This window comes from Streptomyces sp. NPDC031479, from assembly GCF_055581065.1.
Map to the genome: position 1 here is coordinate 279,173 of NZ_JBVIKC010000001.1, position 225,071 is coordinate 504,243.

Here is a 225,071-nt window from a genome sequence, read left to right on the forward strand (position 1 = left end):
AGAGCTCGGTGATCCGGTCGCCGAGGGCGCCCACGTTGGCCTGGAGCTCCTTGAGGGCGTACGGCCGCCCGGTGGGGACGGAATACCCCCTGCTGCTGTGCTGCTCCTGCGGACTCATGTCTACGAGCGTCCCATGAACGACCGACAACGGGGAAAGCCGCCGGTGGGGGCGGTGGCGGCGGTGGGCGGATACGGGGGCGGGGCACCGGGCCGGTACCGAGCGCGGGGGCCGGGCACGCCAGCGGCCGGGCCCCCGTGCGGGAGGGCCCGGCCGCTGTGCGTCCACCGTGTGCGCCGACCGCCGGGGCGGCGCCGGTCGTGGTCTAGAAGGCGGCCTCGTCGAGCTCCATGAGGGAGTTGTCGACGGTCTCGGCCAGGGCGCGCTGGACGGAGACGCCCGGCAGGATCTGGGCGGCGAAGAACTTCGCTGCGGCGATCTTGCCGGTGTAGAACGCCACGTCCTTGGCGGAAGCGCCGGCCAGCTTCTCGGCGGCCACGGCCGCGCCCTTGAGGAGCAGGTAGCCGACGACCACGTCACCGGAGGCCATCAGCAGGCGGGTGGTGTTCTGGCCGACCTTGTAGATGTTCTTGACGTCCTCGCCGGTGGCGGTGAGGTCGACGATCATCTGGCCGACGATGGCCTCCAGGTCCACGGCGGCCTTGGCGAGGGCGTCGCGGGCGGGGGCCAGGTCGTCGCCGCCGGGGCCCTCGGCGAGGAACTTCTTGATCGTCTCGGAGAGGATGTTCAGCGAGGCGCCCTGGTCGCGGACGATCTTCCGGAAGAAGAAGTCCTGGCCCTGGATCGCCGTGGTGCCCTCGTACAGGGTGTCGATCTTGGCGTCGCGGATGTACTGCTCGATCGGGTATTCCTGGAGGTAACCGGAACCGCCGAAGGTCTGCAGCGACTGGGCGAGCTGCTCGTACGAGCGCTCCGAGCCGTAGCCCTTGACGATCGGCAGGAGCAGGTCGTTCAGGCCGATCTCGGCGGAGGCGTCCTCGCCCGCGGCCTGCTTGAGCTGGATCGCGTCCTGGACGGAGGCGGTGTACAGCACGAGGGCGCGCATGCCCTCGGCGTAGGCCTTCTGCGTCATGAGCGAGCGGCGCACGTCGGGGTGGTGCGTGATGGTGACCTTGGGCGCGGTCTTGTCCATGAAGTTGGCCAGGTCCGGGCCCTGCACGCGCTCCTTGGCGTACTCCAGCGCGTTGAGGTAGCCGGTGGAGAGGGTGGCGATGGCCTTCGTGCCGACCATCATCCGGGCGAACTCGATGATCATGAACATCTGGCGGATGCCGTCGTGCTTGTCGCCGATCAGCCAGCCCTTGGCGGGGTGCTGGTCGCCGAAGGTCATCTCGCACGTGTTGGAGGCCTTGAGGCCCATCTTGTGCTCGACGTTCGTGGCGTAGACGCCGTTGCGCTCGCCCAGCTCGCCGGTCTCCCAGTCGAAGTGGAACTTCGGGACGAGGAAGAGGGACAGGCCCTTGGTACCCGGGCCGTGGCCCTCGGGGCGCGCGAGGACGTAGTGGAGGATGTTCTCCTCCATGTCGTGCTCACCGGACGTGATGAAGCGCTTCACGCCCTCGATGTGCCACGAGCCGTCCGCCTGCTGGACGGCCTTGGTGCGGCCGGCGCCGACGTCCGAGCCGGCGTCCGGCTCGGTCAGCACCATGGTGGAGCCCCAGCGCTTCTCGACGGCGATCTCGGCGACCTTCTTCTGCGCCTCGTTGCCCTCTTCGAAGAGGATGCCGGCGAACGCCGGGCCGGAGGAGTACATCCACACGGCCGGGTTCGCGCCCAGGATCGTCTCGGCGAACGCCCAGATGAGGGAGCGGGGCGAGGTGGTGCCGCCGATCTCCTCGGGCAGGCCCAGGCGCCAGTACTCGGAGTCCATGAAGGCCTTGTAGCTCTTCTTGAACGACGCCGGGACGGGCGCGGTGTTGGTGGCCGGGTCGAAGACCGGCGGGGTGCGGTCGGCGTCCTCGAAGGAGGCGGCCAGCTCGTTCTCGGAGAGCTTGGTCATCTCGCTGAGGATGGTCCTGGCGGTCTCGGTGTCCATCTCACCGAACGGGCCGGTGCCGTACACGTTGTCGCGGCCGAGCACCTCGAAGAGGTTGAACTCGATGTCGCGGAGATTCGACTTGTAGTGCCCCATGGCGACGGCTCCGTTAAGGCTCGGGGAGACAGGTTCCTCGTACATACCAATCGGTAACGTCATGATGCTACCCGTCGGTAATAAGAAGCAACCCTTCACCGGAGACTGTGACCAGCGTCAAGCCAGGGACGCTGGAGCGGGGCCGGGGCGCCGCCCCGGCCCCGGAGCGTCAGGCCGCGGCCCCCGGGACCTCCGGGAAGGCCAGGCGCGGCGAGCCGCCCGCCCACCAGACCCCGATCACGAAGGCGGCCGTGGCCTCCACGTACGCCGCCCGGTCCAGCCCGCCCGCGGCCATCGGGCTCCACCCCATCCCCGTGATCAGCTCCTCGACCCGCCCCGCCGCCACCGGGTCGTCCGCGCAGAACGGCACCGCCGGCCGCTCCCCGCCGAAGGCGCCCGGAGGCTGCTCCCACGCACTGGAGTGGGCCAGGTTGAAGGCCTTCACCACGTGCGCGCCGGGTGCCGCGGCCCCGATCAGCGCGGCCACGCTCACGCCGGGGGCCGTCGCCAGCATCACCCCGCCCGGACCCGGCTCCAGCGGGTTCGTGCAGTCCACGACCGTCCGTCCCGCCAGTGCCGCGGCGTGCTCCCGGGCCAGCTCCGGGGCCCGCCCGGCCGGTACGGCGAGCAGCGCCACCTCCCCGTACGCCGCCGCCGCGGCCACCGGCCCGTGCCCGGCCGCCCCGATCCGGCCGGCGAGGGCCGCGGCGGCCGCCGTGTCCCGGCCGCCCACGAACACCTCGTGCCCGGCCCGCGCCCAGGCGCCGCCCAGGGCCTCCGCCATCGCTCCCGTACCCATGACGCCGATCCGCATGGTCCACCTCTTCCGTCCTCTGGCCTGCTCGGTCGGGCCGACGCTACGGAGGCCGACGCACACCGTCCGGTGTCCATCGGCGGGGGCAGGATGGCGGGCATGGAGACGCCGACCGAACCCACCGACCCGGCCGCGGGCCTGCCCGACCTCGCCTACACGGCGGACTGCCGGGCGCGGGTCGCGTTCGAGGTGCTGGCCAAGCGCTGGGACAGCGTCGTGGTCTTCACGCTCGGCGCGCACGGCCCGATGCGGCCGCGCGCGCTGGTGGCGCGGATCGGCGGGATCAGCCCGAAGGTGCTGAACGAGGCGCTGCGGAGGCTGGAGTACAACGGCCTGGTCGAGCGCCGCGCGTACGCCGAGGCCCCGCCGCGCGTGGACTACGCCCTGACCGAGGCCGGTACGGCCCTGCTGGTCCCGATGCGGGGGATGGGCGCCTGGGCCGCGGAGTACGCGGACGCCGTGCTCGACGCCCAGGACCGGTACGAGGCCCGCTAGGGGCGGGGGAGTTCGGCCCAGACGGTCTTCCCGGCCGCCTCCCGGCGCACCCCCCATCGCAGCGACACGGCGGCCAGCAGGGCCAGGCCCCGCCCGGACTCGTCGGTCTGCGCGGCGTGCCGTTGCGCGGGCTGCCCGTACGGATCGGGATCGGTGAGCTCGACCCGCGTACGGGCTGCCCTTCCGGTGACCCGCAGGGTGACGGGGGTGCCCGCGCCGAGATGGGTGATGACGTTGGCCAGCAGCTCGCTGACGCAGAGCTCGGCGTCGGCCGACTCCGCCCCGAGGTGCTCGCGCACGGCGTGACGCAGCAGCGGGGCCGCCTCGGGGACGGCGAGCAGCCGGATCGTGAGGCTCACCGGCCGGCCAGCGCGTCGGCGATCCGCTGCGCGGTGGCGGGGTTGCAGTTCCCGAGGCTGATCAGCGGCGGGGTCCGGTGGCTCGCGGCGTACGAGGGCAGGTGCAGGTCCAGCGAGGGCAGGGTGATCCCGTGTGCCGCGAGGGCGGCGCGGAGTTCGGTGAGGGCGGTGATCGCGACGCGGTCGCCGTCGGGGTCGCTCATGGGGGCTTTCCGTTCCTGTGCAGAGTGTGACGAAGTCCTCACAGGCTGATGTCTCGCCGCGTACCGTGGAAAGGGTTTCGAGTTCCGCTGGGCAAGTGGTAAATGGCGGTGGTGGGTTGTGCCTGCTCGTAAGGACACGGACGCGTCGGCGAGTGTTCCGTCCTTCTACGGCGCGGAGCTGCGCTTCAAACGGGAGGCCGCCGGGCTCACGCTCGATCAGCTCGCGGACGGCAGCTTCCGAGGAGTTCCGTTCCTCAGCCAAATCGAGCACGGCGAGCGGCGGATGCCGCTGGATCTGGCCCGGCACGTAGACCGGAAGCTGGGGACGGACGGCTTTTTCGAGCGCCGCTGTGAAGATGCCCGCAAGGCGAAGCAGTCGGGGCACGCGGAGTACTTCGCGGACGTTGCGGAGATGGAGCCGGATGCGCAGACCATCGAGGACTGGGCGCCGATGCTGGTGCCGGGGCTGTTGCAGACGGCCGCGTACGCGCGAGCCCTCACCCGGGCCGCGATGCCCCGGGCCATGGACAGCGAGGTCGAGCAGAAGGTGACCGCGCGCATGGCGCGGGCCCGGCTCTTCAGGCGGGAGAACCCCCCGGAGTACTGGGGAATCCTGGACGAGTCGCTGCTTCGGAGGCCGGTGCTGCCAGCAGAGGGGATGGCGGAGTTGCTGGAGCACATCGCGGGCGTGGTCAGAACAACCCGCTCCATTTTGCAGATCGTTCCGGAAACCGAGGCCGCTCACCCGTTCATGATGGGCATGGCTCGGTTGATGACCTTCGGGGACGCGCCCCCGGTTGTGTACACCGAGAACCTGCACAGCGGCCAACTCATCGAATATCCGTCCCTCGTGAGGGACTACCGCAGGTCGTACGATCTGCTGAGGGCTGCCGCGCTGTCACCTGAGGCGTCCCTTGCGAGGATCGACGCGGCTGCAGAGGACTTCCGACATGGCAAACACCGAGAATGACCTGGCGTCCGCCTCCTGGCGTAAGAGCAGCTACAGCAACGGCACCGGCGGCGAGTGCGTCGAGGTGGCCGACGGAGTCACCGGACTGGTCCCCGTGCGCGACTCCAAGGTGAGGGGTGGCCCCATCCTCATGTTGTCGGCGGCGGCCTGGGGGCCCTTCGTCTCCGCCCTGAAGGGCGGTCCCGCCCCGGAAGGCCCGCGGCCTCGATAGGCTTCGGCCCATGTACGGCTACGACCAGAACCCGGGTGCCCAGCAGGGCTACGCGCAGCAGCCCCCGCAGGGGTACGCGCAGCAGGCGCCGCCGCTGTACCCCGAGCCGTCCCCGCCCTCGCTCGCGGACGCCGTACGGGCCTTCACGACCGGTTCGCTGTCCGCCGAGGACTTCCAGCAGATCTTCGCCACCTCGAAGGTCTACTGCCCGCGCGGTGACACCCCGGGGTTCCTGGCGCTGCACAACACGCAGCAGCCCGTCATCCCGATGTTCACCACGCTCAAGGAGCTCCGCCGGTACGCCGGCAAGGAGTCCAAGTACTTCGTGATCACCGGCGCCGAGGTGATCGACCTGCTCCCCACCGGCTACGGCTTCGTCCTCGACATGGAGGGCGACCACCGGATGGTGTTCGACGCGAAGGCCGTCGAGCAGATGGTCGACTTCGCCATGCGCCGCATGTATGGCTAGACGCCATTGCTGCGCAGACGGCTAGACGCCATTGCTGCGCAGGCGGCTAGGCGCCGGTCCGCCGCAGCCTGCGCCGCCACAGGGCCGTGCCCGCCGTGCCCACCGCCAGGGCCGCCGCCCCGTACGCGTACAGCAGGGCCGGGTCCGGGTGGTGGGCCAGGGTGATGCGGATCCCGGCGTAGACCGGGAGGACGATGAGCTGCCAGCGGCCGTCGTACTCGACCCTCGCGGTGGCCCACTGGAGCAGCAGGCCGGCCAGGAACGTCAGGACCGCCCAGGCGGTGAGGTACGGCCACGGGGACCCGGGCAGCGGTGACAGCGGCATGCCGCTCGACGCCCAGTGGTGGGTGGCGTAGCCGATGGCCGTGACCAGGGCGGCGATGCCGGCGGCCCGGCCGAGGGCGGCCAGGGGGGCGGGCAGGCGTCGGCGGGGGTCGGCCGCCCCTTCGGGGGTGGGCTCGGGCTCGGTCGGACGGGTCTCCATGTCCGGGAAGACCCGATAGCGGGCCCCCGGGTTGTCATGTGTAGGACATTTGGCGAGATTTCCCCGGTCCGGGGTCCGTCGCCCCGTCGCGCGCCCGTCCGGGAATGACCCGGGCGGGCGCGCTGTTCTGTGCGGGTGTGGCAGAAAGTTCGACTTTCAACTAAAGTTGAAGCAGAAGGAGGTCCTGACCATGCCCGCAGTGACTGTTGAGAACCCGTTGACCCTCCCGCGCGTGGCCGCGCCGCAGACGGCCGCGCCGCGCAAGGTGCTGGCCGTGTCCACGGCCCCGGGCGGTTTCGAGGGCGAGGGATTCCCGGTGCGCCGCGCGTTCGCCGGGATCGACTACCGCCACCTCGACCCGTTCATCATGATGGACCAGATGGGCGAGGTGGAGTATCAGCCTGGAGAGCCGAAAGGGACCCCCTGGCACCCCCACCGCGGCTTCGAGACCGTCACCTACCTGATCGACGGAACCTTCGTCCACCAGGACAGCAACGGTGGCGGCGGCGTCATCAACGGCGGCGACACCCAGTGGATGACCGCCGGTTCGGGCCTCCTGCACATCGAGGCCCCGCCGGAGTCCCTGGTCGTCAGCGGCGGCCTCTTCCACGGCCTCCAGCTGTGGGTGAACCTCCCGGCCTCCGACAAGATGATGCCCCCGCGCTACCAGGACATCGGCGGCGGCCAGGTGCAGCTGCTGACCACCCCGGACGGCGGCGCGCTGCTCCGCGTGATCGCCGGTGAGCTGGACGGGCACGAGGGGCCGGGCATCACCCACACCCCGATCACGATGATCCACGCGACCGTCACCCCGGGCGCGGAGATCACCCTGCCGTGGCGCGAGGACTTCAACGCCCTCGCCTACGTCCTGGCCGGGCGCGGGTCCGTCGGCGAGGAGCGCAGGCCCCTCCACACCGGGCAGACGGCGGTCTTCGGCGAGGGCGGCTCGCTCACCCTGCGGGCGGACGAGTCCCAGGACTCCAACGCCCCGGCCCTGGAGGTCGTCCTGCTCGGCGGGAGGCCCATCCGGGAGCCGATGGCGCACTACGGGCCGTTCGTGATGAACAGCCGGCACGAGCTCCAGCAGGCCTTCGACGACTTCCAGGCGGGCCGGCTCGGCCGGATCCCGACCACGGAGCGCACGAAGTAGCCCACGGAGATCAGGGGAGCGGGACCTCGGGGTCCCGCTCCGCGAAGCGGCCGCGCAGTTCCGAGACCACGCCGAACGCGGCCGCCGTCAGCGGTACGGCGAGCAGCATGCCGAGGATGCCGGCGACGCTCGCCCCGGCCGTGATCGCGAGCATCACCAGCGCCGGGTGCATCTGCACGGTCCGGCTCTGGACCAGGGGCTGGAGCACGTACCCCTCGATCATCTGGACCGCCAGCACGACGCCCAGGACCCACAGGGCGATGACCCAGCCCCGGTCGGCGAGGGCCACGAGGACCGCCACGGCGCCGGAGAGGAAGGCGCCGAGGTAGGGGACGTAGGCGGTGACGAACACCAGCGCCGCCAGCCCCACCGCGCCCGGCACCCCGAACACCAGCAGTCCCGCGCCGATCAGCACGGCGTCGACGAGGGCCACCAGGGTGGTCCCCCGCATGAAGCCCTCGACGGCCTCGAAGGCGCGCCGTCCCATCGCCTCCACCAGGTCGCCCGACCGGCTCGGGACCAGGGAGCGCAGCGTGTGCGCGGCCCGGTCGGAGTCGCGCAGGAAGAAGAAGATCAGCACCAGCGCCAGGACCCCCATCGCGATCGTCGTGCCGACCGCGCTGAGCCCGGCGAGCAGCCCGGACGCGGCGGTCCCGCCGAACTTCGCGAGCAGGTCCTCGGAGTTCCTGGCGAGGTCCTCCACCGAGGTGCCGACCGCCCCGAAGTGCTCGGCGAGGGCCTGCCCGGCCCGCCGGAGCGCGTCGACGATCTGGTCGCCGGTCTCGACGAGCGCGAGGACGACGACGTACGCGGCCCCGCCGACGACCGCGACGACGGCGAGGCAGGTGAGGGCCGCGGCGAGCGAGCGGTGCACCCCCGTCCGGACCAGCCGCCGCTGCAGCGGCCCGAGCAGGGCGGTCCCGAGCACGGCCAGCAGTACGGGCGTGACGACGGTCTTGAGGACGACGCACAGCCAGATGGCGACGGCGAGGACGCCGACGGCGAGCAGGACCACGGCGCACCAGGCGGCGAACCGCCGCACCGGGCCGGGGAGCAGGGGGGTCGCCATTGCCGCGTCCGCCTTTCGGGTGGACCTCCGGGGGAGTTACCGGTCCGGTACGGGGTCCCGTTCCGGGCCTGGGACCTGCTCCTCGTCCGGCTTGGAGCGTTCGTGCAGCTCGAACCAGATCGACTTGCCCGCGCCGCGCGGGTCGACGCCCCAGGTGTCGGCGAGCATCTCCATCAGCAGCACGCCGCGCCCGCTGGACGCCATCTCCCCGGGGTGGCGCATGTGCGGCAGCTCGTCGCTCCCGTCCGCCACCTCCACGCGCAGCCGGCGCGCGCCCAGCTCGCCCACCGCCTCCGCGACCAGCAGCGCGTCGCCGTCGGTGTGCACGAGCACGTTGGTCACCATCTCGGAGACCATCAGCTCGGCCGCGTCGACCTGCTCGGGGTCCGTCCAGTCGTGCAGCAGCTCCCGGACCTGGCGCCGGGCCCCCGCGATCCGCTCCGGCTCCGCCTGCGCCACGGTCAGCACCGTGCGCCGGGCGGGCCGCGACGGGCGTGACGGCGGGGTCCCGCAGCCGCAGTCCGCGCTCTCGCGGCACAGCAGCACCACGGCTATGTCGTCCTCGCGGCGGTCGGCCAGCGGCCCGGTGGTGTGGTGCGAGGAAGGCCCGTGCACGGCCTGCACCAGCAGGTCGGCCAGTGTTTCGAGGTGCCGGGGCTCCAGGCCCTCCGTGTCGTGCGTCCCGGACTCCAGGATGGCCCGCAGCCGCGCCCAGCCGGTGTCCAGGTCGTGCCCGCCGGTCTCGATGAGCCCGTCGGTGCAGAGCATCATCGTCTCGCCGGGTTCCAGGGTGAACCGGGTGGTGGGGTAGTCGGTGTCCGGGATGATCCCGAGCGGCAGGCCGCCCGCGGTGGGCCGCATCAGGACGGTGCCGTCCGCCATCCGGATCGCCGGGTCGGGGTGTCCGGCGCGGGCCACCTCCAGCAGGCCCGTCTCCGGGTCGCACTCCACGTAGAGGCAGGTCGCGAAGCGCGGGCTCTGGTAGTCGGGCCCCTCGGCCGGGTCCGACTCCTGGGAGGAGCAGAGCCCGGACAGGAAGCGGGAGGCCCGCGAGAGCACGGCGTCGGGGCGGTGGCCCTCGGAGGCGTAGGCCCGTACGGCGATCCGCAGCTGGCCCATCAGGCCGGCCGCGCGTACGTCGTGCCCCTGGACGTCGCCGATGACCAGCGCGAACCGGCCCGAGGGCAGCGGGATCACGTCGTACCAGTCGCCGCCGACCTGGAGGCCGCCGCCGGTGGGGACGTAGCGGGCCGCGAGGGTCATGCCGGGGATCTCCGGCCCCAGCTGCGGCATCATCGACCGCTGGAGCCCGGTGGTGAGTTCCCGCTCGGACTCGGCCACTCCGGCCCGCTGGAGGGCCTGGGCCAGCATCCGGGCCACCGTCGTCAGCACGGACCGCTCGTCGGGCGAGAAGGACACCGGGTGCTTGAAGGCGGCCATCCAGGCCCCCATGGTCCGCCCGGCCACGATCAGCGGCAGGAAGGCCCAGGAGGCGCGCCCGAAGCGCTGGGCGAGCGGCCAGGTGACCGGGAAGCGCCGCAGGTAGTCCTCGGGGCTGGGCAGGTAGATCGCCCGGCCGCCCCGGACGACCTCCGCGGCCGGGTAGTCGGTGTCCAGCGGCATGTCGGTGAAGGGGCTCTCGTCCCCGGGGCCGTGCCCGTGGTGTCCGATGACCGACAGCCGGTCGCCCGCCACTCCGAAGACGGCCAGCCCGTCCGGGTTGAAGCCCGGCATGGACAGCGAGGCCGCCACGCGCAGCACCTCCGCGGTGGAGCGGGCCTCGGCCAGCGCCCGGCCCGCGTCCAGCAGGAAGGCCTCGCGGGAGCGCCGCCAGTCGCCGGTGATCGGGGTGTGCGCCGCGGTGGTGCCGGGCTGCGGTTCGGCGATCTCCTGGATGGTGCCGATCAGCTCGTAGTCGACGCGGCCCTCGGCCGTCAGGTTCTGCACGGGCTTGGAGCGGCTGCGCACGGTGCGCAGCACGCGCCCGTCCTCGTCCATGATCCGCAGCCGGGCCTCGGCGAGGGTGCCCTCGGCGACGGCGAGGTTCACGATGCCGTTGATCTCGTTCCAGTCCACCGGGTGGAAGCGGGAGCGGGCGGCGGCCTCCGGCAGGACGACGGGCTCCGCGGGCAGCCCGAGCAGCCGGGCGGCCTCGCCGTCGAGGGTGACCGTCCCGGAGGCGTTGTCCCATCGCCACAGACCGGTCGCGATGGCGGCCAGGACGTCCTCGGTGCGCACCCGGCCATCTTTACAGGTCATCCGGTCGGGCTGCCTGTTCATCCCCCTGTACGGGCGCGCCCGCGCGGCGGCCCGCCCGGACGGTAACCTTGGGACGGTTGAATCCACCCTGGTATCGCGTAGAACTGGATGACTGATGCATCGGTACAGGTCCCACACGTGCGGCGAGCTCCGTGCCTCCGACGTCGCCTCCGACGTCCGGCTGAGCGGCTGGCTGCACAATCGTCGAGACCTGGGCGGCATCCTCTTCATCGATCTGCGTGACCACTACGGCATCACGCAGCTCGTGGCCCGCCCCGGCACCGCGGCCGCCGCCGTCCTGGACAAGCTGTCCAAGGAGACGGTCGTGCGGGTCGACGGCAAGGTCGTCTCCCGTGGCGCCGACAACGTCAACCCCGAGCTGCCGACGGGCGAGATCGAGATCGAGGCCGTCGAGGTCGAGGTGCTCGGCGCCGCCGCCCCGCTGCCCTTCACGATCAACACCGACGACGGGGTGAACGAGGAGCGGCGCCTGGAGTACCGCTTCCTCGACCTGCGCCGCGAGCGCATGCACCGCAACATCATGCTGCGCTCGGCCGTCATCGCGTCGATCCGCTCGAAGATGGTGGCCCTCGGCTTCAACGAGATGGCGACCCCGATCCTCACCGCGACCTCTCCCGAGGGCGCCCGTGACTTCGTCGTCCCGTCCCGTCTGAACCCGGGCAAGTTCTACGCGCTGCCGCAGGCGCCGCAGCAGTTCAAGCAGCTGCTGATGATCTCCGGCTTCGACCGGTACTTCCAGATCGCCCCCTGCTTCCGCGACGAGGACGCCCGCGCCGACCGTTCGCCGGGCGAGTTCTACCAGCTCGACGTCGAGATGTCGTTCGTCGAGCAGGAGGACGTCTTCCAGCCGATCGAGCGCCTGATGACGGAGATCTTCACGGAGTTCGGCAAGGGCCGCGAGGTCACCTCGCCGTTCCCGCGGATCCCGTTCCGCGAGTCGATGCTGAAGTACGGCAACGACAAGCCCGACCTGCGCGCCAAGCTGGAGCTCGTCGACATCACCGACGTCTTCGAGGGCTCGGAGTTCAAGGCGTTCGCCGGCAAGCACGTGCGCGCGCTCGCCGTCCCGGACACCGCCGCGCAGCCGCGCAAGTTCTTCGACGGCCTCGGCGAGTACGCGATCTCGCTGGGCGCCAAGGGCCTGGCCTGGGTCCGCGTGGGCGAGGACGGCGCGCTGACCGGCCCGATCGCCAAGTTCCTCACCGAGGAGAACGTCAAGGTCCTCACCGAGCGTCTGGGCCTGGCGGCCGGGCACGCGGTGTTCTTCGGCGCGGGCGAGTTCGACGAGGTCTCCAAGATCATGTCCGGCGTCCGCGTCGAGGCGGCCAAGCGCGCGGGCCAGTTCGAGGAGAACGTCTTCCGCTTCTGCTGGATCGTCGACTTCCCGATGTACGAGAAGGACGAGGAGACCGGCAAGATCGACTTCTCCCACAACCCGTTCTCCATGCCGCAGGGCGGCATGAAGGACCTGGAGGAGAAGGACCCGCTCGACATCCTGGCCTGGCAGTACGACATCGTCTGCAACGGCATCGAGCTGTCCTCGGGCGCCATCCGCAACCACGAGCCCGAGGTCATGCTGAAGGCCTTCGAGATCGCCGGTTACGAGGCCGAGACCGTCGAGCGCGAGTTCGCCGGCATGCTGCGCGCGTTCCGCCTCGGCGCCCCGCCGCACGGTGGCATCGCCCCGGGCGTGGACCGCATCGTGATGCTGCTGGCCGACGAGCCGAACATCCGCGAGACCATCGCCTTCCCGCTGAACGGCAACGCCCAGGACCTGATGATGGGCGCGCCGACGGTGCTGGAGGAGGCCCGCCTGCGCGAGCTGAACATCGCGCTGCGCAAGCCGGTCGAGACCAAGGCCGCGGCCTCGGAGCGGCCCGTCTCCGACGCGGTCGCCCCGGACGCCGGTTCGCCGCGCGGCTGAGGCCCGTAGGCCCGTAAGGCCCTTGGGCCCTGGGGCCCGCTCGTACGAAGGCGGCGCCCCCTCCCGGACCGGGAGGGGGCGCCGCCTTTTCGTCGCCGGGGGTCGTTCAGAACCGGTCGAGCAGGCCCTTGAGGAGGGCGGCCGGGGCGAGCTCGGCGGGGGCCGGGCCGGCGTGGAAGAAGCCGGCGTTGTCGGCGTCCAGCTTGCGCAGGAAGTCGAAGGCCTTGTTGTCGTGGTCGCCGAACGCGACGAACTGCCAGTGGACCTCGGGGGCGGTGGCGGCGGCGTCGACGATCGCCTGCCGGGCGGGCTGACGGCTGTCGGGCGCGCCGTCCGTCTGGAAGACGACCAGGGCCGGGCCGGTGCCGCCGTCCTTCCGGTAGCGCTCCAGGACGGCCTCCACGGCCACGTGGTAGCTGGTGCGGCCCATCCGGCCGAGTTCGGCGTGGCGGGCCTCGACCCAGGCCGCGTCGTGGGCGTCGAGGGTCAGCTCGGCGGTGCCGTCCAGCTCGGTGGAGAAGAACACCGTGTGGACGGTGGCCTCCTCGTCGAGGTGCGCGGCCAGCGCCAGGGCGTGGTCGGCGAGGTGCTGGGCGCTGCCGTCCTTGTAGAAGCCGCGCATGGAACCGGAGCGGTCGAGGACCAGGTACACCTTGGCGCGGGCCCCGGCCCTGCCCTTGGTGCGCAGCACCTGGCCGGCGGCCTTGTACGCGGCCGCCACCTCGGGCGCCCGCCGCCGTACCGCTGCCGCGGCGATGGCGGGCCCCTGCGGTTCCGCCTCCGGCTCCGGTTCGGCGGCCTCGGGCTCGGGCTCGGCCTCCGCTTGCGCGGCGACGGGCTCCGGCTGGGCCTCGGGCTCCGCGACGGCGGGCTCCTCGGGCTCCGCCTCCGGCTCCGGCTCGGCAGCCACGGCCACGGCCTCCGCCTCGGGCTCCGGGGCGGAGGTCTCGGCGGCGACGGCCTCCGGCTCGGCCTGCGCGGCCACCGCTTCGGTCTCGGCCTCCGGCAGCGCCGGGGCGGTCTCGGGCTCCGGCAGCGCCGGGGCGGCCTCGGGCTCCGGGGCCTCGGCGGTGACCGCCTCCGGCTCGGGCGCTTCGGCTTCGGCCTCGGGCAGCGCCTCGGCGGCGGCGGCCTCGACCGTGGCGGCTTCCGCCTCGGTGGCTCCGGCCTCGCTGGTGACGGCCTCGGGCTCGGCCTGCGCCTCCACCGCTTCCGCCGCGGGCTCCGTGACCCCGGCGGCGGCGGGCTCGGGCTCGGCCGTGGCGGCTTCCGCCTCGGTGGCTTCGGTCTCCGGCTGCGCCGGGGTGGCGGTCGCCTCCGGCTCGGCCTCGGTGGTGACGGCTTCCGGCTCGGCCTGGACGGCCACCGCTTCGGCCTCGGGCTCCGTGGCCTCGGCAGTGGCGGGCTCGGCCTGCGGGGCCACCGCTTCGGTCTCGGGCTCCGGCTGCGCCGGGGCGGTCTCGGGCTCCGTGGCCTCGGCGGTGACCGCCTCCGGCTCGGCAGGGGCGGCCTCCGGTGCGGGGGTGTCCGTACCGGCGGTGGCCTCGGCCGGGTCCGGCTGCGCCGGAGTGGCGGGGGCCGGGGAGGGGGTTTCCGGCAGCGCCGGGGGCGAGGGGCGCCGGGCCTCCGGGACCGTGGGGTCCGTCGTCTGCGCCGGGGCGGTCAGCAACGTGCCCGGCTCGCGGTCGCGCGGTGCGGACTGCGGCGGGACGGTGGGGTTGTCGAAGGAGGCCGCCACCAGTTCGGCGGCCGCGTCCAGGGGGTTGCGTTCCGCCTGGCTGGGTACCGCTGCCGAAGCAGAGGGATCCGACGTCTCCGGAACCGGCTCGGCCGACCGTCCGAACACCTTGCGCAACAAGCTCCGAATACCCATGGGCCAGGCCTTTCGCATGAGTGCGTGCGTCATTTGTCCGTGCTGCGCGGTTGATCCCTGCCCAGAGTGGACACGTAAGGTTATCGGCCCCTTGGCTGGAACTTCGGCAGGGGCGCCTTTCGTGGCGCCCAGCCAACCAGGGAACAGCGGCCTCCACCCGAACTGCCCCTCCGCCGTGCCGGGTTCATCCAGCGTTCACCCCCGCGCCGCCGCATCGGCGCAACCCGCGCCTAGCGTCGCCGCTGATTCGTCCCGACGCGACGTCGGCGCCGTGCACCCACCGGAGGACACCTCGTGCGCAAGCTCCTGCCGCTCATCGGCAACCCGCATGGGAGCGGTCGTTCCGCTCTCACCTGCCGCTACCGCTGTGGCGACGCCTGCTTCCACGAGGTGCCCAACACCAGTGACAACGAGTACGTCGGCGACGTCATCGCCCGTGCCTACTCCCGCCGCTCGATGCTGCGCTCCGCGGCGGTCGTCACCGTCGCCACCGCCGCCGGCACCGCCGTCACCCTCGGGGCGGGCGGAGGCCAGTCCGCCGAGGCGGCTCCCTCCGCCGACCCCAAGGCCGGTTCGGGCGAGGCCGCACGCGGCCTGCGCTTCAAGGCCGTCGCGCCGAACACCGACGACCGGGTGACCGTCCCCGAGGGCCACGACCAGAACGTGGTCATCCGCTGGGGCGACCCGATCGTCAAGGGCGCCCCGGGGTTCAATCCGGACAAGCAGACCGCAGCCGCCCAGGCCGGTCAATTCGGTTACAACAACGACTTCCTGAGCCTGCTCCCGCTCGGCGGCGGCTACGAGCGCCAGCAGCTGCTCGTGGCCAACCACGAGTACACGGACGAGAACCTCATGTTCAAGGGCTACGACCCGGCCAACCCGACCCGCGAGCAGGTCGAGGTCGCGTGGGCCGCGCACGGCCTCGGCGTCGTCGTGGTCCAGGAGGACCACCGCTCCGGCAAGCTGACCGCCGTCAACCGCCACCAGCTCAACCGCCGCCTCACCGCCACCAGCGAGTTCCGCCTCACCGGCCCGGCCGCGGGCAGCGCGCTGCTGAAGACCTCCGTCGACCCGACCGGCACCAAGGTCCTCGGCACGCTCAACAACTGCTCCGGCGGCACCACCCCGTGGGGCACCACCCTCCACGGCGAGGAGAACTTCAACCAGTACTTCGCCAACGCCGGCCAGGTCACCGACCCGGCCGAGGCGGCCCGCCTCAAGCGGTACGGCGTGAGCACCGGCGCCACCGAGCGCAAGTGGGAGCGGTTCGACAAGCGCTTCGACTGCCTCCAGGAGCCCAACGAGTCCCACCGCTTCGGCTGGGTCGTCGAGCTCGACCCGTACGACCCGAACTCCGTCCCGCGCAAGCGCACCGCGCTGGGCCGCTTCAAGCACGAGGGCGCCCAGCCCCGGCTGACCGAGGACGGCCGTCCGGTCGTCTACATGGGCGACGACGAGCGCTTCGACTACTTCTACAAGTTCGTGTCGAGCAAGCAGATGAAGAAGGGCGACAGCCGCGCGGCGAAGGAGCACAACCTCACGCTGCTCGACGAGGGCACGCTCTACGTCGCCAAGCTGACCGGCGACTCCCCGGCCGCCGAGATCGACGGCTCCGGCAAGCTGCCCGCCGACGGCCGGTTCGACGGCTCCGGCGTCTGGATCAAGCTGGCCACCGCCTCCGCCTCCGGCAGCGTCTCGCACGTCGAGGGCATGACCGCCGAGGAGGTGTTCGTCTTCACCCGCCAGGCCGGTGACAAGGTCGGCGCCACCAAGATGGACCGCCCCGAGGACATCGAGCCGAGCCCGCGCACCGGCCGCGTCTACGTGGTGCTGACCAACAACACCGACCGCGGCAAGGCCGGCAAGGCCGGCGCGGACGAGGCCAACCCGCGCAACCTGAACAAGCACGGCCAGATCCTGGAGCTCGCCGAGAACTTCGACGACCCGGCTGGCGACGGCTTCGCCTGGCGCCTGTTCCTGGTCGCCGGCGACCCGAACGACGCGTCGACCTACTTCGCGGGCTTCCCGAAGGACAAGGTCAGCCCGATCTCCTGCCCGGACAACGTGACCTTCGACCCGCACGGCAACCTGTGGATCTCCACGGACGGCAACCAGCTCGGCTCGCACGACGGCCTGTTCGGCGTCGCCACCGCCGGTGAGCGCCGCGGCGAGCTCAAGCAGTTCCTGACCGTGCCGCGGGGCGCCGAGACCTGCGGTCCGCTGGTCCAGGACAGGCGCGTCCTGGTCGCGGTGCAGCACCCGGGCGAGATCGACGGCGCGGCCGTCGAGAAGCCGCAGTCGGTGTGGCCCGACGGGCCCGGCAAGATCGTCCGCCCGGCGGTCGTGTCGGTCTGGCGCAAGGACGGCAAGAACATCGGCGTCTGATCCGCCCGGTGGACGGGGCCGGTTGACCGCGGCGCGGTCAACCGGCGTCCGGCATCCGCCCCACCGGCAGGCGCAGGGTCGTCAGCGCACCCCCGTCCGGGGCGTTGGCGAACCCCAGGACGATCTCCAGGACCGCGGCCTGGCCCACCACGATGGTCAGGCCCAGCCCGTGGCCCCGGCCGCGCCCGGGATCCCCGGTGCGGAAGCGCTTCGGGCCCTGCTCGATCAGTTCGGCCGGGTAGCCCGGACCGTGGTCGCGGATCGCCACGACCGGTCCCTCCACCGTCACCTCGACCGGCGGCCGGCCGTGCCGGTGGGCGTTGACCAGCAGGTTGGCCAGGATCCGGTCCAGGCGCCGCCGGTCGGTGAGCACCACCGCGTCGCGGACCACCCGGACCTCGGCGGGCAGCCGGGTCCCGGCGACGGCCCGCTCCACGGCCCGGCCCAGCTCCACCAGGGACAGGTCGGCGCGCTCCACGCCCGAATCGAGCCGGGAGATCTCCAGCAGGTCCTCGGTGAGCAGGTGCAGGGCCTTGAGCCGGTCGTTGATCATCTCCTTCGGGCGGCCCTCGGGCAGCAGCGAGGCCGCCGCCAGTGATCCCGTCAGCGGGGTGCGCAGCTCGTGCGCCACGTCCGCCGTGAACCGCTTCTCCGCCTCCAGCCGTTCCTGCAGCGAGGCCGCCATGGTGTCCAGGGCGTGCGCGACGTCCCGTACCTCGTCGCGGTAGCGGCGCGGCCGGCGTCCGTCCGGGTCCGCGTCCGAGTCCGCCTCCTGGACCGCGTCCGGGGCGGCGTCCGCGCCGGTGTCCGGGCCCGCGTCGGCGGGGAAGTCCACCCGGGCGTCCAGGTCCCCGGAGCTGATCCGGCGGGCCACGGCGGCCGTGGTGGCGAGCCGTCTGCTGATCCGGTCGGCGAGGAAGAGACCGGCCAGTGCCACGACCCCGGCCGCGAGCACCGCGGAGGCCAGGATCGCGGTGTCGATGTCCCGCAGCCGCCCGCGCGTGTTCCCGTACGGGATCCAGACCGCGAGGGCCGCGCGGTCGGCGGGTCCGGCCGCCCACATGACGGGTTCGCCCCCGTGGGTGCCGACCATGCTGCCGGTCCGGCCGCGCGCGACGAGCGCCCGCAGCGGGGCGGGCAGGCCGGGCGGGTCCAGGGCGGCGTTCACGTCGCCGTGCGCCGTGCCGTACTCGTAGTGGCCGAGGGCGTGGTCGAGGTCCCGGGCCGCCTCCTTGCGGACCTCGCCGACGACCTGTCGGGCGACCACGTTGTGCACGAGGATCCCCAGCGCGGCGGCGACCAGGCAGCACACCGTCGTGGTGGTGAGGGCGATCTTCCAGCGCAGGCTGCTCAGCGCGCGCATCGCGACCGGGCCCCGGGCAGCGGGACGTCCGTGAGGGCCGCGCACTCGTCGAGGGTGAGCTGCGACAGGCTCATGCTGCGCGTCCTGTCGTCCCAGACGTAGTCGGAGACCGAGCTGTACTGCGGGTTCGAGGTCGGCTCGCGGACGGCCAGGTGCCCGGCGGCCACCTCGACGCCCTCCAGTACCCCGCGCCGGGCCAGGATCCGGGCGATCCGGCCGTCGTCCCGGACGGTGTAGACGCGCAGTTCGCTGAGCCGGCCGTCCACGTCCAGGGCCGTGATCAGCTCCTCGCGGCCGTCACCCGTCAGGTCGTGCAGGACGCCGGGGCGCACCGGGCAGTCGGGCCCGCCGTCCGCGGTCCGGGTGCAGAGCGCGAGCCGCCGTACCGCGCGCGGGTCGACGAGGCGGCCCGTCCCGCCGTCCTCGGCGGTGGCGGAGGTGATGTCGGCCCGTACGACGGCCGGCGCGTCGACCCCGCGCATCGTCAGCGCCGGCGCCCTGGGGAGTCCCGGCACCGTGGCGGCCGCGCCCGGCTGCTGTCCCTCGGGAGCCGGGTCGGGGTGGATGTCCTTCCACAGGGTCTGGGGGGCGTGCACGGTGCCGAGGTCGCCCTCGCTCTTGAGCCCCTCCACGTCGGCGCACCCCGCCCCGCCCGCCAGAACGGCGGCGAGGACCATCACGGCCGGAACCCGGTGCATGCTCCGATGCTGCCCCGCCGCGGTCGGCCCGGCCCGGCCCGTGCGCCGTTCGGGGGACCGCGGCACCCGGCGGGCGGCGTCCGGCCGCCGCGGGCGCCGGCGGCCGGGTCAACGGTCCGGCTGGGCGATCGCGCGGGCCGCCGCGACCTCCTGGTGGACCGGGGCGAGGACGGAGTCCAGGGCCTCCGGCGGGAGGGGCCGGACGCGGACCTCCTTCAGGGTCGCGCTGCTGCGCACCCCCCGCGCCAGGCCGTGCAGCTCGTCCGTGAGGGCAGCCACCTCCTCGGCGCCGGGGGGAGCGGCTCCGTGGTTGACCCGGACCCGGGCCGCCGTCGTCGCGTCCACGATCCGTTCCACCGCCACCACCAGCGGCCACCACGCGGCGGCACGCGGGCCGGTGGGCGGGGGTTCGGTCAGGGCCCGCTGGAACTCGTTGCGCACGTCGGAGAGGTCCCGGTAGATACGGCGGCGGGCCTTCTGCCGGGTCAGCCGGGCGGCCCGGAGCGCGGCGTCGTCCGCGAAGGGGGCGAAGGCCCGCTCCACGTAGCCGGCCGCGTCGTCCACGGCGGCGGCGAGCCGGTCCCCGATCCGGGTGTGCCAGCTCTCGGGCCACAGGAGGTAGCCGGCGATGAGGGCGATGGCGCAGCCGATGAGGCTGTCGATCAGGCGCGGCCGGATCAGGTCGAAGCCCTGGTGGTTGAGGAGGTCCGAGAGCAGCAGGATCACGGGGGTGATGGCCGCGGTCTGGAAGGCGTACCCCTTGGTGGAGAACACCGGGATCAGCATGGCCAGCAGCGCCATGACCGGTACGTCCCACCAGCCGCGCGGTACCTCGGCGAGGACGGCGGCCGACAGGACCAGCCCGCCGGCGGTGCCCAGGGCGCGCAGGACGGCGCGGGAGAAGACGGAGCCGAAGTCCGGTTTGAGGACGAAGGTGACGGTCAGGGCGACCCAGTAGGACCGTTCCACCTCGATCAGGGAGACGAGGGACTGCGCGAGCCCGATGCACAGGGCGAGGCGCAGCCCGTACCGCCAGGAGGCCCCGGACAGCATCGTGTCGCGCACCGCCCGCCGGGCCCTGATCCGCAGGGCCGCGGGCCGGCCGAGCCGGTCGTCGATGTCGTACGGGTCCGGTCCCGGGGAGCGCACGGTGGCCGCGGCGTACGTCAGCGCGGAGTCGAGGGCCCGCTCGGAGGGGCTCCGCGGTGCGGGCAGGTCCGGTACGGGGGCGCCGGGGCGGCCCTCCTCGACGGCCCGCGCCAGTTCCCGTACGGCCGCCGGGAGCGCGGGCGGCAGGGGCCGGCCGCGCAGGTGGGCGGCGGGCGCGGCCTCGACCAGCGGGATCAGCGCGTTCAGCTGGGCGAGCAGCCGCGCCAGCGAGGGGCTGCGGCCGTGCACCCGGGCCCGGCGGCCCAGGACGAGGTCGTAGGCGTGGTTCAGGGCCTGGGTGAGCTGGTGGCGGCGTTCCTCGTACGCGGGTCCGCCCGCGGCCTCCAGGCTGTCGGCGAGGGCCCGGTAGGCGGACGCGACGGCGGTCCGTTCGGGCAGCCGGCCGCGCAGTGGCCAGCCCAGCAGGCTCAGGGCGAGCACGAACAGGCCGCCGGCGCTGAGCAGCAGCGGGGCGGTCCACCAGGGTTCGGGCATCGGCAGGCCGGCCCCGACGACCGCGTTGAGCAGGAGCAGCAGTCCGGACACGGAGGCGACGGTGCCGATCGAGGAGATCATCCCGGAAACGAGGGCGATCAGGGTGAGGACGCCGACGGCGAGCCAGCCGTGCCCGTAGACGAGGGTGCCGGCGGCGACGCCGACGGCTCCGAAGAACTGCGGGACGGCGATGTTCAGGATCCGCATCCGGTACGCGTCGGCGGTGTCGCCGATGACCCCGGAGAGGGCGCCCATGGAGACGAGGGCGCCGTACTCGGGCTCGTCCAGGGCGAAGCCGACGGCGAGCGGGGTGGCCAGCGCGATCCCGGCGCGGACGGCCGCCGCCCAGGGGACGGGCGCGCGGCTCGGCCGCAGTCCGGCGAGCAGCCAGGCGGGGGGTGCCAGCGGATTCGGCCGCAGCCGCCCGGACGGTATGTGCTCGGTGCGTCGTTCGGTGGTCATTCCGCTTCCGTGTCGCCACTCGCGAATCGGTTCTTCTGGGGAGTTCTGCGGAGTATGGGTGTGTACGTACCGAGCTTATGGGGTGCGGCGCAGCCGTCCGGCCAGCCAGGCGGCCAGGGCGGCCGCCAGCCCGATGGTGAGGACCACCCAGGAGGTGGTCCGCAGGAACGCGGTGAGCGCGTCGTACACCGCTCCGGCGGCGGCCCGGTCGACGTCGGCGGGCAGGTCGTCGAGGGTGAGGCGGCGGCACAGGACCACCGCGGTCCACAGCAGCACGGCCCCCGCGGCCAGCCCGAGACCGGTGGCGAGGACGGCGCGCCGGCGGTGGACGGCGACCGCGACGGCCAGCACGGCCAGGCACAGGGTCAGCAGGGGGAGCCAGACACCCGCGATCTGGAGCATGCGGAACCCCTTCCGGAGCGCGCCGAGGTTGTCGTACTCCATGACCTTCACGGTCAGGTGGGTTTCCGGGATGCGGTCGGCGAAGGGCACGCCGTCGGCGATCAGTTCCCCTCTGACCTGGGCGATCACCGGCGCGAGGTCGATGGTGACCGCGTCCCCGTGGCCGGAGTCGAGGGCGGCGAGGAAGGCGGCGTGCGCGGCGCGGTTGGCGGCGTCCCAGGCCGTGCGGTACGCCGGGGTCCCGGCGAAGGAGCGCAGGGCCTCGCCGATCAGGGCGTCGACGCCGCCCTGGAACGGGCCCGCGTCGATCTGTCCGGAGAGGGCGCGGGTGGCCTGGGTGACGACCACGCCCCGGACTGCCGGGTCGTCGGCGAGCGGGGCCATGGCGGCGGTGTAGCGGTCGGCGTTCCCCAGCTCCCGGTCGGCCCAGTAGGCGACCGCGCTCGCGGGCACGAGGAGGGCCACGAGCACGACGAGGGCCGCCGACAGGTAGGTGCGCACGTCACCAGGGAATGCCCCGGGCGGCGGGCGGCGCCACCCCTGTTGCTGCGTCCGGGTGGGCCCGGCGGTGCCGGTGGCGGCCGGGGCCGCGGCGGTCCCCGTGCGGTGCGGGCGTCCGGGCGGTGCGACGGGCGTCCGGCGGGGCGGGACCGGGCCACCCGGACGAGTGATCCACTTGCCGCCCCGGGACGCCGGGTGTGCCCTGGATGATGGAAGAGAGGAGCCCCGCCATGGCACATGCGGCACCCACCGTGTCCCGGAGGCAGCGCCCCACGACATCGGTGAACGTGGACCACAGCAGCAGGAACGCCCTGATCCGTGCGCTGCTGCTCGGCCTCGTGTACGGGGTCTGGGCGGCCCAGATCGAGCGCGACACGGGCCCGGTGACCGTGGGCAACGTCTTCTACGGGATCCTGTGCGGCGTGCTGTTCGCCGGCGTCATGTTCGCCCTCCACGAGTTCGGTCCGCGCCTGATGCGGGAGCTGCACGCCACCGCCTACGGCGCCTTCGCGGGCGTGGCCGTCGGCTACCTGCACAGCCTCACCGGCGCCTCCGTGCTCCGCTCCACCACCGTCGGTCTCGCCGCCGGCGCGGGCGTCGGACTCGCCGCCTTCTACCGCTACTACACGCGGGAGGACTGAGCCCCGTCCGGCGCCCGGCGCCGCCCCGTGCCGGTGGCCGGCACGGGGCGGTGGCCGTGTCCGGTGGCCGGTTCGAGGCGGCCAACGGCACGGAGCGCCCGGCGGGTGGCTAGGCGGCGGGAGAGGCCGGGCCCGGCCGTGCTCCCGCCTCCGGCTCCTTCTCCCGGCCCGCGGGCGTGGCTGCGGTCGTGCCCGCGGTCGCGGTCACGGTTGCGGTCGCGACCACCGCCTCGGGGTCGGCCTGCCGCGGCGCGGGCGCGGGCCGGTCCGGGGCCGGGCGGACCGGCGGGGCGTGGCGGGCGACCTCGGCGCGGAGCATGGCGTTCAGGGCGGCGTACGGGTCGATGGGCATGGCGGAACCTCACGGTGGTTCGGGAGTGTGGGGGGACACGCTGCTGCTCGGCCCGCTCAGCAGCGCAGGACCACGCTCCGTACCGTCCGCAGGGATCCTGCCGGTGCGGCCTCCCCGCCCCGGGCGGCGTGCGGCGGCCGAGCCGCATCGCACACGTGTTTCACGTGAAACATCCCCGGCAGCCGCCGGACGGTGGGCGCCGTGCGCACCGCCGTCCGTACGGCCGCGCGGGCGTCGGAGTCCGCCGCCGCCCCGTCCGACTGCCCTTCGGTGGGCTCGGCGGGGGCGGAGGAGGCCGAACGGGAGTCCGCGGCCAGGGCGGAGGCCGTACTCGCCGCCGGACCGGCGCCGAACAGGCACAGCAGCGCGACGCAGGCCACCGTCAGGGCCCGCGCCAGCACCGTCCGCGCGTACCGCGCACCGCTCATGCCGCCCTCCATGCCCCGGTGCACCGGGCGGCTCCCCCGCCGGGCCCGAGAAGCCCCCGACCGGGGGACGAAGACACCCCCCTCGGCTGACAGCCGCCACCGCCCCACCGGGACCCCCGCGCTCAGTGGGTGCGCAGCGGCCCGGTCAGCCGCGCCAGGACCGTGGTCTCCCCGCTGATCAGCCGCAGCCGGGCCCGCCCGGGCCGGTCGGCGGAGCCGCCGACCCTGCCGGGCGAGATCCGTTCGACGGTGAACACGGCCGTACGGTGGTCCGCGCGCGGGATCTCGATGGTGCGCCCCCGCCGCAGTCCGGCGAGCGGCAGCCCGTCCCCGCTGACCACGGCGGTGCCCGCGCTGCCGGGTACCGGGCCTTCGGGGTCCCAGCCGGCCATGCCCTCGGCGTTCTGCGGACCCCGCGCCAGCGGGAGGTCCACCCCCAGGCTGGGGATGCGCAGCCGCAGCGGGCGCGAGGCGCGCAGCGGTGCGGCGGACACGCCCCGGGTCACGGTGCCCGGACCGTGCGTCCCGGAGTGTTCGAGCCCGCGCACGAGCCGCCGGTGTCCGGACAGGCCCAGCGCCCGGGAGGGCAGCGCGTCGGCGGTGCCGGTGGTGGCGGGCTCCGCGCCCTGGCTGCCGCGCAGCAGGCCCACTCCGGTGCAGATCAGAGTGACCGTCAGCGCGGCGACGATCCACTGGGCGCGGGCCATGGCGTTCCTCCCGGGCCGGCTCGGGCGGCCGGTTCCTGTGAGCAGTGGACCGCTCCCGGGCGCCCGGCACCGCACGGGCACGCCGGGAAGTGACGGTTCGTCATCGGTGTGTCGTGGCTGTGTTCCGGTGTCTTCGCAGCTCGGGGGCGGTGCGCCGGGCGCGCTCCCGGTGGGTCGACGCCGTGCGCCCGAACGGGTGAGGGCGGATCCGGCGTGCGACGGCCCCCGCCCCGCGCGCCCTGCCGGGCGGCACGTTCAGCCCCCTGACGCGGCGTCCGGGTCCGCGACGGCGGTCGACGGCAGGGGCTGCGCGGGCCAGTCCAGCAGCCGGGCCCCGATCGCCGCCGTCTGCAGGGTGTACCGCTGCACGGGATCTCCGGGGTCGTGGCCGGTCATCCGGTGGATCCGCTCCAGCCGGTAGGTCAGTGCCCGCACGCTCAGGCGCAGCCGCCGGGCCGACTCCGCGGCCACGCACCCGGAGTCGAAGTACGCCGTCAGGGTCTCCAGCAGCGGCCCGGCCCCGCCCCGGCCGGCCCGCAGCGGCCCGAGCACGCTCAGCACCAGGTCGGCCAGGGCGGCCCGGTCCCGGGTCAGCAGCGGGAACACCAGCAGGTCGGCGGCGCGCAGTACGGGTCCCTCGAAGCCGAGGCGGTCCGCGAGGCCGAGGGCGTCGCGGGCCTCCTCGTACGAGGCCGCGATCCCGCCCGTGCCCGGACGCGTGCGCCCGACCGCGACGAGCCCCGCGCCCGGGAACGCCGCGCACGCCTGCCGCGCGAAGTGGACCGGCACCTCGTCCCGGTCGCCCGGGGCCACGCAGACCAGCAGGCCGTCCTTGGTGGCGAGGAGGGCGGCGCCGTCCCCGAACCGCCCGGTCAGGGCCGCCTCCACGCGGCGGGCGGCCGGGCCCGCGTCCTCGCAGGGCTGCGGGCCGCGCGCCACGGCCACCGTGTACGCGGGCGCCTGGGCCGGTCCGAAGCGCGACGCCCGTTCGGCGAGGCGGCAGGGGTCTCCCCGGCCGAGCAGCAGGTCGTCGACGTACTCCCGGCGGGCGGCTTCCTCGCGGCGCACCACCAGGTGCCGGGCCCGCTCGTAGCCCTCGGCGAAGGCGTCCACGGCCTGCTCCGCCGCCGCCAGCACGGGGTCCGGGGCGCCGTGCCCTTCGAGTGCGGCCCGGGTGGCGGCGAGATGGGCGCCGACGAGGTTCCGCAGCCCGTACCCGGCGGCGGCGGCCCGCGCGCCGAGGGCCCGCCGGGTGGCGAGTGCCTCGGGGCCGGGGCGGCGTCCGGTGGTCCGGACGTCCGCGAGGATCCCCGCGTACCCGGTCAGATATTCCTCGGGTACGTCCCGCCCTGACGCCACACCAGCTCCCCGCTCCGTTCGAACTCCCATTGTCGCCAGGGGGTTCGCGGGGCCCAGGGCCGGGGCGGGCAAGACGCTCAGATCACCACGAACGCGACCGCCGCCGCCCCCATGAGGGCGGCGGCGAGGTGGATCGCGGGGTGGCCGTAGTCGCCGAACCAGAGTTGGCGGGCCAGTCCGCCCAGGGCGGCCAGGGCGGTGATGACCCCGATCTGCGCGAGCAGGGTCGCGGCCGTGAACGGGGCCAGGAGCAGGAGTAAGGAGTTCAGCCAGAAGGGTGCGGCGCCGGTCCAGCCCCGCCAATGCCAGATCGCGGACGGCATGTCCCGGCTCCCACCTTCCACACCCGCAACAGGCGTGTCGTGCTCAACTCATCGGCTGTACAGCCTCCTGGGGTGCGGCGGCCGGGGCAATAGCGCGTTCGGCTAGAAATCCGAAGGCCAGGCCGAAAGTCGTCCACAGGGCCGCCTGGATGCCCAGCGAGGCGAGGCGGAACTGCCAGATCAGCGCGGCCGGGAAGTCGGCCGGCACCTCGTTGATGCCGGGGAGCAGGGCGTAGGCGATGCCCACCGCCACGACGAAGGACAGCGAGGCGACGGTCGAGGCGTTCCAGTTGCCCAGGGAGGGGGCCAGGCGCCGCCCCAGGATCAGGGCACCCGCCGCGAGCAGCAGGCTCAGGGCGATCATCAGGACGAACAGGGTGGTCCGCCGGACGACGGTGTCGGGGTCGCCCACGGCCGGCGGGTTGGCCGGGTACTTGAGGAACGGGACCAGGTTCACGGTGAGGAACAGGCCCCCGGAGACCAGCGCGGCGGTGGCCCGCGGGCCGAAGCGGCCGAGCCGGCCCAGTGCGTAGCAGAAGACGAGCGCGGCGATGCCGCCGAGCGCGACGCCGTAGAGGAGGGTGCCGGTGCCGAGGCCGGCCGTGGCCTGCAGGGCCCGGCTGACCGGGGCGTCCTCGGCGTGGTCGTGCCCGGCGGAGGCGGCTTCCTCGATGGCGATGGCCGCGTCCACCTTGGACTCGCCGAGGACGTACGCGACGAGGAAGGCGGCCACACCGGCGAGCAGGCCGGCCAGCATGCCCCGGATCAGCAGGACACGTGGGGAGATGCGGTTCATGCGTCGGTTTCCCTTGCTGCAGCGGAGAGGGGGGGAGCGGGGATCTCCGGGGTCCACAGGGCAGGCGGAAGCGGCACGCGGGCCGTACGGCGCTCCGCGGGTGCGTGCCCCGCGGAGTCACGCAGGGGAGCCGCCCGGTTGACGGGCCCTGCGCAGAGCCGTACCGGCGCCGCGCGCGGGGGAGTTCCCGGCGGCGCGTGGACCGGGGATCAGCCGGTCAGTGGCAGGGGAAACCGAGCAGGTGACGGCCGTCGTGCATCCACTCGTGGACGGTGTCGCCCTGGAAGACCGCGGTGGCACCCTGTTCGGCGCCGACGAGGTACAGCAGGACCAGCATGAGGACGCCGACGAACAGCGCCCAGGGGGCCAGTTCCTTCAGGGACAGGGGGGTGACGGCTACGGGCGCCGACGTGGGCACGGCGGAGTGGGCCATGGCAGGACCTCCAGAGGGAACACGCGTCCCGGTCAGTGGTGCTCTTGACGAAGGTGGCGGGTCTGACTTCCCTGCCCACACTGCTGCGGGAGGATTCACAGTGGCGCGACCGTGCCGGAATCTCACCGGTACTTCCGTCATACCTTCGTCATGTCGTCCGAGACCGTACCGCGCCCGTGGCCTGAACACCACGGCGCATGTCCGCCGTCTCACGCCCTGGGCGCGCGCTCTACGCTCCCTCCCATGCCCGAGACGACAGCCCAGGCCCCGCCGAGTCCACCCGTACGGCTGCACCTGACCACGCCCCCGCTCGACTCCGCCGCCCGTCAGGGCCGGTTCGGGTACGGGGACCCGTGCCCCGGCCACGCCGGTCTGGCCGGCCCGGCGACCGGGGACTGGGCGGGCCGGACCCTGGAGGAGGTCGCGGCCGAGGACCCGGGCGGGATCCGCGCCTGGCTCACCGATCCGCAGTACGCGCCCCCGGGCGGCGGGGAGTCCGTGGCCGCGCTGATCGCCCGGACCGGCGCGCACCTGGCCGCGCTGCCGCCCGGTCCGCACCACGCGGTGGTCGCGCAGGCCGTCGTACGGGCCGCGGTGGTGTGGGCCCTGGAGCTGCCGGCGCCGGCCTTCTGGCGGCTCGACGTGCGGCCGGAGACCGTGACCACCCTCAGCGGCCGGGCAGGACGCTGGAACCTCCTGGTGGGCCGCCCGGCCGGGGAGTGAACGGCACGACGGCCCGGACCCCGCGACGCGGTCCGGGCCGAACGGCGCTGCGGGGCAGCGGTGTTACGCGACGATCCAGTCGGAGGTGGCGATCACCGGCTGCACGCCGTCGCGGTGGATGGTGCCCTCGATCAGGCCGTACGGCCGGTCCGCCGCGAAGTACACCTCGTTGTCGTTCTTCAGCCCGAAGGGCTCCAGGTCGACGAGGAAGTGGTGCTTGTTGGGAAGGTTGAGGCGCACCTCGTTGACCTTGGGGCAGTTGTCGAGGACGCGCTCGGCCATCTGGTTCAGGGTCTGCTGGAGCGAGTAGGAGTAGGTCTCCGCGAAGGCTTCGAGCATGTGCTTGCGGACCTTCTTGTACGACTGGTCCCAGTCGAAGTCCGCGTCGTCGGCGGCCAGCGCCGAGTGCGCCCAGCGGGAGGTGACCTTGGTCGCCAGGATGCGGTCGTACGCCTCCTGGAGGGTCGTGTACCTGTCCTTGATGTAGCCGTGGAACTCGGAGTTGGTCGAGTTCATCACCGTCAGGTCCTTCAGGCCGGAGATGACCTGGAGACCGGTGGTCTCGCTGTAGGTGATCTGCGCGGTGCGCACCTCCTGGCCCTTGCGGACGAAGGAGTGCTGCTCCTTGCGCGTCGGGACCGGGATCCGGTCCCAGGCGTACTCCTCGATGCGGATCTGCGCCTCGCGGATCGGCTGCTGGGAGGAGACGAAGTGCTTGGCGAGGAGGATGCCGAAGGCCTCGGGCGAGTCGATGCCGTGTTCCTTGCCGAAGGCGTACACCGTGTTCTTGGTGGTGTCCGTCGGCAGGCAGTTGGCGTTGTCGCCGGTCAGGTGGACGTCGCGGAACTCACCGCGGAGCGCGACCGAGACGTTGAGGTCGCGGATCTCGCTCCAGGAACCGTCGCTGCCCTTGCGGGTCACCTTCACGATGCGGTTCTCGGCCTTGCCGTACTGGTTCTGGCCCAGGACGTGCTTGCTCATGCTGTCTTCCTTCGGGTACTCGGGAACACGGAGTCCGATTGGTCTGGATCCCGTACGCCCGGCGTCCAGCGCGCGTCCCGACTGAAGACGTGCCGCTCCCCGCCGTTCGGCCGCTGGGGGCCGCCCCGGGACTGACGTGCATCCCGGTCCGTAGGTGCTGAGTAGTACTGCACGGATTGCAGCATGTGTACGGCGGGTTGACCACCGCACGGATCCTCCGAACACCAGCGCCCACGGATTGGGCGACCGTACAGACCCGCAGGTCAGGCCATGTGCGCGTCGGCGACCGAGAGGGCCTCGTCGAGGACGGCCAAGCCCTTGGCCACGTCCTCGGCGGAGACGTTGCAGGGCGGGGCGACGTGCATCCGGTTCCCGGCGAGGAGCGGCCACAGGCCGCCCTTCTTCAGGGCCGCCCCGAAGGCCGCCATGGGCGCGTTGTCGGCGCCGGAGGCGTTGTACGGGACGAGCGGCTCGCGGGTGTCCGGGTCCCGTACGAGTTCCAGCGCCCAGAAGGTGCCCAGTCCGCGGACCTCCCCGACCGAGGGGTGGCGCGCGGCGATCTCGCGCAGGCCCGGTCCCAGCAGTTCGGCGCCGGTGCGGGCGGACCGGCCGACGATGTCCTCCTCCTCCATCGTGTTGACCGTCGCGACGGCGGCGGCGCAGGCCAGCACGTGCCCGGAGTAGGTCAGCCCGCCCGGGTAGGGGCGGCGGGCGAAGGTCTCGGCGATCGCGGCGGAGATGGCGACCCCGCCGAGCGGTACGTAGCCGCTGGTGATGCCCTTGGCGAAGCAGATCAGGTCGGGGGTGACGTCCCAGTGGTCGGCGGCGAACCAGGTGCCGGTGCGCCCGAAGCCGACCATGACCTCGTCGAGGATGAAGACGATGCCGTAGCGGTCGCAGAGCGCGCGCACGCCCGCCAGGTAGCCGGCCGGGGGCACGAGCACGCCCGGGGCGCCGCCGACGGTCTCCAGGATGATCGCGGCGATGGACTGCGGGCCCTCGAAGACGATCGTGTCCTCCAGGTGGCGCAGGGCGCGCTCGCACTCCTCGGCCTCGGTCGTCGCGTGGAAGGGCGAGCGGTAGAGGAACGGGCCCCAGAAGTGCACGACGCCGGCGGTGGCGGTGTCGTTGCCGAAGCGGCGGGCGTCACCGGTGAGGTTGATCGCGGTGGAGGTCGCGCCGTGGTACGAGCGGTACGCGGACATCACCTTGGGCCGGCCGGTGTGCAGCCGGGCCATCCGGACGGCGTTCTCGACCGCCTCGGCGCCCGCGTTCGTGAAGAAGATCTTGTCCAGGTCGCCGGGGGTGCGCTCGGCGATCAGCCGGGCGGCCTCGGAGCGGACGTCGACGGCGAAACCGGGCGCGACCGTGCACAGCCGGGCGGCCTGCTCGGCGATCGCGGCCGCGACCTTGGGGTGCTGGTACCCGATGTTCGTGTAGACGAGCGCACTCGAAAAATCGAGGAAACGGTTGCCCTCGTAGTCCCAGAAGTACGAGCCCTCGGCGCCGGCGACGGCCAGCGGGTCGATGAGCTCCTGCGCCGACCAGGAATGGAAAACGTGCTTCCGGTCGGCGTCTTTCACGGCGGCGAGGGCGTCGGCGGCTTCTGAGTTCATATATCGAGGGTAGTTGTCCAGGATGTGGACCCGGGGGTGCCTCCGCGGCGGCGTGGCCGAGGGGTGACTTGACGTACGGGGGCTGCGCCGCTCGACGGGTTCCGGCCGTCGTCATAGCGTCGCCGTCACCGGCCGCTCCACGGGGGAGAACGGCGGAAAACTCATGGTGGGGCCCTGTTCGGTGGCCCCCGCGACAGCGGGGGCCACCGAACAGGGCCCCGTCGTGCATGGAGATCCGGCCACGGCATGGTGGGATTTGGCCGTCGCCCTCGGGGGTAGGTGCGGCGCCGGGGGACGGGCGGCGGAGACGGGAGAGCCTGTGGCCGAGCAGACGCGGAAGCTGGTCCTGGGCGGTGGCACGACGGGTGTCGTGACCCGCTGCCGGGACTTCACCCGGCGTGCCCTCGCCGACTGGCACTGGCCCGCCGGAGCCGAGGCCGAGGAGGACGTGCTCCTGCTGGTCTCCGAGGTGGTGACCAACGCCTGCCTGCACGCGGGCGGCCCGCGCGAGCTGGTCCTGCGGCACGCCCCCGGCCTGCTGCGCGTGGAGGTCACCGACGACAGCCCCGAACCGCCGGCCCCGCGGCCGCCGGACCGGGCCCGGCCGGGCGGGCACGGCCTGATCCTGCTGCAGCGGCTCGCCCGGGGGTGGGGCTGCGTACCGGCCCCGCCGGGCAAGACGGTGTGGCTGGAGGTTACGGGCCCCGCGGCCCCGGCCGCGCCCCCGGCCCCACCCCCGTCGGGGCCGGAGGCGTAGGCGCGGGGCGGCCCGGGTCAGGCGGCGCCGGGAGCCCGCGGGCGGCCCGGGTCAGGTGGCGCCGGGAGCCTCGGACGCGGCCCGGGGTGTCCCGGACGCGGCCTCGGGTGCCGCGTCGGCGAGGAGACCGCCGCGCAGCCGCGTCAGGGTGCGGTGCAGCAGCCGGGACACGTGCATCTGGGACAGCCCCAGCCGCTCCCCGATCTCGGACTGGGTCAGCTCCTGCCCGAACCGCAGCGCCAGCAGTGTCCGCTCCCGCTCCGGCAGCCCGGCCAGCATCGGCTTGAGGGACTCCAGGCACTCGATCAGTTCGTACGCCGACTCCTCCGCGCCCAGCGAGGACCGGTCGGTCTGCGGGTCGCGCTCCGGGTCGTCCTGGGCCGGGGCGTCCAGCGAGCGCGCGGAGTAGGCGCAGGCGGCCTTGCGGCCCTCGCCGAACTCCTCCGGCGTGACGTTCAGCTTCCGTGCCAGCTCGGCGTCGGTGGGCTCGCGGCCGAGGCCCTGTTCGAGGGCGTCGTGGGCCTTCGCCGTGTCGATCCGCAGCTCCTGGAGCCTGCGGGGGACCTTCACCGCCCAGCTGGTGTCGCGGAAGAACCGCTTGATCTCTCCGCTGATCGTGGGCATGGCGAAGGTGGTGAACTCCACCCCGCGCTCCGGGTCGAACCGGTTGATGGCCTTGATCAGTCCGATCGTGCCGACCTGGACGATGTCGTCCATCGGCTCGCTGCGCCCGCGGAACCGGCGGGCGGCGAACTTCACCAGGCTCAGGTTCAGCTCGACCAGGGTGTTGCGGACGTACGAGTACTCCGCCGTGCCCTCTTCGAGCTCGGCCAGCCTGTGGAAGAGGGAGACCGAGAGCGCCTTCGCCTCGCCGGTGGCGACATCGGTGTGGTCCCCGTGGCCGGTGAGGCGGAGGTCGGTGAGGTCGGTGTCGGTGGGGTTCATCGGTCTGCGCTCCTCTCACGAAGGGCTCCCCCCGGGGGAGGCCGTCGTCCTGCGCGGTCGCGACCGTCCTCATGGATATACCCTCTCCAAACGGGTGATACCCCTGCGGATCTTCCACGGTCCGGCCGGTGCCGCCCGCGCCCGCAGCCGTTCCCACGCGCCGGCCGGCCGAAGAGGGCGTACGGGAAGGGCGCGGGCCGCGTGCGGGGGGCTCCCCTGTTGCCCCCCGTACGCGGCTCGCGCCGGTCTCGTGCGTCCCCTCGGCGGCACCCTCCCCGCGGAAGGCGGAGGGCACGGGAGGAGCCTGCGTCCCCGCGTCCGCCCGGCCCACTGATTAAGCTCAGACCGAATCCAACGGAGCTGCGGGGGCGGGGACATGGCGACGGGACTGACCTTTTCGGCGGCGGACCTGGCCCGGACGCGCTTCGCGGTCTCCCCGATGTGGGAGGTCGTCACCAGCTTCCGGCTGCTGAAGCATCCGGCCGGGGGTTCCCTGCACCGGCGCTGGGCCGCGCAGGTGCGGCCCCGGATGCGGTGCGCGGGGCTGCGGGGCGGCTGGCTGGACGAGCTGATCCCGGCGCGCGGCTACCTGGCGGACTTCCTCAACCCGACCCCGCAAGGCCCCTTCCCCACCCTCGGCGCCGAGCTGGCTGCCATCCGCGCGAGCCGCCCCGAGCAGGTCCGGGCCGACGTCGACGACCTGCTGCGCACCCGCCCGGGCGGGTACGGTCCCGACCCCTCGCCCCGGCTGCGGCTGCTCCGGGAGGAGCCGCGGGCGGCGCTGGAGAAGGTCACGGCGGAGATCGAGACGTACTGGGAGCTCGCACTGGCGCCCTACTGGGCGCGGATCCGCCAGCTGCTGGAGGCGGACGTCTTCCACCGGGCCCGCCAGGTCGCCGAGCACGGATCCGCCGCCGTCCTCAACGAGCTGCACGACTCGGTCCACTGGGACGAGGGCACCCTGCACCTGCCGCGCTGCGAGTGCGGGCTGACCCGGGAGCAGGCGGGACCGGGGCTGCTGCTGGTGCCGGCGGCCTTCGCCTGGCCCCGCGTCCTGACCCGGTCGGTGGCCCCGGACCCGCCCCAGCTGGCCTATCCGGCCCGGGGCGTCGGCACCCTGTGGGAGCCCCGCGCCGCCGCCTCCGCCGATGCGGTGGCCGGCGTACTGGGCCGCTCCCGCGCGCTGCTGCTGGCGGAGCTGGACAGCCCGGCGTCGACCACCCAGCTGGCCCGCCACTGCGGCCTGTCCGCCGCGGGGGTCTCCCAGCACCTGACGGCACTGCGCAACGCGGGCCTGGTCACGGCGCACCGCGCGGGCCGCTCGGTGCTCTACGCCCGCACCGCCATCGCCGACGCCCTGCTCACGGCCTGAGGACACGGACCGAGGGCACGGGACCGAGGGCACCCGACCGAGGGCACGGGACCGAGGGCACGGGACTGACTTAGGCTGCCCGCATGGAGTCCTACACCATCGGCCAGGCAGCGCGGCTGCTCGGCGTCAGCAGTGACACCGCCCGCCGCTGGGCGGACGCCGACCGGTTCCCCACCCGGCGCGAGGGGAACCGCAGGATCGTCGACGGGCCCGACCTCGCGGCGTTCTGCGTCGAGGTCGCCCAGGAGGCCGGGGAGGACGAGGACACCCCGTACACCTCGGCGCGCAACGCCTTCCCCGGCATCGTGACCGCCATCAAGCTGGGCTCGGTCGGGGCGCAGGTGGAGGTCCAGGCGGGCCCGCACCGGGTGGTGTCCCTGCTGACCCGGGAGGCGGTGGAGGAGCTGGGCCTGGAGGTCGGCATGCGGGCCACCGCCCGGGTGAAGTCCACCAGCGTGTTCATCGACCGCACCTGAGGCACCTGAGGCACCTGAGGCCCCGGGGCTCCGGGCCGCCCCCGCCGGTCCGGGCGGGGCCCCGGGCACGGGTCAGCCGTGCTCCGGTTCCCGTACGAAGGCCCCCGCGCGGGCCGCGGCGACGGCGGCCCGCGCCGCGCGCGCGGCCGCGGCCCCGTCCAGCGGCTCCCCGGTGGTGAGGAAGCGGTAGTACAGCGGTGCGGACACGGCGCGGACCACCTCGGCGGAGTCGGTCCCCTCCGGGAGCTCCCCCCGCTCGACGGCCTGCCGCACGCAGGGCGCCCATTCCGCGACCCGGACCTCGTAGAAGCGGTACAGGGCCTCGGCGGTGCGTGCGTCGCCGGTGGCGGCGGCGATCACGGCCTTGAACAGGGCCCCCTGACGCGGGTCGGTCAGGGTGCGCCGGACGAGCTCCGCGTTGGCGAGCAGGTCCTCGGTCAGCGATCCCGTCTCGGTGCGCGGCGCCGACTGCTCGGCCATGTCCGTCAGCAGGTCCGCGACCAGCCCGGCCACCGTGCCCCAGCGCCGGTACACGGTGGTCTTCCCCACGTCGGCGCGACGGGCGATCTCGGCCAGGTCCAGCCGGTGGAAGCCCTGCTCGGCGAGGGTGTCGCCGGCCGCCCGGAGCACCGCCGCGCGCACCCGCGCCGTACGCCCGCCGGGACGGACGGTCCCCGGCTCCGCAGGGTCCCCCGCCGTGGGGGCGGCCTCATCAGAAAACTCCATAACGGGGCTCCCGTTCCATTAGTGGCGATCTCCTGTTACGTTGGGACCACCTTAAAGGGTCTGCGGTGCCATTACCGCTTTCGAGTCGGGGGATGCGTCATGGAATACAGGCAGCTGGGCACGTCCGGTCTCAAGGTCCCCGCCCTGAGCTTCGGAGCGGGAACCTTCGGGGGCCGGGGGCCGCTCTTCGGCGCGTGGGGCACGACGGACGCGCGGGAGGCCCGCCGCCTCGTGGACATCTGCCTGGAGGCGGGCATCACCCTGTTCGACACGGCCGACGTCTACTCCGCGGGCGCCTCCGAGGAGGTGCTCGGCCGGGCGGTCAAGGGCCGCCGGGACCGGGTGCTGCTGTCCACCAAGGCCGGACTGCCCATGGGCGACGGCCCCGGGGACGCCGGCACCTCCGGCCCCCGCCTGGTCCGCGCGACCGAGGACGCCCTGCGCCGCCTCGACACCGACCACATCGACCTCTTCCAGCTGCACGCCTTCGACGCCGCCACCCCCGTCGAGGAGGTGCTCTCCGCCCTGGACGGGCTCGTGCGGGCCGGGAAGATCCGCCACGTCGGCGTCTCCAACTTCGCGGGCTGGCAGCTGATGAAGTCCCTCGCGGCCGCCGAGCGGCACGGATTCCCCCGCTACGCCGCCCACCAGGTCTACTACTCCCTCGTCGGCCGCGACTACGAGTGGGAGCTGATGCCCCTCGGCCACGACCAGGGCGTCGGCGCGATGGTGTGGAGCCCCCTCGGCTGGGGCCGGCTCACCGGCAGGCTGCGCCGCGGCCTCCCGCTGCCGGAAGGCAGCCGCCTCCACCGGACCGCCGACTACGGCCCGCCGGTCGAGGACGAGCACCTCTACGACGTGGTCGACGCCCTCGACGGCATCGCGGAGGAGACCGGCCGGACGATCCCGCAGGTGGCCATCAACTGGCTGCTGCGCCGGCCCACCGTCTCCTCCGTCATCGTGGGCGCCCGCAACGAGGAGCAGCTCCGCCAGAACATCGGCGCCGTCGGCTGGGAGCTGACGCCGGACCAGGTGGCCCGGCTCGACGCCGCGAGCCACCGTCCGGCCCCGTACCCGTACTACCCCTACGAGCGCCAGGAGGGCTTCGCCCGCCTCAACCCGTCGCTGGTCAAGGGGAACTGACCCGCCCGGCTCCGACCCGGCCCGGTTTCGGCCCCGGGTGGCCGGCTCAGCCGCCCAGGACCGGCCCCAGGTCGATCCGCGCGAGGCGCTCGGGGTCGGTGAGGATGTCCAGCGCGGTGATCACGCCGCCCCGGACGGTGAACGACATGACCGAGAGCGGGGTGCCGTCCGCGGCCACCGCCACCACGCCCGGTGTTCCGTTGACCAGTGCGGGGTGCGCGGCTTCGGCGAACCGGGCGAACAGGATGGCCTGCGAGGCCACGTTCACCGCACCCCGGCGCAGCACTCCCGGCCGCAGCGTGCCGCCGTCGGACCGGGCCACGACGTCCGGGTCGAGCAGGGCCACCAGGGCGTCGAGGTCCCCGCCGCGCGCGGCGGCGAGGAAGGCGTCGACGACCTCCCGGCGGCGGGCGAGGTCCGTGTCGGGGGCCGGGGCCGCGCCCTGGACGCGGCGCCGGGCCCGGCTGGCGAGCTGGCGCGTGCCGGCCGCGGTCCGGCCGAGGACGGGCGCGATCTCCTCGAAGGGCACCCCGAACAGGTCGTGCAGGACGAAGGCCAGCCGTTCGGCGGGCGCGAGGGTCTCCAGTACGACCATCAGGGCGAGGCCGACCGAGTCCGCGAGGAGCACCTCCTGCTCGGGATCGACCCGGTCGGGACCGCTGACCACCGGGTCGGGCAGCCGGACGGGGCCGTTCCCGTCTTCCAGCGGCTGCTCGCGGCGGGTGGCGCGGGCCCGCAGCATGTCCAGGCAGACCCGCCCGGTCACCGTGGTGAGCCAGCCGCCCAGGTTGGCCACGGCGCCGACGTCGGAGCGGTTCAGCTTGAGCCAGGTCTCCTGCACGGCGTCCTCGGCGTCGCCCAGCGAGCCCAGCATCCGGTAGGCCACCGCCCGCAGGTGCGCCCGGTGCGCGTCGAACCGCTCGGCCAGAAGGTCGTTCCCGTTCATCTGCCCCATCCCCGTGCCGCGTTCCTCCACTGCCTGGAGGACCGTAACCGCCACGGCGGGCGGGCGGCGTAAAAGGGCTCCGCGGGTGGACGCGGACCGTGACGGTGCGGATGCAGAAGGTGGTGGATGCGTTTATTTTGACACCTGTGGTCATAGGTCGTGACTGCGTTGATCTGCCCCCTTTGAGGAAGGCCTCACCCATGAAGCGTTTCCCCGTGATCGGCGCGCTCTGCGTTACCGCGGCGTTCGGCCTCGCGGCCTGTTCCGACAACAGCAGCTCGCCGGCCGAGGAGGCCAGCCAGGCCTCCGCGGACCTCTGCACCGACCTGAACGCCCTCAAGGCCGACAACGCCAAGCTGAAGGCCCTGAACCCCGCCGTGTCGACCAAGGACCAGGTCCAGAGCGCCATCGACGCGGTGCAGAAGGACTGGGAAAACGTCAAGAGCAACACGCAGAAGATGAAGCAGTCGGAGCAGGAGGCCGTGAAGTCGGCCGCCGAGGGCCTCAAGAAGGGCTACCAGGACCTGCCCGGGGACACCACCGGCAAGGACGCGCTCACTCAGCTCCAGCCGCAGATCCAGAACCTCGACCAGGCGGTGGCCGCCGCCTCGACCCGGCTCAAGTGCTGACCCGGTGACACCCGCCCGCCCGGTGGGGCCCCCGTTTCCGGGGAGGCCCCACCGGGCGGTGGCGCGTCGGCGAAATGCGTGACATCTCCGATTTCGCCGCGGTTCTCGGGCATGGTGGTGCTCCCGTGCCCCATGAGGAGTCCTCCGTGCCCGAACCGGAAGCCGGGCCCCGGCTGTTCGCCATCCCCGGCTGGATGCGCAAGCACACCCCGGTGCTGACCCGGCTGATCGAGCAGCTCGCCGCCGTCAGGGTGCTGGACTGCGCCACCCGGCTGGCCGCACAGGCCTTCCTCGGCGGGCTGCCCGCCCTCTTCGTCATCGGCACCGTCGGTCCGGACTGGATGCAGGACCAGCTGACCCACTCCCTCCGCGCGGCCATGGGCCTCCAGGACGCCGCCCTGGACCAGGTCCTCTCGGTCTACTCCGCCAAGGACCCCACCACCGCCACGACCACCGGCGCCGTGGGCATCATCGTGACGCTGGCATCGGCCACCGCCTGCAGCCGCGCCCTCCAGCGGACCTGCGAGCGCTCCTGGCACCTGCCCAAGGCCAAGGCCGCCGTGGCGGCCTGGCGCTGGATCGCCTGGCTCACCGTCTGGCTCGCCGCGCTGCTGTTCCAGGGGCCGTTGCAGAACGCCTTCGGCACCGGCGCGGTCACCGGTTTCGCCTTGGCGGTGGTGAGCGGCACGCTGCTGTGGTGGTGGACCCAGCACCTGCTGCTCGGAGCCCGGATCGCGTGGCTGCCGCTGCTACCCGGGGCCCTGCTGGCGGGGGTGGGGGAACAGGTGCTGACCCTGGCGTCGCGGGTCTACATGCCCCGCACCCTGAACCGCAGCATGCAGGAGTTCGGCGCCCTGGGGTCGGTCTTCGTCGTGCTGTCCTGGCTGATCACGCTGTTCGTCGTGATCACCCTCGCCATCGCCGTCGGCTACGTGGCCGCGCACGAGCCCCCGCTCGCCCGCTGGCTGCGCACCCCGCCGCGGCCGGCCCCGACGAAGGCGTCGGGGCCGGCCGCGGCGTGACGGCGTACGGCTACCGGTCCCCGTGCCCGGGGCTCCCGGTACCGGGTTCCCGGCCGCCGGCCCCCGCCCCGTTCCCGGCGCGGCCGCCCGCCGCGAGCAGCGCGAGGACGGCGAGGGCGACCAGCAGGATGAGCACCAGCAGCAGGACCGTGAGCACCGTCGGGTGGTTCCACAGCGCGAACACCAGCGCCAGCACGATCAGCACGCCCACCGTGAGCGGGCGCCGCCGGGCCTCCACCCAGCCGCCCGCGCCGCCCGCCGTCACCCCGTGGGCGGCGCCCCAGCGCACGGTGGAGTCGGCCCGGCGCTCGGCGCCGCCGCGGACGGCCCGCGGCAGCCGGCCGGCGCCGGACAGGTAGGCGCCGAGCGCGATGACGATCCCGAGGACGAGCGCGGTCCGCAGGCTGACCCGCAGGAACCGCACCAGCGTGTCGAAGATCGCCGCGGCGGCGTCCCGGGACTGGACCTGCTCCGGGAGGTGGTCGAGGTAGTAGCGGCGGGCGATGACCAGCCCGATGGCGACGAGCAGGCAGGCGCCCGCCCCGCACAGCGCCATGACCACCAGGGCCCGGCGGCGGCGCCGGGCGAGCAGCACCCCGGCCGCCGCGAGGACCACGGTGATCACGGGAAGCCAGTTGCCGGCGATGTCGAGGAGCCGGACACCGCCCCGGATCTTCTGCAGCTCGTCCGAGTGGAAGAGCACCATCTGCTTTTTGACGTCGGGGATCTTCTCGGCCGGGGAGAGCCCCGCCTTGACGAGGTCCTGCTTGACCGTCTCGACGGCCTCGCCGACGTCGAGGGTGACGGTGCCGCCCTCGACGCCGATCGCGCCGCGGCCCTTGCCCGTCAGCGCGTGCACGACGGACTGGTGGGCGACCCGGTTGGCCTGGGTCCAGACCTTGTCGAACGCCCGGCTCGACACGAAGCGGCTCGCCACCTTGGAGACGGCCTGGTCGGCGGCCGAGTCCAGCTGGGGGCCCAGCGACTTGACCGCCGTACCGACGCGCGGCGGCAGGCCCTGGGACTCCAGCCACTTGGCCAGGTCCGCGGTGACCTGCGAGCCGTCGATCCGTACGTCGGCCGCCTCCGTGATGCGGTGGACGGCGGCGGCCTCGACCGCCGGGTTCGAGGCCAGCGGGGCGACCGTGGACACGTAGCGGTTGGTGTCCAGCACGATGTCGTGCACCCAGACGGTCAGGAGGGACACCGGTACGAGGAGGCAGGCGAGCGTGATCAGCACGGCCGACGCGGTGCTCGCGGCGATCCTGCGCCCCCGCGACGGCGGGGGAGGAGGGGGAGCCGCGGCCGGGGCCCGGGGTGAGGGCGGGGGCGGCTCGGACGGCTGACTCATGGCCCTCCCGGGGACGGGGGAGGCACGGCGCCTCTCGCGTCCATTGACGGCCCTGCGGACCGTGGTCGCACCCCGGGTTGCGCCCACCGGGTGGTGGCTCCGTCCGGATTCGGCAGCGTACGGCGCGGGGTCGGTGAATAGAATCGGCTTCCATGTCGAAGCCCGACCAGCTGCTCGTGGACATCGCCGCCCTGGTGGAGTCCGCGCAGAGCAATCAGATGTCCCTGACCGTGGTCACCGGGGGTGGCGTCATCACCGGCCGGCTGGCCCCCGAAGCCGTCTGGAGGCAGCGCGTGGCGGAGGTCCTGACGGACTCGGCCCGGCTGACCGAGTTCTCCGCCGCCTTCACGGGTCCCGCGGGTCCCACGGCCACGGACGGCCCACCCACCCATCTGCACTTCCACGTCGCCCGGATCCTCCAGGGCACCGTGGGCATCCCCGAGACGGGCGGCATGTACCGCGTCGCGATCGAGGACGTAGGCGCCTGGACCGTCGGCGACTTCAGCTACTCCGACAGCTGAGCCGCTCCCGCACAGCACACGGACGGGGCCCCGCCGGCACGCTGCGGTGGGGCCCCGTCCGTGCGTCAGGACGTGGCGGGAGGGGGCTGCGCGGGCGGGGCGGTGGGGAGGGAGAGGCCGGCGTAGACCTGGTCGAGGACGGTCGGCACCAGGGCGTTGGCGGTGGTGCGGCCGTCGGGCGACAGGGTCAGGTTCGTCCAGATCACGAGGGTGACGTCGTTGTCCGGATCGTGGCCCATGAAGGAGTTGAAGCCGGGGAGTTCACCGCCGTGGTAGTACATCCCCGCCTTCGGGCCGAACCTCTGGTGCGCGATGCCGTACCCGTACTCCTGCCCTCCGGGCGCGGCCGGGTCCTCCGCCCGCAGGCTGTCGCGCCACTGCCGCTGCGACGCGGCGTCCAGGACCCCGCCCCGCACGAGGGCCCGGATCCAGGTGGCCAGGTCGTCGGCGGTGGAGACGGCACCTCCGGCGGCGTTGGCGTACGAGGGGTTCTGGTGGGTGTAGTCCGTCGGCCGGAGCTTCCCGGACCGGGCCGCCGCCCGCAGGTCGGCGGGATACGGCTGGTCGACCAGGGCGTACTCCGTCCCGCCGTACATGTAGCCGTGCGCGGAGGGGGCGGGCAGGGACACGTCGCCGGCGGCGGGCAGTGAGGTGGCCCGGAGACCGAACGGGACGAACAGCCGGTCGTGGAACTGCCGTTGCAGGGGCCGGCCGCCCGCCTTCTCGGCGACCAGGCCCAGGAGCGCGTAGTTGGTGTTGCTGTACTCGTACGAGGTGCCGGGCGCGAAGTCCGGCGGGTGGCGGAAGGCGATGTCCAGCATCTGGCGCGGGGTCCGGGCCTTCGCGGGCTCGGCGTTCAGGGAGGCCGAAAGCTCCGGCGCGTCGGTGTAGTTGTAGAGCCCGCTGCGCATCGTCAGCAGTTGGGCGAGGGTGATGTGGTCACCGTTCGGGACGCCGTCGACCCAGGCGGACACCGGGTCGTCCAGCCGGAGCTTCCCGTCCTGGGCGAGGAGGGCGATCAGCGCCGCGGTCATGGTCTTGGTGTTGGAGGCGATCCGGAAGCGGTCGCCCGTGGTGGGCGGCCGGTCCTTGCCCAGTTCGGTCGTACCGACGAGCGCCCGGAAGGTGCCCTGCGGGGTCCGGAGCAGGACCACCGCGCCGGGGACCATGAGCTGCTTCGCCGCACGCTCCACGGCGGAGCGGAACGCGGCCGGATCGATGGTCTTGAGGGCCGGTGCCGGTGCCGGCGTCGGCGTCGGTGTCGGTGCCGGCGGCAGCGGGGCGGCGGTGCGGGCCGGGGCCGTGCGGGCCGGGGCGGCGGGGCCGTACGCCGCGGAGGCGGGAGCCGCGACGGCCTCCGGCGGCAGGGCGCACCCCAGGACCAGCAGCCCGGCGGCGCACGGCGCCAGCAGGGCCGCGCGGCGGGCCCGGGTGGTCCGCGAGGCGAGGGTCCTCATACCGAAATCCCATCCCAAAAGGGAGAAACCACCCTATTTTACCAACACCTATTGATCGCCATCGTCAGGGCGCCGTCGATACCGGTGGGCGACGATCTCCTCGACCCGGCCGTACACCGGGGAGCCATCGACGCGCAGGGCGCAGGAGCCATCAACTCCCCGCCACTCTCAACGTATAGCGCACCGGGGGGCTTGCGGCAAGGCCCCGGTCGTCGGTCAGAATCGCCGACCGAGGCCACGACCGGCCGGGAACAGCGGAAACAGGAGAGCATGCACCCCCTGACCCTCAGTGCGACCACCAGCGCGACCACCAGTGCGTTCGACCTTCCCGAGCACCTCGCCGCCAAGGCCGACCCGGCGTTGACCGCCGGCGACGAGCAGCACTTCGCGGCCGTCACGGAGACGCTCGACGAGGCGATCGCCGAACTCACCGACCGCCTCGCCGCCCTGCGCAAGGCACCCGGAGGCGCCGGCCGGGAGGCGATGGAGCGGGACACGGAGATCCACCGCCTCACGGGCCGCCTGCGCACCCTGCGTCGCTTCGGTCGGGACCTGTGCCTGGGACACGTCGTCGGCGCGGACGGCTCCGAACCCGTCTACATCGGGCGGCTCGGCCTCACCGACAGCACCGGCCGCCGGCTGCTCCTCGACTGGCGCTCGCCCGCCGCCGAGCCGTTCTTCGCCGCGACCCACGCCAACCCGATGGGCCTCGCCAGCCGGCGCAGGTACCGCTGGACCCGCGGCCGGATCAGCGACTACTGGGACGAGGTCTTCACCGCCGACGGGCTCGAAGGGCGCGCCGCGCTCGACGACCAGTCGGCCTTCATCGCCGGCCTCGGCGCCAACCGGTCCGCCCGGATGCGGGACGTCCTCACCACCATCCAGGCCGACCAGGACGCCATCATCCGGGCCGGCTCCCGCGGCGCCCTCGTCGTCGACGGCGGTCCGGGCACGGGCAAGACCGTCGTCGCCCTGCACCGGACCGCCCACCTCCTCTACTCCGACCCGCGGCTCGGCCACCGGCGCGGCGGCGTGCTGTTCGTCGGCCCGCACCGTCCCTACCTGGCCTACGTGGAAGACGTCCTGCCCAGCCTCGGCGAGGAGGGCGTGCGGACCTGCACCCTGCGCGACCTCGTCGAGGAGGGGGCCGGCGCCGGGGCCGAGACCGACCCGGACGCGGCCCGCCTGAAGGCGTCCGCGGACATGGTGAAGGCGATCGAGAGGGCCGTCGCGTTCTACGAGGAGCCGCCCACCGAGGGGATGACGGTCACCACCGACTGGGCCGACCTCCGGCTGAGCGCCGACGACTGGGCCGACGCGTTCGACGCCGGACGCGGCACCCCGCACAACGAGGCCCGCGAGCTGATCCTGGAGGAACTCGTCACGATCCTGGGCGAGCGGCTCGGCGGCGAGGTCCCGCACGAAACGCTGCGCGGGTCGCTCCTGCGGGACGAGGAACTGGTCGAGGCCCTCGACCGCGCGTGGCCGATGCTCGACGCGGCCGACCTCGTCGGGGACCTCTGGTCGGTCCCCGCCTACCTGCGCCTGTGCGCCCCCTGGCTCGGCCCGGACGACGTCCGCACGCTGCGTCGCGCCGACGCCCGTGCCTGGACGGTGTCCGACCTGCCGCTCCTGGACGCGGCGCGCCGACGCCTCGGCGACCCGGGGGCGTCCCTGCGCAAGCGCCGGCACGACGCCTCCGTCGCCGCCCAACGCGAACGCCTGGCCGGGGTCATCGACAACGTCCTCGCCGCCGACGACGACGGCGAGGGCGCGGTGACGATGCTGCGCGGCCGGGACCTCCAGGACAGCCTCATCGACGAGAGCGCCCTGCCCGCCGCCGACCCCGAACCCCTCGCCGGTCCGTTCGCGCACATCGTCGTGGACGAGGCCCAGGAGCTGACCGACGCCGAGTGGCAGATGCTGCTGCTCCGCTGCCCGTCCCGGAGCTTCACGATCGTCGGGGACCGGGCCCAGGACCGGCGCGGGTTCACGGAGTCGTGGCGGGAACGCCTGGAGCGGGTCGGCCTCGACCGGATCGAGCTGGCCTCCCTGAGCGTCAACTACCGCACCCCGGAGGAGATCATGGCCGAAGCCGAGCCGGTCATCCGCGCCGCGCTCCCGGACGCCAACGTGCCGTCCTCGATCCGCGGCAGCGGCATCCCCGTCGTCCACGGCCCGGTCACCGACCTGCGCGAGGTCCTCGACGCGTGGCTCGCCGAACACGCCGAAGGGGTCGCCTGCGTCATCACCGCCGAGGACCTCGCCGAGGGAGCCCTCCCGGCGAGCTCCCGCGTCCGCTCCCTGACCCCGGAACTCTCGAAGGGACTCGAATTCGACCTGGTCGTCCTCATCGACCCGGCCGCCTTCGGCGAGGGCGTCGAAGGCGCCGTGAACCGCTACGTGGCCATGACCCGCGCCACCCAGCGCCTGGTCGTCCTCACCTCTTCCTGATCGCGACCCCGCCGCCGGGGCCCGGGGCCGCCGACGGGTGCCGGCGGCCCTCCGGGAAGGCCGTCACGGGGAGTCCGCCTCAGCGGCGTCGGCCAGGATCGGCTTGCCCATCTCCTCCGCGACCCTGGCCAGCAGCGCCGCCTTGCGCGCGTCGAAGAAGGCGCCGAAGTCATCGGCCCGCATCAGGTCCGGCCGTACGAGGTGCGTCACGACGTGCGCCTCCACGTCCGGCCGGGTGCTCTCGGCGCTCTTGGCCAGCCGGTCCAGGTACGAGGAGGGGGCCTGGCTCCCGATGATTCGGTTGGTCCGGGCGGCCAACGGGGTCTTGTTGATCACCGAGTTGTAGACCTCCGGCCGGTGCCCCTCCTTCTCGCACCACGCCTTCGGGAAGATGTGGTGGATGTCGACGGCCTCGTCGAAGTAGTCGGTCACCTTCACCGGCTCGCCCGTCCGCCAGTCGGCGGCCCCGGCCTTGAGCAGCAGGGCGTAGATGCCCTTGTACGCCGCGCTCTGGCGGGTGCGCAGCGTCAGCAGCCGGCCCGGTGCGAACTGGGCGGCCGTGATGGTCCTCGGCTCCTGCTCCGCGCCGCGGATCCAGTCCACGACGTCCTGGAGGTCCTGGCTGAAGCGGGTCTCGGTGGCGCCCCCGTACAGCTCTCCGAACACCCCGCACCAGTACCAGCGGGCCAGCTTGCGCCGGGCCCCGGCGGGTTCGGCCGCCTCACCGGTCGCGGCCAGGATGGCGGCGAGCGGGATCAGCTGGGTGCCGTACGGCAGGAACCTGGTGTCGAAGAAGTACTGCTGGTGCAGGAACCTCGCCGCCTTCCTGAACCCCTCGACGACCGCCGGCGCGTACTCCTCGTAGTCCTTCAACGAGAGCGCGAGCATGTCCTTGCGCTTGCAGCCGACCCGGGGGAGACGGTCCTCCTCCGTGCCGCGGGCCGCCTCGGCGACGCGCCGCTGGTAGGTGGCCAGCAGGGTGACGGCCTGAAGGAAGTCGGTGTTGGAGACCTCGCGCAGGATGCGGTACTCGGGGGCCTGCCAGGAGGCGCGGCACACCCGCTCCCAGTGGTGGCGCAGGTCGAACTCGTCCGCCGCGTAGGTCGCGGTCAGCAGCTCGAACACGGTGAGGGTGACGCCGCCCGTGTTGACCTTCTCGAAGACCTGGCAGACCGCCTGGCGTTCGGTCGCCTTGCCGAGCTCGATGACGGGCACGTGGTAGAGGACGAAGGGCCTGATGAACGCCTTGTCGAAGTCCTTCCACAGCTGCCGCTTGGTCTTGTCGTACTCCCAGTGCTCCTCGAAGCCGTCCTCCCAGGCGTCGGGGTCGAGGACCGAGTTGAGGGGGAAGAGGTGGGCCTCGTACTCCTTGGCACGGGTCGAGAGGTCTTCGAGGACCTCGCCGCGGAAGTTGGTCACCTTGCGGGAGGCGGGCAGGAAGCGGATCGCGTCCTCGCGGTCGGTGTACGCGTCGAGGACCTTGCGCATGTCGACGTAGAACCAGCCGGACACCGGCTGCTTGCGGGTGTCCTGGGTGGCGACCGCGCGGTCGAGCTTGAGCGACTGGAAGAGCGACGTGAGCCGCTGCTGGCCGTCGAGGACCAGGGTCTCCGGCTCCTTCCCGGCCGGCGGCGCGGCACCTTCGATCGGGCGGTACTTGAAGCGGACGTCGCCGCCCGCGCGCAGGGTCATGAGGGTGCCGAGCGGGTAGCCGAGGGATATGGACGCCAGCAGACTCGCGATGTTGGGGTGCGGCCACACCCAGCCGCGCTGGAACTCGGGCAGCTGTGCCCGCCCGTCCTCGACCTGCTGCAACAGGTCGCGCAGCGGTCGCTTGTCGATGCTGAACGCTTCGTCGGCCACATCGGCTCCTCGGGACACGGATCTCACGGCATGACGCGCTGAGATTAAACCGCTCCGGGCGTCCGGTCCGCCGCCTCGGGCCGACCGTCGCCCGGACGCGTGACGTGTGGTCCGGGGCGGTCGTCGGGGTCCGTGCGCGGTGCGTCCGGGATGTCACGGGCCGAGGGAGTCGACGTCTTCCATGAAGCCCAGCATCCGGGCGTTGACGAGGTCGGGGTGGTCGATCTGCGGCCCGTGGCCGGTCGCGGCGACGATCTCGGCGCGGGCGCCGGGTATCAGGCGTGGTACGCGCTCCATCTGCCGCTTCGGGTGCACGAGCAGGCTTCGCTTGCCCATGATCAGGTAGAACGGCGTCCGGATGGAACCCAGTTCGGCATCGGACAGGGGCAGCGGCGCGGGGCGGCGGATCCGGAAGGCCCGCACGCTGGCCTGGATCATGGCGCGGAGTTCGGGAACGATGATCACCGGCTGTTCCAGCCAGGCGGCGAGGCGCGGGCGCAGTGCCTTGGGCGCGTAGGTGGCGAAGAGGCTGGCGAAGATCCAGACGAAGAAGCGCAGGCCGACCTTTTCCAGGCCGCCGGGGTCGAGGGCGGTGACGGAGGCGAGCCGGCCGGGCTTCAGGTGGGCCTGGTTGATGACGAGCCAGCCGCCGTAGGAGGAGCCGACGAGGTGGACGCGGTCGAGGCCGAGGGCGTCGAGGGCCTCGTCCATCCACTGGGCTGCGCGCTCGGGCTGCCACATGGGTTCGCGCTGGACGCTGCGGCCGGGGTCCCCGGGGGTGTCGAGTGCGTAGACGGGGCGTTCGGCGCTGAGCGCGTGGGTGTTGGGGTACCACTGGGCGGAGCAGCCGCCGGAGCCGTGGATCAGGACGACGGGCGTGCGTGACTCGGCTGCCGGGTCCGTGGGGCCGTACCGGTAGACGTGGGTGGTGCCGAAGCTGGTCTCGACGTCCGTCTCGGATCGAGGCGGCGCGCCCTTCGCGTAGAGCACGTCGCAGGCGGCGAAGTAGCGGTCGCGCAGATCGTCGTTGACGTAATGGCCGATGTCGCGTCGAACTCGGGTCGTGCTCTCGGGCACGGGGCACCTCCGGGAGATCCGTTCTTCGTGATACGACAGTATCATGATGTTGATACAGCGGTACCATAAAGGTCCGGGCAGTCCCGGACGGCGGGCCAATGCCGCCACCACACCAACTACGGCCGGAGACAGCACGGATGCCAAAGCTCGTGGACCACGAGGAACGCCGCACCCAGATCGCCGAAGCGCTCATCCAGGTCGCCGGACGGCGCGGCCTGCACGCCGTCGGCATGCGCGACGTGGCAGCCGAGGCGGGTGTGTCCCTGCGCCTCGTCCAGTACTACTTCCAGACCAAGGAGAAGCTGCTCTTCTACGGCCTCCAGCACCTGACCAACCGCTTCACCGCCCGGGTGGGCGCCCGCCTGGCCGCGGCCGGCCCGGACCCGGGCCCGCGCGCGACGATCGAGGCGCTGCTGCTGGGCTCCCTCCCCACCGACGAGGAGAGCCGCACCTTCCACCTCCTCTACACCTCCTACTCGATCCTGTCCGTGACCGACGAGGCGCTCGCCGCCCAGCCCTTCATCGACAACCCCGACGCGGCCGAGAACGCCCTGGCGGGTCTGCTGGAAGGGGCCCAGGGCTCGGGCCTGGCCGATCCCGGTGTCGCGGCGCGGACGGAGGCGGTCAGCCTGCTCGCGATGGCGGCGGCCATGGGCACCAGCATCCTCGTGGGCCAGCGGACCCCGGAGTCGGCCGTCGCGGTCCTCCGCCACCACCTGGACCGCGTCTTCCGGACCGCCGAAGCGCCGGGGCCGGCCGGGGTCGAGCGCGCCCTGGGGGAGACGGCGTAGCGGAACGTGCGCGACCGGCCTGCCTGAGCTGGGGTTCCCCAGAAACGCACGAACTCCCGATCTCGTGGTGATCAAGGTTTCATGTGTTCAACGCCTGCCTCGGGCAGGTCTGTTGGCGATCTACTCCTCGGGCAAGCCGCAACGACACACGGGGGAACGCCTTGTCCGAGAAGTTAACTGTCCGTCAGATCGAGATCTCCTGGGCCGACCTCGGCATCACGGTCACCGCCGATCTCGACGACCGCAACCCGGCACTCGCCGACGTCCTGTGGGAGTCCCTGCCCTACCGGAGCCTCCAGGGGCACGCCCTCATCGCGGGAGAGCACCTCTACCACGTGGCGCCCGTACCGGCCCTGCTGCACACGCCCCACGCCACCCGGATCCCCGACCGGCGCGAGGCCCCCGACGGCACCGTGTTCTGCTCCGGTCTGCAGCACCTGGGCATCAAGTACGGCACCCTGACCGAGCCGATGCCCGCCACTCCCGTCGGCCGGATCCGCGAGGCGGACATGCCCGCCCTGCTGGAAGCGGGGGCCGCGATCTGGGACGCCGTCTACTCCACGAAGAAGCAGATCCTCGCCGAGGTCCGCCGCGCGGGCGAGCCGGGCGGCCACAGCATCCCGGCGCTCCACGCCGCCGACGCGGACGCCGCCCGTCTGATCGCCGACATCCACGCCGAGACCGAGAGGATCTGGCTCGCGCCGCCGGTCGAGCTGGAGGACCTCCACCAGGGCGTCATCCCCTCCCGGGCGGGCAACTTCGGCACCGTCCTTCCCACCCTCCTGTTCGTCAACGGGGAGACCCGGCCCCTGGGTTACGCGGCCTACGGCGGACTCGTCCGCGCCGCCGTCCAGGACATGCGCATGGACTCCCTCGTCCACATGACCCGCCTCCTGGTCGGCGTCCCCGCCGAGTTCCTGGGCTACTGCGGCCTGGAGAAGCTGTGGGCGTTCACCCAGCGGTTCCTGGAGGTCCTCGACCGCCTCGACCGTGACGACTTCTACGCCGTCACCAGCCAGATGGCCCTCTACGTCAACTGCCTCGGCGGCTGGAACCTCCAGCTGTACCCGTGGGAGACCGGAGACCACCTGCGCCAGCAGGGCGCCCGATGAGGCACGAGGCCGTGTCCGGAGCGGAATCCGCCGGGGGGACGGCGCCCGTGCCGGCCGTCCCCCGCCAGGACCCCACACCACAGGAGGGGGAAGACCTTGAGCGCCTTACCCGAACGCGCTGACGCCGTCGTCATCGGCGGGGGAGTGATCGGCACCTCCGCCGCCTGCCACCTCGCCGAAGCCGGCGTGAACACCGTCCTGCTGGAACGCGGAAGCCTCGGCGGCGGGGCGTCCGCGCACACCGCGGGCATGGTCCGCACCTACTTCCCCGGCGCCCCCCGCACCGGCGAACGGGCCGTGCGCAGCCTGAGCGCCTATCACGACTTCGCCCGCCGCACCGAAGCCTCCCTCGGCCTGAAGCGGCTCGGGTTCATGGTGCTGTTCACCGAAGAACGGCAGATCGCCGACTTCGAGGCGGACCTCCAGGCCCAGCGGGCCGCCGGGGTCGACGTCGGACTGATCGGCGCGCGCGAGGCGTCCGCACTCAATCCGCTGATCGACGAGCGCGCCGTCCTGGCCGCCGCCTGGTCCCCCGAGGCCTACCACGTGGACGGCCTCGACATCGTCCGCGGCTACGCCGCCGCGGCCCGCAATCACGGCGCCCGCCTGTTCACCCACACGCCCGTCACGCGCATCGACGACGACAACACCGTCCACACCCCTCGGGGCAGCATCAAGGCGGACAGCATCGTGTGCACGGCCGGGCCCTGGTCCGGCGAGGTGGCGTCCATGGCATCGGTCGACCTGCCGATGACGCCCCACCCCATCGAGATGCTGTTCACCGACGCCCCGGACTCCCCGCACCATGAGATGCCCATGACGATGCACGCCACGTCCGGCCTGCGGATCCGATCGTGGAAGGACCGCGTCCTCCTGGCCATGGGCATGCCCGGGGCCGACGAGACCCGCGAGGCCTGGCTCGGCCGCATCGCCGGCCATCTCGGCACCCTGTTCCCCGCCCTGGGCGGCACCGGCCTGCACCGCGCCTGGTCCGGCGACTTCGACGCCGGCCCCGGCAACAACGCCCTCATCGGCGAACACCCCGCCCGCCGCTTCCTGTACGCGGCCGGATTCACCGGCGCGGGCCTCTGCCAGGCGCCCGCTGCCGGGGAGATGCTCCGCGACCTGTTGATCGTCAAGTAGCCCCCACACAGGAAGGAACGACGTGATCGTTCTGGGATGCAACGGTTTCAGCCGGGTGTCGGAGTTCTTCTCCGAACGCCTCGGCGCGACCGGCGTCAACAAGCACTACCTCTTGGGCCACGACGCCGCCGCAGCGGTCCTGGTGGACGGCCGGCTGGTCGCCGCGGTGGAGGAAGAGCGCCTCAACCGGGAGAAGAAGACCACCGACTTCCCCGTGAACGCGATCGACTGGTGCCTGGGGGAGGCCGGGATCACGTTCGACGACGTCGACCTGTTCGCCTTCCCCTGGAACTGGTCCGCACGGGTCCGGGACGAGATCCTGGACGGCATCTGCGGCTCGTCGGCACCCGAGGACGCGAAGGCGCGACTGCTCGCCGACATGTCGGACCTGTTCGACGAGGTCGTCGGTCACGACGCGATCCTCGCGGACTTCGAGGCCCGCACCGGACACCGCCCCGACCCCGCCAAGGTCCGCTTCGTCCCCCACCACCTGGCCCACGCCACGACCGGCTACTACCTCGCCGGCATGAAGGACTCCGCGTTCCTCGTCAGCGACGGCCGCGCCGAACGCTTCTCGACCCTGACGGGCGAGATCCGCGACGGCCGGATCACCGTCTTCGACGACACCGCCACCGGCGCGCGGTACTCCCTCGGCACCCTGTTCTCCTGCATCACCCGTTTCCTCGGCTTCGTCCCCAACAACGACGAGTACAAGGTGATGGGCCTGGCCGGATACGCCGAGCCCCCTTCTCCGAACCCGTTCGTCGACGACCTCCTGAGGCTGCACGACGACGGCCGCTACACCTTCACCGAGCCCCTGCGGACCGACGACCTCCACAGCCACGACGCGCTGTTCGAGAAGTACTTCGGACCCTTCGAGGACACCCTCGAATACACCTCCCGCGTCGCCGCAGCCGCGCAGCAGATGCTGAACGTCGCCACCGCCCACCAGGTCCGCCACCTGGAGCGGAGGACGGATCTCGACCGGCTGCTGTTCGAAGGCGGCGTCGCCCTGAACTGCCTGAACAACACCCCGATGTTCGAGGGCTCGCGCTTCGGGGACATGGAGGTCAGCTTCGGCGCCTCCGACACCGGCATCACCATCGGGGCCGCGGCCCACGCCTGGCTCGGCCATCCCGACACCGGCCCCGCGGACGTCCTCGCCGCCTCGGCACCCGTCAGCCCCTACCTGGGTCCCTCCTACGACGAGGGCGCGATCGAGGAGGCCCTCGCCGGCTTCGCCGGCCGCGTCGTCGCCACGCGCCTCGACGACGACGAGGTCGTCGAGCACGTGGCGAAGCTGCTGACGGAGAAGGTCGTCATCGGCTGGTTCGACGGGCGCGTCGAACACGGGCCGCGCGCGCTGGGGCACCGCAGCATCCTCGCCAACCCCGGCTTCGACGACATCAAGGACATCATCAACACCCGGGTCAAGCACCGCGAACCCTTCCGCCCGTTCGCTCCCCTCGTCCTGGAGGAGCGGGCGCCGGAGATCTTCGAGATGGGGCGCAAGACCCGGTCCCCGTACATGACGTTCGTCTTCCCCGTCCGCGACGCGTACAAGGACCGCATCCCCGGTGCCGTGCACGTGGACGGCACCTCCCGCATCCAGACCCTGACCGACGAGGGAACCCCGCGGCTCACGGCCCTGCTGCGGAGGTTCACCGAACTCACCGGCACCCCGTGCCTGATCAACACCTCGTTCAACGTCGCCGGCGAACCCATCGTCTGCACCCCCGCCGACGCCCTGAACTGCTTCATGGGCACCGAGATCGACTACCTGATCCTCGGCAACCACCTGGTCGCCAAGACCGACGACGCCAACTGACCAAGGAGCACTCCGTGCCGATCCAGATCCAGCGCAAGCACACCATGTACCACTCCACCGTCCTGGAGTCCGACCCGGACACCGTGTGGGCCACCGTCCGCGACGCCATGCAGATCCTGGCGATCGTGTCCCCGGGCGACCTGGACATCCACACCGACGTCACCTGGACGGAGGGCGGCTCGGTCGAGACGGTCCCGGCCCGTTACGACTTCAAGCTCACGCTCAACGGCGGCCTCGTCCAGCAGGAGATCGCCGCCCGCGACGAGATCAACAAGACCCAGTCCTACCGGGCCATCGCCCCCACCAGCGGGGTCCAGAGCTACGAGGCCACCATCCGGGTGCGCCCCATCACCAACGACCCGGCCCGCAGCTTCTTCGAGTGGTCGCGGATCCTGGAGATCGCCGAGGACGCCGACCTGAAGGTGGTCGAGGCCATCATCGACGTCATGGAGAAGCAGACCGACGCCGTCCGGGACCACTTCGCGGCGCAGACCGCGAAGTGAGCGACGTGACGACGCTCGTACTGCTGCGGCACGGCGAGACCCTGCTCACCCCGCAACGGCGGATCTCCGGCAGCGGAGGGTCGAATCCGGGACTCTCACCGGCCGGACGCCGCCAGGCCCGGGCGACAGCGGACGCCCTCGCCCGCCGCGGCGGCATCGAGGCGGTCGTCACGTCACCGATGCGGCGCTGCCAGGAGACGGCCCGGGCCGCGGCCGCGCGCCTCGGCCTGGGCGTCCAGGTCGACCGGGACCTGCGGGAAGCGGACTTCGGCGCCTGGGAGGGCCTGACCTTCGCCGAGGTGCGCGAACGCCACCCGGACGACCTGAGCGCGTGGTTCGCCTCGCCCGACAGCCCGCCCTCGGGCGCGGGCGAGACCGTGCAGCAGGTCAGCCGCCGGGTCGCCGCCGTACGGGACGGCCTCCTGGCCCGGTACTCCGGCGCGACGGTTCTGGTCGTCTCCCACGTCGTGCCGGTGAGGACCCTGCTCCGCCTCGCCCTCCAGGCACCGCCGCACAGCCTGTTCCGCATGGAGGTCGAGGCGGCCTCGCTGTCGACGGTGACGTACGAGGAGGACGGCACCGCCACGGTGCGGGCCCTCAACGACACCCACCACCTGGACTGAACGTCATGCGGCGTAATCGCGGAGCCTGATGGGTTCGGTGCGGGTCTTCTCGGGGGCGTCGGCGGCCAGCATGTCCAGGATCTCCTGGGTCGGGGCGGGCATGAAGAACCGCTCCGCACCCTCGCGGCCCAGTGCCTGGTGTTCGGCGACGTAGGGGCGCATCAGGTGTTCGTACGCGGCGAAGGCCGTGGCGTGGTCGCCCGCCGCCACCGCCAGTTCACCGGCGAGGACGTACGCGCCCATCAGGGCCTGCGAGGTGCCGCGGCCCGACGTCGGGCCCGCACAGTAGCCCGCGTCGCCGAGCAGCACGACCCGGCCGTTGGCCCAGGTCTCCATCTCGACCTGGGCGTTGGCGTCGAAGTAGAAGTCCGCCGACGCGGCCATCTCGGTCAGCAGGCGGGGCACCTCCCAGCCGTCGTCGGCGAAGCGCCCCGCGACGATCCGCTGCTGCTCCCGCGGGTCGCGGCGGTCGTAGGGCAGCCCCTCGGGCGCGGCGAAGTGGAACGCGGCGCGGGCCTCGGTGTTGCCGCGTGCCGTGAAGATGTTCGCCGCCTTGCCCGCGGCGGCGTAGAGCCGGCCGGTGTTCTTCATGCCGAGGTAGTTGTCGAGGCTGAAGACCGCCGTGTAGACGCCGAGGTGGCGCACGAACCGCTCCTCGGGTCCGAAGGCCAGTCCGCGGGTATTGGAGTGCAGCCCGTCCGCGCCGACGACCAGGTCGAAGCGCCGGGGCGCGCCGTGCTCGAAGGTGACGTCCACGCCGTCCGCGTCCTGATGGAGAGCCGTGACGGAGTCCCCGAAGACGTAGGCGACGTCATCGCGTGTGGCGTCGTACAGCAGCCGGGCCAGGTCGCCCTTGAGGACCTCCAGGTCACCCGCGAAGACCGCGGCGGGGAGGGTGGCGTACTGCCTGCCGTCGGCGTCCACCATGGCCGCGTCGCCCATCTCGGTGTCGAGGGCCCGGATGGTGTCGAGGAGGCCCATCCGGTCGAGGACGTCGAGCGCTTCACCGCGGAAGTCGACGGCGTAACCGCCCGTGCGCAGGGAGGGGGCCCGCTCGACGACGGTGGGGGTGAAGCCGTGGCGGCACAGCCAGTAGGCGAGGGCGGGGCCGGCCACGCCGGCGCCGGAGATCAGTACGGTTCCGGTCATTTCGTGTTCCTCTCTCGGGGTGATGTGTACAACGTACAGACACCACAAGCCCGTTTGAACAGTCAGAAGAGGCAAAGCTGCCTAGTGCAGTAACATGGGTGTGTACTAGTGCACCAGGGGGCGTGGAGATGACGGAACGGGCGCCGTACGCGCGGATCGCGGCGGAACTGCGGGGGCGGATCGAGAGCGGCGAGCTCCGCCCGGGGGACCGGGTGCCGTCGACCCGCGCGATCACCCGACGGTGGGGCGTGGCCATGGCCACGGCGAGCAAGGCACTGGCCGCCCTGGGACAGGAGGGCCTGGTCCGCGCCGTACCGGGAGTCGGGACGGTGGTCGCGGCGGCTCCCGCCCGGCCCGCCGCCCCGGCCGACGACTCGGCCGTCCGGGCCCGCATCGTGCGCACGGCGATCGGTCTCGCGGACGCGGAGGGCCTGGCCGCCCTCACCATGCGGCGACTCGGAGCGGAGCTCGGGGTCTCGGCGATGTCCCTGTACCGGCACGTACGGAACAAGGAGGAACTGGTCGTCCTGATGGCCGACGCGGCCTTCGCCGAGTTCCCGCTGCCGCGGGCGGAGCCGGGGGACGGCTGGCGGGCTCGGCTGGAGGCGTCGGCGCAGGCGCAGTGGCGGCTGTACGGGGCCCACCCCTGGCTGGCCGCGGCCATGAACCTGAACCGGCCGCTGCTCGTCCCGAATGGAATGCGCCACATCGAATGGGCACTGACCGCGCTGGAGGACCTGTATCCGGACGCGGACGCACGCATGCACGCGGCGATCTCGCTCTTCGCCTACGTAAGGGGCCAGGCCATCGACCGGGAACCGGAGGCGGTCGCGGAGCGATCCAGCGGAGTGTCGGGCGAACAGTGGATGGAAGCCCAGCAGGCACGCATGGCGGCCCTCTTGGGCAACGGCACCTTCCCGGCCTTCACCGCGGCCCGCGCGGACGCCGACCTCTCCCCTGAGTCCCTCTTCCGCTTCGGCCTCACGACCCTGCTCGACGGCCTGGCCACCCGGGCGACGTGAAGGCCGGCGCGGCGGGGGGAAAGCCCGCCTCCGCCACGCCCGGCCGGCACCGGGGAGGCGAAAGACCTGGTGCGCGGGGCCGACGGGACCGGGTAACGTCATTGTCATGTTCTTCCAGACCCCGATTTACGAGTGAGGGCGTGACGGGCCCCTGCTGACGCCCTCCGACGTCACCGCGCCCGTCCCCCCACCGATGCATCCGTAGATCAGCCACACCGTTACCGGGAGAACCCATGACCGTGAGCAAGAACATCAACAACCCCGTGGGCCAGGGCGGCGGCCAGCGCAAGAGGCTGTCCCGCGCGGAACGGCAGAACAACGGTCCGCACCGCAACCGCGACCGCCAGGGTGCCGCCGACCAGAAGGCGGAGCTGCTGCGCAAGATGCGCGAGAAGGCGGGCACGGCCGAGGGCGCCGGGCAGCCGGGCGACGACACCGCACAGAGCTGACGCGCCGCCGCCGCGGGGCGGCAGCGCACACGGGGCCCGGACCGCGACGCGCGGTCCGGGCCTTGCGCGTCCACCGACAAAGGACCAGGCGTTTGGCGTTTGTCCGTACGCGTCGTTACGCGGTGGGGTACGTGACGGTTGCCGAGCGGGAGCTCGATCCCGCCGAATATCCGGGCGCCGGTCCGGCAGGGCTCGTGCCCGGTGCGCTGGTGTTCCGGATGACGCGTGGTCCGGTGGACCGGGACGACTGGCGGCAGTGGTGGAGCTACGTGCCGGGTGCCTGCCGGCGTCGGCCGCAGGGGGCGGGCAGCACTCTGAACGGGCGGGAGCTGCATCCCGTGATCCAGGTGTCCTACGAGGACGCGGTGGCCTACGCGTCTGCCCGTCTCGAAGGCGCACCCCGATCCTGCCCCGAAGGCCTGCTGCGCCCCGCGCAACCCCCGCGTGGACCTCCCGGCCGGCACCCAGGGGGGCGGCGAGCGCTTCATGCACAGGGTCACGAAGGGCGGCTCCCACCTGTGCGCCTCGAACTACTGCCCGGCGGGTTCACCCTCGCCGGCGAGGGCCTCAACGTGGGCAAGGACGGCGGCGACGCCGGCACCGCCGACTACCCCGGTACCGCACCCTTCACGTTCACCGGCGGCACCCTCCACCGCGTCGCCGTCGACGTCAGCGGCGATCCGTACGTCGACCTCGAACGCGAGGCCGACGCCATGCTCGCCCGCGAACAGGGACGGACGCAGAAGTGCCGACCGACCCCGACCGGAGCGACGGTTCGCCCCCGGCGGAGCCGGGGAGCTGGACCGGCCCCTGCAGCGTGCAGGGCTGCCGGTCCGGACTGCGGCCGCTTTTCGGACCGGGTGCAACGGGTCCTTCACCCCGTGTCCGGCAGCCAGGCGTTGTTGTTCTCGTTGTACCAATAGCTGTGGCCGGCGTTCAGGGCGACCGTGCGGAACGGGCGGCCGTGGTCGTCGATGCGGGTGGTGCCCTTGCGCTCGCCACTGCTCCAGGCCAGCTCCAGGTACCAGCTGACGTCCTGACCGAGTGTGGCGGCGTCGATGTTCAGCACCTGGGGGTCGGTGGCGGAGACCTTGTACGGGAAGTCGGTCGAGGCCGTCTGCCGCTCGCCCTCCTTGCCGGGTACGGGCCTGGCCCTCGGGGAGGCGTCGTCCAGGTCCACGGCAAAGGACGCCGGCACCAGCGCGCCGCCGCAACCGGCGCCCATGGTGTACGCGTTCCAGCCGGGAGCCTTGCCACCGCTCACGACATGGACGTACAGCGCGTGCAGGACCGCGGTCCTGCCCTCGGCGCCCTGGACGGTCAGCTGCATGCGCAGGTGCCCCGCCGGGACGGCATGCAGGGCCCGGGCCCACCCTTCGGTCGCCTGCGCGGCGGGGGGCGGGGGGACCGTGCCGGGGGCCTTGTCCAGGGCGAACCACTGGCCGCAGGGGCTGTCCCAGTTGTCGGGCAGGACGTTGACCGTGAACGGGGCGGCGGGGGAGGCCCCCTCCTTGGCGGTGGCCGACGAGGTGGACGTGGACGTTGCCGGGGGGGACGACGGTCCGGGGCCGGACGGGGGTGCGGAATCGGCTGTGGGCGTGGGTGATGACGACCCGCCGGACGGCACGGCCGGGCCCGCCGCCGCCCGCTCGCGCGAGGACGGCTGGGCGGCGCCGTGGCGCGTGTCCCCGGGACCCGTATCTCCCATGGCGGAGACGGCGGCGGCGGTCCCCGCCACCGCGGCGGTGGCCACGGCGGCCGCAAGGGCGAGCAGCAGCCGAGGACGCCGGGCCCCCGGTACGGAGGTCCGGGCGGGGCCCGGCTGGATGAGGGCGGCGGGGCCGTGTGCGGGTGTCTCCGTCGCCGGTGCAGGAGCGGGTGCCTCCGCCGGTGCCGGCGCGGGAGCGGGGGTAGGCGCCGGGGCGGGTGCCTCGGCAGCGGCAGGGCCGGGCACCGGGGCGGACCCGGACGCGGACGCCGGGGCCGGTGCGGGGCCGGTCTCCGTCTGCGGCCGGACCTCCGGAGCCTCCCCAGCCACCACCACCGCCGATGCAGGCGGCACCTCCGGCGTGGCGTCACCGCCCCGCGGCGCCCCGGAGTTCGCCGGCCCCGACCCCGAGGCCTGCCCCTCCGTCACCCCCCGCCGCCGCTCCACCAGCGCCAGCAGCCACTGCTGGTGCAGCGCGACCAGTTCGTCGGCCGAGGCACCGCAGACTCGCGCGAACCGCTCCACCGGGGCGTAATCCGTGGGCACCGCCGCGCCGCTGCAATAGCGGTGCAGCGTCGAGTTGCTGGAGTGCAGGCGCTTCGCGAGCATGCCGTAGCTGCGCCCCGAGCGCTCTTTGAATTCGCGCATCAGCTCCGCGAACCGCTCCGTCTCCGTGGCCATTCCACCCTCCCCCTCATCCCGGAAGCACGTTCCAGGCTCGCCCGATCGCCCAGGTGAGAGGGGTCGGGAGCGTTCCAGGGTTCCTACTATCCCGGTCCAGACGCCACTGGGACGAAACCGGCCCCACAGTTGCGTCATCAGCCCGTCGGTCCGCCGGTCGGATCGGCGGTCGGATCGGCGGTCGGATTCGGCGGTCGCAACGGGAGGGCCCCCACCCGCCCCACCGGCCGCCCTCGGCCGCCTGCGGCAGCAGCCGACCGGAACAGCAGCCCCACCCAAAGTCTCGTCAGGCGGGAAGCGGAAGCCTCCGTCTGACCCCCGCACCGAAACGGAGAGTTCCCCATGCGCACCTACCGACTCCGCACCACCGCCCTGGCCGCCGCCACCGCCGGCCTCGCTCTGGCACTGACCGCCTGCGGCGGCTCGGACAGCGCCGGCGGGACGACCGCGAACCCCGCCGCGTCCAAGAGCGCGGACAAGCAGGTCTCGACCGGGACCGTGACGCCGTCCGGGGAGGACGCCTCCGCCGCCCCGTCCGCCGGCAAGGTCACCGGAACCGGTACGGCCACCGCCACCCCGGCGAAGGCCGGTTCGGGCGGTAAGGGCACGGGGGGCACCACCGGTGACTCCTACGCCTACGCCCACCCCTGCTCGGCCCGCGACCTGACCGTCAGGGTCACTTCCCCGACGGGCGCTCCGGCCACCGTCCGCGTCATCGCCGTGACCAACAACGGTTCCAGCTCCTGCGGTCTCGACTACTTCCCCACCGTCGGCTTCAGCGCCAAGGGCGGCGCGCTCGGTCTCCAGGCCGCTGCCCCCGGTGGTCTGGGCGGCGCCCCGGCGTACCCGGTGCACCCCGGCGCCACCGCGTACGCGGCCGTGGACCTCAACCCGTCGGGTGGCAACGGCCCCGTGGCCGACGAGGTCAACGTCCTGGCCGACAAGGAGCACATGCCGAACGCGGACGGCGTCAGCCTCCAGCTGGCCAAGCCGGGCAGCGTCGCCAACCCGAAGGTCGGCCTGTACCGCACCAACACCCGCGACGCGCTGAGCGCCTTCTGAACGGAGTTCCGGGGCCGCGGCCCCGGCCGTCCCACGGGGTGTGTCGCCTGGCGGGTCAACTGCCCCGGGCGAGGAAACGCTGGACAACCGCCTCGCCGAACGCAGGGCAGTCCGAGACGAGCTCAAGCCCCTGGAGCGTGAGTTGGCTCAGCTCCGGGGCTTGATCGACGTGGCGGTCGGCGCGGTCAAGGCCGTGGTCCTCTCTCCTCGGCGTACCCGGGGACACGCCAGGTCTGGGTCGCCGGTTGCATGCGGAACCGACGAGCGCCCCGTGGCCATCGTCGAGCAGGTCCCCGCCCCGGCCGAAGGACCTCAGGGTCCGCGCCGGCCAGTCGTCCGGCTCCAGCGGGTGCCAGGCGACAGCGGGCGGCCCAGCCCGGCTGGGACCGGGCGTATGTTCGTGCCCTCGCCCTCGCCCCTGGCATCCGGCCGGGCCGCCCGGGCGAGGTGATCTTCACAAGGGGCACGGCGCAACAACCTGACGCCCTGTCGGGGAATCGAACCCGCGCTATAAGCTTGGGAATCTGTGGCGCGCAGACGATCTGCAAGGTGTCTGACCTGCGGAAATAACCCAATGGGCGAGCTGTCGCGGGGCGAGCGTTCCATGGGCCGATCGTCGGGCCTCCCTCCCGTCCGAGCCGGGGGAGGGCGTTCTGGGTTGTGGTCTGCAGTTCCGAACGGCTGCCTCAGAGTGCTTGGCCGCCCTGGCTGTCTAGCGGGCGAGGAACCTCTCGACCGCCGTCGCCAGGGCCTGCGGACTTTCGTCGGGGGCGAAGTGACCGGCGTCGTCGAAGACCTCGAGCTCGGCGTTCGGATACCACTGCAGCCACGTGGATCGCATGGTGTCGGGGCTCATCGCCGGGTCGCTCGCACCGGCCACTACAAGCACTGGCGTCGCGTTTCCCTTGACCAGCTCGTGGATATCAGGGCCGCGTGTCCAGGATTCGAGGTACGAGCGCAGGGCCGTCTGCGAGGACCGTTCCGAGCCGTTCACCCTGGCGTCCAGCCACGCGTCGTCGTGCCGGCTGCCGGTGAGGGCGTCGAAGATCGTCCTGCGGTTGCCGGAATCCTCCACGGCCCCGACGAACAGCTCCCACATCTCCCCTTCGAGCGGGAACCCGGACGCGGGCACGGGCGAGATGCCGATGATCGAGCGGATCCGTGAGGGGGCGTCCAGCAACAGCTGCTGGGCCGCCTTGCCGCCCATGGAGTGACCGATAACAGAGAAGGTGTCCCAGCCGAGGCCGTCGGCCACGGCGAGGGCGTCCGCCGCGATTTCCTCCATCGTGTACGTGCCGGGGGTGTCCATCGCCTCGCCGTACCCACGGCAGTCCACGAACGCGTAGCTGAACGCGCCTCCGTCCAGGTGCTGCCGCAGATGGTCGAAACTCGACCTGTCGCTGAGCCAGTGGTGGAGTGCGATGACCTGCTCCGGACCGCTGCCCTGGACCTCGTACGGAATGACGTTTCCTGCTCCACGGTTTGCCACGATGGTGGATCTCCCCTGTCGGGCCGGGCCCGGAATCCCGCCGGCCGGAGGCTTCGCCCCAAAGGCGTACAGGGAAACCGGGCAGGATCAGCCCGCCAAGCTCCACGTCGTACGGATCCGAACTCCGATCCAGCCGCGCTTCTCCTCCTCGGCCTCCAGGAGCCGGATCTCGTCGGTGTGGGTGCCGATGCGACCGCGATGGTCTCCATGTCGCTCCCCTCCAGGTGTCACCAGGCACGGGGAAGGAGCGGACGGCGGGAGTCCAACCCGCGCTATTGACCTGGGAATCACCCGGCGACCGTTGTTCACCGTCCCTACTGGCACGCTGGGTCACGGCGTTCCGTCATCCGCGCCACTCGAACAGGACGAGCGTCGCGTCGTCCGAGGTGGTTTCGCCGCGTGCCCGCTTGAGGGTGTGGGAGAGCTCCCGGGCCACCCTGCGGATCCCGTGGTCGGCCTGCTCCAGCTGGTTCACCCAGTCGATCAGCTGCTCCTCGCCGAACTGTTCCTGTCCGCTCTCGTGCTCCTCGATCAGGCCGTCGGTGAAGCACAGGACGCGGTCGCCCGGCTCCAGGGCCACCGTGCTGACCTGCGGCTGGGCCCCTCCGAATCCGACGGGGAGGGTCGTGGGGCTGTCCAGACGGCCTACGACGCGGTGCGCGCGGATCAGCATCGGCGCGGGATGTCCCGCGTTGACCCATTGGAGCCGCCCCGTGTCCGTGTCCAGGCGCATCATCTGGGCGGTCACGAAGTGGTCGGGGTCGAACTGCTCGGCGACGGCCCGGTCCATGAAGAGGTAGATCTCGGACAGCTCGATGCTGATCCGGCGGGCGTGCCGGTACGCGCCGATGGCCACCGTGGCCATCGTGGCCGCGTCCAGGCCGTGCCCCATGGCGTCGACCATGGCCAGGTGCAGGACGTCGCCGTTCAGGGCGTAGTCGAAGCTGTCCCCCGCCACGGCGTAGGCGGGCTCCAGGACCCCGGCGACCGCGACGCGCGGCATCACCATCGACAGCGGGGGCAGCAGGGACCACTGGATCTCCGCAGGGACGCTCATCGGTTCGCTGCGGCGGGTCCGGAAGAAGAGGTCGGTGTAGCCGTTCTTGGTCTGCAGCAGGTCGGCCGCCAGGCCCGCGATCCTGCGCAGGAGGCGGCGGTCGTCGTCGTCGATCCCGTCCAGGGTGACCGAGAGGACCCCCACCTGGTCGCCGCCGTCCAGCAGGGGCAGGTGCACCCGTACGCCGTCGGCCGTCGGGACCTCGACCGGGCGTGACTCCAGGAAGCACCGCCCGGCGTCGGAGCGGTCGATGGGCTGCGCGCCCCCGGCGGCCACGCCGCCGGCGGCGTCCAGGGGGACCAGCTGCTGCAGTCCGTAGTCCTGGAGCAGGATCTGCGGTTCGCGGCCCCCCAACCGGGCCACCGTCGTGGCGACGAGCGGGCCGACCATGTGCGGCGGCAGCTCGTGCGCCCGGTCCAGGAGCAGCCCGAGCAGTTCCTCCCCGAAGCTCTCCGAGCGGTCCGGGTCCCCGCGCCCTCCGACGGTCATCCTGTTGCCTCCAACCGGCCGGCGGGCCGGCGTCCGGGCTGCACGGGCGGCATGGCCTCCAGGATGCTCCCCGGCGACCGGGCACGCCACACGGTCCGCCCGGCGTGCGCATCGCGCGCACATCGGCCGATGATGGGAGTACGGCCGAGCACACGGAGCTGACCATGACGGGTTGGCATGTCAGGGACTACACCCCGGACGATCTGGAAGCGGTGATCCGGGTCGACGCGGAGAGCAGTACGGCCGAAGAGCCACCCCTCTTCCCGCTGTCGGACGCGGTGGCGGCCCTCCAGGCCCTCCATCCGGCGGTCGTGGCCACCGCGGACGAGGTGGTGGTCGGCGCCGCGGTGAGCAGGGTGGAGGGCGACCGGTCGTGGATCCTGCGCATCTGCATGGCGCCCGACTGGCGGCACCGGGGGCTGGGCAGCGACCTGATCACGGCCCTGGAGCACCGGCTGTTCGCCGACGGCGTCCGAACGGTGCACGCGGCCCTGCCCGACGGCGAGACCGGTGCCACCGCCCTGCACAACTGCGGCTTCGACGCCCGTCCCGGTCTGGTCCTCTTCGAGAAGCGCGGGCGGGTGACCCCGCAGGCGGTCAGCATGCTCGCGTCGCTGGGAGCGGAGCTGCCGCCCGGGGGGCTCTGGCAGAAGGTCGCGGGCATGCAGAGGGAGAAGGAGCTCATCGAGCGGCGTCTGGTCCTGCCACTGGCCCATCCCGAAATGGCCGCCCGGCACGGAGTGGAGCCGCCGCGGGCGGTGATGCTGTTCGGGCCGCCCGGGACGGGGAAGAGCACGTTCGCGCACGCGATCGCCAGCCGTCTGGGATGGCCGTTCCTCGAACTGTTCCCCGCCCGGCTGGCCGCCGAGTACGGGCTGGCCAGCGGGCTGAACCGGCGCTTCGACGAGATCGCCCGGCTCGACCACGTCCTGGTCTTCATCGACGAGGTCGAGGAGATCGCGGGGACCCGGAGCGGTGCGGACGCGACCGCGGTCGGCGTCGTCAACGAACTGCTCAAGGCGATCGTCCGGTTCCGGGGCCAGGACGGGCGGCTGCTCGTCTGCGCCACGAACGACGTGACCACCCTCGACTCCGCGTTCCTGCGGCACGGCCGGTTCGACTACGTGCTGCCGATCGGCCCGCCCGACGACCGCGCGAGGACCGCCCTGTGGGAGAGCTATCTGGCCCGGGCGGGCGCGCAGGCCGACAGCACGGCGCTGGCGTCCGCCAGCGAGGGGTTCACCCCCGCCGACATCGCCCATGTGGCGCGCACGGTCTCACAGGTCCAGTTCGAGCGCACCTTCGACACCGGGGCCCGGGCCCGCCCCACCACCGAGGACTACCTGCGCACGATCCGCGGGACCAGGCCGACGGTCAGCGCCGCCATGGCCCAGGAGTTCGCCCACCAGACCGAGGAGTTCGCCCGCGTCTAGACCGCCCCTCCGCTAGACCGCCCCTTCCTCCTCGGCTTCCATGTGCCGGATTCCCACGTGGGTGAGGGTGACCATCGCGGGGGTGTTGCCCGGTTCCCAGTCGACGGTGATCAGACCTTCGCCCGCCAGGTAGGTGCAGGCCGCCGCCAGGTCCTGTTCCGGTATGCGGAGGTCGCTCCGCAGCTGCGCTCCGGTGATGCCGAGGAGGCGGTTGCCCTCGACGGCTTCGTACAGGACCCGGAGCACTTGTTCGCGGTAGGTCTTGCGTTCGCGCAGTGTGGCCATGACCGCGTCCTTTCGCGTGCGCCGGCGGTTGCCTGTGCCGTGGGGCCCCGCCCGTCAACCCCGCCCGGAGGAAGGTCCGGAGGAAGGTCGTGCGAGGAGGGCGATGGTCTCCACGGAGCTCACCTCCAGCCGTTCGCGGACAGCGGGAGGGAGCTTCGTCCCATCGCGTCCCCGAACGGGGACATGCAGGCCCCGCCCTCGCCCTCCCAGGTGGCCTCCCGGCGGCCCGCGTCGCGGATGCCGCGTCCGATGACGGTTTCGTTGGCCATCAGCATGCCCGGGGTGAGGACGCTGCCCGGTATCGCCGCGGCGGCCATGAGACGGGCCGCGGCCGCGGGTGCGGTTTCGGGCGGGATGACGAGGAGGTCCCAGCGCCCGACGGTGTAGGAGAGCAGGATCAGCTTGTCGGGGTCCTGTTCGGTGAACCAGCCCACGTGCAGCACTCGCCCGTCCATGGGCACCGTGTGCGGTACGACGGGCCAGCGGGTGGGATTCACGGTGACGCGGGTGACGCGACCCCAGGATTCCTCCAGGGCGGCGGCAAGCGGGGGGAGCTCGGCTTCGAGGTCGCGGGAGTAGGGCCACCAGGCCCCGTCCAGCTGGCCGGCGAGCGTGGTCTTCGGGGTGAGGGACAAGCGGGCCGGGACTGCGGCGAGGTCGCGGGGCGCGGTCCGGTCGAGGGTCGTGGTCATGATGCGGACCTGCCCCCGGACTGCCCGTCGGCAGCCCGGTCTTTAGGCGATCGCCGGAAACGACACCCGCATGAAAGCCGGTGTGCGAGGTACTCCCGGTGTTTTCACCATACGCCCGTTCGGCGGGTTTTGGCCGTTCTGAACAGGTATTTTCCGGTAGGCGGTGGAGTGGGCGGTGGGCGTAGTGTGAAAGGACCACAGGTCCCCGTAGACGGGTGAACCCACATGGCTGACTCAGACGGCCCCCCCACACCCCCGCTGCTCCTGCCGGATGCGATCCACCATGCGATCCGGCCCGGCGCGGCCGTGCTCCGGCTGGAGACCACGCGGTCCCGGGAGGGGCTCCTCGACGGCGCCTGGTGGCCGCGCACCCGCGACATCGGAACCGAGCTGCCGGCGCTGATCAGAGTGCTGACCGGGCATCTCGGCCCGATCACCCGCGTGGGCGTGGACGCCTCCGCCTGGAACGGAGTCCCCACCCGCCTGGTCGTCGACGACCAGGTCGTGCACCTCGACTCCGACCCGGTCGGCGACGACACCGTCCTCGTCACCCGCGGCCACAACGACCACTTCGCCCTGCTGGTGGTTCCCCCGGACACCACCGCCGACGCCGCCCGGGAAGCGATGGCCCGCGCCGTCCGCGCCGACAACATCACGCAGGCCGCCCAGCTCCTCGTCGCCACCACCGAGCCCGGGGACGGCGCCGCCGATACGGCAGGCTGACCCGGAGCCCACGGCGGCCGAGCCGAGGGCGCGGCGCCGCCGTGGGGTCGGGCGGGATGCGACGGGGCCCGGCCGGAGTGGTGCGTACCGGCCGGGCCCCGGGCCTGCGGTGCGCCGGTCAGAGCCCCTCGTCGTGCAGGTCCTCTTCGCGCAGCAGGTCGTCCTCGCGGCGGCGCGAGCCCTTCTTCTGACCGGGCGTCCCTTCCTGTTCACGGGACTGCCTGCCCGGCCGGGGCTGCGCGGGGTCTCCGGGGCGATGGTGCTCCTGAGCCTCGCGGCCCGTGCTCTTGCCCGGCTCCTGACGCTTGTCCTGCGTACCGTCCATGACGGCGCTCCTCTAGATGCGTGGGGGTACGGACTCCTCTCGGATCACGCTGCCACGCACGCCGAAGGTCCGCATGACGGCGACCGCGGAGCGAGGCACTTCACGGCTGCCTCCGGAGCCTGGCATATTGCGCAGAAATCCGTACCGGCTTGTGATTCGGGCGGGAATTCTCTGCGCAATCCGTAATTCACGCGGATGGGGCGCCGATGTGAGGATATTTCGATTCTTGTTATGTGAACCGGAAAATGTGGACGGTTCGGTTGTCGCCGTTCACGACACGGCACAAAAGCGGATCGAGCCGACCGTGCCGTGGCAATCTGCTCGCCTGTGCAAGGTTTTCCGAGCGGAGGTGCGCGTCCTGTGAGTGGCGCTGTCAATCCCACCGTCAGCAGGCGCCGACTGGGGTCGGAGCTACGTCGGCTCCGGGAGATCAGCGGTATGACGACACAGCAGGTGGCGGAACACCTGCTGATCTCCCAGCCCAAGATCAGCCTGCTGGAGAACGGCCGCCGCCTCGCCAAGCCGCGCGATGTGCGCGATCTCTGCGGGTTGTACGGAGTTCAGGATCAGCGGCGCGTCGACCACCTGATGCAGCTGTCCCGGGAGTCGGGTCAGCAGGGCTGGTGGAACTCCTACGGCGACATCCCGTACGGCCCCTACATCGGCCTGGAGGCCGAGGCGGCCTCGATCCGGCTCTACGAGCCGTTGGTGATCCCCGGCCTGCTGCAGACTCCCGCCTATGCCCGGGCGGTCATCGCAGGAACGATCCCTCATGTCACGGCCGAACAGGCCGGCGCACGCCTCCAGGTGCGGCTGCGGCGCCAGGACCGGCTGGGGGCCCCGCGCGACCCGCTGCGTCTATGGGTCGTGCTGGACGAATCGGCGCTGCGGCGCGTCGTGGGCAGCCGCGAGGTCATGCGCAAGCAGCTGGACCGTCTGACCCGTCTCGGTGCCCAGCCGCACATCACCGTGCAGGTTCTCCCCCATGGTGCGGGCGCGCACCCGGGTGTCTCGGGACAGTTCTCGCTGCTGGAGTTCGCCGACGCCGCCGATATGAGCGTGGTGTATCTGGAAAGGTTCACCAGCGACGTTTATCTGGAGAAACGTTCCGATGTTCGGCTCTACCGCGATATGTATGCGCACTTGCAGGCCCGGGCGCTGAGCCCGGACAGCACCCGGCATCTCATCGACGAAGCCATCAAGTCCTACACCGGCGCGGAATGACCCGCCCTTCGCCGACCGGGACCATGACATCGCCGGCCGGCGCGTCCGTGAATCCGAATCGATCACTCGCGAGCACCACTGAGCCCCTGGACGATGTGCCCAGGGGCTCAGCCGCCGAACGGCGGACGTGACGTCCTACGCGCTTGATCGAGCTCCAGCCCCTGCCGCCGATGCGTACGCAGCCATCGGCGACGGGAGGGCGAAGCGTTCGAGGATCGGGCCGAGTGCCCGACACCGATGGGTCAGGGGCGTGAGGCGGTCACGCCTGCGATGGGCTACTCCTGTCGCGTTGTCGTACCTCGCCGCATCCTCCTCCTGGTGAAGACGACCGAGCCTCCGACGAATGCCAGCGCTGCCGCGGAGGCGGCCGTGATGCCGGTCCCGCTGCTTGATCCGGCCCCCGCCGGCTGCTGGCTGGTGGCGGCGCTCACGTGGGCGAAGTTGACGCTCTTGGCCGCGTGGCCGGGACCAGCGTGGCCGGGAGCCTCGGCTTGGCCGTTCGGAAGGAAGTTGGCCCACGGCGGCTTGCCCTCGTCGTGGTCACCCTGACCGTTGTCGCCCTCGCCCTCGTCCTGGTCGTGGTCGTGGTCGCCGTGCTCGTCCTTGCCGTGCTCGTCCTTGCCGTGCTCGTCCTTGTCGTGGTCGTGGTTGCCGTGTTCGTCCTTGTCGTGGCCATGGTGCCCCTTCTCGCCCTTGTCTCCGCGAGGCCCCTTGGGTCCTGCGGGTCCGGTGGGTCCGACAGGTCCTGTGGGTCCTGCGGGTCCGGTCGGGCCGGGGGCACCGGGGGCGCCGGGGCTGCCGGTCGGGCCGGGGGCGCCGGGGCTGCCGGGGGCACCAGGTGCGCCGGGGGCACCGGGGGCGCCGGGGCTGCCGGTCGGGCCGGGGGCGCCGGGGCTGCCGGGGGCACCAGGTGCGCCAGGGGCACCAGGGGCGCCGGGGCTGCCGGTCGGGCCAGGAGCGCCGGTCGGGCCGGGAGCGCCGGGAGCGCCAGGGGCTCCGGGGGCACCAGGGGCGCCGTCGGGACCAGGGGCACCAGGGGCGCCGGGTGCCCCGGGGTTACCAGGTGCGCCGGGTGCGCCAGGGGCGCCGGGGTTACCGGGAGCGCCGGGTGCGCCAGGTGCGCCGGGTGCGCCGGGTGCGCCGGGGGCGCCGGGGCTGCCGGTCGGGCCCGGGGCACCGGTCGGGCCGGGGGCACCGGTCGGGCCGGGGCTGCCGGTCGGGCCGGGGGCACCGGTCGGGCCGGGGCTGCCGGTCGGGCCGGGGCTGCCGGTCGGTCCGGGAGGTCCACTGGGTCCGGGAGGTCCGCTCGGTCCGGGCGGACCAACGGCGCAGTCCGGCCTCGTAATGGTGTTGTTGTCCATCGTGACCGCGCCATTGCGCGCCAGGGCACGGCCCTGGATCACGGCGCTGTTGTTCAGCGTGATGGACTGCAGGGCCAGGATGTTGCCCTTGAACTGGGTGGTCGTGTCGATGGTGGCGGAGCTGCCCACCTGCCAGAACACGTTGCAGGCACTTGCTCCGTTGATGAAGGCCACGACGCTCGCCGGAGCCGTGGTCAGGGTCGAGGGGATCCGGAAGATGAAGACGGAGTTGGGATCGTTCTGGCCGTCGAGTGTGACCGTCCCGGTGAGTTGCACGAACGACGGGGCGGTGTAGACGCCGGGCGCCAGCGTCAGTCCGCCGATCTCGGCCGCAGCGAGCACGGTCCCGGGTCCCCGTCCTGCCGCGTCGTCGTAGGCGACGACGAGGTCGGACTTCGCCTGACCGGCAGCGGCGTTGGGGAACACGCGCTGCACCCCGTTGACGATGCCGGGCGGGAAGCCGGTCACCGATGTGCCCGGATAGAGCCCCAGGTCGCCGTTGATGATGGTGGGGTTCGTGTTGGTGATCGTCGAACCGGCCAGAACCGCGTAACTGGTGGCGGTCCCCAGCCCCACGGTGGATTCCGCGGCGTGAGCGAGGTTCGGGACCAGGGCGGCCGACGCCAGGAGCGCTGCGGGGAGCAGGGCGAAGGCTCCCCGTTTGAGCAGACTGCGTTGAGGGCTTGCGTCGGGTGGAGCCGACCGGATGACATCCAATGCCATAGCAGGACCTTTCTTGTTGCTTCGATCCTCAGTACTCCCCGAGGAGGATTCCGAGCGCCCGCGACGGTGACTGCTCAGGGCCGCAAGCTCCCTGCCTGCGTCGGCGCGCAGGCTCACCCCGAGCGGGGGACGGCAGAGCGACTCCCTGTCAGAGGCAGTGATGCGCCGTCACCCGGCAGTATTGACGCATATTTCACAGCAATAGACGCCAAATCGTAAAAAAGGGTCTGCAAGAGTGACGGAACGTCAGGAAGGCGAAGGTGTCGCACGTCCGTGCGGATCTGTTGCGTGGTCTTGGCCCGTGCTGGCGCCAGATGTGGCCGCAGGCCGACTCGTGAGGGGTGGAGAGGTCCAGGCAACACAAAAGCCCCGGGTCGTTGACCTGGGGCTTTGCAGTGGAGCGGATGACGGGAATCGAACCCGCGCCATAAGCTTGGGAATCTATGGCGCGGAACCTGTTCGTATGGCTCCTGACCTGCGGGAATCGACCCTTCGAAGCGCATTCTGGGGCCTCTTTGCGCTCCGGTTCTGACCGCTGTTGACCGTCCCTCAGGGCACGGTTGGGGCACGTCCCTCATGGCGGTGCCTCACGGAGGCGCAAGGGCGCGGATCGACTGCGGGTTTCCGCCGCCGGCAGGGCCGCTGGCGCCTGGAATTGCTCCCGCAATCGGTTTCAGAGAGAGGGTGATGAGCAGAGCGAACGCAATGAGGGCGGTGAGCGTGCGCAGGTCGTTGAAGAGTTCCCAGCGCCGCAGGATCTCCGCGTGATCGACCGGTGCCGAGGTGAGCGCCCATTCCTTGATCCGGCCGTTGATCGGCACATTGCCGAGCCGGGTTATCAGGAACGAAGCGAGGGTCAGCAGACCTGCCGTACCCGAGATCAGCCGGGCGCGGCCGCGTGTCAGGGTCGCGAGAGCGAGGGAGCTCAGTGTCGACGCGGCCATCGCGGCCTGCATGGTGATGCCGTTCATCTTCATCAGCTCGGCGTGGAACGACAGCCGCATGTCGAGCGGTACTGCGTTGAAGGTGGGGACGAGGTTGGCCGCGCCGTAGCCGAATGCGCCGGCGAGCAGCCCGGTGGCGAGCACGGCGAGCCCCTGGAGGAGTCGGATGCGCATGTCCGTCACGCCACCCGCGCGGCGACGAAGCGGTCACGCGGTTCGCCGCGGAGGTGCCCCGGCGGGAGCCGTCGGCCGTAGGCGAGCAGGAGGAGATCCTGTGCGGCACCGGAAAGTGGCGTTCCAGTACCGAAGGACCAGTCGAGGTCGTCGGCGCGGAGTTCGATGCCGCCCAGGTCGGCTCCGAAGAACGTGAGGGTCCTGGCGTCGACGCACTCCAGGAGGATGCGTACGCGGTCCTCGGGAACCCGGCGGTCGAGGCCCAGCGCGACCGTAATGTCCAGGCCGTGGACCACGTCATGGCCCAAGGCCGCCTCGATCCCGCCGACCGGCGGCTTCCAGGGGTGATCCGCGTTGTCGCCGAGGAATGCGGCGAGCTCGCGTGTCGAATGGGCGGCCGCGTCCTTGTGGGCACAGAGGTCGGTCATCCGGTGGAGGCTGCCTCGCGCCCTGATCAGTTCCCGCGCCATCTTGGGGAGCGAGTACCGGAACCCCATCGTCATGTGGGCCGCGACCTCCCGTACCCGCCAACCCCCGCACAGGCTCGGAGCGTCCCACTCCTCGGCCGACAAGCCGTCGAGCACGGCCGCCAGCTCTCGGCGTTCGGCTGCGATCGCGGCTTTGATGTCTGCCGCTGGTCTCCGGTGCGTCTTGTTCCCCATGACCTCAAGGCTCTCGGCAGCCCCGCCATAAGTCCAAGAGTTTGCATGTCTCACAACTAGAATGATGAGTTATGGACATCCGGCAGCTGCGGTACTTCGTCACGGTCGCGGAGGAAGCCAACTTCACCCGCGCCGCCGCCCGTCTGCACCTGGCGCAGCCGGGTGTGAGCGCCCAAGTCCGCCAGCTCGAAAAGGAACTCGGGCACCCGCTGCTCGACCGCTCCGGCCGGTCGGTGACCCTGACGGAGGTGGGCGAGGCTGTACTGCCGTACGCGCGGGCCGCGCTCTCCGCCGTCGAAGCGGTACGGCAGACCGCTGACGAGTTCACCGGATTGCTACGCGGTCACGTCACCCTCGGCCTCGTCTCGGGCGCAGCCGCGGCAGCCCATGAGTTCGACCTGGCCGCCGTACTGGCAGGCTTCCACGAGGACCACCCCCAGGTCGAGATCGCCCTGACGGAGGACGCCTCGGAGCGGATGCTCACTGCACTGAATCGTGGGGAGCTCGACATCGCCGTGATCGGACTCGCGCACGAGGAACCGCCACCGGGCATCTCCGTCCAGGTCCTGGTCGACGAACCTCTGGTCGCAGCCGTCGCCCCGGACGACCCCGCCCTCACGCCCCCGGACCGCACGAGCATTCCGTTGGCCGAACTCCGCGATCGCCCGCTGATCAGCCTGCCGCGTGGCACGGGTATCCGTGGAGTACTCGACCGTGCGTCGGCGCAGGCCGGGTTCCGGCCCCGTATCGCCTTCGAGGCAGCCGCTCTGCCGTTCCTCGCACAGCTCGCCGCCCGCGGCCTCGGCGTGGCGGTGGTTCCCGCTCTCCCTGTCGGCGCGGCGGCAGCCCTCGGGCTGCGGACGCTGCAGATCACCGAGCCGCCGCTACGCGCCCGGGTCGCTCTGGCCTGGCGGACGGACGGCCCCTCCAGCCCCGCGGCCACCGTCTTCCTGGACCTGCTGCGCACAACCCTCACAGCGCCGGGTGCGGCGTCTCGGAGCCCAACCTGACGCCCCGGTAAGGCACTTATGGCACGTGCGGCACGCGGGCCCAGATAGGTCTAGACAGCAAACAAGCCCCAGGCCGGTGACCTGGGGCTTTGTCATGGAGCGGATGACGGGAATCGAACCCGCGCTATAGGCTTGGGAATCACCCGGTACTTGGGTGTGCATATGCCCGCTGACCTGCGGGGATATTCGCCGGCGGATCCGTCCGGGCTGCTTCCGGCGACCCCGTGTTGACCGCTGTTTACCGCCCCTACTGGCACGTTGTGGCACGGAGTGGGCGCCGCCTACGGCCGCTTCTCCCTGCCGTAGCCCTATGCCTCGACCGCAGCAGGGTCGAGGGAATCGGCGTCCTCCATGAAGGACAGCATCCGGGCGTTGACCACGTCCGGGTGGTCGATCTGCGGTCCGTGGCCGGTCGCGGTGATGATCTCGGCGCGGGCTCCGGGGACGAGGCGCGGTACGCGCTCCAGCTGCCGCTTGGGGTGTACGAGCAGGCTGTGCTTGCCCATGATGACGTAGAGCGGGGTCCGGATGGACCGCAGCGCGTCCTCGGCCAGCGGCAGGGGTGCGGGGCGGCGGATCCGGTACGCGCGGGCGCCGAGGTGGATCCACTTGCGCATCTCGGGGACGGCTATGACCGGCTGGTCCAGCCACTTGGCGAGCCGGGGGCGCAGCGCCTTGGGGGCGAAGGTGGCGAACAGGCTCACGAAGACCCAGGCGAAGAAGCGCAGGCCGACCTTCTCCAGCCCGCCGGGGTCGAGGGCGGTGACGGAGGCGAGCCGTCCGGGTCGGCGGTGGGCCTGGTTGAGCACCAGCCAGCCGCCGTAAGAGGAGCCGACCAGGTGGACCCGGTCGAGGCCGAGGGCGTCGAGGGCCTCGTCCATCCACTGGGCGGCGCGCTCGGGCTGCCACATGGGCTCGCGGTGGACGCTGCGGTTCGCGTCGCCCGGCGTGTCGAGCGCGTAGACGGGGCGGTCGAGGCTGAGACCGGGGGTGTTGGGGTACCACATGGCCGAGCTGTAGCCCGCGCCATGGATCAGGACGATCGGGGTCCGGGACTCGGCGGCGGGGTCCGAAGGCCCGTACCGGTAGACGTGGGTGGTGCCGAAGCTGGTCTCCACATCCGTCTCGGAGCGGACGGGTGCCCCCATCGCGTAGAGCACGTCCGCGGCGGCGAAGTAGCGGTCGCGCAGAGTGTCGTTGATGTAGCGGCCGACATCGCGGCGTACGCGGGCGGTGTTCTCGGGCACGGCGGCACCTCCTGGGAAGATCCGTTCGTCGTGGTACGACTGTACCACCAATGTGGTACGGCGGTATCATGAAGGGGTTCGGGTAGCGGACCGCGAACCCACTATCGACAGGCGGAGACACAGGAACATGCCGAAGCGTGTGGATCACGAGGAGCGGCGCGCCCAGATCGCCGAGGCGCTCATCCAGGTCGCGGGGCGGCGCGGGCTGCATGCGGTCGGCATGCGGGACGTGGCCGCGGAGGCCGGTGTGTCGCTCCGGCTCGTGCAGTACTACTTCGAGACCAAGGAAAAGCTGCTCTTCTACGGCCTCCGACACCTGACCGACCGCTTCACCGCGAGGGTGGGCGCCCGACTGGCCGCTGTCGGCCCGGACCCGGGCCCGCGCGCCACGGTGGAGGCGCTGCTGCTGGCCTCGCTGCCGACCGATGAGGAGAGCCGCACGTTCCACCTGCTGTACAGCTCGTACGCCATTCTGTCTGTGACCGACGAGGCGCTGGCCGCCCAGCCCTTCATCGACAACCCCGACGCCGCGGAGAACGCTCTGACCGGACTTCTCGAACAGGCCCAGGAGGCCGGCCTGGCCGACCCGGACGCCGACGCGCGCACGGAGGCGATCAGTCTGCTCGCGATGGCGGCGACCATGGGTACCAGCATCCTCGTGGGTCAGCGGAGCCCGGAGTCGGCGATCGCGGTGCTCCATCACCACCTGGATCGGATTTTCTCGACCGCCGGGACGTTGGCGAACGGGGGCCCAATCTGACGCGCTGCTGCGGCACTTGTGGCATACGAACGGCGCGTGGGCTCTGAAAGGTCTAGACAACGAAGAAGGCCCAGGTCGCTGACCTGGGCCTTCTTGCAAGAGCGGATGACGGGAATCGAACCCGCGCTATAAGCTTGGGAAGCTCATGTTCTACCATTAAACTACATCCGCACGGCGGTCCAGTTGCCTGGAGCCTTACCGTTGCACACTGTACCCCATGATCGACCTGCGGTGAATTCCCCCGTGGTGCGGCGGTCCCGGAAGTGGTGCAGCAGGGTTCGTGCGTGCGGGAGTTGGGGCGTAGCGTGAGGGGGCGGAGCGGCGGCTGGAGTGGGTCCCGATCATCCCCTAATGTGGCGATTCATCGCAGTACGGCTCGTTGGGGAAAGGGACTCGATGGAGCACACAGTCGTCCGTTGTGCCGAAGGGCATGTTTTCAGTACCGCCTCGTTCCCGTTGCAGCACCTCGGTGCCGGCCGGATCGGTCCCGGGCGGCTGCTGCGCTGTCCGCGGTGCGCGCGGCTGAGGCACGCGGTGCCCGTGGGCGGCGTCAAGCGCTAGGCGGGCGGTCCGGCAGGCCGGGGAAGGCGGGCGCGCGGGCGTCGCTCCGATTGGGGGTGGCCCGCGCGCTCTGCGTATCCTCGGGACGTGCTTCTCTCCGACAAAGACATCCGGGCCGAGATCGACAGCGGACGGGTTCGCATTGACCCGTTCGACGAGTCGATGGTGCAGCCCTCCAGCATCGACGTGCGTCTCGACCGGTTCTTCCGGGTGTTCGAGAACCACCGCTACGCGCACATCGACCCCGCGATCGAGCAGACGGATCTGACCCGGCTGGTCGAGCCCGAAGGGGACGAGGCCTTCATCCTGCATCCGGGCGAGTTCGTGCTCGCCTCGACGTACGAGGTCATCTCGCTGCCCGACGACATCGCCTCCAGACTGGAGGGGAAGTCCAGCCTCGGCCGGCTGGGACTGGTGACGCATTCGACCGCGGGCTTCATCGACCCGGGCTTCTCCGGGCACGTGACGCTGGAGCTGTCGAACCTCGCCACGCTCCCGATCAAGCTCTGGCCGGGCATGAAGATCGGGCAGCTGTGCATGTTCCGTCTCAGCTCGCCCGCGGAGTTCCCGTACGGCAGTGACCGCTACGGGTCCAGGTACCAGGGCCAGCGCGGGCCGACCGCCTCGCGGTCCTTCCAGAACTTCCACCGCACCCAGGTGAGGCACGAGGCATGAGCGCAGTACGGGAGAACCTGACCTACGAGGGGTTCGGCAACGCCGTCCGCGAGCTGGCGCAGACCATCGCCGACGATGGCTACGAGCCGGACATCATCCTCAGCATCGCCCGCGGCGGGGTGTTCGTGGCCGGCGGTCTGGCGTACGCGCTCGACTGCAAGAACATCCACCTCGTGAACGTGGAGTTCTACACGGGCGTGGGTACGACCCTCGAAATGCCGGTCATGCTGGCGCCGGTGCCCGAGGCGATCGACTTCACCGACAAGAAGGTGCTGATCGCCGACGACGTCGCCGACACCGGCAAGACGCTCAAGCTGGTCCACGACTTCTGCCTCGGCCACGTCGCCGAGGTGCGGTCCGCGGTCGTCTACGAGAAGTCGCACTCCCTCGTGAAGTGCGAGTACGTGTGGAAGAAGACCGACGAGTGGATCAACTTCCCGTGGTCGGTCGAGCCGCCCGTGGTCAAGCGCGAGGGCCAGGTCCTCGACGCGTGAACGACGAGAGGGGCCCGGCGCGCAGTGCGCGCCGGGCCCCTCTCGCGTACCCGGGGCTAGAGGGTCCCGAGCTTGATGATCGACAGCAGGGCGACCAGCTGGATGGCGGAGGCGCCGAGCGCCTTCTGCCACGGCAGGTCGTGCGACTTGCTGATCAGTGAGGTGAAGAGGGCGCCGGCGGCCACCCAGGTGGCCCAGCCGAGGATCTGGACGAGCATGTTGTCGCCGCCCAGGAAGATCGCGAACAGCAGGCGCGGCGCGTCCGTGAGGGACATGACCAGCATCGACAGGCCGACCGTCGGCTGCCACGCGCCGTCGCCGCCCAGCTGGCGGGCCAGGGTGTGGGTGACCCCGCCCAGGATCAGCCCGCAGATGACGAAGGCCACGCCGGTGCTGAGGGCGATCGGGACCGCCTGGGTGAGGGTCGCCTTGATCGCGTCCTCACGGGCCTTGTCGAAGCCGAAGACCGCGAGCAGGCCGTAGAGGAAGGTGACGGTCAGCGCCGGGCCCCAGACGGCGTAGTCACGCATCTGGAAGAAGGTCGGCCCCGGGCGCAGGACGATGCCGCGCAGCAGTTCCTTCCACGGCAGCCGCGGTCCGGCGGGCGCGGCCGGGGCGACGCCCGCCTGGTACGTCGCGCCGTTGCCGTACGGGTCCTCGCCGACGGAGAAGGCCTGGGTGTGACCCGGGTCGTTCGCGTACGAGGGCTCGTGCGGGGCCGCGTACTGGCCCTGCGGCGGCTGCTGCGCGTGCTGCGGGCGGCCGTACGGGTCGAAGTACTCGGGCTCGTCGTGGCCCCCTGAGCCGCCGTGCTGCGGCCAGTGCTGCTGCGGGGGCGGGCCGGCGTTCGGGTACGGCTGGTGGCCGTACGGCGGCTGCGGCGCCTGTGGCGCCTGCTGCTGACCGTACGGCTGCTGCCGAGGGGCGTGCGGGGGTTGTTGCGGGGGGCGGTTGTTGTCCCGGCCCCGTCCGATCCTGAATCCAGCCACGTGATCGAAAGTACCTGCTCCGCGCGGCGGCCGTGGCCCGGCCGTCGGAACACGTGGCCTTTGCGGCTGACCTGTGACATCCCCTAGGGGTACCCGGGGTCGGGTGGTTTACATGGCTGCGTCGAGGTCTGCGGGGGTTCGTTACATTGCCTATGGAATGCGTAGATATTGTGCCCGTAGGTTGTGACCGTCGCCGCCACGGAGTCGTGAACGAGCACAGAAAGAGCCCTTGTCATGAGCAGCACCCGCCGCACCGCCCTCCGTACCGCCGCCGCCCTCACCGGGGCCGCCGCCGTCCTGGCGCTGCCCGTGGGATCCGCCTTCGCGGACTCGCCGAGGGTTCCGCCGGTGACGCCACCGGTCGAGGGGGGCGGGCAGCCGGTCGAGATGCCGGTCGCCCCGAAGTCGCCGGTCGTCGCCACGGAGACACAGGTCCGGGTCGTCCCGGGCGGCGTGAAGGCCGGTGCGGCGGCGGTCGACGCGGCTCCGAAGTCCCACACCCCGGTGCTGCTGGCCGCGGGCGGAGGCATGGCCGCGGTGGGCGCGGCCGGGCTGGGCTTCGCGATGCGCGGGCGCGGGCGCGGCTAGTGCGTACACGGCGACGGCCGGTCCCCCTGGTGGGGGACCGGCCGTTCGCGTGCGGTGCCGGGGCCTACTTGGCGCCCGCGGCCCCGTCCTTGACCTCGTCGTCCTTGGCCTCGTCCTTGGCCTCGTCCTTGGCCTCGTCCTTGGCCTCGTCCTTGGCCTCGTCCTCGGGCTTGGACTCGGGCTGGGACTCGTCCTTGGCTGGAGCATCGGCTTCGGTTTCGGCCTGAGCCTCCGCCTTGTCGGCGTCCGCGTCCGCGTCGGCTTCGGCTTCGGCTTCGGCCTTCGTCTCGGGCTCCGCGTCGACGTCAGCTGCCGTCTTCGCCGCGGCGGCCTCGGCCTCCGCTTCGGCCTTCGCCTTGGCGGCGGCTTCCGCGTCGGCCTTGGCCTTCGCTTCCGCTTCGGCCTTCGCCTTGGCGGCGGCTTCCGCGTCGGCCTTGGCCTTCGCTTCCGCCTCGGCCTTCGCCTTGGCGGCGGCGGCCTCCTCCTCGGCCTGCGCGGCGGCGGCGGCCAGTTCGGCCTCCGTCGGCTCCGGGGCCTTGACCGACTCCAGCAGGAGCTGGGCGACGTCGACGACCTGGACGGATTCCTTGGCCTGGCCGTCGTTCTTCTTGCCGTTGACCGAGTCCGTCAGCATGACCAGGCAGAACGGGCACGCGGTGGAGACGATGTCCGGGTTCAGGGACAGGGCCTCGTCGACGCGCTCGTTGTTGATGCGCTTGCCGATGCGCTCTTCCATCCACATCCGCGCGCCGCCCGCGCCGCAGCAGAAGCCCCGCTCCTTGTGGCGGTGCATCTCCTGCTGGCGCAGGCCCGGCACGGCGGACATGATCTCGCGCGGCGGCGTGTAGACCTTGTTGTGCCGGCCCAGGTAGCAGGGGTCGTGGTAGGTGATCAGGCCGTCGACCGGGGTGACCGGCGTGAGGCGGCCCTCGTCGATCAGGTGCTGCAGCAGCTGCGTGTGGTGGATGACCTCGTACTCGCCGCCCAGCTGCGGGTACTCGTTCGCGATGGTGTTGAAGCAGTGCGGGCAGGTCGAGACGATCCGCTTCGCCGACTTCGGCTTACGGGTCGAAGGATCTTCATCGTCTTCACCGAACGCCATGTTCAGCATGGCCACGTTCTCCTGGCCCAGCTGCTGGAACAGCGGCTCGTTGCCCAGGCGGCGCGGCGAGTCACCGGTGCACTTCTCATCGCCGCCCATGATCGCGAACTTGACGCCCGCGATGTTCAGGAGCTCCGCGAAGGCCTTCGTGGTCTTCTTGGCCCGGTCCTCCAGCGCGCCCGCGCAGCCGACCCAGTAGAGGTAGTCGAACTCGGAGAGGTCCTCCGCGTCCTTCCCGATGATCGGGACCTCGAAGTCGACCTCCTTCGTCCACTCCACGCGCTGCTTCTTGGCCAGACCCCAGGGGTTGCCCTTCTTCTCCAGGTTCTTGAGCATCGTGCCCGCCTCCGACGGGAACGCGCTCTCGATCATCACCTGGTAGCGGCGCATGTCGACGATGTGGTCGATGTGCTCGATGTCGACGGGGCACTGTTCCACGCACGCACCGCAGGTGGTGCAGGACCACAGCACGTCCGGGTCGATGACGCCGTTCTCCTCGGCGGTGCCGATGAGGGGGCGCTCGGCCTCGGCCAGGGCGGCGGCGGGGACGTCCTTGAGCTGCTCGGGCGTGGCCTTCTCGTTGCCCTCCATGTCCTTGCCGCCGCCGGCCAGCAGGTACGGGGCCTTGGCGTGCGCGTGGTCGCGCAGGGACATGATCAGGAGCTTCGGGGACAGGGGCTTGCCCGTGTTCCAGGCCGGGCACTGCGACTGGCAGCGGCCGCACTCGGTGCAGGTGGAGAAGTCGAGGATGCCCTTCCAGGAGAACTGCTCGACCTGGGAGACGCCGAAGACGTCGTCCTCGCCCGGCTCCTCGAAGTCGATCTCCTTGCCGCCGCTCGTCATCGGCTGGAGCGCGCCGAGCGCGGTGGCGCCGTCGGCGTTGCGCTTGAACCAGATGTTCGGGAAGGCGAGGAAGCGGTGCCAGGCGACACCCATGTTGGTGTTGAGGCCGACCGTGATCGCCCAGCCCATGGTGGTGCCGAGCTTGATCATGGCGGTCAGGTAGATCAGGTTCTGCAGGGCGGCGTAGCTGAGCCCGTTGAACGCGGCGACCAGCGGGTACGAGGCCCAGTACGCGGCTTCGTAGTGGTCGACGCCGTGGATGGCGCCTTCCAGGCCGCGCAGGGTCATGATCGCCAGGCCGATGGTGAGGATGACGTACTCGACGAAGTACGCCTGCCCGGCCTTGGAGCCCGCGAAGCGCGACTTGCGGCCCGCCCGGGAGGGCAGGTTCGCGAGCCGGATCCCGATCAGGGTCACGATGCCGAGGGTCGTGAACAGCGCGATGAACTCGGTGTAGAGCTCGTACGGGAGCCAGCCACCGATGATCGGCAGCACCCAGTCGGCCTTGAAGAGCTGGCCGTACGCCGTCACGATCGTCAGGCCGAGGGTCAGGAAGCCCACGGCGACGAACCAGTGCGCGACGCCGATGACGCCCCAGCGGTTCATCCTGGTGTGGCCGACGAACTCCTTGGCGAGCGTGATGCTCCGGGCCGTCGGGTCGTCGGTGCGGCTGCCCGAGGGCACCGGCTGGCCGAGCTTGACGAAGCGGTAGATCTGCGCGACGGCTCGGGAGATGAGCGCAACGCCGACCACGGTCAGTACCAGCGACACGATGATCGCGGCGAGTTGCATGGGAGGGCTCCTCGGGCGGGACTTACTAAGCGGTAACTTATTGAGTCAAGGCTTGAGGTTACCCAGTTCCCGCGCCGCAATGTAGGTGGGCGAGCGGTGATCTGTGTCGCTCAGGCATGCCTCTGTCGGTAGGCCGCCCGAGGGGTCTGCGCGAGGATCGCGAGATCCATCCCCAGCCAATGGCTCTCCACATAGTGCCGGTCGAGCAGGGCCATCTCCTCCCAGGGGAGGTCGGAACGCGCGCTGACCTGCCACAATCCGGTCATTCCGGGCCGTACGAAGAGCCGGTCGGGCCGGTTCGCGCCCGCCTCGGGCCGCGGCCCCACCAGCGACATCTCCCCGCGCAGCACGTTGAGCAGCTGCGGCAGCGCGTCCAGGGCGCAGCGGTCCACCAGTTCTCCGGCCCGTCCCGAGTCCTCGGTACGCAGCCGCCAGGTGCGGAACGGCCGCCCGCCGAGGCCGAGGGCCGGGTCCCGTACGAGGACGCCCGCGCGCCGGGTCGCGTAGAGCAGCGCGGCGGCCAGCAGGACCGGGACGGCGCACACCGGCAGCAGGACCAGTGCGCCGACGAGGTCGAACACCCGCTTGGCCGGGGGCCTGGCCGGCCACGGCCGGCGCGGCCGGAGCGGCAGCCGGGGGCGGGGCCGGGGCCCCGGCCGGGCGGGGAGCGAGAGCAGCGAAGGCATGCCAGCACCGTGCCGGACGGCCGCCGCGGCCCCGGCGCGCCGCGCGGCCGCGCGGGGCGGCTCGAACCCGTTCGGGCGTGGCTCCGGCCTGGACCCCGCCTCAAGGCCGGGTGAGGCCGGAATCGCCCGGGGGTGGCCGGAGTTGTCCTGGATCGCGGCGGCTCCGGCGGGGGCTTTGCGCGATCCCCAGCGACTCATTGAGCGTAAGGGGCACCTAAAGGTTGAGTGTCCTCGACTCACCTCTGTTGACGCCCGCGCGGCGATACGGCATTCTTGAGTCCGTTGCACTCAAGTCAGCTGGAGGAATTGAAATGGCACGTGCGGTCGGCATCGACCTGGGCACCACTAACTCCGTCGTCAGCGTTCTCGAAGGCGGCGAGCCCACCGTCATCACCAACGCCGAGGGCGCCAGGACCACGCCGTCCGTCGTCGCCTTCGCCAAGAACGGCGAGGTCCTCGTCGGCGAGGTGGCCAAGCGCCAGGCGGTCACGAACGTGGACCGGACCATCCGCTCCGTCAAGCGCCACATGGGCACTGACTGGAAGATCAACCTGGATGGCAAGGACTTCAACCCGCAGCAGATGAGCGCCTTCATCCTGCAGAAGCTGAAGCGCGACGCCGAGGCGTACCTGGGTGAGAAGGTCACGGACGCGGTCATCACCGTTCCGGCGTACTTCAACGACTCCGAGCGTCAGGCGACGAAGGAGGCCGGCGAGATCGCGGGCCTGAACGTCCTGCGCATCGTCAACGAGCCGACGGCCGCCGCCCTGGCCTACGGCCTCGACAAGGACGACCAGACCATTCTCGTCTTCGACCTCGGTGGCGGCACCTTCGACGTGTCGCTCCTGGAGATCGGCGACGGCGTCGTCGAGGTCAAGGCCACCAACGGTGACAACCACCTCGGTGGTGACGACTGGGACCAGCGCGTCGTCGACTACCTGGTGAAGCAGTTCGCCAACGGCCACGGCGTCGACCTGTCCAAGGACAAGATGGCGCTCCAGCGTCTGCGCGAGGCCGCCGAGAAGGCGAAGATCGAGCTGTCCTCCTCCACGGAGACCACGATCAACCTGCCGTACATCACGGCCTCCGCCGAGGGCCCGCTGCACCTGGACGAGAAGCTCACGCGCTCGCAGTTCCAGCAGCTCACCGCGGACCTGCTCGACCGCTGCAAGACCCCGTTCCACAACGTCATCAAGGACGCGGGCATCAACCTGTCCGAGATCGACCACGTGGTCCTGGTCGGCGGCTCCACCCGCATGCCGGCCGTCGCCGAGCTCGTCAAGGAGCTCACCGGCGGTCAGGACGCCAACAAGGGCGTCAACCCGGACGAGGTCGTCGCCATCGGCGCCACCCTCCAGGCCGGTGTGCTCAAGGGTGAGGTCAAGGACGTCCTGCTCCTCGACGTGACCCCGCTGTCCCTCGGTATCGAGACCAAGGGCGGCATCATGACCAAGCTCATCGAGCGCAACACCACGATCCCGACCAAGCGGTCCGAGATCTTCACGACGGCCGAGGACAACCAGCCGTCGGTGCAGATCCAGGTCTACCAGGGCGAGCGCGAGATCGCGGCGTACAACAAGAAGCTCGGCATGTTCGAGCTGACCGGCCTGCCGCCGGCCCCGCGTGGCGTCCCGCAGATCGAGGTCTCCTTCGACATCGACGCGAACGGCATCATGCACGTCACGGCCAAGGACCTCGGCACGGGCAAGGAGCAGAAGATGACCGTCACCGGCGGCTCTTCGCTCGGCAAGGACGAGGTCGACCGCATGCGCCAGGAGGCGGAGCAGTACGCGGACGAGGACCTGCGCCGCAAGGAGGCCGCCGAGTCCCGCAACCAGGGTGAGCAGCTCGTCTACCAGACGGAGAAGTTCCTCTCGGAGAACGCGGACAAGGTCCCCGGTGACGTCAAGACCGAGGTCGAGACGGCCATCACCGAGCTGAAGGAGAAGCTGAAGGGCGACGACGCGGCCGAGATCCGCACGTCGACCGAGAAGCTCGCCGCGATCAGCCAGAAGCTGGGCCAGGCCATCTACGCCGACGCCCAGGCCGCCCAGGCCGGCGCCCCCGCCGGTGACGCGGGCCAGGCCAAGGCCGACGACGACGTCGTCGACGCCGAGATCGTCGACGACGAGAAGCCGAAGGGTGGCGCTGCCTGATGTCGGAGGAGACCCCGGGCTTCGACGAGAAGCCCGAAGTCCCCGCCGACGGCACGTCCGACGACGCCGCCGAGCCGAAGGCCGCCGCTTCCTCCGACAAGGAGGAGGCCGCGGCCCCGGCCGGGGACTCCGCAGCAGCAGACGTGGCTCTGCTGGCGCAGCTGGACCAGGCCCGTACCGCTCTGGGTGAGCGCACCGCGGACCTCCAGCGGCTCCAGGCGGAGTACCAGAACTACCGCCGCCGCGTGGAGCGGGACCGGATCGCCGTCAAGGAGATCGCGGTCGCGTCCCTGCTGACGGAGCTCCTGCCGACGCTCGACGACATCGGCCGGGCGCGCGAGCACGGCGAACTGGTCGGCGGCTTCAAGTCGGTGGCCGAGTCGCTGGAGACCGCGGCGGCCAAGATGGGCCTGCAGCAGTTCGGCAAGGAGGGCGAGCCCTTCGACCCGACGATCCACGAGGCCCTGATGCACTCGTACGCGCCGGACGTCACGGAGGACACCTGCGTGGCGATCCTCCAGCCCGGGTACCGGATCGGCGAGCGTACGATCCGTCCCGCGCGGGTCGCGGTGGCCGAGCCCCAGCCGGGGGCGGCACCCGCCGCCAAGTCCGAGTCCGCGGAGGGCGACGAGCCGTCCGACAAGGACACGGATGCCCCCGAAAAGGGCTGACGCACCACATGTAGGGATCCGAGAGGAGGGCCACCGGGGATGAGCACGAAGGACTTCGTCGAGAAGGACTACTACAAGGTCCTCGGTGTCCCGAAGGACGCCACCGAGGCCGAGATCAAGAAGGCGTACCGGAAGCTCGCGCGCGAGTTCCACCCGGACGCCAACAAGGGCGACGCCTCGGCCGAGGAGCGCTTCAAGGAGATCTCCGAGGCGAACGACATCCTCGGTGACGCCAAGAAGCGCAAGGAGTACGACGAGGCCCGCGCGCTGTTCGGCAACGGTGGCTTCCGCCCCGGTCCGGGCGGCGGCGGTGGCTCCTTCAACTTCGACCTGGGCGACCTCTTCGGGGGCGCCCAGGGCGGCGGAGCGGGAGGGGCAGGCGGCTTCGGCGGCGGCCTCGGCGACGTCTTCGGCGGCCTGTTCAACCGCGGCTCCGGCCCGGGTGCGGGGACCCGCACCCAGCCGCGCCGCGGCCAGGACATCGAGTCCGAGGTGACGCTCTCCTTCACGGAGGCGGTGGACGGCGCGACCGTCCCGCTGCGGATGTCCTCGCAGGCCCCCTGCAAGGCCTGCTCCGGCACCGGCGACAAGAACGGCACCCCCCGGGTGTGCCCGACCTGCGTCGGCACCGGTCAGGTGTCGCGGGGCAGCGGCGGCGGCTTCTCGCTGACCGATCCCTGCGCGGACTGCAAGGGCCGCGGCCTGATCGCGGAGACCCCCTGCGACGTCTGCAAGGGCAGCGGGCGTGCCCGCAGCTCGCGGACCATGCAGGTCCGGATCCCGGCGGGCGTCTCCGACGGCCAGCGGATCCGGCTGCGCGGCAAGGGCGCTCCGGGCGAGCGCGGCGGCCCCGCGGGCGACCTCTACGTGGTGGTGCACGTGGACGGCCATCCAGTGTTCGGCCGCAAGGGCGACAACCTCACGGTGACGGTCCCGGTGACCTTCACGGAGGCCGCCCTGGGCGCCGACATCAAGGTGCCCACGCTGAACGGGCCGGCGGTCACGCTGAAACTCCCCCCGGGCACCCCCGGCGGACGTACGATGCGGGCCCGCGGCAAGGGCGCGGTCCGCAAGGACGGCACCCGCGGCGACCTGCTCGTCACGGTGGAGGTGGCGGTTCCGACGGAGCTGTCCGACAAGGCCCGCGAGGCCCTGGAGATGTACCGCGACGCGACGGGTTCCGAGGACCCGCGCGCCCTGCTGTTCGAGTCCGCGAAGGGAGCATGACATGGACGGCCACCGACGACAGCCCCGTTTCGGCAACGGTGCGTACCAGCTCACCGATGAGACCCCGGTCTACGTGATCTCGGTGGCCGCCCAGCTCTCGGGCCTGCATCCGCAGACCCTGCGGCAGTACGACCGGCTCGGTCTGGTCTCCCCGGACCGGACGGCCGGCCGCGGCCGGCGCTACTCCGCCCGGGACATCGAACTGCTCCGCACGGTGCAGCAGCTGTCCCAGGACGAGGGCATCAACCTCGCGGGCATCAAGCGGATCATCGAACTGGAGAACCAGGTGGCCGCGCTCCAGCAGCGCGTCGCCGAGCTGTCCACCGCCGTGGACGGGGCGGCCGCCGCCCTCCAGGCCCGTGAGGCCCAGGTGCACGCCTCGTACCGGCGCGACCTGGTCCCGTACCAGCCGCCGCAGCCGGGCAGCGCCCTGGTCGTCTGGCGCCCCAAGCGCCCGATGGACTGACCTCCCGCCGTACGCGTACGCAGGCCCCGCCCGGGATTCCCGGGCGGGGCCCGCGCGTACCGGCGGCCGTGCGCGGGCCCCGCGGACCCTGTGCGCCCGCGTGCGCCTGCCGACGCCGTGCGCCCCTGCCGGCCCCGTGCGCCCCCGCTGGCCCCGTGCGGCCGTGCGCGCCCCTGTGCGGCCCTCTCAGGCCTCCGGAAGGTCCGGGGGGCCCTCGGTGTGCAGGATCCCCGACTGGGCGATCAGGAAGCCGAGCTGGGCCCTGCTGCCGCTGCCCAGGGCGGTGGCCAGCCGGGCGATGTGCGCCCGGCAGGTCCGGACGTTCATTCCGAGCCGGCGCGCGATGGCCTCGTCCACGTGTCCCTCGACCAGCAGCTGGGCGATGGACCGCTGGACGCCCGAGATCCCGTCGGGCGTGTGCGTGTAGGTGATCTCGTCGTTGAGCGGGACGGCGCGCCGCCACAGCTGCTCGAAGACCTTGATCAGGTACTCGACGAGCCCGGGGTGGCGCAGCTCCAGCGCCACCCGGCGGTCATCGCTGACCGGGATGAAGGCCACGGTCCGGTCGAAGATGATCAGCCGTTCGATCAGCTCCTCCAGCGTGCGGATCTCCACCTTGCCCGCGGAGATCCGGTCCACGTAGGCGAGCGTGCCCTGGCTGTGCCGCGCGGTGTGCTGGTACAGCGTCCTTATGCTGATGCCGCGGTCGATCAGCGGAGCGTCCCGTTCCAGGGCCTGGGTGAGGGCCAGGGAGGGCCGGGCGCCGCCCGGCTGGACGGTGAGCACCTCCGTATGACATTCGGCCGTCGCCAGGTCCAGCGCCGCGTTGATCCGTTCGAATCCTTCCAGCACGGTGATGGCGTGCGTGTCCGCGGGGCTCTGCGCGCTGATGGCGAGGAACGGCTCGAAAGCATCGGTGAGATCTACAGCGGTGCGACGGCGGTCCTGGATCTCGCGTTCAATCGGATGCAGCCGTTGCGCCAGTGCAACGGATGGGGGAACCGGACGGAGCTGGTTGGCGTCATCGGGGTCGGGCTGCAGGAGGGCGAATTCAAGCAGGCAGGGAGCCTGTTTGACCTCGCTCCGCGCGATCCGGCCGGTGCTGAGCGCCGCCGCGTACAGCCGCGTTCCCTCGGGGCACAGGGCCGTGACGGAGTGGGGATGTGTCGGGTTTGTCGCACTATTGGGCAAATCTCCACCCCCCAGGGTCCTGAACATGCAAGAACATGATGCATCGTCCCTGTGGCATTGACGTGCCTGAATGAGCCATCGTCTGTCAGGCGGGGGAGAGGATTCCATCAAGTGAGGACGAAGCCGACCATGTATAAGAGAATGCTTCGCTCGGCGCTTGCCGTTGGTTTCTCCGCTGTTGCGGTGTTTGGGACAGTCAGTGCTGTCGGGAGTGGCGTGGGGAGCGCTCTGGCCGGCGACACGGGCTGGACCACCAGCGGCGCGATAGCCAAGTCGGACACGGGGTGGACCGCCACCCCCGCCGGCTTCGACACGGGTTGGACCGCCGGGCCCGCCGACATCGACACGGGCTGGACCGCGACCCCCGCCAGCATCGACACCGGCTGGACCGCGACCCCCGCGGGCGCCGAGGACAACGGCAAGTTCGACACCGGCTGGACCGCTCTTCCTGCGATGGACGTCTGATGACCCCCGACGACCGCGACTTCCGACGTGAGATGGCTTCCGCCTACCGGTCCGGCTGGCAGTTCATAGACCTCGCGACCGCCATCCCCTACGCGGGCGACTCGCTGATGGTCACCCTCTTCGGCCAGCCCATCGTCGTCGTGCGCGAGGAGGACGAGGACGTCCGCGCCTACCGCTGTCTGCGCCGCCCCCGGGGCGCACCGCAGCCCGTCCGCTGCGAGGTCCGGTACGGCATGGTCTTCGTCAATCTCGATCAGCGGGACCACCAGCTCTTCGAACCCGATATCACCACCGCCACCCCCCGCAGTGCCTGAGGCGATTCCCCCGTCGTTGCAGATCGCCCCAGGTGCTACCCCCACACAACGGCGCCATCGTGGACCTGACCACGATGGCGCCGTTGTGATGTCCGCGTCCAGTGGTTGAACCGGACAATCACATGAGGATCCGCTGAGAACGCCCGCCGGACCGGTGGACCCGGCGACCCCGGTGTGCCCGGCGGCCCCGGCCTGCCGCGTCAGGCCCGGCCCATCGCCCGGTCCAGGGTGATCTCCAGGACGACCCGGTCGGGATTGGGCGAGGGCGTCCGCCCGTACCGCTCCGCGTAGCGCGCCACCGCGTCGGCGACCGACGCCTCGTCCGTACGGACCACCGCGCGCCCCTCCAGGGTGGCCCAGCGGCGGCCCTCCATCTGGCACACCGCCACCCGCGCCGCGCCGTCCGGCGCGGTCAGGACGTTGCGCACCTTCTTGCTGTGCTTGTTGCTGATCACCCGGGCCAGCCCCGCCTCGGGGTCGTACGTCACGCCCACCGGCACCACGTGCGGCGTGCCGTCGGGCCGCGGGGTGGTCAGGGTGCAGACGTGCCGCTCCCGCCAGAAGGCGAGGTATTCGGGCGTCGGATCGAATACGTCATGGGACATGCGCCGAAGCGTACGTAACTCGCCTTGAGTGGAATAGACTCAACTTTGCAGACGCTGAACGTGTCAGAGTTACGCAGTGCGGTGCACCGTGCACGGCACCCCCGCCGGAGAGGAGAGCCACCGAGTGGAAGCCGAGCTGACGAACAAGAGCCGCGACGCCCTGAACGCGGCCACCAGCAGGGCCGTCAAGGACGGCCACGCCGACCTGACCCCCGCACACCTGCTGCTGGCGCTCCTCGCGGGCGAGGACAACGAGAACGTCACCGACCTGCTCGCCGCGACCGAGGCCGACCAGGCCGCCGTCCGCTCCGGCGCGGAGCGGCTGCTCGCCGCCCTGCCCAGCGTCACGGGCTCCACCGTCGCGCCGCCGCAGCCCACCCGCGAGCTGCTCGCCGTACTCGCCGAGGCCGACGCCGAGGCGGGCAAGCTCGGCGACGACTACCTCTCCACCGAACACCTCCTCATCGCGATCGCCGCCAAGGGCGGGGCCGCCGGTGAGGTCCTTTCCGCACAGGGCGCGACGGCGAAGAAGCTGCTGGCCGCCTTCGAGAACGCACGAGGAGGGCGGCGGGTGACCACCCCCGATCCCGAAGGCCAGTACAAGGCCCTGGAGAAGTTCGGCACGGACTTCACGGCGGCCGCCCGCGAGGGCAAGCTCGACCCCGTCATCGGCCGCGATCACGAGATCCGCCGCGTTGTCCAGGTCCTTTCGCGCCGAACCAAGAACAACCCGGTGCTGATCGGTGAGCCCGGCGTCGGCAAGACCGCCGTCGTCGAGGGCCTCGCCCAGCGGATCGTGAAGGGCGACGTCCCCGAGTCGCTGAAGAACAAGCGGCTGGTCTCCCTCGACCTCGGGGCGATGGTCGCCGGCGCGAAGTACCGCGGCGAGTTCGAGGAGCGCCTCAAGACCGTCCTGGCGGAGATCAAGTCGAGCGACGGCCAGATCATCACCTTCATCGACGAGCTGCACACCGTCGTCGGCGCGGGCGCCGGCGGGGACTCCGCCATGGACGCGGGCAACATGCTCAAGCCCATGCTGGCCCGCGGCGAGCTGCGGATGGTCGGCGCGACCACCCTGGACGAGTACCGCGAGCGCATCGAGAAGGACCCGGCGCTGGAGCGCCGGTTCCAGCAGGTGCTGGTCGCCGAGCCGTCCGTCGAGGACACCATCGCGATCCTGCGCGGTCTCAAGGGCCGCTACGAGGCCCACCACAAGGTGGTCATCAACGACAGCGCCCTCGTGGCCGCCGCCACCCTCTCCGACCGCTACATCACCTCCCGTTTCCTGCCCGACAAGGCCATCGACCTCGTCGACGAGGCCGCGTCCCGGCTGCGCATGGAGATCGACTCCTCGCCGCTGGAGATCGACGAGCTGCAGCGCTCCGTCGACCGGCTGCGGATGGAGGAGCTGGCACTGCGGGGCGAGGCCGACCCGGCCTCCATCGAGCGCCTGGAGAAGATCCGCAAGGACCTGGCGGACAAGGAGGAGGAGCTGCGCGGCCTGACCGCCCGCTGGGAGAAGGAGAAGCAGTCCCTCAACCGGGTGGGCGAGCTCAAGGAGCGCCTGGACGACCTGCGCGGCCAGGCCGAGCGCGCCCAGCGCGACGGAGACTTCGACACCGCCTCCAAGCTGCTCTACGGAGAGATCCCGGCACTGGAGCACGAGCTGGCCGAGGCCACCGAGGCCGAGGCGGAGGCCTCCAAGGGCACCATGGTCAAGGACGAGGTCGGCCCCGACGACATCGCGGACGTGGTCGGCGCCTGGACCGGCATCCCGGCCGGCCGCCTGCTGGAGGGCGAGACCCAGAAGCTGCTCCGCATGGAGGAGGAGCTGGGCCGCCGCCTGATCGGCCAGGGCGAGGCCGTGCGCGCCGTCTCGGACGCGGTGCGCCGCACCCGCGCCGGCATCGCCGACCCGGACCGCCCCACCGGCTCGTTCCTCTTCCTGGGCCCCACGGGCGTGGGCAAGACCGAGCTGGCCAAGGCCCTCGCGGACTTCCTCTTCGACGACGAGCGGGCCATGGTCCGCATCGACATGTCCGAGTACTCCGAGAAGCACAGCGTGGCCCGCCTCGTCGGCGCCCCGCCCGGCTACGTCGGATACGAGGAGGGCGGCCAGCTCACCGAGGCCGTCCGCCGCCGCCCCTACAGCGTGGTCCTGCTCGACGAGGTGGAAAAGGCCCACCCGGAGGTCTTCGACATCCTGCTCCAGGTCCTCGACGACGGCCGCCTCACCGACGGCCAGGGCCGCACGGTGGACTTCCGCAACACCATCCTGATCCTGACCTCCAACCTCGGCAGCCAGTTCCTGGTGGACCCGGCGACCTCCGCCGAGGACAAGAAGGCCCGGGTCCTGGACGTGGTGCGGGCGAGCTTCAAGCCCGAGTTCCTCAACCGGCTCGACGACCTGGTGGTCTTCTCCGCCCTCACCCGCGACGAGCTGGCCCACATCGCCGAGCTCCAGATCGGACGTCTCGCGCAGCGGCTGGCGGCGCGCCGGCTCACCCTGGACGTCACGCCCGGGGCCCTGGCCTGGCTGGCGGACGAGGGCAACGACCCGGCGTACGGCGCCCGACCCCTGCGCCGCCTGATCCAGACGGCGGTCGGCGACCGCCTCGCCAAGGAGATCCTCTCCGGCGAGGTCAGGGACGGCGACACCGTCCGCGTGGACGTGGCCGGCGACGGCCTGCTGGTCGGCAAGGCCCTGTAGCCCGTCGGGCACGCCCGGTTTCCGCCCCCGTTTCCGCCCTGGTTTCCGCCCCGCTCTCCGCCCCGGTTCCGGCTCCGGTGTCCGCCCGGAGCGGATCGGGCGTGCGGGGGTGGACACGGGGTGGGACGGATGGGGGAGGATGGCTGTATCCGCACGAAGGGAAGTACACGGTGAGCATCGACCCGGCCTCGATTCCGAACTTCGGGGGTCAGCCCGAACCGCAGGCCACAGGACCGGCGGGCCCCGTCGTCCCCGACCAGGATCTGGTCAAGCAGCTCCTGGAGCAGATGGAGCTCAAGTACGTCGTCGACGACGAGGGTGACCTCGCGGCGCCGTGGGAGGACTTCCGGACGTACTTCATGTTCCGCGGCGAAGGCGAGCAGCAGGTCTTCTCCGTCCGGACCTTCTACGACCGCCCGCACGCGATCGACGACAAGCCGCAGCTGCTCGAATCGATCGACGACTGGAACCGTCGCACCCTGTGGCCCAAGGTCTACAGCCACACGCACGACGACGGCTCGGTCCGTCTGATCGGTGAGGCGCAGATGCTGATCGGCACCGGCGTCAGCCTGGAGCACTTCGTGTCCTCCACGGTCAGCTGGGTCCGCGCGTCGATCGAGTTCGACAAGTGGCTCATCGAGCAGCTCGGCCTCGAAAAGGAGGTCGACTCCGCGGAGGGCGACGACAAGACCGAGGGCGACGAGGACAACTAGTCGCCGGCGGCCCTCACGGAGGTATCCGCGCCACCAGGAGCAGGTACACCCCGTAGCCGTACGAGAGCCCGGCCAGGCAGGCGGTCACCCCGACCGCCGTGCGCGGCCGGGCTCTCGCCATGACGGCGGCCAGCGGCAGCAGCAGCGGGAACGCGGGCAGCAGGAACCGCGGCTTCGACTCGAAGAAGCCGGCCCCGCCGAAGGTGATCAGCAGCAGGGCCCCGGTGTACGCGAGCAGCGGCAGCGGAGCCCGTTCCAGGAGCAGGGCCGCCGCGAGCAGGCCCGCCGCGGCCAGGACGGCCACCGTCACCGTGGTGGCGAGCGGGGTGTGCCCGCCGGTCAGCACCTTCTCCACCGAGCCCATCGCCCCCGCGCCGAAGTCGAAGCGGGAGCCCCATTGCCGCTGGACGGCGAAGTAGCCGAACGGGTCGTGACGGCGCGCCCCGACCGCCAGGACGTACGCCGCCCAGCCCGCCGGCGCCAGCAGCCCGGCCGCCCACACCGCGGGCGCGCGCCGGTCCCGCAGCGCCAGCTCCCGTACGGCCGCCGCCGTCACGGCGGCGGCCACGGCGATCCCGGTGGGCCGGGTCAGTCCGGCCAGCACCGCCAGGGCCGCCGCCCACGCCCAGCGCCCGCGCAGCACGCAGTCCAGGGCCCAGGCGGCGAGGGCGGCCAGCAGTGCCTCGGTGTAGCCCAGGGTCAGCACCACGGAATGCGGCAGCACCGCCCACAGGCCGACGAGCAGCAGCCCGCCCCTGGGTGTTCCGAGGAGCCGCTCCCCGACCCGGAACACGCCCACGGCGGCCGCGGCGGCGGCCGTCCAGGACACGGCGAGCCCGGCGAGCGCGGTGCCGCCGGCGAGGCGCACCAGGGCGGGGTAGAGCGGGAAGAAGGCGTAGTCGCTCTGGATGGAGCCGGAGGCCCACATCTGGGTGCGGCCGTAGCCGTGGGCGGCGATCCCGAGGTACCAGACGGAGTCCCAGGAGGCGCCGAGCACCCGTACCGGGTCCCGGCCGGCCCACCAGGATCCGGCGGCCACCACCAGCAGCCCGGCTCCGCGTACGGCGGCGAACACGCCGAGCGCGACGAGGGCCGTCGGGGCCGTGCTCTCCCGTACCCGCGGCCGCAGGGCCACCAGCGTCATGTTCCGCCCGGCTTTCCCGTGCCCACGGCAGTACGCTCGTCCGATGATGCGAACTGCGGGCACTTTCAAGGTCGTCAGTTTCACTCCGGCGTCGCTCGTACCGGAACCGGCGGTGGAGACCGCGCTTCCGGTCGGCGTCGCCACGCTGGAGAAACACTACGAGGGCGAGGGCCTCGAAGGCCGTTCGGCCACGCTCTTCACCGCGGCCTTCGACCAGGCTTCGGGCATCGGCACGTACGTCGCGATGGAGTCCTTCGAGGGCTCCCTCGAAGGCCGGGAGGGTGCCTTCAACTTCGTCCACTCGGCGACCACGGACGGCGGCCCGCACCGGGGCACCGACCACTTCCTGATCGTCCCGGGCAGCGGCACGGCCGCCCTCGCCGGTATCACCGGTTCGGGCGGCCTGCTCGTCGAGGAGGACGGCACCCACCGCGTCTGGTTCGAGTACCGGCTCCCGGGACTGCCCGGCGAGGCCCAGGCGCGGGGGCGCGGCTAGGGGGTGTCTGACGGATCTCCGCGGCGTCGCGACGCCCGGCACGCACTCTCGCCGCACCGACCGAAAGCCCAAGTACGTCCAGTACGCGGGCTTCCGGTCGGCACGCCGAGAGCACGCACCGGACGCCGCTCCTTCCCCACGGACATCCGTCAGACACCCCTAGAGCTGTCGCAGGCGGTTGACGGCCTCCTGGAGGACATCGGTCCGCTTGCAGAAGGCCCAGCGGACCTGGGTGGCGCCGGCGGACTTGTCGTCGTAGAAGACCTGGTTCGGGATGGCGACCACGCCGCAGCGGGCGGGGAGGGCGCGGCAGAAGGCGAGCCCGTCCTTCTCTCCGAGCGGTGAGACGTCGGTGGTGATGAAGTACGTGCCCTGCGGGCGGAAGACCTCGAACCCGGCGTCGGCGAGGCCGTCGGCGAGGAGGTCGCGCTTGGCGGCGAGGTCGGCGCGGAAGTCGTCGTAGTAGGAGTCGGGGAGGGCGAGGGCCTCGGCGACGGCGTACTGGAAGGGCCCCGAGGAGACGTACGTCAGGAACTGCTTCGCGGAGCGGACGGCCGAGACGAGGGCGGGCGGGGCGGTGATCCAGCCGACCTTCCAGCCCGTGAAGGAGAAGGTCTTGCCGGCCGAGGAAATGGTGACGGTGCGCTCGCGCATGCCGGGGAGCGAGGCCAGCGGGGTGTGGCCGCCCTCGAAGACCAGGTGCTCGTAGACCTCGTCCGTGACGACGAGGAGGTCCCGCTCGACGGCGAGTTCGGCGATCGCGGCCAGTTCGGCGGGGGTGAGGACGGTGCCCGTCGGGTTGTGCGGGGTGTTCAGCAGGAGCAGCCGGGTGCGCGGGGTGACGGCGTCGCGCAGGGCGTCCAGGTCGGGGCGGAAGTCCGGGGCGCGCAGGGTGAGCGGGACGCGGACGGCCCCGGCCATGGCGATGCAGGCGGCGTAGGAGTCGTAGAACGGTTCGAGGGCGATGACCTCGTCGCCGGGTTCCAGGAGGGCGAGGAGGGCGGCGGCGATGGCCTCGGTGGCTCCGGCGGTGACGAGCACCTCGGTGTCCGGGTCGTAGGCGAGTCCGTAGAAGCGCTGCTGGTGGGCGGTGATCGCCGCGCGGAGTTCGGGGACGCCCGGACCCGGCGGGTACTGGTTGCCGCGGCCGTCGCGGATCGCGCGGACGGCGGCCTCGGCGATCTCGGCGGGGCCGTCGGTGTCGGGGAACCCCTGGCCCAGGTTGATCGATCCCGTGGCGGCGGCCAGAGCCGACATCTCCGCGAAGATCGTCGTGCCGAAGGCGGCCAGCCGGCGGTTGAGGAACGGGCGGTTGCTGCTGCTCGCGGGTGCGCTCATGGCCGCCATCCTGGGGGCAACCTCTGGAGTTGCTCAAGTGTGCTTTGGCCGGGTTGGCCTGCGGGCATCCCCCCTGCACACCGGGACGAGGGGATCCCGGGCCCCGGGGGACCGGGTGTCAGAGAGGGGGCGAGGACATGATCCTTTTCGCGCTGATCGTCGCGGCCGTGGTGGGCGGCGTCATCCTGATCAAGAAGTTCTTCGGGGGCGGCGGTTCCGGTGGTTCCGGCGGCTCCGGCAGCTGGTGGGCGGGCAGCGGCGGAGGCTCCTCCTGCGGTTCCTCCTCGTCGTGCGGCTCCTCGTCCTCCTGCGGTTCGTCGTCCTCGTGCGGATCGTCCTGCGGTGGCGGGGGGTGCGGGTCGAGCTGACACTGGGAGAGGCCTGCCGGGGCCGCGTGAACGGGCGCTCCTGCGGGGACAACTTCCCTGGTACGTCTTCTTGTTCGGGCCCGCGCTACGGCGTACGGGCGGCATGTTGTTGAACACGTGAACCGAGTAGCCCCCGGGGGGATGTAAACCCCGTCAAGTTGGGTAAAAACGCTGTGAGTGCCGTGCCTTTCATGATTCCCTCGGTTGAGTAGACCAGTCCTCGGACCTCCCTGGACTTCCTGTGGACCCGTGCCGGTGTTCCCCCACCCGTTGACTACCGCTGGCGGGCCCCGGCCCATCTCCCTCGCGCGTTTGCGGAGCCGACTCATGCTCACGACCCTCCAGACCACGTATACCGACACGCGTGCCGCCGATCTCGCCTGGGCCCTGGGACGGGAGCGGCTGCCCGCCCTGGCCGTACTGAACCTCCGGCTCGCGGACGCGAAAGTGGAGTTGCGCCTGCTCGGGGCCTCACACCAGGTGCTCCTGGAGGAGGGTGAGGTGCTCTGTTCGGAGACGGTCGCCTGCATGCCCGGCAGCAGTACGCCGCTGCCGCTCGGCGTGGCCAAGCGGGTGGGTGACTGGGAGTACGAGTTCGCCGCGCGCGTGGAGACCCTCTCGCGCGGCTCCTTCGCGGGGCGGGCCCAGGAGCTGCTCGCGCTGGTCGCGGACCACCCGAACGGCCTAGCGGGCACCTTCCCGGGCGATCCGCACGCGTTCACCGCCCTGCTGGCCCAGCGCCACGAGGGCCAGGTGCGCTGGCGGACCTGGCACGCGTACCCGCAGGAGGGCCAGCTGGTGGCCACCCGGACCCGGGTCGGCATGCGCACGGGAGTGACCGTCTAGGGCGCGGGGGTTGCGCGCCGATTGCCCGCCGATTGCCCGCCGATTACGCCAACTGGCCTTATCCGTACGACAGTTGCACCCATGTGGGTGACAGGGTGCGGCTGGGTGGTGACGTACGGTTCGCTGCATGATCGACCGTTCCGCCCCGCGCGGGGTGCTCCCGGCGCCGGAGCCGCGGGGCGTGCAGCCCGTCCCGGCCGCCCTGCCCGTACGCCCCCGGACCGGCCGACTCCTCGTCCTGGCCACCGTGTTCGTGTGCGCCGCCTGCGGGCTCGTGTACGAACTGGAGCTGCTCGCCCTCGGCTCGTACCTCATCGGGGATTCCGTCACCCAGGCGTCGGTGGTGCTGTCCGTCATGGTCTTCGCCATGGGTGTCGGCTCGCTGCTCGCCAAACGGCTCCGCGGCCGGCCCGCCTTCGGCTTCGGCGCCATCGAGGCCGCGCTCGCCCTGCTCGGCGGCTTCTCCGCGATGGCGCTGTACGCGAGCTTCGCCTGGCTGGGGGAGCCGCGGCCGGCCCTCGTCGCCTTCTCCTTCGCCATCGGGGTGCTCATCGGCGCGGAGATCCCGCTGCTGATGGTCCTCATCCAGCGCGTCCGCAGACAGGACGCCGGCGGGGCCGTCGCCGACCTCTTCGCCGCCGACTACGTGGGCGCCCTCGTCGGCGGGCTCGCCTTCCCCTTCCTGCTGCTCCCGATGGTCGGGCAGCTCACCGGTGCCCTGCTCACCGGCACCGTCAACGCGGTCGCCGGCGGCGGGCTCGTCCTGTGGCTGTTCCGCCGCGACCTCAGCCGCCGCTGCCGCTGGCTGCTGATCGCCGCCAACGCGACCGTCCTGGCCGTCCTCGCCTCCGCGACCCTGCTCGCCGACGACTTCGAACGGGTCGCCCGCACCGCCGTCTACGGCGGGGAGGTCCGCGTCGCCGTGCAGACCGGAGTGCAGGAACTGGTGCTGACCGGCCCGGCCACCGGCTCACCGCGCTCCCTCGACCTCTACCTCGACGGCCGGCTCCGGGTCTCCGGCTACGACGAGTACCGCTACCACGAGGCCCTCGTCCACCCCGCCATGACCGGTCCGCACGCCCGCGTGCTGGTCCTCGGCGGGGGCGACGGGCTCGCCGCCCGCGAGGTGCTGCGCTACCGCGACGTCGCCTCCGTCACCGTCGTCGAGCTCGACCCCGGCGTGGTCCGGCTCGCCCGCACCGACCCCATGCTCTCCGCGCTCAACGCCAAGGCCTACGAGGACCCCCGGCTCGGCGTCGTCACGCAGGACGCCTTCCGCTGGCTGCGGGGGCCGGCCGCCCGCGACCGCTTCGACGTCATCGTCTCCGACCTCCCCGACCCGGGCATCACCCCGAGCACGAAGCTGTACTCGCAGGAGTTCTACGGGCTGGCCGCGCGCGCCCTGAACCCCGGCGGGCGGCTCGCCGTCCACGCCGGGCCCCTGACCACCCGGCCGCGCACCTACTGGACCGTCGACTCCACCCTCCGGGCGGCCGGGCTGTTCACCACCCCCTACAGCGCGGGCGGCCGCCTCACCGGCTTCGCCGCCGGCCCCGACCGCACCGCCGGGGCCGCGGGCTCGCCCCCGCAGGACTGGGGCTTCGTACTCGCCGCCCGCGAGCGCGTCCCCGAGCTGCGGGTCGACCGCGACACGCCCGCCCTGCGCGCCGTGTCCACCCGGGCCCTGCGGGACTCCGCCCGGGACGCGGCCCGGACCCGGCTGACCGGGCTCCCGCCCTCGACGCTCCCGCACCCGCGCTACTCCTGATCCCGGCCCGCCGGGCCCGGGACTGTCGTGTCCGTGTGCACCGACGGGTCACGTCGGTAGGCTCGACCACATGGAGCATCAGGTGTTCGTTCCGGTACCGGCAGACGATCTCCGCGCCCTGCTGCGCGATCCCGCCCGGGTGGCCCGCTGCGTCCCCGGGCTCCAGCAGGACGCCGACACGGCGGCCGGGCCGCTCGCGGGGCGGCTCAGAGTACGGGTCGGCGGGAGCACGGTGACCTACCGGGGGGCGCTGTCCCTCACCGAGCCGGAGCCCGGCCGCTTCGCCGCCGGGGGCGAGGGCGCCGAGGTGCGCGGGAACGGCACCGTCAAGCTCGCCCTCGGGCTGCGGCTGATCCCGCACGAGGGCGGTACCCGGATGGAGTTCACCGCGGAGGCGACCGTCGACGGACGCGCCGCCGCCTTCGAACCCGAGGCCACCGTCACCGCCGCCCGCAGGCTGCTCGACCGGCTCGCCGGGAACCTCGCCGCGGCCGCCGGACCCGAACGCGACGCCCGGCCGCAGCCGCAGGACCCGGTGGCGGAGGCGGAAGAGGCGGCGGAGGCGAACGGAGTGGACGAGGGCGCGGGGGACGGTGAGGAAGGGGAGGCCGGGCCCGGGGTCAGCGCGTCCGTGTTCGAGACCGAGGTGCCGCCCCCTTCCCTGGACCCCTTCGCGGAAGCCGACTTCACCGAAGCGGCCGGAGCCGCCGGGGCGCCCGAGCCCGCCGGCGCCGCCTCGGGTGCTTCGGGCGGCGCCGCCCGCCCCCCGGCCGAGGCGGCCCACGCCCGCCGCACGATGATCGGCCGCAGCGCCGAGGAGGTCGATCACGCGCCCCCGCGCGGCCGTTACGCTCCCGTACCCGCCCCCTCCACCGTCGGCGCGGGAGCCGGCATGCGCTGGATCGCACCTGCGGCGGCCCTGGCCCTGGCCTCGGCCGTCGTCGTCGGAAGGGTATTGCGCCGCCGCCGCTGACGGGCCGTAAGGTCGCCGTATGAGTACGCGACTGAGCGCCGGCGGCGCCGACATCACCATCGACCGGGAGAACGGCTGCCGGATCAGCAGTCTGCGCATCGACGGCACCGAGCTGCTGCGCCAGGGCCCGCACTTCGGGTCCTTCCCCATGGTCCCCTGGTGCGGCCGGACGGCGGGCGGGCGGTTCCACGACGGGGCGACCGTCCACCGGCTGCCCCTGAACCACCCCCCGCACGCCATCCACGGCTTCGGCCGCGACGCCTCCTGGAAGCCCGCCGGGGTGAGCGCGACCCGGGCCGCCTTCGTCTACGACCTCACGGACCCGTGGCCGTACGCGGGCCGGGTGACCCAGATCTTCGAGCTCACCGAGGACGCGCTGACGCTCACCATGGGCGTGGAGACGTACGAGGACTCCTTCCCGGCGCAGGCGGGCTGGCACCCCTGGTTCCACCGCGTCCTGACGCCCGGCGGGCCCGAGGCGCAGATCGCCTTCGACCCGGCCTGGCAGGAGGAGCGCGGCGAGGACCACATCCCGACCGGCCGCCGCACCGCCCCGAAGCCGGGCCCCTGGGACGACTGCTTCGGCATGCCCGAGGGGGTCGACGTCACCCTCACCTGGCCCGGTCAGCTGGAGCTGAGGGTCACCAGCCGGGCCGAATGGGTGGTGGTCTACGACGAGCAGCCCGAGGCCATCTGCGTCGAGCCCCAGTCCGGACCGCCGAACGGCCTGAACACCCTCCCGCAGCTGGTCACCCCCGTCGACCCGCTGGAGATCTCCAGCACCTGGACCTGGCGGCGGCTCCCGTAGGGCGCAATTAAGCTCGGGGGCATGACTGACGTACGCGATGCGCTTCTGCAGCAGATCAAGGACAAGGCCGTCGTGCACGGCAAGGTGACCCTCTCCTCCGGCAAGGAGGCCGACTACTACATCGACCTCCGCCGGATCACCCTCGACGGCGAGGCGGCCCCGATGGTCGGGCAGGTCATGCTCGACCTCACCGCCGACCTCGACTTCGACTGCGTCGGCGGCCTGACCCTGGGCGCCGACCCGGTGGCCACCTCGATGCTCCACGCCTCCGCCGCCCGCGGCGCGCGCCTCGACGCCTTCGTCGTCCGCAAGGCGCAGAAGGCCCACGGCATGCAGCGCCGCATCGAGGGCACCGAGGTGAAGGGCAAGCGCTGCCTGGTCGTCGAGGACACCTCGACCACCGGCGGCTCCCCGCTGACCGCCGTCGAGGCGGTCCGCGAGGCCGGCGGCGAGGTCGTCGCCGTCGCGACGATCGTGGACCGGGGCGCGGCCGACGCCATCGCCGCGGCCGGGCTGCCGTACCTGACCGGCTACCGGCTGGGTGACCTGGGTCTTTCCTGACCCCGGTCCGGCTCGGGTCCCGATCGTGGGGACGGTGCGCGACGACTCGTGACGAAGGTCCCGAGGTTGCCGCCGAGCCGGTTCTGACCTGCCCTTTTCGGAGCGGGCGGAGTGTTTCACGTGAAACACTCCGCCCGCTTCGCACTCCGTCGGGTGGTGAGGGGGGTGGAGTGTCGCGCCGAGTCTGGAAAGATAGGCGCGACGATGACGTCGCCCCCAGGTCAGGGCCCGCAATCAGCACCCTTCCCCGCACAACCAAGGAGCGGACAGATGCCCATCGCAACCCCCGAGATCTACAACGAGATGCTCGACCGGGCGAAGGCAGGCAAGTTCGCCTACCCGGCCATCAACGTGACCTCGACCCAGACCCTGCACGCTGCTCTGCGCGGCTTCGCGGAGGCCGAGAGCGACGGCATCATCCAGATCTCCACCGGCGGTGCCGAGTTCCTGGGTGGCCAGTACAACAAGGACATGGTCACCGGCGCCGTCGCCCTGGCCGAGTTCGCGCACGTCGTCGCCGCCAAGTACGACGTCACGGTCGCGCTGCACACCGACCACTGCCCCAAGGACAAGCTGGACGGCTACGTACGTCCGCTCCTGGAGGTCTCCGCCGAGCGCGTGGCCCGTGGTCTGAACCCGCTCTTCCAGTCGCACATGTGGGACGGCTCCGCCGAGACCCTGTCCGACAACCTGGCCATCGCCCAGGAGCTGCTCGCCAAGGCCGCCGCCGCGAAGATCATCCTTGAGGTCGAGATCACCCCGACCGGTGGCGAGGAGGACGGCGTCAGCCACGAGATCAACGACGAGCTGTACACCACCGTCGAGGACGCGCTGCGCACCGCCGAGGCCCTGGGCCTGGGCGAGAAGGGCCGCTACCTGCTGGCCGCCTCCTTCGGCAACGTGCACGGCGTCTACAAGCCGGGCAACGTCGTCCTGCGCCCCGAGCTCCTCAAGGACCTCCAGGCCGGCGTCGGCGAGAAGTACGGCAAGGCCTCGCCGTTCGACTTCGTCTTCCACGGCGGCTCGGGCTCCACGGCCGAGGAGATCGCCACCGCGCTGGAGAACGGCGTCGTGAAGATGAACCTGGACACCGACACCCAGTACGCCTTCACCCGCCCCGTCGCGGACCACATGTTCCGCAACTACGACGGTGTCCTGAAGGTCGACGGCGAGGTCGGCACGAAGTCCACCTACGACCCGCGCACCTGGGGCAAGCTGGCCGAGGCCGGCATGGCCAAGCGCGTCGCCGAGGCCTGTGCCAACCTGCGCTCCGCCGGTACCAAGCTGAAGTAGGCAGTCAGCACCGAGGACCCGAAGGGGGTCCGCCGGTCCGCAACGGACCGGCGGACCCCCTTTGTCATGGGGCTTTGTCATGGGGCCGGAATCCCCACCTCCGCCTTGTTCCGCTGCCCTTTCGGGCAGGCTGTGGCGGCGGATTCCGGGCAATCTGACGGAGGGGGACCCCTCCGGTGGACGTGTGGCCACGCGATGGTGTGGAATCTAGACACAAAAACGTACCCGTGAGGATGTAAAGCCGGCGGGCCAGGAGAAGGCGACGCCAGACATGAGGACAGAGCGACCCCAGGTGAAGCAGGACCGGGCGGTGCGCACGCGTCGGGCGATCCTGGAAGCGGCGGCCGAGGTCTTCGAGGAGCGCGGCTACGACACGGCCAAGCTCTCGGACATCGTCAACATCGCGAAGGTCACCAAGGGCGCCCTCTACTTCCACTTCGACTCCAAGGAAGCCCTGGCCCAGGCCGTCATCGACGCCCAGAACGAGACGCAGCCGCCGGTGGTCCCGCAGCCGTACAAGGCGCAGGAGTTCGTGGACATCGGCATGGTCTTCTCGCACCGGCTGCGGCACGAGACGCTGATCCGGGCGAGCGCCCGGCTCTCGCTGGAGCACGTCGGCGCACAGCTCGACCGGGCGGCTCCCTACCAGGCCTGGATCGACCAGCACGTGGCCCTGCTGGAAGAGGCGAAGGAGCGGGGCGAGCTGCTCCCCAACGTGGACACGGTGGTGCCGTCGCGGCTGATCGTGGGCGCGTACGCGGGGCTCAACACCATGTCCCAGATGCTGCGCCTGGACCTGGACGCGCAGGTGTCGGAGCTGTACACCCACGTGATGCCGAACGTGGTGGTGCCGGCCGTGGCGATCCGGCTGGACACCCGGCCGGGGCGGGGTGCGCGGGCCCTGTTCGGTCCGGAGGGCCTCCACGCGTGCGGGATGGGCTGCGCGGGCGGGGTGGAACCGGGTGAGGTGGACCCGGACGAGGCGGAGCCGGGCCAGGTGGACCCGGGCGACGAGACCTCCGGCGAGGAGACCTCCGGCTGACACGGCCTCCGGCTGACACGGCGTTCGGGGCGGGCCCCCCCTTCCCCAGAAGATCCTTCCGGGTATTATTTTTTTGCTGCCTGCCCAGGGAGGACAACGTGGACATCGAGGTGCTCGGCCCTCCTCGGGTCACCGAGAACGGTGTGCCCATCACGGCCCCCACGCCGGAGTCCCGGCACGTCCTCGCGGTCCTCGCGGCCTGTCCCGACCGGGTCGTGCCCGTCTCCGTACTCGCCGACGAACTCGCCGCCCGCGTCCCGCCCGAGCACGCCCGGGCCGTCCTGCGCGCCGCCGTACGCCGCCTCCGCGAGCGGATCGCCGAGGCGCTGGGCCCCTCTTCGGTACGGACTCCCGAATCGGTGCTCTCCACACGTCCCGGCGGGTATCTTCTCGACACCGGCGGCGGCCGCTGTGACGTGCGGGAGTTCGAGCGCGAGGCCGGGGCCGGCTACCGGGCGATGGGACGCGGTGATTCCGCCCAGGCCGCCGCCCGGCTCCGGCGGGCCCTCGACCTGTGGACCGGCCCCGCCCTGGACGGGATCGCGGCCGGCACCTGGCTCGGCGGGCGCATCGCCGTGCTCGACGCCGACCGGCTCTCCGTACTCGGCCAGTGGGTCGAAGCGGAACTCGCGCTCGGCCGCCACCGCGAACTGCGCCTGGCCCTGGCCGGTCTGCGCGGCGCCGGCGCGGGGCGCCCCGGCGACGCCTACCTGGCCGCCCTGCGCCGGGCCGAGGAGCGCGCCCTGGCCCCGCGCCCCGCGCCGACCGGCCTGACCCTGGCCCCGCTCCCGGCCCTGGCCTGCGCCACCCGGCCGTGACCCGCGGCCCTGACCTGCAGCTCTGACGCCCGGCCCTGACCTGCAGCTCTGACGCCCCGGCCCGTTCGCGGGTCCGGCCGACGGCCGGTCCGGTGCCCCCGCGCGCCTTGCTTGACCCCTCGCCGCACGGAACCTAGGTTCGGGAGCCGGGCAGAAAACAGCTGGTCGGACGGGGGATGGCGGGATGCCGGGGGATGAATCGGGTGCACTGTCCGTACTGGAACTGCTGGCGGAGGACGCCCCCCAGGGCCGGTACGACGCCCTGCTCGCCGAAGCCCACGCCGCGGGCGCCGACGAGGAGGCCCTCGCGGAACTCGCCCGCGCCGTGGAACTGGCCCGCGCGGTCCGGGCCGGCACCATCCGCCGCGAACAGCGCGAAGCCGCCCTCACCGCCCTCGTGGACACCGCGCACGACCTCACCTCCCCGTACGACATCGACGGCCTGCTCCGTCTGATCACCCGCCGCGCCCGGCGCCTCCTCGGCTTCGACATGGCCTGGCTCTCGCTCAGCCGCCCGGACGGGTCCGCGTACGTGCGCACCTCCGAGGGCGAGACCACCGCCCTCAACGTCGGCCTCGAACTGGGCACCGGCCGGGGCCTCGGCAGCATCGCCCAGGCCCGCCGCTCCCCGGTGTGGACCGCCGACTACCTCGCCGACCCGGCCATCGCGCACGCCCCCGGCATCGACGCCGTCGTGGAGGCGGAGGGCCTGCACGCGATCATCGCCGTCCCGCTGCGGCGGGGGGACTCCAGCCTCGGCGCCCTCTACGGCTCCGACCGCGCGGTACGGCATTTCACCCCGGACGAGATCGGCATCATGCTCTCCCTCGCCGACCTGGCCGCCGTCGCCATCGAGAAGGCCCGCCTGCTGGAGCAGACCCGGGACGAGGTCACCGAGCTGGAGGCCTTCGGCTCGCGCACCAACACCGCCCTCACCCGGGTCCGTTACCTGTGGGAGTGCCACGCCCGGCTGGCCGGCCTGGTGCTCGACGGGGCCGGACTGCCCACCCTCGCCCGTGCCACTGCCGACGCGCTGGACGGCGTGCTCCAGGTGCGCGACCCGGGCGGCCGGCCGCTGACCGCCACCGGTGAACTGCCCGGTCTGGACGAGGAGGCGGTGGCCAAGGCGGCCCTCCAGGCGCTGACCGACCGGCGGCCGGTCCGGCTGCCCGGCGACCTGTGGCTGGCCCCCGTGCTCGCCGGCGCGGAGGACCTCGGGGTGCTGCTGCTGAGCGCGTCGGCGCCGCTGGCCGACGAGGACGTCCGGCTGCTCCAGCTCGCCGCGCAGTCCGTGGCCTCCCTCATGCTGATCCAGCGCGGCACCGCCGCCGCCGAAGGGCCCGTGCACGACGAACTCCTCGCCGACCTGCTGGAGCGGCCGCACTCCGTCGACCTGCACCTGCTGGAGCGCACCCGCCGGCTCGGCATCGACCTCGACGGCCCGCACGTGGTGGTCGTCGCCCGGCCCGAGGGCGGCGAACTGGGCAAGGCCGTCGCCTGGGCGTCCTCGTACGCGTACCGGGCGGGCGGCCTCAAGGGCGTCCGCCGCGGCTGCATCGTCCTGGTGCTGCCCGGTACCGACGCCTCCGCCGCCGCGCACCGGGTCTCCGGCGAACTCTCGCCGCTCCTCGGCCACGCCGTGTCCACGGGCGCCGCGGGACCCACCGCCGCCGCGGGGCAGGTGGCCCGCGCGTACGCCGAGGCCGTGCGCTGCCTGGACGCGCTGACCGCCCTGGACGGGGTCGGCGGCACGGCCTCCCTGCGCGAACTCGGCTTCCTCGGGCTGCTGTTGTCCGCCGACCACGACGTGGAGTCGTTCATCGCCGCGACCATCGGCCCCGTCCTGGAGTACGACACCGACCGGCTGACGCACCTGACCCGCACCCTGGAGGCCTACTTCGCCTCCGGGGCCAGCCCCACCCACGCCGCCGAGACCCTGCACGTGCACCCCAACACGGTCTCCCGCCGCCTGGAGCGCATCGCCGAACTGCTCGGCCCGCACTGGCAGAAGCCCGCGCAGGCCCTCGAAATCCAGCTGGCGCTGCGGCTGCGCAAGGCCCGTACGGTCCTCCACGACCGCCGGACCGCCGCGCACGAGGCCGAAGCGGAGGGGTAGGACGGGAAGCCCGTACGGTGCGGGCGGTCGTACGGTGCGGCCGCCGGGCGGCCGGGCGGCCGGGCGGTCGCGTCCGCCTACGCCGTCAGGGCGCGGGCGGCGTGCGCGATCGAGGCCAGCGTGACGTGGCGGTGCCAGCCGGGCAGGGCGCGGCCCGTGAAATCGCGCAGCCCCGCCTCGCGGCCGCTGTGTTCGGCGGCGCAGTCCACCCGCAGCGCCTGCTTGGTGAGCCGCAGCAGCGGGCCCACGGGAAGGCGCACCAGGTCCGTCACCCACATCTGCGCCGGTTCGCGGCGCGGGTCCGTCCACTCGCCGACCAGCAGCAGGTGTCGCCGGCGGGCCGGGGACGGGTCGGGCATCATCACGCGCACCGCCACCGCGAGGGTGCTGCGGTGGCGGCCCCCCGGGTGCGCGGGGTCCGGGTCGGTCCATTCCACCGGGGTGCACAGGCCGCGCACCGACCGCAGGACCTCGCGGGCGCCGCGCGGGCCCGCGCCGTGGCCGGGCAGCGCCGGGTCGGTGACGAGCAGCGGGGTCGCGGGGTCGACGCGGGCGATCACCGGCAGCCGGGCCTGCGCGAAGCGGTTCATCGTCGAACGGGTGCCGATGTGCCGAATGTCCAGCACCACGGGACGGGGCGCGCCGGTGGTGCGGCGCACGGTCGCGATGACGGAGGCGGTGGCGGCCTCCTCGTACGCGGCCTCCTCGTACGCGGCCCGGGCGGCGAGGGCGCCGGGCGCGGTGGCGGAGGCCCCCGGGCCCGCGGGGGCCTGCGCCTCCGGGAGGAACATCCGCCAGCCGACCGGCGTCACCAGTCCGGCGGACGCGAACCAGGTCCCGAAGGCCTGCTGACCGCGGAACATCTGTCCCTGGTGGGGGTCGAAGCGGTGCGCCACGCCCACCGAGTGCTCGCCGCCCTTGGGGATCGCCATCGGCTGCGCCACCCAGGCGGTCGGCGTGGTGGTGGCCTCCAGGTAGCCGGAGAGGGCGCCGCGGATCGGTTCCCAGTCCCAGGTGGAGCCGGAGATGAAGTGGTGCATGCTCTGCTCGGCGGCCCCTCCGCCCACCTGTCCGGCGATCCCGCGCATCGACTTGCGGCCCGGGAGGGCCAGCAGTCCCCGTACGTACCTGCGGCCCTTCTCGCGCTGGTCCCTGCGGCGCAGCGAGCCGAGGACGGCGGCGCAGAGGTCGTCGGCGGCCTCGTACGCGGCGGCCGTGGCCGGTCCGCCGGTCCCTCCGCCGGCCCTGCCGGGCGCCCCGCCGCGGTCCGGTGTGGTCGTCCCCGTACCCGTGACGGTGCTGCTGCTCATGATCGTTGACACGACATGCCCCCCTAGGCGTGCATCGACTGCACCCCCACCGTCCTTCGAGTACCCCTCTTCCGGGGAGGTGCGCCGGGCACCGCACTTCGCCCGAACGTGGTGGGGACCCCACCACCCCCCCTCACCACACCCCGACTTGACGGACTGCCGGAACGGCCCTGGCCCGGCGCCCGGGGATCCGGCACGGTCCTGTTCCGGGCCCCGGTGGCCCCCCACGGACGGCGGTGCCGGGGCCTGCCCCCCGGCACCGCACCGCCGGGGCCTGCCCCCCGCACCACGCCGCCGGGCGTACGACATCGGCACGAGAGGCGGGGTGGCAGGGTGCAGTTCGGGATCTTCTCGATCGGTGAGGTGGCCCCCGACCCGCTGGGCGGCCGGACACCGACCGAGTACGAGCGGATCAAGGCCATGGCCACCCTCGCCGTCCGGGCGGAGGAGGCGGGCCTCGACGTCTTCGCCGTCGGCGAGCACCACAACCCGCCCTTCGTCTGCTCCGCGCCGCCGACCCTGCTCGCCCACGTCGCCGCCCGCACCCGGCGGCTCATCCTGTCCACCGCCACCACCCTCGTCACCACCAACGACCCCGTGCGCGTCGCGGAGGAGTTCGCGCTGCTCCAGCACCTCGCCGACGGCCGCGTGGACCTGATGACCGGCCGCGGCAACACCCCGGACGTCTACCCCTGGTTCGGTCAGGACCTGCGCCGGAGCCACGAACTGGCCCGGGAGAACTACGCCCTGCTGCACCGGCTCTGGCGCGAGGAGCAGGTCGACTGGCGGGGCCGCTCCCGCGCCCGCCTCGACGGCTTCACCTCCACGCCCCGCCCGCTGGACGGCGTACCGCCCTTCGTGTGGCACGCGGCGCTGCGCTCGCCGGAGACCGCCGAGCGGGCCGCGTACTACGGCGACGGCTTCTTCGCGGACAACCTCCACGGACCCGTCGAGCACCACGCCCGCCTCGTGTACCTGTACCGGACCCGGTACGCGGAGCACGGCCACGGCACGGCCGAGCAGGCCGTCGTCGGGATCGGCGGGCAGGTCTTCGTGCGCCCCCGCTCGCAGGACGCGGTGCGCGAGTTCCGCCCGTACTTCGACCGGTCCCCGGCGTACGGGGGCCGGTACTCCCTGGAGGAGTGCGCGGCCCGGACACCGCTGGTCGTGGGCAGTCCCGACGAGGCCGTCGAGAAGATCCTCGGCTTCCGGCGGGCCTACGGGGACTACCAGCGCCAGCTCTTCGCCGTGGACCACGGGGGGCTGCCGCTGAAGACCGCCCTGGAGCAGATCGACCTGCTGGGGGAGCGGATCGTCCCGGTGCTGCGCCGCGAGCTGGCCGTGGGCCGCGCGGCGGCCGCCCCGCCGGGGCCCCGGCACCCGGCGGCGCGCCGCCGCGGCCCGGCCGCCGCCGGCCCGGCTCCGTCCGCGCGGGCGCCCGGGGGCGGGCTCGTACCGGTGAGCTCGCGCGGGTGAGCCCGTAGCGGTGAGTGCCTGCCGGCTAGCGCCTGCCGGTGAGCCCCTGCCGGTGAGCCCCTGCCGGTGAGTTGCCTGCCCGTGAGTGCCTGCCCGTGAGCGCCCCGGCCCCCGGGCGCACGGCCCATCGGACACACTGAAGCCATGTCGATTCACCAGAACCTGCTCGGGGGCCCCGCCCCCACCCACCTGCCCGACGAGCCCGCGCCCCGCGAGGCCCTCGCCGCCGGGACCGACCCGGCCGAGGTCGCCGCCGCGCACCCGACCTCCTCCCTCGCCTGGGCCGCCCTCGCGGACCGCGCCTTCGAGGCCGGCCACACGGTCGAGTCGTACGCGTACGCCCGCACCGGCTACCACCGGGGCCTGGACGCGCTGCGCCGGGCCGGCTGGAAGGGCCACGGGCCGGTGCCGTGGGAGCACGAGCCGAACCGCGGTTTCCTGCGCGCCCTGCACGCCCTGGCCCGCGCCGCCGGGGCCATCGGCGAGAAGGAGGAGTACGAGCGCTGCTCCACCTTCCTGCGCGACTCCTCGGCCACGGCCGCGGACACGCTCGTATAACTGCCGGCGTTCGCCCTAGAGGGCTTCCGGATCCCCTGCTTATGATGCGAGGCAGGGGACCGGGGCTCCACTTACCTCACGGAAGGAGCGGACCGCTACCCGGAAGCACGTGTCGAGGAGACAGAAATGTCGCACGCCCTTGATGCCTCCGGAGCCGGTTCGGACACCCCGAACCTCGACTTCGCCGGCACGACCCCGTACGAGGACTACGTCCAGGCAGACGTCCTCACCCACCTCCAGCACCTCCGCTCGGACGACCCCGGCGAGATGGTCTTCCTGGTCACGACCCAGGTCATGGAGCTGTGGTTCACGGTCATCGTCCACGAGTGGGAGACGGCGGCCCGCGCCCTGCGCGAGGACCGCATCCCGGTCGCGATGGACGCGCTGAAACGATCCCTCCGCGAGCTGGAGGCCCTGAACGCCTCCTGGCGGCCCCTCGCGCAGCTCACCCCCTCGCAGTTCAACGCCTACCGCTCGGCGCTGGGCGAGGGTTCCGGTTTCCAGTCGGCGATGTACCGCCGGATGGAGTTCCTGCTGGGCGAGAAGTCGGCGTCCATGCTGGTCCCGCACCGAGGCGCGCCGCGCGTCCACGGGGAGCTGGAGAAGGCCCTCCAGGAGCCCAGCCTCTACGACGAGACCCTGCGCCTGCTGGCCCGCCGCGGCCTGCCCGTCCCCCAGTCGGTCCTGACGCGCGACCTCGCGCTGCGCTACGAGCCCTCGGCGGAGGTCGAGGCGGTCTGGACGGCCCTGTACGCCGAGCCCGACGGCGGCCACGCGGACCTGCACCGGCTGGGCGAGGTCCTCACGGACGTCGCGGAACTCGTCTGGCGCTGGCGCAACGACCACCTGGTGGCGACCCGCCGCGCGATGGGGGCGAAGACGGGAACGGGCGGCTCCGCCGGGGTGACCTGGCTGGAGAAGCGCGCCACGAAGAACGTCTTCCCCGAGCTCTGGACGGCCCGCAGCCATGTCTGACACCCACGCCACCTCCGACCTGGCGGAGCGCGCGGCGCGGCTCGACGCCCTGGACGGTCTCGCCAAGCTCCGTGAGCGCTTCACCCTCCCCGACGGGGTCGTCTACCTCGACGGGAACTCCCTCGGAGCCCTTCCGTCCGCCGTTCCCGACGCGCTGACGGACGTCGTCCGCCGCCAGTGGGGCGAGCTCCTCATCCGGTCCTGGGACGAGAGCGGCTGGTGGACCGCCCCCGAGCGGATCGGCGACCTCATCGCCCCGCTCGTGGGCGCGGCCCCCGGTCAGGTGACGGTCGGCGACTCCACCAGCGTCAACCTCTTCAAGGCCCTGGTCGGCGCCGCCCGTTTGGCCGTACCCGGCCGGACGAAGCTGCTGGTCGACGCGAGCACGTTCCCGACGGACGGCTACATCGCCGCCTCCGCCGCCCGGATGACCGGCCTGGAAGCGGTCCCCGTCGACCCCGCCGACGCGCCGCGCGCGATCGACGGCGACACCGCGGTGGTGCTGCTCAACCACGTCGACTACCGCAGCGGCCGGCTCCACGACCTGCCCGGTCTCACGGCGGCCGCGCACGCGGCGGGCGCCCTGATCGTCTGGGACCTGTGCCACAGCGCGGGCGCCCTGCCGGTCGGCCTCGACGCGCACGGCGTCGACCTCGCGGTGGGCTGCACGTACAAGTACCTCAACGGCGGTCCCGGCTCCCCGGCGTACGTGTACGTGGCCGCCCGCCACCAGGGTGCCTTCGACTCGCCGCTCCCCGGCTGGAACAGCCACGCCGAGCCGTTCGCGATGACCCCGGGCTACGTGCCGGCCGAGGGCGCGGCCCGGGCGCGCGTCGGGACGCCGGACATCCTGTCCATGCTGGCGCTGGAGTCGGCCCTCGGGGTGTGGGAGGGCGTGGCGGTCGAGGACGTCCGCGCGAAGTCCCTCGCTCTGACGGACTTCTTCCTGGAGTGCGTGGCCCGGTACGTCCCGGAGGGGAAGGTCGAGGTGGTCACCCCGGCAGGGCACGCCGAGCGCGGCAGCCAGGTCTCGCTGCGGACCGAGGGGGCCCGCGAGGTGATGGCCGAGCTCATCTCCCGCGGGGTCGTCGGGGACTTCCGGGCGCCCGATGTCCTGCGCTTCGGGTTCACCCCGCTCTACGTCGGTTTCGCCGACGCGGAGCGTGCCGCGCGCACGCTGGGTCACGTTTTCGGGTGACGCCCTAGCGAAACGTCACTTCGACGGGTGTGGCGAACGAGCGGGCGGGGCTGCGGCCCCGCCCGCTCCGCTTGTGCCCGGTGCGGCCACAGGACGGCCCGTTCCAGCCTGATACGGTCCCGCTCTGGCGAAACACCGGAACATCAGTCCCCGCTGTCCCACGCGTTTACCGAGAGGTTGAGCCGATGACGGACCCCGCAGCCGAACGGGACGCCGCCGAGGCCGCCTCGGCCTTCTCCCATCCGCCGGTCGAGCCCGACGCGAGCGCCGCGTACGGGGAACACCCCGACCAGGTCGTCGACTTCTACGCTCCCCGCGGGGGCGCCGGGGGTCCCGCCCCGCTGGTCGTGGTCCTGCACGGCGGGGCCTGGCGGGCCCCGTACGACCGGCAACACATCACCCCCTTCGCGGAGTTCCTCGCCCGCCGGGGTTTCGCCGTCGCCAACGTCGAGTACCGGCGCGGGAGTTCCCTGCCGCACCAGGGCTCCGACGGGCCGGTGGCGGGGCGCTGGCCGGAGACCTTCGACGACGTCGCCGCCGCCATGGACGCGCTGCCGGGGCTGGCGGCGCGGGCGCTGCCCGTCGCGGACCTGCACCGGGTGGTGGTGACGGGCCACTCGGCGGGCGGCCACCTCGCGCTGTGGGCCGCGGCCCGCCACGTCCTGCCGGCCGGGTCCCCGTGGCGGCTGCCCTCCCCGCCGCCGCTGCGCGGCGTGGTGGCGCTGGCCCCCATCGCGGACTTCGCGGTGGCGGAGGAACTGGGGGTGTGCGGGGGCGCGTCCGCGCAGCTGCTGGGCGGCCCGGAGCACTGGGACGCCCGCCTCCCGTCCGCCGACCCCGCGTCCCTGCTCCCGACCGGCATCGCCACCGCGGTGGTGCACGGGAGGGAGGACATCGTGGTCCCGCACGCGGTGGCGGAGTCGTACGTCGCCGCCGCGGGGGAGGCGGGCGAGCTGGTCGGCCTGACCCTGCTGGACGGCGTCGGCCACTTCCCCCTGATCGACCCGGCGGCCGACGCCTGCGCGGTGGTCTGCGAGGAGCTCGCGCAACTGGCCTGGTAAGGCCCCGCGGCAAAGGCGGGCACGGACACGCGGCGGTGTGCGAAGATCCGCGCACAGGCCCCGGCCCCGACGCGTCGCGGGCCTCATCGAGAGGTGGGCGGGACGGTACCGATGACCAGCACCCTGCGACGGGCCGCGTCCGGCTCCGGCGACCCGAGCGGCGCGGACCGCGCGGACCGGGCCGCGGAGCGGGCGTAGTGGCGACCTGGGGTCTGCTCCTGGAGCGGAACATCGGCGAGCGCCAGGGGCTGACCTGGTCCGTCGGGGTGATGGAGCACGTCGAGGGGACCCGGGAAGAGGCCCTCGCCGTGCTCCGGGAGCGGGTCGACGGTTTCGATCCCGGACTGTTCCAGGCCGTGCGGCGCAGGGTCGTCTACCGCGAGGGGGACGGGTTCCTCGTCATCGTGGAGGTCCGCTTCGGATGGCACCGCCACTACCGGTTCAGGGCGGTCGAGGTCGTCTCCGACAGCGCCCCGCCCCCGCCGGATCCCGAGCCCCCGTCACCGCCCGAACCGGTGCCGGTACCGTCCCGCAGGCGTCCGGCTCCGGCTCCGCAGCCGCCACCACCACCGAAGGACTGGGACGCCGACGTACCCGACCGTCCCGCCTGGCTCGGCAGGGACGACCTGACCTGACCTGGCCTGATCTGACCTGGCCTGGCCTTACCTGCCCGCCCCCGTCGGCCGTGCGCCGGATCGCCCGGCCGCACGTGGACCTCAGTCCCACTGCCGGTCGGCGAGGGAGGCGACCGGGGCCGGCTTGCCGATGAGCGCCAGGGCGATGAAGAAGTTGATCTGGCCGATCGCGATGGTGAGGGTGGCCAGGGCCTTCTCGTCGAAGTGCTTCGCCGCCTCCGCGTACAGCTCGTCGCCGACGCGCTCCTTGCCCTGCGGGGCGGGCTGGAGGACCGCCTCCACCAGGGCGAGGGCGGCCCGCTCGGCCGGGGTGAAGCAGTGGGCGTCCTGCCAGGAGGAGACGGCCGTGATCCGCTCCTCGGTCTCGCCCGCCTTGCGCAGGAACCCGGTGTTCAGGATGGTCAGGTAGGTGTTGTGGACGATCTGGCCGGCCCGCAGGTGGACCAGGCTGATCGTGGTGCGCGGCACCGAGCGGTTGCCGGTGGCCCGGAAGAGGGCGGCGCTGATGTCGCTCATCTCGGGGACGAACGCGCCCGGGTCGGGCATGCGGGAGATGGAGGCGGTGGCGGCGCGGGGGGTGTCGGTGCTCGTCATGGCGTCTCTCCGGTGGCTGGGGCCGGCGCCCGCTGCGTCGGCTTCACCGCACTGACGGATGGGACGGCGCGAGTGTGACAGCTCCGGGAGAAAACTTTTCGGGGCGACACGTGCGGCCGTGCGGGGGACCATGAAGGAACGGATACGGCCGACCCGTCCGGCCGCGCGGGCGCCGGACCGGTGCCGGACGGGCCCTGCGGCCCGGTGCGCCGTCGGCGCTCCGCGCCGTCGTCCCGGTCCCCGGCGACCTCCGCCCTTCCCCTTCTCCCCCGTGGGAGGCAGCACCATGAACCGACGTACGCGCCTGATCCTGCTCACCCCCGTGATGGCGGGCTCCCTCGCCCTCGGTCCCACCGCCCTCGCCATGGCATCGGCCCCCGGGGCCGTTCCCGCCGCCACGTGTTCCCTGTCGGGCGTCCTGCCGGACGGCACGGTGAGCATCTCCGGGGGCGGGTTCCAGCCGGGGCCCGCCTTCCTGGAGTCGTCCACGGGCGTCGGCGCCGGCTTCAGCATGAACCAGGACGGCACGTTCAACATCGCCAAGGCGAAGGACGGCCAGTACTCGGTCCGGCAGGGCTCGACGGTCACCAAGTGCAGCGGAGGCAGCGCGGCAACCACTGCCACCGGTACCACCCTCAAGGCCGGCATCGTCGCCGGCTGGGACGCCGTCAAGGCCGACTGCAAGGCGACGGCCCCGGCCTCGGCCAACCAGCAGTTCAGCCAGGGCTGGAACAAGGGCGCCGCCGTGGCGAAGGAGGCCTTCTGCTGAAGCCGTACACGCCCGAGCGGGGCGGCCGGCGGACGTGCCGGCCGCCCCGCTCGGGGGTGGTGCGGGTGCTGCGGGTGCTGCGGGTTCCTAGAGGAACGAGTTGATCTCGATCGTCTCGGTGCGGCCGGGGCCGACGCCGATCGCGGAGATCGGGGCGCCCGACATCTCCTCCAGGGCCTTCACGTACGCCTGGGCGTTCTTCGGGAGGTCGGAGAAGGTCTTGGCCTTGGTGATGTCCTCGGACCAGCCCGGGAGGGTTTCGTAGATCGGCTTCGCGTGGTGGAAGTCGGTCTGCGAGTACGGGAGCTCCTCGACGCGCTTGCCGTCGATCTCGTACGCGACGCAGACCGGGATCTCCTCCCAGCCGGTCAGCACGTCGAGCTTGGTGAGGAAGAAGTCCGTCAGGCCGTTGACGCGGGTCGCGTAGCGGGCGATCGGGGCGTCGAACCAGCCGCAGCGGCGGTCACGGCCGGTGGTCACACCGCGCTCGCCACCGATGCGGCGCAGGGCCTCGCCGTCCTCGTCGAACAGCTCCGTCGGGAACGGGCCGGCGCCGACGCGGGTCGTGTAGGCCTTGAGGATGCCGATGACGCGGCTGATCTTCGTCGGGCCCACGCCGGTGCCGGTGCAGGCGCCGCCGGCGGTCGGGTTCGAGGAGGTGACGAAGGGGTACGTGCCGTGGTCGACGTCGAGCAGGGTCCCCTGGCCGCCCTCGAAGAGCACGACCTTGTCCTCGTCCAGCGCGTTGTTGAGGATCAGGGTGGTGTCGGCGACGTAGCCCTTGATCTGGTCCGCGTACTGGAGCATCTCCTCCACGATCGCGCCGGCCTCGATGGCACGGCGGTTGTAGAGCTTCGCGAGGAGCTGGTTCTTGCCCTCCAGCGCCGCTTCGACCTTCTGCGTGAGGATCGACTCGTCGTAGAGGTCCTGGACGCGGATGCCGACGCGGTTGATCTTGTCCGCGTAGGTCGGGCCGATGCCGCGGCCGGTCGTACCGATCTTGCGCTTGCCGAGGAAGCGCTCGCCGACCTTGTCGAGGGTGACGTTGTACGGCGTGATCAGGTGCGCGTTACCGCTGATCAGCAGCTTCGAGGTGTCGATGCCGCGCTCGTTCAGGCCGCGCAGCTCGGAGAGCAGGACGGCCGGGTCGACGACGACACCGTTGCCGATGACCGGGGTGCATCCGGGGGAGAGGATGCCGGAAGGGAGAAGGTGCAGCGCGTACTTCTGGTCACCCACGACGACCGTGTGGCCGGCGTTGTTGCCACCCTGGTAGCGCACTACATAGTCAACGGATCCACCGAGCAGGTCGGTGGCCTTTCCCTTGCCCTCGTCACCCCACTGAGCTCCGAGCAGCACAAGAGCGGGCACAGGCGTACACCTCTTCCGGATGGGGCATGTCCAAGGTCAGGGGGCGTACGACGATGTACACCGCAGGCTGAGCCGTCGGACCGGTACCCCGGAATAGACGAAGGCCCTGGCGCAATAGCGCAAGGGCCTCTTGCACAAAGATGCTACCCGAGGAAGGACCGAGGTGTCGGCTCCAGAGCCCACCATGAGCCATGCGGGCGCGCCGGTCGGCGGCCTGCTCGTGCTCGTCGACCCGGTCGCCCGCCGTCTTGACGGCGAGTCCGTGCGAATCGCGAAGGATGTGTTGTCAGCGGGGGCCGCGGCGAAAATCTGCCTCCCCGATTCGCAGGAGGAATTTGCGCGGGCCCTCGCCCGCCGGGGTCATCGGCGGCCGGTGATCGTGGGTGACGACCGGGCGCTGGTACGGGCCGTGGCGCTGCTGCACCGGGAGCGGGGGCCGGTGGACCGGGCGCTCTCGCTGGTTCCGGTGGGGCCCGCGGGGTCGCTGGGGCTGGCCCGCTCGCTCGGCGTGCCGCTGTCGGCGGTGCTCGGGGCGCGGGCGGCGCTGGACGGGGTGCCGCGGCCGCGGGACCTGCTGGTCGACGACAGCGACGGGGTGGTGCTGGGCGGGCTGCGGATCGCGGGTCCTCCGGCGGCGCGGCGCGGCGGCGCGTACCGCTCGCTGCTGCGGACCCTGCTGACCGGCCCGCCGGCCGCGCCGCACCGGCTGCGGGTGGAGGTGCGGGTGGACGGGGTGGTGCTCGCGGACGTGGACCAGCCCGTGGAGGACGTGGCGGTGCGCACGGGGGAGCGGGGCGGGCCGGCCGAGGTCGTCGTCCGGCTCGCGGGGGCCGCGCCGCTCACGGGACGGGCCGAGGCGGTGACGGTGTCCGGGGCGGACTTCCGTTACCGCGCCGACCACGTCCTGACCGGCCCGGTCCGCCGCCGCACCTGGACCCGCCATCCGGCGGCCTGGGCCCTCACCCTGCCGCGCTGAGCCGGCCCCCGGCGGGTGGGGGCGGGGAGGCGTACCCGCAGCTCCCCGTCGGAGCCGGGGGCGATGTTGGCAGGGGCGATGTTCCGGAACGCCGCCGGGGTCCGTCGCCCGGGGCCCCGCCGGGCAGCCCCCGGGCAGCCCCCGGGCAGCCCGGCGGGGGCCGGGCAGCCCCCCCCGGGGCCCCGCCACCGCGGCTACGGCAGGTCGAGCGTCGCGCGGTGGGCGCGCCAGCGGTCCATCATTCCGAGCATCTCGCCCTGCAGGAACTCGAAGAACGCCGCCGTCTCCGCGATCCGCGCGCCCGCCGGGGAGCCCTCTCCGAGGCCGGCCGCGCCCTCGCGCAGGGTCTTCTCCCACAGGGTCAGGACCTGGTCCCGGCGGGTGAAGGTCTCGTACCAGAGCTCGTTGTGCAGGACGTACCGGTCGCGGCGGGAGCCCGGTTCGCGCTCCCGGCTGACCATGTTGACCTGCGTCAGGTAGGCGACGGCGCCCGATACCGCCGCCGGACTGATCTGGAGCGCCTCGCCCAGTTCCGCGGAGGTCATCGATCCCCCGTCGCTCGCGAGCAGCCGCGCGAAGACCCGGGAGGCCATGCGTTGCATGCCCGCCTCCGTCAGCTGCGCCGCGAACCGCTCCACGAAGCGGGATACCGCTTCCTCGTCCCGTACATCCATCGCATCCGCCACCCCTCAGACTTTACGTGATTCCCTAGCTTCACAATTTTGTGAAAGTAGCGTACGTTCAGAAACATGACGAAGGCAATCAGCGTCGCCGGGCTCCACAAGGCGTTCGGCCGCACCCACGCACTGGACGGACTCGACCTCGACGTCACCGCGGGCGAGGTCCACGGGTTCCTCGGCCCCAACGGCGCCGGGAAGTCCACCACCATCCGGGTCCTGCTCGGCCTGCTGCGCGCCGATGCCGGGACCGTCAGCCTCCTCGGCGGCGACCCGTGGGCCGACGCGGTGGCGCTCCACCGGCGCATCGCCTACGTCCCCGGTGACGTCACCCTGTGGCGCAACCTCTCCGGAGGCGAGGTCATCGACCTCTACGGGCGGCTCCGCGGCGGCCTCGACCGGGCGCGCCGCACCGAGCTGCTGGAGCGGTTCGAACTCGACCCGACCAAGAAGGGCCGTACGTACTCCAAGGGCAACCGTCAGAAGGTCGCCCTGGTCGCCGCCTTCGCGTCGGACGTCGAGCTGCTGATCCTCGACGAACCCACCTCCGGCCTCGACCCGCTGATGGAGGAGGTCTTCCAGAGCTGCGTCGCCGAGGCCCGTGCCGCCGGCCGCACCATCCTCCTCAGCAGCCACATCCTCAGCGAGGTCGAGACCCTCTGCGACCGCGTCAGCATCATCCGCGCCGGCCGCACCGTGGAGACCGGCACCCTCGCCGAACTGCGCCACCTCACCCGTACGTCGATCACGGCCGAACTCGCCGGACCGCCGAACGGCATCGCGCACCTGCCCGGCGTGTACGACGTCGACGTGCGCGGCCTGAAGGTCAGCCTCCAGGCCGACACCGACAAGCTGGACGCCGTGCTGCGCTCGCTCACCGCCTCGGGCGTGCGGTCGCTGACCTCGACCCCGCCCACCCTCGAAGAGCTCTTCCTCCGCCACTACACGACCGCTGACGAGGCGAACGCACGATGAACCGACAACTGGCGGGCACCGGCGCGCTGCTCCGGCTGGCCCTGCGCCGCGACCGCGTGATGATGCCGGTGTGGGTCCTCGTCACCGGCCTGCTGGTGGTGAGCATGCCCGGTTCACTCGAAAAGGTGTACGGCACCGCCGCCGAACGCGCCGAGCTCGCTTCCTCGATGAACGCCAACGGCTCCATGCGCGCCCTGTACGGGCCGGTCTTCGGCGACTCCCTCGGCGCGCTGACCTCCTGGCGCATGGGGGTCTACGGCGCCGTCCTCGCCGCCGTGATGAGCCTGATCGTCGTCATCCGGCACACCCGCGAGGAGGAGGAGACGGGCCGCCAGGAAATGCTGTCCGCCGCCATGGTGGGCCGCCGGGCCCCGCTGACCGCGGCGCTGCTCGCCGCCCTCGTCGCCAACGCGTGTGTCGTCCTGCTCGTCGCGGGCGGACTCGCCGGGCAGGGCGGGCCCGGCGCCCTCGCGCTGGGCCTGGCCATCGGCGGCGCCGGTCTGCTGTTCGCGGGGATCGCGGCCATCGCCGCCCAGCTCACCGAGAGCGCCCGCGCCGCCAAGGGACTCACCTCCGCCGTCCTGGGCGCCGCCTTCGTGCTGAAGGCCGCCGGCGACGCCGGTACGCCGGACGGCGCGTCCGCCCTGACCTGGATCTCCCCGCTCGGCTGGGTGGAGAACGCCCGCGCCTTCGCCGCCGAACGCTGGTGGGTGCTCCTCCTGCTCGTCGCCGGGGTGGCGCTCACGACGGGGGCCGCCTACCTGCTCTCGGGCCACCGCGACCTGGGCATGAGCTTCCTGCCCGCCCGTCCCGGACCGGCCGAGGGCCGGCTCGGCACGGCCGGGGCCCTGGCCTGGCGGCTCCAGCGCGGCAGCCTCATCGGCTGGGGCGCCGCCTTCCTCGTCGCCGGGCTCGTCTTCGGCGGGATGGCGGACGGCGCCGCCGACGTGGTCGGCGGCAACGAGAAGACCCGTCAGATCATCGAGCGCATGGGCGGGCAGAGCGGGCTCACCGACGCCTTCCTCGCCGCGATGGCCGGACTGCTCGGCATGATCGCCGCGCTCTACGTGGTCTCCTCCGTGCTGCGCCTGAACGGCGAGGAGAGCGCGCAGCGCGCCGAACCGCTGCTCTCGAACGCCGTCGGGCGACTGCGCTGGGCCGGCGGTCACCTCGCCGTCGCGTTCGGCGGCTCGGCCGTGATCCTGCTGCTGGCCGGGCTCGGACTGGGCCTCGGGCACGGCCGGGACATCGGTACGGCCGTGGGTGCCTGCCTCGCGCAGCTCCCGGCGGTGTGGCTGCTCGGCGCCCTGGCCGCCCTGCTGCACGGCGCGCTCCCGAAGTACGCGGTCGCGGGCTGGGCCGTCGCCGGAGTCGCGCTGGCCCTCGGCTGGATCGGCCCGGCGCTCGACCTCCCCCAGTCGGTCATGAACGCCTCGCCCTTCACCCACCTGCCCAAGCTCCCCGGGCCGGAGTCCCTCGACTGGGCTCCGCTGCTGACCCTGACCGTCCTCGCGGGGGCGCTGGTCGCGGCAGGACTGGGCGCGCTGCGGCGCCGGGACCTGACGGCGTAGCCGCGGGCGGAGACCACGAGGGGGCCCGGGCCCCGGCCGGACGGCCGGGCCCGGGCCCCGGCGCTTTCGCCTTCGGGCCTCCGGCCTTCCGGCCCGTCGGCTAGAACTCCACGATCAGTTCGCGCAGGCCCCGGATGACGTAGCCGTCCCCCCACTGCGGTTCCCTGACCAGGCGCAGCGGTGGGAGCGCCGGGTCGAGCAGGGCGCCGAAGGAAGCCGCGAGCTCCAGCCGGGCCAGGGGCGCCCCCAGGCAGTAGTGGATCCCGGCGCCGAAGGTCAGGTGCGGGTTGTCGCCGCGTGAGAGGTCCAGGACGTCCGGGTTCTCGAAGCGTGCCGGATCCCGGTTCGCAGAACCGAACAACAGTGCGACTTCGGAGCCCCGGGGGATCGGGGTGTCCCCGATCAGGATGTCGTCGAGCACCCAGCGCTCGAACATCTGGAGAGGCGTGTCGAAGCGCATGAGTTCATCCACAGCTGTGGACAACTTTTCTGGATCCACCGCTCCCGGGTCCGCGCGCAGCCGCGCGAGCTGCTCGGGATTGCGGAACAGGGCCCACCAGCCGTTGACCGTCGTGTTGACGGTCGCCTCGTGTCCGGCGTTCAGCAGGAGGACACAGGTGGAGATCATCTCCTGCTCGCTGAGCCGGCCCTCCTCATCGTGGGCGGCGATCAGGCCGGAGATCAAATCCGCGCCGGGCCGCCTGCGCCGCTCGCCGATCAACTCCCGCAGGTACGCGCTGAACTCCACGCTCGCGGTCACCGCACGCCGGGCCGTCTCCGGGTCCGGCCGGAGCTCGAACATCCCGCAGATGTCCGCCGACCAGGGCCGCAACAGCCCCCGGTCCGCGTCCGGGACACCCAGCAGCTCCGCGATCACCGCCACCGGCAGCGGCTCGGCGACGGCGGTCAGCAGGTCCCCGCCCCCCGCCCGGCACAGCCCGTCCGCCAACTCCCGGGCCAGCCGCTCCACCGCGGGCGCGAGCCGCTCCACGGTGCGCGGGGTGAAAGCCTTCGCCACCAGCCGTCGCACGCGCGCGTGCGCGGGATCCTCCAGGTCCAACAGGCCGTTCCCGTTGAGCACGTGGAAGGGCTCGTGCTCCGGCGGCGGCGCCTGTCGGCCGAACTCCTCGTGGCTGAAGCGGTGCAGGTAGGTCCGCCCCAGCCGCCGGTCCCGCAACAGGGCGCTCACATCGGCGTAGTGCGGCACCAGCCACTGCCCGGTCGCCTGCGACCACACGGCCCGCCCCTGCGCCCGCAGTTCCCGGTAGGCGGGGTAAGGGTCGGCGACGAACTCGGCATCCCACGGATCAAAGCCCATCCCCGCAGACTAGCCCCGCCCCGCCGGGAACCCCCTGGACCCGCCCCGCAACCCGGCCCCTCCCGGCGGGCCCCAAGGGCCCCGGCCCGTACCCGGCCCGGACGACGGCCCCGGCCCGGATGGCGGCCCGCACCCGGCCCGGACGGGGCCTAAGTCGGCGTCACCAGCCGGGTCTCGTAGGCGAACACCGCCGCCTGCGTCCGGTCCCGCAGGCCCAGTTTCACCAGGATCCGGCTCACGTGCGTCTTGATCGTGGACTCCGCGACCAGCAGCCGGTCCGCTATCTCCCCGTTGGACAGGCCCTGCGCGATCAGCACCAGCACCTCCGTCTCCCGCTCCGTCAGCTCCGGCACCCCCGCCGGATCGGCGGCCCGAGGAGCCTGCGCCAGCTTCGAGAACTCCACGATCAGCCGCTTCGTCACCGAAGGGGCCAACAGTGCCTCCCCGGCCGCCACCACCCGTACTCCGTCCGCCAGCTGACGGGCCGACGCGTCCTTCAACAGGAACCCCGAAGCCCCCGCCCGCAGCGCCTGGTACACGTACTCGTCGAGGTCGAAGGTCGTCAGGACCAGCACCTTCGCGTCCGCGTCGGCCGCCACGATCTTCCGTGTCGCCTCCAGGCCGTTCATCTCCGGCATCCGGATGTCCATCAACACCACGTCAGGCCGCAAGGCCGCCACCTGCGCGATGGCCTGCCGGCCGTCGACGGCCTCGCCGACGACCTCGATGCCCTCCATCGCGTTCAGCAGGACGGAGAAGCCCTCGCGGACCATCATCTGGTCGTCGACGATCAGCACCCTGATCGTCATACCGGGTCCTCCTCCGACTGCGGTCGGCTGCGTACCGGTATGAACACCGCCACCTCGTACCCGCCCGAAGGGCTCTCCCCGGCCGTCATCTCCCCTTCCAGCATGGCCACCCGCTCCCGCATTCCGGTGATCCCGTGCCCGGCCCCCGGCGAAGGCGGCACGTCCCCGACGGCCGGGCCGTTGACGACCCGTATCCCCAGACCACCCAGCACGTACGACACCTCGACCTCCGCCAACGATCCCGGCGCGTGCCGCAGGCTGTTGCTCAGGGCCTCCTGGATGATCCGGTACGCCGACAGCTCCACTCCCTGCGGCAGCTCGCGCACCGCACCCGTGACGGTCTTCTCCACGCTCAGCCCGGCCTCCCGCACATTGGCGAGCAGCCCGTCCAGCGCGGCCAGCGTCGGCTGCGGGGCGTCGGGGGCCTCGTAGTCCGCGGACCGCACCACCCCCAGCACCCGGCGCAGCTCCGTGAGGGCCGCCACCGCGTTCTCCCGGATGGTGACGAACGCGGCCTCCAGCTCCGGCGGCGGATTCTTCACCCGGTACGGAGCCGCCTCCGCCTGGATCGCCACCACCGACATGTGGTGCGCGACCACGTCGTGCAGCTCCCGCGCGATGGTCGTCCGCTCCTCCAGCAACGTCCGCCGGTCCCGCTCGAAGGCCGTCACCTCCAGCACCGCCGTGACCTCCTGCCGGGCCTCCCGGCGGGTGTTGCGCACCGTCACCAGCAGCAGCGCCACCGCCGAGGCGGAGGCCATCGGCCCGATGCTGCCCGCACGCTCCGCACCGAACAGGATCTGCACGGCAGTCCCGAACGCCACGGTGACGACCCACATCCAGCCGGCCACCCGGGGCCTGGTCCGCAGCGCGACGAAGACCATCACGGCGAGGTAGGAGACGAAGGTGCCCGGAGACCAGGGCCAGGTGAAGATCCGGTCCTGCAGTACCGAGAGCACGACCGTGGCCGCCAGCGCCGCCCAGAAGGCCCCCAGGGGCCGCACCAGGGTCATCAGCACCGGCGCCGCGGCCACCAGCCCCGCCACGGTGAGCGAGACCGGCGACATACCGCCCGGCCCGCTGGCACCCGCCAGCATGACCACGAAGAAGGCCGTCACCACCACCACCGCGTGTGGCAGATAGGCCATCCGCGTCCGTATCCGCGCCGGGAGGCGGCGGACGATCGGTCCGTCCGTTCGCATCGGGGCGAGCGGCCGGTAGGCGAAGGCATCCGTGAACATGTCGTCACGCAGGCTCTGCATCAAGCCTGAAGCCAGCCTCAGTTCGGGCGGACGGGGAGTGGCCCCGGTGGTCGTCTGGGTCATGTCCAAACCGTAGGCCGCCTCCCCATTGGCCCGCGTCGGCGTAGAAGGGGATTTCCGGGGGTCCCCCGCAAGTACTACGCGGCTTCCCTCAGTAGCCCGCCGGACGGACCAGACCCGTCTCGTACGCGAACACCGCGGCCTGCGTCCGGTCGCGCAGACCCAGCTTCACCAGGATCCGGCTCACGTGGGTCTTCACCGTCTGCTCGGCCACGGTCAGATGTCCGGCGATCTCCGCGTTGGACAGCCCCTGGGCGATCAGCGACAGCACCTCCGTCTCCCGTTCCGTCAGCTCGTCGATCCGGGCCCGGGACGGCGCCCGCGGCGCCCCCAGCCGGGAGAACTCGGTGATCAGTCGCTTTGTGATGTTCGGCGACAGCAGGGCCTCGCCGGCGGCCACCACCCGCACCGCCTCGGCGAGCTGGTCCGCCGAGGCGTCCTTCAGCAGGAAGCCGGAGGCGCCCGCCCGCAGCGCCTCGTACACGTACTCGTCGAGGTCGAAGGTGGTCAGCACCAGCACCTTCACCCTCGACTCCGGCACACCGGTGATGACCGAGGTGGCCTCGATGCCGCCCATGCCGGGCATGCGGATGTCCATCAGCACCACGTCCGGCCCGAGTTCGGCGACCTTCGCCACCGCGTCGGCGCCGTCCACGGCCTGCCCGACCACCTCTATGTCGGGCTGCGCGTTCAGGAGGACGGTGAAGCCCTGCCGGACCATCATCTGGTCGTCGGCGATCATCACCTTGATCGGAGTGCTCATGCGTCCTTCTTCGTCTCGGAGGAGCCGCCCGGCGGGTCCATGGGCAGGACCGCGCTCACCTCGTACCCGCCACCGGGACGCGGCCCGGCGGCCAGCTCGCCCCCCAGCATGCCCGCCCGCTCCCGCATGCCGAGCAGCCCGTGCCCGGCGCCGACGGACGGCGGGGCGACCCGGGAGGGCGCCGAGTTCGCGACGCACAGGTGCAGTTCGCGCGGCCCGTAGGCGATGCCGACCTCGACCCGCGAACCCGGCGCGTGCCGCAGACAGTTGCTCAGCGCCTCCTGGACGATCCGGTACGCGGTCAGCTCGACTCCCGGAGCCAGCGGCCGCCGTATCCCCGCCACCTCGGTGATGACGTCCAGCCCGGCCCCCCGCACGTTGTCCACGAGGCCGTCCAGCTCCGCGAGGGTGGGCTGCGGATGCTGCGGCGCCGCAGGATCACCGGGCTGCTCGGACCGCAGCACCCCCAGGACCCGGCGCAGCTCCGTCAGGGCCTCCAGGGCGTTCTCCCGGATTCCGGCGAGGTTCTCCTTCAGCTCCTCGGACGGGTTCTCCACCAGGTGCGGGGCGACCTGGGCCTGGATGGAGATCACCGACATGTGATGGGCCACCACGTCGTGCAGCTCACGGGCGATCCTGCTGCGCTCCTCCAGCAGGGTCCGCCTGGCCCGTTCCTCCTCGGTCAGGGTCTCCTGGACGACGAGTTGTCCCCGGGCGAGCCGCACCGCGCGCAGGGAGTAACCCAGGAGCCCCACGATGCCGAAGACCAGGCTGGACGTGAAGAAACTGGTGGTGCTGTGATTCGGCTTGAAGAGCAGCTCGGCCACCGCCGAGAGGCCGACGGGGACGGTGACGACCGCGACGGTGGCCCGCGGCGGCACGCGCAGGGCGGCCAGCAGGATCAGCGGGGCGAGGGCGAAGAATCCGGCGGGCATCCACGGCCAGGACTGGCCCTGCCCCACGTGGGAGTGGATCGTCCAGGCGATCAGGCCGGCCGCGAGCAGACCCAGCCACCAGGCGGCGATCGGGCGCGACAGCGCCACCGCGATGGGCACCCCGGACAGGAGGGCCAGCACCAGCGAGGGCCCGCCGGTGACGTGGTAGTGCGACAGCTGCTCGTTGGTGAGGAAGCAGAAGAGCACGGCCGCGTAGAGCACCACCGCGTGCGGCAGCCGGGCCAGCCACCGGGGCCTGGACATCCGGGGGAGCGGATCCCGCCGCAGGGTCAACAGCTCGCTGACCACACGGCCCTTGGCGAGGAGGGCGGTATCCGCCCCGGATGCGCGTTGTTCGGTCACGCGGATCACCCTAAACACGGCCGGCCTCCTCGAACCGGGCCGCCCGGGGCACCGGGACCCGCGGTGCCGCGGAGATCGCGGCAGTGCGCGCGGTGCGGGCGGCCCGAGGCTGCTCGTGAATCCGGAAGGCGGACCAGCAGATGGTCAGGGCGGCCGCGAACACCGGCAGCCACAGCAGCCGCGCGAAGATCCAGCCGAGCGAGCCGGGCGCGGTGTGCAGTCCCGGCAGTTCGGTGGAGAACAGCAGCCCGACGGCGGTCACGGACATCATCGCGGTCTGGTGCCACAGGAAGACGGTCATCGCGGACAGGTTCAGCAGGGCCACCTTCGCCCAGGTACGGGGCCGCCTCATGACCCGGGCCAGCGGTCCGCGCACCAGCAGGGCCAGCCCGCACTGGGCCAGGCCGAAGGTGACGGCGGCCAGCGTCGGCGGGTTCAGGTTGGAGACGGCAGCCCCCGGGACCCCCACCATGGAGGCCGGGTACCCGCCCCAGAGAACCAGCGCGGCGGTGGCGGCCCCGCCGCCGACCAGCAGGAGCAGGGACTGCCGGCGCCGGGAGAAAGCGCCCCGGGACCAGGCCGCGCCCAGGGTGTAGGGGACGAGCCAGCCCGCGGCGACATTGACCCAGCCGATCCACTCCGGCCCGCCGAAGCCGAACCGCCACACGTCCACCCCGGCCACCACGGCCAGTGGCCACAGCGGACCGATCCGGGCGAGGAGCGGGGTGGCCGCGGTGAGCACGGCGAACACCAGCAGGAACCACAGGGGCGACCACACCAGCCTGAGCAGCGTCCGCACGGTCTCCGGCGCGGCGCCGCCCAGCAGCAGCCCGCCCGCCACGACGGCCCACAGCGTCACCACCGCGGCCACCGGCCGGAACAGCCGCCCGAGGCGCTGGCGGACCCAGGCGCCGTACGAGACTCCGCGCGCCTTCGCCGAGGCGTGGCCCTGGGCGGCGACATGACCGCCGACCAGGAAGAACACGGCCAGGGTCTGGAACACCCAGGAAACCGGGGCCAGCCAGGGCATGGCGGCGAGCGGACTCGCGCCGTGCAGGCCGCCGTCGGTGACGGTCAGGGCGGTGACCAGCCAGTGGCCCAGTACCACCCCGAGGATCGCGAAGGCCCGCAGAGCGTCCACGGACCGGTCCCGGTGGGCCGGGGTCGCGCTGTCGACGCGGTCCGCGAGGGCGGACCAGCGGGTGCGGAGCTCACGCATGTGAGGCCTCCTGGCGGATGGGGGAGGCGACGGGGCCGGTGAGACCACCGGGCCCGGCGGCCGGGCCGATGACGATGCGGGCCAGGCTGTCCAGGGACTCCGTGCCGGGCTTGAGGTAGTCGCTGTGTCCGGCGGAGCCCGCCGCGAAGAGCCGCGCACCGAAGGCCGGGTCCACCGGGTCGGTACCGAAACCGAGACCGGCGAAGCGGATATGGGGAACCCCGCCGATCCAGTCCTCGCTGCCCCGGCCGGCCCACACCCGCGCTCCGGTCGGCATCCGGTCGGCGGACGGGAGCCCCGTGCCGGGACTCCCGTAGAGGACGACATCGCTCACGCGGGGTCCGGTGCCGGTCCGGGCGCAGACCACCGAGCCGTAGGAGTGGCAGAGCAGTGAGATCCGGGCGTCGGCGCCGGTCATCTCCCCCAACCGGTTCAGGAACGGTCCCAGTTCGGCGGCCGCCTCCTCGGCGCGGGCGGCCGTCAGGACCGTGGTGCTGACCGTCTCCGGGGTGTCGTACCCGAGCCACGCGACCACCGCGGAGCGGGGATGCTCCCGCTGGAGCCGCTGCTGGAGGGAGCGGGCACCGTCGCGGAAGCGCTGATAGGTGTCCAGCGAGGTGTCCGAGCCGGGCACCAGGACGGCGATCCGGTCGGCGGTGCCCAGATCGCCCAGCACCTCAATGGCACGCCCCTGCCCCCGGCCGTCGAAGGTCAGGAACTGCGCCCCGCCCTTCTGCCCCGGGGCGGCGGTCGCCATCGTCCGCAGCTTCTCGGCGCGGCCGGTCCGCCCCGCGTCCCGAGCCATGCGCGAGGCCTCGCCCAACGCGGCGAGGTTCGTCGTGTAGCGGCTCTGTATCGTCGCGGACGGGGCGAAGGACGCCGGGACGGGCGCGGGAATCCTCGGCGAGGCCGCCGCGGACACGGGGACCACGACGGCCGCGGCGACGAGGCCGGCCAGCAGAGTGCGGCGGATGCGGCTGCCCATGGTCATGGCGTGCCCTTCTTCCCTGACTTCGTAGGAAGAGCGGGTGATCACCCGCTCTCACAACGACGTTAGGAATCAGCCCCCTTGGTCGGCGTCACGCTCCGGAGCGGCCTTTCCTCGTAGCTCTCAGGTATGACAGGCACTACCTCAGAGCCAGCCGGCCCCCGAGCCGATCCGCCAGCCGACCCCAAGGGCCGCTCACCACCGCTGCGTTAGGGTCCGTGCAATGAACAAGAACGACTGGAGACGCGACCGCATCGGCAGCGCGCACCGGGGTGAGAACCCCACCGTCCTGCGCCGCCTCGACTCGGGGTTCGCGGTCATCGGGGACCGCCAGTTCCTGCCCGGCTACTCGGTCCTGCTGACCGACGACCCGGCCGTGACCCGCCTCTCCGAGCTGCCACGGTCCCGCCGCATCTCCTACCTCACCGACCTGGAGCGCCTCGCCGAGGCCGTCGAACGCGCCTGCGCCCGCCTCGACCCGGCCTTCCGCCGCGTGAACATCGAGATCCTGGGCAACACCGACCCCTACCTCCACGCCCACATCTGGCCCCGCTACGAATGGGAGCCCGCCGACCTCGTCGGGATGCCGGTCTGGCTCTACGAGGACGAGGAGTGCTGGCGCGGCGAGCGCCACGCCCTGGCGCCCCGGCACGACGGGCTGCGCACCGCCATCACCGGGGAGCTGGAGACCCTCCTCGGCTAGCGGCCCCTCCGGCCCTCCGGCCCTCCGGCCCCCCCCAGCCCCCCAGCCCTCCCTCCCCGGAGCTACGTCGCCGACGTCGCCACGCGCACCCCGAAGCCGATCAGCACGACCCCCGTCACCCGGTCCATCGTCCGCCGGACGCGCGGGCGCGTGAAGAACCGCCGGGCGTGCGAGAGGACGTAGACGTAGGTGCCCAGCCAGAGCAGGGTCAGCAGCACGTGGACCAGGACGAGGAGCGCCATCCCCGCCGCCGGCCGCAGGCCGTGCGGCGCGAGGGTGGGCAGCAGCCCGGTGTAGAACACGGCGATCTTCGGATTGAGGGCGTTGCTGACCAGACCGGTCCGCCAGGCGCTCCCGCTCCCGCCGCCGGCACCGCTCCCGGCCCCGTCGGGGCCGCCCGGGGAGCCGCCCTCCGGGCCGCCCCCCGGGCGGCGCAGGGACTGGATGCCGAGGAAGCACAGGTATGCCGCGCCCGCGAGCTTGACCCCCAGGTAGACCTCGGCCGAGGCGGCGAGCAGCGCGGCGAGACCGGCCACGGTCAGGGCGCCCCAGAGCAGCAGCCCGGCGGCGATCCCGCCGACGGTGCGCAGCCCGTCGGCCCGCCCCCGTGAGACGGCCCGCCGGGTGACGATGGCCATGTCGGGGCCGGGGACGAGGGTGAGCAGGGCCAAGACGCCGGTAGCTGCGGCGAGTTGCGTGAGCACGCGGCTCAGTCTGCCACCAGCGGTTCGACGTAAACGGCCCTCCAGCGGGGCGCAGGGTCTTGTCCAGGGCTGGTCCAGTACTCCCTCGCGCCGACGATCTCCCCGTCGCGCACGGTCCACAGCGACACGGCCCGGTAGACGACGTGCTCCTCGGGTATCTCCACCTCGGTGACGACGAGGTCCCCGTCCGCGAGGATGCGCAGCACCTCGACCGCGCCGAGGGAGCTCTCGTCGTCCGCGGAGTCCTCCCCCTCGTCGCGGAGCACGGCGACGAAGTTGGCCCTGCCGACGATGCGCTCGCCGCTGACCGGCCACTCGATGACCGCGTCCTCGGCGATGAGCGCGGCCATGCCGTCCCAGTCGCGTGCCTCGATCCGCTCCCACAGTCGTGCCACTACCTTCAACGGCTCCATGTGCCGCAGTGTGCGATGGGCTCTTCGTACGCAACAAGCTTTGCTTTCAGGCTTATTGACTTCGACACAATCGGCTGCCGACTACTCCCGGTGATACGTGAGAGGGGGGTTCGATCCCCCGTCCAGCTCGCGCAGCAGGGTGCCGTCGGGCAGCAGGCGCAGCCGGCTCCGGCCGCCGGGAGTGCAGGTGGGAGGGGGGCCGGAGGTGAGGGTGGAGGCGTCGAGCTCCACCGGGTCGGGGGCTCCGCGCAGGGTGGCCCGCCAGGAGCAGGAGTAGCCGGGGTCGTCCACGCGCAGGGTCATCACGGGCTCGCCGACCGCCCCGGCGGTGAGGTCCAGGCGCCAGGTCGCGCTGCCGGAGGCGGCCCGCCAGGTGCCGGCGTAGGACTGGGGGAGCCGGCCGGCCGGGCCGCCTCCCGCGGAGGTTCCGGTCGCGGGGGCCTTGGGGTCGGCGGGGCCCGCCCCGGTGGGCGGGGACGGGGCGGAGGCGGTGACGGCCGGGCCCGGAGGGAGGGGATCCGGGTCGCTGCTCATCACCGCGTACACCGTGCCGCCCGCCGCCGCCGCGACCACGACGGCGACGGCCACCAGGAAGGCGGTCGACGCCGCGTGGGGCCGGGGCGCCGGTTCGGCGGACGGCCCGTAGGAGTACGACGGGGGCAGGACCGGCGGCGGTGGCGGGGGCGCCACGGCGGTGGGGGTCGGGAGGACGACATGCCGCGGACCGGAGTCCTCGCGGTCGAGGAGCTGTACGGCGTGCCGTCCGAGCCGGTCCACGAGCGGCGCCGGAAGCCACGCTTCCAGGGCGCGCCCGTTCGCCACCGTGCCGCCCGCCCCGACCCGGTCCAGGACCGCCGCCGGATCGGGCCGCGCCGCGGGGTCCTTGCGCAGGCAGTCCGCGACCAGTTCCCGCAGTTCGGGCGGTACGCCGTCCAGATCGGGTTCCGCTTCGACGATGCGCAGCAGCAGCCCCGCGGCCCCGCCGGGGTGTTCCGCGTCGCCGAAGGGCAGCCGCCCGGTGGCCGCGTAGGCCAGCACGGCGCCGAGGCAGAAGACGTCGCAGGCCGGGGTGACCGCCTCGCCGCGGACCTGCTCGGGAGCCATGAACCCGGGCGAGCCGACCAGTTCCCCCGGCCGGGTCAGACCGGCGTCGCGGGTGTCGAGCGGGCGGGCGATGCCGAAGTCGATGACGCGGGGCCCGTCGAGGGTGAGGAGGACGTTGGACGGTTTCAGGTCGCGGTGGATGAGGCCCGCGCGGTGGATGTCCTGGAGGGCGTACGCGAGTCCGGCGGCCAGGACCAGCACGGTACGGGTGGGAAGGGGGCCGAAGTCGTGCGCCACGGCCCGGCGCAGGCTCGGCCCGGCGACGTACCCGGTGGCGAACCAGGGGACTTCGGCCTCGGTGTCGGCGTCGAGGACGGGAGCGGTCCACGCGCCGCCGACCCGGCGGGCGGCCGCGACCTCCTGGCGGAACCGGGCGCGGAACTCCTCGCGGAGGGCGAGTCCGGGGTGGACGAGCTTCACCGCGACGGTGCGGCCGCGGTCGGACCGGGCGAGGTAGACCTGTCCCATGCCGCCGGCGCCGAGGCGGGACAGGACGCGGTACGGGCCGACGTGTTGGGGGTCGGCGGGGTGCAGCGGTTCCATCGGCGGTTGGTCCTTCCCCGGGGGCGGCCCGACGGGCCGAGCGTAGTTCGCCGCGCGGGGCGAGGGGGAGTATCGGGCCGGGGCGGGCCGGTCCGGGCGGGGGCGCTCCGCTGCGGCCCCGCCGCCGGAGGCCGCACCCCGCCCCGCCTCAAGCGCCCCCGCCCCCTCAAGCGCCCCCGCCCCCCTCAAGCGTCGGCGTCGCCGGATCCGGTGATGGCGGTCAGGGCTGCCGAGAGGCGGTTCAGGACGCGGGTCGTCTCGGCGAAGGCCTCGTCGCCCAGCTCCGCCGCCAGGCGGGTGGCCAGGTCGGCGTGGCCCGGGTCGATGCGGGCGATCGCGGCGCGCCCCTCCTCCGTCGGGCGCAGCAGCTTCGCGCGGCGGTGGGCCGGGTTCGGGGCGTACGCGGCGAGGCCCTGGGTCACCAGCAGGTCCGCCACCCGCTGCACGCTCTGCCGGGTGATCCCCATGGCCCGCGCGATGCCCGCCACCGGCAGCGGCTCGCGCAGTACGGCCCCCAGGACCTGCCACCAGGCCGCCGTCAGCCCGGCCGGGCGGGCCAGCTCCTCCGACAGCGCGAGGAACTGGCCGTTCAGGTGGAAGACGCCGAGCGCCGTCCCGCTCAGCAGGTCCTGCCGCTCCCGTACCGAAAGCGGAGGTACCGGCTCAGGCATCTCCGGCCTCCGCCGCGGCCATCAGCACCGGGTAGGCGCTCGCGTCGGAGTCGTGGAACAGCCGGTACCAGGCGTCCAGCACGTCCGGCCGGTAGACGCCGAGCCGCGCGAAGACCTCGCGGGCGAAGGCCACCGGTTCGGTCGGGCCCGCCGTGATCAGGTCGCCGTCGGTGACGGCGTCGGCCTCCACGTAGTGCGCGGCGCCCCCGTACCCCGGCTGCTGTGCCAGGTGGAAGGAGGCCGCGCCGGTGTGGGCGCGCCCGTCCAGGAGGCCCGCGCGGGCGAGGCCCGCCGTGGCCCCGCAGATCGCCGCGACCGGGACCCCGGCCGCCAGGAACGCGCGGGCCTTCGCGGCGAACGGGGCCAGCTCGTCGCCCGTCTCCCAGAGTGAGGCGCCGGTCAGGATCAGCAGCGAGGAGTCCTCGGGGCGCAGGTCCGCGAGGGCCAGGTCGGGCTGGATCCGGATCCCGCCCATCGTGGTGACGGGCCGCCCGGCGGCGGGGCCGACCGTGCGGACCGCGTGGCCGCGCTGGGCGAGGTGCGCGGTGGTGTGGCCGGTCTCCCAGTCCGCGTACGTGTCGTAGACCGCGAGGTGGACGGGCTTGGACTCGGGCCGGGGCCCGCTCGGGGTTCCGCTCATGGTGCTCGCCTCCGGATCGCAAGGGGCCTCTGACGAGAGGTCTATGACAAGAGACTGTCATTTTGGGAGCATGCTGTCAATGTTCGGTTTCGGCAGACAGACTGCCGAGGGCGGGCGCCCACCCGCATACAGTCCGCCGATATCCCTTCCGACCTGCGCACTTCTAGCGTGACGGCATGACCCCTCATGTCACCGGTGCGGCCGTCAAGGCCGCCGACCGCGCTCACGTCTTCCACTCGTGGTCCGCCCAGGCCCTGATCGACCCGCTGGCCGTCGCCGGGGCCGAGGGCTCGTACTTCTGGGACTACGACGGCAACCGCTTCCTCGACTTCTCCTCCCAGCTGGTCAACACCAACATCGGCCACCAGCACCCCAAGGTGGTCGCCGCGATCCAGGAGCAGGCCGCCCGGCTCTGCACCCTCGCGCCCGGTTTCGCCGTCGACGTCCGCTCCGAGGCCGCACGCCTCATCGCCGAGCGCACCCCCGGTGACCTGGACAAGATCTTCTTCACCAACGGCGGCGCCGAGGCCGTGGAGAACGCCGTACGGATGGCCCGGCTGCACACCGGCCGCCAGAAGGTGCTGTCCACGTACCGCTCGTACCACGGCGCCACCGCCGCCGCGATCAACCTGACCGGCGACCCGCGCCGCTGGCCGTCCGACACGGCCGCCGCCGGGGTCGTGCACTTCTGGGGCCCGTTCCTCTACCGCTCGCCCTTCCACGCGACGACCGAGGCCGAGGAGTGCGAGCGCGCCCTCGCCCACCTCGCCGACACGATCGCCTTCGAGGGTCCGGCGACCATCGCCGCGATCATCCTGGAGTCGGTGCCGGGCACCGCCGGGATCATGACCCCGCCGGCCGGGTACCTCGCCGGGGTGCGCGAGCTCTGCGACCGCCACGGCATCGTCTTCATCCTCGACGAGGTCATGTCGGGCTTCGGCCGCACGGGCAAGTGGTTCGCCGCCGAGCACTGGGACGTCACCCCGGACCTGATCACCTTCGCCAAGGGCGTGAACAGCGGATACGTGCCGCTGGGCGGCGTGGCCATCTCCGCCGCCATCGCCGAGACCTTCGCCACCCGCCCCTACCCGGGCGGACTGACCTACTCCGGTCACCCGCTGGCCTGCGCCGCCGCCGTCGCGACGATCAACACGATGGAGGAGGAGGGCATCGTCGCGAACGCCGCCCGCATCGGCGCCGAGGTGATCGCCCCGGGCCTGGCCGCGATCGCCGAGCGGCACCCGTCCGTCGGCGAGGTGCGCGGGCTCGGCACCTTCTGGGCGCTGGAACTCGTACGGGACAAGGAGACGCGCGAGCCGCTCGTCCCGTACAACGCGGCCGGTGCCGCGAACGCGCCCATGGCCGAATTCGCGGCGGCCTGCAAGGCCTCCGGTCTGTGGCCGTTCGTGAACATGAACCGGACGCACGTCGTCCCGCCCTGCACGGTCACGGAAACCGAGGCCAAGGAGGGTCTGGCACTCCTCGACGAGGCCCTGTCGGTCGCCGACCGGCACACCGTGGGCGCGTAGTCCGACGGGCCGGACGCCAGGTCGTCCGGATAACGAGCGGTACATCCGCATATCGGCCATGGAACCGATCGGTTTCAGCCGCGCTGCCTGGCCTAAGGTGTCCGAAGATCTACGGAGGAGACGGACCCCTATGCCAGGCAGCGGAAGCGGAGCCGTCACCCGCAACACCCTTCGGCAGCAGATCGCGGACGCGCTGCGCGACGAGGTGCTCGCGGGTCGTCTGCCGCCGGGGACCGAGTTCACGGTCAAGCAGATCGCCGAGCAGTACGAGGTCTCCGCGACCCCGGTGCGCGAAGCGCTGGTCGACCTCTCGGCCCAGGGGCTGCTGGAGTCGGTGCAGCACCGCGGGTTCCGGGTGCGGACCTACACCGTCGACGACTTCCGGGGCATGATCGAGGCCCGCACGCTGGTCCTCGACGGCATCTTCCGCTGCCTCGTCGAACGCGGCGTCGCGCCCGGAGCGGCCGAGATGCTGGTGTCGGTGCGCCGTCGCGGGGAGGAGGCGCGGCGGGCCGCCCGGAGCGGTTCGCTCGAAGTGCTCATCGGCTACGACCTGCGGTTCTGGCGGGAGCTCAGCGGGCTGGTCGGCAACCGCTACATCTCCGAGTTCCTGCACCGGATCCGGATCCAGTGCTGGGTCTTCTCCGTACCGCACCTCCAGGGGTCGCCGGAGCTGCGGACCGCGCTGTGGGACGGGCACAACGAGCTGGTCGACGCCGTGACACTGGCCGACGCCGAAGAGGTGCGGCGCCTCATGCGGGCGTACAACCAGCACGGTCTGGACTGGGCCGCCCGGCTCTGAGGGGCCGCCGTGGCCGCCCCCGGTTCCACCCGCCCGCCGTCCCGGGTTCCCCCGGGTTCTGCGCACCCCTTCGCTGAGGGTGTCCGGAGCACTACTCTGACCGGATCGGCGGCAACGACTGATCGGAGCCCGCGTGGCCTGTGACCTGTGGCTGGTCCCCCTTGTCGACGTGCTGTGCCACAGCCCCGACAACCCCTTCGCGGAAGAGATCGCCTCGTACGACAAGGCGCTGGGCGAGGCGGGTCTGCCGTCGGTGCCCGTGTTCGCTTACATGCCGGGCCTGAGCGGGGACGTGGCCCCGGTGGCCGGCTTCGACTACGACGCCCTGCACTTCCTGAGGCGGGCGTACCTGCTCCAGATCTGCGGGCTGCCGGTGACCCCGGTGGACGAGCTGGGCGGGGATTACGAGCAGCTGCTGGAGATGTTCGAGGCGACGGCGCAGCAGTCCCACCTGGTGTGGCACTACGACCACGCCGGGGCGTACGTCCCGGTGGACTTCCCGGCTCCGCTGGCCAACGACGAGCTGCTGGCGGGGGGCGGTCCGCTGGGATCGGCGCAGGGGCTGCTGCGGGAGCTGGCCTTCGTGGCCCCCGCGATCGGGATCGACCCGGGGAACCCGCCGGCCGCGCCGGCGCCGCCCGGCGGGCCGACGTCGCTGGAGGAGCCGGCGGGTCCGATTCCGTACGACGCGAGCCCCTTCGCGCGGGAGCGGCACGTGTGGCTGGGGCTGCACGCGGCGGCGACGCGGAGCCTCGGACAGGGCTCGATGATCATCTTCAGCTGAGCGCCACCCGGCCGGGGCCGCCGGGCTGCAGGGCACGGGGCACGGTGCGCGGGGCACCGGGCGCAGGGCACCGGGCGGCGACCCGCCCCCCCGCCGTGCCTCAGCGGGGCTGCTCCGGCGGCCGCTGGCGGGGCATGTTCGGGCGGGTGCCCGGCGGGAGCGGGAACCGGGCCGGGGGCACGTACGCGTCCGGGCGGGCGGGGGCCCCGGCCAGGGACTGCATCACCAGCGGCGCCGGGCCCGCGCGGAACTCCACCATCCAGTCGGCGGTCTCGGAACGCACCAGCTCCGTGATGTCCTCCGAGAACCGGCGCAGCACCGTCAGACACCGCTCCGCGGCCTCGCCGGCGGTGCCCTCCGTCGGGCCGAGCACCTCCCGTACGTTCTCCGAGGCCCAGTCGAACTGGAGGGTCTGCAGGCGGCGCTGCACCGCCTGGGCGGTCGCGACGTCCCGCATCCAGCCCGAGGTCAGCCCGAAGAACCGGTCGCAGGCCAGGCACGCGGCGGCCAGCAGCAGCGACAGGTACCCGTACGAGGACGCGCCCGGCGCCGCGCCCGTCAGCTCCAGCAGGGGCATCGCGGCACCCGCGACGGCGCCCAGGGCCGCGCCGGCCCGCAGTGTCCGCGCGCCCCGGCGCTTCCAGGCCCGGTCGGAGAGGTACCACTCGGCGGTGCGCAGCGCGTCGGCCTCCACCCGGCGGTAGAGCTCGTCGAGCCGCTCGGCGGGTTCGCCCCAGTCCCCGAGCGGGAACGGCCGGCCGGTCAGGTCGCCGTCGCCGTCCTCCGCGGGATCCCGGGGTGGCCCCTCGGGCTGCATCTCCGGCTGACTCACCCGGCACTCCCTCTGCCTGCGCTGACGTCTCTGTGGTGCGCGTGTGCGCAATGATGCGCATGCTCTTCCTACCTTCGAATGACGCGCGATGGACAACGAATCCCGGGTTTTCCGCCCACACGGAGGGCGCCATCAGGTACGCGCACGCCCCGACTCTCACTCGAAAGAGTTGGTCCTCCCGGCGTAGGGCGCGGCGCGCGGGGAGCACGTAGGCTCGGATTGACCGAGCGTTCCCGAAGGTCGTAGCGACGACGTATGGAGTGAGCACCTGTGATTCCCGGTGGTGGCCAGCCCAACATGCAGCAGCTGCTCCAGCAGGCCCAGAAGATGCAGCAGGACCTCGCCGCGGCGCAGGAGGAGCTGGCTCTGGCCGAGGTCGAGGGCCAGGCCGGAGGCGGTCTGGTCAAGGCCACCGTCACCGGTTCCGGTGAACTGCGGGCGCTGGTGATCGACCCGAAGGCCGTGGACCCGGAGGACACCGAGACCCTCGCCGACCTGGTGGTCGCGGCGGTCCAGGCGGCCAACGAGAACGCGCAGGCGCTCCAGCAGCAGAAGCTGGGACCGCTGGCCCAGGGCCTGGGCGGCGGCAGCGGGATCCCCGGCCTCCCGTTCTGACCCCGGCCCGAGACCCGGGCCCGAGCGGGGCCCGGCTCCCGGTGGTACGGGCTCCGCAGACGTCCCGAAGACACGACAGAGAAGACCAGAGAAAGAAGGCAGTCCGTTGTACGAAGGCGTGGTCCAGGACCTGATCGACGAACTGGGCAGGCTGCCCGGCGTCGGGCCCAAGAGCGCGCAGCGGATCGCCTTCCACATCCTGCAGGCCGAGCCCACCGACGTCCGCCGCCTCGCGCACGCGCTGCTGGAGGTCAAGGCCAAGGTCCGGTTCTGCGCGGTGTGCGGGAACGTGGCGCAGGAGGAGCGGTGCGGGATCTGCCGTGACCCGCGCCGCGACACGACGGTCATCTGCGTGGTCGAGGAGCCGAAGGACGTCGTCGCGATCGAGCGGACCCGCGAATTCCGGGGCAAGTACCACGTCCTCGGCGGCGCCATCAGCCCGATCGAGGGCGTCGGCCCGGACGACCTGCGCATCCGCGAGCTGCTCGCGCGCCTCGCGGACGGGACGGTCACCGAGCTGATCCTGGCGACCGACCCGAACCTGGAGGGCGAGGCGACCGCCACCTACCTCGCCCGCATGATCAAGCCCATGGGCCTCAAGGTCACCCGCCTGGCCAGCGGGCTCCCCGTCGGGGGAGATCTGGAGTACGCGGACGAGGTCACGCTCGGGCGGGCCTTTGAAGGAAGGCGACTTCTCGATGTCTGACGCAACGCTGCACGCCCTCGGACAGGATCCGGACGACTTCGCGGCCTCGATCGCGGACCAGATCGAATCCTTCATCGTCGCGGTCACCGAGGTGGCCAAGGGCGAGGACCCGGACAGCGCCGTTCCCTTCCTCCTCCTGGAGGTCTCCCAGCTGCTGCTGGCGGGCGGCCGGCTGGGCGCGTACCAGGACGTCCTGCCCGAAGAGCGCTACGAGCCCGACCTGGGCCCGGAGCCGGACGTGGACGACCTGCGCGAGCGCTTCGCCGTCATGCTGGAGCCGGTCGACGTCTACTCCGAGGTCTTCGACCCGTACGAGCCGCGCAAGGCCCCGGTCGCGCACCGGATCTCCGACGACCTCGCCGACGTGGTCGCCGACCTGCGCCACGGCCTCATCCACCACCAGGCCGGCCGGATCACCGAGGCGCTGTGGTGGTGGCAGTTCTCGTACTTCACCAACTGGGGTCCGACGGCCTCGGCCACCCTGCGCGCCCTCCAGTCGCTGATCGCGCACGTCCGCCTGGACCAGCCGCTGGCCGCCCTCGACGGTCTCGACACGGACGAGGACCTGACCGAGGAGGAGCTCGCGGAGCAGGCCGGGCTGGTCATGGCCGAGGAGCTGGGGCGGCTCGGCCGCAAGTGACGGCAACCGGAGCGCTGATCCTTTCGTCTCATGATGTGGTACGGGGCGGTCGGATCCCGACCGCTCGTTAGACTGCACCAGCAATGAGACGGACCGAGCGAGGAGCGCACGTGGGCCTTGTCGTGCAGAAGTACGGAGGCTCCTCCGTAGCCGATGCCGAGGGCATCAAGCGCGTCGCCAAGCGGATCGTGGATGCCAAGAAGAACGGCCACCAGGTGGTCGTCGTGGTTTCCGCGATGGGCGACACTACGGACGAGCTGATCGATCTCGCCGAGCAGGTATCTCCGATGCCTGCGGGGCGCGAATTCGACATGCTGCTGACCGCCGGAGAGCGCATCTCCATGGCCCTGCTGGCCATGGCGATCAAAAACCTGGGCCACGAGGCCCAGTCGTTCACCGGTAGCCAGGCAGGCGTGATCACCGACTCGGTCCACAACAAAGCGCGCATCATCGATGTGACGCCGGGCCGGATCCGCACCGCGCTGGACGAGGGCAACATCGCCATCGTCGCCGGCTTCCAGGGTGTGTCCGCGGACTCCAAGGACATCACCACCCTCGGCCGGGGCGGCTCGGACACCACCGCCGTGGCGCTGGCCGCCGCGCTGGACGCCGAGGTCTGCGAGATCTACACCGATGTCGACGGCGTCTTCACCGCGGACCCCCGCGTCGTGAAGAAGGCCCGGAAGATCGACTGGATCTCCTCCGAGGACATGCTGGAGCTCGCGGCCTCCGGCTCCAAGGTGCTGCTGCACCGCTGCGTCGAGTACGCCCGCCGCTACAACATCCCGATCCACGTCCGCTCGTCCTTCTCGGGACTGCCGGGCACCTGGGTCAGCAACGAGAATCCGCAAGGGGACGCGCAGGTGGAGCACGCCATCATCTCCGGAGTCGCTCACGACGTCTCCGAAGCCAAGATCACGGTCGTCGGCGTCCCGGACAAGCCGGGCGAGGCCGCGGCGATCTTCCGGGCCATCGCGGACGCCGAGATCAACATCGACATGATCGTCCAGAACGTGTCGGCGGCCTCCACCGGCCTGACCGACATCTCCTTCACCCTCCCCAAGGCCGAGGGCCACAAGGCCATCGACGCCCTGGAGAAGGCGAAGGGCCAGATCGGCTTCGACTCGCTGCGCTACGACGACCAGATCGGCAAGATCTCCCTGGTCGGCGCGGGCATGAAGACGAACCCGGGCGTCACCGCCTCCTTCTTCCAGGCGCTGTCCGACGCGGGCGTGAACATCGAGCTGATCTCCACCTCCGAGATCCGCATCTCGGTCGTCACCCGCCAGGACGACGTCAACGACGCCGTCCGCGCGGTGCACACGGCCTTCGGACTGGACTCCGACAGCGACGAGGCCGTCGTCTACGGAGGCACCGGACGATGACGGTGCCCCGGTCCTCCGGCCCGGCGCTCGCCGTGGTCGGGGCGACCGGAGCCGTCGGTTCGGTCCTGCTCCAGATCCTGTCCCAGCGGGCGGACGTCTGGGGCGACATCCGCCTGATCGCCTCCCCGCGCTCGGCCGGCCGCCTGCTGGCCGTCCGTGGGGAGGAGACCGAGGTGCTCGCCCTCACCGAGGACGCCTTCGACGGCTTCGGCGCGGGCGACGTCGTGCTCTTCCTGACCCCGGCCGAGGTGTCGGCGCGCTGGGCCCCCGTGGTGACCGCGCGCGGTGCCGTCGTGGTGGACCAGTCCGCCGCCTTCCGGGAAGACCCCGAGGTGCCCCTGGTGGTGCCCGAGGTGAACGGCCACGCCGTACGGATCCGGCCGCGCGGGATCGTCGCGGGCCCGGACTGCGTGACGGCCGCCATGATCGCCGCCCTGGGCGCGCTGCACGCCGAGTACGGACTGGCCGACCTGGCCGTCTCCTCGTACCAGGCCGCCAGCGCGGCCGGCCGGGCCGGTTCCGAGGCGCTGCGCCGCCAGCTGTCGCTGGTCGCCGGGAGCTCCCTGGGGGAGCAGACCGGGGACGTGCGCCGGGCCGTGGGCGAGGACACCGGCCCCTTCGCGGCTCCGCTCGCGCTGAACGTGGTGCCCTGGTCCGGGGAGCTGCGCGAGGGCGGCTGGTCCTCGCACGAGCTGGCCGTACGGGCGGAGACCCGGCGGATCCTGGGGCTGGAGACGCTGCCGATCGCGGTGACCTGCGTACAGGTTCCCGTGGTGACCGGCCATTCCCTGACGGTTCGGGCCCGCTTCGAGCGGGAGGTGGACGCCGGGCACGCCAGGGAGATCCTGGAGGCGGCGCCCGGCGTGGTGCTCGTCGACGATCCCGAGGCCGGGGAGTTCCCCACACCCGCCGACGCGGCCGGTACGGATCCGGCCTGGGTGGGGCGGGTACGGGCCTCGCTCGACGACCCCCGCTCCCTGGAGTTCTTCGTGTGCGCGGACAATCTGCGCAAGGGTGCCGCGCTGAATGCCACGCAGATCTCGGAACTGATCGCGGGTGAATTCGCGTAATTCGCTTTGTAGGATCGGTACCGATCCCTTGATCAAGGTGATGGCCCGACTGCCGTCTGGATAAATGGGGCAATCGGGAAGAGCGGGTACGCATGAAGGCAATGGGGAAATTGCTGGTTACTCTGCCGCACGCGTACAACCCTCACGGGGGGACGCGTGTCCAACCGGCGTGGCAGAGGCACTGTTGGAATACGCCGTCGTACCGGCGCGCCCCGGGATCGTTCCCCCGCGCCGCCGCTCGCTCGCGGCAGGCGGCTCCGGCGGCTTCCCCGTGATCGTTCCTGTCCCGCCGGCAAGCGTTCCGGCCGCCGTGCCGCCCGTCCTGCCGACCCTCGGCGGGCGCGTGCCCGCGCCGCGCGACAGCGCGTCCACGGAAGCGGCCGGCGGACCGGCCGGCGGGCCGGTCAGCGGACCTTCCGATGGACCGGACACGGCGGCGGCCGGCGCCGTGCCCGCCGCGCCGCCGCCCGAGACGGCGGCCGACGGCGCTCCCGTCGTGGCCGGGACCACGGTCGACCACCTCACCGAGACCTACCAGGCCCACTACCGGTCCCTGCTGGGCCTGGCCGCGCTGCTCCTCGACGACACGGCCTCCTGCGAGGACGTGGTCCAGGAGGCCTTCATCCGCGTCCACTCGGCCCGCAACCGGGTGCGCGACCGCGACAAGACACTGGCCTATCTCCGCCAGACCGTCGTGAACCTCTCGCGTTCCGCGCTGCGCCGCCGCATCCTCGGTCTCAAGCTGCTGTCCAAGCCGATGCCGGACATGGCCAGCGCGGAGGAAGGGGCCTACGACCAGCTGGAGCGGGACGACCTGATCAAGGCGATGCGTGGGCTCCAGCGCCGCCAGCGCGAGGTGCTGGTGCTGCGCTACTTCGCGGACATGACGGAGGTCCAGGTCGCCGAGACGCTCGGGATATCGCTCGGCTCGGTCAAGGCGTACGGGTCGCGGGGCATTGCCGCGCTGAGGGTGGCGATGGAGGCAGCGCAGTCATGAGGGACGAACACGAGAACCCGCGGGGCACGGCCGCACCGGGCACCGGTGACGAGCAGGTCCTGCGGAGTCTGCTGACCGGGGCGGTGCAGGGCCTGGAACCCTCCGAGGGGGCCCTGGAGCGGCTGCGCCACGCGGTGCCCGTCCGCCGGGCGCGCAAGCGGCAGGCACTCGTCGGGGCGGCTGCGGCGGCCCTGCTGGCCGGCACCGCGATCCCGGCCGCGCTGCACCTGGGCACCGACCAGGGCGCCGCCGCCGGACACTCGGCGATGGCCGGTCACGGCGAGGCACAGGGCGGCAGGACCGGCGGCCCCTCCGACCCGCACCAGAACGGCTCCGGCGACGGGACGGGGACCGGGCCGAAGCCCGCGAAGCCCGCCGGCGCGGACCAGGAGGCGGGCGGCGCCGGCGGCAAGCCGTCCCCGCAGGTCAGCGGCTCCCCCTCCGGCGGTACGGCGACGGGCGGCCCGTCCGACGCCGGAGCCGTCGCGGGCACCTCGAACGGAGCAGGCCACGGCCCGCCCCCGGTGGGCGCCGCCCCCGGCGTCGCGGGCTGCACCGCCGGACAGCTCGGGGTGGCCGGCAGTGCCCGTGCCCCCGGGCCCGACGGCAAGGTGCTCGGCAGTTTCAAGGTCACCAACGTCTCCGCCAAGGGCTGTACGGTCACCGGCCCGGACACCGTGACCGCCGCGGCGGTCCCCGCCGGGCCGCCGCCCGCGCAGTCCGCAGGGGTGACGGTCACCGGCCACACGGCGGGCGACCCGGCGAGCGGGCTGCTGCCCGACCCGTCGGCGGAGACCCAGGTGCTGTTCCTGGAGCCGAACACGGCGTACGAAGTGCGCTTCGCCTGGGTGCCCTCGGGAGCCTCCTGCCCGACACCCCCCGGCCCGCCGGCCAAGCCCCAGCAGGGCGACGGCACGCAGCCGGCCGGTACGGAGACGGCCACGGGAGCGCCCGCCGCCGCGCCGGGCGGTGACGGGACCGCGGCCGCCGCCGCTCCGGGCCCGGACCCGCAGACCGGCGGTACGGACACCCAGCCGGGCGGAGTGGCGGTCTCGCACACCCCGGCCACGGGCGATCCGGTCACCCGGACCACCATTCCCGAGGCCTGCGGCGGGACGGTCTACCGGACGGGCATCATCCCGCAGACGACGCCGTAGCGCGGAGCCGGCGTCCGGGCCGGACCGGGCGCCGGACCGGCGGGGCCGGGCCCGTTGCGCGGTCCCGGAGCCCGGTCCCGGACCCCGGTCCCGGGCTCAGGCCTGGGCTTCGGCCCGCGCGCCCGCGGGAGCGGGGTCCGGTGCCGGGAGCAGTCCCGCCTCGGCGTCGCGCAGGGTCTCGACTTCGCGCCGGTAGAGCCGGAACCACATGAAGAGCACGAATCCGGCGAAGACGAACCACTCGCCGGTGTAGCCGAGGTTCTGGAAGGCCTTCATGTCGAGGCCGGTGTTGACCGGTGCCTTCGCCGGCACCGGAAGCATTCCGTCGGCCGGGGTCTGCACCGTCAGCCAGGCGTCGTAGAGCGGGTCCTGCACCAGGTTGACCAGCGTGGCCGACCCGATCACCCCGATCTGTCCGGACGGCAGCCCGCCCTGCGCGTGCACGCCCTTGGTCTGGGAGTTCTCCGAGGACTGCAGGGCACCCGTGACCTCGGTCCGCCCGGCCGGCGGTGCCGGAGCCTTCGCCGGGTCCGGCGTCCCGGGCAGCCAGCCGCGGACCACGGGGACGGTCTTGCCGCCTTCGGTCCGCAGCAGGGTCAGGACGTAGAAGCCCGTCTTGCCGTCGAGCTCCCGGTCCGGGACCAGCAGCTGCCGCCCGTACTCACCGGCCGCCGAAGCGAGCCGTCCGGAGGTCTTCGTGTCGACCGGGAGCAGCGAGTCCAGCGGTGCGGCCGCCTGGTCGGCGGGCCGCTCCGCGTTCGCCTCGCGGTGGCTGCCGACGCGGTCCTCGAACCGGCCGAGCTGCCAGGTCCCCATGAACAGGCAGAAGGGGATGGCGAGCGCGACGAAGACGTTGATCCCCCACCAGCGCGGGGTCAGGAGAAACCGGTGCACCCCACCACCGTACGGGGGCCGTGCCCGGAGCCCGCCTCCGGGGCTCGGCGGGCTCCGGGCACACCACGGGAGCAACGGCGGCCGCCGAGCCCCGCGGCATCACCTCGGCAGGTGCTTCAGCGCGAACTCCAGGTCCATCCGGACCTGCTTGATCCGCTCCTCCACGACCAGCGAGCCGTGTCCCGCGTCGTAGCGGTAGACCTCGTGGACGGCGCCGCGTGCCGCGAGCCGGTCCACGTAGTTGTCGATCTGCCGGATCGGACAGCGCGGGTCGTTGACACCCGCCGCGATGTGGACGGGCGCCTTGACCGCGTCCACGTACGTCAGCGGTGAGGAGGCCTCGAACCGCTCCGGGACCTCCTCCGGGGTGCCGCCGAAAAGGGTGCGGTCCAGGGCCTTCAGCGCCTCCATCTCGTCGTGGTACGCCGTCACGTAGTCCGCCACCGGTACGGCGGCCAGCCCGACCGCCCAGTCGTCGGGCCGGGTGCCGATGCCGAGCAGGGTCAGGTACCCGCCCCAGGAGCCGCCCGACAGGACGAGGCGCGCGGGGTCCGCGAGGCCGGAGGCCACGGCCCACTCCCGGACGGCGGAGACGTCCTCCAGCTCGATCAGGCCGACCCGGTGCTTGAGGGCATCGGTCCACTCGCGCCCGTAGCCGGTCGATCCCCGGTAGTTGACCCGGACCACCGCGAAGCCGTGGTCGAGCCAGGCCGCCGGAGTGGCGAGGAAGGAGTCGCTGTCGTGCCAGGTCGGGCCGCCGTGGATCTCGAAGATCGTGGGGAAGGGGCCCTCGCCGTGGCCCACCGGGCGCTGGGCGAGCGCGTGGATCCGCCCGCCGGGGCCGTCCACCCACACGTCCTCGACGGGCACCGAGCCCGGCGGACGGAAGCCGGGCGGGTCGAGTACGACGCCGCCCGCGGTGGACCGTACGGAGGCCGGCTCGGCCGCCGAGGACCACTGGTACTCCACGGTCCCGTCGGGGCGGGCGGTCGCGCCGCTGACCGACCCCGGGGGCGTGTCGACCCGTACGAGTTCCCGCGCGGCCAGGTCGTAGCGCCACAGTTCGCTGCGCGCCTCGAAGCTGTGCGCGACGAGCAGGGCGGACCCGTCCGGATACCACTCGGCGCTCACGTCGCCCGGCAGCTCGACCGCGAGGTCCTCCTGGGTGCCGGTGGCGACGTCCCACACCATCGGCTCCCAGCGGCCGCGACGCTGGTGGCCGACGAGCAGCCGGGTGTCCCCGGCGACCGGGGCGAAGCCGAGCACCTCCAGGCCGAGCTCCACGGTGCCGCCGCGCGAGTCGTCGAGCTCCGCGACGGTCGTCCCGTCGAGGGTGACCACGCGCAGCGTCGAGTGCATCGCGTCGCCGTGCTCGGTGTGCTCGATGGCGAGCAGGGTCCCGTCGTGGGACAGGTCGCCGACGCCGGCCGACTCGCGGTGGCGGTAGATGACGGCGGGGGCGCTGCCGTCGGGGCGCACCACGTGGATGGTGGAGCCGTCCTCGTCCGTGGACCGGCCGACGACCGCCGTGCCGTCGCGACCGATGGCGAGACCGGCCGGGTAGGAGGCCTCCAGGCCCGGGGTGGCGGGCTCGTCGGGGCCGCCCGCGAAGGGCTGGCGGACCCAGGTGCCGAACTCGTCGCCGTCGGTGTCGGAGAACCACCAGATCCACTCGCCGTCGGGGGAGAGGGTGCCGTCGGTGGTGCCGTTGGGGCGGTCGGTGGCCTGGCGCTGCGTGCCGGTGGCACGGTCCCAGGCGTAGAGCTCGTACGTCCCGGTGGCGTTCGAGACGAAGAGCGAGCGGTCCGGGGCGTCCTCCGCCCAGTCGGGGAGCCCGACGCGCGGCGCCCGGAAGCGCTTCTCCCAGTCGGGCATCTCGGGCGTCTCGGCGGCTGCGCCGGGGGTCAGATCGCTGTCGCTGGTCATGCCCTCCATTCTTGCCGCACCGGCGGGAGCGATGCGCCGGAGCGGTTCCGGGATGCCGACGGTGGCGAAGGGGAGCATCGTGGTGGGGGTACGCCCAAGGCAGCCGAGAGGTGTTGATCATGTCCAAGAAGGCTCGCACCGGTCACCACGAGCATCAGGACTCCGAGCGCGCGCTGGCGAAGAACACCGCGGCCGAGGCGCGTGCCAAGGCCGCCGTCCGGGACGTCCAGTCGGTCGCCGCCAAGACGAGGGGCATGCAGCAGAAGGCCCAGTCGAAGCGCGGCTGAGCACCGAGCGGGCCGTTGTTTCACGTGAAACAGAGCGCCGCGTGCGTACGCTGACCGCATGCGGATGATCGTGCGCGGTGCCCGGCTCCTCCACACCGATGGCCTGTCCGACGTCGAGGTCGGCGAGGACGGCCGCATCGCGCGGGTGATCCCGCACGACGACCAGAAGGAGCCGCCCGCGACGGGCGTGCTCGTAGATGCCCACGGAGGGCTGCTCACCGCCCCCTTCGTCGAACCCCACATCCACCTCGACACCGCCCTGACCGCCGGCCGGCCGCGCCCCAACGCCTCCGGCACCCTCTGGGAGGGCATCGCCTGCTGGAGCGAGCGCAAACGGACCCTCACCCGCGAGGACGTGATCACGCGTGCGACGCAGGTGCTGCGCTGGCAGGCCGCCCACGGCGTCCTCCACGTCCGGACCCACTGCGACGTCACCGACCCCTCCCTCACCGCGCTCGACGCGCTGCTGGAGGTCCGCGACCGGGTGCGGGACGTGATGACGCTCCAGATCGTGGCCTTCCCCCAGGAGGGCATCGTCTCCTTCCCCGACGGCGAGGCGCTGCTGCGCGAGGCCGTGGCGCGCGGGGCGGACGTCGTCGGGGCGATCCCGCACTTCGAGGACACCCGCGAGGACGGGGTCGCCTCGCTGCGGACCGCGTTCGCGCTGGCCGAGGAGCACGGACTGCGCGTCGACGCCCACTGCGACGAGATCGACGACGAGCAGTCCCGCTTCGTGGAGGTGCTGGCGACCCTGGCGCTGCGCTCGGGCCTCGCCGGGCGCGCGACCGCCTCGCACACGACGGCGATGGGCTCCTACAACGGCGCGTACAGCTACAAGCTCCAGCGGCTGCTGGCCCGTTCCGGCATCAACCTGGTCTCCAACCCCTTCGCCAACCTCAACCTCCAGGGCCGCTTCGACGGCTATCCACGCCGCCGCGGCCTCACCCAGGTCAAGGAGATGCTGGCCGCCGGGGTCAACGTGGCCTTCGGCCACGACGACGTGATGGACCCCTGGAACGCGCTCGGCACCGGAAACCCTCTCCAGACCGCCCTCGTCGGCCTCTACGCCGCCCAGCTCACCGGAGCCGACGAGATCCCGGCCGCCTTCTCGATGGTGACGGACCGTGCGGCCCGTGTGCTCGGCCTCGACGCCTCGGAGTACGGGATCACGGAGGGCGCCCCCGCCTCCTTCGTGCTCCTGCCCGCGCCCACACCCGAGGAGGCGATCCGCCGTCAGGTCCGGCCGCGCTACGTCGTATCGCGCGGCAGCGTCCTCGCCGAGACCCGGCCCGCGCCGACACGGCTGTCCTGGCCGGGGGAGGAGCCGTCCGAGGTGGACTTCATCCCGTCCGCCTAGGGTGCTCCCATGACGTGGACCCTTCACAACCTCGACTCCGACACGGCCCGTTCGGCCTTCGAAGCCGCCTCGGAGTACGCCGATCCGGCCCTGCTCAACCACTCCGTCCGTTCCTACGCCTTCGGCGCCGAGTACGCGCGCCGGCACGGGCTCGCCCACGACGCCGAACTCCTCTACGTCAGCGCCCTGCTGCACGACCTGGGCCTGACTCCGCCCTTCGACAGCCACACCCTCCCCTTCGAGGAGGCCGGCGGGCACGTGGCCCGGATCTTCACCGCGGGGCTGGGCTGGGCGCCGCAGCGGCGGGCCCGGGCGCAGGAGGTGATCGTGCTGCACATGCGCGACGACGTCACCGCCGCCGAGGACGTCGAGAGCCACCTCCTCCAGGTGGGCACGAGCGCGGACGTGTCGGGGCTGCGCGTCCCCGACTTCGACCCCGCCTTCCGGGACGGCCTGCTGGAGCACTACCCGCGCCTCGGCTTCGGCCCGGCCTTCCTGGCCCTGGTCGAGGACCAGGCCGTACGCAAGCCCGCCTGCGCGGCGGCCGCGTACGTGGCGGGCGGCGCGGCCCGGCGCATCGCCGCGAACCCGCTGGACGCGTAAGGGGCGGGTCGGTACGCGCCGGGTTCCTCAGCCGCCGGGCCGCGGGCCGCCCGGCAGCAGCTCGGTGGTGATCAGGGCGCCACGACCTGCTGCTGGGCATCGCCGCCGTGACCCCGCTGGTGATCATGGCGGGGTGACGGGCGCGCAGAGCGGCAGGGGCTTCAGGTGTCCGGGGGCCTTCAGCACGTCCGCCGGCCGGAGCGCCTCCGCGGGCCGCGCCGTGCTCACGGTTCATGCCGTCCCGGGTGACGGGTGAGCCCGATCCGCACCGCGCCGAAGAGCACCTTGGCGACGATGCCCACCACGACGAGGTCGGCCACCATCTGCAGGGTCGTCAGCACCCGGCCGGTGGGGGTCGTCGGCACGATGTCGCCGAAGCCGACGGTCGCGAACACCGTCACCGTGAAGTACAGGGCGGCGGTCCGGTCCAGGGGTTCCGAGAACGACTGCGGATTCCCGTCCGAGACCAGGACGTACGACGCCGAGAACAGCAGCAGGAACAGGGGCACGGCGGTGGCCAGCGCCTCGATCGCCCGCAGCCGCGGATACTCCGAACGGCTGATGGCGGAGGCCTGCCAGGCCACCAGGGCCCCGAACAGGACCAGCCCGCCCAGCAGGGCTCCGAAGGACAGATCGTCGAAGCCGTGGTCGAGCGGGGCCACGTAGTAGAGCGCGGTCAGCACGGTCGGCGAGGCGACGATGCACGCCAAGTGGCCCAGGATCTGCCGCTGCCGCCGTCGGGAGGAACCGTCGCCACTCATGGCCCTCCTCCCGTGCTCCGGCGGCCCGCCCCTCCGGCGGTGGCCCTCCAGCATTGCAACACCGCTCGCCCCCCGTCGCACCTCAGCCGCCGCCCCACCGGGGAGAATCGGCCCCGGCAGCGTCATCGGTGACGCCCCGCCAGCTCCACCGGCAACGAAGGACTCGACCCATGAACGACGCGGACCGGGGCCGCAGCGGCCGTACTCCCATCGAGGACACGCGCTTCGGCGTGATCACCGTCCGCCAGGAAGGACAGGACCGCGTCGAAGTCCGGGGCGAGGGCGTCCCACGCGTGGTCCTGCGGCGGGCCCCCGGCGCGGAAGCGGACCCGCGGATCGCCATAGGCACCCGCGACCCCGAGCACCTGACGATGACGGTCGACGGACGTGCAGCCGTGCTGAGGCCGGCCAAGGGCGCGCTGAGCAGGCGTTCCTACCGGGTGGACGTGGAGTTCGAGGGAGTGGGCTACCGCATGGTCCCCGATTCGGTACCCGGCAGCCGGCTGACTCGCGACGGCCTGCACCTCGGCGACTTCTCCTCCGACGGAGACGAACTGGTCCTCGCGGAATGGCGGGACACCGCCGAGGTCCGCCCCGTGGACGCCTCGATCGGCTACGCCCTGGCCTCGGCGTTCGGGACCGGGGGTCAGCCCATGTGGATGATGATCGTCGAGGGTGTCGCGGAGGCACTCCCGTAGCACCGCTCGGGAGAGGGCCTGATCCGCCATCCGGATCAGGCCCTTGACCTGGTCCTACGTCCCGGCCGGGGTCACTTCGCGCCCATCGCGTACCGGTAGGACGCCTGGACGATCTGCCAGACGGTCTCCAACTCCGCCGCGGTCCTGGGCCCGTAGACGAGCGTCACGTCCTGGACGGGGTGGTGTACGCCCCAGCCCGCGGCGATGACGTCGGCCTCGGTCTCCGGCGGGAGCGTGACGTGGAGCGAGCCGTCGTGGTGGGGATGGATGTGGCCCCACTCCCGGCCCCCCTGGAAGGCTTCGGCGGGGCCCGTGCCGATGCCCTCGGGCAGGAACAGCGCACGGGCGTGCGGGACCGAGACGAGCGTGGGGGCCATGTAGACGTACGGCAGCGCGCGCATCCGTTCCCACAGCTCCTCCTGCAGCATGATCGGGGAGATCTGGGAGCCCTGGCCGTGCGGGGCCGGACCGAAGACGCGCGGAGCCACGCCTTCGCGGGGAGTCAGGGTCAGCATGAAGGTGTCCTTTCGGGCCGGTGACCCGGCCGCAGGGTGAACGGTCGACGGAGCTGCAGCATGCGGGCTCCCGGCGTTCGCCTTGGTGGAGAGCCGGTCGAGGACGCGGCGCAGCCCGTCGGCGGCGGCCTCACTGGCAGGGCGCGATTCGGAGGAGGCCCCGGGCGAGGGGTGATCGCACTGCGCCGCGAGCCATGGTCGACCGGCCGTGAGGAGGCCTCCGCGGAGGCCGAGCCGCTCCACGAGAAGGCCGGCCGCCCTTTCGCGGCGGATCCCCCGGGTGTCTTCCGAACGATCACCCGGAAACGCAGGAAGGGCCCGATCCGCGATGCGGATCAAGCCCTTGACCTGGTCTTACGAAGTCGGGGTGGCGGGATTTGAACCCACGACCTCTTCGTCCCGAACGAAGCGCGCTGCCAAGCTGCGCTACACCCCGATGTCCACCTTGCAGGCTTGCTGCCTGGCGACATCGATTACTTTAGCGGACCCTCGCCCGGAGACGAAATCCGGTTTTCGCGGGGCCTCGGCAGGAGGGGAGGAGCGGACCCTAGGCCTTGGGCGTGAGGGTCAGGAGCGTGGCCTCCGGCGGGCAGGCGAAGCGGACCGGAGTGAAGCGGTTCGTGCCGCAGCCGGCCGAGACGTGCAGGTAGGACCGGTGGCCGCCGGCCTCGTACGTCGACAGTCCCTTCACCCGCTTGGTGTCGAGGTCGCAGTTGGTGACCAGCGCCCCGTAGAAGGGGATGCACAGCTGCCCGCCGTGGGTGTGCCCGGCGAGGATCAGCGGGTAGCGGTCGGCGGTGAAGGCCTCCAGGACCCGGAGGTAGGGGGCGTGCACCACGGCCAGCGAGAAGTCCGCGTCCGCCTCGGGGCCGCCCGCGACCCGCTCGTAGCGGTCCCGCTTGATGTGGGGGTCGTCCAGCCCGGTGAAGGCCAGCTCCAGGCCGTTCAGCTTCATGCGGGCCCGGGTGTTGGTCAGGTTCAGCCAGCCGGCGGAGTCGAAGGCGTCCCGCATGTCCTCCCACGGGTTGTGGACGGCTCCGACGACCGGCTTGTTGCCGTTCAGCCCGTGCCGGCCCTGCGCCTTCTCGATCAGGTAGCGGCCGGGATTGCGCAGCCGCGGCCCGTAGTAGTCGTTCGACCCGAAGACGTACGCGCCGGGGAACTCCATCAGCGGACCCAGCGCGTCCAGGACCTCCGGCACGCCCTCCGTGTCGGAGAGGTTGTCGCCGGTGTTGACGACGAAGTCGGGGCGCAGCCCCGCCAGGGACTGGAGCCAGGCGCGCTTCTTGCGCTGCCCGCCGACCATGTGGATGTCCGACACCTGGAGTACGCGCAGCGGCCGCATCCCCGCCGGAAGCACCGGCACCGTGACCCGCCGCAAGCGGAACGACCGGGCCTCGAATCCGGCGGCATAGGCCACTCCGGCGGCCCCCACCGCCGCGATTCCGGCCGTGACCTTCAGGGGGACTTCGTAACGCGCGCGCATGCCCCCATCGTCGCAGACAGCGAAAACCCGTGGGCGCCACCGTCCCCGCACCTGGCAGACTCAGTGCATGACCACGCTCAAGGCCAAGCTCCAGGAAGACCTCACCACCGCGATCAAGGCGCGCGACGAACTCGCTTCGTCCACCCTGCGCCTGACCCTCTCCGCCATCACCAAGGAGGAGGTCGCGGGCAAGGAAGCGCGCGTGCTCTCCGACGAGGAAGTCCTCAAGGTGATCGCCAAGGAGGCGAAGAAGCGCCGCGAGGCCGCGGAGGCCTTCGCCCAGGGCGGCCGCGACGAGCAGGCCGCGCGGGAGACCGCCGAGGGCGAGTTCCTCGACGGCTACCTGCCCAAGCAGCTCAGCGACGACGAGCTCGTCGCGATCGTCGCGCAGGCGGTGGAGGAGGCCAAGGCGGCGGGTGCCGAGGGTCCGCGGGCCATGGGCGCCGTCATGAAGATCGTGAACCCGAAGGTGGCCGGTCTGGCCGAGGGCGGCCGCGTCGCCGCGGTCGTCAAGCAGCAGCTCTCGTAGCGGCGCACCGGGCCGGGAGCAGCAGAACCGGACCGGGAGTACACGAAGAAGGGTAGGGCCCCGGCGGAACCGTCCGCCGGGGCCCTCCCCTTCTTCGCTTCTCCCGCTACTGCGGCTCAGGGCCGCCGATCAGGCCGGCCGCGCCCGCCGCGGTGCCGCCGGTGACGGGGTCGGTCGCGCCGCCTCCCGTGGCGCCGCCGAAGAGGCCTCCGGTGGGTCCGGCCGCCGTCGCGCCGCCGGGGCGGTTGTCCCCCGGCTTGTTGTCGCCGCCGGGCTTGCCCGGCTTCCCGGGCTTGTGCGGGATGGTCGGCTGGGTCGGGTTGTTCCGGCCGCCGTTGTTGCCGCCCGTGCCGTTGTTGCCGCCGGTGCCGCCGCCACCGCCCGGAACCGAGGGCTCCGGGATGTTGACCGTGACGAATCCGGGGGCCTCGCGGCCGGACAGCGAGCCGGAGACCGCGTCCTTCCAGATCGGGCCGGGCAGGCCACCGCCGAAGACCTTCGGGTAGTACTGACCGCCGATGGTGATGTCCTCCATCGTGATCTTCTTCGCGCCGCCCGAACCAACCCACACGGCGCCGGACAGGTTCGGCGTGTAGCCGACGAACCAGGCGTTGTAGCGGTTGTCCGTGGTACCGGTCTTGCCGGCGTTGTCGCGGTCGGTCAGGCCGGCCCGCTCACCCGTACCGGAGTCGACCACTCCGCGCAGCAGTGTGTTGATCGTGTCGGCGGTGTCCTGGGACATCGCCCGGTCGCACTTGGTCTTCGGCACCGCGAGGGCCTTGCCGTGGGCGTCGGTGATCGACTCCAGCGCGATCGGGGTGCAGTAGACGCCCCGGTTGGCGAAGGTGGCGTAGGCGTTGGCCATCGTCAGCGGGGACATCTCGGCGGAGCCGAGCGCGATGGACGGCTCCTCGGGCAGCTTCACGCCGCTGGCCGGGACCACGCCGAGCTTCTGCGTCATCTCCGTGACCGGGCACAGCCCGATCTCCGAGATCATCTGCACGAAGTACGTGTTGATGGACTTCTCCATCGCCGTCTTCAGTGCGTACGGACCCTGCTCATCCGCGGTCTCGTTCTCCGCCGTCTGCAGCTTGCCGTTGGCGAGCGGCAGGTTCTGCCAGTTCGACCCGTCGCACCGGGACACCGGGCTCGGGTACTCCATCTTGTTCGGCGCCGAGTACACCTTCGTCGGCTCCATGCCGCGCTCTATGGCGGCGGCGGCGATGAACGGCTTGAACGTGGAGCCGACCTGGAAGCCGAAGTTGGAGCCACCCATCCGCTTGTCCACGGAGTAGTTGATCTGCGTCTCGTTCTTCCCGAAGCCGTACGGCTTCGACTGCCCCATCGCCAGCACCCGTCCGGTGCCCGGCTGGACCATGGTCACGGCCGTCGCGATCGAGTCGTCCTCGTGGACGTGGTCCTTGATCGAGGCGTTGGCGGCGTCCTGCGACTGCGGGTCCAGCGTCGTACGGACCGTCAGACCGCCCTGGTTCCAGATCTTCGCGCGCTCCTCCCGGGTCTTGCCGAAGACCGGGTCCGACAGGAAGGTGCTGCGCACGTAGTCGCAGAAGAAGCCCGCGCCCTTGACCGCGGTGATGCAGCCGTTCTTCGGCCGGGTCACCTTCAGGGTCACCGGCTTCTTCTTCGCCTCGTCCGCCTCCGCCTGCGAGATGTCCCTCATGTCGGCCATCCGCTGGAGGACGGTGTTGCGGCGCTTCATCGCCTCCTGCGTGTCGTTCACCGGGTCGAACCGGCTCGGCGACTGGACGACGCCCGCGAGCAGCGCCGACTCCTCCAGGGTCAGGTCCTTGGCCGGCTTGCTGAAGTAGCGCTGCGCCGCGGACTCGATCCCGTACGCCTGCTGGCCGAAGTACGTGATGTTGAGGTAGTTCTCGAGGATCTTCTTCTTCCCGAGCTCCTCCTCGACCTGGATCGAGTACTTCAGCTCGCGGATCTTGCGTCCGAGGCTCTTCTCCTGGGCCTCGCGGACCTTCGACTCGTCGTCACCCGCCTCCTCGACGAAGACGTTCTTGACGTACTGCTGCGTGAGCGTGGAGGCGCCCTGCGCGGCGCCGCCCTCCTGGGCGTTCCGGTTCACGGCGCGCAGGATGCCCTTGAGGTCGACCGCGCCGTGCTCGTAGAAACGCGAGTCCTCGATCGCGACGATCGCCTTCTGCATGTACGGCGAGATGGCCGTGAGCGGGACCACCTGCCGGTCCCGTGAATAGACGGTGGCGATCAGGCCACCTTCCGCGTCCAGAATCGTGGTGCGCTGGCTCAGCGGAGGGGTCTTCAGATTGGCCGGGATCTCGTCGAAACCCTCGACGGTCCCCTTGGCCGCGAGTCCCAGCGCGCCTGCGCCCGGAATCGCGATGCCGGCGAGTACGACTCCGGAGAGAACGGACACCCCGAGGAACTTGGCGGCCTGCTGTGGCCCCGTGAGCCCGCCGCCCGAGCGCTTCTTTCCCATGGAGGGCAGCCTACGTTCTCATTCGCCGGACACACGCGAATGCCTTGGCCTAAGCTGACCCCAACTGTCACAGGAGTGCGGTGCCACATCAACCCCCCGGCTTGATTTTCACCCTTCCCGAATGGGGTGGACGCATGTCCGAATCCCGCCCTTCCCGCTGACGGCCCTGCACCGGCACTTTCCCGATTTCACCCGAATCGCCGGAATGGTCGGGCATGTCGCCGGATCACTCCGTCGGGTGATCTGCCGCTTACCCATAGTCCGTTCGGACCATTCAAGATTGGGCCCGTCGGGGGTGTTGCACTGTGCCCACCTTCCGTAACGTCCTCAACTGGCAGCGGTGAATATGCCGCTACCGCCGTGGGGGAGCCTCGATTCGGGAGAGGACGGCGCCGGGATGGGCTGGGTTACCGACTGGAGTGCGCAGGCAGCCTGCCGCACTACCGATCCGGATGAACTGTTCGTTCAAGGAGCGGCACAGAACAGGGCCAAGGCGGTGTGCACCGGATGTCCGGTGCGGACCGAATGCCTGGCCGACGCGCTCGACAATCGTGTCGAGTTCGGAGTGTGGGGCGGAATGACCGAGCGGGAACGACGTGCCTTGTTGCGCAGGCGTCCCACCGTCACCTCGTGGCGACGGTTGCTCGAAACCGCCCGCACGGAGTACGAGCGCAGTACGGGCATCCTGACCGTGGATGTCGACGCGGAGATCGACGTGTCGTACGAGACGTACGCGGCAGCCGGGTAACCACCCGGGCGCCACGTCGTACGAACGCCTATGCTCCGGCCGGAACACCGGCCGCGAGTCGCTCTCCGATGGCCCGCAGCCCGGCGAGGTCGTGTACATCGCCGGGCAGGGCGGCCACTTGGGCCACCGCCACTTCGGGGTGCAGTGAAGTGAAACGGTCGCGGGTGCGCTGTTCGCGCGCGATCACCTGCATGCGTTCGGCGTGCAGGCGCAACAATCCTGCCGTGATCTCGTCCACCTCGGTGACGACGCGCGCGGCGTCCGTGTGGTGTGCGTCGGGTGCTTCCGGGTCTCCGGAGGTCTGCGGTGCGTCGTCCACGCCGGGGGAGCCGTCGTCGGCGGCGTCACGAAGTCCAGCTTTCCCGGACTCCTGATCGACAATGCCGCCTTCTTCAAGATTCTCTGCGGCGGCCAGGGCCCGCTCGGCGGACAGCTGCGCGGCATCGCTGCCGTGCACCCGGTTCAGCACCAGGCCGGCCAGCGGCATCCGCTCCGCTGCCAGCCGTTCGACGAAGTACGCGGCCTCGCGCAGGGCGTCCGGCTCGGGGGCGGCGACCACGAGGAAGGCCGTGCCGGGAGCCTGGAGCAGCCGGAAGGTCGCGTCCGCGCGGGTGCGGAACCCGCCGAACATCGTGTCCATCGCGGCCACGAAGGTCTGCACGTCCTTCAGCAGCGAGGCGCCCATCAGCTTGCTCAGCGTGCCGGTCATCATCGACATGCCGACGTTCAGGAACTTCATGCCGGCCCGCCCGCCGACCTTCGCCGGAGCCATCAGCACCCGGATGAACTTCCCGTCCAGGAAGGACCCGAGCCGCTTCGGCGCGTCGAGGAAGTCCAGCGCGGACCGGCTCGGCGGGGTGTCCACCACGATCAGGTCCCAGTCGTCCTTGGACCGCAGCTGCCCCAGCTTCTCCATCGCCATGTACTCCTGCGTGCCCGCGAAACCGGCCGACAGGGACTGGTAGAAGGGGTTCGCGAGGATGGCCCGCGCCCGCTCGGCGTCCGCGTGCGATTCGACGATCTCGTCGAAGGTCCGCTTCATGTCCAGCATCATGGCGTGCAGTTCGCCGCCCCCGCCGGACACGCCCACCACCTTGCGCGGGGTGTTGTCCAGCGAATCGATGCCCATCGACTGGGCCAGCCGGCGCGCCGGATCGATGGTCAGCACGACCACCTTCCGCCCGCGTTCGGCCGCCCGGACGCCGAGCGCCGCGGCCGTCGTGGTCTTGCCGACCCCGCCGGCCCCGCAGCACACGATGATCCGGGTCTTCGGATCGTCCAGCAGCGCGTCGACCGCCAGTCGCGCGGGAGTGTCCAGGCCCACGGTGTTCCCACCCTCACTCATCGGCGTCCGCCTGCTTGCGGAGCTCGGTCGCCAGCTCGTACAGCCCGGCCAGCTCCATCCCCGAGCCGAGCAGGGGAAGTTCGTACGTCGGCACGTCCAGCCCCGCCAGCACCTGGCGTTGCTCCCGCTCCAGCTCCACCCGGCTCGCGTGCTCCGCGGCCTGCGCCAGCAGCGGCTCCACCAGCCGCTCGGCCAGCCCGCCCCGCCGCGCGCCCCCGAGCCCGGCCCGGGACAGGGCCCGGGCGATGTCGGCCCGGTGGCCCTCGGCGGCCTCGCGCAGGGTCCCCTCGTCCAAATGGTGCGGGCGCACCATGTTGACGAAGACCCGGCCCACCGGAAGCCCCGCCTCCAGGAGTTCCGCGATTCCGTCCGCGGTCTCCTGGACGGGCATCTCCTCCAGCAGGGTCACCAGGTGCACCGCCGTGTCGGGTGACTTGAGCACCTTCATCACGGCCTGCGCCTGGTTGTGGATGGGCCCGAACCGGGCCAGCCCCGCCACCTCGTCGTTGACGTTCAGGAAGCGGGTGATCCGCCCGGTGGGCGGCGCGTCCATGATCACGTGGTCGTAGACGAACCGTCCCGCCTTGTCCTTGCGCCGGACCGCCTCGCACGCCTTGCCGGTCAGCAGGACGTCCCGCAGACCGGGCGCGATCGTCGTGGCGAAGTCGATCGCCCCGAGCTTCTTCAGGGCCCGGCCGGCGGAGCCGAGCTTGTAGAACATCTGGAGGTAGTCCAGCAGCGCCCGTTCCGCGTCGATGGCGAGCGCGTACACCTCACCCCCGCCCCCGCCGGGCGCGACGGCGATCTTCCGCTCCTCGTAGGGGAGCGCCTCCGTGCCGAAAAGCTGTGCGATGCCCTGCCTGCCCTCGACCTCCACGAGAAGAGTCCGCTTGCCCTCGCGTGCGAGGGCGAGCGCGAGTGCCGCGGCGACCGTGGTCTTGCCGGTGCCGCCCTTGCCGCTGACCACCTGGAGCCTGCTCACAGCGTCCGAGCCTAACCACTCCCGCCCAGGCATTACGCTCGGGCCCATGACCAAGAAGTTCGAATACGCGACGGTGCCCCTGCTGGTGCACGCCACCAAGCAGATCCTCGACACCTGGGGCGAGGACGGCTGGGAGCTCGTCCAGGTCGTGCCCGGCCCGAACAACCCCGAGCAGCTCGTGGCCTACCTCAAGCGGGAGAAGGCATGAGCGGCGTCGTCGAGGCGAGGATCGCCGAGCTCGGCCTGACCCTTCCCGAGGTCGTTCCGCCGCTGGCCACCTACCAGCCGGCCGTACGGTCGGGTGCCTACGTGTACACCGCCGGCCAGCTCCCGATGGTGCAGGGCAAGCTGTCGCTGACCGGCAAGGTCGGCGCGGAGGTCTCCGCGGAGCAGGCCAAGGAGCTGGCCGCGACCTGCGCGCTGAACGCGCTGGCCGCCGTGAAGTCCGTGGTCGGTGACCTCGACAAGATCGCCCGTGTCGTCAAGGTCGTCGGCTTCGTCGCCTCGGCCCCCGACTTCACGGCCCAGCCGGGCGTGCTGAACGGCGCGAGCGAGCTGCTGGGCGAGATCCTCGGGGAGAAGGGCGTCCACGCGCGCAGCGCGGTCGGCGTCGCCGTCCTCCCGCTGGACGCCCCGGTCGAGATCGAGATCCAGGTCGAGCTGACCGCTTCGGCCTGACGCGCCGCTCCCTCCGGGACGCGTCGCCCGCACCGCTCGGCCCCGAGGGGCCTCTCCGGCTCCGCGCCGCCCCACCGGACCCCGTCCGGCACGGCCGGTGCGGGGCCGGTGGTGCTTCCGGCCGCGGCGGGCCGCCCGGCCCGTGAGGTGGCGCCGTCCGGCACTGCGGGGAGCGGCCGGGCCGTGGGGCGTCGCCGTCCGTCCCGGTCCGCCCGCGGGCCGGGCCGCCACCGGGAGGGCGCGGTCGGGGCCGCGTGCCAGGAGGCCCGGAGCGCCGCCTCCGGGGCCCGTCAGCCCCTCCGGGGGCCCGAGACGGGAACGGCGGCGGGGCGGCCCTGTGCCGGGCCTGCGAGGCGATCCGGTGTGGGGCCCGTGCGGCGGCCCTGTGCCGGGCGAGTACGGCGATCCCGTGCCGGGCCCGCGCGATGCGGCCGGGTGGGCCTCGAACATCGGGCCGGATGGCCGTAGCATCCGGCCATGCCGAATGGTCAGCACGGTCCGTCGTCCAGCCAGCCCGCCGGAGGCCAGTGGTACCCCCCGGAGTGGCCCGACCGCATCCGCGCGCTCGCGGACGGCGCGCTCACCCCGGTCGCGCCCAAACGCGCCGCCACGGTGATGCTGCTCCGCGACACCCCCGCCGGCCCGGCCGTGCACATGCTGCGCCGCCGCGCCTCCATGGCCTTCGCCGGGGGCGCCTACGCCTACCCCGGCGGCGGGGTCGACCCGCGTGACGAGGACCGCCGCATCGGCTGGGCCGGACCCGGCCTGGACGCCTGGGCGGAACGCCTCGGCACCGACGCCGCCACCGCCCAGGCCATCGTGTGCGGGGCCGTCCGTGAGACCTTCGAGGAGGCCGGCGTCCTGCTCGCCGGGGAGACGCCCGGCACCGTCGTCGGCGACACCACCGGTGACGACTGGGAGGCCGACCGCGAGGCCCTCGTGGCGCGCGAGCTGTCCTTCGCCGAGTTCCTGGACCGGCGCGGCCTGCTGCTGCGCTCCGACCTGCTCGGGGCGTGGGCCCGGTGGATCACCCCGGAGTTCGAGCCCCGCCGCTACGACACGTGGTTCTTCGTCGCGGCCCTCCCGGAGGGCCAGCGCACCCGCAACGCCTCCACCGAGGCCGACCGGACCGTCTGGATCCGCCCTTCCGAGGCCGCCGCCCGCTACGACGGGGGCGAGCTGCTGATGATGCCGCCCACCATCTCCACCCTGCGCTCCCTGGAGCCCCACGCCAGCGCCGCCGACGCGCTGACGGCGGCCGCCGCGCAGGACCTGACGCCCGTACTGGCACAGGCCGCCCTCGTGGACGGTGAGCTGGTGCTCAGCTGGCCGGGGCACGACGAGTTCACCAAGCGCGTCCGCCCGGGAGGCACCGCATGACCGACGCCGCCGTACTCCCCGGCCAGCCCCGCGGAATGGTCTCCTCCGGGCCGGCGACCGTCCGTGCCGTCAACGTCCTGGCGCCCAACGCCTCCGCGATGACCCTGGACGGCACCAACACCTGGCTGGTCTCCGAGCCGGACTCCGAGCTGGCCGTCGTCATCGACCCCGGCCCGCTGGACGAAGCCCACCTGCGGGCCGTCATCGCCACCGCCGAGCAGGCCGGCAAGCGCGTCGCGCTGACCCTCCTGACCCACGGCCACCCCGACCACGCCGAGGGGGCCGGCCGCTTCGCGGAGCTGACCGGGACGAAGGTCCGCGCCCTCGACCCCGCGCTGAGGCTCGGCGACGAGGGCCTGGCCGCCGGCGACGTGATCCGTACCGGTGGCCTGGAGCTGCGCGTCGTGGCGACCCCCGGCCACACCTCCGACTCGCTCTGCTTCCACCTGCCCGCCGACCGTGCCGTCATCACCGGTGACACCATCCTGGGCCGCGGTACGACCGTGGTCGCGCACCCCGACGGCCGTCTGGGGGACTATCTCGACTCCTTGCGCCGCCTGCGCTCCCTCACCGTCGACGACGGGGTGACCACGGTGCTCCCGGGGCACGGGCCGGTCCTGGAGGACGCCCAGGGCGCCGTCGAGTACTACCTGGCGCACCGCGCCCACCGGCTCGCGCAGGTCGAGACGGCCGTGGAGAACGGCTTCGTCACCCCCGAGGCGGTCGTCGCGCAGGTTTACGCCGACGTGGACCGCTCCCTGTGGCCCGCGGCCACGTGGTCCGTACAGGCACAGCTGGAGTACCTTCGTGATCACGGACTGATCCCGGGGGGACCTGAATGAACACCCTGTACGTACTGCTCGCGCTGCTCGCCGCGGCCGGCTGGATCACCTCGACGGTGACCCTGCGCATGCGTGCCCTGGCGGACAGGGCGGACCGGCTGGAGCGCCGCCTGGGCCTGGTGCTGGACCACCTGGGCATCGAGGAGCCGGAGCCGGCCGGGATGGACGAGGTGCGGGCGCTGGTGCGCGACGGCCGCGACGTCTCGGCGATCAAGCGGTACCGCGAGATCACCGGCGCCGGTCTGGCGGAGGCGAAGCGGGCCGTCGACGCCCTGGCCCCGGCGCGGAGCGCCTGACTCGCTCCGCCGCGGCCTACGGGCGCGGCGCCTTCGTACCGTGCCGGGCCGTGTACTCGTCGGCGAGCCACGGCCCGAGGTCCTCGACGTACCGGCGCACCACGGCGGGGTCCTCGACCGGGGCCAGCGCCACGACGGCCGCCGCCCGCATCTGGTCGGCCCGCTGCGGGTAGTACCGGGCGAAGACCTCCGCGGACTCGGTGAGGTCGCTGGTCCAGCCGCCCCAGCGGGGCATGACCAGGGTGAACCCGGTGCGCACGAGGTGCCGGGCGAAGGCCCGGCTCAGCCGGCGGTAGTCGGACGGTTCCGAGGCCGCCTCGACGCGTTCGCGCCAGCGGGGCAGTACGCGGGCCAGGTCGCCGTTGGTCTCCCGGGCCAGGACGCCGTCCGGCCGGTACCGGGGCAGGTGCTCGGCCAGGTCGTCCCCGAGCAGCGGCGTGCACAGGCAGGCCAGGAACCAGCCCAGGTCGTAACGTTCCTGCTCGCTCAGCAGCCGGTCCTTGCCGTACAGCAGGACGCCGACCCCGTCGATCTCCGGGAAGTCCTGGTCGAGGCCCTGGCCCAGCACCTCCGCGATGTCGCGGTCGTCGTGGGCGGGCTCGTCGTGCAGGGCGATCAGCAGGTCGAGGTCGGAGCGGCCGGGGCGGGCGGTGCCGCGCGGCACCGACCCGTAGAGGTAGGCGCTGTGGAGCCGGCTCCCGTAGGCCTCGGCGATCCGGCCGCGCGCCGCGGCGACGAGGCCGGCGAACGAGGGCTGGATCCGCCCCAGGGACCCCTCCCGCTCGAAGTACCCGTACGCGTCCAGACCCCTGTGTTCCATGATCCCCACTGTGCCCCTTCCCGGGGCGGCCGCGAAGCCGTTTTCCGGGGCGCGCCGGACGCGCGGAGGGGCCCCGCCCGGCTTCCGGACAGGACCCCTCCACGACCGCGCCGGGGCGCGGCGGCCGACGTCGTTGACGTCAGCGCGAGCGCTTGGCGAGCCGCTCCACGTCCAGCAGGATCACGGCGCGCGCTTCCAGGCGCAGCCAGCCGCGGCCCGCGAAGTCGGCCAGGGCCTTGTTCACGGTCTCGCGGGAGGCGCCGACGAGCTGGGCGAGCTCCTCCTGCGTCAGGTCGTGCACGACGTGGATGCCCTCCTCCGACTGCACGCCGAAGCGGCGCGACAGGTCGAGGAGCGCCCGGGCCACACGGCCCGGAACGTCGGAGAAGACCAGGTCGGACATCTGGTCGTTGGTCTTGCGCAGGCGCCGGGCGACGGCGCGCAGCAGCGCGGTCGCGACCTCGGGCCGGGCGTTCAGCCACGGCTGCAGGTCACCGTGGCCGAGGCCGAGGAGCTTGACCTCGGTCAGCGCGGTGGCGGTGGCGGTGCGCGGGCCCGGGTCGAAGAGCGACAGCTCGCCGATCAGCTCGCCGGGGCCGAGGACGGCCAGCATGTTCTCGCGACCGTCGGGGGAGGTGCGGTGGAGCTTCACCTTGCCCTCGGTCACGACGTAGAGCCGGTCGCCGGGGTCGCCCTCGTGGAACAGGGCGTCACCGCGTGCGAGCGTCACCTCGCCCATGGAGGCGCGGAGCTCCGCGGCCTGCTCGTCATCGAGCGCCGCGAAGAGCGGGGCGCGCCGCAGAACGTCGTCCACGAGTCTCTCTCCTATGTCGACCAGCTCAGGGGACCGGTCTCCCATTTTGCCGGACGGCTCAAACAGTGCGATCAATCACTACCAAGGATGCCGGACGGACGCCCGTGCTGTGTGGTGAGCGACCGATCGGGGTGGTGTTACCTGAGGTCCGGGCGGGTGTCGGCACCCGGCCTTAGGCTGGCCGGGTGTCCAATAAGCCGGTGAGAGCACAGGCCAAGGGGTCCGCAGGAGTGACGGCGACCCAAAATTCAGCCGTGGGCGAACAAGCCCCCGGGGAGGTGCCCGGCGGGTCCCGGCCCGCCCCCCAGGGCAAAGCTTCGGCCAAGAAACGGCCGGGCGCGGCGGCGCGCGCGACCGCGGACAAGAGCGCGTCGGGGACCGTGAACGGGGCCCCGGCGGCCTCCCGGGTGCCCGCCCCCGCCCGGAGCGCCGGGAAGGGCAGGGCCGAATCCCGCCTGGCGATGGTCCGGCGGGCCCGCCGCATCAACCGGGAACTGGCCGACGTGTACCCGTACGCCCATCCGGAGCTGGATTTCCGCAATCCCTTCGAGCTCCTGGTCGCCACCGTCCTGTCCGCGCAGACCACCGACCTCCGCGTGAACCAGACGACCCCCGCCCTCTTCGCGGCCTACCCGACCCCCGAGGACATGGCCGAGGCCGTGCCGGAGGAACTGGAGGAGCTGATCAGGCCGACCGGGTTCTTCCGGATGAAGGCCAAGTCCCTCCTCGGCCTGTCGCAGGCCCTGCGCGACCGCTTCGGCGGCGAGGTCCCCGGCCGGCTCGAAGACCTGGTCACCCTGCCCGGAGTGGGCCGCAAAACGGCGAACGTGGTCCTCGGCAACGTCTTCGGGGTCCCCGGGATCACCGTCGACACCCACTTCGGACGCCTCGCCCGCCGCTTCAAGTGGACCGAGCAGGAGGACCCAGAGAAGGTCGAGGCGGAGATCTGCGCGATCTTCCCCAAGAGCGAGTGGACGATGCTCTCGCACCGCGTGGTCTTCCACGGCCGCCGCATCTGCCACGCCCGCAACCCCGCCTGCGGCGCCTGCCCCATCGCGCCGCTCTGCCCGGCCTACGGGGAGGGCGAGACGGACCCGGAGAAGGCGAAGAAGCTGCTGAAGTACGAGAAGGGCGGCTACCCGGGCCAGCGCCTGTCCCCGCCCCCGGACTACCCGGGCCTCCCCGCCTCCCCGCTGGGAGCCCGTACGGAGCCCTGAGCGCGACCTGGGGCGTACGGCCGGACGTGGCCCGGGCCCACCGGCGGGGGCGTGCGCCGGGACGGCCGCACGCCCCCGCCGGAACGAATCGGTACCCGGACCGCGTTCAGCGGTGTGGGAGAGGGTGTTCACGGAAGAACACGGACAGGGGTGCCTATGACGCGCGGTACACAGGACGAGACCACGGCCACCACCCGCGAGGGCGACGGCCTGGTCCTCAGCACCGAGGGGCTGCCCGCCTGGCTCGACCCGGTCGTGGCGGCGGCCCGCACCGTCCGGCCGCGCCAGCTCAGCCGCTTCCTGCCCCCCGAGGACGGCGGGGGCCGCCAGTCCGCCGTGCTGATCCTCTTCGGCGAGGGTCCGCGCGGCCCGGAGCTGCTGCTCCAGGAGCGCGCCGGCACCCTGCGCTCGCACGCCGGCCAGCCCTCCTTCCCCGGCGGAGCCCTCGACCCTGGGGACGGCGATCCGCACACCACCGGACCGCTGCGCGCCGCACTGCGCGAGGCCGAGGAGGAGACCGGTCTCGACCCGGCCGGCGTCCAGCTCTTCGGGGTGCTGCCCCGGCTCTACATCCCGGTCAGCGAGTTCGTCGTGACCCCGGTGCTCGGCTGGTGGCGCGAACCCTCCCCGGTCGGCCCGGTGGACCCCGCGGAGACGGCCCGGGTCTTCACGGTGCCCGTGGCGGATCTCACGGATCCCGCCCACCGGGTGACCGTGGTCCACCCCAGAGGCCACCAGGGGCCCGCCTTCACCGTCGAATCGGCCCTGGTCTGGGGGTTCACGGCCGGGGTGATCGACCGCATCCTGCACTTCGCGGGCTGGGAGCGCCCGTGGGACCGCTCACGTCAGGTCCCACTCGACTGGCACGCATGAGACGGTGACCCTCGTGAACGTGCTGGACATCCTGTTGCTGGTCGCCGCCGTGTGGTTCGCGATCGTGGGCTACCGCCAGGGGTTCGTCGTCGGCATCCTGTCGGTGATCGGCTTCCTCGGCGGTGGTCTCGTCGCCGTGTCCCTGCTGCCCCTGATCTGGGACCGGGTGACCGACAACGGCACCCAGGTGACCACCACCGTCGTCGTGATCGCCGTCGTCGTGATCATCATCTGCGCCTCGATCGGCCAGGCCCTGACCACCCATCTGGGCAGCCGCCTGCGACGCCACATCACCTGGTCGCCCGCCCGCGCGCTCGACGCGACCGGCGGGGCCCTGGTGAACGTCGTCGCGATGCTGCTGGTGGCATGGCTGATCGGTTCCGCACTCGCCGGGACCTCGCTGCCCACGCTCGGCAAGGAGGTCCGCAACTCCAAGGTGCTCCTCGGCGTGTCGCGCGTGCTCCCCGCGCAGGCCAACACCTGGTTCTCGGACTTCAGTTCCACCCTCGCCCGCAACGGCTTCCCCCAGGTCTTCAGCCCGTTCTCCAACGAGCCGATCACCGAGGTGAAGGCGCCCGACCCGGCCCTCGCCCGCAGCGGCGTGGCCGAACAGGCGAAGCTCTCCATCGTGAAGGTCGTCGGTACGGCGCCCAGTTGCAGCAAGGTCCTGGAGGGCACCGGCTTCGTCTTCGCGCCGGGCAAGGTGATGACCAACGCCCACGTCGTCGGCGGTGTCATGGAGCCCACCGTGCAGGTCGGCGGCGAGGGCAAGCTCTACGACGGCAAGGTCGTGCTCTACGACTGGGAGCGCGACATCGCCGTCCTGGACGTGCCCAAGCTGCGCGCCCCGGCCCTGGAGTTCACCGAGAAGGACGCCACGAGCAGCAGCGACGCGATCGTGGCCGGCTTCCCGGAGAACGGCGCCTACGACGTCCGAGCGGCCCGGGTCCGCGGCCGGATCAACGCCAACGGCCCGGACATCTACCACCGGGGCACCGTCCGCCGCGACGTCTACTCGCTCTACGCGACCGTCCGCCAGGGCAACTCCGGCGGCCCGCTGCTGACGCCCGAGGGCCGGGTGTACGGGGTCGTCTTCGCCAAGTCGCTCGACGACCCGAACACCGGTTACGCCCTGACGGCGGACGAGATCCGGGACGACATCCGCCTCGGCAAGACCTCCAGCCGCCGCGTCGACACCCAGGGCTGCGCCCTCTGACGCCCTCCCCGGGCCCCTGCCGGGGCCCGGGGAGGTGTGTCCTACATGCGTGGATGGCGCAGCCGCGCCGAGACCCAGCGGGCGCGGCGGCGCAGGATGCGTGGGATCCCCAGCCGGGGGTCGTGACCGTCCCGGCCAGCCCTGTCGTGCGTGCCCGGCGCTGTGGCCGAGCGGCGTTCGCGTGCGGTGTCACCGTGGTCGTGCGTCCAGCCCATACAACGAGCTGTGCCCGGGGCCCAGGGTCCGTAATCCCCCGGGGGGCCGCCAATTGGCCTATGCGCCGGGCAATTGAATGCCCGTAAGACAGTCGTACGAAGCGCCTGTCGCCCCGTCAGCCATCCGCGGGGATCCCGCGGATGGCCCGCCGACGGCCCGTCAGCGGTCGGGCTCGGGGTCCTTCAGCCAGTTCACCAGCTCGGTGGAGAAGGCCACCGGGTCCTCCTCGTGGGGGAAGTGCCCCAGTCCGTCGAAGAGCCGCCAGCGGTACGGGGCTTCGACGTACTCCCCGGAACCGGCGGCGCTGCGGGTGCGCATCACCGGGTCCAGCGAGCCGTGCAGGTGCAGCGTGGGCACCCGTACGGGCCGCTTCATCCGCCGGTAGAACTGGAGCCCGTCCGGCCGGGCCATCGAGCGCATCATCCAGCGGTACGGCTCGATGGAGCAGTGCGCCGTGGAGGGGATGCACATGGCCCGCCGGTACACGGCGAGTGCCTCCTCGTCGGAGCCGTCCGCCTGCAGCCGCGGCCCGGACCACTCCCGGATCAGCTCCCCCACGAGGGCCCCGTCATCGGCGACCAGCTGCCGCTCGGGGACGAAGGGCCTCTGGAAGCCCCAGACGTGGGAGCTGGCCCGGGTCTGGCCGAAGTCCGCCAGCATCGCCGAGCGCCAGCGGCGCGGGTGCGGCATCGAGGAGACGACCAGCCGGCGCACCAGCTTGGGCCGCATCACGGCCGCCGTCCAGGCGAGGTATCCGCCCAGGTCGTGCCCGACGAGGGCGGCGTCCGGCTCGCCGAGGGAACGGACCACTCCGGTGATGTCCAGGGCGAGGTTCGCCGGGTCGTAGCCGCGCGGGGTGCGGTCGCTGCCGCCCACCCCGCGCAGATCCATCGCCACCGCGCGGTACCCGGCGTCCGCGAGCGCGGTCAGCTGGTGCCGCCAGGTCCACCAGAACTGCGGGAACCCGTGCAGCAGGAGGACGAGCGGGCCGTCGCCGCACTCCGCGACGTGGAAGCGCGCGCCGTTGGCGGCGACGTCCCGGTGGGTCACCTTTCTCCCGCCCGGCACGTCGATCCGTACCGCCGAAGCAGCGGTGGGCGCGGGGCTGGGGTCCGGAGAAGGGGCTGTCATGAAGACGAGCGTGCCACACCCACGGCCTGGTCACTCAACGGCCGCGGGTGCGGCTTGACGGTTCCGACGAGCGCCGCGGTCTGCTTGACCGAGTCGATGGTCTTCACCGGCGGCTTGACCTTCTTGAACTTCGACATGGCCAGCAGCCCGGTCAGGCCCGCGAGCAGCCAGAACGCGACGCCGACGATGAGGAAGGACCAGGCCAGGCCGAGCCCGAGATTGTGGATGCCGTAGGCCGCGGCGAAACTCAGTACGGGGAGGGAGAAGAGCAGCAGCACGCCCGCCACGATCGCGGCACCGCTGCCGATGCCCGCGCGCTTGACGTCCTGCTTGAGCTCGACCTTGGCGAGGGCGATCTCGTCGTGCACCAGGGCCGACATCTCGGCGGTGGCCGAGGCGACCAGCTGGCCGAGCGTGCGCTCGGCTCCCGGAGCCTCTTGGTCCACTGCGCTCATCTCTGACTCCCTCTGTCGTCTGCTGTCGGCGGCTGTCCTCCGTCGTCAGTCAGATCATGCCGGACGGTCGGCGCCGGTGCTGGACCCGCCCGCCGCTTCCCGGGTGGATCCACCCGTGGATCCACCCGTGGGACCGTCCTCGGCCGGGGCGACGGCCTCGGCCCTGCGGCGGTGCTCGGCGGCCTTCTCCTCGTAGATCTTCGCCATCCGCAGGTGGTACGCCGGGTTGTCCTGCTCGTAGATGTCCGGGATCCCGTCGGCGTCCTCGTCGCGCTCCTCGGCCTCGGTCAGCGACCGGTACCGGCGGTCGCGCAGCTTGAGCATCACGCACGCGATGGCCGCGGCGATCAGGGAGCCGAGCAGGACGGCCGCCTTGACCTCGTCGGTCAGGACGGGGTCTCCGGCGAAGGCCAGCTCGCCGATCAGCAGGGAGACGGTGAAGCCGATGCCGGCGAGGGAGGCCACGGCCAGTACGTCGGGCCAGGCGAGGTCCTCGTTCAGCTCGGCCTTGGTGAAGCGGGCGGCGAGCCAGGTGCCGCCGAAGATGCCGACCGTCTTGCCGACGACGAGTCCGAGCACCACGCCGAGGGTCTCGGGACGGGTGAAGACCTGCGCGATGGCCTCGTCGGAGAGCGAGACCCCGGCGGAGAGCAGGGCGAAGAGGGGGACGGCCAGGCCGGCCGAGACGGGGCGGACCAGGTGCTCGATGTGCTCGCCGGGGGAGTGCTCCTCGCCGTCCCTGCGGGTGCAGCGCAGCATCAGGCCCATCGCGACGCCGGCGATGGTGGCGTGGACGCCGCTGTTGTACATCAGGCCCCAGATGACCAGGGCGAGCGGGACGTACACGTACCAGCCGCGGACGCCGAAGCGCAGCAGGAACCAGAAGAGGACCAGGCCCGCGAGGGCCCCGCCGAGGGCGAGGAAGTCGATCTCGCTGGTGAAGAACACCGCGATGATCAGGATGGCGAAGAGGTCGTCGACGACCGCCAGGGTCAGCAGGAAGGCGCGCAGCGCGGACGGCAGCGAGGTGCCGATGACCGCGAGGACGGCGAGGGCGAAGGCGATGTCGGTGGCCGTCGGGACCGCCCAGCCGTCGAGCGATCCGTTGCCGAGGGTGTTGACCAGGGCGTAGACCACCGCGGGCACGGCCATGCCGCAGAGGGCGGCGATCACGGGGAGGGCGGCCGCCTTGGGGTCGCTCAGGTCGCCCGCGACCAGCTCGCGCTTGAGCTCGATGCCGGCGACGAAGAAGAAGATCGCGAGCAGGCCGTCGGCTGCCCAGTGCTGGAGCGAGAGGTCCAGGCCCAGGGCGGCGGGGCCGATGTGGAAGGACCTGACGCTGTCGTAGCTCGCGGATATCGCCGGGATGTTCGCCCACACGAGGGCGGCGATGGCGGCCACCAGGAGCAGGACCCCGCCGACGGTCTCGGTGCGCAGCGCGTCGGCGACGAAGCGGCGCTCGGGGAGGGAGAGCCTGCCGAGGAACTTGCGGCGGGTGCTGGGCGGGGGCGTGGCCACGGTGGGGAACCTCCGGGTGGGCGACGGCATGACAAATGCAGTTGCCGACCAGACTTCCCGGCGCACCCTGAGACTCTTCGAGCGTCAAATGTTGACGCTTCCTTTACCTTACAGGGTTCGCGCGGTCGTATCGGGTGATCTTCACCTTAAACGGGAGGAGGGCGTCCGGCGCGTTGTGCGCCGGACGCCCTCCAGGACCCGTGGCCCGTTGTGCGTCAGTCCGGTCAGTCCGGTCAGTCCTCGCTGGAGGCGCTGGGCAGCTTGGTCTGGATCAGCGCCATCACCGAGGAATCGGCGAGCGTGGTCACGTCGCCGACCGCCCGGTCCTCCGCTACGTCGCGCAGCAGACGGCGCATGATCTTGCCGGAACGGGTCTTCGGCAGTTCCTGCACCGGGACGATCCGCTTCGGCTTGGCGATCGGGCCGAGGGTGGCGCCCACGTGGTTGCGCAGCTCCCCGACCAGGGCGTCCGTCTCGGTGGCGCTGCCGCGCAGGATGACGAAGGCCACGATGGCCTGGCCGGTGGTCTCGTCCTTGGCGCCCACGACGGCCGCCTCGGCGACCGACGGGTGCGAGACGAGCGCCGACTCCACCTCGGTGGTCGAGATGTTGTGGCCCGACACCAGCATCACGTCGTCGACCCGGCCGAGCAGCCAGATGTCGCCGTCGTCGTCCTTCTTGGCGCCGTCGCCCGCGAAGTACTTGCCCTCGAAGCGGGACCAGTAGGTGTCGACGAAGCGCTGGTCGTCGCCCCAGATGGTGCGCAGCATCGACGGCCACGGCTCGGTGAGGACCAGGTAGCCGCCTCCGCCGTTCGCCACCTCGCGGCCCTCGTCGTCCACGACGGTGGCACCGATGCCGGGCAGCGCGCGCTGCGCGGAGCCGGGCTTGGTCTCGGTGACGCCCGGCAGCGGGGCGATCATCATGGCGCCGGTCTCGGTCTGCCACCACGTGTCCACGATCGGGCAGCGGTCGCCGCCGATGTGCTTGCGGTACCAGATCCAGGCCTCGGGGTTGATCGGCTCGCCGACCGAGCCCAGCACGCGCAGGCTCGACAGGTCGAACTTCGCGGGGATGTCGTCGCCCCACTTCATGAACGTACGGATCGCGGTGGGCGCGGTGTAGAGGATGGTGACGCCGTACTTCTGCACGACCTCCCAGAACCGGCCCTGGTGCGGGGTGTCCGGCGTGCCCTCGTACATCACCTGGGTGGCGCCGTTGGCGAGCGGACCGTAGACGATGTAGGAGTGCCCGGTCACCCAGCCGATGTCGGCGGTGCACCAGTAGACGTCGGTCTCCGGCTTGAGGTCGAAGACGGCGTGGTGGGTGTACGAGGCCTGCGTGAGGTAGCCGCCGGAAGTGTGCAGGATGCCCTTGGGCTTACCCGTGGTCCCCGAGGTGTACAGGATGAAGAGCGGGTGCTCGGCGTCGAAGGCCTGCGGGGTGTGCTCGGTGGACTGGCGGCCGACCACGTCGTGCCACCAGACGTCGCGGCCCTCGGTGACGGCGGTGTCCTGGCCGGTGCGGCGCACCACGAGGACGTGCTCGACCTGCGGGCACTTGGCGACGGCCTCGTCGATGGCGGGCTTGAGCGCGCTGGGCTTGCCGCGGCGGTAGCCGCCGTCGGCGGTGATCACCAGCTTGGCGTCGGCGTCCTGGATGCGGGAGGCGACGGCATCGGCGGAGAAGCCGCCGAAGACCACCGAGTGGGCGGCGCCGACGCGGGCGCACGCGAGCATCGCGACGACGGCCTCGGGGATCATCGGCAGGTAGACGGCGACCCGGTCGCCCGCCTGGACACCGAGCTCGGTGAGGGCGTTGGCGGCCTGCGAGACCTCGTCCTTGAGCTGGGCGTAGGTCAGGGAGCGGCTGTCGCCGGGCTCGCCCTCGAAGTGGATCGCGACGCGGTCGCCGTTGCCGGCCTCGACGTGCCGGTCCACGCAGTTGTACGCCACGTTCAGCTTGCCGTCGGCGAACCACTTCGCGAACGGCGGGTTGCTCCAGTCGAGCGTCTCGGTCGGCTCGGTCTCCCAGGTCAGCCGCCGGGCCTGCTCGGCCCAGAAGCCCAGCCGGTCCGCGTCGGCCTGCGCGTACGCCGCCTCGGTCACGTTGGCGGCGGCGGCCAGATCGGCGGGCGGTGCGAACCGCCGCTCCTCCTTGAGCAGATTGGCCAGGCTGTCATTGCTCACGACATCTCCCTTTCCCAGGGTGTCCGTTGTGTCCCCGGGCATAGCTCATCAGGTCAGACGCCCAGGTGACAAGGGGTAGCCGTGAATTGGTTTAGACCTATAGCACGACTGGGCGGCCCGTGCGCCGCAGCGTACGCGCGGGCCGCGCGCGGCGCGCGAAGGGCCCCTTCCCGCTGCAGGGTGCGAGAAGGGGCCAACAGCTTGCACGGATACGGGAGGGTATCGGTTCGGACGGAAATCCGGTCAGGCGTTCTGACCCACGCTGTCGAAAACCCGACAGTCGAAGAAGTCCTCGCCCTCGGACAGCAGGTAGGCCTGGGCCTCGCCCACGTGGAAGTACATTCCGTGCAGTTCCAGCGAGCCGTCGGCGAGCCGTCGGGCCACCGATTCGTGGGCCCGCAGGTGGTCCAGCTGCTGGACCACATTGGTCAGGCAGAGCTGTTCCACGGCGTCCGCCGGGAGCCGGCCCGCGATCCGGGCCCAGGCGTGGTGCCGGCTGGCCATCCGCTCCAGGCTGGGCAGACCGTGCCGCAGCCAGCGGCGCAGCGGGGTCATCGGAGCGCCCGGGTGGGAGTTCAGCAGGGCCTGCATGGCTCCGCAGCCGGAGTGCCCGCACACCGTGATGCTGTCGACCTTCAGCACGTCCACGGCGTACTCGATGGCCGCCGCGACCGAGTCGTCGGTGGCTTCGGCTCCGGGCGGGGGGACCAGATTGCCGACGTTGCGGACGGTGAAGAGGTCGCCGGGGCCACTTGCCGTGATCATGCTGGTCACCAGGCGGGAGTCCGCGCAGGTGAGGAAGAGCTGTGAGGGCCGCTGTCCCTCGCGGGCCAGCCGGGCCAGCTCGTCGCGGACGTGCGGGGCGGTGTCCCGCTGGAAGGCGCCGATCCCGCTGGCGAGTTGACCCGCGCCACGGCGCCGGGGGGAGGCGGTTCCGGCGTCGCGGGGCTCGGCCGCGCTCGGGATCGTCCCGGCCGCCTCGCCCGCCGGGACGCGCGCGGCGACCGCCGGGTGCGTGGCGGGCAGGGCGCGGTGGTCGCAGTGGTTCTGCCAGGGGGTCCACGGGCGGCAGCACTGGTGCGCTCCCCGGCCTTCGCCCCGGTGGCCGCCGGCCCCGCCGATCGCGGTGCTCCCGCCGGCCGGCACCCGCCCGGACCCGGTGGCTGAGCCGTGGCCCGGCCGCACGCCGGCGCCGGTCCCGGGTGCCGTCCCGGTGGGCCGGGCGTGGTTGCCGCGGGAAATGGCGGCCCCGCCCCGGCCGGTGAGCTCCACCGAACCCCCGTGGGCCAGGTGCGTGTCCTGCCAGTCCTGGAGGATCTCGTAGGCGGCGTGGTCGATGAACGAGCCGTCCAACTCGACGACCGCGTGGCCCTCGTGCGGGATCGAGTTCAGCACCCGGCTCAGGCGCGGCACGGCGAGGAAGGTCAACTGCCCGCGCGCCCGGACCCGGTGGACGCCGTCCGCCTCGTCCAGGGTGATCCTCGTGCGCGCCAGCCGGTGCATGGCCAGGGCCACGGCCACGGCGATGCCGACGGCGACGCCTTCCAGGACCCCGCCCAGGACCACGGCGACGATGGTGGCCGCGTAGACCAGGACCTCCCGGTAGCGGGTGACGGTCCTCAGGTGCGTGATGCTGACCACCTGGATTCCGACGGCCAGCACCAGCGCCGCCAGGGCGGCGAGCGGGATCAGGTCGAGCGCGGGGACGAGCAGTCCGGCCGCGATCACCACCCACAGCCCGTGCAACATGGCTGATTTACGGCTTACGGCACCGGACTTGACGTTCGCCGCGCTGCGTACGGCCACGGCCGCGACGGGGAGCCCGCCGAGCATCCCGGAGACGATGTTGGCGGCGCCCTGTCCGCGCAGCTCGCGATCGAGGTCGGCGCGGGGCGGGCGGTCGCCCGTACCGCGCTCGGAGGCGATCAGCTTGTCGGTGGCCACCGAGGACATCAGGGACTCGACGCTGCCGACCAGGGTGATGGTCAGCACGGCGGCGATGATCCCGAGCACCGGGCCCTGCGGCAGTTCCGGCAGCGCGTGGCTGCTCCAGGAGGGCAGGTCCACCCGGGGCAGGTCGAGCCCGGCCAGGGCCGCGCCGGCGGTGGCCGCGGCGACCGCCGCCAGTGCGGCGGGCACCTTGCGCAGGGCCAGGCCGACCCGCCCGGGGATCCGGGGCCAGAGCAGCAGGACGCACAGGGTCAGCGCGCTCACCCCGAGCGCGGCCGGATGCAGATCGGCCAACTGGGCGGGCAGTCCGAGTACGTTGGCGACGGCCGAGCTCTGCGGGGTGCCGCCCAGCACGATGTGCAGCTGGGCCAGCGCGATGGTCACGCCGATGCCGGCCAGCATTCCGTGCATGATCGCCGGGCTCACCAGCAGGGCCGAGCGCGCGGTGCGCAGGAAGGCCAGTCCGAGCTGGCAGCAGCCGGCCAGGACCGTGACGGCGCAGGTGGTGCGCCAGCCGTAGTGCTGGATCAACCCGGCCGTCACCACGGTGAGTCCGGCGGTCGGCCCGCTCACCTGGAGCGGGGCGCCGCCGAGCCGCCCGGCCACGATCCCGCCCACCGCGGCGGCCACCAGCCCCGCCTGCAGGGGGGCTCCGGTGGCCAGGGCGATGCCCAGCGAGAGGGGAAGTGCGATCAGGAAGACGGCGACGGACGCGGACAAGTCCGCATGGAGCCCCTTGAGGCGGGGTCCGGCACCGTCGGGGCCTTGGTTCGTGGAGGGGGGTGGGGCGGCTGTCGTCATGGGTTCCCGTCTCCTCGGGGGAGGTGATGAAGCGGCGGGAGTCTCAACACTCGGTAAATGGATGGTAATGGAGAGTAAAGGCTGTTGGTAGGTAATGCGGGCAAATGGGCTACGAATTAGCACTCAGGGGTGATTAAGTATTTTGTCTGCCTTGTCATACCTTCCTTAAAGCGGACTGCGTGGGACGTTGCGTCACGAAAGTCCCGCGATGGAACTGCGAGGGAGAGGTGTGCGGATGATCGCCGCCACGAAGAAGATCGCCGGCGGCCTTGTCGCCACGGCCCTGGTACTGGGCGTCGCCGGGTGCAGCGCCTCCGAGCCCGCCCGCCCCGGCGCTCCCGGCGCCCCCGGCGACCAGAACACGAAGAAGGGCGCCGCCGCCCCGGAGGCCCCCGGCAGTGTCAACCGCCCCATCGGCGACGGTTCGACCGCCTACACGGGCTCCCAGCCGAACGTGCAGAAGCCGCAGAGACTGAAGCCCGGCGAGAAGCCCCCGCAGTTCGTGGTGTTCTCGTGGGACGGCGCGGGCGAGGACAGCCAGAAGCTCTTCTCGCACTTCCGCGAGGTGGGCAAGCAGTACAACGCCCGGATGACCTACTTCCTCAGCGGCGTGTACATGCTCCCGGAGGAGAAGCGTTCCCTCTACACGGCCCCGCAGCACTCCGCTGGCCTCTCCGACATCGGCTTCGGCGACCTCCAGGGCATCAAGGACACCGCCACCCAGGTCCGCGGGGCCTGGCTGGAGGGCAACGAGATCGGCACCCACTTCAACGGCCACTTCTGCGGCCCCGAAGGGGGTGTCGGCACCTGGTCGGTGGAGGAGTGGAAGAGCGAGATCAACCAGGCCAAGTCCTTCGTCAAGAACTGGAAGACGAACGCCCCGGCGCTCAAGGACCTGGCGGCGCTCCCCTTCGACTACGACAAGGAGATGATCGGCGCCCGCACCCCCTGCCTCGAAGGCCAGAAGAACTTCATGCTGGCGGCGAAGGACATGGGCTTCCGCTACGACTCCAGCGGCATCAGCAAGCAGATCTGGCCGAAGAAGACGGACGGGCTCTGGGACCTCCCGCTCCAGCTGGTGCCCATGCCCGGGCGCGCCTTCGACACCCTGAGCATGGACTACAACTACCTGGTCAACCAGTCCGGTACGACCACCCAGGGCGACCCCTCCCAGCACGAGTACTGGGGCGACCAGATGCGCGACGGCCTGCGCCAGGCCTTCGACCGGGTCTACCAGGGGAACCGGGCGCCACTGATCATCGGCAACCACTTCGAGTCGTGGAACGGCGGCACCTACATGCGTGCCGTCGAGGAGTCCATCCAGACCATGTGCACCAAGCCGGAGGTCCGGTGCGTGCCCTTCCGCGAACTGGCGGACTGGCTGGACGCCCAGGACCCGAAGACGCTGGAGTGGATGCGCACCCTCGACGTCGGCCAGGCGCCGAGGGACGGCTGGACGAAGTTCCTGACCGCGGGGCCGTCGCCCGCGCCGCCGACGGCCCCGGCCGCGGTCAAGCCGGCTGAGGAGTCGAACGAGGGCTGACCAGGGCCTCGTGCAACACGAAGCCGGGGTCGACCTGCTCCGCCAGGTCGGCCCCGGTCTTGGCGTTCCCCCAGCTCTCCGCGTTGCGCAGGTGGAAGTGGACCATCTGCTCGGTGTACCTGTCCCAGTCGCGGTCGGCGTACGAGTCCTCGGCCGCGTCCTGGAGCGCCTGCAGCGCCAGCCGGTTGGTCGCCTCCAGCAGGTCGAACGGCGCGGGGCGGCCCTTCTCCATCGCCCGCACCCAGTCGGAGTGCCCGAAGGTGACCAGCAGGTCCTCTCCCACCTCGTCCTGGAGGAACTCGATGTCCTCCGGGCCCTGCACCTTGTTGCCGACCACCTTGAGCGCGATGCCGAAGTCCCGCGCGTACTCCTTGTACTGCCGGTAGACGGAGACGCCCTTGCGGGTCGGTTCGGCCACGAGGAAGGTCATGTCGAAGCGGGTGAACATGCCCGAGGCGAAGGAGTCCGAGCCGGCCGTCATGTCGACGACGACGTACTCGTCCGGGCCGTCGACCAGGTGGTTGAGGCAGAGCTCCACCGCGCCGACCTTCGAGTGGTAGCAGGCCACGCCGAGGTCGGCCTCGGTGAACGGCCCGGTGGCCATCAGCCGTACGGGCTCCCCGTCGAGCAGCAGCGTGCGCGCGCAGGCCTCGTAGACCGGGTTGTCCTCCGTGACCCGCAGCAGTCGCGAGCCGGCGCCGGGCGGGGTGGTCTTGATCATGCTGTCGGTGGATGCGATGCGCGGGTTGGAACCGCGCAGGTACTCCTTGATGAGGGGGAGGTGCGCGCCCAGGGCGGGCAGTGCGGCCGCCTCGTCCTCGGGGAGCCCGAGGGCCGCGCCGAGGTGCTGGTTGATGTCGGCGTCCACCGCGACGACGGGGGCTTCATTGGCTGCGAGGTGGCGGATGAAGAGGGAGGACAGGGTCGTCTTGCCGCTGCCGCCCTTTCCCACGAAAGCGATCTTCATGTTCACCAAGGGTAGTGGCATGGTCGCGCGGTGTGGTCGAGGTGAGTGAAGAAGACCACTCCAAGGAGGGGTCGGTGCTACGGCCGCGCAGTGCGTAGGCTCCCTACTTATGAGTAGCGCTTCTGACCCGCTGGCGGCCCTGGGTTCGCTCCCGGGGGTCGCAGAGTCCGTGGATTCCGTACGCAAGGCCGTGGACCGGGTCTACGGACACCGCGTCATGCGCCGGCGCAGCGGGGAGATCACCTCGGAGGCCGCGCTGCGCGGCGCGCGGGGCAGTGCGGCGCTGTCCGGTGCCGACTGGGCGCTGGAGGAGGTCCGCCGCCGCACCGACTTCGGCGCCGAGGCGCAGGCGTTGACGGTGGGTGCCGCGCTGCGCCTGACGGCCGAGGCGGGCCAGCTGCTGAGCATCTGGCGCCAGTCGCCGCTACGGGTCCTCGCGCGGCTGCACCTGGTGGCGTCCGGGTCGACCGCGGCCGGGGACGTCGTGGGCAGGCCGCGGCTGGCCGGCGAGCCGGTGGACGAGCCCCTGGTGGACCTTCCGCTGCCCGGCGCCGACGAGGTGGCGGGGCGGCTGGACGGCCTCTCCCGGCTGATCATCGCCGGCGGCTCGGCCCCCGCCCTGATCACGGGCGCGGTGGTGCACGGCGAGATCCTGGCGCTGAGGCCGTTCGGCTCGTACAACGGCCTGGTCGCACGCGCGGCCGAGCGGATCGTGCTGATCAACAGTGGCCTCGACCCGAAGGCGATCTGCCCGGCGGAGGTCGGTCACGCCGAGCAGGGCGTGAAGGCCTACCTGGAGGCTTTCGAGGGCTACGTCTCCGGGACCCCGGAGGGAATGGCAGCCTGGATCGCGCACTGCGGCCGCGCGATCGAACTCGGGGTGCGCGAGTCGACGGCGGTCTGCGAAGCCCTCCAGCGCGGCGCGGCGTAGGCGGCGGGGCACGGCGCCGGGGCCCGGTGCTCGGGGGCGCCGGAAGCCGGGGGCCGGGGCGCGCAGGGGCCGGAACGGGGTTGCGGCGACACCGTGATGCTTTGGTGTCGCCGCTGGCATTCGCGCCCAGTTACCAAGCGTCCTCGATATGTGCCCATCAGGTCGGGAGCTTTGCCCGGTTACCTGGTGCGGCTGGCCCGTAATCGACGGGTCGACGTCGCGTGGGTGCTCGGCGTTCATGCTTCGGTCCGTGGGCCTTACTGCGTTTTAAAGATGATCCTCTCGGATGTTCTTTGGTCTCGCGGGCCGTTGACTCCTTTGTACTCCGCTTCCGAGCCGAGCGAAACCCCTGGCCGGAGTTCTTTACTTTCCGGGATGACCCGGGGCGATTCGGACAGGTCAAAACGCCCCAGGTCAGGACACCCGGCGGTGGGGTGACGGCGGGGATCAGGCGGTGGCGGCGGCGGCCCGACGGCGGCTGGCGTACCAGACGAGACCGGCGGTGGCCGCGGCCGCGCCCACCGCCGCGGCGGCGACGAGGGCCGGGCGGGCGGGCATCGAGAGTGCGGGCAGCCGCTGCTTGAGCCGTACCGGCCTGCTGAACACCAGAACCGGCCACTCGCGTGCCACGGCCTCCCGTCGCAATGCCCGGTCCGGGTTGACCGCGTGCGGGTGCCCGACGGCTTCGAGCATCGGCACGTCGGTGAACGAGTCGCTGTACGCGTAGCACCGGGCCAGGTCGTAGCCCTCGGACTCGGCGAGCTCCCGGACGGCTTCCGCCTTCGTGGGCCCGTAGGCGTAGTACTCGATCTCCCCGGTGAAGCAGCCGTCGTCGCCGACCACCATGCGGGTGGCCACGACCCGGTCCGCCCCGAGCATCTCGCCGATCGGCTCGACGACTTCGGCGCCGGACGTCGACACGATCACCACGTCACGGCCCGCGGTGTGGTGGGCCTCGATGAGGGACGCGGCCTCGTCGTAGATGATCGGGTCGATCAGGTCGTGGAGGGCTTCGGCGACGATCTCCCGGACCTGCTGCACGTTCCACCCCTTGCAGAGGGCGGAGAGGTACTCGCGCATCCGCTCCATCTGATCGTGGTCGGCTCCGCCGGCCAGGAAGATGAACTGCGTGTACGCGGTGCGCAGCACGGCCCGCCGGTTGATCAGGCCGCCCTGGTAGAAGGACTTGCTGAACGTCAGAGTGCTGGACTTCGCAATGACCGTCTTGTCCAGGTCGAAGAAGGCGGCGGTCCGAGGCAAGGAGTGCGGCAAGGGCTGATTTTCCACGACCCGAGCATATGCGCCCACCATTCGGCGTAAGGTGTGGCGCGTGGGTTTGCCTGAGAAGGCTCTCGGGTACACCATGGAAGTCACGGATCGTTCGCGACCGTGCTAACCCGGTCTGGCTCCTCCCCCCCCGAGTCGGACCGTGGGGACGACCCCCGCTCTCCCCCCCGGCGGGGGTCGTCGCATGTCCGGACGCGGTTCGCGTCCCATGCCTTCGGCCTTCAGTGGTCATCCGCTCGGCCCTCCCTCGTCGGCGGGCCCGCATGGCTCAGGCCCTCACCCCCTCGAACTCGTCACGCTGCGTAGTGGTTCCGGCGCGCTCCGGAACTCACCTGATGGGGTGGCGAAGTTATTCACAAGGGCCATCTCGTCCACAGTTTTGGAGCAAGATCCACTCCCTTTTCCGGATCGCTGCACGGTGATTCCAGCCGCGAAGTCCGCGGCTCGTGGATTTGCGGTGAGAAGGGGGCGGAGATCGTGGCTGGATCGAAGTCGTGTGAAGGGCCGGAGCCCGTGGCGACCGGCGGGGACGGGCGGGCCGCAGGTGCGCCCGGGGCGGGGCCCGGCGGCGGGCGGCCGCTGATCATCACCGAGGACCCGCTGCTGCTCGACGACCTGCTGCGGCTGTGCGCCGCCGCGGGCGCCGAACCGCACGTGCACCATGCGGTGCCCGAGCAAAGCGGAGCCGGTGGTGCGCGTGGGAGCGGGGACGACGGGAGTGCCTTCGCGGGCGGTGGGCCGCGCGGTGGTGTGGGATGGGAATCGGCCCCGCTCGTCCTGGTCGGCGACGACGCCGCGCGCCGGGTGGGCGGAGCGCCGCGCCGAGGCGGGGTGTTCCTCGTCGGCCGGGACCTCGACGACCCCCTGGTCTGGCAGCGGGCGGTGGAGATCGGTGCCGAGGAGGTACTGCGGCTCCCCGACGCCGAGGGCCTGCTCGTCGACCGCATCGCCGACGTGGTGGAAGCGGCGGGACGCCCCGCCCTGGCCGTCGGCGTGATCGGCGGCAGCGGCGGCGCCGGCGCCTCCACCCTCGCCTGCGCCCTCGCGCTCGGCGCGGGCCGGGCGGGGGAGCGCACCATCCTCATCGACGGCGACCCGCTCGGTGGGGGCATGGACGTCCTGCTCGGTGGCGAGAGCGCCGCGGGCCTGCGCTGGCCCGACTTCGCCGCCTCGCGCGGCCGCGTCGGGGCGGGGGCCCTGGAGGAGTCCCTGCCCGAACTGCACGCGCTGCGGGTGCTGAGCTGGGACCGCGGCGAACGGGTGGTCGTGCCGCCCGCCGCGATGCGGTCGGTCGTGGCCGCCGCGCGCAGGAGGGGCGGCGTGGTCGTGGTCGACCTGCCCCGGCGGGTGGACGAGGCCGTGGCGGAGGTGCTGGCCCAGCTCGACCTGGTGCTGCTCGTGGTCCCCGGCGAGCTGCGGTCGGTGGCCGCGGCGGGCCGGGTGGCCGCCGGGGTGCGGATGGTGGCCCGGGACGTGCGGGTGGTCGTACGGGGCCGCTGCCGGGAGGGGCTCGACGCCGAAGCCGTGGCGGCGCTGCTGGGGGCGCCGCTGGCCGGGGAGGTGCCCGTGGAGGTGGGACTCCCCGGCCGGGTGGAGGAAGGGGAACCGCCGGGGGCGCGGGGCGCGCTGGCCCGGTTCTGCGACGGCTTCTGGCAGCGGGCCCTGGGCTCCGCGCAAGGAGTGCCGGCATGAGCGCGCCGCTGCTGGACGCGGTGCGCCAACACCTCGCCGAGACCGGGGCGGAGCCCACCCCGGCCAGGGTCGTGGCGGCCCTGCGGGCACAGGGCCGGCTGCTCGGGGACACGGAAGTGCTCGGAGTGGCCGAGGAGTTGCGGTCCGAGCTGGTCGGTGCGGGGCCGCTGGAGCGGCTGCTCGCCGACCCCGAGGTCACCGATGTGCTGGTGGCCGCCCCCGACCGGGTGTGGGTGGACCGGGGCGGGGGGCTGGAGTTGACGGAGGTGACGTTCGCCGACGCCGAGGCCGTGCGCAGGCTGGCCCAGCGGCTGGCCGCCGTCGCCGGGCGGCGGCTGGACGACGCCCGGCCCTGGGTGGACGCCCGGATGCCGGACGGAACCCGGCTGCACGCCGTGCTTCCCCCGGTGGCGGTCGGGTCGGCCTGCCTCTCGCTGCGCGTGGTGCGGCCCAAGGCGTTCACCCTGGACGAGCTCGTGGCCGCGGGAACCCTGCCGCCGGGCGGGCAGCGCCTCCTCCGGGCCATGGTCGAGGCCCGGCTGTCGTTCCTCGTCTCCGGCGGGACCGGGACGGGCAAGACCACCCTGCTCAGTGCCCTGCTGGGGCTGGTCGGGCCGGGCGAGCGGATCGTCCTGGCGGAGGACTCCGCCGAACTGCGCCCCGACCATCCGCATGTGGTGCGGCTGGAGACCAGGCCGGCCAACCAGGAGGGGGCCGGGCTGGTCACCCTGGCGGACCTGGTCCGCCAGGCCTTGCGGATGCGGCCCGACCGGCTGGTGGTCGGCGAGGTGCGTGGCGCCGAGGTGGCCGACCTGCTCGCCGCCCTGAACACCGGGCACGAGGGCGGGTGCGGCACGGTGCACGCCAACGCCGCGGCGCACGTGCCCGCCCGGCTGGAGGCGCTGGGCACGGCCGCCGGGCTCGACCGGGCTTCCCTGCACAGCCAGTTGGCCGCCGCGCTGACCCTGGTGGTCCACCTGGTCCGTGACCGGGCCGGGCGGCGCCGGGTGGCCGAGGTGCACGTGCTGGAGCGGGATCCGGCCGGGCTGGTGGTGACCGTGCCCGCGCTGCGCTGGGGGACCCGCGGGTTCGTACGGGAGCCGGGCTGGGCACGGCTCGGGCCGCTGCTGGGAGGTTCCCGGTGAGCCCCGGGGTGTCGGTGCCCGTTTTCGCCGGGGTGTTGTGTGCGGGCGCCGCAGTCCGAGTGCTGGCCGGGGGTGACCGACTGCCCCGGCGGGCACGGCTGGTGCTGGCCGGGGGAGGCCCGCAGGTGCCGGACGGGCCGGTGTGGGGGTGGCACCTGGTGGCCGGGCTGCGGGTGCGGGCCGGGAGGTGGCGGGAGTGGGTCCCGTTCGTGGCCGGGCTGGTGGTCGCGGTGCTCGGCGGGTCGGTGATCCCCCTGGTTTCGGGGGCGCTCGCGGTGCCGTTGGTGCGGCGCCGGCTGCGGGCCCGGGAGCGCGAACGGGCGCGCGGGGCCCGGGCCGCGGAGGTGGTGGCGCTCTGCGGGGCTGTGGTGGGGGAACTGCGGGCGGGATCCCAGCCGGGTCGGGCGCTGACGGTGGCGATGCGGCGTACGTCGGCCGGTCCCGGCGGTCCGGGCCCGGCCGAGGCGGGGGTGCTGGCCGCGGCGGCCTTCGGCGGGGACGTCGCCGGGGCCCTGCACGAGGCGGCCCGGGAGCCGGGCGCCGCGGGGCTGGCCGGGATGGCGGCCTGCTGGCGGGTCTCGGTGGACGGCGGCGCGGGCCTGGCGGCCGGACTGGACCGGCTGGAGGGGGCGTTGCGTGCCGAGCGCGACCGGGAGGAGTCGCTGCGGGCCCAGTTGGCGGGAGCCAGGTCGACGACGGTGGTGCTCGCGCTGCTGCCGCTGGTGGGGCTGCTGATCGGCACCGGGCTCGGGGCGGACCCGCTGCGGGTGCTGCTGCACTCGCCGGTCGGGTGGGGCTGCCTGCTGGTGGGCGGAGTGCTGGAGGCGCTGGGACTGCTGTGGTGCCGGCGGATCGTACGGACGGGGGAGCGGTGATGGGCGGGCCCGTGGTCCACAGGCTGGGGACGGCGCTGTGCCTGGCGGCGCCGGTCTGGTGTCTGGTGTCGGGGTGGGCGGTGTGGCTGCGGCGGCGGGCGGCCCGTCGCCGACTCGCGGAGCTGTTTCCCGCGAGGGCGGTGGGCTCCGGGCCGGGGCGCGGGTCCCGGGGGCGGGCGTCGCGGGCCGTACGGGCCGGACCGGCCCGGGCGCTGCCGGGGCGCCGGGCGGTGGCCGGGGTGGTGCCGGGAGGCCGGGTGTCTGCCGGGAGGCCGGGAGGCCGGGTGTCGTCCGGCGGGGCGCCGGGCGCGCCGACAGCGCCGGCGGGGCACGCGGCGGAGTCCGGGGTACGGCGCTTCCTCGCCCGGTCCCGGTCCCGGTCACCGGTCGGTGCCGATCCCCGGGAGGTCGAGCGGCAGCTGCCCTTCGCGGCGGATCTGCTGGCCGCCTGTCTGGCGGCGGGTGCGGGCCCCGTGGAGGCGGCCGAGGTGGTGGGGGAATCGCTCGGCGGACCGGTGGGCGAGCGGCTGGCGCTCGCGGGCGCGGAGCTGCGCCTCGGCGGAGAACCGGGCGCCGCGTGGGGGAGGTTGGCGCGGATACCGGGGGCCCGGGGGCTCGCGGAATGTTTGGAGCGGGCCGCGCGTACCGGGGCGCCGGCCGCCGAGCCGGTCTCCCGGCTGGCCGCGGGTCTCCGTGCGGACCGCTCTCGCCGGGCGGTGGCCGGGGCGCAGCGGGCGGCGGTGCTCGTCACCGCACCGGTGGGGCTGTGTTTCCTCCCTGCCTTCCTCGCGATCGGGGTGGCTCCGGTGGTGATCGGAATGGCCTCTGGGCTGCTGTCGGGCAAGTGAGAGAACCACACGGATCACAAGCTGAAAACACATCAAGAACGTAATCCCACAGGAGGTTGTCATGAGGATCATCTGGTTTCGGGTGCGGGCGGCGCTGAGCGGCCGTTCGGGTGACGCGGGAATGTCGACTTCGGAATACGCCATGGGCACGATCGCGGCGTGTGCGTTCGCCGCCGTTCTGTACAAGGTGGTGACGAGTGACGTGGTCTCGGCGGCCCTTCAGTCGACCATCGGGAAGGCGCTCGATGCGCCCTTCTGAGGGAAATCGGGCGGGAATCGGAGACCGCGGATATGTGACGGCCGAGGCGGCTCTGATCATTCCGGCGCTGGTGTTGTTCGCGGCGTTGCTGGTGTGGGCGCTGATGGCGGCGGCCGCGCAGATCCGGTGTGTGGACGCAGCGCGGGCCGGTGCCAGGGCGGCGGGCCGGTCGGAGCCGCTCGACGTGGCGGTGGCGGCGGCCAAGGCGGCCGCCCCGCCCGGGGCGCGGGTGGAGCTGGAGCGGTCGGGGGACCTGTGGCGGGTCACGGTGGCCGCCCCGGCGCCGGGCCCGGCGGGGCTGCCGGTGCGGCTGGGGGCGGTGGCGGTGGCGCTGGCGGAGGACAGCGTGGGGGCGCCGCCGTGAGCCGGGACCGGGGTTCGGCGACGGTGTGGGCCGCGGTGGTGGCAACGGCCCTGGTGGCGGTGTTCGGGGGTGTGCTGCTGCTCGGCCAGGCGGTGGTGGCCCGCCACCGGGCGGGGGCGGCCGCGGATCTGGCGGCGCTGGCGGCGGCCGTGACCTGGGCGCGGGGTCCGGAGGCGGCGTGTGCGGTGGCCGGGCGGGTGGCGCGGGCGCAGGGGGCGGAGGTGGCGGTGTGCCGGGTCGGGGGTGAGGTGGCCGAAGTCACCGCCCGGGTCCGGGCGGGGCCGTTCGCCCCGGGGGTCGCGGCTCGCGCGGGGCCGGGGCCCGTGCCGGCGCCGTTGCCCGTGGAGGGCTGAGCCGGGTGCCGTTGCCGCTGCGCGGAGCCCTCCCCGCCCCGCCCTTCCTCCGTTCCCCGGGGCTCGGCCCCGGACCCCGCGCCTCAAGCGCCGGCTGAAGTTCTGGGGCTCGGCCCCGGACCCCGCGCCTCAAGTACCGGCGGGGCTGAAGTTCTGGGGTTCGGCCTCGGGTCCCGCAGCCCGGGTGCCGGTGGGGCTGGAGGCGGGAGCTGGGGCTTCGCCACGGTCGCCGTGCCTCGGGGGTTGGCGGGGCTGAGGGGCGGGGGCGTGTCTCGGGCCCCGAGTGGCGGAGGGAGGGAGGGGCTGGAGCCGTGTCTCGGGGCCCGGACGCCCGAGTACCGGTGTGGCCGGGCGTGGGGCCCGGGGTTTCGCCTCCTGCCTCGGGACCCGTGTGTGGGTGGGGCTGGGGTTTTCCCGGGTGCTGCGCCGCAAGGGTCGGGGGTTCGCCGCTCGGGGGTTCGGCCGGGGTTTCAGGGGGTGCTTGGGGGGTGGGTGGGGGGCGGGGAGAGGAGGCGGGTGAGGAGGCGGATGGCGCCGCGTTTGTGGAGGGGGTCGTTGCCGTTGCCGCACTTGGGGGACTGGATGCAGGAGGGGCAGCCCGCCTCGCACTCGCAGGCGGCGATGGCGTCCCGGGTGGCCGTCAGCCAGGCGCGGGCCGTGTGGAAGCCCCGCTCGGCGAAGCCGGCGCCGCCCGGGTGGCCGTCGTAGACGAACACGGTCGGGAGGAGGGTGTCGGGATGCAGCGGGACGGAGACCCCGCCGATGTCCCAGCGGTCGCAGGTGGCGAACAGCGGGAGAAGGCCGATGGAGGCGTGCTCGGCGGCGTGCAGGGCGCCGCCGAGGATCTCCGGGCTGATCCGGGCCTCGTCGAGCTGGTCCTCGGTGACCGTCCACCAGACGGCCCGGGTGCGCAGGGTGCGCGGGGGCAGGTCCAGCTTGGCCTCGCCGAGGACCTCGCCGGTGATCAGCTTGCGGCGCAGGTAGGAGACGACCTGGTTGGTGACCTCCACGGAGCCGAAGCAGAGCCGGGCCGGGCCCCAGGGGATCTCCGTCTCGGTCTCCAGGACGGAGATGGAGGTGGTGTCCCGGGCCGTGGTGGAGAACGGCGGGGAGGCTTCCTCGACCAGGGCCACCGAGTCCTCCAGGTCCAGGCGCTCGACCAGGTAGGTGCGGCCCTGGTGGAGGTGGACGGCGCCGTCGTGGACGGTGGTGTGGGAGGCGGACTCGTCCACGGTGCCCAGCAGCCGCCCGGTCGAAGCCTCCACGATCTGCACGGGACGGCCCCCGCCTCCGCGGATGTCGGTGAGGTCGGAGGCCCGTTCCCGCCGGGTCCAGTGCCAGGCGGTGGCCCGGCGGCGCAGCAGTTTCGCCGCCTCCAGCTGGGGGAGGAGCTCGCGCGCCGCGGGGCCGAAGAGGTCCAGGTCCGGTTCGGTCAGGGGGATCTCGGCGGCGGCCGCGCACAGGTGCGGGGCCAGGACGTACGGGTTGTCGGGATCGAGGACGGTGGCCTCCACCGGCCGGCGGAAGAGGGCCTCGGGGTGGTGGACCAGGTAGGTGTCCAGGGGGTCGTCCCGGGCGATCAGCACGGCCAGGGCGCCCTGCCCCGAGCGCCCGGCCCGGCCCGCCTGCTGCCACAGGGAGGCCCGCGTGCCCGGGTACCCGGCGATCAGGACGGCGTCCAGGCCGGAGACGTCCACGCCCAGCTCCAGGGCGGTCGTGGCGGCCAGGCCGAGCAGTTCCCCGGAGTGCAGGGCCCGCTCCAGGGCCCGCCGCTCCTCGGGCAGGTAGCCGCCCCGGTAGGCCGCGACCCGCCGGGGCAGGGACCGGTCCACCTCGGCGAGCCGCTCCTGGGCGATCACGGAGATCAGCTCGGCGCCGCGCCGGGAGCGGACGAAGGCCACCGTGCGGACGCCCTGGACGACCAGGTCGGTCAGCAGGTCGGCGGTCTCCGCGGTCGCCGTGCGGCGTACGGGGGCGCCCTTCTCGCCCCTGAGGTCGGTCAGGGGCGGCTCCCACAGGGCGAAGACCACCTCACCGCGCGGTGAGGCGTCGTCGGCCACCTCGGTGACCGCCACGCCGGTCAGGCGGGACGCGGCGGCCGCCGGGTCGCTCGCGGTGGCCGAGGCCAGCAGGAAGACCGGCTCGGAGCCGTAGCGGGCGCACAGGCGGCGCAGCCGCCGCAGGACCTGGGCGACGTGGGAGCCGAATACCCCGCGGTAGGTGTGGCACTCGTCGATGACCACGTAGCGCAGGGCCTTCAGGAAGGAGGACCAGCGGGGGTGGGAGGGCAGGATGCCCCGGTGCAGCATGTCGGGGTTGGTCAGCACGTAGTTCGCGTACTGGCGCACCCACTCGCGTTCCTCGAAGGGGGTGTCCCCGTCGTACACGGCGGGCCGTACGGCGTTCCCGAGCGGTGCGGCCAGTTCCCGCACGGCCCGGCGCTGGTCGGCGGCCAGAGCCTTGGTCGGGGCCAGGTAGAGGGCGGTCGCACCCCGGCCGTTGGGTGCCTCGGCGCCGTCCGCGAGGGCGGAGAGCACGGGCGCCAGGTAGGCCAGGGACTTGCCCGAGGCGGTTCCGGTGGCGACGACCACGGATTCCCCGTCCAGGGCGTGCTCGGCGGCCGCGGCCTGGTGTTCCCACGGATGTTCGATCCCGGCGGCCCGGATGGCGGCCACGACATCTGTTCGGATGCGGTCGGGCCAGACCGCATGACGACCCGCCCGAGGGGGCAAGTGCTCCGTATGGGTGATGCGCGCAGCTCGGGAAGGTCCCCGTGAGAGACGGTCCAGGACCGTGCCGGGAGTGGGTCGTGGGTCCGCCGCGGCCGTGGCCGGACCGGGGCGCTGAGTGTTGGCCATTGGAACCGAGTGTGTCACCGGCGTGCGGGACAATGGACCCAAGGCGTCGTGCGCGCCTGCCGGTAAGTGATTGAATGCCATCGCGGCAGCCGATCCCTCCCCTACCTTCGGGTGGGGTAGGCCCCTGGGGGGCGCCGCTCGATAGCAAGGTGCTGGAGGATCCGTGGACCTGTCCCTGTCGACTCGCACTGTCGGCGACCGCACGGTCGTAGAGGTCGGTGGCGAGATTGATGTGTATACCGCGCCCAAGCTGCGCGAGCAGTTGGTGGAGTTGGTGAACGACGGCAGCTACCACCTGGTTGTCGACATGGAGCGAGTGGACTTCCTCGACTCCACCGGCCTCGGTGTGCTCGTGGGAGGCCTCAAGCGCGTGCGCGCGCACGAGGGCTCGCTGCGTCTGGTCTGCAACCAGGAGCGCATCCTGAAGATCTTCCGTATCACCGGTCTGACCAAGGTGTTCCCGATCCACACCACGGTGGAAGACGCCGTCAACGCCACCGACTGACGGCTCCCGGCCAGTGCCGCCCCGGCGGCACGGGAGCCGACGAGGAGCGGGGGTACCGGACCACGGGTGGTCCGGGCCCCTGTCAAGGCACGCCCGTAGTCCGAGGGGGATGCAATGGCCACCGTTGAACTGCGCTTCAGCGCCCAGCCCGAACACGTCCGGACGGCCCGCCTGGTCGCGGCCGCCGTGGCGCGCCGGGCGGGTGTGGAGGAAGCCGTCCTCGACGAGGTTCGCCTCGCCGTGGGCGAGGCGTGTTCCCGTGCCGTCGGACTGCACCGCAGCAGCGGGCTGACCGCGCCCGTCCGGGTGGTCCTGACCGAGGAGGAGAAGTCGTTCTCCATCGAGGTCGGCGACGACGTGCCCGGGCCGGCCGGTGGTTCTTCCGTGTCCGGGATCGCCGCGGCCCTCGACCCCGACACCGACGGGGAGGACGAGATGGGCCTCGCCGTGATCAGCGGGCTCGTCGACGACGTCTCGGTCACCACCGGGGAGGGCGGCGGAACGATTCGGATGAGCTGGCCCGTCTCCGGGGGGTCGGACCTCCCGTAGACCCGCCGCGCCGTAGACCCGCCGCGCGCGGTCCGTCGTATCTTCCGATCTTTATCAAGGCCCTGCTGAGCAGGGCCTTTTTCATTTCTCCGGGAAATAATCCCGATCATCCGCAGTGTGCTGATCGCCTGTCAATGCCTTTGTCCCATTACTTCTTTCGGGGGTAATGGGGTGACGTGATCTATTGCTGAGGAGCAAGAGCAGGCCAATTCCGTTTCACGCCCACTGTTTTGATGCGGGTGCGCTCCCTACAATCCGTCCACATCTTGAGCTCATCACGTCAAGGAGGACGAATGACGGGGCTCTTCACCCCTATCGCGCCGGATCGCGTCAATGATCTGGCAGCCGCAGTACTCACCGATGAAAATCGGCTCATCGTGTTCGTCATCGCGGGCGTCGCACTGGCCGCGCTGGTCGTCGCGCAGATCCTGGTCCGCCAGGTCCTCGCCGCCGACGAGGGCACGGACAGCATGAAGAGGATCGCCGCGGCGGTGCAGGAAGGCGCCAACGCCTACCTCGGCCGCCAGCTGCGCACCCTCGGCGTCTTCGCCGTCGTGGTGTTCTTCCTGCTCTTCCTGCTCCCCGCCGACGACTGGACGCAGCGGGCGGGACGTTCCGCCTTCTTCCTCGTCGGCGCGCTCTTCTCGGCCGCCACCGGCTACATCGGCATGCGCCTCGCGGTCCGCGCCAACGTGCGCGTCGCGGCCGCCGCCCGGGAGGCCACCCCCGCCGAGGGCGAACCCGCCAAGGACCTCACCGAGGTGGCCCACAAGGCCATGAAGATCGCCTTCCGCACGGGCGGCGTCGTCGGCATGTTCACCGTCGGCCTCGGCCTGTTCGGCGCCTCCTGCGTCGTCCTGGTCTACGCCGCCGACGCCCCCAAGGTCCTGGAGGGCTTCGGCCTCGGCGCCGCGCTCATCGCGATGTTCATGCGCGTGGGCGGCGGCATCTTCACGAAGGCCGCCGACGTCGGCGCCGACCTGGTCGGCAAGGTCGAGCAGGGCATTCCGGAGGACGATCCGCGCAATGCCGCGACCATCGCCGACAACGTGGGCGACAACGTCGGCGACTGCGCGGGGATGGCGGCCGACCTCTTCGAGTCCTACGCCGTCACCCTCGTGGCCGCGCTCATCCTCGGCAAGGCCGCCTTCGGCGACCTCGGCCTGGCCTTCCCGCTGATCGTGCCCGCCATCGGCGTCGTCACCGCGATGATCGGCATCTTCGCGGTCGCGCCCCGGCGCTCGGACCGCAGCGGCATGACCGCGATCAACCGCGGCTTCTTCATCTCCGCCGTGATCTCCCTGGTGCTGGTCGGGATCGCCGTCTACGCGTACCTCCCGGCCACCTACAAGGAGCTCGTCGGCGTCGAGGACGCCGCCATCTCCGGCCACGCCGGGGACCCCCGCGTCCTGGCGGTCGTCGCCGTCGCCATCGGCATCGTCCTCGCGGCCCTGATCCAGCAGCTGACCGGCTACTTCACCGAGACCAACCGCCGTCCCGTCCGGGACATCGGCAAGTCCTCGCTGACCGGACCCGCCACCGTGGTCCTCGCCGGCATCTCCGTCGGCCTGGAGTCCGCCGTCTACACGGCGCTCCTCATCGGCCTCGGCGTCTACGGGGCCTTCCTGCTCGGCGGGACCTCGATCATGCTGGCGCTCTTCGCGGTGGCCCTCGCCGGCACCGGCCTGCTGACGACCGTCGGCGTCATCGTCGCCATGGACACCTTCGGGCCGGTCTCCGACAACGCCCAGGGCATCGCCGAGATGTCCGGCGACGTCGAGGGCGCGGGCGCCCAGGTGCTCACCGACCTCGACGCGGTCGGCAACACCACCAAGGCCATCACCAAGGGCATCGCCATCGCCACCGCCGTACTCGCCGCGGCCGCGCTCTTCGGCTCGTACAACGACGCGATCGCCACCGCGGTCAAGTCGGTCGGCGCGAAGGCGGGCGAGATGAACCTCAGCCTGGACATCGCCCAGCCCAACAACCTGGTCGGCCTGATCCTGGGCGCGGCCGTCGTGTTCCTGTTCTCGGGCCTGGCCATCAACGCCGTCTCCCGCTCCGCGGGCGCCGTCGTCTACGAGGTGCGCCGCCAGTTCCGCGAGCACCCCGGGATCATGGACTACACCGAGAAGCCCGAGTACGGGCGCGTCGTGGACATCTGCACCAAGGACGCGCTGCGCGAACTCGCCACGCCCGGCCTGCTCGCCGTCCTCACCCCGATCGCCGTCGGCTTCTCGCTCGGCGTCGGCGCGCTCGGCTCGTTCCTCGCGGGCGCCATCGGCACCGGCACCCTGATGGCGGTCTTCCTCGCCAACTCCGGTGGCGCGTGGGACAACGCCAAGAAGCTCGTCGAGGACGGACACCACGGCGGCAAGGGCAGCGAGGCCCACGCCGCGGTCGTCATCGGCGACACCGTCGGCGACCCGTTCAAGGACACCGCGGGCCCGGCCATCAACCCGCTGCTCAAGGTCATGAACCTGGTGGCGCTGCTGATCGCCCCGGCCGTCGTGCAGTTCAGCTACGGCGAGGACACCAGCGCGACCGTGCGGGCCGTGGTCGCGGCCCTCGCCATCGCGGTGATCGTCGGCGCGGTCTACGTGTCCAAGCGCCGCGGCATCGCCGTCGGCGACGACGGCGACGGCGGGGCCGCCGAACGGGTGGCCCAGCAGGCCGATCCGGCGGTGGTTTCCTGACCCTGCGGACGCTCCGAGCGCGTCGGCACCGGCCCCCGGGCCGGACCCGGCTCGACGATGCGCCCGAACGGCGGACGGGCGGCGCGGACTGACGCGCCGTCTGTCCGCCTTTGTGCGTCCCCGGATGGCGGGCGTGTATCTTCCGGCCGAGAGCCTTCGAAGGGACCAATCCGGTGAACAAGAAGCTTGCGGCCGCGGTGTCCGGCGGTGCGGTACTGATGCTCGTCCTGTCCGGCTGTGGCGGTGGGGACGACGGTGACAAGAAGGCCGACGCCTGGGCCAAGAAGGTCTGCGACAAGTGGGAGCCAGAGCTCACCAAGATCAAGACCACCAATGACGAGCTGAAGCGGGTGGCCAGCCAGAGCAGCAAGCCCGAAGAGGTCCAGAAGACCGACTCGGCCGCGTTCCAGACGCTGTCCGAGGCCTACAAGACCATGGGCGGCGCGCTCACGGCCGCGGGCGAGGCACCGGTCAAGGACGGCGCCACCACCCAGCAGGCCGTGGTGAAGAGCTACGGGGAGATCTCCAAGGGCTACACCGATCTCAAGACGAAGATCGACGCGCTCGACCCGAAGGACCAGGCGAAGTTCGCGGACGGCCTCCAGCAGGTCGCCGGCGGTCTCACCGAGGTCGCGGCCAACGAGACGGCGAGCAAGGAGAAGCTCAACTCGACCGGCCTCAAGGTGATCTACACCCAGAAGGGCTGCCAGGTCAGCGCCCCCAAGTAGCCGAGCGGGTGCCGTCCGCCCCGCCAGCGCGCGGCGGGCGGTACGCCGAGGCTCGTACGGATCCGCGGCCCCAGCGGCCACAATGGACGCGTGAGTACCACCAGCCTCCCCACGCCCGATCGGGCCGCCGCCCTCCGTACCGCCCTGCTCGCCGCGGGCTTCACCGCCGACGGGCTGCTCGACCTGCTCGGCGCCCCGGCCTACGCCGCCCTCGCCCGCAGCGAGACGGTCCCCGCCCTGCGTGCCGCGCGCAGCCACGGCGACGGCCCCCTCGCGAGCCTGGTCCGGCTGTTCCTCCTGCAGAGCCCGGTGCCGTACGCGCACGCCGCGGCCGCGCTGCCCGTCGAGGACGCGCTCGCCGACGGCTGGCTGCGCCGGGAGGAAGCCGCCGACGGCGAGGACGCCGTCCGCGCCACCGTCGACGTCCGCCCGTACGGGGGCCCGGACGGCGAGGACTGGTTCATCGTCTCGGACCTGGGCTGCGCCGTCGGCGGGGCCGGCGGCATCGGCAGCCGCGAGGAGGGCGTGGTCCTCGGCGTGGGCGGGGCCTCCACCACCCTGGCCGGGATCACCGTCCGCGTCCCCGTCGGATCGGCCCTCGACCTGGGCGCCGGATCGGGCATCCAGGCGCTGCACGCCGCCCAGCACGCCACCCGGGTCACCGCCACCGACGTCAACCCGCGCGCGCTGGAGTTCACCCGTCTGACGCTGGCGCTGTCCGGGGCGCCGGAGGCGGAGCTGCTCGCCGGATCCCTGTTCGAGCCCGTCGGCGAGGCCACGTACGACCTGATCGTGTCCAACCCGCCCTTCGTGATCTCGCCCGGCGCCCGGCTCACCTACCGCGACGGCGGGATGGGCGGCGACGACCTCTGCCGGACCCTGGTCCAGCAGGCCGGCGCCCACCTCAACCCGGGCGGGTACGCGCAGTTCCTCGGGAACTGGCAGCACGTGGAGGGCGAGGACTGGCACGACCGGGTCCGCTCCTGGGTGCCGCGCGGCTGCGACGCCTGGATCGTGCAGCGGGACGTGCAGGACGTGACGCAGTACGCGGAGCTGTGGCTGCGCGACGGGGGCGACCACCGCACCGACCCGGCCGAGTACGCGCGGCGCTACGAGGACTGGCTGGACGAGTTCGAGGCGCGCAAGACCAAGGCCGTCGGCTTCGGATGGATCACCCTGCGCCGCACCGCCGCCGCCGAGCCCTCGATCGTGGTCGAGGAGTGGCCGCACTCGGTGGAGCAGCCGCTCGGCGACGCCGTCCTGGCCCACTTCGCCCGCCAGGACTACCTGCGCGAGCACGACGACGCGGCCCTGCTGGCGGGGTACTTCCAGCTCACCGAGGAGGTCGTCCAGGAGCAGGTCGGCGCGCCCGGGGCGGAGGACCCGGAGCACGTGGTGCTCCGGCAGCACCGCGGCATGCGCCGCGCCACCAAGGTCGACACGGTCGGGGCGGGCTTCGCAGGAGTGTGCGACGGGTCACTCAGCGCGGGCCGGATCCTGGACGCGATCGCCCAGCTGGTGGAGGAGGATCCGGTCGTTCTGCGGGACCGGACGCCGGAGGCGATCCGGATGCTGGTCGAGCAGGGTTTCCTGGATCCCGTGCCGGGGCCGGCCGCCGGCTAGCGGATCCCGCGCCGCCCTCCGTCGCCGTGATGTAACCCGGGGTTCGCCTGCTGTCTCCCCACGGCTGGCAGGCTCCCGGGCAACGGGATCCGGGGGGATTCCCGAGCGGCCCGAGGGGAAAAGGGGAACGGCATGGAACGCGGTCCGGCGATCTTCGCAGCGGCCGTGTTCCTGCTGTTCGGGGCCGCTCTGCTGGCCTGGACCGGGGCGCGCGCACTGCGTCGCGCGCCGGTGGCGGAGGGAGTGCGCCCCGTCGTGGCCGTACCGTTGGCACTGCTGTCCGGAGCGGTGTCCCTGGCCCTCGGGGTCTGGTGCCTCCAGCGGTTCTGAGGCGGCCTCCCGCGATGATCTCCGCGGGGGTGTGAAACCCGACGTCGCGGCGGGTCGGGGGGCGGGGCCAGACGGCCCTCCGGCCACCCCGCCCGGTGACCGGGAGGGGGCGGCCGACGCATCCGGGCGGCAGAAACGGCACTTGTCGGGTTACCGTTCGAGTGGCCGTTGCGGGCTTGTGCCGTTTGACACGGGTGCGGGTTGTACCGTCACACTCCGCAGCGTCGCCGTACCGCGACCGAGTGCCGACCGGAGAGAAGAGCCAAGTTGTCCCCGACTAGCGAGACCGCAAAGGGCGGCCGCCGACTCGTCATCGTCGAGTCCCCTGCCAAGGCGAAGACGATCAAGGGCTACCTCGGCGCCGGATACGTCGTCGAGGCGAGCGTCGGGCACATTCGCGACCTCCCGAACGGCGCGGCGGAGGTCCCCGACAAGTACACCGGCGAGGTCCGCCGTCTCGGCGTGGACGTCGAGCACGACTTCCAGCCGATCTACGTCGTCAACGCGGACAAGAAGGCGCAGGTCAGGAAGCTCAAGGACCTGCTGGCCGAGTCCGACGAGCTCTTCCTCGCCACCGATGAGGACCGCGAGGGCGAAGCCATCGCGTGGCACCTGCAGGAAGTCCTCAAGCCCAAGGTCCCCGTCCACCGGATGGTCTTCCACGAGATCACCAAGGACGCGATCCGCGACGCCGTCGCCAACCCGCGCGAACTCAACCAGCGCATGGTCGACGCCCAGGAGACCCGCCGCATCCTCGACCGCCTCTACGGCTACGAGGTCTCGCCGGTCCTGTGGAAGAAGGTCATGCCGAAGCTGTCGGCGGGCCGCGTGCAGTCGGTGGCCACCCGCCTCGTCGTCGAGCGGGAGCGCGAGCGCATCGCCTTCCGCTCCGCCGAGTACTGGGACCTGACCGCCACCTTCGCCACCGGTCGCGCCGGTGACGCCTCCGACCCCTCGACGCTGGTCGCCCGCCTGAACGCGGTGGACGGCAAGCGCGTGGCGCAGGGCCGCGACTTCGGCTCCAACGGCCGGCTCAAGAGCGAGGTGCTGCACCTCGACGAGGCGAACGCCCGGGCGCTCGCCGCCGCGCTGGCGGACACCGCCTTCGCCGTCCGGTCGGTCGAGTCGAAGCCGTACCGCCGCTCCCCGTACGCCCCGTTCCGTACGACGACGCTCCAGCAGGAGGCCTCGCGCAAGCTGGGCTTCGGCGCGAAGGCGACGATGCAGGTGGCGCAGAAGCTGTACGAGAACGGCTTCATCACCTACATGCGTACGGACTCCACCACGCTCTCCGACACCGCGGTGTCGGCGGCGCGGGCGCAGGTCACCCAGCTCTACGGGGCCGACTACCTGCCGGAGAAGCCGCGCGTCTACGCCGGCAAGGTCAAGAACGCGCAGGAGGCGCACGAGGCGATCCGCCCCTCGGGTGATCGTTTCCGCACCCCGGCCGAGACGGGTCTGAGCGGCGACCAGTTCCGCCTGTACGAGCTCATCTGGAAGCGGACCGTCGCCTCGCAGATGAAGGACGCGACCGGCAACTCCGTCACCGTCAAGATCGGTGGCCGGGCCACCGACGGACGCGACGCCGAGTTCAGCGCCTCCGGCAAGACGATCACCTTCCACGGCTTCATGAAGGCCTACGTCGAGGGCGCCGACGACCCGAACGCCGAGCTCGACGACCGCGAGAAGCGGCTGCCGCAGGTCGCCGAGGGCGACGCGCTGACGGCCGAGGAGATCACGGCCGACGGCCACTCGACCAAGCCGCCGGCCCGCTACACCGAGGCCTCGCTGGTCAAGGAGCTGGAAGAGCGCGAGATCGGCCGCCCGTCGACGTACGCGTCGATCATCGGCACGATCCTCGACCGCGGCTACGTCTTCAAGAAGGGCACGGCACTCGTCCCGTCCTTCCTGTCGTTCGCCGTCGTGAACCTCCTGGAGACGCACTTCGGGCGGCTCGTCGACTACGACTTCACCGCGAAGATGGAGGACGACCTCGACCGCATCGCGCGGGGCGAGGCCCAGTCCGTGCCGTGGCTGAAGCGGTTCTACTTCGGCTCCGAGGACGCCTCGGAGGTCGTGCCCGCCGACGGCGACCACCTCGGTGGTCTGAAGGAGCTGGTCACGGACCTGGGCGCGATCGACGCCCGGGAGATCTCCTCCTTCCCGGTCGGCGACGACATCGTGCTGCGCGTGGGCCGCTACGGCCCGTACGTCGAGCGGGGCGAGAAGGACGCCGAGGGCCACCAGCGCGCCGACGTGCCCGACGACCTGGCTCCGGACGAGCTGACGGTCGAGTACGCGCAGGAACTGTTCGCGAAGCCGAGCGGTGAATTCGAGCTGGGCGCGGACCCGGTGAGCGGGAACCAGATCGTCGCGAAGGACGGCCGCTACGGCCCCTACGTGACGGAGATCCTGCCCGAGGGCACGCCGAAGACGGGCAAGAACGCGGTCAAGCCGCGCACGGCGTCCCTCTTCAAGTCGATGTCCCTCGACACGGTCACCCTCGACGAGGCCCTGAAGCTGATGTCGCTGCCCCGCGTGGTCGGCGCGGACGCGGAGGGCGTGGAGATCACGGCGCAGAACGGCCGCTACGGCCCGTACCTGAAGAAGGGCACGGACTCGCGGTCGCTGGAGACCGAGGACCAGCTCTTCTCCATCACCGTGGACGAGGCGCTCGCCATCTACGCGCAGCCCAAGCAGCGGGGCCGGGCCGCGGCCAAGCCCCCGCTGAAGGAGCTGGGCACCGACCCGGTGAGCGAGAAGCCGGTGGTGGTCAAGGACGGCCGCTTCGGGCCCTACGTGACGGACGGCGAGACGAACGCGACGCTGCGGCGGGACGACGACGTCGAGACCATCACCCCGGAGCGCGGCTACGAGCTCCTCGCGGAGAAGCGGGCGAAGGGCCCGGCGAAGAAGACCGCGAAGAAGGCACCGGCGAAGAAGGCGCCCGCCAAGAAGGCACCGGCGAAGAAGGCGACGGCGACGAAGGCCGCCGCGAAGAAGACGACGACGGCGAAGAAGACCACCGCCGCGAAGAAGACGACGGCCGCGGCGAAGAAGGCGGCGGCGGCTCCGGCGTCGTCCGAGGAGTAGCCGGTACGGCAGTGGCTCACCCTGAGGTGCCCCGATACGGCGCCGCAGTCCGCCCGAGGGCCCCGTGCGATCCGCGCGGGGCCCTCGGGCGTGCCCGGGGCGGCGCCCCGGGTGGGTGCGGGGTCACACCCGGCCCCGTCCACAGGCCACCGCAACGGTCAGGCACAGCGGATAGGCTGGGCGGATGACGCGAGCCGAGCAGCCAACGGTCGTGACCGCCTCCGAGAACCCCACCTACGACGAAGCCCTAGCCGCGGATTCCCGCGAGCGAGCGGTGCGCGCCCTGCTGCGCACCCCCGGGCTGCGCCGGCTGTGGAGCGCCCAGCTGGTGAGCGGCATCGGCGACGCCCTGGCCCTGTTGGTCCTGGTGCTGCTGACCCTCCAGGCGGCCGTCACGGCCGGCGCGGACGGCCTCTTCGGCGTCGGCTACCGGGGCGCGGCCTTCGCCGTCGCCGCCGTGTTCGCCGTGCGGATCCTCGCCACCGTCCTGTTCGGCGCGGTCCTGCTCGGGCCGCTGTCGCAGCTGATGGCCCCCGCGGGCAGGCTCGACCGCCGCTGGACGATGGTCGGGGCCGACGGACTGCGGATCGGGCTGTTCGTCGTCGCCCCGCTGTGGCTCGACTGGATCCCGGCCCACGCCACCACCGCGCTGCTCGCCACCGTCTTCGTCTCGGGCGCCGCCGAACGCGTGTGGACCCTGGCCAAGGAGAGCGCCGCGCCCGCGCTGCTCCCCGCGCCGCCGCCGGAGGGGGCGACCGTACGGCCGCTCCCCGACCACCTCGACGCGCTGCGTCGCCTCACGCTGCGCACGGCGTTCGCGGCGCTGCCCGCCGCTGCCGCCGCGCTGCTCGCCGCGACCCTGGTCGGGCGGGCGCTGGGTCTCGGCGTGGACTGGTTCGCCGCGAACCCGTCGGCGCTGGGCTCGTACGTGGCCGCCGGCCTGTTCGCCGCGTCCCTCTCGCTGCTGCTGCCGCTGGCGCTGCCCGCCGTGAAGACCCCGAGGCCGCGCTCCCCGCTGGAGGGGCTGCGGGCCCCCCGGGTGGGCGAGCGGCCCGAGAAGGGGCGTACGGGCTCGATCCGGCTGTTCGTGCTGGCCTGTGCCGCCGTCGCCGGGGCGGTGGCCGGTGCCGCCTCCGTGGCCGTGCTGCACGCGTTCGACCTGGGCGGCGGCCCGTCCGCGTACGCCCTGCTGGTGCTCGCCCTCGTCGGCGGAACCGGCCTGGGCATCCGCGCGACCCAGGCCGGCAAGGTGCTGCCCGGACTGTCCCGGCGCCGGCTGCTGGCCCTGGCGATCGCGGTGGCCGGGCTCGCGCTGCTGCTGAGCGGGCTGGTCCCGGACACGGCGACCGTGGTGTTCCTGGCGCTGCTCGCCGGCACCGCCGCGGGCGTCGCGGCCAATGCCGGACACACCCTGCTGGACCAGGAGACCGAGGAGTTCCGCCGGGCCCGGGTCACCGCGCACCTCCAGGCCGTGGTCCGGGTGGCCGTGGCGGTCGGGGCCGTCGGCGCCCCGCTGCTGGCCGCCGCGATCGGACCGCACCGGCTGACCGCCGGCGAGGTCGTCTTCTCGCACGGCGGCGCGGCCTTCGCCCTGATGCTGCTCGGCGCGCTGCTGCTGCCCGTCGCCGTGGTGGTGCTCGTCAAGGCCGACGACCGCGGAGGGGTACCGCTGCGGCGCGACCTGCGCGAGGCGCTGCGCGGCGGCGAGCCGCTGCAGGCCCCGTCGGCGACCGGGTTCTTCATCGCCCTGGAGGGCGGCGACGGAGCCGGGAAGTCCACCCAGGTGCAGGCACTGGCCGACTGGATACGGGGCAAGGGCCACGAGGTCGTCGTGACGCGCGAGCCGGGTGCCACCCCGGTCGGCAAGCGGCTCCGCTCGATCCTCCTGGACATCTCGTCCGCCGGGCTGTCCAACCGCGCCGAGGCGCTGCTGTACGCCGCCGACCGCGCCGAGCACGTGGACACGGTGGTCCGGCCCGCCCTGGAGCGGGGCGCGGTGGTCATCTCCGACCGCTACATCGACTCCTCGGTGGCCTACCAGGGCGCCGGCCGGGACCTGTCCCCGACCGAGATCGCCCGGATCTCCCGCTGGGCCACCGACGGCCTCGTCCCGAACCTGACCGTGCTGCTCGACGTGTCCCCGGAGGCCGCCCGGGAGCGGTTCACGGAGGCGCCGGACCGGCTGGAGTCGGAGCCGACGGAGTTCCACCAGCGGGTGCGGGCCGGGTTCCTGACCCTCGCCGCGTCCGACCCCGGGCGCTACCTCGTCGTCGACGCCGGGCAGGACCCGGGCTCGGTGACCACCGTCGTACGCCACCGCCTGGACCGGATGTTGCCGCTCTCGGAGGCCGAGGTCGCGGCGCAGATCGAGGCCCGGCGGCTCGCGGAGGAGGAGGCCCGGCGCAAGGCCGAGGAAGAGGCCGCCCGCAAGGCGGAGGAAGCCCGGCTGAAGGCCGAGGAGGAGGCACGCCTGGCCCGGGAGGCCGAGGAGGCCAGGATCAAGGCCGAGGCGGAGGCCGCCGAGGCGCGCCGGCTCGCCGAGGAGGAAGCCGCCCGCAGGGCGGAGGAGGAGCGGCTGCGCGCCGTCGAGGAGGCGCGCGCCCGCGCCGAGGCCGAGCGGCTGCGCGCCGAGGCCGAGGAGAAGGCCCGCGCCGCCGAGCAGGAGCGGATCCGGCTGGAGGAGGCCGAGGCGGCCCGGCTGCGCGCGGAGGCGGAGGCACGGCGGCTGGAGAAGCAGCGCCGCGCCGAGGAGGCGCTGCTGCGGGCCGAGGAGGCGCGCCGGCTGGCGGAGGCCTCGGCGGCCGCCGCGGCGGCGGCTTCGGCGGCCGCGGCCGCTTCGTCCGCGTCCACCGCTTCGTCCGCGTCCACCGCCGCGCAGACGGCGCCGGCCGCCGGACCGGGACGGAAGGTCCCGATGCGCAAGGAGCCCCACCCGAACGACGCCGTCACCGTCGAGACCCCGCGCATCAAGCGGGCCCTGCGGCCCGACGACATCACCGAGACCGTCCCGGTCCCCAAGATCGACCCGGCGGCGGACGAGACGGCCGTGCTGCCGTCCGTACGCCCCGACGGGCCGGCGGGCGGTCCGGACGCCCGGGACGCGTCGGCGCGTACGGCGCCGCCGTCCGCCCCGGCCACCCGGCCGACGGTCCGTCACTCGCAGGAGAGCCCGGCCGACCGGGTTCCGCCCGGCATCTTCCGGGACTCCGGGAACGACGTGACCCGTGAGCTCCCGGTCGTCGGGGACGACGGCCGGCCGCGCCGGGCCCCGTCCGACTGGGCCGAGGCCACTCCGATGGACGACCTGCCGACCCTGGCCGACGAGCTGCTGGGGCCGCGCGGGGACGAGGAGGACGGCGAGGACGGCCGACGCGGCGGAGGCGGTTCGCGCCGCCGCTGATCCGGGACTGTCGGTGGCGCACGCCACAATGTGATCGGGACGCGCGGGAGAGCCGGGCGAGGGACAGAGCAGGGCGGCACGGCGCCGGGCGTGAGCGCGCGGGCCGCGTAGGGAAAGGCGGTGGGCGGGATGTCCGTGTGGGACGACCTGGTGGGGCAGGAGCGCGTGCGGACGCAGCTGGCCGCCGCCGCGCGGGACGCCGACGCGCTCGTCACCGCCGCCTCGGACGGGGCCCCGCCGCCGCCCTCGTCCAAGATGACCCACGCCTGGCTGTTCACCGGCCCGCCCGGCTCCGGGCGGGCCACCGCCGCCCGTGCCTTCGCGGCGGCGCTCCAGTGCGTCAGCCCCGACCGGGCGCTCGGCGGCGAGCCCGGCTGCGGGTTCTGCGACGGCTGCCACACCACCATGGTCGGCACGCACGCCGATGTGGAGATCGTCCGTACCGACCTGCTGTCCATCGGCGTGAAGGAGACCCGGGACCTGGTGCGCCGGGCCCAGCTCTCCCCGGCCGTGGGGCGCTGGCAGGTCATCGTCCTGGAAGACGCCGACCGGCTCACCGAAGGCGCCGGGAACGTCCTGCTGAAGGCGGTGGAGGAGCCCGCTCCGCGCACGGTGTGGCTGCTGTGCGCACCCTCGCTGGAGGACGTGCTGCCCACCATCCGCTCCCGCTGCCGGCACCTGACCCTGGGCACCCCCTCGGTCGCGGCCGTCGCCGACCTGCTGGTGCGCAGGGACGGGGTGGAGCCCGCCGCCGCCGCCAACGCCGCCCGCGCGACCCAGGGCCACATCGACCGGGCGCGGCGGCTGGCCACCGACGAGTCCGCCCGGACGCGCAGGGCCACCGTGCTCAAGCTGCCGTTGCGGGTGGACGACGTGGGCGGCTGCCTCAAGGCCGCGCAGGAGCTGGTCGACGCCGCCGGCGAGGACGCCAAGCAGATGGCGGAGGAGGTCGACGTCAAGGAGACCGAGGAGCTGCGGGCCGCCCTCGGCGCCGGAGCGGGCGCGGGCGGCCGCATGCCCCGGGGCACGGCCGGTGTGATGAAGGAGCTCGAAGACCGCCAGAAGCGCCGCCGCACCCGTACCCAGCGCGACAGCCTCGACCTGGCGCTGACCGAGCTCACGGGCTTCTACCGGGACGTCCTGGCCCTGCAGCTCGGCTCGAACCTGGCCATCGCCAACGAGGACGTACGGCCGGACCTCGACCGGGTCGCGCGGGCCTCGGGCCCCGAGCGCACCCTGCGGCGCATCGAGGCGATCATCGCCTGCCGCCAGGCCCTCGACCGGAACGTGGCGCCCCTCCTCGCGGTCGAGGCGATGACGATGGCCCTGCGCGCGGGCTGAACGCTCCCCGCTCCCCGCTGCCCGCTCTCCGTTCCCAGCTCTCCGCTCTCCGTTCCCGGTCCCCGTTTCCCCCTTCACCCGTCCGAGCGATCCGGGCCCCGCGCGTGACGGGTCCGGCACGGGCGGGGCGGCCGGTACGCCCCCGTTCGGCGGACGGCCGCCCGCCCCACGCCCGCCGCACGGGCGCCGACGCGGACGGCGGGCAGCACGTAGGCTCGCGCCATGGACACCAGGCGTCTGCTGCGTACCACCGGAACCGTGATCGCAGCCGCCGGGCTGCTCCTCTCCGGCTGCACCTCCGGGGGCTCGGACGTGGCCTCGGCCTCGGCGGAGCCGGCCGCGGTCCCGGCCGCGCTGCGCCCGTACTACGAGCAGAAGCTCACCTGGCGCGACTGCGGCGTCCCCGGCTTCCAGTGCTCCACCATGAAGGCGCCGCTGGACTACGCGAACCCCGGCTCCGGGCAGGACATCGACCTCGCCGTGGCGCGCCGCGCGGCCACGGGCCCGGGCAAGCGGCTCGGCTCCCTGCTGGTCAACCCGGGCGGGCCGGGCGGTTCGGGCATCGGATACCTCCAGGCGTACGCGGGCATCGGCTACCCGGCCGCCGTGCGCGCCCAGTACGACATGGTCTCCTTCGACCCGCGCGGGGTCGCCCGCAGCAGCCCCGTCGAGTGCCTGACCGGTCACGGCATGGACCGGTTCACCCAGGTGGACCAGACCCCGGACGACGCCGCGGAGCGCGCCGAGCTGGTGACCTCGTTCAAGGAACTCGCGGCGGCCTGCCAGGCGCGCTCGGGGCGCGTCCTGCCGCACGTCTCCACGGCGGAGGCCGCCCGCGACATGGACGTGCTGCGCGCGGTGCTGGGCGACGAGAAGCTGAACTACGTCGGCGCCTCGTACGGCACCTTCCTCGGGGCGACGTACGCCGACCTCTTCCCGGCCCGCGTCGGGAGGCTGGTCCTGGACGGGGCCATGGACCCCACGCGGCCCGCGCTGGAGCTGAACCGCGACCAGACGGAGGGCTTCGAGACCGCCTTCCGCTCCTTCGCGAAGGACTGCGCGAAGCAGTCGGAATGCCCGCTGGGGCGGGGCAACCCCGACGCGGTGGCACAGAACCTGAAGGACTTCTTCCGCAAACTCGACGCCCAGCCGGTCCCCTCGGGCGACCCGAACCGCCCCCTGGGCGAGTCCCTCGCGACGACCGGCGTGATCGCGGCGCTGTACGACGAGAGCGCGTGGCCGCAGCTGCGCACGGCCCTCACGGACGCGATGAACGGTGACGGGTCCGGGCTGCTGGCACTCGCCGACAGCTACTACGAACGCGACGCGGGCGGCACGTACGCGAACCTGATGTCCGCCAACGCCGCCGTGAACTGCCTCGACCTGCCGCCGGCCTTCAACGGCCCCGAGGACGTCCAGTCCGCGCTGCCCTCCTTCGAGAAGGCCTCGCCGGTCTTCGGCGCGGGCCTGGCGTGGGCCTCGCTGAACTGCACGTACTGGCCGGTGAAGGCCACGGGCAAGGCGAGGCCGCTGACGGCGAAGGGGGCGGCTCCGATCGTGGTGGTCGGCACGACGCGCGACCCGGCGACCCCGTACAAGTGGGCCAAGTCCCTGGCCGGCCAGCTCGACTCGGGCACCCTGCTGACGTACGACGGCGACGGCCACACGGCGTACGGACGCGGCAGCGACTGCATCGACACCGCGATCAACCGCTACCTCCTGCAGGGCCAGCCCCCCGCTGCGGGCAAGCGCTGCTGACCTCCTGGCCATCCCGGTACGGGGCACCCGCTTCGACCCTGTAGACTTGGCGCCGCTGCTGATGAGAGCGTCCCCCAGGGGAAATCTTCTCGTCTTACAGCGGTGCCGCCTTAGCTCAGTTGGCCAGAGCAACGCACTCGTAATGCGTAGGTCTCGGGTTCGAATCCCGAAGGCGGCTCGGATCAGCCCCAGGACTCACTCGCCGTGACCTGGGGCTTTTTCATGCCCTTCAGCTGTACGGGCATGCGGCGGCCAGGACTGATGGCGCAGAGGCATGGCCGCTCCGTCCTGCGAGAATGGCCGTCGTGACCGACAACACTCCTCAGAGCCCCAACAGCGGGCCGACGCCTACCCACGAGCTGCCGACCCAGTACGCGCCGGCCGAGGTAGAGGGGGCGTTGTACGAGCGTTGGGTAGAGCGCGGGTACTTCGAGGCTGACGCGAAGAGCGAGAAGCCGGCGTACACGATCGTCATCCCGCCGCCGAACGTCACCGGCTCACTTCACCTGGGCCACGCCTTCGAGCACACGCTGATCGACGCCCTCACCCGCCGCAAGCGCATGCAGGGGTACGAGACGCTGTGGCAGCCCGGCATGGACCACGCCGGTATCGCCACGCAGAACGTCGTCGAGCGCGAGCTCGCCAAGGAGGGCAAGTCCCGCCACGACCTGGGCCGCGAAGCCTTCGTCGAGCGCGTGTGGGAGTGGAAGGCCGAGTCCGGTGGGCAGATCGCCGGCCAGATGCGGCGCCTCGGCGAGGGGCTGGCGTGGAGCCGGGACCGCTTCACCATGGACGAAGGCCTGTCCCGGGCCGTCCAGACCGTCTTCAAGAAGATGTTCGATGACGACCTGATCTACCGCGCCGAGCGCATCATCAACTGGTGCCCCCGCTGTCTGACGGCCATCTCCGACATCGAGGTCGACTACCAGGACGACGACGGCGAGCTCGTCTCCATGAAGTACGGCGAGGGCGAGGACACCATCGTCGTCGCCACCACTCGCGCGGAGACGATGCTCGGCGACACCGCCGTCGCCGTCCACCCCGACGACGAGCGTTATGCCCGTCTGATCGGGAAGCAGATCAGGCTGCCGCTGACCGACCGGATCATTCCGGTCGTCGCCGACACGCACGTCGACCCGGAGTTCGGCACCGGCGCCGTCAAGGTGACCCCGGCGCACGACCCGAACGACTTCGCCATCGGCCAGCGCCACGACCTCGAATCCATCGAGGTCCTCGACGAGCGCGGCATCATCACCGTCCACGGCCCGTTCCTCGGCCTGGACCGCTTCGAGGCCCGCTCCGCGATCGTCGCCGCCCTGCGGGCCGAGGGCCGGATCGTCGCCGAGAAGCGCCCCTACGTCCACTCCGTCGGCCACTGCTCGCGCTGCAAGACGACGCTGGAACCGCGCCTGTCGCTGCAGTGGTGGGTCAAGGTCGAGACCCTCGCCAAGGCCGCCGGTGACGCGGTCCGCGACGGCCGGGTCGACATCCACCCCGCCGACATGTCGCAGCGCTACTTCGACTGGGTCGACAACCTCAACGACTGGTGCATCTCGCGCCAGCTCTGGTGGGGTCACCGCATCCCGGTCTGGCACGGCCCGAACGGCGAACTGGTCTGCGTCGGCCCCGACGAGGAGCCGCCGGCCGGTGAGGGCTGGACGCAGGACACCGACGTCCTCGACACGTGGTTCTCGTCCGGGCTGTGGCCGTTCTCCACGCTCGGCTGGCCCGAGCGGACGCCGGACCTGGAGAAGTTCTACCCGAACTCCGTCCTGGTCACGGGCTATGACCTGATGTTCTTCTGGGTCGCCCGGATGATGATGTTCGGTCTGTACGCGATGGACGGCCGGCCGCCGTTCCGCACGATCGCCTTCCACGGCATGGTCCGCGACGAGTTCGGCAAGAAGATGTCGAAGTCGTTCGGGAACACGGTCGACCCGCTGGACTGGATGGACAAGTACGGCTCCGACGCCCTGCGCTTCACCCTGGCCAAGGGCGCCAATCCGGGCGTCGACGTCCCGATCGGCGAGGACTGGGTCCAGGCGTCCCGCAACTTCGCCAACAAGATCTGGAACGCCACCCGCTTCGCGCTCATGAACGGCGCCACGGTCGAAGGTGAGCTTCCGCCCGCCGAGCAGCTGTCGGCGACCGACCGCTGGATCCTGTCGCGGCTGAACAAGGTCGTCGCCGAGGCGGACGCGTACTACGAGGACTACCAGTTCGCCAAGCTCGCGGACGCCCTCTACCACTTCGCGTGGGACGAGGTCTTCGACTGGTACGTCGAGCTGTCGAAGACGACGTTCTTCGAGGAGGGCGACCAGGCCAAGGTCTCCGCGCGCGTCCTGGGCGAAGTCCTCGACGTCACCCTGCGGCTGCTCCACCCGATCGTCCCGTTCGTCACGGACACCCTGTGGACCACGCTCACGGGCGGCGAGTCGGTCGTCATCGCCGACTGGCCGAAGGACTCCGGGTTCCGCGACGAGGCCGCGGAGCAGGAGATCGAGCTGGTCCAGCAGGTGGTCACGGAGGTCCGCCGGTTCCGCTCGGACCAGGGCCTGCAGCCGGGCCAGAAGGTCCCGGCCCGCCTGGAGCTCGACGGCACGGCGCTGGCTCCGCACGAGGCGGCCATCCGCCAGGTGCTGCGCCTCCAGCCGGAGGGCGAGGGCTTCGCCGCCACCGCCTCCCTGCCGGTCGCCGGAGCCACGGTCTCGCTCGACCTGTCGGGCACCATCGACGTGGCGGCCGAACGCAAGCGGCTGAGCAAGGACCTGGCCGCCGCCGAGAAGGAGAAGCAGCAGGCCGAGGCCAAGCTCGGGAACGAGGCATTCATCGCCAAGGCCCCCGACAACGTCGTGGACAAGATCAAGGGCCGTCTCGCCAAGGCCGGGACGGACATCGCCCGGCTCCGGGCCCAGCTGGACAAGCTGCCGCCGCAGTAGGCGCCGGAACACGCCCGAAGGGGGCCCAGACCATGTGGTCTGGGCCCCCTTCGCGTTCGCCCGGAGCCGGCCGGCGGACGCCGTGCGGCGTCGGGGAGCGCATGCCGGACACGGTGCGGCGCCCGCGTGTGGCGGGTGCGTAGCGGGGGTGGGGCGGTTCTCCGCCGGGGTCCTAGTGGGGTTCGAGTCCGGCATCGGGGCCGGCTGGCACCGTTGCGTGGAGGGCGCGGGCCGGTCGGAGGCCTGTCGGCCGAGGCCCGGATGAAGGAGTTCCCGTGGTGAAGATCGTTTTGATGTCGGGCAGTACCCGTCAGGACTCGGTGAACGGCGCCGTGCTGGCGACGGTGCGTCACATCCTGGCGGCGCTGCCGGGTGAGCACGAGAGCGTGTCGCTGGCCGTGGCGGACCTGCCGTTCTACGAGGCCGGGCTGGAGCGGTCCGGCGCCTCGGCGGCGGTGCGCGGGGCCCAGGAGCTGGTCGCCGGCGCCGACGCGCTGTTCATCAGCACCCCCTCCTACAACGGCGAGATGCCGGGCGCGCTGAAGAACGCGCTGGACTGGCTGTCCCGCGGCATCGACGGCCCGAGCGCGCTGACCGGCAAGGTGACGGCCGTGGCCAGTGCCTCCCCCGGAGCGCGCGGCGCCCTCGACGCCCAGGCCGGGCTGGTCGGCGTACTCACCCGGTGCGGTGCGCGGGTCGTGGAGCACGAGCCGGTCGCCGTCGCCGGGGCGGGCGGGCAGGCCACCGAGGACGGCCGGTACACCGACCCGGAGCTCGTGGCGCGGCTGGAGAGCCTGACCGGCGCGGTGCTGGCGGCGGTCGACGCGGCCGAGGTGCTCGTCTGATGGCCGGTGACCGGATAGGCCTCTTCCGGATCATGAAGGAGGACCTGGAGGTGGTGGTGGCGCGGGACCCGTCCATGCGCAACCGCCGCGAGGCGCTGCTGCACGCGGCACTGCCCGCCCTGTGGTCGCACCGGGTCGCGCACCGGCTGCACCGGCGCGGGATGCGGATGACCGCGCGGATCATCGCCTGGTACGCCCGCCGCGGCACCGCCGTGGAGATCCACCCCGGTGCGGTGCTCGGCCGGCGCGTGTTCATCGACCACGGCGCGGCCGTCGTGATCGGCGAGACCGCGGTGGTCGGGGACGACGTGACCATCTACCACCAGGTGACGCTGGGCGCCGTCGGGTGGTGGAGCGACAACGCCCGCCCCGAGGGCGAGCGCCGCCATCCGGTGGTGGGCCGCAACGTCGTGCTCGGCACGAACGCGACCGTGCTGGGTCCCGTCACCATCGGCGAGCACGCCGTCATCGGCGCACAGGCGCTCGTCAACAAGGACGTGCCCCCGGGAGCCCGGGTACTGGCGGCCACCGCCGTGATCAAGGCGGTCGGCAAGGAGCCGGAGCCCATGGAGGACCTGTACGCCGTGACCGCCTCGGCCGGCTCCTGGTAGCCCCGTCCGCGTTCCGGCCCCGCCGGCGTACGGCCGTCCGTACGACCACCCGAACAGCAGCCGTACGAACCGACTTGTGAGGACCCAGACGTGGAAAGCAGTGAGAACCGCCGCATCGCCGACAGCATCGAGGACCTGATCGGGTCGACCCCGCTGATCCGCCTGCGCTTCGAGGACACCGCCCCGGGCACCGAGGTGCTGGCCAAGCTGGAGTCCGCCAACCCGATGTCCACCAGCAAGGACCGGGCCGCCCTGTTCATGCTGCGCGCCGCCGAGGCGCGGGGCGACATCACGCCCGGCAACGGCACCGTCATCGAGGCGACCTCCGGCAACACGGGCATCTCGCTGGCCGCGCTCTGCGCCGCCCGCGGCTACCGATGCGTGATCGTGCTGCCCGACAGCGCCACCCGCGAGCGGGTCGCCCTGCTCAAGGCACTCGGGGCGGAGGTCGTGCAGACCCCGCGCGACACGGGCTACTCCGGCGCGATCGCCAAGGCCGAGGAGCTGCACGCGTCGATCCCCGGGTCCTGGTTCCCCTGCCAGCACGAGAACGCCGACAACGTGCGGGCGCACTACGAGACCACCGGCCCGGAGATCTGGGCCGACACGGCCGGCCGCGTCGACGTGCTGGTCTGCGGCGTGGGCACGGGCGGGACCCTGACGGGCATCGCGAAGTACCTGAAGGAGCAGGACCCGACCATCCGGGTCGTCGCGGTCGAGCCGGAGAACTCGCCCGTGCTCTCCCAGGGCACCGGCGGCCAGCACCGGATCCCCGGCCTCAACGGCGGCTTCGTGGCCCCGACCACCGACGTCGCCCTGATCGACAGCGTGGTGACCGTCTCCGACGAGGACGCGATGGCCGCCGCCCGTGGGCTCGCCCGCCGGCAGGGCGTCTTCGTGGGGGTCTCCTCCGGCGCCGTCGCGCACGCCTGCGCCCGGCTGGCCGCGCATCCGGACTACATCGGCGCCTCGATCGTCACGGTGCTGCCCGACACCGGCGAGCGCTACCTCAGCCTCTGGGAGGAGGACGAGGCGGTGGCCGGCGCCGCCGCCTCCCGGGACGGCGTGGTCAAGCCGGTCGCGGAGCAGCACGTCGCCGGGAAGCAGGCCGCCGGGAAAGCCGCCACCGGACAGTCCGCCGCGCTGACCGTGCGGTCCTGACCCCCTCCGCCGCGGGGCCGGCCTGCGCCCTCCGCCTTCGCAAAGGAACCCAGACATGCCGGTGACCGCCCAGCACACCGAGCCCGTCCCCGTACCCGCCGAGAGCGCCGGCCCCGCCGGCGGGGGGCGCGAAGGGGCCGCGGCATGAACGTCCGCGACCTGCATCCGAACATCAAGCTGAGGCTCGGCGTCGGATTCGTCCAGCGGCTGCTCGGCATCATGCTGATGCCGCTGATGGTCATCCACCTCGCCGCGCTCTACGGGGCCGCCGCGGCCGGCGTGCTGACCATGGTGGTCGCCGCCGCGGGCATCGCCAGCAACTTCCTCGGCGGCCACCTCGCCGACGTCCACGGCCGCAAGCCGCTGATGGTCGCCGGCGAGGTCGGCGCGGCCCTCACCTTCGGGCTGCTCGCCCTGGCCAACTCGCCCTGGTGGCAGTCCGGGACGGTGACCTTCGTCCTCTTCCTGCTCAACACCTGCCTCGCGAGCGCGGCCACCCCGGCCGCCGACGCGATGATGATCGACGTCTCCACCCCCGAGACCCGGACGCTCGTCTACACGATCAACTACTGGTCGATCAACATGGCGTTCACCGCCGGCGCCCTGATCGGCGGCTTCTTCTACGGCGACCACTTCACCCTGCTGCTGACCGCCGCGGCCGTACTGTCCGCGGCGACCGCGCTGGTCGTCCGGTGGTGGATCGCCGAGAGCGCCCCGGAGTCCGCCAAGGAGCAGGCCGCCGGCGTCGCGGCGATGCTCCGCGGCTACCTCGCCGTCTCCCGGGACCGGGTGTTCCTGCGGCTGGTGGGTGCCGCGATCCTCACCCGGGCCGTCGAGGTCCAGATCGGCTACTACATCGCCGTCCGGCTCGCGGACGAGTTCCCCGAGCAGGCGCTGGCCGGCCTGGAGCGCTGGTTCCCGGCGGTGGACGGGGTCGCGATGCTCGGCATCCTGAGGGCGGTCAACACCGCGCTGGTCGTGGTGTTCGCCCTGTTCACGGGCAGCATGTTCCGTCGGCTTCCGGACCGGGTCCGGCTCTACGCGGGCATCGCCGTCTTCACCGCCGGGTACATGGTCCTCGCCGTCAGCAACAGCGGCTGGATCCTGATCGCCGGCGCGGTCGTGTTCACCCTCGGGGAGATCATGAACGTGCCGGTCAAGCAGGCCATCCTGGCCGACCTCGTCGACCCGGTCGCCCGCACCAAGTACCTGGCCGCCTACGGCCTGGTGCCGCGCCTCGGCCTGCTCGTCGGCTCGCTGTGCGTGACCGTGGGGGCGTTCCTCTCCCCGGTCGGCATGAGCCTGCTCTACGGAGCCGCCGGCCTCGGCGCCATCCTCGTCTACCGCTCCCTGCTGCCGCTGCGCGAGGCCCGCCGGGCCACCGCCGAGCAGGACCCCGCCGCCGCGGACCAGAACCCGCAGGCCGCCGCGCCTGCCCGGAACGGAGCCACGTCATGACCCACCCCCGCACCGCCGGCCGGCTCCTGATGGTGATGCCGTACGAGCAGCTCGTCCGCAAGGCCGTCGAGGCCGGCTTCCGGGTCTGGTCGGTCTGGGACCCGAAGCTGCGCACCGCCGCCTACCTCGACCAGGTCGCGGCGCACTCGGAGGAACTGCTCCTCACCGACTTCGAGGACGAGGCCGCGCTGCGGGCCCTGGTGGCCCGCACCGCCGAGGAACACCGGGTCCAGTACGTACTGCACCTGGGCAGCGAGCGGAGCATGGCCCCGGTGGTCGCCGAGGCGGAGGCGCTGGGCCTGTCCCCGAACAGCGCCGCCTCGGTGCGGCTGCTCAACGACAAGAACGCCATGCGCGGGCTCCTCAACGCGGGCGGCGTCTCCGTGGTCCGCGCCCGCGAGGCCGCCGCTCTCGCGGAAGTCGAGCCGCTGCTCGCGGAGTTCGGACTGCCGGCCGTGGTCAAGCCCACCAACTCCGCGGGCAGCCGCGGGGTCGCGCTGGTGCGCACCGTCGCCGACCTGGCCGAATGGACCGAGCGGGTCAAGTCCGCCGGCATCGAAGGCCCCTTCATCATCGAGGAGTTCCTGGAGGGCCCCGAGTTCAGCGTGGAGACCCTGAGCGTCGGCGGCGCCCACCAGATCGTCGGGATCACCGCCAAGCAGACCAGCGGGCCTCCCGGATTCATCGAGACCGGGCACGTCCATCCGGCCCCGCTCGACCCGGCCGGGGCGGAGGCGATCCGCTCCACCGTCACCGCCCTGCTCGACCTCTCCGGCTTCGCCTTCGGCCCCGCCCACACCGAGGTGATCCTCACTCCGGCCGGGCCGCGCGTCGTGGAGTCCCAGGCCCGGCTCGGAGGCGACCGGATCCCGCTCCTCGTGGAGGTGGCCACCGGCTTCGACCTGGAGGCCGCGATCTTCCGCGGGCTGGCCGGGGAGGACGTGCGGGCGCCCGCCGCCCACCGGTACGCCTCCGTCGGTTTCTTCCGGCTGCCCGCGGGACGGCTGGAGTCCGTCGAGGGCCTGGACGAGCTCAGGGCCCTCGACCACGTGCACGCCGTGCACTTCCCGTACGGACCCGGTGACGTCCTCCCGCTCACCACCGATTCCGGCACCCGGCACGGCTACGCCGTCGTCGACGCCCCGAGCCCCGCGGAGGCCGCCGAGCGGATCGCCGCGGCCCACGCGGCACTGCGCGCCCGGACCACCCCCACCCCGAAGGAAGCCCTGTGATGACCGCGCCGACCGCGCAGACCGCGCCCACCCCCGCTCCGGACGCCGCCCCCGGCGACCGGACCGTGCTGCTCGTCGGCGGTACCGACCAGCACCTCGAACGGGCCAAGGACCTGGGCGTACGCGTGGTCCTGCTCCAGCACCCCGACAAGGTCAACGCGTTCCAGACCGGGCTGGCCGACGTCCTCCTGATGATCGACTACACCGACTGGACGACCGTACGGCCGCTCGCCGAGGCCGCCCGCGAGGTCTGGGACTTCGACACCGTCGTCTCGCTCACCGAGGGCGGCCTGGACATGGCGGCCCGGCTGAACGACCACTTCGGCTTCCCCGGCACCCGCCCCGAGGTCAGCCGCCGCATGCGCAACAAGTACCTGATGCGGCAGCACCTGACCGACCACGGGCGGCTGGCGATCCACTGGGACCGGGTCACCGACCGGGAGTCCCTGGAGGCCTTCGCCGGGCGGGCCGGGTTCCCGTTCATCGTCAAGCCCACCGACGCCACCGCGAGCTTCGGCCTGATCAGGGTGAACGGTGCCGGGGAGCTCGACGCGGTGTGGGAGCGGATCGAGGAGCTGCGCGGCCGGCGCACCGACCGCGGCTCGACCCTGTACACGGTGAACGAGTTCCTGATGGAGTCCTACCTCGACGGCCCCGAGTTCAGCGTGGAGGCCCTCAGCTTCGCCGGCCGCCACGTGGTGGTCGCCGTGACGGAGAAGCTCGTCGACGACACGCACTTCGCGGAGCTGGGCCACGCCCTGCCCGCCCGGCTCGCACCGGGGGACCACGCCCGGATCACGGCCGCGGTCGCGGACTTCCTCGACACGATGGGCGTGACCGACGGGCCGAGCCACACCGAGCTGCGCCTCGGATCACGCGGCCCGGTCGTCATCGAGTCCCACAACCGGGTGGGCGGCGGCCACATCAACGAACTCGTCGAGGCCGCCTACGGGATCGACCTCATGGGCTACGGGATGGCCTGGCCCCTGGGCCTCGTCGAGCCGCTGGCCGGCCCCCCGGCGGCCCGCGCCGGGGCCTGCACCCGCTTCGTGCTCCGCGACCCGGGAACGGTCACCGCCGTGTCGGGCGTGGAGGAGGTCGCCGCCCGCGCGGACGTGCTGGCCGTGGAGGTCTCCGTACGCCCCGGCGACCCGGTGCGCCCGCTGCGCGACAACTGGGACCGGCTCGGCTTCGCCGCCGTGACGGCGGCCGACACCGACGCGGCGATCGCCCTCTGCGAGCGGCTCACCGCGCAGATCCGCATCGACGTCCACCCGGCCGCCGGGGCCGCGCAGGACCCGGCCGCCGCCCTCGCCGGGGCGGCGGCGTGACCGCGCTCGTCCTGCACCGCTTCCCGCTGGACCCGTTCCCGTACGACCGTTGGCTGGACGGACTCGACGGCGGCGTCGTGCTGATCGCGGCCCGCGACCGGATCGAAGGGGGCGGGGAGCGGGTCCCGGACGGCCCCGGGGGCTACCGCCGGCTGGAGGTCCTCGACGGCTTCGACGACGAGGAGCGGCTCGACCGGCTGGCCGAGGACCTGGCCCACGCGTACGAGGTCACCCACGTCATCGCGTTCCACGAGGCGGACCTGCTCCGGGCGGCCCGGCTGCGGGAGAAGTTCGGCCTGCCCGGCCAGCTGCCCGACGGGGTCCTGCCCTTCCGGGACAAGGTCCTGATGAAGGAGCGGCTGCGGGCGGCCGGCATCGAGGTCGCCCCGTACGCGCTGCCCGCCACGGCCGACGGGGCGCGGGCCTTCGCGGCGGAGCACGGCCTGCCGGTGGTCTTCAAGGCCCGCGACGGTTTCGGCTCCGTCGGGCTGCGGATCGTGGGTAGCGTCGGGGAACTGGAGGAGTACCTGGCCGGGGCCTACCCGCCCGCCGCCGGTCCCCGTGAGGACCTCCTGGTGGAGGCGTACATACCGGGCCCGATGTGCCACGTGGACGGGGTGGTCGTGGACGGACGCACCGTCATGGCCTGGCCCTCGCAGTACCAGTACGACCTCGCCTCCTTCCAGGCCGATCCCGGTGCCCGGGTGGACCTCACCCTGGACCCCTCGGACCCGCTGACCCCGCGCCTGCTGGCGCTGGCCGAGGAGGCCCTCGGGGCACTGGGCGGGCCGGCGGACCACGCCTTCCACGCGGAGGTCTTCCACACCCCCGACGACCGCCTCGTGGTCTGCGAGGTCGCCGCCCGGCCGGCGGGGGCGCGCATCCGGGACGTGCTGGACGCGGTGTTCGAGGTGCACCCCGTGGAACTGGCGGCGCGGGCCCACACGGGACTGCCCCTGCCGGCCCTGGCGGGGCTCCCGGCCGGGCCGGAGGGCGGGCGGCTGCGGCCGGTCCGCATGGCGGGGCAGGTCCTGATGATGAAGCGGCCCGGCACGGTCCGCGCCATCCCGGTGATCCCGGAGGAGCCCTGGGTGCGGTTCTACGGGGTCTTCGCCGAGCCGGGGGAGGTCCTCGCCGAGGCCGCCCTCTCCTCGGACTTCCTGGCCGCGGCGGTGCTCTCGGCGCCGACCCGGCAGGAGTGCGAGCGGCGTCTGAGGGCCCTGGGCGGTCGTTTCGAGACGGAGATCGTGATCGACTGATCCCGGCCCGCGGCCCGCGGCCCGCGGCCCGCCCGCCCGGTCCCCCGCCCCGGCCCGGCTCCCGGCGGTCCGATCGCCTACATCGGTGCGAGGCCCAGCGCCGTGACCACCACGGCGGTGAAGGGAGCGATCACCGAGAACCACGGCCCGGGGCGGTTGCCGGCGTGCCCGTAGGCGGCGACGAGCAGCAGGAGGGCGGCGGGAGCGAACCGGTACATGCCGTGCCGGGGAGCGAGCGGTCCCCACGCCGCCAGGAACAACCCGCTGACGAGACAGGCCCGGGCGAAGGTCAGGGGGCCGTCCTGCAACAGGAGCGGGACGGTCGCCGCTATCGCGGTGACCACGAAGACGACGAACGCCCGGTTCGGCTCGATACCGCGGGCGAACCACAGCACCACGGGGCCCCAAGCCGCCAGCGCCCCCGCCACGGCCCAACCCCGTTGCCGGGCGGACACTTTCCGATGCTCGGCCACCACATGCCCTTCCTCGCCAACACGCGGATTGAACGTGTTCAGAATGCGCCGGTCGGATACGGGCGCAAGGGCCGTGGCCCCGGGCGCCGCGGCGGACGAAGGCATCAGCCGGCCCGGCGCTGCCGTACGAGGGCGTCGAGCCGCTCCGCGAGTCCCGCTCCCCGTCACCCCTGCGGTCGCTGGGGCCGCGAGGGCGGGGCTAGCGTGGGGAGGGGGCGGCGGCGCACGGGCAGGAGGCCGGGCATGACGACACGGTGGCGCAGCGCGGCGGTCGCGGCCGCCGCGGCGGGTCTGGTGGTGGTGCCGGTCGGCGTCGGAGCGGGCGGCGCCCGGTACGCGGACGCGCCCCCGGCGGTGGCGGCGGCCCCCGCGGCGACACCGGCGGCCACGCCCTCGCCCCCGCCGACCCCCGCGGCCGACGGGTTCCCGAAGCTCACCCCCGAGGTGGCGGCGCGGCTGGACGCGGCCGTGCAGAGGGTACGGCGCGAGGCCAGGGTCCCCGGGGTCATCGTGGCCCTCTCCGCCCCCGGCAAGGGCGAGTACGTACGGGCCTTCGGCGTCGCCGACAAGGCGACCGGAACGCCCATGACACCCGGTCTGAACATGCGGATCGGCAGCGAGACGAAGACCTTCACGGTGACGGCCCTGCTGAGGCTGGTCGACCAGGGCAAGGTGGGCCTGGACGACCCCATCGGCAGGTACGTCGCGGGCGTCCCGAACGGCGACAGGATCACCCTGCGCGAGCTGGCCGGCATGCGCAGCGGGCTGTTCAACTACTCGGAGGACGAAGGGTTCTTCAAGGCCCTGACGAGCGACCCCCGGCGGAACTTCACGCCGCGGGAGCTCCTCGCCTACTCCTTCGGGCACCCCGTGAACTTCGCGCCGGACGCCAGGTTCGAGTACTCCAACACCAACCTGATCCTGCTGGGGCTGGTGGTGGAGAAGGTGAGCGGGAAGAGGCTCGCCGACTACATCGACCAGCAGGTGGTCAAGCCCGCCGGGCTGACGCACACCCTCTTCCCGACCGGCGCGGAGTTCCCGAGTCCGCACGCGCACGGCTACACGGACGCGACCGCCGACGGGAAGACCGAGGACGCCACCGACTGGAACCCCTCCTGGGGCTGGGCCGCCGGAGCGATGATCTCCGACCTCCCCGACCTGCGGAGCTGGGCGAAGACCCTGGCCACCGGCACCCTGCTGACCCCCGCCACCCAGGCCGAGCGGCTGAAGGTGAGCCCGGCCGGGGACCTCCCGGACACCGGCTACGGCCTGGGCATCTTCAACGTCGACGGCTGGATCGGCCACAACGGATCCCTGCCCGGCTACCAGTCGCTGACCGTGTACCTCCCCCAGGAGCGGGCCACCATGGTCGTCCTGCTCAACACGGACACCGCCTCCGACGGCGCCGAGCCCAGTGCCCTGTTCGGCGAGGCCATCACCCGGGTCGTCACACCCCAGCACCTCTTCAGGCTGCCCCCGCAGCCCGGCGCGGGCCGCTGAGGGGCCTCACGGATCCGCCGCCCGGCCGCCGCCCCGGTCGGAGGCGGGTCATTTCGCGTCGGCGTAGCACTCCACGACCGCGGTGGTGAAGGGGAAGCGGACCGGGGTGTCGCCGAAGGTGAGGCGGCCCGCCAGGTCGGCGGCGGCCCGGATCGCCTCGGCGACGGCCGGCGCCTCCTCGGCGGGGCAGTGCACGATCACCTCGTCGTGCTGGAAGAACACCAGCTCCGCGCGCATCCCCGCCGAGGCGAGGGACTGGCGCAGCGCGGCGAGCATCAGCAGGGCCCAGTCGGCGGCGCTGCCCTGGACGACGAAGTTGCGGGTGAAGCGGCCCCGGGCACGGGTGTCGGCGGAGGCGTAGCTCGGCGTCCAGCCGTCCGGGCGGCTCCCGCGGTCCGGGCGGCCGGTGCCGTCCGGGAGGTCCCCGGAGTCCTGGGGGAGTCCCGCCTCGCCCCCGTCGTCCTCGGCGGCGGTCACGGGCGGCGGGCAGGTCCGGCCGAGCCAGGTCCGCACGAGCCGGCCCTCCTCGCCCGCCCGCGCGGCCTCGTCCACGCAGGCCACCGCCCGCGGGAACCGGCGGCGCAGCGCGGCCAGGTTCTTCAGGCCGTCGCCGGAGGTCTGCCCGTAGACCGCACCGAGGACGGCGATCTTGGCCTGCTCCCGGTCGCCGGAGAAGCCCTGGCGGGACACGGCCGCGTAGAGGTCCTCGGCGCGGCCCGCCACCTCCATGAAGGCCGGGTCGCGGGAGATCGCGGCGAGGACGCGCGGCTCCATCTGGTCGGCGTCGGCGACGACCAGCCGCCAGCCGGGATCGGCGACGACCGCCCGCCGGATCACCTTCGGGATCTGCAGGGCCCCGCCGCCGTTGGTGACCCAGCGGCCGGTGAGGGTGCCGCCGGGGAGGAACTCGGGGCGGAAACGGCCGTCGTGGACCCAGTCGGCCAGCCAGGACCAGCCGTGGGCGGTGTAGATCCGGTACAGCTTCTTGTAGGCGATCAGCGGTTCCACGGCCGGATGCGCGAGCTCCTGGATCTCCCAGCGGCGGGTGGAACGCAGTTTGATCCCGGCCTCCGCGAACGCCTTGATGACGTCGGCCGGCAGGTCGGGGCGCACGCGGCGGCCGAACGCGGCGGAGACCTCGTCGGCGAGCGCGGCGAGGCGGCGGGGCTCGCCGCGGCCCGCGTAGCGCTCGCCGAGCAGCTCGGTCAGCAGGGCGCGGTGGACGTCGGCCCGCCAGGGCATTCCGGCCCGGTGCATCTCGGCGGCGATCAGGAACGCGGCCGACTCGGAGGCGGTGAGCAGCCGCATCCGGTCGGGGTGGGCGGTCGCGGCGAGGCGGCGCGCCTGGTCGGCGTGGACGGCGAGCAGGGCGTCGAGGGAGACGGGGACGGCGGGCCGCGGGTCGAAGAGGGAGTCCTGGGTGCCGGGCTCGGCGGCGCGCTGCGGGGGGTCCGCGGGGACGGGCGCGTCGTTGAGGCGCGCCCAGGCGGCGGCCGCGGAGCGGGGCTCGCCGAAGCGGCCCTCGTGGCCGAGGAGCAGCGACTCGGCGTCCTCGACGTCGTAGCAGCGCTCGACACGGACGCCGGCGGCGAGCAGGCGGGGGTAGGCGGCGGCGGTGGACCGCCAGATCCAGCGGGTCGCGGCGGGGGCGGCCCGGACGGCCTCGGCGGGGTCGCGGACGCGCAGGCGGGGGCCGGTGGCGGGCGGCACGGGCGCGGCGTGCCACCAGCCGTCGCCGTCTTCGGCGAGGGCCCAGGGGCCGGGTGCGTCGCTCACGGGTGCGAGTGTCCCACCGGGGTCTGACAAGGGCCTTCCCGGCGCGGCCGGCCCGCGGGGGCGGGGCCGCGCGCGCCGGGAGCGGACCGGCCGGGCGCGGGGGGCATGTCAAGCTGAAGGGGTGAGTGAGTTCGCCGCAACCGTTGACCGGGCCTTCGCCGCCGCCCTCTACGCCCAGGACGACGCCGGGCTGGACACGGGCGCCTCCGTGCTCGCTGCCGAGCCCGCGCGGTGGGGCGGGGTCGGGCGGGAGCTGCTCGCGCGCGGGGAGGCGTACGTACGGCAGGCCTGGGAGCGGGGCTGGCAGCCCGCCGACGTGCTGCGGCTGGTCCGCCGCGACCTGGACGAGCTCCACCTGCGGATCACCGCCGACCTGGTGGCCGCCGAGGCGCGCCGCTACGCACGCCTCCCGGAGCGGTGGACCGACGCCGAGGTCTGGTGGGACGAGGACGGGGCGTACGCCGAACAGCTCGCGCGGCGCGCCAAGGCGGACCGGTTCACCCTGGCCACCGCCGTCCTGGAGGTGCTGCGGCTGCTGGTGCGGCTGCCGTCGATCGAGCCGGTCGGCCCGCTCCCCGGCGACCTCACCGAGCAGGCGCACGCGCACATCGAGCCGCGGATGCTGGGGCGGATCCGGGCGCTGCTCGCGAAGGCCGAGGCGACGACGTACCCCGAGGAGGCCGAGGCGCTCAGCGCGAAGGCCCAGGAGCTGATGGCCCGCCACACGGTGGACGAGGCGCTGCTGGCCGCGCGCGGCGGCGGCCCGGCTCAGGTGCCGGGGGCCTGCCGGATCGGGGTGGAGCCCCCGTACGAGGAGGCCAAGGCGGTGCTGCTGGACGCGGTGGCCACCGCCAACCGCTGCCGGGCGGTGTGGAACAGCGGCTTCGAGTTCTCCACGGTGGTCGGCTTCGAGAGCGACCTGGAGGCGGTGGAGCTGCTCCACACCTCGCTGCTGGTGCAGGGGACGGCGGCGATGACCCGGGCCGAAGCGGCGCAGCGGGCCGGCGGGCGCAAGCGGACCAAGACCTTCCGGCAGTCCTTCCTGCTCGCCTACGCCAGCCGGCTCGGCCGCCGTCTGGCGGAGACCGCCGAGCACACGGCCACCGAGGCGGCGGACAACCTGCCCGCCCTGGTGGCGCGGGACGTCGCCGTCACCTCGCGGGCGGACGAGATGTTCCCCCGGACCACGACGACCCGGCTGCGCGGCGCCACCGACCACGCCGGCTGGGAGGACGGCACGGCGGCCGCCGACGCCGCGCACGTGGGCGCGGGGCGGCGGCCCTCGCTTCCGTGACGGACGGACGACCGGGACGGTCCTAGACGGCCGGGGTCTCCGGGCGGGACTCCGGACGGGTCTCGGTGCGGGACTCGGTGCGGGACTCCGGCCGGGCGCCGTCCTCGGCGCGCATCGCCCGCGCCTCCGACTTCAGGATGCGCGCCGACTTCCCCAGGGAACGGGCCATGTCGGGCAGCTTCTTCGAGCCGAACACCAGCAGGCACACCACCAGGACGATGAGCAGGTGCCAGGGCTGGAGGCCATTGCGGAGCATGTGCGTACCCACCTTTCGGACGACGGCCGGACCGTGACGTCGGCCGGTTGATGATCAGCCCCATGGAACAGCGGGGCAAGGGCTGCGCACAAACCTGAAGAAACCCTGAAGAAACCCTGAAAACGGCTACGCTCGACGCCATGAGCTGGCTCCGGGCGCTGAAGGACACCGCCCGCTCGGGCATGACGGTGGAACGGACCCGGCTGGAGCCCCTCGCCGCGGTCCGCGCCGCCGCCGGACTCGCGCTCGTCATCGCTTTCGGGCTGGCCTTCCTGGGGCCCGGCGCGGCCGTCAGTTCCGCCTTCGGCGCCTTCATGGCCGCCATCGCCACCTTCCAGCAGAGCTGGCGCCCGCGCCCGGTGCTCGCCCTCGCCTCGGGGCTGACCCTGGCCGTCTCCACCTTCGTCGGCTATCTGGTCGGCTCCTCCACCACCGGGCTCTTCCTGCTCCTGGTCGCCGTCTGGACGTTCGTGACGGGGCTGCTCTGGGCGGCCGGGCCCACCGCCGGGATCATCGCCTCCGGCAACGTCGCGATCATGCTGGTCACGGTCACCCTGCCGACCTCCGTCGCGCAGGCCGCCGGGCACGCCGCGGTGATCGCCGCCGGAGGGGTGGTCCAGGCGCTGCTGATCGTGCTGTTCCCGGTCCGCCGCTGGGGCGACCGGCGCGACGCCCTGGCCGACGCGCTCGCCGCCGAGGCCGACTACGCCCGCCGGCTGCGGCAGGACCCGGCCGCCTCCTTCGACCCCGTACCGCTGATGAAGGCCCGGGACGCCGCCGCCGTCACCGTCCGGCAGGCCCGGCGGCGGCCGGCCGAGCTGCACGGGGCGCGGGGCCTGGCCGAGCGGATCCGGCCCGTGCTGGCCTCGCTCGCCGACCCGGCCGTCGGGGCGCCCGCGCAGGGCCCGGCCCGGGAACGGGTGCGGGAGCTGCTCGCCGCCGCCGGGACGGTGCTGGACGCCGCCGCGCACGCGATCCGCCACGGGGACCCCGTACGGCTGCCCGCGCCGGCCCTGTCCGTGCTCAAGGCCCCCGACCTGCCCGACCTGCTCGGGGGCGCGCCGCTGCGGGCCGCGCGGCGGCTGGCCGCGCTGCTGGACGACGTCCTGGAGACGGCCGGGCCGGGGTCGGGGCCGGGGTCCGGGCGGATCGCCGACCCGGCCGAGTCGATGCTGCGGCCCACGCTGCCGGAGCTGGTGCCGCTGGTGGGGAGCGCCGTACGGGCCGAACTGCGTCCGGGGTCGCCGGTCCTGCGGCACGCCGTGCGGGTCACGGCGGTGGTCTGCGCGGGGTACCTGATCGGGAACGCGCTGCCGTTCGGGCACGCCTACTGGGCGCCGATGACCTCGGTGATGGTGATGCGGCCCGACTTCACCCAGACCTGGTCCCGGGCCGTGGCCCGGTTCGGCGGCACCCTGGTCGGGGTCTCCGTCGCGACCGCGATCGTGCAGCTGGCGCAGCCGGGGGTGTACCTGTCGGGGGCGCTCGCGGTGGTCAGCGCGGGGCTGATGTACGCCCTGATGCGCACCGGGTACGCCGTCGCGCAGGTCTTCGTATCGGCCTACGTGGTCTTCCTGCTCGGCATGGGCGGCGTCCGCTGGGACCAGACCGTCCCCGACCGGATCGCCCTCACCCTGATCGGCGGGGTCCTGGCGATGGTGGCGTACGCCGTCTACCCGGCCTGGGAGACCCCGCGGCTGCGGACGCGCCTCGCCGACTGGCTGGCGGCCGTAGGACGGTACGCGGCCGCCGTGCTCGGGCAGTACGCCGATCCGGCCGGGGCCCGGCGGGCCGACGTGCGGGAGGCGCTGCTGGCGTCCCGGGACGCCCGGGTCGCCTGGCAGGAGGCGCTCGTGCGGGCGGCGGGGGAGCCGGTGCGGCACCGGGGGCTGTCCCGTGCGGCCGCCGACGGGGCGGGGGACGCCCTGGCGGCGCTGGGCCGCCACGCGATGCTGTGGGAGGCCCACCTGCCGGACCGGACCCAGGCGCCGGTGCCGGGGGCGGCGGAGCTGGCGCGGGCCCTGCGCGAGGCGACCGAGGCGGGGGCGAGGGCGGTGCGGGAGCGGCGGGTCCCGGAGTGGGAAGGGGTCCGCGGACTGCTGCCCGACGGGAACGCCCCGGAAGCAGCCGTTCTGCGCGGGGCCGGGGAGCAGCTCCTGGAGGCGCTGGACGAGGTGTCCGAGGCGCTGCGCCCGTAGAAAGTGATCAACAGTGACCGGTGCGGCACCGCGCGTGCACGTGCATCTGCCCATGCAGGCGCTGATGAACACAGCTATGATCCGGTGGAGTTGACATCTGCACTATCGGGGGCTTCCTGTGGACCACGCGTACAACGGGATGGCAGCTGCAGAACTCGCTTCCTTGTATGAGCTGACCTGGCAGAAGAGCAGACACAGCAACTCGCAGGGATCCTGCGTGGAGTTCGCCAGACTGCCCGGCGGCGACGTCGCCATGCGCAATTCGCGCTTTCCCGACGGACCGGCGCTCGTGTACACGCCCGCCGAGATCGAGGCGCTGCTGCTGGGTGTCAAGGACGGGGAGTTCGATCATCTGATCGGCTGACGGAACAGCGCACGCAATCGAGTCATGCACGTGCACTGGCCGGGACTGATCGAAACGATCAACCCCGGCCAGTTGTCCTGTTCGTGACGTTGTGTCCCCCGTCGGCGCGAACCCCTCGGGAGGGTCAGTCCTGGAGCATGAAGAGCGCCCAGACGACCTTGCCGGTCAGTCTGCCCGCGAGCGGGTGCCAGCCCCAGTTGTCGCTGTAGGCGTCCACGAGGAACAGCCCGCGCCCGGACTCCAGGTCGCAGTTCTCGTCCGTCCGCTCCGGTGCGAACGCGCCGCCCGGCCGCTCCTCGCTGGGGTCGCGCACCGCGCACACCAGCCGGGTGCTCCACCGCATCAGGTGCAGCCGCACGGATCCCTCGGGCTCCCCGGCGCAGCCCCGCGCGTCGTCGGGCAGGGCGTGCCGCAGCGCGTTGGTGACGAGTTCGGACACGACCAGGGAGACGTCGTCGAAGCGGTCGTCCAGGTCCCACTGGGACAGGGTGGACCGGGTGAACGAGCGGGCCCCGCGCACCGCCTCGAAGCGGGCGGGCAGGGCGCAGGAGGCGGACCCGGAGACAGCCGTGGGGTCGACCGGGGGCAGCCCCTGCCGTAACGGCTCTAGCACGGTCGATCCATTCGTCCCCATGCGAGGCACTCCCGGGATTCGCGGACGGCGCGGCGGCTTTGTCCGAAGAGAACTGCGGGGTGGGTCCGGCGCCGGCGCGAAGAGCACGCAGGTGCGCGGCACCATCGTTCCGAATGGCGAAGCCGGATGCAAGGGCAGATGCACGTGCACGCGCCGGACCTGTCCACTCCCGTGACGGTTCTTGCTCATTTCTTCCTACGCATACTTACGGACTTCTTTTCCGGGACGCCGGATTCCGTTACAGAACGAGTACGGTCCGATGCGTTTTGGTGGCAGACTCTCGCACCGGGGTACGGGGCCCACGACGCACACGCGCAGACATTGCGATGGGGAGGGCAGGACTAGTGACCGCAGAAGCCAGCGGTTCCGTGGTGCGCCGCATCCTCCTGGGCTCACAGCTCAGGCGACTCCGAGAATCCCGCGGCATCACCCGTGAGGCGGCCGGCTACTCGATCCGCGCATCCGAATCGAAGATCAGCCGCTTGGAGTTGGGAAGGGTGAGCTTCAAGGCCAGGGACGTCGAAGACCTCCTGACGCTCTACGGGGTCACGGACGGCGCGGAGCGCGAGTCCCTGCTGGGGCTGGTCCGGGAGGCCAACGCGGCGGGCTGGTGGCACAGTTACGGCGACGTGCTGCCGGGATGGTTCCAGACGTACGTCGGACTGGAGGGCGCGGCCTCCCTCATCCGCATCTACGAGGTGCAGTTCATCCACGGCCTGCTCCAGACGGAGGCGTACGCGCACGCCGTCGTCCAGCGCGGCATGCCCGGCGCGGGCGCCGCCGAGATCGACCGCCGCGTGGCGCTGCGCCTGGAGCGCCAGAAGGTCCTGGTCTCCGAGAACGCGCCGGTCTTCCACGCCGTCCTCGACGAGGCCGCGCTGCGCCGCCCCTACGGCGACCGCGACGTGATGCGCGGGCAGTTGGAACACCTGATCGATATCAGCCAGCGGCCCAACGTGCACCTCCAGGTGATGCCCTTCTCCTTCGGCGGGCACGCGGGCGAGAGCGGAGCCTTCACCCTGCTGCGCTTCCCCGAGTCCGACCTCCAGGACATCGTCTATCTGGAACAGCTCACCAGTGCCCTCTACCTGGACAAAGAAGAGGAAGTGGGGCAGTACTCGCGGGCGATGGAGCGACTCCAGGCCGATTGTCCAGACCCTGACAAGACGCGTGATCTCCTGCGTGGACTGCTCCAACTGTCTTGATCCGCACGTACTATGACGTCTGATCAGTGCATGACTGACCGATCGGTCTCCGGTGCAGCGCACGGGTGCGCGCTCGCAGTAAGGGATGGCATGTCGATATTCACCGACCTGGCTCACCAGTACATCGACGGCGAATGGCTGGCCGGCACCGGTTCGTGGGACATCATCGACGTCAACCCGTACAACGGGGAGAAGCTCGCGGCCATCACGGTGGCCACGGTCGAGCAGGTGGACCGGGCCTACCGCGCGGCCGAGCGGGCCCAGCGCGACTGGGCGGCCACCAGCCCCTACGCGAGACGCACCGTCCTCGAACGCGCCCTGCGCATCACCGAGGAACGCCACAAGGAGATCGTCGAGGCGATGATCGACGAGCTCGGCGGGACCCGTCCCAAGGCCGAGTACGAGGTCCACCTCGCGATGGAGTTCCTGCGCGAGGCGATCCAGCTGGCCGTCCGCCCCGAGGGCCGCATCCTGCCCTCGCCGGTCGCGGGCAAGGAGAACCGGGTCCAGCGCCTCCCGGTCGGGGTCGTCGCCGTGATCAGCCCCTTCAACTTCCCCTTCCTGGTCACCATGAAGTCGGTCGCCCCGGCGCTGGCGCTGGGCAACGCCGTCCTGATCAAGCCGAACCAGAACGCCCCGGTCGCGGGCGGCGGGATCATCGCCAAGATCTTCGAGGACGCGGGGCTGCCCGCCGGACTCCTCAACGTCCTGGTCACCGACATCGCCGAGATAGGCGACGCGATCCTCACCCACCCCGTCCCGAAGGTCATCTCCTTCGCCGGGTCCGACCGCACCGGCCGGCACGTCGGCGCCGTCGCCGCCCGCCACTTCAAGCGGACCGTCCTGGAACTGAGCGGCAACAGTGCCCTCGTCGTCCTCGACGACGCCGACGTCGACTACGCGGTGGACGCGGCCGTCTTCAGCCGCTTCGTCTTCCAGGGCCAGGTCTGCATGGCCGCCAACCGGATCCTCGTCGACGCCTCCGTGGCCGAGGAGTTCACGGAGAAGTTCACCGCCCGGGTCCGCGCCCTGAAGACCGGCGACCCCCGCGAGGCCGACACCCACATCGGCCCGCTGATCAACTCCTTCCAGGCCGACGCCCTGACCGCGCTCGTGGACCGCGCCGTCGAATCGGGCGCCCGGGCGCTCGTCCGCGGGTCTACGCGCGGCAACCTCGTGGAACCGACCGTCCTGGCCGGACTCCCCGAGGACTCCCCCCTGCTGGGCCAGGAGATCTTCGGCCCCGTGGCCCTGCTGGTGGTCTTCGACGGCGAGGAGGAGGCCGTGCGCATGACCAACGCCACCCCCTACGGGCTGAGCGGGGCCGTGCACACGCGGGACGTCGAGCGCGGCGTCCGCTTCGCGCAGCGCATCGAGACCGGAATGATCCACGTCAACGACTCCACCATCGGCGACGAGCCGCTGACCGCCTTCGGCGGCGAGAAGGCCTCGGGCCTGGGCCGCCTCGGCGGCGAGGCCACGGTGGAGGCCTTCACCACCCAGAAGTGGATCTCGGTCCAGCACGGCCGGACGAACTTTCCGTTCTAGGGCCCCAAAGAGGACACGCCCTGACCGCATTGCTCCGTAGCGTGGTTCCCGTCAGCAGGAAAGACAAGCGACGCGGGAAGAACCCCCCACGGAAAAGGCGGTCGGTCATGGCTCACCCCACCGAAGAGATCCCCGGCGACGAGCGCGGCACGCTCCTCCTCTTCGTCGAGAACCAGCGCGAGGCGCTGCGGCAGGCGGCCCGCGGGCTGACGGAGGAGCAGGCCGCGAGCCGTCCCACCGCGAGCGAGCTGTCGTTGTCCGGGCTGGTCAAGCACGCGGCCGAGGTGGAACTGAACTGGCTGCGGATGGCCCAGGGCAAGCCGAACGAGCACGGGCGGGCCCCCCAGGACTGGCACGAGGGCTTCCGGCTGACCGAGGACGAGACCACTGCCTCGGCGCTCGCCTTCTGGGACGGGGTCAAGGAGGAGACGGACGCCTTCGTCGCGTCCGTGCCCAGCCTGGACGACTCGTTCCCGCTCCCGCCGGCGCCCTGGTTCCCCGACGCCGAGGTCTCGATCCGCTGGATGCTGCTGCACCTGGTGCGCGAGTTCGCCCGGCACGCGGGCCACGCGGACATCATCCGGGAGTCCCTGGACGGCACGAAGGCGATGGGCTAGCCGGTCCGTCCGCGAACGGACTTGCACCTCACGCGGCGTGAGGAACCACAGTGGAGGGCGTACCCAACCAGAGGGGCGGAAAGATGGGCTACTCCGTGGGCCAGGTCGCCGGTTTCGCCGGGGTGACGGTGCGCACCCTGCACCACTACGACGAGATCGGTCTGCTCTCCCCGAGCGGGCGCAGCGGGGCGGGGCACCGGCGGTACGACGACGCCGACCTCGACCGGCTGCAGCGGATCCTGTTCTACCGGGAGCTCGGCTTCCCGCTCGAAGAGGTCGCGGTCCTGCTGGACGATCCGGAATCGGACCCGAGGGAGCACCTGCGCCGGCAGCACGCCCTCCTGACCGAACGGATCGCCCGGCTCCAGCAGATGGCCAAGGCCGTTGAGCACGCCATGGAGGCGAAGAAGATGGGCATCAACCTCACGCCCGAGGAGAGGTTCGAGGTCTTCGGGGAGAAGGACCCCGAGCAGTACCGGGAGGAGGCCGAGCAGCGCTGGGGCCACACCGACTCCTACGCCGAGTCGCAGCGCCGGGCCGCCTCGTACACCAAGGCCGACTGGCAGCGGATGCAGGAC

General features: G+C 72.6%; 210 protein-coding genes, 3 tRNA genes and 1 pseudogene (2 of these 214 running past the window's edge). 126 read left to right on the forward strand and 88 right to left on the reverse strand.

The window, feature by feature from the left end; all coding sequences use genetic code 11:
• The 3 genes from ACZ5D2_RS01365 to ACZ5D2_RS01375 all read right to left on the reverse strand — a co-directional run.
• Positions 1–118, reverse strand: the 5' portion of a protein-coding gene (locus ACZ5D2_RS01365) for a hypothetical protein (RefSeq protein WP_030225004.1). 617 nt of this gene lie to the left of the window's left edge; the window shows 118 of its 735 coding nt (coding positions 1–118); it begins with the start codon at positions 116–118; the stop codon falls past the left edge of the window.
• A 205-nt stretch (positions 119–323) separates the two neighbouring features.
• Positions 324–2,150, reverse strand: a complete 1,827-nt coding sequence (locus ACZ5D2_RS01370; protein WP_371677711.1) for an acyl-CoA dehydrogenase — start codon at positions 2,148–2,150, stop codon at positions 324–326.
• A gap of 169 nt (positions 2,151–2,319) precedes the next feature.
• Positions 2,320–3,027, reverse strand: coding sequence for an NADPH-dependent F420 reductase (locus ACZ5D2_RS01375; protein WP_371677712.1), 708 nt, complete (start codon positions 3,025–3,027; stop codon positions 2,320–2,322).
• 36 nt (positions 3,028–3,063) lie between these two features.
• On the opposite strand from ACZ5D2_RS01375, the gene ACZ5D2_RS01380 reads away from it, so the two are divergent.
• Positions 3,064–3,459, forward strand: a complete 396-nt coding sequence (locus ACZ5D2_RS01380) for a winged helix-turn-helix transcriptional regulator (protein WP_371677713.1) — start codon at positions 3,064–3,066, stop codon at positions 3,457–3,459.
• On the opposite strand, the gene ACZ5D2_RS01385 is transcribed toward ACZ5D2_RS01380, so the two are convergent.
• Together ACZ5D2_RS01385 and ACZ5D2_RS01390 are read right to left on the reverse strand one after the other, a co-directional pair.
• Positions 3,456–3,818, reverse strand: a complete 363-nt coding sequence (locus ACZ5D2_RS01385; RefSeq protein ID WP_371677714.1) for an ATP-binding protein — start codon at positions 3,816–3,818, stop codon at positions 3,456–3,458. The two genes, ACZ5D2_RS01380 and ACZ5D2_RS01385, sit on opposite strands and share 4 nt — an antisense overlap.
• Positions 3,815–4,021: a hypothetical protein gene (locus tag ACZ5D2_RS01390; RefSeq protein WP_371677715.1), complete on the reverse strand. Its 207-nt coding sequence runs from the start codon at positions 4,019–4,021 to the stop codon at positions 3,815–3,817. Before ACZ5D2_RS01390 ends, ACZ5D2_RS01385 begins: the two co-directional genes overlap by 4 nt.
• A 118-nt stretch (positions 4,022–4,139) precedes the next feature.
• On the opposite strand from ACZ5D2_RS01390, the gene ACZ5D2_RS01395 reads away from it, so the two are divergent.
• From ACZ5D2_RS01395 to ACZ5D2_RS01405, 3 genes are read left to right on the forward strand one after another with little or no spacing between them, the layout of a single operon-like run.
• The gene (locus ACZ5D2_RS01395) at positions 4,140–4,991 is read left to right on the forward strand and encodes a helix-turn-helix domain-containing protein (protein WP_371677716.1); all 852 of its coding nucleotides are present in this window, start codon (positions 4,140–4,142) and stop codon (positions 4,989–4,991) included.
• Positions 4,972–5,202, forward strand: a complete 231-nt coding sequence (locus ACZ5D2_RS01400; RefSeq protein ID WP_371677717.1) for a DUF397 domain-containing protein — start codon at positions 4,972–4,974, stop codon at positions 5,200–5,202. Before ACZ5D2_RS01395 ends, ACZ5D2_RS01400 begins: the two co-directional genes overlap by 20 nt.
• 10 nt (positions 5,203–5,212) lie before the next feature.
• Positions 5,213–5,671 carry an SseB family protein gene (locus ACZ5D2_RS01405; protein ID WP_266840166.1) on the forward strand — a complete coding sequence of 153 codons (459 nt, stop codon included), beginning with the start codon at positions 5,213–5,215 and terminating at the stop codon, positions 5,669–5,671.
• A gap of 46 nt (positions 5,672–5,717) precedes the next feature.
• Here the strand turns inward: ACZ5D2_RS01405 and ACZ5D2_RS01410 are convergent, their stop codons facing one another.
• Positions 5,718–6,155: a hypothetical protein gene (locus ACZ5D2_RS01410; RefSeq protein ID WP_371677718.1), complete on the reverse strand. Its 438-nt coding sequence runs from the start codon at positions 6,153–6,155 to the stop codon at positions 5,718–5,720.
• Positions 6,156–6,345: 190 nt separating this feature from the next.
• Here ACZ5D2_RS01410 and ACZ5D2_RS01415 point away from each other — a divergent pair, with 190 nt between their 5' ends.
• Positions 6,346–7,305: a pirin family protein gene (locus ACZ5D2_RS01415; RefSeq protein WP_371677719.1), complete on the forward strand. Its 960-nt coding sequence runs from the start codon at positions 6,346–6,348 to the stop codon at positions 7,303–7,305.
• Between the two features lie 10 nt (positions 7,306–7,315).
• Here the strand turns inward: ACZ5D2_RS01415 and ACZ5D2_RS01420 are convergent, their stop codons facing one another.
• Positions 7,316–8,374 carry an AI-2E family transporter gene (locus tag ACZ5D2_RS01420; RefSeq protein WP_371677720.1) on the reverse strand — a complete coding sequence of 353 codons (1,059 nt, stop codon included), beginning with the start codon at positions 8,372–8,374 and terminating at the stop codon, positions 7,316–7,318.
• A 36-nt stretch (positions 8,375–8,410) separates the two neighbouring features.
• Positions 8,411–10,612, reverse strand: a complete 2,202-nt coding sequence (locus ACZ5D2_RS01425) for a SpoIIE family protein phosphatase (protein ID WP_468926401.1) — start codon at positions 10,610–10,612, stop codon at positions 8,411–8,413.
• 136 nt (positions 10,613–10,748) lie between these two features.
• Here ACZ5D2_RS01425 and aspS point away from each other — a divergent pair, with 136 nt between their 5' ends.
• On the forward strand, positions 10,749–12,578 hold the full coding sequence (aspS, locus tag ACZ5D2_RS01430; RefSeq protein ID WP_266840161.1) for an aspartate--tRNA ligase: 1,830 nt from the start codon (positions 10,749–10,751) through the stop codon (positions 12,576–12,578).
• A 106-nt stretch (positions 12,579–12,684) separates the two neighbouring features.
• On the opposite strand, the gene ACZ5D2_RS01435 is transcribed toward aspS, so the two are convergent.
• Positions 12,685–14,451 (reverse strand): VWA domain-containing protein, encoded by a 1,767-nt coding sequence (locus ACZ5D2_RS01435; protein WP_468926405.1) that lies wholly within the window; start codon positions 14,449–14,451, stop codon positions 12,685–12,687.
• A gap of 294 nt (positions 14,452–14,745) precedes the next feature.
• Between ACZ5D2_RS01435 and ACZ5D2_RS01440 the strand changes: the two genes are divergently transcribed.
• A complete protein-coding gene (locus ACZ5D2_RS01440) occupies positions 14,746–16,836 on the forward strand; it encodes a PhoX family protein (RefSeq protein WP_468926408.1) in 2,091 nt (696 codons plus the stop codon).
• A gap of 37 nt (positions 16,837–16,873) precedes the next feature.
• On the opposite strand, the gene ACZ5D2_RS01445 is transcribed toward ACZ5D2_RS01440, so the two are convergent.
• From ACZ5D2_RS01445 to ACZ5D2_RS01460, 4 genes are all read right to left on the reverse strand, one after another.
• Positions 16,874–18,199, reverse strand: a complete 1,326-nt coding sequence (locus ACZ5D2_RS01445; RefSeq protein ID WP_371677723.1) for a sensor histidine kinase — start codon at positions 18,197–18,199, stop codon at positions 16,874–16,876.
• Positions 18,187–18,897: a hypothetical protein gene (locus ACZ5D2_RS01450; protein WP_371677724.1), complete on the reverse strand. Its 711-nt coding sequence runs from the start codon at positions 18,895–18,897 to the stop codon at positions 18,187–18,189. The genes ACZ5D2_RS01445 and ACZ5D2_RS01450 overlap by 13 nt, the downstream gene beginning before the upstream one ends.
• 108 nt (positions 18,898–19,005) lie before the next feature.
• The gene (locus ACZ5D2_RS01455) at positions 19,006–21,003 is read right to left on the reverse strand and encodes an FUSC family protein (RefSeq protein WP_468926412.1); all 1,998 of its coding nucleotides are present in this window, start codon (positions 21,001–21,003) and stop codon (positions 19,006–19,008) included.
• 75 nt (positions 21,004–21,078) lie between these two features.
• A complete protein-coding gene (locus ACZ5D2_RS01460; RefSeq protein WP_468926415.1) occupies positions 21,079–21,906 on the reverse strand; it encodes a hypothetical protein in 828 nt (275 codons plus the stop codon).
• Between the two features lie 230 nt (positions 21,907–22,136).
• On the opposite strand from ACZ5D2_RS01460, the gene ACZ5D2_RS01465 reads away from it, so the two are divergent.
• The gene (locus ACZ5D2_RS01465) at positions 22,137–22,547 is read left to right on the forward strand and encodes a hypothetical protein (RefSeq protein ID WP_371677727.1); all 411 of its coding nucleotides are present in this window, start codon (positions 22,137–22,139) and stop codon (positions 22,545–22,547) included.
• Between the two features lie 109 nt (positions 22,548–22,656).
• Here the strand turns inward: ACZ5D2_RS01465 and ACZ5D2_RS01470 are convergent, their stop codons facing one another.
• The 7 genes from ACZ5D2_RS01470 to ACZ5D2_RS01500 form a co-directional block, all read right to left on the reverse strand.
• Complete coding sequence (locus ACZ5D2_RS01470; RefSeq protein WP_371677728.1) at positions 22,657–22,899, reverse strand: hypothetical protein; 243 nt, start codon at positions 22,897–22,899, stop codon at positions 22,657–22,659.
• Positions 22,900–22,955: 56 nt separating this feature from the next.
• Entirely contained in the window at positions 22,956–23,327 is a 372-nt protein-coding gene (locus tag ACZ5D2_RS01475) for a hypothetical protein (protein WP_468926420.1), read from the reverse strand.
• A gap of 122 nt (positions 23,328–23,449) precedes the next feature.
• On the reverse strand, positions 23,450–24,034 hold the full coding sequence (locus ACZ5D2_RS01480; protein WP_468926423.1) for a class F sortase: 585 nt from the start codon (positions 24,032–24,034) through the stop codon (positions 23,450–23,452).
• Between the two features lie 255 nt (positions 24,035–24,289).
• A complete protein-coding gene (locus tag ACZ5D2_RS01485; RefSeq protein ID WP_371677731.1) occupies positions 24,290–25,393 on the reverse strand; it encodes a PucR family transcriptional regulator in 1,104 nt (367 codons plus the stop codon).
• Between the two features lie 77 nt (positions 25,394–25,470).
• Entirely contained in the window at positions 25,471–25,716 is a 246-nt protein-coding gene (locus tag ACZ5D2_RS01490; protein WP_371677732.1) for a hypothetical protein, read from the reverse strand.
• Positions 25,717–25,759: 43 nt separating this feature from the next.
• Positions 25,760–26,512 carry a CbtA family protein gene (locus ACZ5D2_RS01495; RefSeq protein ID WP_371677733.1) on the reverse strand — a complete coding sequence of 251 codons (753 nt, stop codon included), beginning with the start codon at positions 26,510–26,512 and terminating at the stop codon, positions 25,760–25,762.
• A 217-nt stretch (positions 26,513–26,729) separates the two neighbouring features.
• Positions 26,730–26,945, reverse strand: a complete 216-nt coding sequence (locus ACZ5D2_RS01500; RefSeq protein WP_371677734.1) for a CbtB domain-containing protein — start codon at positions 26,943–26,945, stop codon at positions 26,730–26,732.
• A gap of 243 nt (positions 26,946–27,188) precedes the next feature.
• Here ACZ5D2_RS01500 and ACZ5D2_RS01505 point away from each other — a divergent pair, with 243 nt between their 5' ends.
• Positions 27,189–27,668, forward strand: a complete 480-nt coding sequence (locus ACZ5D2_RS01505) for a histidine phosphatase family protein (RefSeq protein ID WP_371677735.1) — start codon at positions 27,189–27,191, stop codon at positions 27,666–27,668.
• Positions 27,669–27,731: 63 nt separating this feature from the next.
• Here ACZ5D2_RS01505 and pucL read toward each other — a convergent pair whose 3' ends face one another.
• Together pucL and ACZ5D2_RS01515 are read right to left on the reverse strand one after the other, a co-directional pair.
• Complete coding sequence (gene pucL, locus ACZ5D2_RS01510; protein WP_371677736.1) at positions 27,732–28,649, reverse strand: factor-independent urate hydroxylase; 918 nt, start codon at positions 28,647–28,649, stop codon at positions 27,732–27,734.
• A gap of 263 nt (positions 28,650–28,912) precedes the next feature.
• Complete coding sequence (locus tag ACZ5D2_RS01515; protein WP_371677737.1) at positions 28,913–30,265, reverse strand: aspartate aminotransferase family protein; 1,353 nt, start codon at positions 30,263–30,265, stop codon at positions 28,913–28,915.
• 319 nt (positions 30,266–30,584) lie between these two features.
• On the opposite strand from ACZ5D2_RS01515, the gene ACZ5D2_RS01520 reads away from it, so the two are divergent.
• Positions 30,585–31,022 carry an ATP-binding protein gene (locus ACZ5D2_RS01520; protein WP_371677738.1) on the forward strand — a complete coding sequence of 146 codons (438 nt, stop codon included), beginning with the start codon at positions 30,585–30,587 and terminating at the stop codon, positions 31,020–31,022.
• A gap of 51 nt (positions 31,023–31,073) precedes the next feature.
• Here ACZ5D2_RS01520 and ACZ5D2_RS01525 read toward each other — a convergent pair whose 3' ends face one another.
• A complete protein-coding gene (locus ACZ5D2_RS01525) occupies positions 31,074–31,967 on the reverse strand; it encodes a SigB/SigF/SigG family RNA polymerase sigma factor (protein ID WP_371677739.1) in 894 nt (297 codons plus the stop codon).
• A gap of 376 nt (positions 31,968–32,343) precedes the next feature.
• On the opposite strand from ACZ5D2_RS01525, the gene ACZ5D2_RS01530 reads away from it, so the two are divergent.
• Both ACZ5D2_RS01530 and ACZ5D2_RS01535 read left to right on the forward strand, forming a co-directional pair.
• Entirely contained in the window at positions 32,344–33,339 is a 996-nt protein-coding gene (locus ACZ5D2_RS01530) for an ArsR/SmtB family transcription factor (RefSeq protein WP_468926432.1), read from the forward strand.
• A gap of 83 nt (positions 33,340–33,422) precedes the next feature.
• The gene (locus ACZ5D2_RS01535) at positions 33,423–33,815 is read left to right on the forward strand and encodes a TOBE domain-containing protein (RefSeq protein WP_371677741.1); all 393 of its coding nucleotides are present in this window, start codon (positions 33,423–33,425) and stop codon (positions 33,813–33,815) included.
• A 72-nt stretch (positions 33,816–33,887) separates the two neighbouring features.
• On the opposite strand, the gene ACZ5D2_RS01540 is transcribed toward ACZ5D2_RS01535, so the two are convergent.
• The gene (locus ACZ5D2_RS01540) at positions 33,888–34,541 is read right to left on the reverse strand and encodes a TetR/AcrR family transcriptional regulator (RefSeq protein ID WP_371677742.1); all 654 of its coding nucleotides are present in this window, start codon (positions 34,539–34,541) and stop codon (positions 33,888–33,890) included.
• A gap of 99 nt (positions 34,542–34,640) precedes the next feature.
• Here ACZ5D2_RS01540 and ACZ5D2_RS01545 point away from each other — a divergent pair, with 99 nt between their 5' ends.
• Positions 34,641–35,684, forward strand: a complete 1,044-nt coding sequence (locus ACZ5D2_RS01545; RefSeq protein ID WP_371677743.1) for an aldo/keto reductase — start codon at positions 34,641–34,643, stop codon at positions 35,682–35,684.
• A 46-nt stretch (positions 35,685–35,730) separates the two neighbouring features.
• Here ACZ5D2_RS01545 and ACZ5D2_RS01550 read toward each other — a convergent pair whose 3' ends face one another.
• Positions 35,731–36,630: a sigma-70 family RNA polymerase sigma factor gene (locus tag ACZ5D2_RS01550; protein WP_468926437.1), complete on the reverse strand. Its 900-nt coding sequence runs from the start codon at positions 36,628–36,630 to the stop codon at positions 35,731–35,733.
• A 200-nt stretch (positions 36,631–36,830) separates the two neighbouring features.
• On the opposite strand from ACZ5D2_RS01550, the gene ACZ5D2_RS01555 reads away from it, so the two are divergent.
• Together ACZ5D2_RS01555 and ACZ5D2_RS01560 are read left to right on the forward strand one after the other, a co-directional pair.
• Positions 36,831–37,259: a hypothetical protein gene (locus ACZ5D2_RS01555; RefSeq protein ID WP_371677745.1), complete on the forward strand. Its 429-nt coding sequence runs from the start codon at positions 36,831–36,833 to the stop codon at positions 37,257–37,259.
• Positions 37,260–37,405: 146 nt separating this feature from the next.
• On the forward strand, positions 37,406–38,281 hold the full coding sequence (locus ACZ5D2_RS01560; protein ID WP_468926441.1) for a ribonuclease BN: 876 nt from the start codon (positions 37,406–37,408) through the stop codon (positions 38,279–38,281).
• A gap of 10 nt (positions 38,282–38,291) precedes the next feature.
• On the opposite strand, the gene ACZ5D2_RS01565 is transcribed toward ACZ5D2_RS01560, so the two are convergent.
• On the reverse strand, positions 38,292–39,521 hold the full coding sequence (locus ACZ5D2_RS01565; protein ID WP_371677747.1) for a hypothetical protein: 1,230 nt from the start codon (positions 39,519–39,521) through the stop codon (positions 38,292–38,294).
• A 263-nt stretch (positions 39,522–39,784) separates the two neighbouring features.
• Between ACZ5D2_RS01565 and ACZ5D2_RS01570 the strand changes: the two genes are divergently transcribed.
• Entirely contained in the window at positions 39,785–40,153 is a 369-nt protein-coding gene (locus ACZ5D2_RS01570) for a hypothetical protein (RefSeq protein ID WP_356210917.1), read from the forward strand.
• Positions 40,154–40,218: 65 nt separating this feature from the next.
• Here the strand turns inward: ACZ5D2_RS01570 and ACZ5D2_RS01575 are convergent, their stop codons facing one another.
• Entirely contained in the window at positions 40,219–41,610 is a 1,392-nt protein-coding gene (locus tag ACZ5D2_RS01575) for a serine hydrolase domain-containing protein (RefSeq protein WP_468926445.1), read from the reverse strand.
• Positions 41,611–41,880: 270 nt separating this feature from the next.
• On the opposite strand from ACZ5D2_RS01575, the gene helR reads away from it, so the two are divergent.
• Complete coding sequence (gene helR, locus ACZ5D2_RS01580; RefSeq protein WP_371677749.1) at positions 41,881–44,064, forward strand: RNA polymerase recycling motor ATPase HelR; 2,184 nt, start codon at positions 41,881–41,883, stop codon at positions 44,062–44,064.
• Positions 44,065–44,127: 63 nt separating this feature from the next.
• Here helR and ACZ5D2_RS01585 read toward each other — a convergent pair whose 3' ends face one another.
• Complete coding sequence (locus tag ACZ5D2_RS01585; RefSeq protein WP_371677750.1) at positions 44,128–45,927, reverse strand: GmrSD restriction endonuclease domain-containing protein; 1,800 nt, start codon at positions 45,925–45,927, stop codon at positions 44,128–44,130.
• A 153-nt stretch (positions 45,928–46,080) separates the two neighbouring features.
• On the reverse strand, positions 46,081–47,004 hold the full coding sequence (locus ACZ5D2_RS01590; protein WP_371677751.1) for an alpha/beta fold hydrolase: 924 nt from the start codon (positions 47,002–47,004) through the stop codon (positions 46,081–46,083).
• Positions 47,005–47,141: 137 nt separating this feature from the next.
• On the opposite strand from ACZ5D2_RS01590, the gene ACZ5D2_RS01595 reads away from it, so the two are divergent.
• The 6 genes from ACZ5D2_RS01595 (at position 47,142) to ACZ5D2_RS01620 (ending at position 53,004) form a co-directional block, all read left to right on the forward strand.
• The gene (locus ACZ5D2_RS01595) at positions 47,142–47,795 is read left to right on the forward strand and encodes a TetR/AcrR family transcriptional regulator (protein ID WP_468926451.1); all 654 of its coding nucleotides are present in this window, start codon (positions 47,142–47,144) and stop codon (positions 47,793–47,795) included.
• 161 nt (positions 47,796–47,956) lie between these two features.
• A complete protein-coding gene (locus ACZ5D2_RS01600) occupies positions 47,957–48,907 on the forward strand; it encodes a cucumopine synthase-related protein (protein WP_371677753.1) in 951 nt (316 codons plus the stop codon).
• Positions 48,908–49,003: 96 nt separating this feature from the next.
• A complete protein-coding gene (locus tag ACZ5D2_RS01605; protein ID WP_468926456.1) occupies positions 49,004–50,050 on the forward strand; it encodes an NAD(P)/FAD-dependent oxidoreductase in 1,047 nt (348 codons plus the stop codon).
• A 22-nt stretch (positions 50,051–50,072) separates the two neighbouring features.
• Positions 50,073–51,878: a carbamoyltransferase family protein gene (locus tag ACZ5D2_RS01610; protein WP_468926458.1), complete on the forward strand. Its 1,806-nt coding sequence runs from the start codon at positions 50,073–50,075 to the stop codon at positions 51,876–51,878.
• Positions 51,879–51,892: 14 nt separating this feature from the next.
• Positions 51,893–52,381, forward strand: coding sequence for an SRPBCC family protein (locus ACZ5D2_RS01615; protein WP_371677756.1), 489 nt, complete (start codon positions 51,893–51,895; stop codon positions 52,379–52,381).
• Between the two features lie 5 nt (positions 52,382–52,386).
• Positions 52,387–53,004: a histidine phosphatase family protein gene (locus ACZ5D2_RS01620; protein ID WP_468926461.1), complete on the forward strand. Its 618-nt coding sequence runs from the start codon at positions 52,387–52,389 to the stop codon at positions 53,002–53,004.
• A gap of 3 nt (positions 53,005–53,007) precedes the next feature.
• Here ACZ5D2_RS01620 and ACZ5D2_RS01625 read toward each other — a convergent pair whose 3' ends face one another.
• Complete coding sequence (locus ACZ5D2_RS01625; RefSeq protein WP_371677758.1) at positions 53,008–54,153, reverse strand: FAD-dependent monooxygenase; 1,146 nt, start codon at positions 54,151–54,153, stop codon at positions 53,008–53,010.
• Between the two features lie 128 nt (positions 54,154–54,281).
• Here ACZ5D2_RS01625 and ACZ5D2_RS01630 point away from each other — a divergent pair, with 128 nt between their 5' ends.
• The 4 genes and pseudogenes from ACZ5D2_RS01630 to ACZ5D2_RS01645 all read left to right on the forward strand — a co-directional run bounded on the left by ACZ5D2_RS01630 (position 54,282) and on the right by ACZ5D2_RS01645 (position 56,547).
• Positions 54,282–55,175: a GntR family transcriptional regulator gene (locus ACZ5D2_RS01630; protein WP_371677759.1), complete on the forward strand. Its 894-nt coding sequence runs from the start codon at positions 54,282–54,284 to the stop codon at positions 55,173–55,175.
• Positions 55,176–55,408: 233 nt separating this feature from the next.
• Complete coding sequence (locus tag ACZ5D2_RS01635) at positions 55,409–55,624, forward strand: DUF6243 family protein (RefSeq protein WP_371677760.1); 216 nt, start codon at positions 55,409–55,411, stop codon at positions 55,622–55,624.
• A gap of 218 nt (positions 55,625–55,842) precedes the next feature.
• Positions 55,843–55,947 (forward strand): annotated as a pseudogene (locus tag ACZ5D2_RS01640) (formylglycine-generating enzyme family protein); the annotation flags it as partial.
• Positions 55,948–56,142: 195 nt separating this feature from the next.
• Positions 56,143–56,547, forward strand: a complete 405-nt coding sequence (locus ACZ5D2_RS01645; RefSeq protein ID WP_371681429.1) for a hypothetical protein — start codon at positions 56,143–56,145, stop codon at positions 56,545–56,547.
• Here ACZ5D2_RS01645 and ACZ5D2_RS01650 read toward each other — a convergent pair.
• On the reverse strand, positions 56,499–58,013 hold the full coding sequence (locus tag ACZ5D2_RS01650) for a helix-turn-helix domain-containing protein (protein ID WP_468926466.1): 1,515 nt from the start codon (positions 58,011–58,013) through the stop codon (positions 56,499–56,501). The genes ACZ5D2_RS01645 and ACZ5D2_RS01650 overlap by 49 nt on opposite strands.
• A 342-nt stretch (positions 58,014–58,355) precedes the next feature.
• Between ACZ5D2_RS01650 and ACZ5D2_RS01655 the strand changes: the two genes are divergently transcribed.
• A complete protein-coding gene (locus ACZ5D2_RS01655) occupies positions 58,356–59,075 on the forward strand; it encodes a DUF4232 domain-containing protein (RefSeq protein ID WP_371677762.1) in 720 nt (239 codons plus the stop codon).
• A gap of 712 nt (positions 59,076–59,787) precedes the next feature.
• Here the strand turns inward: ACZ5D2_RS01655 and ACZ5D2_RS01660 are convergent.
• On the reverse strand, positions 59,788–60,564 hold the full coding sequence (locus tag ACZ5D2_RS01660) for an alpha/beta fold hydrolase (protein ID WP_371677763.1): 777 nt from the start codon (positions 60,562–60,564) through the stop codon (positions 59,788–59,790).
• 343 nt (positions 60,565–60,907) lie between these two features.
• Positions 60,908–62,110, reverse strand: coding sequence for a PP2C family protein-serine/threonine phosphatase (locus ACZ5D2_RS01665; RefSeq protein ID WP_371677764.1), 1,203 nt, complete (start codon positions 62,108–62,110; stop codon positions 60,908–60,910).
• Positions 62,111–62,274: 164 nt separating this feature from the next.
• Between ACZ5D2_RS01665 and ACZ5D2_RS01670 the strand changes: the two genes are divergently transcribed.
• Positions 62,275–63,543 (forward strand): ATP-binding protein, encoded by a 1,269-nt coding sequence (locus tag ACZ5D2_RS01670; protein ID WP_468926470.1) that lies wholly within the window; start codon positions 62,275–62,277, stop codon positions 63,541–63,543.
• Between the two features lie 12 nt (positions 63,544–63,555).
• On the opposite strand, the gene ACZ5D2_RS01675 is transcribed toward ACZ5D2_RS01670, so the two are convergent.
• Positions 63,556–63,828, reverse strand: coding sequence for a hypothetical protein (locus tag ACZ5D2_RS01675; RefSeq protein WP_371677766.1), 273 nt, complete (start codon positions 63,826–63,828; stop codon positions 63,556–63,558).
• Positions 63,829–63,947: 119 nt separating this feature from the next.
• Positions 63,948–64,520 carry a DUF5994 family protein gene (locus ACZ5D2_RS01680; protein WP_371677767.1) on the reverse strand — a complete coding sequence of 191 codons (573 nt, stop codon included), beginning with the start codon at positions 64,518–64,520 and terminating at the stop codon, positions 63,948–63,950.
• 225 nt (positions 64,521–64,745) lie between these two features.
• On the opposite strand from ACZ5D2_RS01680, the gene ACZ5D2_RS01685 reads away from it, so the two are divergent.
• Entirely contained in the window at positions 64,746–65,243 is a 498-nt protein-coding gene (locus ACZ5D2_RS01685; RefSeq protein ID WP_468926474.1) for a DUF5994 family protein, read from the forward strand.
• 118 nt (positions 65,244–65,361) lie between these two features.
• On the opposite strand, the gene ACZ5D2_RS01690 is transcribed toward ACZ5D2_RS01685, so the two are convergent.
• Positions 65,362–65,568 carry a hypothetical protein gene (locus ACZ5D2_RS01690; protein WP_371677769.1) on the reverse strand — a complete coding sequence of 69 codons (207 nt, stop codon included), beginning with the start codon at positions 65,566–65,568 and terminating at the stop codon, positions 65,362–65,364.
• Positions 65,569–65,928: 360 nt separating this feature from the next.
• On the opposite strand from ACZ5D2_RS01690, the gene ACZ5D2_RS01695 reads away from it, so the two are divergent.
• A complete protein-coding gene (locus tag ACZ5D2_RS01695) occupies positions 65,929–66,792 on the forward strand; it encodes a helix-turn-helix domain-containing protein (RefSeq protein WP_371677770.1) in 864 nt (287 codons plus the stop codon).
• A 275-nt stretch (positions 66,793–67,067) separates the two neighbouring features.
• On the opposite strand, the gene ACZ5D2_RS01700 is transcribed toward ACZ5D2_RS01695, so the two are convergent.
• The 3 genes from ACZ5D2_RS01700 to ACZ5D2_RS01710 form a co-directional block, all read right to left on the reverse strand.
• The gene (locus ACZ5D2_RS01700; RefSeq protein ID WP_468926477.1) at positions 67,068–68,729 is read right to left on the reverse strand and encodes an ice-binding family protein; all 1,662 of its coding nucleotides are present in this window, start codon (positions 68,727–68,729) and stop codon (positions 67,068–67,070) included.
• A gap of 734 nt (positions 68,730–69,463) precedes the next feature.
• Positions 69,464–69,994 carry an anthrone oxygenase family protein gene (locus ACZ5D2_RS01705; protein ID WP_468926480.1) on the reverse strand — a complete coding sequence of 177 codons (531 nt, stop codon included), beginning with the start codon at positions 69,992–69,994 and terminating at the stop codon, positions 69,464–69,466.
• 5 nt (positions 69,995–69,999) lie between these two features.
• On the reverse strand, positions 70,000–70,656 hold the full coding sequence (locus ACZ5D2_RS01710) for a maleylpyruvate isomerase family mycothiol-dependent enzyme (protein ID WP_371677773.1): 657 nt from the start codon (positions 70,654–70,656) through the stop codon (positions 70,000–70,002).
• Between the two features lie 71 nt (positions 70,657–70,727).
• On the opposite strand from ACZ5D2_RS01710, the gene ACZ5D2_RS01715 reads away from it, so the two are divergent.
• Positions 70,728–71,666 carry a LysR family transcriptional regulator gene (locus tag ACZ5D2_RS01715; protein ID WP_468926482.1) on the forward strand — a complete coding sequence of 313 codons (939 nt, stop codon included), beginning with the start codon at positions 70,728–70,730 and terminating at the stop codon, positions 71,664–71,666.
• Positions 71,667–71,974: 308 nt separating this feature from the next.
• On the opposite strand, the gene ACZ5D2_RS01720 is transcribed toward ACZ5D2_RS01715, so the two are convergent.
• Positions 71,975–72,913, reverse strand: a complete 939-nt coding sequence (locus ACZ5D2_RS01720) for an alpha/beta fold hydrolase (protein WP_371677775.1) — start codon at positions 72,911–72,913, stop codon at positions 71,975–71,977.
• Positions 72,914–73,040: 127 nt separating this feature from the next.
• Here ACZ5D2_RS01720 and ACZ5D2_RS01725 point away from each other — a divergent pair, with 127 nt between their 5' ends.
• Positions 73,041–73,673 (forward strand): TetR/AcrR family transcriptional regulator, encoded by a 633-nt coding sequence (locus ACZ5D2_RS01725; protein ID WP_468926486.1) that lies wholly within the window; start codon positions 73,041–73,043, stop codon positions 73,671–73,673.
• 100 nt (positions 73,674–73,773) lie between these two features.
• Here ACZ5D2_RS01725 and ACZ5D2_RS01730 read toward each other — a convergent pair.
• A tRNA-Gly gene (locus ACZ5D2_RS01730) sits at positions 73,774–73,844 on the reverse strand.
• 477 nt (positions 73,845–74,321) lie between these two features.
• On the opposite strand from ACZ5D2_RS01730, the gene dcd reads away from it, so the two are divergent.
• Together dcd and ACZ5D2_RS01740 are read left to right on the forward strand one after the other, a co-directional pair.
• Positions 74,322–74,909 carry a dCTP deaminase gene (gene dcd, locus ACZ5D2_RS01735; RefSeq protein WP_371677777.1) on the forward strand — a complete coding sequence of 196 codons (588 nt, stop codon included), beginning with the start codon at positions 74,322–74,324 and terminating at the stop codon, positions 74,907–74,909.
• Positions 74,906–75,403 (forward strand): phosphoribosyltransferase, encoded by a 498-nt coding sequence (locus tag ACZ5D2_RS01740; protein WP_371677778.1) that lies wholly within the window; start codon positions 74,906–74,908, stop codon positions 75,401–75,403. Before dcd ends, ACZ5D2_RS01740 begins: the two co-directional genes overlap by 4 nt.
• A gap of 56 nt (positions 75,404–75,459) precedes the next feature.
• On the opposite strand, the gene ACZ5D2_RS01745 is transcribed toward ACZ5D2_RS01740, so the two are convergent.
• Positions 75,460–76,392, reverse strand: a complete 933-nt coding sequence (locus ACZ5D2_RS01745) for a Yip1 family protein (protein ID WP_371677779.1) — start codon at positions 76,390–76,392, stop codon at positions 75,460–75,462.
• A gap of 234 nt (positions 76,393–76,626) precedes the next feature.
• Here ACZ5D2_RS01745 and ACZ5D2_RS01750 point away from each other — a divergent pair, with 234 nt between their 5' ends.
• Positions 76,627–76,980 carry a hypothetical protein gene (locus ACZ5D2_RS01750; RefSeq protein WP_468926491.1) on the forward strand — a complete coding sequence of 118 codons (354 nt, stop codon included), beginning with the start codon at positions 76,627–76,629 and terminating at the stop codon, positions 76,978–76,980.
• 64 nt (positions 76,981–77,044) lie between these two features.
• Here the strand turns inward: ACZ5D2_RS01750 and ACZ5D2_RS01755 are convergent, their stop codons facing one another.
• Both ACZ5D2_RS01755 and ACZ5D2_RS01760 read right to left on the reverse strand, forming a co-directional pair.
• On the reverse strand, positions 77,045–79,717 hold the full coding sequence (locus ACZ5D2_RS01755) for a (Fe-S)-binding protein (RefSeq protein WP_468926494.1): 2,673 nt from the start codon (positions 79,715–79,717) through the stop codon (positions 77,045–77,047).
• Positions 79,718–79,827: 110 nt separating this feature from the next.
• Positions 79,828–80,403 carry a sugar transferase gene (locus ACZ5D2_RS01760; protein WP_468926497.1) on the reverse strand — a complete coding sequence of 192 codons (576 nt, stop codon included), beginning with the start codon at positions 80,401–80,403 and terminating at the stop codon, positions 79,828–79,830.
• Positions 80,404–80,714: 311 nt separating this feature from the next.
• On the opposite strand from ACZ5D2_RS01760, the gene dnaK reads away from it, so the two are divergent.
• Genes dnaK through ACZ5D2_RS01780 form a run of 4 tightly spaced genes read left to right on the forward strand, consistent with a single transcriptional unit; the run spans position 80,715 to position 84,923 of the window.
• Positions 80,715–82,559: a molecular chaperone DnaK gene (dnaK, locus tag ACZ5D2_RS01765; RefSeq protein ID WP_371677783.1), complete on the forward strand. Its 1,845-nt coding sequence runs from the start codon at positions 80,715–80,717 to the stop codon at positions 82,557–82,559.
• Complete coding sequence (grpE, locus tag ACZ5D2_RS01770; RefSeq protein WP_356210992.1) at positions 82,559–83,230, forward strand: nucleotide exchange factor GrpE; 672 nt, start codon at positions 82,559–82,561, stop codon at positions 83,228–83,230. The genes dnaK and grpE overlap by 1 nt, the downstream gene beginning before the upstream one ends.
• A 39-nt stretch (positions 83,231–83,269) precedes the next feature.
• Complete coding sequence (gene dnaJ / locus ACZ5D2_RS01775) at positions 83,270–84,457, forward strand: molecular chaperone DnaJ (RefSeq protein ID WP_468926502.1); 1,188 nt, start codon at positions 83,270–83,272, stop codon at positions 84,455–84,457.
• Between the two features lies 1 nt (position 84,458).
• Positions 84,459–84,923: a heat shock protein transcriptional repressor HspR gene (locus tag ACZ5D2_RS01780; RefSeq protein WP_266840069.1), complete on the forward strand. Its 465-nt coding sequence runs from the start codon at positions 84,459–84,461 to the stop codon at positions 84,921–84,923.
• A gap of 186 nt (positions 84,924–85,109) precedes the next feature.
• Here ACZ5D2_RS01780 and ACZ5D2_RS01785 read toward each other — a convergent pair whose 3' ends face one another.
• A complete protein-coding gene (locus tag ACZ5D2_RS01785; RefSeq protein ID WP_030228713.1) occupies positions 85,110–86,141 on the reverse strand; it encodes a helix-turn-helix domain-containing protein in 1,032 nt (343 codons plus the stop codon).
• 189 nt (positions 86,142–86,330) lie between these two features.
• Here ACZ5D2_RS01785 and ACZ5D2_RS01790 point away from each other — a divergent pair, with 189 nt between their 5' ends.
• Both ACZ5D2_RS01790 and ACZ5D2_RS01795 read left to right on the forward strand, forming a co-directional pair.
• Positions 86,331–86,579 (forward strand): hypothetical protein, encoded by a 249-nt coding sequence (locus ACZ5D2_RS01790; protein WP_371677786.1) that lies wholly within the window; start codon positions 86,331–86,333, stop codon positions 86,577–86,579.
• Entirely contained in the window at positions 86,579–86,893 is a 315-nt protein-coding gene (locus ACZ5D2_RS01795; RefSeq protein ID WP_030228709.1) for a Rieske (2Fe-2S) protein, read from the forward strand. The genes ACZ5D2_RS01790 and ACZ5D2_RS01795 overlap by 1 nt, the downstream gene beginning before the upstream one ends.
• A 200-nt stretch (positions 86,894–87,093) precedes the next feature.
• Here the strand turns inward: ACZ5D2_RS01795 and ACZ5D2_RS01800 are convergent, their stop codons facing one another.
• Entirely contained in the window at positions 87,094–87,498 is a 405-nt protein-coding gene (locus ACZ5D2_RS01800) for a pyridoxamine 5'-phosphate oxidase family protein (RefSeq protein WP_266840066.1), read from the reverse strand.
• 124 nt (positions 87,499–87,622) lie between these two features.
• On the opposite strand from ACZ5D2_RS01800, the gene clpB reads away from it, so the two are divergent.
• Both clpB and ACZ5D2_RS01810 read left to right on the forward strand, forming a co-directional pair.
• Positions 87,623–90,208 carry an ATP-dependent chaperone ClpB gene (gene clpB, locus ACZ5D2_RS01805; RefSeq protein ID WP_371677788.1) on the forward strand — a complete coding sequence of 862 codons (2,586 nt, stop codon included), beginning with the start codon at positions 87,623–87,625 and terminating at the stop codon, positions 90,206–90,208.
• A 170-nt stretch (positions 90,209–90,378) separates the two neighbouring features.
• Complete coding sequence (locus ACZ5D2_RS01810; protein WP_030228699.1) at positions 90,379–90,921, forward strand: type III secretion system chaperone family protein; 543 nt, start codon at positions 90,379–90,381, stop codon at positions 90,919–90,921.
• A gap of 13 nt (positions 90,922–90,934) precedes the next feature.
• Here the strand turns inward: ACZ5D2_RS01810 and ACZ5D2_RS01815 are convergent, their stop codons facing one another.
• Complete coding sequence (locus tag ACZ5D2_RS01815; RefSeq protein ID WP_468926510.1) at positions 90,935–92,065, reverse strand: hypothetical protein; 1,131 nt, start codon at positions 92,063–92,065, stop codon at positions 90,935–90,937.
• Positions 92,066–92,111: 46 nt separating this feature from the next.
• On the opposite strand from ACZ5D2_RS01815, the gene ACZ5D2_RS01820 reads away from it, so the two are divergent.
• Positions 92,112–92,561 carry a DUF3224 domain-containing protein gene (locus ACZ5D2_RS01820; protein ID WP_371681223.1) on the forward strand — a complete coding sequence of 150 codons (450 nt, stop codon included), beginning with the start codon at positions 92,112–92,114 and terminating at the stop codon, positions 92,559–92,561.
• A 159-nt stretch (positions 92,562–92,720) separates the two neighbouring features.
• On the opposite strand, the gene ACZ5D2_RS01825 is transcribed toward ACZ5D2_RS01820, so the two are convergent.
• Complete coding sequence (locus ACZ5D2_RS01825) at positions 92,721–93,908, reverse strand: pyridoxal phosphate-dependent aminotransferase (RefSeq protein WP_371677790.1); 1,188 nt, start codon at positions 93,906–93,908, stop codon at positions 92,721–92,723.
• Between the two features lie 128 nt (positions 93,909–94,036).
• Between ACZ5D2_RS01825 and ACZ5D2_RS01830 the strand changes: the two genes are divergently transcribed.
• The 10 genes from ACZ5D2_RS01830 (at position 94,037) to ACZ5D2_RS01875 (ending at position 104,492) form a co-directional block, all read left to right on the forward strand.
• Positions 94,037–94,267, forward strand: coding sequence for a hypothetical protein (locus tag ACZ5D2_RS01830; protein ID WP_371677791.1), 231 nt, complete (start codon positions 94,037–94,039; stop codon positions 94,265–94,267).
• Between the two features lie 327 nt (positions 94,268–94,594).
• Entirely contained in the window at positions 94,595–95,113 is a 519-nt protein-coding gene (locus tag ACZ5D2_RS01835) for a DUF2617 family protein (protein ID WP_371677792.1), read from the forward strand.
• Positions 95,114–95,240: 127 nt separating this feature from the next.
• On the forward strand, positions 95,241–96,881 hold the full coding sequence (locus ACZ5D2_RS01840) for a polyamine aminopropyltransferase (RefSeq protein ID WP_371677793.1): 1,641 nt from the start codon (positions 95,241–95,243) through the stop codon (positions 96,879–96,881).
• Between the two features lie 70 nt (positions 96,882–96,951).
• The gene (locus ACZ5D2_RS01845) at positions 96,952–97,854 is read left to right on the forward strand and encodes an SRPBCC family protein (RefSeq protein ID WP_468926514.1); all 903 of its coding nucleotides are present in this window, start codon (positions 96,952–96,954) and stop codon (positions 97,852–97,854) included.
• A gap of 19 nt (positions 97,855–97,873) precedes the next feature.
• A complete protein-coding gene (locus ACZ5D2_RS01850; protein ID WP_468926518.1) occupies positions 97,874–98,662 on the forward strand; it encodes an aldose epimerase family protein in 789 nt (262 codons plus the stop codon).
• 21 nt (positions 98,663–98,683) lie between these two features.
• Complete coding sequence (gene pyrE, locus ACZ5D2_RS01855) at positions 98,684–99,223, forward strand: orotate phosphoribosyltransferase (RefSeq protein ID WP_266840056.1); 540 nt, start codon at positions 98,684–98,686, stop codon at positions 99,221–99,223.
• Between the two features lie 270 nt (positions 99,224–99,493).
• Positions 99,494–100,516, forward strand: coding sequence for a class II fructose-bisphosphate aldolase (gene fbaA, locus ACZ5D2_RS01860; RefSeq protein WP_100660923.1), 1,023 nt, complete (start codon positions 99,494–99,496; stop codon positions 100,514–100,516).
• A 271-nt stretch (positions 100,517–100,787) separates the two neighbouring features.
• Positions 100,788–101,558: a ScbR family autoregulator-binding transcription factor gene (locus ACZ5D2_RS01865; RefSeq protein ID WP_468926523.1), complete on the forward strand. Its 771-nt coding sequence runs from the start codon at positions 100,788–100,790 to the stop codon at positions 101,556–101,558.
• A 98-nt stretch (positions 101,559–101,656) separates the two neighbouring features.
• Entirely contained in the window at positions 101,657–102,376 is a 720-nt protein-coding gene (locus tag ACZ5D2_RS01870) for an AfsR/SARP family transcriptional regulator (RefSeq protein WP_371677797.1), read from the forward strand.
• Between the two features lie 184 nt (positions 102,377–102,560).
• Positions 102,561–104,492, forward strand: coding sequence for a helix-turn-helix domain-containing protein (locus tag ACZ5D2_RS01875; RefSeq protein WP_468926528.1), 1,932 nt, complete (start codon positions 102,561–102,563; stop codon positions 104,490–104,492).
• Positions 104,493–104,569: 77 nt separating this feature from the next.
• Here ACZ5D2_RS01875 and ACZ5D2_RS01880 read toward each other — a convergent pair whose 3' ends face one another.
• Positions 104,570–105,814 (reverse strand): IS701 family transposase, encoded by a 1,245-nt coding sequence (locus tag ACZ5D2_RS01880; RefSeq protein WP_468926531.1) that lies wholly within the window; start codon positions 105,812–105,814, stop codon positions 104,570–104,572.
• A gap of 321 nt (positions 105,815–106,135) precedes the next feature.
• Here ACZ5D2_RS01880 and ACZ5D2_RS01885 point away from each other — a divergent pair, with 321 nt between their 5' ends.
• From ACZ5D2_RS01885 to ACZ5D2_RS01910, 6 genes are all read left to right on the forward strand, one after another.
• Positions 106,136–107,278: a CE1758 family FMN-dependent luciferase-like monooxygenase gene (locus ACZ5D2_RS01885; protein WP_468926534.1), complete on the forward strand. Its 1,143-nt coding sequence runs from the start codon at positions 106,136–106,138 to the stop codon at positions 107,276–107,278.
• A gap of 144 nt (positions 107,279–107,422) precedes the next feature.
• Positions 107,423–107,836: a DUF3151 domain-containing protein gene (locus ACZ5D2_RS01890; protein WP_266840050.1), complete on the forward strand. Its 414-nt coding sequence runs from the start codon at positions 107,423–107,425 to the stop codon at positions 107,834–107,836.
• Between the two features lie 126 nt (positions 107,837–107,962).
• Positions 107,963–108,811, forward strand: coding sequence for a tryptophan 2,3-dioxygenase family protein (locus ACZ5D2_RS01895; protein ID WP_266840049.1), 849 nt, complete (start codon positions 107,963–107,965; stop codon positions 108,809–108,811).
• Positions 108,804–110,009, forward strand: a complete 1,206-nt coding sequence (gene kynU / locus ACZ5D2_RS01900; RefSeq protein WP_371677801.1) for a kynureninase — start codon at positions 108,804–108,806, stop codon at positions 110,007–110,009. The genes ACZ5D2_RS01895 and kynU overlap by 8 nt, the downstream gene beginning before the upstream one ends.
• A 185-nt stretch (positions 110,010–110,194) precedes the next feature.
• Complete coding sequence (locus ACZ5D2_RS01905) at positions 110,195–111,070, forward strand: alpha/beta hydrolase family protein (RefSeq protein ID WP_468926538.1); 876 nt, start codon at positions 110,195–110,197, stop codon at positions 111,068–111,070.
• Between the two features lie 197 nt (positions 111,071–111,267).
• Positions 111,268–111,705: a hypothetical protein gene (locus tag ACZ5D2_RS01910; RefSeq protein WP_468926541.1), complete on the forward strand. Its 438-nt coding sequence runs from the start codon at positions 111,268–111,270 to the stop codon at positions 111,703–111,705.
• An 81-nt stretch (positions 111,706–111,786) separates the two neighbouring features.
• Here the strand turns inward: ACZ5D2_RS01910 and ACZ5D2_RS01915 are convergent, their stop codons facing one another.
• Entirely contained in the window at positions 111,787–112,299 is a 513-nt protein-coding gene (locus ACZ5D2_RS01915; RefSeq protein ID WP_371677804.1) for a carboxymuconolactone decarboxylase family protein, read from the reverse strand.
• A gap of 286 nt (positions 112,300–112,585) precedes the next feature.
• On the opposite strand from ACZ5D2_RS01915, the gene ACZ5D2_RS01920 reads away from it, so the two are divergent.
• Positions 112,586–113,068 (forward strand): hypothetical protein, encoded by a 483-nt coding sequence (locus ACZ5D2_RS01920; RefSeq protein ID WP_371677805.1) that lies wholly within the window; start codon positions 112,586–112,588, stop codon positions 113,066–113,068.
• Between the two features lie 87 nt (positions 113,069–113,155).
• Here ACZ5D2_RS01920 and ACZ5D2_RS01925 read toward each other — a convergent pair whose 3' ends face one another.
• A complete protein-coding gene (locus tag ACZ5D2_RS01925) occupies positions 113,156–114,439 on the reverse strand; it encodes an adenylosuccinate synthase (RefSeq protein ID WP_030228647.1) in 1,284 nt (427 codons plus the stop codon).
• A gap of 184 nt (positions 114,440–114,623) precedes the next feature.
• Between ACZ5D2_RS01925 and ACZ5D2_RS01930 the strand changes: the two genes are divergently transcribed.
• Positions 114,624–115,415 (forward strand): diacylglycerol kinase family protein, encoded by a 792-nt coding sequence (locus ACZ5D2_RS01930; protein WP_371681224.1) that lies wholly within the window; start codon positions 114,624–114,626, stop codon positions 115,413–115,415.
• A 194-nt stretch (positions 115,416–115,609) separates the two neighbouring features.
• Here the strand turns inward: ACZ5D2_RS01930 and ACZ5D2_RS01935 are convergent, their stop codons facing one another.
• The gene (locus ACZ5D2_RS01935; RefSeq protein ID WP_051840640.1) at positions 115,610–116,089 is read right to left on the reverse strand and encodes a GbsR/MarR family transcriptional regulator; all 480 of its coding nucleotides are present in this window, start codon (positions 116,087–116,089) and stop codon (positions 115,610–115,612) included.
• A gap of 75 nt (positions 116,090–116,164) precedes the next feature.
• Here ACZ5D2_RS01935 and ACZ5D2_RS01940 point away from each other — a divergent pair, with 75 nt between their 5' ends.
• Together ACZ5D2_RS01940 and ACZ5D2_RS01945 are read left to right on the forward strand one after the other, a co-directional pair.
• The gene (locus ACZ5D2_RS01940; protein ID WP_266840040.1) at positions 116,165–117,067 is read left to right on the forward strand and encodes an ABC transporter ATP-binding protein; all 903 of its coding nucleotides are present in this window, start codon (positions 116,165–116,167) and stop codon (positions 117,065–117,067) included.
• The gene (locus ACZ5D2_RS01945; RefSeq protein ID WP_468926546.1) at positions 117,064–118,638 is read left to right on the forward strand and encodes an ABC transporter permease; all 1,575 of its coding nucleotides are present in this window, start codon (positions 117,064–117,066) and stop codon (positions 118,636–118,638) included. The genes ACZ5D2_RS01940 and ACZ5D2_RS01945 overlap by 4 nt, the downstream gene beginning before the upstream one ends.
• Positions 118,639–118,738: 100 nt before the next feature.
• Here ACZ5D2_RS01945 and ACZ5D2_RS01950 read toward each other — a convergent pair whose 3' ends face one another.
• The 7 genes from ACZ5D2_RS01950 to ACZ5D2_RS01980 form a co-directional block, all read right to left on the reverse strand.
• Entirely contained in the window at positions 118,739–119,956 is a 1,218-nt protein-coding gene (locus ACZ5D2_RS01950; protein ID WP_468926548.1) for a cytochrome P450, read from the reverse strand.
• A 149-nt stretch (positions 119,957–120,105) separates the two neighbouring features.
• Positions 120,106–120,765, reverse strand: coding sequence for a response regulator (locus tag ACZ5D2_RS01955; RefSeq protein WP_371677808.1), 660 nt, complete (start codon positions 120,763–120,765; stop codon positions 120,106–120,108).
• Complete coding sequence (locus ACZ5D2_RS01960; protein ID WP_371677809.1) at positions 120,762–122,090, reverse strand: sensor histidine kinase; 1,329 nt, start codon at positions 122,088–122,090, stop codon at positions 120,762–120,764. Before ACZ5D2_RS01960 ends, ACZ5D2_RS01955 begins: the two co-directional genes overlap by 4 nt.
• A gap of 88 nt (positions 122,091–122,178) precedes the next feature.
• Positions 122,179–122,850 carry a response regulator gene (locus ACZ5D2_RS01965; protein ID WP_266840035.1) on the reverse strand — a complete coding sequence of 224 codons (672 nt, stop codon included), beginning with the start codon at positions 122,848–122,850 and terminating at the stop codon, positions 122,179–122,181.
• Positions 122,847–124,148 carry a sensor histidine kinase gene (locus tag ACZ5D2_RS01970; RefSeq protein WP_371677810.1) on the reverse strand — a complete coding sequence of 434 codons (1,302 nt, stop codon included), beginning with the start codon at positions 124,146–124,148 and terminating at the stop codon, positions 122,847–122,849. The genes ACZ5D2_RS01965 and ACZ5D2_RS01970 overlap by 4 nt, the downstream gene beginning before the upstream one ends.
• A gap of 10 nt (positions 124,149–124,158) precedes the next feature.
• A complete protein-coding gene (locus ACZ5D2_RS01975) occupies positions 124,159–125,367 on the reverse strand; it encodes an acyltransferase family protein (RefSeq protein ID WP_468926554.1) in 1,209 nt (402 codons plus the stop codon).
• Positions 125,360–126,358, reverse strand: a complete 999-nt coding sequence (locus ACZ5D2_RS01980) for an alpha/beta hydrolase (protein WP_468926557.1) — start codon at positions 126,356–126,358, stop codon at positions 125,360–125,362. The genes ACZ5D2_RS01975 and ACZ5D2_RS01980 overlap by 8 nt, the downstream gene beginning before the upstream one ends.
• 220 nt (positions 126,359–126,578) lie before the next feature.
• On the opposite strand from ACZ5D2_RS01980, the gene ACZ5D2_RS01985 reads away from it, so the two are divergent.
• Positions 126,579–127,058, forward strand: a complete 480-nt coding sequence (locus ACZ5D2_RS01985; RefSeq protein WP_371677814.1) for an HIT family protein — start codon at positions 126,579–126,581, stop codon at positions 127,056–127,058.
• A 62-nt stretch (positions 127,059–127,120) separates the two neighbouring features.
• Here ACZ5D2_RS01985 and ACZ5D2_RS01990 read toward each other — a convergent pair whose 3' ends face one another.
• The 5 genes from ACZ5D2_RS01990 to ACZ5D2_RS02010 form a co-directional block, all read right to left on the reverse strand.
• Entirely contained in the window at positions 127,121–127,762 is a 642-nt protein-coding gene (locus ACZ5D2_RS01990) for a LysE family translocator (protein ID WP_371677815.1), read from the reverse strand.
• A gap of 5 nt (positions 127,763–127,767) precedes the next feature.
• Positions 127,768–128,175: a nuclear transport factor 2 family protein gene (locus ACZ5D2_RS01995; protein WP_371677816.1), complete on the reverse strand. Its 408-nt coding sequence runs from the start codon at positions 128,173–128,175 to the stop codon at positions 127,768–127,770.
• An 81-nt stretch (positions 128,176–128,256) separates the two neighbouring features.
• Positions 128,257–129,822, reverse strand: a complete 1,566-nt coding sequence (locus ACZ5D2_RS02000; RefSeq protein WP_371677817.1) for a serine/threonine-protein kinase — start codon at positions 129,820–129,822, stop codon at positions 128,257–128,259.
• Between the two features lie 185 nt (positions 129,823–130,007).
• Positions 130,008–130,493, reverse strand: a complete 486-nt coding sequence (locus ACZ5D2_RS02005) for a MarR family winged helix-turn-helix transcriptional regulator (protein ID WP_371677818.1) — start codon at positions 130,491–130,493, stop codon at positions 130,008–130,010.
• On the reverse strand, positions 130,486–131,133 hold the full coding sequence (locus tag ACZ5D2_RS02010) for a DJ-1/PfpI family protein (protein WP_468926564.1): 648 nt from the start codon (positions 131,131–131,133) through the stop codon (positions 130,486–130,488). The genes ACZ5D2_RS02005 and ACZ5D2_RS02010 overlap by 8 nt, the downstream gene beginning before the upstream one ends.
• Positions 131,134–131,309: 176 nt before the next feature.
• Here ACZ5D2_RS02010 and ACZ5D2_RS02015 point away from each other — a divergent pair, with 176 nt between their 5' ends.
• From ACZ5D2_RS02015 to ACZ5D2_RS02025, 3 genes are all read left to right on the forward strand, one after another.
• Entirely contained in the window at positions 131,310–132,662 is a 1,353-nt protein-coding gene (locus tag ACZ5D2_RS02015) for an aspartate aminotransferase family protein (RefSeq protein ID WP_371677820.1), read from the forward strand.
• Between the two features lie 130 nt (positions 132,663–132,792).
• Positions 132,793–133,464, forward strand: a complete 672-nt coding sequence (locus ACZ5D2_RS02020) for a GntR family transcriptional regulator (protein ID WP_371677821.1) — start codon at positions 132,793–132,795, stop codon at positions 133,462–133,464.
• Between the two features lie 133 nt (positions 133,465–133,597).
• Positions 133,598–134,248 (forward strand): hypothetical protein, encoded by a 651-nt coding sequence (locus ACZ5D2_RS02025; RefSeq protein WP_371677822.1) that lies wholly within the window; start codon positions 133,598–133,600, stop codon positions 134,246–134,248.
• A 100-nt stretch (positions 134,249–134,348) separates the two neighbouring features.
• Here the strand turns inward: ACZ5D2_RS02025 and ACZ5D2_RS02030 are convergent, their stop codons facing one another.
• Positions 134,349–135,080 (reverse strand): SLATT domain-containing protein, encoded by a 732-nt coding sequence (locus ACZ5D2_RS02030; protein WP_371677823.1) that lies wholly within the window; start codon positions 135,078–135,080, stop codon positions 134,349–134,351.
• 270 nt (positions 135,081–135,350) lie between these two features.
• Here ACZ5D2_RS02030 and ACZ5D2_RS02035 point away from each other — a divergent pair, with 270 nt between their 5' ends.
• The 7 genes from ACZ5D2_RS02035 (at position 135,351) to ACZ5D2_RS02065 (ending at position 141,650) form a co-directional block, all read left to right on the forward strand.
• Positions 135,351–135,695, forward strand: coding sequence for a YbaB/EbfC family nucleoid-associated protein (locus tag ACZ5D2_RS02035; RefSeq protein WP_078950239.1), 345 nt, complete (start codon positions 135,351–135,353; stop codon positions 135,693–135,695).
• A gap of 106 nt (positions 135,696–135,801) precedes the next feature.
• Complete coding sequence (gene recR / locus ACZ5D2_RS02040; protein WP_030228593.1) at positions 135,802–136,401, forward strand: recombination mediator RecR; 600 nt, start codon at positions 135,802–135,804, stop codon at positions 136,399–136,401.
• Positions 136,394–137,041: a DUF5063 domain-containing protein gene (locus ACZ5D2_RS02045; RefSeq protein WP_371677824.1), complete on the forward strand. Its 648-nt coding sequence runs from the start codon at positions 136,394–136,396 to the stop codon at positions 137,039–137,041. The genes recR and ACZ5D2_RS02045 overlap by 8 nt, the downstream gene beginning before the upstream one ends.
• Positions 137,042–137,151: 110 nt before the next feature.
• A complete protein-coding gene (locus ACZ5D2_RS02050) occupies positions 137,152–138,426 on the forward strand; it encodes an aspartate kinase (RefSeq protein WP_266840016.1) in 1,275 nt (424 codons plus the stop codon).
• On the forward strand, positions 138,423–139,496 hold the full coding sequence (locus ACZ5D2_RS02055; RefSeq protein ID WP_371677825.1) for an aspartate-semialdehyde dehydrogenase: 1,074 nt from the start codon (positions 138,423–138,425) through the stop codon (positions 139,494–139,496). Before ACZ5D2_RS02050 ends, ACZ5D2_RS02055 begins: the two co-directional genes overlap by 4 nt.
• Positions 139,497–139,944: 448 nt before the next feature.
• A complete protein-coding gene (locus tag ACZ5D2_RS02060) occupies positions 139,945–140,493 on the forward strand; it encodes a SigE family RNA polymerase sigma factor (RefSeq protein WP_371681225.1) in 549 nt (182 codons plus the stop codon).
• Positions 140,490–141,650 (forward strand): hypothetical protein, encoded by a 1,161-nt coding sequence (locus tag ACZ5D2_RS02065; RefSeq protein WP_468926573.1) that lies wholly within the window; start codon positions 140,490–140,492, stop codon positions 141,648–141,650. The genes ACZ5D2_RS02060 and ACZ5D2_RS02065 overlap by 4 nt, the downstream gene beginning before the upstream one ends.
• Before the next feature lie 96 nt (positions 141,651–141,746).
• On the opposite strand, the gene ACZ5D2_RS02070 is transcribed toward ACZ5D2_RS02065, so the two are convergent.
• Together ACZ5D2_RS02070 and ACZ5D2_RS02075 are read right to left on the reverse strand one after the other, a co-directional pair.
• Complete coding sequence (locus tag ACZ5D2_RS02070; protein ID WP_371677827.1) at positions 141,747–142,544, reverse strand: SURF1 family protein; 798 nt, start codon at positions 142,542–142,544, stop codon at positions 141,747–141,749.
• Positions 142,545–142,643: 99 nt separating this feature from the next.
• Complete coding sequence (locus tag ACZ5D2_RS02075; protein WP_468926576.1) at positions 142,644–144,470, reverse strand: S9 family peptidase; 1,827 nt, start codon at positions 144,468–144,470, stop codon at positions 142,644–142,646.
• A 119-nt stretch (positions 144,471–144,589) separates the two neighbouring features.
• Here ACZ5D2_RS02075 and ACZ5D2_RS02080 point away from each other — a divergent pair, with 119 nt between their 5' ends.
• The 3 genes from ACZ5D2_RS02080 to ACZ5D2_RS02090 are packed head-to-tail and all read left to right on the forward strand — an operon-like array spanning position 144,590 to position 146,717.
• Entirely contained in the window at positions 144,590–144,757 is a 168-nt protein-coding gene (locus ACZ5D2_RS02080; protein ID WP_158740609.1) for a hypothetical protein, read from the forward strand.
• Between the two features lie 58 nt (positions 144,758–144,815).
• Entirely contained in the window at positions 144,816–146,114 is a 1,299-nt protein-coding gene (gene codA, locus ACZ5D2_RS02085) for a cytosine deaminase (protein ID WP_371677829.1), read from the forward strand.
• Positions 146,115–146,123: 9 nt separating this feature from the next.
• Positions 146,124–146,717: an HD domain-containing protein gene (locus ACZ5D2_RS02090; protein ID WP_371677830.1), complete on the forward strand. Its 594-nt coding sequence runs from the start codon at positions 146,124–146,126 to the stop codon at positions 146,715–146,717.
• A 224-nt stretch (positions 146,718–146,941) separates the two neighbouring features.
• On the opposite strand, the gene ACZ5D2_RS02095 is transcribed toward ACZ5D2_RS02090, so the two are convergent.
• Positions 146,942–147,478: a potassium channel family protein gene (locus ACZ5D2_RS02095; RefSeq protein WP_371677831.1), complete on the reverse strand. Its 537-nt coding sequence runs from the start codon at positions 147,476–147,478 to the stop codon at positions 146,942–146,944.
• A gap of 170 nt (positions 147,479–147,648) precedes the next feature.
• Between ACZ5D2_RS02095 and ACZ5D2_RS02100 the strand changes: the two genes are divergently transcribed.
• Positions 147,649–148,176, forward strand: a complete 528-nt coding sequence (locus tag ACZ5D2_RS02100; protein WP_371677832.1) for a hypothetical protein — start codon at positions 147,649–147,651, stop codon at positions 148,174–148,176.
• A gap of 71 nt (positions 148,177–148,247) precedes the next feature.
• Here ACZ5D2_RS02100 and ACZ5D2_RS02105 read toward each other — a convergent pair whose 3' ends face one another.
• From ACZ5D2_RS02105 to ACZ5D2_RS02115, 3 genes are all read right to left on the reverse strand, one after another.
• The gene (locus ACZ5D2_RS02105) at positions 148,248–148,691 is read right to left on the reverse strand and encodes a luciferase domain-containing protein (protein WP_371677833.1); all 444 of its coding nucleotides are present in this window, start codon (positions 148,689–148,691) and stop codon (positions 148,248–148,250) included.
• A 362-nt stretch (positions 148,692–149,053) separates the two neighbouring features.
• Positions 149,054–149,127, reverse strand: a tRNA-Pro gene (locus ACZ5D2_RS02110).
• A gap of 111 nt (positions 149,128–149,238) precedes the next feature.
• Positions 149,239–150,177 carry a metallophosphoesterase gene (locus ACZ5D2_RS02115; protein WP_468926583.1) on the reverse strand — a complete coding sequence of 313 codons (939 nt, stop codon included), beginning with the start codon at positions 150,175–150,177 and terminating at the stop codon, positions 149,239–149,241.
• Positions 150,178–150,244: 67 nt separating this feature from the next.
• On the opposite strand from ACZ5D2_RS02115, the gene ACZ5D2_RS02120 reads away from it, so the two are divergent.
• Positions 150,245–150,706 carry a GatB/YqeY domain-containing protein gene (locus tag ACZ5D2_RS02120; RefSeq protein ID WP_371677863.1) on the forward strand — a complete coding sequence of 154 codons (462 nt, stop codon included), beginning with the start codon at positions 150,245–150,247 and terminating at the stop codon, positions 150,704–150,706.
• 106 nt (positions 150,707–150,812) lie between these two features.
• Here the strand turns inward: ACZ5D2_RS02120 and ACZ5D2_RS02125 are convergent, their stop codons facing one another.
• Positions 150,813–153,176 (reverse strand): transglycosylase domain-containing protein, encoded by a 2,364-nt coding sequence (locus tag ACZ5D2_RS02125; RefSeq protein WP_371677864.1) that lies wholly within the window; start codon positions 153,174–153,176, stop codon positions 150,813–150,815.
• Between the two features lie 397 nt (positions 153,177–153,573).
• Here ACZ5D2_RS02125 and ACZ5D2_RS02130 point away from each other — a divergent pair, with 397 nt between their 5' ends.
• Entirely contained in the window at positions 153,574–153,924 is a 351-nt protein-coding gene (locus ACZ5D2_RS02130) for a WhiB family transcriptional regulator (protein ID WP_030228569.1), read from the forward strand.
• Between the two features lie 28 nt (positions 153,925–153,952).
• On the opposite strand, the gene bagB is transcribed toward ACZ5D2_RS02130, so the two are convergent.
• Positions 153,953–155,269 (reverse strand): ATPase BagB, encoded by a 1,317-nt coding sequence (bagB, locus tag ACZ5D2_RS02135; protein ID WP_371677865.1) that lies wholly within the window; start codon positions 155,267–155,269, stop codon positions 153,953–153,955.
• Complete coding sequence (bagA, locus tag ACZ5D2_RS02140; RefSeq protein WP_468926589.1) at positions 155,262–156,251, reverse strand: ATPase BagA; 990 nt, start codon at positions 156,249–156,251, stop codon at positions 155,262–155,264. The genes bagB and bagA overlap by 8 nt, the downstream gene beginning before the upstream one ends.
• Before the next feature lie 46 nt (positions 156,252–156,297).
• On the opposite strand from bagA, the gene ACZ5D2_RS02145 reads away from it, so the two are divergent.
• The 5 genes from ACZ5D2_RS02145 to ACZ5D2_RS02165 all read left to right on the forward strand — a co-directional run bounded on the left by ACZ5D2_RS02145 (position 156,298) and on the right by ACZ5D2_RS02165 (position 159,447).
• Positions 156,298–156,459, forward strand: coding sequence for a DUF4177 domain-containing protein (locus tag ACZ5D2_RS02145; RefSeq protein ID WP_007264966.1), 162 nt, complete (start codon positions 156,298–156,300; stop codon positions 156,457–156,459).
• A complete protein-coding gene (locus ACZ5D2_RS02150; RefSeq protein WP_371677867.1) occupies positions 156,456–156,929 on the forward strand; it encodes a RidA family protein in 474 nt (157 codons plus the stop codon). Before ACZ5D2_RS02145 ends, ACZ5D2_RS02150 begins: the two co-directional genes overlap by 4 nt.
• 477 nt (positions 156,930–157,406) lie before the next feature.
• Entirely contained in the window at positions 157,407–158,309 is a 903-nt protein-coding gene (locus tag ACZ5D2_RS02155) for an NUDIX hydrolase (protein WP_371677868.1), read from the forward strand.
• Complete coding sequence (locus ACZ5D2_RS02160) at positions 158,306–159,151, forward strand: MBL fold metallo-hydrolase (RefSeq protein ID WP_371677869.1); 846 nt, start codon at positions 158,306–158,308, stop codon at positions 159,149–159,151. Before ACZ5D2_RS02155 ends, ACZ5D2_RS02160 begins: the two co-directional genes overlap by 4 nt.
• Positions 159,148–159,447 (forward strand): hypothetical protein, encoded by a 300-nt coding sequence (locus tag ACZ5D2_RS02165; protein ID WP_371677870.1) that lies wholly within the window; start codon positions 159,148–159,150, stop codon positions 159,445–159,447. Before ACZ5D2_RS02160 ends, ACZ5D2_RS02165 begins: the two co-directional genes overlap by 4 nt.
• 16 nt (positions 159,448–159,463) lie before the next feature.
• Here the strand turns inward: ACZ5D2_RS02165 and ACZ5D2_RS02170 are convergent, their stop codons facing one another.
• The gene (locus tag ACZ5D2_RS02170) at positions 159,464–160,267 is read right to left on the reverse strand and encodes a nucleotidyltransferase domain-containing protein (protein WP_371677871.1); all 804 of its coding nucleotides are present in this window, start codon (positions 160,265–160,267) and stop codon (positions 159,464–159,466) included.
• 139 nt (positions 160,268–160,406) lie between these two features.
• Positions 160,407–161,081: a Crp/Fnr family transcriptional regulator gene (locus ACZ5D2_RS02175; RefSeq protein ID WP_003981529.1), complete on the reverse strand. Its 675-nt coding sequence runs from the start codon at positions 161,079–161,081 to the stop codon at positions 160,407–160,409.
• Positions 161,082–161,488: 407 nt separating this feature from the next.
• Here ACZ5D2_RS02175 and nth point away from each other — a divergent pair, with 407 nt between their 5' ends.
• From nth to ACZ5D2_RS02190, 3 genes are all read left to right on the forward strand, one after another.
• Positions 161,489–162,298 carry an endonuclease III gene (gene nth / locus ACZ5D2_RS02180; RefSeq protein WP_468926699.1) on the forward strand — a complete coding sequence of 270 codons (810 nt, stop codon included), beginning with the start codon at positions 161,489–161,491 and terminating at the stop codon, positions 162,296–162,298.
• 156 nt (positions 162,299–162,454) lie between these two features.
• Complete coding sequence (locus ACZ5D2_RS02185) at positions 162,455–163,171, forward strand: NUDIX hydrolase (RefSeq protein ID WP_371677872.1); 717 nt, start codon at positions 162,455–162,457, stop codon at positions 163,169–163,171.
• Between the two features lie 13 nt (positions 163,172–163,184).
• Complete coding sequence (locus ACZ5D2_RS02190; RefSeq protein ID WP_266841735.1) at positions 163,185–164,387, forward strand: MarP family serine protease; 1,203 nt, start codon at positions 163,185–163,187, stop codon at positions 164,385–164,387.
• A gap of 375 nt (positions 164,388–164,762) precedes the next feature.
• Here ACZ5D2_RS02190 and ACZ5D2_RS02195 read toward each other — a convergent pair whose 3' ends face one another.
• The 5 genes from ACZ5D2_RS02195 to ACZ5D2_RS02215 form a co-directional block, all read right to left on the reverse strand.
• Positions 164,763–165,734, reverse strand: a complete 972-nt coding sequence (locus ACZ5D2_RS02195) for an alpha/beta fold hydrolase (RefSeq protein WP_371677873.1) — start codon at positions 165,732–165,734, stop codon at positions 164,763–164,765.
• On the reverse strand, positions 165,731–166,189 hold the full coding sequence (locus ACZ5D2_RS02200; protein ID WP_371677874.1) for a phage holin family protein: 459 nt from the start codon (positions 166,187–166,189) through the stop codon (positions 165,731–165,733). Before ACZ5D2_RS02200 ends, ACZ5D2_RS02195 begins: the two co-directional genes overlap by 4 nt.
• Before the next feature lie 54 nt (positions 166,190–166,243).
• Positions 166,244–167,707, reverse strand: a complete 1,464-nt coding sequence (gene nhaA, locus ACZ5D2_RS02205) for a Na+/H+ antiporter NhaA (protein WP_371677875.1) — start codon at positions 167,705–167,707, stop codon at positions 166,244–166,246.
• A 233-nt stretch (positions 167,708–167,940) separates the two neighbouring features.
• On the reverse strand, positions 167,941–169,938 hold the full coding sequence (acs, locus tag ACZ5D2_RS02210) for an acetate--CoA ligase (protein ID WP_468926597.1): 1,998 nt from the start codon (positions 169,936–169,938) through the stop codon (positions 167,941–167,943).
• Positions 169,939–170,139: 201 nt separating this feature from the next.
• Positions 170,140–172,647, reverse strand: a complete 2,508-nt coding sequence (locus ACZ5D2_RS02215) for a SulP family inorganic anion transporter (protein WP_371677877.1) — start codon at positions 172,645–172,647, stop codon at positions 170,140–170,142.
• A 235-nt stretch (positions 172,648–172,882) separates the two neighbouring features.
• Here ACZ5D2_RS02215 and ACZ5D2_RS02220 point away from each other — a divergent pair, with 235 nt between their 5' ends.
• Positions 172,883–174,190 carry a polysaccharide deacetylase family protein gene (locus ACZ5D2_RS02220; RefSeq protein WP_468926600.1) on the forward strand — a complete coding sequence of 436 codons (1,308 nt, stop codon included), beginning with the start codon at positions 172,883–172,885 and terminating at the stop codon, positions 174,188–174,190.
• Here ACZ5D2_RS02220 and ACZ5D2_RS02225 read toward each other — a convergent pair.
• Positions 174,159–175,157: an ATP-binding protein gene (locus tag ACZ5D2_RS02225; RefSeq protein ID WP_468926603.1), complete on the reverse strand. Its 999-nt coding sequence runs from the start codon at positions 175,155–175,157 to the stop codon at positions 174,159–174,161. The genes ACZ5D2_RS02220 and ACZ5D2_RS02225 overlap by 32 nt on opposite strands.
• A gap of 109 nt (positions 175,158–175,266) precedes the next feature.
• On the opposite strand from ACZ5D2_RS02225, the gene ACZ5D2_RS02230 reads away from it, so the two are divergent.
• Positions 175,267–176,088, forward strand: coding sequence for a Fic family protein (locus ACZ5D2_RS02230; protein WP_468926606.1), 822 nt, complete (start codon positions 175,267–175,269; stop codon positions 176,086–176,088).
• Positions 176,089–176,535: 447 nt separating this feature from the next.
• On the opposite strand, the gene ACZ5D2_RS02235 is transcribed toward ACZ5D2_RS02230, so the two are convergent.
• The gene (locus ACZ5D2_RS02235) at positions 176,536–177,399 is read right to left on the reverse strand and encodes an HAD family hydrolase (RefSeq protein WP_371677880.1); all 864 of its coding nucleotides are present in this window, start codon (positions 177,397–177,399) and stop codon (positions 176,536–176,538) included.
• A gap of 489 nt (positions 177,400–177,888) precedes the next feature.
• Between ACZ5D2_RS02235 and ssd the strand changes: the two genes are divergently transcribed.
• The 7 genes from ssd (at position 177,889) to ACZ5D2_RS02270 (ending at position 182,911) form a co-directional block, all read left to right on the forward strand.
• Positions 177,889–179,067, forward strand: a complete 1,179-nt coding sequence (ssd, locus tag ACZ5D2_RS02240; RefSeq protein ID WP_468926703.1) for a septum site-determining protein Ssd — start codon at positions 177,889–177,891, stop codon at positions 179,065–179,067.
• Complete coding sequence (locus tag ACZ5D2_RS02245; RefSeq protein WP_468926609.1) at positions 179,064–180,212, forward strand: TadA family conjugal transfer-associated ATPase; 1,149 nt, start codon at positions 179,064–179,066, stop codon at positions 180,210–180,212. The genes ssd and ACZ5D2_RS02245 overlap by 4 nt, the downstream gene beginning before the upstream one ends.
• Positions 180,209–181,087: a type II secretion system F family protein gene (locus ACZ5D2_RS02250; protein WP_371677882.1), complete on the forward strand. Its 879-nt coding sequence runs from the start codon at positions 180,209–180,211 to the stop codon at positions 181,085–181,087. Before ACZ5D2_RS02245 ends, ACZ5D2_RS02250 begins: the two co-directional genes overlap by 4 nt.
• Before the next feature lie 284 nt (positions 181,088–181,371).
• Positions 181,372–181,935, forward strand: a complete 564-nt coding sequence (locus ACZ5D2_RS02255; protein ID WP_468926612.1) for a type II secretion system F family protein — start codon at positions 181,372–181,374, stop codon at positions 181,933–181,935.
• Between the two features lie 61 nt (positions 181,936–181,996).
• The gene (locus ACZ5D2_RS02260) at positions 181,997–182,194 is read left to right on the forward strand and encodes a DUF4244 domain-containing protein (RefSeq protein WP_030228542.1); all 198 of its coding nucleotides are present in this window, start codon (positions 181,997–181,999) and stop codon (positions 182,192–182,194) included.
• Positions 182,195–182,228: 34 nt separating this feature from the next.
• Positions 182,229–182,558 (forward strand): TadE family type IV pilus minor pilin, encoded by a 330-nt coding sequence (locus ACZ5D2_RS02265; RefSeq protein ID WP_371677884.1) that lies wholly within the window; start codon positions 182,229–182,231, stop codon positions 182,556–182,558.
• Complete coding sequence (locus ACZ5D2_RS02270) at positions 182,555–182,911, forward strand: Rv3654c family TadE-like protein (RefSeq protein WP_371677885.1); 357 nt, start codon at positions 182,555–182,557, stop codon at positions 182,909–182,911. Before ACZ5D2_RS02265 ends, ACZ5D2_RS02270 begins: the two co-directional genes overlap by 4 nt.
• Before the next feature lie 470 nt (positions 182,912–183,381).
• On the opposite strand, the gene ACZ5D2_RS02275 is transcribed toward ACZ5D2_RS02270, so the two are convergent.
• A complete protein-coding gene (locus ACZ5D2_RS02275; protein ID WP_468926617.1) occupies positions 183,382–185,850 on the reverse strand; it encodes a DEAD/DEAH box helicase in 2,469 nt (822 codons plus the stop codon).
• 82 nt (positions 185,851–185,932) lie between these two features.
• Between ACZ5D2_RS02275 and bldG the strand changes: the two genes are divergently transcribed.
• The 19 genes from bldG (at position 185,933) to ACZ5D2_RS02370 (ending at position 212,628) form a co-directional block, all read left to right on the forward strand.
• On the forward strand, positions 185,933–186,274 hold the full coding sequence (gene bldG, locus ACZ5D2_RS02280) for an anti-sigma factor antagonist BldG (RefSeq protein WP_008743037.1): 342 nt from the start codon (positions 185,933–185,935) through the stop codon (positions 186,272–186,274).
• Between the two features lie 114 nt (positions 186,275–186,388).
• The gene (locus tag ACZ5D2_RS02285) at positions 186,389–186,823 is read left to right on the forward strand and encodes an ATP-binding protein (RefSeq protein WP_266839956.1); all 435 of its coding nucleotides are present in this window, start codon (positions 186,389–186,391) and stop codon (positions 186,821–186,823) included.
• Positions 186,824–187,116: 293 nt separating this feature from the next.
• Positions 187,117–189,519 (forward strand): sodium-translocating pyrophosphatase, encoded by a 2,403-nt coding sequence (locus tag ACZ5D2_RS02290; protein ID WP_371677887.1) that lies wholly within the window; start codon positions 187,117–187,119, stop codon positions 189,517–189,519.
• 173 nt (positions 189,520–189,692) lie between these two features.
• Positions 189,693–190,247 carry a small secreted protein gene (locus tag ACZ5D2_RS02295; protein WP_266839953.1) on the forward strand — a complete coding sequence of 185 codons (555 nt, stop codon included), beginning with the start codon at positions 189,693–189,695 and terminating at the stop codon, positions 190,245–190,247.
• A gap of 90 nt (positions 190,248–190,337) precedes the next feature.
• A complete protein-coding gene (locus tag ACZ5D2_RS02300) occupies positions 190,338–191,870 on the forward strand; it encodes a DUF7059 domain-containing protein (RefSeq protein WP_371677888.1) in 1,533 nt (510 codons plus the stop codon).
• A 132-nt stretch (positions 191,871–192,002) separates the two neighbouring features.
• A complete protein-coding gene (locus ACZ5D2_RS02305; RefSeq protein ID WP_266839950.1) occupies positions 192,003–192,200 on the forward strand; it encodes a hypothetical protein in 198 nt (65 codons plus the stop codon).
• Positions 192,201–192,467: 267 nt separating this feature from the next.
• Entirely contained in the window at positions 192,468–195,293 is a 2,826-nt protein-coding gene (topA, locus tag ACZ5D2_RS02310) for a type I DNA topoisomerase (RefSeq protein ID WP_468926624.1), read from the forward strand.
• Between the two features lie 184 nt (positions 195,294–195,477).
• On the forward strand, positions 195,478–198,693 hold the full coding sequence (gene tmk, locus ACZ5D2_RS02315) for a dTMP kinase (protein WP_468926626.1): 3,216 nt from the start codon (positions 195,478–195,480) through the stop codon (positions 198,691–198,693).
• Between the two features lie 129 nt (positions 198,694–198,822).
• Positions 198,823–200,034 carry a DNA polymerase III subunit delta' gene (locus tag ACZ5D2_RS02320; protein WP_371677891.1) on the forward strand — a complete coding sequence of 404 codons (1,212 nt, stop codon included), beginning with the start codon at positions 198,823–198,825 and terminating at the stop codon, positions 200,032–200,034.
• A gap of 222 nt (positions 200,035–200,256) precedes the next feature.
• On the forward strand, positions 200,257–201,792 hold the full coding sequence (locus ACZ5D2_RS02325; RefSeq protein ID WP_371677892.1) for an alpha/beta hydrolase: 1,536 nt from the start codon (positions 200,257–200,259) through the stop codon (positions 201,790–201,792).
• A gap of 104 nt (positions 201,793–201,896) precedes the next feature.
• Positions 201,897–201,970 (forward strand) — tRNA-Thr (locus ACZ5D2_RS02330).
• 127 nt (positions 201,971–202,097) lie between these two features.
• Positions 202,098–204,731 (forward strand): valine--tRNA ligase, encoded by a 2,634-nt coding sequence (locus tag ACZ5D2_RS02335; protein ID WP_468926629.1) that lies wholly within the window; start codon positions 202,098–202,100, stop codon positions 204,729–204,731.
• 278 nt (positions 204,732–205,009) lie between these two features.
• A complete protein-coding gene (locus ACZ5D2_RS02340; protein ID WP_371677939.1) occupies positions 205,010–205,576 on the forward strand; it encodes an NADPH-dependent FMN reductase in 567 nt (188 codons plus the stop codon).
• Positions 205,576–206,187: a serine O-acetyltransferase EpsC gene (gene epsC / locus ACZ5D2_RS02345; protein WP_266839925.1), complete on the forward strand. Its 612-nt coding sequence runs from the start codon at positions 205,576–205,578 to the stop codon at positions 206,185–206,187. The genes ACZ5D2_RS02340 and epsC overlap by 1 nt, the downstream gene beginning before the upstream one ends.
• Before the next feature lie 90 nt (positions 206,188–206,277).
• Complete coding sequence (locus ACZ5D2_RS02350) at positions 206,278–207,348, forward strand: PLP-dependent cysteine synthase family protein (RefSeq protein WP_371677940.1); 1,071 nt, start codon at positions 206,278–206,280, stop codon at positions 207,346–207,348.
• A 144-nt stretch (positions 207,349–207,492) separates the two neighbouring features.
• Entirely contained in the window at positions 207,493–208,806 is a 1,314-nt protein-coding gene (locus ACZ5D2_RS02355) for an MFS transporter (protein ID WP_371677941.1), read from the forward strand.
• The gene (locus tag ACZ5D2_RS02360; RefSeq protein ID WP_371677942.1) at positions 208,803–210,038 is read left to right on the forward strand and encodes an ATP-grasp domain-containing protein; all 1,236 of its coding nucleotides are present in this window, start codon (positions 208,803–208,805) and stop codon (positions 210,036–210,038) included. The genes ACZ5D2_RS02355 and ACZ5D2_RS02360 overlap by 4 nt, the downstream gene beginning before the upstream one ends.
• The gene (locus ACZ5D2_RS02365; protein ID WP_371677943.1) at positions 210,038–211,369 is read left to right on the forward strand and encodes an ATP-grasp domain-containing protein; all 1,332 of its coding nucleotides are present in this window, start codon (positions 210,038–210,040) and stop codon (positions 211,367–211,369) included. Before ACZ5D2_RS02360 ends, ACZ5D2_RS02365 begins: the two co-directional genes overlap by 1 nt.
• Complete coding sequence (locus ACZ5D2_RS02370; protein WP_371677944.1) at positions 211,366–212,628, forward strand: ATP-binding protein; 1,263 nt, start codon at positions 211,366–211,368, stop codon at positions 212,626–212,628. The genes ACZ5D2_RS02365 and ACZ5D2_RS02370 overlap by 4 nt, the downstream gene beginning before the upstream one ends.
• Before the next feature lie 77 nt (positions 212,629–212,705).
• On the opposite strand, the gene ACZ5D2_RS02375 is transcribed toward ACZ5D2_RS02370, so the two are convergent.
• Positions 212,706–213,083: a hypothetical protein gene (locus ACZ5D2_RS02375; RefSeq protein WP_371677945.1), complete on the reverse strand. Its 378-nt coding sequence runs from the start codon at positions 213,081–213,083 to the stop codon at positions 212,706–212,708.
• A gap of 261 nt (positions 213,084–213,344) precedes the next feature.
• On the opposite strand from ACZ5D2_RS02375, the gene ACZ5D2_RS02380 reads away from it, so the two are divergent.
• Complete coding sequence (locus ACZ5D2_RS02380) at positions 213,345–214,601, forward strand: serine hydrolase domain-containing protein (protein ID WP_371677947.1); 1,257 nt, start codon at positions 213,345–213,347, stop codon at positions 214,599–214,601.
• Positions 214,602–214,649: 48 nt separating this feature from the next.
• Here the strand turns inward: ACZ5D2_RS02380 and ACZ5D2_RS02385 are convergent, their stop codons facing one another.
• A complete protein-coding gene (locus ACZ5D2_RS02385) occupies positions 214,650–216,377 on the reverse strand; it encodes a bifunctional 3'-5' exonuclease/DNA polymerase (protein WP_371677948.1) in 1,728 nt (575 codons plus the stop codon).
• Between the two features lie 121 nt (positions 216,378–216,498).
• Here ACZ5D2_RS02385 and ACZ5D2_RS02390 point away from each other — a divergent pair, with 121 nt between their 5' ends.
• Positions 216,499–217,671 carry a DUF2786 domain-containing protein gene (locus tag ACZ5D2_RS02390; RefSeq protein WP_371677949.1) on the forward strand — a complete coding sequence of 391 codons (1,173 nt, stop codon included), beginning with the start codon at positions 216,499–216,501 and terminating at the stop codon, positions 217,669–217,671.
• A 22-nt stretch (positions 217,672–217,693) separates the two neighbouring features.
• Here the strand turns inward: ACZ5D2_RS02390 and tatA are convergent, their stop codons facing one another.
• Positions 217,694–217,927, reverse strand: coding sequence for a Sec-independent protein translocase subunit TatA (gene tatA / locus ACZ5D2_RS02395; protein ID WP_371677950.1), 234 nt, complete (start codon positions 217,925–217,927; stop codon positions 217,694–217,696).
• 140 nt (positions 217,928–218,067) lie between these two features.
• Here tatA and ACZ5D2_RS02400 point away from each other — a divergent pair, with 140 nt between their 5' ends.
• Both ACZ5D2_RS02400 and ACZ5D2_RS02405 read left to right on the forward strand, forming a co-directional pair.
• Positions 218,068–220,125 carry an FUSC family protein gene (locus ACZ5D2_RS02400; protein ID WP_371677951.1) on the forward strand — a complete coding sequence of 686 codons (2,058 nt, stop codon included), beginning with the start codon at positions 218,068–218,070 and terminating at the stop codon, positions 220,123–220,125.
• A 118-nt stretch (positions 220,126–220,243) separates the two neighbouring features.
• Complete coding sequence (locus ACZ5D2_RS02405) at positions 220,244–220,489, forward strand: DUF397 domain-containing protein (protein WP_351815723.1); 246 nt, start codon at positions 220,244–220,246, stop codon at positions 220,487–220,489.
• A 124-nt stretch (positions 220,490–220,613) separates the two neighbouring features.
• On the opposite strand, the gene ACZ5D2_RS02410 is transcribed toward ACZ5D2_RS02405, so the two are convergent.
• The gene (locus ACZ5D2_RS02410; RefSeq protein ID WP_266839910.1) at positions 220,614–221,123 is read right to left on the reverse strand and encodes an ATP-binding protein; all 510 of its coding nucleotides are present in this window, start codon (positions 221,121–221,123) and stop codon (positions 220,614–220,616) included.
• A 326-nt stretch (positions 221,124–221,449) separates the two neighbouring features.
• Between ACZ5D2_RS02410 and ACZ5D2_RS02415 the strand changes: the two genes are divergently transcribed.
• The 4 genes from ACZ5D2_RS02415 to ACZ5D2_RS02430 form a co-directional block, all read left to right on the forward strand.
• Positions 221,450–222,328, forward strand: coding sequence for a helix-turn-helix domain-containing protein (locus tag ACZ5D2_RS02415; RefSeq protein ID WP_371677952.1), 879 nt, complete (start codon positions 221,450–221,452; stop codon positions 222,326–222,328).
• Between the two features lie 90 nt (positions 222,329–222,418).
• Positions 222,419–223,876, forward strand: a complete 1,458-nt coding sequence (locus ACZ5D2_RS02420) for an aldehyde dehydrogenase family protein (protein ID WP_371677953.1) — start codon at positions 222,419–222,421, stop codon at positions 223,874–223,876.
• Between the two features lie 107 nt (positions 223,877–223,983).
• On the forward strand, positions 223,984–224,493 hold the full coding sequence (locus ACZ5D2_RS02425) for a DinB family protein (RefSeq protein WP_371677954.1): 510 nt from the start codon (positions 223,984–223,986) through the stop codon (positions 224,491–224,493).
• A gap of 83 nt (positions 224,494–224,576) precedes the next feature.
• A protein-coding gene (locus ACZ5D2_RS02430) for a MerR family transcriptional regulator (protein WP_468926644.1) crosses the window boundary here: on the forward strand, positions 224,577–225,071 show its 5' portion. It continues 264 nt past the right edge of the window; the window shows 495 of its 759 coding nt (coding positions 1–495); its start codon is at positions 224,577–224,579; the stop codon falls past the right edge of the window.

Coding starts and splice junctions, on each gene's coding strand:
- ACZ5D2_RS01370 (WP_371677711.1), bottom strand. CDS start 2,150: ATGGGGCACTACAAGTCGAATCTCCGCGACATCGAGTTCAACCTCTTC.
- ACZ5D2_RS01380 (WP_371677713.1), top strand. CDS start 3,064: ATGGAGACGCCGACCGAACCCACCGACCCGGCCGCGGGCCTGCCCGAC.
- ACZ5D2_RS01390 (WP_371677715.1), bottom strand. CDS start 4,021: ATGAGCGACCCCGACGGCGACCGCGTCGCGATCACCGCCCTCACCGAA.
- ACZ5D2_RS01400 (WP_371677717.1), top strand. CDS start 4,972: ATGGCAAACACCGAGAATGACCTGGCGTCCGCCTCCTGGCGTAAGAGC.
- ACZ5D2_RS01405 (WP_266840166.1), top strand. CDS start 5,213: ATGTACGGCTACGACCAGAACCCGGGTGCCCAGCAGGGCTACGCGCAG.
- ACZ5D2_RS01410 (WP_371677718.1), bottom strand. CDS start 6,155: ATGGAGACCCGTCCGACCGAGCCCGAGCCCACCCCCGAAGGGGCGGCC.
- ACZ5D2_RS01415 (WP_371677719.1), top strand. CDS start 6,346: ATGCCCGCAGTGACTGTTGAGAACCCGTTGACCCTCCCGCGCGTGGCC.
- ACZ5D2_RS01420 (WP_371677720.1), bottom strand. CDS start 8,374: ATGGCGACCCCCCTGCTCCCCGGCCCGGTGCGGCGGTTCGCCGCCTGG.
- aspS (WP_266840161.1), top strand. CDS start 10,749: ATGCATCGGTACAGGTCCCACACGTGCGGCGAGCTCCGTGCCTCCGAC.
- ACZ5D2_RS01435 (WP_468926405.1), bottom strand. CDS start 14,451: ATGGGTATTCGGAGCTTGTTGCGCAAGGTGTTCGGACGGTCGGCCGAG.
- ACZ5D2_RS01445 (WP_371677723.1), bottom strand. CDS start 18,199: ATGCGCGCGCTGAGCAGCCTGCGCTGGAAGATCGCCCTCACCACCACG.
- ACZ5D2_RS01450 (WP_371677724.1), bottom strand. CDS start 18,897: ATGCACCGGGTTCCGGCCGTGATGGTCCTCGCCGCCGTTCTGGCGGGC.
- ACZ5D2_RS01455 (WP_468926412.1), bottom strand. CDS start 21,003: ATGACCACCGAACGACGCACCGAGCACATACCGTCCGGGCGGCTGCGG.
- ACZ5D2_RS01465 (WP_371677727.1), top strand. CDS start 22,137: ATGGCACATGCGGCACCCACCGTGTCCCGGAGGCAGCGCCCCACGACA.
- ACZ5D2_RS01470 (WP_371677728.1), bottom strand. CDS start 22,899: ATGCCCATCGACCCGTACGCCGCCCTGAACGCCATGCTCCGCGCCGAG.
- ACZ5D2_RS01475 (WP_468926420.1), bottom strand. CDS start 23,327: ATGAGCGGTGCGCGGTACGCGCGGACGGTGCTGGCGCGGGCCCTGACG.
- ACZ5D2_RS01480 (WP_468926423.1), bottom strand. CDS start 24,034: ATGGCCCGCGCCCAGTGGATCGTCGCCGCGCTGACGGTCACTCTGATC.
- ACZ5D2_RS01490 (WP_371677732.1), bottom strand. CDS start 25,716: ATGCCGTCCGCGATCTGGCATTGGCGGGGCTGGACCGGCGCCGCACCC.
- ACZ5D2_RS01495 (WP_371677733.1), bottom strand. CDS start 26,512: ATGAACCGCATCTCCCCACGTGTCCTGCTGATCCGGGGCATGCTGGCC.
- ACZ5D2_RS01500 (WP_371677734.1), bottom strand. CDS start 26,945: ATGGCCCACTCCGCCGTGCCCACGTCGGCGCCCGTAGCCGTCACCCCC.
- ACZ5D2_RS01505 (WP_371677735.1), top strand. CDS start 27,189: ATGCCCGAGACGACAGCCCAGGCCCCGCCGAGTCCACCCGTACGGCTG.
- pucL (WP_371677736.1), bottom strand. CDS start 28,649: ATGAGCAAGCACGTCCTGGGCCAGAACCAGTACGGCAAGGCCGAGAAC.
- ACZ5D2_RS01515 (WP_371677737.1), bottom strand. CDS start 30,265: ATGAACTCAGAAGCCGCCGACGCCCTCGCCGCCGTGAAAGACGCCGAC.
- ACZ5D2_RS01525 (WP_371677739.1), bottom strand. CDS start 31,967: ATGAACCCCACCGACACCGACCTCACCGACCTCCGCCTCACCGGCCAC.
- ACZ5D2_RS01530 (WP_468926432.1), top strand. CDS start 32,344: ATGGCGACGGGACTGACCTTTTCGGCGGCGGACCTGGCCCGGACGCGC.
- ACZ5D2_RS01535 (WP_371677741.1), top strand. CDS start 33,423: ATGGAGTCCTACACCATCGGCCAGGCAGCGCGGCTGCTCGGCGTCAGC.
- ACZ5D2_RS01540 (WP_371677742.1), bottom strand. CDS start 34,541: ATGGAGTTTTCTGATGAGGCCGCCCCCACGGCGGGGGACCCTGCGGAG.
- ACZ5D2_RS01545 (WP_371677743.1), top strand. CDS start 34,641: ATGGAATACAGGCAGCTGGGCACGTCCGGTCTCAAGGTCCCCGCCCTG.
- ACZ5D2_RS01550 (WP_468926437.1), bottom strand. CDS start 36,630: ATGAACGGGAACGACCTTCTGGCCGAGCGGTTCGACGCGCACCGGGCG.
- ACZ5D2_RS01555 (WP_371677745.1), top strand. CDS start 36,831: ATGAAGCGTTTCCCCGTGATCGGCGCGCTCTGCGTTACCGCGGCGTTC.
- ACZ5D2_RS01570 (WP_356210917.1), top strand. CDS start 39,785: ATGTCGAAGCCCGACCAGCTGCTCGTGGACATCGCCGCCCTGGTGGAG.
- ACZ5D2_RS01575 (WP_468926445.1), bottom strand. CDS start 41,610: ATGAGGACCCTCGCCTCGCGGACCACCCGGGCCCGCCGCGCGGCCCTG.
- helR (WP_371677749.1), top strand. CDS start 41,881: ATGCACCCCCTGACCCTCAGTGCGACCACCAGCGCGACCACCAGTGCG.
- ACZ5D2_RS01595 (WP_468926451.1), top strand. CDS start 47,142: ATGCCAAAGCTCGTGGACCACGAGGAACGCCGCACCCAGATCGCCGAA.
- ACZ5D2_RS01625 (WP_371677758.1), bottom strand. CDS start 54,153: ATGACCGGAACCGTACTGATCTCCGGCGCCGGCGTGGCCGGCCCCGCC.
- ACZ5D2_RS01630 (WP_371677759.1), top strand. CDS start 54,282: ATGACGGAACGGGCGCCGTACGCGCGGATCGCGGCGGAACTGCGGGGG.
- ACZ5D2_RS01635 (WP_371677760.1), top strand. CDS start 55,409: ATGACCGTGAGCAAGAACATCAACAACCCCGTGGGCCAGGGCGGCGGC.
- ACZ5D2_RS01650 (WP_468926466.1), bottom strand. CDS start 58,013: ATGGCCACGGAGACGGAGCGGTTCGCGGAGCTGATGCGCGAATTCAAA.
- ACZ5D2_RS01655 (WP_371677762.1), top strand. CDS start 58,356: ATGCGCACCTACCGACTCCGCACCACCGCCCTGGCCGCCGCCACCGCC.
- ACZ5D2_RS01665 (WP_371677764.1), bottom strand. CDS start 62,110: ATGACCGTCGGAGGGCGCGGGGACCCGGACCGCTCGGAGAGCTTCGGG.
- ACZ5D2_RS01670 (WP_468926470.1), top strand. CDS start 62,275: ATGACGGGTTGGCATGTCAGGGACTACACCCCGGACGATCTGGAAGCG.
- ACZ5D2_RS01675 (WP_371677766.1), bottom strand. CDS start 63,828: ATGGCCACACTGCGCGAACGCAAGACCTACCGCGAACAAGTGCTCCGG.
- ACZ5D2_RS01680 (WP_371677767.1), bottom strand. CDS start 64,520: ATGACCACGACCCTCGACCGGACCGCGCCCCGCGACCTCGCCGCAGTC.
- ACZ5D2_RS01685 (WP_468926474.1), top strand. CDS start 64,746: ATGGCTGACTCAGACGGCCCCCCCACACCCCCGCTGCTCCTGCCGGAT.
- ACZ5D2_RS01690 (WP_371677769.1), bottom strand. CDS start 65,568: ATGGACGGTACGCAGGACAAGCGTCAGGAGCCGGGCAAGAGCACGGGC.
- ACZ5D2_RS01705 (WP_468926480.1), bottom strand. CDS start 69,994: ATGCGCATCCGACTCCTCCAGGGGCTCGCCGTGCTCGCCACCGGGCTG.
- ACZ5D2_RS01710 (WP_371677773.1), bottom strand. CDS start 70,656: ATGGGGAACAAGACGCACCGGAGACCAGCGGCAGACATCAAAGCCGCG.
- ACZ5D2_RS01715 (WP_468926482.1), top strand. CDS start 70,728: ATGGACATCCGGCAGCTGCGGTACTTCGTCACGGTCGCGGAGGAAGCC.
- ACZ5D2_RS01725 (WP_468926486.1), top strand. CDS start 73,041: ATGCCGAAGCGTGTGGATCACGAGGAGCGGCGCGCCCAGATCGCCGAG.
- ACZ5D2_RS01740 (WP_371677778.1), top strand. CDS start 74,906: ATGAGCGCAGTACGGGAGAACCTGACCTACGAGGGGTTCGGCAACGCC.
- ACZ5D2_RS01750 (WP_468926491.1), top strand. CDS start 76,627: ATGAGCAGCACCCGCCGCACCGCCCTCCGTACCGCCGCCGCCCTCACC.
- ACZ5D2_RS01755 (WP_468926494.1), bottom strand. CDS start 79,717: ATGCAACTCGCCGCGATCATCGTGTCGCTGGTACTGACCGTGGTCGGC.
- ACZ5D2_RS01760 (WP_468926497.1), bottom strand. CDS start 80,403: ATGCCTTCGCTGCTCTCGCTCCCCGCCCGGCCGGGGCCCCGGCCCCGC.
- dnaK (WP_371677783.1), top strand. CDS start 80,715: ATGGCACGTGCGGTCGGCATCGACCTGGGCACCACTAACTCCGTCGTC.
- grpE (WP_356210992.1), top strand. CDS start 82,559: ATGTCGGAGGAGACCCCGGGCTTCGACGAGAAGCCCGAAGTCCCCGCC.
- dnaJ (WP_468926502.1), top strand. CDS start 83,270: ATGAGCACGAAGGACTTCGTCGAGAAGGACTACTACAAGGTCCTCGGT.
- ACZ5D2_RS01780 (WP_266840069.1), top strand. CDS start 84,459: ATGGACGGCCACCGACGACAGCCCCGTTTCGGCAACGGTGCGTACCAG.
- ACZ5D2_RS01785 (WP_030228713.1), bottom strand. CDS start 86,141: ATGTTCAGGACCCTGGGGGGTGGAGATTTGCCCAATAGTGCGACAAAC.
- ACZ5D2_RS01795 (WP_030228709.1), top strand. CDS start 86,579: ATGACCCCCGACGACCGCGACTTCCGACGTGAGATGGCTTCCGCCTAC.
- ACZ5D2_RS01800 (WP_266840066.1), bottom strand. CDS start 87,498: ATGTCCCATGACGTATTCGATCCGACGCCCGAATACCTCGCCTTCTGG.
- ACZ5D2_RS01815 (WP_468926510.1), bottom strand. CDS start 92,065: ATGACGCTGGTGGCCCTGCGGCCGCGGGTACGGGAGAGCACGGCCCCG.
- ACZ5D2_RS01820 (WP_371681223.1), top strand. CDS start 92,112: ATGCGAACTGCGGGCACTTTCAAGGTCGTCAGTTTCACTCCGGCGTCG.
- ACZ5D2_RS01825 (WP_371677790.1), bottom strand. CDS start 93,908: ATGGCGGCCATGAGCGCACCCGCGAGCAGCAGCAACCGCCCGTTCCTC.
- ACZ5D2_RS01830 (WP_371677791.1), top strand. CDS start 94,037: ATGATCCTTTTCGCGCTGATCGTCGCGGCCGTGGTGGGCGGCGTCATC.
- ACZ5D2_RS01835 (WP_371677792.1), top strand. CDS start 94,595: ATGCTCACGACCCTCCAGACCACGTATACCGACACGCGTGCCGCCGAT.
- ACZ5D2_RS01840 (WP_371677793.1), top strand. CDS start 95,241: ATGATCGACCGTTCCGCCCCGCGCGGGGTGCTCCCGGCGCCGGAGCCG.
- ACZ5D2_RS01845 (WP_468926514.1), top strand. CDS start 96,952: ATGGAGCATCAGGTGTTCGTTCCGGTACCGGCAGACGATCTCCGCGCC.
- ACZ5D2_RS01850 (WP_468926518.1), top strand. CDS start 97,874: ATGAGTACGCGACTGAGCGCCGGCGGCGCCGACATCACCATCGACCGG.
- pyrE (WP_266840056.1), top strand. CDS start 98,684: ATGACTGACGTACGCGATGCGCTTCTGCAGCAGATCAAGGACAAGGCC.
- fbaA (WP_100660923.1), top strand. CDS start 99,494: ATGCCCATCGCAACCCCCGAGATCTACAACGAGATGCTCGACCGGGCG.
- ACZ5D2_RS01865 (WP_468926523.1), top strand. CDS start 100,788: ATGAGGACAGAGCGACCCCAGGTGAAGCAGGACCGGGCGGTGCGCACG.
- ACZ5D2_RS01875 (WP_468926528.1), top strand. CDS start 102,561: ATGCCGGGGGATGAATCGGGTGCACTGTCCGTACTGGAACTGCTGGCG.
- ACZ5D2_RS01890 (WP_266840050.1), top strand. CDS start 107,423: ATGTCGATTCACCAGAACCTGCTCGGGGGCCCCGCCCCCACCCACCTG.
- ACZ5D2_RS01895 (WP_266840049.1), top strand. CDS start 107,963: ATGTCGCACGCCCTTGATGCCTCCGGAGCCGGTTCGGACACCCCGAAC.
- kynU (WP_371677801.1), top strand. CDS start 108,804: ATGTCTGACACCCACGCCACCTCCGACCTGGCGGAGCGCGCGGCGCGG.
- ACZ5D2_RS01905 (WP_468926538.1), top strand. CDS start 110,195: ATGACGGACCCCGCAGCCGAACGGGACGCCGCCGAGGCCGCCTCGGCC.
- ACZ5D2_RS01915 (WP_371677804.1), bottom strand. CDS start 112,299: ATGACGAGCACCGACACCCCCCGCGCCGCCACCGCCTCCATCTCCCGC.
- ACZ5D2_RS01920 (WP_371677805.1), top strand. CDS start 112,586: ATGAACCGACGTACGCGCCTGATCCTGCTCACCCCCGTGATGGCGGGC.
- ACZ5D2_RS01930 (WP_371681224.1), top strand. CDS start 114,624: ATGAGCCATGCGGGCGCGCCGGTCGGCGGCCTGCTCGTGCTCGTCGAC.
- ACZ5D2_RS01935 (WP_051840640.1), bottom strand. CDS start 116,089: ATGGATGTACGGGACGAGGAAGCGGTATCCCGCTTCGTGGAGCGGTTC.
- ACZ5D2_RS01940 (WP_266840040.1), top strand. CDS start 116,165: ATGACGAAGGCAATCAGCGTCGCCGGGCTCCACAAGGCGTTCGGCCGC.
- ACZ5D2_RS01945 (WP_468926546.1), top strand. CDS start 117,064: ATGAACCGACAACTGGCGGGCACCGGCGCGCTGCTCCGGCTGGCCCTG.
- ACZ5D2_RS01950 (WP_468926548.1), bottom strand. CDS start 119,956: ATGGGCTTTGATCCGTGGGATGCCGAGTTCGTCGCCGACCCTTACCCC.
- ACZ5D2_RS01955 (WP_371677808.1), bottom strand. CDS start 120,765: ATGACGATCAGGGTGCTGATCGTCGACGACCAGATGATGGTCCGCGAG.
- ACZ5D2_RS01960 (WP_371677809.1), bottom strand. CDS start 122,090: ATGACCCAGACGACCACCGGGGCCACTCCCCGTCCGCCCGAACTGAGG.
- ACZ5D2_RS01965 (WP_266840035.1), bottom strand. CDS start 122,850: ATGAGCACTCCGATCAAGGTGATGATCGCCGACGACCAGATGATGGTC.
- ACZ5D2_RS01975 (WP_468926554.1), bottom strand. CDS start 125,367: ATGCGTGAGCTCCGCACCCGCTGGTCCGCCCTCGCGGACCGCGTCGAC.
- ACZ5D2_RS01980 (WP_468926557.1), bottom strand. CDS start 126,358: ATGACCATGGGCAGCCGCATCCGCCGCACTCTGCTGGCCGGCCTCGTC.
- ACZ5D2_RS01985 (WP_371677814.1), top strand. CDS start 126,579: ATGAACAAGAACGACTGGAGACGCGACCGCATCGGCAGCGCGCACCGG.
- ACZ5D2_RS01995 (WP_371677816.1), bottom strand. CDS start 128,175: ATGGAGCCGTTGAAGGTAGTGGCACGACTGTGGGAGCGGATCGAGGCA.
- ACZ5D2_RS02000 (WP_371677817.1), bottom strand. CDS start 129,822: ATGGAACCGCTGCACCCCGCCGACCCCCAACACGTCGGCCCGTACCGC.
- ACZ5D2_RS02005 (WP_371677818.1), bottom strand. CDS start 130,493: ATGCCTGAGCCGGTACCTCCGCTTTCGGTACGGGAGCGGCAGGACCTG.
- ACZ5D2_RS02010 (WP_468926564.1), bottom strand. CDS start 131,133: ATGAGCGGAACCCCGAGCGGGCCCCGGCCCGAGTCCAAGCCCGTCCAC.
- ACZ5D2_RS02015 (WP_371677820.1), top strand. CDS start 131,310: ATGACCCCTCATGTCACCGGTGCGGCCGTCAAGGCCGCCGACCGCGCT.
- ACZ5D2_RS02020 (WP_371677821.1), top strand. CDS start 132,793: ATGCCAGGCAGCGGAAGCGGAGCCGTCACCCGCAACACCCTTCGGCAG.
- ACZ5D2_RS02045 (WP_371677824.1), top strand. CDS start 136,394: ATGTCTGACGCAACGCTGCACGCCCTCGGACAGGATCCGGACGACTTC.
- ACZ5D2_RS02055 (WP_371677825.1), top strand. CDS start 138,423: ATGACGGTGCCCCGGTCCTCCGGCCCGGCGCTCGCCGTGGTCGGGGCG.
- ACZ5D2_RS02065 (WP_468926573.1), top strand. CDS start 140,490: ATGAGGGACGAACACGAGAACCCGCGGGGCACGGCCGCACCGGGCACC.
- ACZ5D2_RS02075 (WP_468926576.1), bottom strand. CDS start 144,470: ATGACCAGCGACAGCGATCTGACCCCCGGCGCAGCCGCCGAGACGCCC.
- ACZ5D2_RS02080 (WP_158740609.1), top strand. CDS start 144,590: ATGTCCAAGAAGGCTCGCACCGGTCACCACGAGCATCAGGACTCCGAG.
- codA (WP_371677829.1), top strand. CDS start 144,816: ATGCGGATGATCGTGCGCGGTGCCCGGCTCCTCCACACCGATGGCCTG.
- ACZ5D2_RS02090 (WP_371677830.1), top strand. CDS start 146,124: ATGACGTGGACCCTTCACAACCTCGACTCCGACACGGCCCGTTCGGCC.
- ACZ5D2_RS02095 (WP_371677831.1), bottom strand. CDS start 147,478: ATGAGTGGCGACGGTTCCTCCCGACGGCGGCAGCGGCAGATCCTGGGC.
- ACZ5D2_RS02100 (WP_371677832.1), top strand. CDS start 147,649: ATGAACGACGCGGACCGGGGCCGCAGCGGCCGTACTCCCATCGAGGAC.
- ACZ5D2_RS02105 (WP_371677833.1), bottom strand. CDS start 148,691: ATGCTGACCCTGACTCCCCGCGAAGGCGTGGCTCCGCGCGTCTTCGGT.
- ACZ5D2_RS02115 (WP_468926583.1), bottom strand. CDS start 150,177: ATGCGCGCGCGTTACGAAGTCCCCCTGAAGGTCACGGCCGGAATCGCG.
- ACZ5D2_RS02120 (WP_371677863.1), top strand. CDS start 150,245: ATGACCACGCTCAAGGCCAAGCTCCAGGAAGACCTCACCACCGCGATC.
- ACZ5D2_RS02125 (WP_371677864.1), bottom strand. CDS start 153,176: ATGGGAAAGAAGCGCTCGGGCGGCGGGCTCACGGGGCCACAGCAGGCC.
- ACZ5D2_RS02130 (WP_030228569.1), top strand. CDS start 153,574: ATGGGCTGGGTTACCGACTGGAGTGCGCAGGCAGCCTGCCGCACTACC.
- bagB (WP_371677865.1), bottom strand. CDS start 155,269: ATGAGTGAGGGTGGGAACACCGTGGGCCTGGACACTCCCGCGCGACTG.
- ACZ5D2_RS02145 (WP_007264966.1), top strand. CDS start 156,298: ATGACCAAGAAGTTCGAATACGCGACGGTGCCCCTGCTGGTGCACGCC.
- ACZ5D2_RS02150 (WP_371677867.1), top strand. CDS start 156,456: ATGAGCGGCGTCGTCGAGGCGAGGATCGCCGAGCTCGGCCTGACCCTT.
- ACZ5D2_RS02155 (WP_371677868.1), top strand. CDS start 157,407: ATGCCGAATGGTCAGCACGGTCCGTCGTCCAGCCAGCCCGCCGGAGGC.
- ACZ5D2_RS02160 (WP_371677869.1), top strand. CDS start 158,306: ATGACCGACGCCGCCGTACTCCCCGGCCAGCCCCGCGGAATGGTCTCC.
- ACZ5D2_RS02165 (WP_371677870.1), top strand. CDS start 159,148: ATGAACACCCTGTACGTACTGCTCGCGCTGCTCGCCGCGGCCGGCTGG.
- ACZ5D2_RS02170 (WP_371677871.1), bottom strand. CDS start 160,267: ATGGAACACAGGGGTCTGGACGCGTACGGGTACTTCGAGCGGGAGGGG.
- ACZ5D2_RS02185 (WP_371677872.1), top strand. CDS start 162,455: ATGACGCGCGGTACACAGGACGAGACCACGGCCACCACCCGCGAGGGC.
- ACZ5D2_RS02195 (WP_371677873.1), bottom strand. CDS start 165,734: ATGACAGCCCCTTCTCCGGACCCCAGCCCCGCGCCCACCGCTGCTTCG.
- ACZ5D2_RS02200 (WP_371677874.1), bottom strand. CDS start 166,189: ATGAGCGCAGTGGACCAAGAGGCTCCGGGAGCCGAGCGCACGCTCGGC.
- acs (WP_468926597.1), bottom strand. CDS start 169,938: ATGCCCGGGGACACAACGGACACCCTGGGAAAGGGAGATGTCGTGAGC.
- ACZ5D2_RS02215 (WP_371677877.1), bottom strand. CDS start 172,647: ATGACGACAGCCGCCCCACCCCCCTCCACGAACCAAGGCCCCGACGGT.
- ACZ5D2_RS02220 (WP_468926600.1), top strand. CDS start 172,883: ATGATCGCCGCCACGAAGAAGATCGCCGGCGGCCTTGTCGCCACGGCC.
- ACZ5D2_RS02225 (WP_468926603.1), bottom strand. CDS start 175,157: ATGAAGATCGCTTTCGTGGGAAAGGGCGGCAGCGGCAAGACGACCCTG.
- ACZ5D2_RS02230 (WP_468926606.1), top strand. CDS start 175,267: ATGAGTAGCGCTTCTGACCCGCTGGCGGCCCTGGGTTCGCTCCCGGGG.
- ACZ5D2_RS02235 (WP_371677880.1), bottom strand. CDS start 177,399: ATGGTGGGCGCATATGCTCGGGTCGTGGAAAATCAGCCCTTGCCGCAC.
- ACZ5D2_RS02245 (WP_468926609.1), top strand. CDS start 179,064: ATGAGCGCGCCGCTGCTGGACGCGGTGCGCCAACACCTCGCCGAGACC.
- ACZ5D2_RS02260 (WP_030228542.1), top strand. CDS start 181,997: ATGAGGATCATCTGGTTTCGGGTGCGGGCGGCGCTGAGCGGCCGTTCG.
- ACZ5D2_RS02275 (WP_468926617.1), bottom strand. CDS start 185,850: ATGGCATTCAATCACTTACCGGCAGGCGCGCACGACGCCTTGGGTCCA.
- ACZ5D2_RS02285 (WP_266839956.1), top strand. CDS start 186,389: ATGGCCACCGTTGAACTGCGCTTCAGCGCCCAGCCCGAACACGTCCGG.
- ACZ5D2_RS02290 (WP_371677887.1), top strand. CDS start 187,117: ATGACGGGGCTCTTCACCCCTATCGCGCCGGATCGCGTCAATGATCTG.
- ACZ5D2_RS02305 (WP_266839950.1), top strand. CDS start 192,003: ATGGAACGCGGTCCGGCGATCTTCGCAGCGGCCGTGTTCCTGCTGTTC.
- tmk (WP_468926626.1), top strand. CDS start 195,478: ATGACGCGAGCCGAGCAGCCAACGGTCGTGACCGCCTCCGAGAACCCC.
- ACZ5D2_RS02320 (WP_371677891.1), top strand. CDS start 198,823: ATGTCCGTGTGGGACGACCTGGTGGGGCAGGAGCGCGTGCGGACGCAG.
- ACZ5D2_RS02325 (WP_371677892.1), top strand. CDS start 200,257: ATGGACACCAGGCGTCTGCTGCGTACCACCGGAACCGTGATCGCAGCC.
- epsC (WP_266839925.1), top strand. CDS start 205,576: ATGGCCGGTGACCGGATAGGCCTCTTCCGGATCATGAAGGAGGACCTG.
- ACZ5D2_RS02355 (WP_371677941.1), top strand. CDS start 207,493: ATGAACGTCCGCGACCTGCATCCGAACATCAAGCTGAGGCTCGGCGTC.
- ACZ5D2_RS02360 (WP_371677942.1), top strand. CDS start 208,803: ATGACCCACCCCCGCACCGCCGGCCGGCTCCTGATGGTGATGCCGTAC.
- ACZ5D2_RS02365 (WP_371677943.1), top strand. CDS start 210,038: ATGACCGCGCCGACCGCGCAGACCGCGCCCACCCCCGCTCCGGACGCC.
- ACZ5D2_RS02380 (WP_371677947.1), top strand. CDS start 213,345: ATGACGACACGGTGGCGCAGCGCGGCGGTCGCGGCCGCCGCGGCGGGT.
- tatA (WP_371677950.1), bottom strand. CDS start 217,927: ATGCTCCGCAATGGCCTCCAGCCCTGGCACCTGCTCATCGTCCTGGTG.
- ACZ5D2_RS02400 (WP_371677951.1), top strand. CDS start 218,068: ATGAGCTGGCTCCGGGCGCTGAAGGACACCGCCCGCTCGGGCATGACG.
- ACZ5D2_RS02410 (WP_266839910.1), bottom strand. CDS start 221,123: ATGGGGACGAATGGATCGACCGTGCTAGAGCCGTTACGGCAGGGGCTG.
- ACZ5D2_RS02415 (WP_371677952.1), top strand. CDS start 221,450: ATGGGGAGGGCAGGACTAGTGACCGCAGAAGCCAGCGGTTCCGTGGTG.
- ACZ5D2_RS02420 (WP_371677953.1), top strand. CDS start 222,419: ATGTCGATATTCACCGACCTGGCTCACCAGTACATCGACGGCGAATGG.
- ACZ5D2_RS02425 (WP_371677954.1), top strand. CDS start 223,984: ATGGCTCACCCCACCGAAGAGATCCCCGGCGACGAGCGCGGCACGCTC.